We start from the raw sequence: 229,415 nt of genomic DNA on the forward strand, positions 1-229,415 counted from the left end.
GAGATGTGTATAAGAGACAGTCTTATAGAGATCACTGTAGGGGATAACCCTCAGCGGATGGCTAAACGGCTAAATGATTCATTGACGGGCTTTGTCCTTGGCATAGCAGAGAAGTAACAACGAGGAAGGGTTCAATGGAAAGCAACGAAATTGAAAAGACACCAGGAGGAAGCAAGAAACTGACGCGTAACACTTTGGCGAGTAATCCCGCGTCAGCTCTTGCAGGGGTGGAACATGCTTAACATCACGGAGAACTTAGCCCAGCAACGCGCGTTGGACATGTTACGGCGTGACTGGAAGCAATACAAATCCTTCATGGTCTACAGCCCCACAGGCAGCGGCAAAACCGGTCTAAGTGCGTTTATCACTGACGGGTTTGTATCACGGAATATGCGGGTGCTGATGACCTGCCCGTATACGGTGCTGGTAACCCAAACGGCGAGCCGATTTATTCAATACGGGCTCCCGGAAAGCGAGATCAGTTACGTGTGGCGCGACCATCCGAACTATGACCCGAACCGGCTGATACAGATTGCCTCCGCTGACACGCTGATCCGCCGTGACTTCCCCGACAACATCGATCTGTTGATTGTCGATGAGGCGCACCTGCGCCGTAAAAAAATGCTTGAGGTCATTCTGTACCTGATGAACGAAACAAACGTAAAAGTGGTGGGCCTCTCTGGCACCCCGTTTGCCCCGTTCCTCGGGAAATACTATCAGCGGCTGATCAAGCCGACGACGATCAAAGAGCTGATGGCTACAGGTGTGCTGTGCGGGTATGAGTTTTTCGCCCCCACGAAGCCGGATCTATCGGGCGTTAAAAGCAGCCGCTCCGAAGAGTTCGGCAGCGACTACAAAGAGGGCGAAATCGCCGAGATTATGTGCGGGGCGGATCTGGTTGGCGACATCGTTCACAACTGGCTCAACTACGGCGAGGATCGCCCGACCATCGCGTTTTGCGTGAACGTTCGTCACGCTAACTTTGTGACTATTCAGTTCATACAAGCTGGCGTGAATGCCGAGGTGATTACCGCTGATACCCCCCACGAAGATCGGCAAATGATAATCCATCGCTTCGAGCAGGGGGCAACAAAAATCATCGTGAGCGTTGGCACGTTGATCGCCGGTTTTGATAGTGATGTCCGGGCGATCATTTACGCCCGCCCTACAAAGTCGGAAATCAGGTGGTTACAGGCCATCGGTCGCGGGTTACGCACCGCCCCGGGTAAAGACAAGTGTCTGGTGTTTGACCATAGCGGATCCGTTCACCGCCTCGGCTTCCCTGACAGTATCGAGTACGACACTCTGCCCTCGAAAGATGACGGAATGAAAAACCGTTCCAGCGATCGCGAGAAAGAGAAGCGGGAGAAGTTGCCGGCCGAATGCACCCAGTGTCATTACATGAAACCAGCAGGCGTCTACGTATGCCCAAAATGCGGGTTTAAGCCGCTTTCCGGTGAAGACGTAGAGACAGACGCCACCCGAGGCCTAAAGCAGCTCGGCGGCAAAGCGAAGGTGGTGACACTCAAAGAAAAGCAGTCTTGGTGGTCGCAGATCAAATACTACCAGTTGCAGCGCGCGGCGCAGGGGAAAAGCGTTAGCGATGGCTGGTGTGCGCATACCTATAAAGCAAAATTCGGCTCCTGGCCTAACGGCCTGAAAGACCATCCACAGCAGACATCCCCCGAGGTGAGCAACTTCATCAAGTGGAAACAAATTGCTTTTGCAAAGAGCAGGGAGGTGAAAGGACAGCAGTCATTCAACGGCATGGAGCAGGCCAGCTTGCGCTTGAGTGAAGTTAGAGAATCCCTGAAAGCAGGAAGAAAGGCGGTTGAGCAATGAAAACGAAAGAGGCGGCGATCGGTCGCTGGCCTGAAATCTTCGAATATTACAAATTGCCTGGTGTAACCGGTAAGCGGCACTTCAAAGGGAATTGCCCTGTATGTAAATCGCGGGGCAGTTTCCGCTGTGACGATAAGGATCAGCGCGGTACATGGATTTGCAAGTGCGGCGCCGGGGATGGGTGGCTGTTGCTCACCCTCACCCAGGGGAAGGACATCAAAGATTTGATGGACGAGGTAGACAGCATTATCGGGAATGAGTTTGTTCCTGATCGGCAGTCCATCCCGAAAAAGCAGAACAGCATGGCAATAACGCGCCAAAAGGTTACGGCGCAATTCTCCCGGCTTGCTGATCTCCGTGGTACCGGTGCAGAGGGTTACCTGCACAAGCGCGGGATCTTTGGGCTACCACACGAAAACGTGCGTTTTTGTGCATCTCAAAAAGACTCAAGCGGCGGTACGTATCAGGCGATCTGGTCGCTCGCAACGGATGACAAGGCCAATCTTTGCTATCTACACCGGATCCTGCTGGAGGGCGACAAAAAAGCGGATGTAGTGGCGGCCAAGAAGTTAATGAAGCTCCAGGAGGATGTTTACTTGGAACACGCCAGCTCGGTAGCGATCCGCATGTACCCACCGGCCACAACGCTCGGCATCGCAGAAGGGGTAGAAACCGCACTGGCCAGCCGGGAGGTATACGGCTGCAACGTCTGGGCGGTTATGAACTCTGGATTCATGGCTAAATTCCGCGTTCCTCCTGGTGTAAAGCACCTGATTATTTTTGCTGACATGGATCCGCATTCAGCTACCGGACACTCGGCGGCGTTCACCTGCGCCCACGGCAACCTGACAGCAATAAACGATTTAGAAAAGGTCAGCGTTCGCTGGCCAGACAACGGCGATTTTAACGATCTGCTCATCAATACCGATCGGGCAAGAGAAGTCATTTTCACAAAGAGGATTGCAGCATGAACCGTACAGACAACCTGACTCACAAAGCACTGTTTACCATTCCTGCGCCGAGCTACGGTACTGAGCTAGCGACCACCAAGCCGCTTCCCCCTCAACGTGTCATCACCGGCCATAAGCAAACGGACGCGTACCTATGGGTATTGGAAGTGATCCAACTAAATGAACCGGCACACCTGCAGGCGGCGGAGGATGCGCTTAAAAAGTTGAAGATCACCCCTAAGCAGGCGCAGGAACGTTACAGCGATTACCTGATGAAATCGGGGGTGGCTCCATTCCAGATCGCCTTTGGCACAATGTCGATGGATAACCCGCAGGGGTACATCAATGGTGCAAGGAGTAACATTGATAAGGCCAGCCAGGTACGGGCAGCTTTCGGCAGTTATGATGCTGCACTGGATAACACACCACCTGAAAACCTCATGTTATCGGGTGAGTTGGCAGATGTTTACTCCTGTTACTGGGGATGGACGAAGGAGGAAATCGCAGAGGAACGTGTACAAGGGGCGCGCTGTGGTGAAATTGACGAGCAGCGGAAAGCGATATCTCAAGGTTTCGTAATGCAGATCCCACAGCCTACAACGCTTTCTGATGTTGTGCGTGAGTTTCAGTATTGGGACTGGCTCTACTCCATGCGAAATAGCGCAGAGAAAGAGTTGGGTTATGAATACGCCAATGGCGAGCGTTCCCACATTAATGATCGGGAAGAGTATCTTGAAACTCTACTTTCTAAAATCAAACCAGCAACAAGGCAGGAAGCTATTGAAGTATGCAAGTGGATGCTTGACGAAGATCGCTTTATGGATCTAGGAGAAGTAACGGAGGGAATTATTCTAAATCTGGTAGGGGAGTGCGGCTGATGAAGCTTGAGGCGTCGTTGAAGCATTTCAGCGCCCAGGGGCTGACCATCACCGACACCCCGAACGGCACCAGTGCAGATCGGGTGACGGGTACCGATGTGATGGCGGCCCTCGGCGTGGTTCAATCAAAGGCCCGTTTCGGTATGGCTGCGTTTCTGGGTAAAACCGGGATCAGCGACGGGGATCGGGAGCAAGCCATACAGGCGCTAACGCAATACGCCAAGCGGAAGGCACCTAAGCACGTAGGAAAGGTGGCAGGACGGAAGATGGCGCGCTGCATGGTGATACTTGCCACGATGGCCTATGAGGAATATTCGCACTCCGCCAGCGCCACCATGACCTGTCACAACTGCAAAGGTAAAGGGCTGGTGGAAGTATGGAAGGATGTAAAAGTTTACCCCGGGTACGTTGGCGCTGACGGTGAAGAGAAAATCCCGCCGACCATCAAGCGGCAACGGGTGCATGAGTATTGCCAGCCGTGCAAAGGGAAGGGGGAGATCCATAAACGCTGCCGCAACTGCAAGGGAACTGGTAAGGCGCTAGATCGTGAAGCAACCAAGACCACCGGCGCACCCGTTATCAAAGATTGTGAGCGGTGCCACGGTAACGGGTTTAGCCGGATGCCTTCCTCCGTTGCCTACGGGGCCATTACGGCCTTGCTGCCTGAACTGACACAATCATCCTGGTCACGTAATTGGAAGCCGTTCTATGAGGCGCTGGTGGCGAAATGTAGCATTGAGGAAGGCGTGGCCGCTGTCGAGTTCCAAAAAGTCACCAAGTAGAGCACGTTCGGCACGGATGCCGACATTTTTACTACACAGGGTTGCATTTTGCATAAACATGGCGTAAATTCTTTAAATAGTGGCATATCTCGCCTGAACACTACCAGTATTTATCAGAACCCGCATCCGTGCGGGTTTTTGCGTTTGTAAGGATTCACAATGGTAAGTCCATCGACGGGAGTGATCTCGTGTTGTGAAACGGTGGGCTTATCATTGTGGTTACCGAGCCTAAAAGTAATCGTTAGTAGCGGTCACAGCCGCGAATCGTATCGGGATGGCGGTCGGCACAACTGTGATAGGGCCACAACGCCACGTTAACCACAATCAAATTTAAGCGCTCGTTGAGGGTGGCCTCGGCAGGTTCCACCCCTACCGAGGCCTGACGTACCCATTCCTACGGTCACGAGTACACCAAGAGTCATTGGAGTACAAAGACCATGAAGAAGCAGCAAAAAGGCGCTGTGTCACGCGCCACAGGGAAGCCAATCCCGATTGTGCACGACGGCGAAACGGTCGGCTATGGTTGTATTGATTTGCACGTTGCGACGATCCCCGCCTGGTTAGCCCGCATGGTGATTATCAACTTCCACTACAGCAAGCGGATCGTTAACAACAGCTATTTGCACCTCGGCATTTTTGAAGGACGCGAGCTGGTGGGCGTGATGCAATGGGGTTACGCAATGAACCCCAGCAGCGGATCGAAAGTTGTAACCGGCACCAGCAACCGTGGATACATGGAGCTAAACCGGCTCTGGGTACATGACCGGATGCCCCGCAACACCGAATCTCGCGCAATCAGCTACGCGCTGAAAACCATCAAGCTGCTTTATCCCGCTGTTGAGTGGGTACAGACATTCGCTGATGAGCGGTGTGGCCGGTTCGGCGTTGTGTACCAGGCAAGCAATTTTGATTATATGGGCAGCCATAAAAGCACGTTCTACGAGCTGGATGGCGAGTGGTACCACAAGATCGCGCTGACGACGAAGGCGAGCAAAGCCGGTGCGCGTGGCTTACATCTGCAGGCGAATAAACACCGGGCAACAGCCCACACCTTCAATCAGTTTCGTTATATCAAGTTTTTGAACAAACGGGCGCGGAAGCGGCTCAACACCAAGCTGTTTACCCCGCAGCCGTACCCGAAACCAGAAAACACATCTTAAGCCTCGCTTTGCGGTGGCTGTTCCCGTTCAAGTTAATCAAGCGCCCCAATAAGGGGGTAAGTATGCACCGCATGGATAAAGTCAGAGAAGGCCTGAGCTATTGGGCGGGAGGAATTACAGCAATGGGTGGAGTCCTCTCACTTAACGACTGGGCAATGATAATTGGTATCGCGTGTACCGTTGGCACATTCGGCGTCAATTGGTACTACAAGCGCAAAGAGCGAGAGGATCGGCTAAATGGCAATGTCCGCAACGCTCAGAAATAAAATCATTGGCGCTATCGGCGGCGGTGCTTTCGCAATAGCGGCGGTGATGCTTGGCGGCAAAGACGGATTAGAGGGGCGCGAATATACCCCCTATCGTGATGTCGTCGGCGTTCTCACTGTATGCGACGGTCACACCGGCAAAGACATCATCCCCGGCAAGCGCTACACCGACAAAGAGTGTGATGCTCTGCTGAATTCAGACCTACGCATAGTGGCCGCTGGCGTCGATCCCTACATCCGCTCGGATATCAGCAACACACAGAGAGCTGCTATCTATTCGTTTGCGTACAACGTCGGCGTAACCGCATTCCACAATTCCACGATGCTGAAGAAAATCAACGCAGGTGACCAGAAGGGCGCTTGTGATGAGTTGCGTCGCTGGACGTATGCCGGTGGCAAGCAGTGGAAAGGGCTGATGAATCGCCGGGCGATAGAGCATGAAATCTGCACTTGGAGCATGAAATGAAGCCATCAACAGCATGTTTTATAGCGGCAGGGCTTATAGCGGCTACTGGTCATGATGGCTGGGGCTGGTTCCTATTTGTTGGGGCGCTAATCCTATGAGATACAGCCTAATCGGCGCGTTGCTGGTGGCTATCTGTCTGGGCTGGTATGCCTCTTCGCTATCAGACGATTTGGATACTGCGCAGGAGGCCAACGGAAAGTTGGTAAAAGCCCTGGAAAGTAGGGATGAAACGATCGGCGCCCTAAAAGGTGCTGCTGATGCCGATCGCCACGCCACCGAAGAACAGTTAAAGCTTGAACAGCAGAAGAGGGCAAAAGCCGATGCTGAAAACAGAACGTTACGCGAGGCGCTGGAGTCGAGCGACTGTAGCAATCAGCGCCTGCCTGATTCTGCTCTCGATATCCTGCACGGAAAGGCCTAAGCCCGCACCGGCCCCGCAGATTATCTACGTGTACCCGCCAGCGGTATATACGCAGCTATGCGAGAAAACCCCGTTCACCGGATCAACATTCGGCGATGCCGTCATTGCACTACAGGTGGCGCAGAACGAACTGGACGTGTGTGCCTCCCGGATAGACGGGCTGGTCAAATGGCAGCGAGATAACACCGCTAAGTAGCATACAGATTACCGATGCGTTGCCTGTCGCAGTCTCCCCGCTTTAACTATGACGCGCTCACCTTTGCGCTGAGTGAGTGGGGTTAATCAATAACAGGTAACACCGTGCTAGATGTCATTGCAGGCGGCCTACCGGTGCCGTGGTGGAAGAAACCGGGTTCAATACAGAACATTTTTAACTAAGAGTGCTCGATATTGTAGAATAAAGCTTATGTCCGCCCACTGGGCAAATACCCACTTTCTAGAGGATTGTTTCAAAAAGGAGTCGAAAATGACGCTAACGAAAGAACAGAAGGCGCTTTTCGATGCCCTGACAGCGCTACAGAAAAAGTTTGTCACGCACCTCATCAAAGGCAAGAACCAGACAGAGGCGTACAAAGCCGCTGGGGGGAAGGCAAAAACAGATGACACGGCAAGGGCGCAAGCTAGCCGGATGGTAACATTTGATAACGTTCAAGCCTTCCTCCAGTCCGTACAGTACGAAACGGTCAGCGAGTCCATCATGACACGCACGGAAGCCCTGGAACGATTATCTGTGATGGGCCGCGCTCGCGTCCGTGACTTGGTGGATTTCTCAGAGCACAAGATCGGTGTTGATGCTGACACTGGCGAAGAGATTATTCAGGCCGCCTGGCGCTTCAAGGATTCAGTGAAGCAACACCCGGAGCTGCTGGACGCAATTGCAGAGGTCACCGCTGGCAAAGAGGGCATCAAGTTAAAGCTGCATGACTCACGCGGCGCCATCAAGCAGATCGGCGAAATGCAAGGCTGGGAGGCTCCGAAGAAAACAGAGGTGACCGGCGCGAACGGTGGCCCGATCCAGACCGAGAACACCAACATGTCAGCGGAAGAAGCCGCCGAGGCATACAGCAAGATGATGGGGTAAACTGATAACGTGGTGAATGAACTAACGGGCCGCCCCACAGGCTAAACGCCCGAACCGTGGAATACGCGCAACTTAGTTAGTGAAGCCGGAGATCAGCACCGGCCACCACACCCACCAAACCAACAGGTAAGGGTATTCGGCTGGGCTATTAGCCAAGCGCCACCCGAAAGGGAAAAGAGAGACGATAAGCCGTCTCAGGCCGAATACTCTTACCGTTGTCGCCGCATTCGTAAAACTGGCAGAAATAGCCGGTTCATTCAATTTTAATGCTATGCAAAATCGCGTCGTTTTATGCATTGATTATGCAGTCCGTTCCCCGCCACTTTTCTGAGAAGTCTTTGGGAAATAAGGCGTTGAAGGTGCAATGTGGGCGAGCGATGTTACGGCGGTGCGGGTAACGGTGTTTATGTTAAAAAGTCCCTTTTTTCGTACATTTTGGTGCGTTGGTGGGGGCTGTAAAATATCTCCTGTTTAGGTAAACAAAAATGTTGACCCGGTAAGCATAAATGTTTACTATGGTTGCATGTTCAACAGACAGGAGGAGAAGTGAAGCAGAGCGAGTTCAGGCGGTGGCTTGAATCGCAAGGGGTAGAAGTTACGAATGGCACCAACCATTTAAAACTTCGATACCAAGGCAAACGAAGTGTTATGCCAAGGCACCCCGGCAGCGAGCTAAAAGAACCGCTAAGGAAGGCCATAATTAAGCAGCTTGGCCTGAACTAATAAACCAGCCCTCCGGGGCTGGTTACTCGCAAAGCTTCACTGCGACGATATGCGATACCCAGTAGACTTACAGCCCGATAGCGGCGGTTACGTGGTTTCGTTCCCGGATATCCCGGAGGCGCTGACCCAAGGTGATACGCGAGAGGAAGCGCTAGCGATGGCGCTGGATGCGTTAATAACTGCCTTCGATTTCTACTTCGAAGACAACCAGGCGATCCCATTACCCAGCGAGGTAACTGGTGATTACGTGGAGGTGCCGCTTAGTGTGGCGTCGAAGGTGCTTATGCTTAATGCGCTTATCGAGTCCGGCTTAACGCGTGTTGAGCTGGCCGACCGCATTGGTATCAAAAAGCAGGAAGTTAACCGACTGATCAACCTGCAGCACTCAACCAAGATTGACGCAATCCAGCGGGCAATGAATGCCCTGGGCAGGCAGCTAGATTTTTCAGTTCGATAACAATACAAATTAAATTACAACCTATCTCAAAGGCTCGCTTCGGCGGGCCTTTTTATTTGGTGCAATTATGCCGTTACCTTTCCAGTTCGACTTCAAAAAGCCCGATTATCAGATGGTGTTTGAGTGGCGTATGGAGCGGTTACAGCGCATTCGGGCCAATCCTGACTCATTGCCCGCTCTCAGGGCGTTTTACCGCGACAACCCCGCACAGTTCATTATTGACTGGGGCATAACCACCGACCCGCGAAACCTCGATTACGGGCTGCCGGTATCCATTCCGTTTCTGCTGTTCCCCAAACAGGAGGAGTGGATTCACTGGATAATGGATCGCCGTCGCAACATGGAGAACGGGCTGACGGACAAGAGCCGCGAAATGGGCCTGAGCTGGGTATCAGTCGGCCTGAGTTCCACGCTATGCCTGTTCAATAAAGAGATGGTGATAGGGTTCGGTTCGCGCAAAGAAGAATACGTGGACAGTACCGGCGACCCGAAGGCGCTGTTCTGGAAGGCCCGCAAGTTTATTGCCATGCTGCCTGTAGAGTTCCGCGGATCCTGGGACGAGAAGAAACACGCTCCATACATGCGCGTTGAGTTCCCCGATAGCGGCTCAATCATCAAGGGCGAGGCCGGTGACAACATCGGGCGCGGCGACCGCTCAACAATGTATTTCGTGGACGAGAGCGCATTCCTCCAGCGACCGCTGTTAATCGATGCGTCTTTATCGCAGACCACGCGCTGTCGTATCGATCTGTCATCGGTCAACGGCATGAACAACCCGTTCGCACAGAAACGCCACAGCGGCAACATTCCCGTATTCACGTTTCACTGGCGCAGCGATCCGCGCAAGGATGATGCCTGGTACGAGAAGGAATGTAAGAAAATCGACAATGCGATTATCGTCGCGCAGGAATTAGACCTTGATTACAACGCCTCGACCGAGGGCAGGCTGATCCCGGCAGAATGGATACAGTCAGCGATCGGGGCGCACACCAAACTTGGCATCACGCCATCCGGCCAGCGTATTGGCGCGTTGGATGTGGCAGACGAGGGGATCGACCTCAACGCCTACTCTATGCGTCATGGCATCGTGTTGAGTAATCTCAAAGCGTGGTCGGGCAAAGGCTCCGATATTTTCGCGACATCCGTTAAGGCTATTAACCTGGCCGATGGCGATGATTGTGACCATATGCTTTTTGACGAAGACGGTTTAGGTGCCGGGGTTCGCGGCGATTCACGCGTCATCAATGCTGAGCGCGCTAAGAATGGATTGCGAAAAATGGAGGTCGCTCCATTCCGTGGATCGGGTGCCGTCATCGACCCACACAAGCTGGTTGAGCCGGAAGGGGAGCGCAGGACAGACCGCAAGAACGGGGATTATTTTGCCAACCTTAAGGCGCAAAGCTGGTGGGCGCTGCGGAAGCGATTCCAGAAAACTCACCGAGCTGTGACCGGGGAAATAAAAGAGTATGACCCCGACGACCTGATCAGCATCGATCCTGAACTACCAGAGAAAGACAAGCTGATCGTGGAATTGGGACAGCCAACCTACTCAGTAAATGGCGCGGGTAAAATCCTGGTCGATAAAGCGCCCGACGGGCAGCGCTCACCGAACCACGCCGACACCGTGATGATTTGTTACGCGCCTATAAAAATGCGCCGGGGCTTCTTCGGATAAGGTGCCAAAAAGGACTTTTTAACATAATGACCCTTAAGCGAACTTGCACCGAAAATACCTCTTTTCACTTTCGTTGAGCTGGCATCATATCGGGCATCAACACACTGAAACATCAAGGCAGGGCAATCGGATCACACCGGTTTCACCCTGCCTTTTTGCTTTCTGAATTCATCAAAACAGTTGAACGAGTAACGGGATAATTAATCTCGCTTTTGCTGTTTCCTGTTTTTCACTCGCTATCACCAGGAATCGATATGGGATGGTTTAAACGCAAGAAAAAAGCCAACGACGCGCCAGCGCCGAAAGAGCGTGAGAGCTTCTTTAGCACCCATAACGTGCCGGTGGATGGTACTGCGGTGAGTTTGGCGCTCAGTAAGAAAGTGCAGCAGATTAAAGACTCGCTGCCGAAAGTTGTGGCTACCGGCACAAACGACAGCATGGACGATGGCGGCAATCTGGCATCACCGCACGTTTCCGCCGGTGGCACTATTAGCGATAGCCTGTTTATGTGGTACGCGAACAACGGGTTTATCGGCCACGCGATGAATGCCATCATCGCCCAGCACTGGCTTGTTCTTAAAGCCTGCTCCATGCCTGGGCGCGACGCCATCCGTAACGGGTATACAGTTCAATCCGAAAGCGACGAGGAACTACCGGCAGAGGCGATCAAGATGATCAGCCGGTATGATAAGAAATTCGGCGTTAATGACCAGATGAAAAAATTCATCACCTTTGGTCGCGTGTTTGGTATTCGGATCGCGCTGTTTAAAGTGACCAGTACCGACCCAGATTATTATGAAAATCCGTTCAATCCCGATGGTGTGACACCCGGTAGCTACAAGGGCATTGCCCAGATCGATCCGATGTGGTGCACACCGGAAGTGGACGGTGCCGCCGTAATCAATCCAGCCAGCCTGCATTTCTATGAGCCCACGTATTGGGTGATTAACGGTAAACGCTATCACCGATCGCACCTGGTGATTTATATCCCGTACCCGGTCGCCACTATCCTCAAAGCCATGTATCAATTCGGTGGGATGTCATTACCTCAGCTGATCATGGAACGCATATATGCCGCCGAGCGGACGGCTAACGAAGCGCCAAGCCTAGCACTGAGTAAGCGCACCACAATCTATAAAACTGACATGGCTAAGGCCATGGCGAATGAAGATGAGTTCACTGCCAACCTTTCCCGATGGGTTAGGTATCGCGATAACTATGGCGTGAAACTGGCAGACAAGGAAGAGGACGAAATCACCCAGATGGATACCGCCCTGGCTGATTTCGACAACCTCATCATGACGCAATATCAACTTGTGGCCGCAATCGCGGAGGTGCCATCTACGCGCCTTATGGGTACCCAGCCGAAAGGGTTCAACTCCAACGGTGACTACGAAGAAACGACCTACCACGAAACGCTGGAGAGCATCCAGACGCACGACTTAACGCCGCTGCTTGACCGGCACCACCTGCTTTTGATGCGTTCGCATATCGCGCCAAAGCTGGGAATAGACCCAGTTGAAACGTCGGTAAACTGGGAGTCGCTGGAAAGTATGACGGCAACCGAGCGGGCCACGGTTCGCGAAACCGACAGCCGAACCGATTTGAACCTGGTCAACACCGGGGCGATCGACCAGTACGATGTACGCGATCGCCTGATTGCCGATCCGGATAGCGGCTACAGCAATCTGGCCCCGGCGGTTCCGCCGGATGACGACGATAGCGGGGAGCTAAACAATGGCGAAGAAACCGCGGGTAATGGCGCGGAAGCCACCGCCGAAACTTAAGGACGATGTTCTACGCGGATCGGTGCTGTTTATGCCGGTGAGCGTAGGTAATGAATATCAGCACACAATCACCCGCACCTTTGACCTGCTCCGCACCGAAACCGAATCCGAAATAAAGCGCCTGTTTGAGCATTCCGACTCACCCGTTCTGGATGGGGCGACACTTGACGCCAGTATCGTTAACGCCGCTGTAAAGCTGCTCCGCAAGCTGCGTACACGGTTCAATAGCGTGTTTAACGAGATGACCGATAAGGCCACCGCACGGATGGTGGAGCGGGCTTCTGGCAATGCGGGAAAGGACGTTAAGCGGAGCCTGGAGCAGATCGGGGAGGGCGTATCCATTCGCGTGAATATGCTCTCACCCGTCGTAAAGGAAACGATCAAGGCCAAGAGCCATGAGGCGGCCAACCTGATCAAGCGGGTGCCTAGTAAGTACCTGGACGACATCGGCGCGGAGGTGATGCGCTCCATATCGTCTGGGCGTGGCTTGCAGGACTTGCAGCCAGCGCTGGAAAAGTACGGTGTTCAGGTGCGGAACTGGTCGAAAAACGTTGCGCTTGACCAGACACGCAAGGTCTATGACGGCGTTTCAACGGCAGCCATGAAATCTGCGGGTATCCGCAAATTCGAATGGGTGCATAGCGGCGGCAGTAACGACCCGCGCGAATTCCATATGTTGCCATGGCCGGCAGGCCTGAACGGCGGGATTTTCGATATTGACGATCCGCCGATTATTGATAAGCGAACCGGCGAGCGGGGATTCCCTGGGCAGTTGCCATACTGCCGATGCACAAAGCGGCCGGTGGTGGATTTTGAGGATTAACGATGGCGAGGAAAATTGACGGTAACGGCTGGTTTGAGTCCCGCGACAACCCCATTTTGACGGCTGGTATTTTTGAATACATCGGCAAGAAATTACCGGGCGCACCCGACCCGGACAAGGTTTATCGCGTGTGGCGACCGGAAGAGGAACTCGAAGACCCTGAGTGTGCTGAGTCTTTCAAGCTGCTGCCCTGGATTGATGACCACCCACCAGGGCTATTGGGGGATGAGGAAGAGGGTTTTACCCCAGCAGAAGATAAGGGGGTTCAAGGCACGATCGGCGAGAGCGTCTATTACGACCAGAAAGGAGTATTGCGCGGCAATATCAAACTATTTTCCTCGTCAATGTCAACGCTGGTTGATGAGGGGAAGAAAGAACTATCACCGGGATACAGGGCGCAATACGAGTGGTCGCCCGGTGTGGCACCTAGCGGGGTAGCCAAGGGGCAGCCCTATGATGTTATCCAACGCAAGCCAAGGGGCAATCACCTAGCCTCGGTGGATGAAGGGCGTCAGGGGCCATCTGTGGCCGTTCTTGACGCATTTACACTTGACTCGAAGGACTTTATCGAAATGAACGAAGACGAAAACAAAGAATACTCGCCAGAAGAAGCCATGAAGCTTTTTATCTCCATGCTTCCAGGCCTGCAAAAGCTATTGGCTGCTGGTGGTACCGCAGACAATGAAGATGATCCGGAAGGCACCAAGGATAACGACGACCCAGAAAATAAGGGGACGGCGGACAACGAGGACGATCCGGAAGGTACCAAGGATAACGAGGATAAACCGGAGGGCACTCAGGATAACGACGATCCGGAGAACAAAGGCACCGCGGATAACGAAGACGATAAGACAGCCGTCGCTCTGGATGCGATGGACAGGCAGATCAAGGCGCTGAAACGTGACGGGTTCAAAGACGTGATCCGTGAGGTGGCTCGTCGTGACCAACTGGTCAAACGCCTATCTCCAGTTGTTGGTACCTTCGATGCCGCCGATATGACCACCGCCGAGGTGGCAAAGTACGGCGTTAAGAAGCTGGGCATCACGGCACCGAAAGGGCAGGAGATGGCCTATCTCGATGGGTACCTGAACGGCGTAGCTAAAGCGCCTAAAGCAAAGGTGGTGCAGGGTACCGGCCTTGATAGTGCCGACGCGAACAGCCCGATCTCTAAATACCTCACCGGGAGCAATAAATAATGAAATTTCAGCAGAAAGTTAATTTTGATTATGGCTTCGGCGTTGTCGGCGAGGTGTCCTTTGATGGCCCGCTGCGCGCCAAGCCGGGCATCTTGAAAAGCGCTGACCAGGCAAATAACGTTTTCGGGCGAGTCTTCACGCTAAACGATGATGGCACGGTTGCAGCTGGTGGCGAGGGAGCCTTCTGGGGTGTCCTGGGCAATCCGAAGGAGCATACCTTTACCGGCCGCATTGGTGATGAAGGCAGTAATGCTTTTGTGCCGAACGGCGTTAGCGCCGCATTCTATGACATGGCGATCATAAACATGCTGACCAGTGAGGCGGCGAAAGTTGGCTTTAATCTCTGGTACAGCACGGCAACTGGGGAAACTGTTGCACTGGATGCGTCAGTGGGTTCGCTGGCCGGTCACCTGCAGGTACCTAACGCGAAAGTGGCACGACTGCCGCAGGCCTCCGCAGATGGCGGGATCATCGTTGTGCAGCTTACCAACTAAGGAAATTTTTAATGAAACAATCGATTATTCATAGCGCAATCGCCGCGAGCAACGTTCGTCCTCTTGTACTGACGAAAGAGCATATCGCGGCCAACGCGCACCAAGAGCTATATCGTCTTGGGATTAATATCCCGCCATCCACGATCGGCCAGATGATGTCTGGTATGGCCCTTGATGGTAATGACGTAGGGATCGCGCCGTCGCCAATGCCTGGATTGCTGCCTAGCGGTTCAGCAACGCCAATCCAGTTCCTGCAGGCGTGGCTGCCAGGGTTCGTGCGCATGATCACCGCCGCGCGAAAAATTGACCAGCTAATCGGTATTCAAACGGTCGGGGCATGGGAAGATGAAGAAGTTGTTCAGGGTGTTATTGAGCACAAAGGCCAGGCCGTGCCGTATTCTGATCATGGTAATGTGCCGCTCGCGTCTTGGGATGTGGGCTATGCGCGCCGCACTGTGGTTCGTTTTGAATCAGGCATGTCGGTTAGCGTTCTGGAAGAGGCCCGCTCATCTCGCGCGAACATTGCGTCAGCAGCGGAAAAACGCAATGGCTCGGGCCTGTTCCTAGAGGTGCAGCGTAACCGCGTTGGCTTCTATGGCTACAACAACGGCGACAACTTGACTTATGGTTTCCTGAATGAGCCGAGCCTGTTACCGGCGATGACAGCGGCAACCGGCGCGGGCGGTTCAACGAAATGGAAGGATAAAACCCTCTTGGAGATCACCGCCGATATTCGCCTGGTATTGACTGCGCTGCAGGTCAACAGCATGGACAATATCGACCCGGAAACCACGCCAATCCGGATCAGCTTGCCAACGGGAACAAACCAATTCCTCACTGTAACCTCTGCACTGGGTTACTCGGTGCGTAATTGGATGAAAGAGAACTACCCGAACGTGACCTTTGTCACCGCACCGGAGCAGGCTCAGGCAGTAGGCGGCGCAGATGTGCTCTATGCCTACCCTGAATCGCTGGAAGACGGCTCAAGCGATGGCGGTAACGTGTGGGGCCAGTTGGTGCCGAGCAAGTTCTACACCTTGGGCGTAGAGAAGCGCAGTAAAAACTACATCGAGGACTACAGCAACGCCACCGCAGGCGCACTGCTGAAACGTCCGTATGGTGTGGTACGCATGATCGGCATCTAACGGGCCGCGATAGACACCTACGGAGGCGAAAGCCTCTTTTTTTACGCCTATAGGGAGCATCTGCTCCCTTTTTTAATGCAGGTAACCCTATGTTTTATGTCTTCTCAACGCTTTCTACGGATGTCGATTACACCATTTACGGAGAAGCGGTTAACGACATGCCGACCATTGAGCGCCAGATCACCATCAAGGGCGGCGCGAACGTGGCAACCAAAAATCTCATTACGCCTAAAGGTGTGATGACGACCGTCGAAGATGCCGATCTTGAGCTTCTCAGGGCGCACCCTGTTTTCATCATGCACGAGAAAAACGGCTTCGTTACGGTCGAGCAGAAAGCCCACGACCCGGAAAAAGTCGCAACCAACATGGAGGCCCGCGACAACTCCGCGCCGCTGACTGATGGGGATTTTGCCGAGGGTGAAGCACCAGCGGGTTCGAAGGGTGCCAAGAAAAAATAACGGCGGTGACCTATGGAATACGTGATTGATATCGCAAGGTTCCGCGCGCAGTTCCCGGCGTTGGCCGATCCTGTCACCTTCCCTAATGAGCTGATCCAGGCACAGTGGATGCAGGCGCAATGCTTTATCTCACCCGGTAAAACGTTGCGCGGCCACTGCTATGAAAGCGCGCTCTATCTCATGACCGCCCACCTCACCTGGTCGAATCACATGATCGGCTTGGGGCAGACAACGGCAGGGGTAGTGACCGGTGCAACGATCAGCAAGGTATCGGTAAGCATTACGCCACCGCCCGCGCGATCAGCCTGGCAGTTCTGGCTGGCCACTACACCGTATGGGCTCCAGCTTTGGGCGCTGCTCAACATCAAGGCGGCTGGTGGCGCCTATGTCGGCGGGCTGCCGGAGCGCACCGCATTCCGCAAAGTGGGCGGGGTGTTCAACTGATGGCCGGGCGCTGGACAAGCTCGGGCGCCGGGAATGTTTCACGGATCCGCCGGGAACTCGAAGCCATCCGCAAATTGCAAACGCGAGTCGGCTGGATGGAATCAGCACGGTACCCAGACGGAACGCCTGTAGCCGGTGTGGCCGTGGTGCAGGAGTACGGTTCGGCTGATGGCAAGATCCCTCCTCGTTCAATGATGCGCAGCACCCAGGCGGAGAAAAAAAACGAGTGGGACAACACCATGAAAAAAGGATTTTCAGCCGTGCTGAGAGGAACACGCACCAGCGCGCAGGTGATGGAAGGGCTGGGACTGATGGCGGCCGGGGATGTGAGGAAGAAGATCACCCAGATTTTCGAGCCGCCACTGGCTACCAGCACACTAAAAGCCCGCGCGCGTAAGGCGGGGCCGGGCGCGACGGTGATATCAACCAAGCCGCTTAACGATTCCGGCCTGATGCTGGCCACAGTGACCCACGTAGTTATTGGAGGTGATGAGTGATACCGGGCATCAATTTATTAAATATGGCGCTGGGGGTAATTGGCTCCCAGTCCGTGATGTATTACCGCGACAACAAACAGCGGAGGGAACTGCCGAACGGTGTGCTTGTTCCTCATTTCGAGCCAGGTGTGACGATCCTCAGCGGCAGCGTTCAGGCGGTACCGCAAGCCAGCGTCGAACAAATGGGCCTCGATGTTTCCCGACGCTATGTCGAGTGGTTCGTGTCCCGCGATGTGATCGGCGTGGGCCGGGATGCCAGCGGCGACGAAATCCTATGGGACGGTCAGCGCTGGAAAGCCACTAACCCGGAAAAATGGGTAACCCAAGACGGCTGGTGCACCGTTATTTGTCAGGAGATGTAGCCGTGACGATACACGTTAAACGCTATGTGCTGATCAATAGCGGGCTGATAGGTGGTGTAAGTTCTGCCGCCCCCGACCCGCCCACAGCCCCCGACCCGCAGCCGCCGATCCCGGTGTTTGTTTTCGCCCTACTGACGGAGAGCGGAAGCCCTCTTTTTGCCGAGTCAGGAAACTATCTGCAGGTGGAACATGAAGGATAACGAACTGATAACCCTGATCCGCGCCGAGCTGCTGGTGGGGCTAGAACGGCAGGGCCACGCTGGCGTAAATGTTTGGCAAAGTCATCAACCGACGCAGCAGGGCATGAGCGCCGACCCGGTTATCTACCTGCACAAGATTTTTGATGTTCGGTGTGGCTCGCCTGGACACCGCGAAGAGTATGACGAGCCCGCACAGGTTATGCGACGTACCACAACCGAAGTGATGATCAACACGTACCAGGTTAGTGGTGCACAGGTATACGACTACACCGATCCGGATGCCGTTACACCAGCTGACATGGTGAAGGCCGCGGCCCGCGTGATGCAATCCCCTGAGTTCCAGCAGGCGCTTGTGAAGCGCGGTGCGAACGTGATGCGCGTTAGCAGTGTTAAAGGCGTGGACGTTGCCGGAGACACACCAGGCTATGAACAGCGGCCACTTTTCGAAATCGACGTTAATCACACCGATGTTTACATCACCGAAATCCCCACTATCGAATCATTCGTTTTTCGCGTCGGACGCGTATAAACCCGAGGGCAATAAATGTCTATTTCTATTGATAAATATACAAAAATCACATCAGGTGTAGGCGGCGGGAACAACGTCCGTGCGCGCGAACTGATCCTCCGCATTTTCACCGAAAACTCCCAGGTACCGACTGACGGCATTCTTGAGTTCACCAGCCCGGATGATGTGGCCAGCTATTTCGGCCGGGACTCGGAAGAATACCGCCGCGCCGTTAAATATTTCTCCTACATCTCCCCGGCAATCGTGCAGCCGTCCAAGCTGGCCTTTGCGCGTGACCAGTTTACTGTCGCGCCGTCGAAAGTCATCGGCACCCAGGTTCGCACGTTGCCTGCGGCCGCTTCGACAGTCGCGGGAACTGTAAACGGTGTGGCCTTCACGACCGCTTCGGTAACCATCCCTGCCTCAAGCACCATGTCAGCCGCTGCTACGCTGCTGCAAACGGCGTTACGTGCTGTTACGGGTGTTGCTGTCCTGACATTAAGCACGGTGGCCTATGACCCGTTGAATGCCCGTTTTGTGGTGACCGGAGGCACTAATGACGCAGTGGCTATCAAGTTCACCACTGGCCTTGTTGCGAATGCGATGGGGCTGACCAACGGCACCTCGATCCCCGGCGTTCCGTTATCGCTGGTGGCGGAAGATAGCGTTTCGGCGATGGATAATATCAGCACCAACTATGGCGCGCTGCTGTTCATCCGCAAACTTACCCTCGATAAAGTGATCCCCCTGGCAGAAGCAAACGCCGCAAAAAACGTGGCTTACATGCTGCTGGTTGGATGCAAAGCCAGTGAGGCGGAGTCCTATAGCGCGGCGCTCCTGTCGATCGCCAGCGTCGGTTTAACACTGGTGGCGGATATCAACGCTGATTTTGACGAGCAGATCCCCGGCGCGTTAATGGCGGCCACGAACTACAGCGCCAAGAATGGCGTTATCAACTACATGTATCGCCAGGTGCCGAACGTTGCGCCGAAAGTCACCACAACCCCGCTCTCTGATTTTTATGACAAGTTGCGCGTGAACTATTACGGGCGGACACAGACCGCAGGCCAGCAGATCGATTTTTACCAGCGTGGTGTGCTTATGGGCGGCGCTACGGCACCCACTGACATGAACGTTCACGCTAACGAGCAGTGGCTGAAAGATCTTTGTGCCGCGGCCCTGCTTTCTGCGCAGCTGACACTAAACCGGATTTCTGCCAACCGCAACGGCAGAGGGACAATCCTTTCAACGTTGCAAGAACCGATCGATGCCGCGCTGGACAACGGTGTGATCAGCGTAGACAAGCCACTCAAAACCGCACAGAAGCTCTATATCACCCAGATGACAGGGGACAGCAACGCCTGGCAACAGGTGCAGGGGATCGGCTACTGGCTTGATGCGTGGATGGAGAGCTTTGTTACACCAGACGGGCGTACTGAGTGGCAGTGTGTCTACACCCTGATTTACAGCAAAGACGATGCAATCCGCCGCGTTCTTGGCACCCATGCCCTAATCTAACGGAGCACCATAATGAATGATATTTCCGGCTTCGGCCTGATTGCGAATGTTCGCGCCTCTACCACCTTCCCTGCAGGGTTTAACGTCACACAGTTCGCTGATGACGCCGATCCGCTCGATAGTCCATCACAGCAACTAAACGATGTGGGCATGGGCCTTAACGGCGACATGGTGGTTTGGTCTGTCGCGCAGCCGCTGGTGATCACCCTGAACGTGATCCCGAATAGTGATGATGACAAGAATCTTTATGTGCTGGCGGAAGCCAACCGCGTTGGCAAAGGTAAGACGAGCGCGCGCGATAAGATCACCATCGTTTTCACGTACCCGGATGGCACCGTGCGCACCCTGTCGAATGGGGTGATCACCGATGCCATGCTGGGCAATGGGGTAGCCAGTGCGGGCCGCATGAAGTCTAAACCCTATGTCTTTAAATTTGAAAATCAGGTGGGCGCATAATGTTAGAACCTATCGAGAAAGAAATCGCCCTGCCCGACGGCGGCTCGAAAACTTACATCCTGAGTAAGTTCCCGGCGATCGCTGGCCGGGAGATCGTCACCCAGTACCCGACAAGCGGCGCACCAAAAGTGGGGGACTACAAGACCAACGAAGCGTTGATGTTAAAGCTGATGGCCTTTGTGGCGGTACCGACCGAAGCCGGCCAACTGCAACTGACCACGAAAGAGCTGGTGAACAACCACGTTCCCGACTTCGAAACGCTCCTAAAACTGGAGTGGGCGATGATGGAATACAACTGCTCTTTTTTCAGGAACGGCGCCGCCTTGGGTTTCTTAACCGGGTTAACGGGCAAGCTCAAACAGTCGATTACCCAAACGTTGACGGATTTATTGCAACGATCATCGGGGAAGGACGCGCCAGCCTCCGCGAACTCAGAGAAAACTACACCCTAGAAGAGGCGCTCGACCTTTTCGAAATCATCGCGGTACAGCGCTATAACGAGATGCTGGCCGTTGAACATGCCCAAAGGACATCTACATGAACCTGCTCGAGGCGTTTTACTACACGTTTGCAGCAGACGCCTCGGCACTGGATCGGGGGCTGTCTGATAGCGAGAGGGAGGCCAACAAGCTGAAAGACACGGTATCGGCAACCGATGCCGCAGCCGAAAAGCTTGGCACCTCTTTTATTTCGCTGGCTAAATCCGCAGTTGGCTTGCTGGGCGTCGGTCTGACGCTCGGCGGCCTCAAAGCACTGGCACTCACTACCGCCGAAAACACGAGCGAGCTGGGTAAGCAGGCGCGCCAGATGAACGTTAACGTTTCCACGCTGGATGCCTGGCGTAAAGCTGTAGAGGCAAGCGGCGGGGATGCCAACGCTTTCACGAACACCTTGGGCAACATGGCGCAGCGCTTCCGTGATCCGGAGGCGGCCCTGTTGCGCTATAGCAAAGCCCTTGGAGGCATGAGCAGTTTCCGCGCCCAGCGCCTAGGCAAAATGATAGGCCTGGATGAAGGTACTATCGAGCTGCTGCGCAAGGGAAAGGTCAGCGTTGAGGAACTGGTCAAGAAACAGAAAGAGCAGGGGGTGATCACCAAGCAACAGGTGGAAATGACGGACAAGTTCAACAAAGATTTACGCGTGTTGAGCATGAGCTTTAACAACATTAAGACCGAGATCGGTATGATGCTGATCCCGGTGATGCAGTACCTGCTTGATAAGTGGAATGGCCTATCAAAGTGGGCCAGTGAGAACAAGGGGCCGCTGGGTGATGTGTTTATGGTGGTTGCCGGGATCGTCACGGCGTATTACCTGCCCGCGATGATCAGCGCAGCCGTTGCCACCCTCGCTGCCACATGGCCGATTATCTTGATTGGTGCCGCAATTGCTGCGCTGGCGCTGGTGGTTGCCGACGTGATCGCCTACTTCCGCGGGTGGGATAGCGTAACTGGCGATCTGGTGAAGAAATTCCCCTGGTTGGCAAGTGTGCTTGAGGGGCTAAAAGCAGTTGTCATGGATACATGGGCGTGGCTGAACTACCTGTTTACCGATCCGCTCGGCGCCTTGAAAATGCTGGCCGACAGCATCATCCAGTTCCCCATGCAGGCAATTAAAGACCTGCTGAAGCTTATTTTCGGTGAGCAGACTGGCGAAACCATTTTTGAAAATATCGCAAAAGTGGCCTCTGTGATTTGGCAAAGTCTCAAAGCGCTAATCAGTGAAGTTGTTGGGCTGGCAATTGCCGGATTCAAAAGCATAGAAAACGCGTGGAAAAAGGTAAAGGGCTGGTTTGGCGCCGGGGAAGACGAGGTGAAGGCAGCCAAGGCCGAAGTAGCGAATAAGGCGAGTAAAGGCCAGCCACAACAGCCTAATCCGGCAGCATGGAATCCATATGGAGTACCACCACCGACCTATGGCGCGGGTGCGTATATGGGTGGACTGTCGTCCTCTCCCATTACGACAATGACCAGTAATAGCATAGCGAATAGTAAACAAAGTGCGGTAACGAAAACCAATAACTTCAAGGTTGATAACATCACAGTCGAAACCAAAGCAACGGATGCCGAGGGAATTGCTCAGGGTATCGGTGGTGGACTGCGCGATGCGACCAGTCATTTCGATGACGGTTTGGTGGGGTAAGCAATGAGAAAAACCACAGAAGTTTATGGGGTTTATGACGATAAATTTAACGTCGCATTCCCCGACGCTATCAGCATGAAAGCATCAGTCATGGAAGAAGCGAAACTGATGGAACACCCGCTGGAAGACGGCGCAACCACTGCCGATCACCGCGTGATTCAACCTGTTGAAATTGAGCTGGTAGTGTTCTTGCCCGAGGACATCTTCAAGGACACTTACAGCAATATCCGGCAAGCGTTCCATGGCGAGCAACTTTACACCGTCCATCTAGCCACTGGCATGTATTCGCGCATGGCCTTACAAGCCATGCCACACGAAGAGACGCCAGAGCAGGCCGGTTCAATCGCAGTCGCGATGCAACTGAAAGAAGCACAGATCATCACCACGCAGTACCAGGCACTGCCGCCACGGAAGGTTAAAGACCCGAAAGACACAAGCACAGTACACCGCGGTGAACAGCAGCCAAGTAAGCCTGTAAGCATTTTAAAGGGGAAGGTGGTAGACCCTTTAACCAAGGCCGCTAGCTCAGTATTAACCCCAAATTTCAAGGCGAAATAAGATGCCCCAATTGATTAAAATTGAGCCTACCCCAAATCAAGATTTAACTATTCGCTTAGGTGACCACCGGTATGAAATATCCATAAAGTCTATCAGTGATGATTTGATGTGTATTTCTATCATTCGCGATAACGTTATGTTAATCCGAGGGGTGCGGGCGATGCCGTCATTGCTTTTTCTACCGCAGCATTTGGAAATGGGAGCGGGTAATTTTGCTTTTATCACGGTAAACGATGAATACCCAAATTATCAAAAATTCGGCGGTGATCACCAACTTTATTATTACGCTCCAGGCGAGGTGTAAATGTGGAATTTGACCCGAGGATTGTCACGGTAGCCATTGAGGTAGACGGTAGGTTAAACGTATATACCGACCTTTTCATCAAGGCAACAGGCAGTAAAACAGCAAATACGCTACAGAACGAATTTACAATAACTATTTTTAATTTAAAAAAATCTGTTCGCGATTACTTGATACTGGAAACATCGCCACTCAATCGCCCTCGCCGCAGAAAGAAAATTATTCTTTACGCGGGCCGTAAGAGTTACGGGACGTTCAAGGTTTTTGAAGGGGACATTACGCAAAGCACCCCCAGCCAGCCGCCAGACATTGGCTTAACTATCAAGGCTCGTACCGGTGCATTTTTCATGACTGATATTTTCAGCACCGGATATGCATCTACGATCCCGCTAAGCAAGGTTGCTGGCGATGCTGCACAAGGCATGGGATTAACGCTCGACTTTCAAGCCTCTGATAAGAATATCAGCAATTATAACTACACCGGCTCAAAGCTAAAGCAGGTCGATACACTGGCCAGCGCAGGTAACTATAACGCTTACGTGGATGATGACCGGCTGGTAGTCAAAAATGCTGATACACCGCTATCGAATGTAGCCGCTACGCTGAACAAGCACACCGGCATGATCGGGGCGCCCGAAGTTACGGAGGAGGGGGTTAAGGTGAAATATCTCTTAGATCCGTCCAGCCGCCCCGGTGGCAGCCTAACCATTCAAAGCGACTTGAACCCCGCGGCGAATGGCACTTTCGTTATTTTTAAACTCAGTTATGACATCAGCAACCGTGACACACCATTTTATAACGTTGCCGAATGTCGGAGGCTTGGATTGTGGCAGAGACTAATTTAGGCAGTAGCGATCCGGCGTCGCGTGAGTCGCTTCCTGGTGTCATTGAGTTCGCATTTAAAAAGATGCTGCAAGGCATTGATGGCCAGCTCCCCGCGGTGGTGATCAGTTATGACAGGGAGGCAGGGCGCGCCACGGTGCGGCCGCTGATCAGCCGTTTAACAACCGATGGCCAGCCAGTCGAGCGAGCAACAATTGCCAGCGTACCAGTTCTTGCGCTGGGTGGCGGTGACTTCGTTATAACATTCCCGCTTAAGGCTGGGGATAAGGGCTGGATAGAGGCCAGTGATAGAGATATTTCGTTGTTCATGCAAAGCAATGAAAAATCTAGGCCAAATACTCTCCGGATGCATGAGTTTTCGGACGGGCGTTTTGTGCCGGACATGTTCGCCGATTACACACTCCCCGCTGAACATGAAAACGAAATGATTATTCAGCACAAGAATGGCGAAACGCTGCTGGGCGTGAAGGATGACCAGATCCGTCTCGTCGTGGGTACCACGTCGATCACCCTGGATAAAGTCGGCGTTTCATTTTCTGCAGGTGGACAGTCGTTAGTGTTCAACGCCGACGGCATGAAACACGACGGGAAAAACGTTGGGGCAGATCATGAACACTCAGGTGTTCAGCGTGGGAGCGACAACACAGGAGGCCCGGTATGACACTCAGCATTTCAGTGAATGACGATCACGACATCTTCCTGGATGCCGCGGGAAATCTGTCAATTTCTAGTGATCTAGACGCCTGCTTGCAAGGCTGCGAAACCGCTGTTCTCGCCCAGCGTAGCGAGATGATCTACGCAATGGATGAGGGGGTGCCCACACAGACTGCTATCTGGGATTTGTATCGGCCAGCTCAGTTCGAAGCTGCCGCCCGAAGTGCCATTATGGCCACACCAGGCGCGGTAAGGATCACGCAATTTTCCATGTCCCGCGACAGCGATATATTCAGCTATAGCGCCACGATAGAAACAGAATGGGGGAAAGGTACCATTAATGGCAGATTATAATTTTATCGCCGACAACGGCGTTATCGTTGCTGATACGGCGGATATCAAAGAAGGGGTAGAGCAGGAGTTTAGGGCAGCTCTGGGTGAGCGAATGTCTACAGCACCTGACACGCCGCAAGGGCGATTGATCAGCGCCGAGACTGACGCCAGAACGGCAGTGGTGAGAAATAACGCGCAGTTGGCAAACCAGATAAACCCGAATCTCGCCGTTGGTATTTTTCTCGAAGCCATTTCAGCTTTCCTCGACATCGGTCGCACTCCGGCCAGCCGCTCTGTTATCTCTGGGGTAGAGGTCACAGGCATACCATTAACCCAAGTTGCACAGGGCTCGCGGGCGCGTAGCCGTGCGGGTGATGTGTTCGCAACCGCCAGCGCGGTAATCCTGAATAGTGCGGGCCGCGCGGTTGTAGATTTTGTTGCGGTAGAGACAGGGCCGGTCACCTGTGTTCCGGGTGACCTGAGCACTGTAGTTGATGCCGTTCTGGGCTGGGAAACGGTTTATAACGGTAATGCAGCAGTACCGGGTGAGTCCGAGCAAAGTGATGTCTCATTGCGGCTTGAACGTCAGGTGCGCCTCGCAAATCAGGGTATATCTACGATGGAGGCCCAGATCAGCGGCTTGTACGGAGTGCCTGGCGTTAAGTCGCTGACGTTCCTGGAGAACATCAGCCACAACTTTGAAACTGTTGAAGGTATCTATATGAAGCCTCATAGCGTCTGGGCTTGTGTGCATGGGGGAACCGATGCAGATGTCGCTATGTCGTTGTTGAAGAACAAGACGGACGGCGCAGGATGGAATGGAGCCATAGCTGTGACAGTAGTGGAGCCAAATGCGCAAATCCCCTACACCGTTCTGTTTGACCGGCCTAAGGAAGTGCCGATTAAAATCAGCGTGACGGTAAAGCGCGGGACTGTTGAGCAGGTTAAAGCGGCTATCCTGCAGTATGCCAACGGCGAGATCGATGGCGAGCGGGGCTTCATTGTTGGCGGGGATGTCAGCCCGTTCGAGATTGCTGGAGCGATCAACCTCTACCGGACAGAAATTTTTGTTAGAAAGCTGCTGGTGGCACGAGGTAACGATCAGCTAACGGCAGCTGAAATCATCATTGCCAAAAATGAAAGACCATCAATCACGGCTGAAAATATACATGTTGTGATTGATGGCTAGAATTAAAATAATTATGCGATGCGAAATTAAAAGTCTGGTTTTGGAATACAGTTGGCAAACATAACGGTTTGTTTTGTTGCTTCGTTCATATATCCAAAAATAATTCCACCTTTTTTTCTATTTTGGGCTAATATTTCAAAGTTTCCGTTTTTGAAATGCCTATCCCCTATTTTATTGGCTGCAACAAATACATCTCCCGTTTTGTTGTTTGTTATAGAGATACCGTAAGCCCTTTCTTCTATCTCGAATTTTGCATCTGTAATAGGCGTTCTGATGTTTTCTTCTTTATTATATTTGAAACCATCACACGTATAAAAATCTTCCGCAATAACAGATGCAGAGAAAAGCATTATCGGAATGATTATTAATTTATTCATTTGCACAACCCTTTTTATCCATAAAATAATTAACGGTGTAGCCCATGTCAACGAGAATACCAGAGGTTGAAACCAGTGTTAATCTACTGCGCAGTATAATCTGGCAGTATGATAACGCTGAATCAGTTAAGTCTTTAATTTCGCAGAAAAATGAGTGGTACAAAAAGGAACAGACTGAATTCTGGGATAACTGGTTTCGCGACGTGTTCGACATCCGAACCGCTAACGATTTCGGCTTAGAAATCTGGTCAATCATCCTCGGAGTGTCGTTCCTGGTTCCCGACTGCCCCGGCAAAGTGCTGACCACGGAGCAGAAGCGCCTGATCTGCCGGTTGCGTTACTACCAGTTGATCGCTCGCTGCACCATTCCCGAAGTGAACGAAATAACGATGAAGCTGTTTGCGACCGAGGACGGGAAAGCCTACGCACTCGATCCGCTCGATATGTCGTACATCATGTACGTGTTCACAGAGCAACCCACCAGCGCTGTAGCGTTGATCCTGGCTAAGTATGACCTATTACCGCGCCCGGCCACTGTAGGCCTGAAATATCGCGTTATTCGCTACGTCCCGTTTGGGTTCGGACAGTATTACCAAAACTTTGATAACGCTCCGTTCTGGGACGGTGGCAGTCTGATTAACTATGCCTGGCGCATCAACTTATCGTTTGATAACAACTCCGGTTTACTGAGTGGTGTTATCTCATCATCTGATAGCACTATCGATCTCTCCGGCGTTGATGTAACCCTGTTCTACACGAACATTGCAACCGGGCAGACGCTTACACGCGATGTTGTTACCACCGTTGGCGGAAAATTCACGGATACAGTACCGGACTCTGTTCGTTATAGAGTCGTTGCCAAGGCCCAGATATTCACCCCGATTTGCACAACGGATGATGTTGAGTCCCGGCCATTTGAGTTTATTTACATCATCCCCGGCGCACGGTTTGTTATGCGCATTGATAGCCCTACACGACCAATATTTTACGCCAGAATGGACGAGGTTTTTACTGTTGATTATGGCGATGGGGTAGACAGCAAGGATTACCGCTTTGTCACTGATGAATATAGCCCCGGCATGGCTTACGGGTGGGTTATCGCTACTCGCCCACTTACTGTAGGTACTGATTACACCATCACGGTAAAGCGCAGTGACACTATCAGGTTCTGTAGTAACACTACGCTTACGAGTGGAATGGTATTTAATACACTACGCGAGCTAATCACGGTATCTGGTGGCAGGGCCGATATGACCTATTTCGCCAAGGATTGCACCGGCCTTTACTTGCTTCACGATGGCGTATTTGATTACTTGCCAAATGCGGCCGATTTCAGGTCTTCATTTAATGGTTGCGTGAGTCTGCTGACGCTTCCCGAGGGATTGTTTGATAACTGTATTAACGCTGATTCATTTTTCCAAACCTTCAGGCAATGCACAGCCCTTACTCTACTGCCTAGTGGTCTGTTTGATAAATGCGTGAACGCCACATCATTCCGAGAAACATTCAACGTTTGCAGCGGCCTTATTAGTCTTCCGCCGAGATTGTTTGCAAACCTGAAAAAAGTAGGTGATTTCCAGTTAACGTTCGGCCAGTGCTCATCACTAAAGGCTTTACCGGATGGGCTATTCATGGGGTGCTCGGCGAACCAATCTTTTTACAGCACGTTTAGTAGCTGTAGCAATATTGTCACGATCGCACCTAACGTATTCAAAGGGAACCTGGCAGCACTAACGCTTTACAATACGTTCGCAGGAGCTACGGCGCTTACGGCCATTCCTGATGGATTGTTTGATGATTGTGTGAGTGCATTAAACTTCGAAGGTACTTTCCTTCGTTGTTATGCCCTAAAAGGTATTCCATCTGGATTATTTAAAAATATCGCAGGCGGTTATTTCAGAAACACATTCTATCAGTGTAATGGACTGCTATCTGTACCTGATGGTTTGTTTGAGGGGTTGTCTAGTGCTAACAGTTTCTATCAAACTTTCTTCAACTGTGCATCACTAAAAACGGTAGGGAATCGAGTTTTCAAAGGGTGCTCAACAAATACAGATTTCAGTTATATATTCACGAACTGCGCGGCGCTTGTTTCTGTCGGATTGGATATATTTTCAGGGTGTACGAGCGCCACTACATTCTCTAATGCATTTTCGGGGTGTTCTTTACTGGCAAACATGCCATTATTTACTGACTGCAATAAAGTTACAACATTCGCCTCTTGTTTCCAGGCTTGCCGGTCATTAGCATCAATAACGCCATATGCATTTGATGGAAAGACGCTGTGTAGCACATTTCAGTATGTCTTTTATGGTTGCTCCTCATTAACAACGACGCCACAAGGTGTATTTAGAGGTTGTGCTGCGGCAACATCTTTCTCGTATGCGTTCCAGAATTGTACCGGGTTGACCTCTCTTTCTGGAGATATGTTTGAAGGTTGCATTAAGACAAATGATGTTCAGTATATGTTTGATGGCTGTACGTCCTTACCGTCATTGCCGGTTACACTATTAAACTGGTTTACCGCGCTTCAATCCAATACCGCCCGCATGTTTGGCGGTTGCACAGCATTGACTGGGATTCCCGCAGGATTTTTCGATAAGTGCATAAACTTGACCGTGTTGTCATCTTCTTTCTTGTCTTGTAGAAATTTGACCACCTTGCCAGCGGCAATGTTTAAATACAACGTGAAACTGACAACGGTCAGCGGTATGTTCGCTAGCTGTGATATTCGAAGCATTCCTGTGGATACATTTGCAACTTGTCCTTTAATGATATACTTCGATACATTCCTAAGCGAGAATGTAAACTTTTCAGGAATACCAGAAGATTTATTTGTTAATAACCCTAATGCAATCTCGTTCTCTAACACATTCTACCACACGAACATAACCAGCGTTCCCGCCGGACTGTTCAGGAATAATACGAAAGCAACTAATTTCAACAATACATTCTACTATTGCTTTAGCTTAGCAACGGTAGGTGCTGGTCTATTTAATAATACATCAGCCCAGATAATTACCGGCCTATTCGGTTCCTGTAGGCTTTTGGAGAGTGACTTGAATGTAATATTCAACTTACCAATCTACCCTAAAATTACCAGCGCGAGCACTGCATTCTATAACTGTAATTTAATGAAGGGTAAAGGTCTTGATTTTATTGCGGCGGTACCTGCCGTTACAGCGCCCGGTAATAAAACGAATGCATTCTATCAAACAACCAGTTTAACTGACTATAATCAAATCCCTGCTGCGTGGGGCGGAGGCGGAGCATAATGAAAACTTTTTATAAAATAAAGTCACTAATAGGCTATCAGCAGACTGATGGAGTGTTTCGTGATTACTTAATGCAACTCCGCGATGCTGAGGTCATTGAAATAAATGATGGTGATATCGTAGGTAATAACGTCAGCGATGATTTTTATCGAAGACTTGCCGCCGTTTTCGGTGTCCAACTTGATGAAGATTTAAATCCGATTATAAATATACCCGAGGATTCACAATAATGAATCAGCATTTTTTCCGTATTCCGTTCGCAGAAAGTGGTGACAAGCAGTCTATCCCAAACGAGGTAAACTCAGAGGGTTATGTAAGCTTTCCTGCTGGGTGGGGGGATGATTATCAGCGCGACCTTAAAACCGATCCTCACGCCAAGCCGGTCGGCAGAAAGGAAATGAATGGCATACTTAATGCGATTACCGTCGCGATCCGTCAATACCAGACCACAGGTTTTCCCGAGTTTATAGCAGCAGCCGACAATGGCGGCACCGCCTACCCTTACACAGTGGGAACGGTGGTGCAGTATGCGGGCAAGTTGTATGTCTCGTTGATTGCCAATAACACCTCCGTACCTGGTGCAGATAGTAACTGGCAGGCGTTTATTTATAAACGTGCTGCGCAGGCGGACGCAGATGAAGGCACAGACAACACGCTGATCATCACGCCGCCCGTACTGAAAGCCTCTATAACTAACGCGCTGAAAAATGTCGTAACCGACCTGTCGCCGTATCTGCTACCCGTTGGTGTTATCGTTAATTGGGGCTCTACTGTGCCGCCAGATGGCTGGATCGAGGCTAACGGCCAGGCGTTTGATCGCTCGAAAAACCCTAAGCTGTTTGCCGTTTACCCGTCAGGCCGCGTCCCAGACCTGCGCGGGCGTTTTGTGCGAGGGTGGGCGCATGGTTCCTCTGCCGATCCTGAGCCAGGGAGAGGTATTGGCAGTGAGCAGGCACCGGCAGATCTGGAGCATTATCACTACACTGGCCGCTTGTGGGATGTTGCAGGTCGCAATGATGATATCTGGTTGATCAATCGCCCGGATGACACAACCGGACAGCAATTTGGTTCGTTCGTTATTACCGGGGATTCTGGCTGGTCGCGTCTTGGCTCTTACCCTCAGAGCGGTACCGGCCAATTCAGCGGTACCGGGAATGCGGTCAAGCAAAGCGGGCAGGGTGGAATGCCTGACCCTTATCCTGCAAACACTGCGCTAATGTACATCGTGAAGACTGACGGCGCGGATAATATCGTGCCGGATCCGACCCCGACAAACATTGTCGTCACGCCGTCGGCGCTAACTGTTGGTGTGGGCGCCACGCAGCAGTTTACAGCGCAAGTGTTTCCCGCTGACCTGGCCGCTAAGTTCCCTGTCACATGGACGAGCTCGAATTCTGCAGTCGGTACGATCAGCGCTGCGGGCCTGTTCACCGCAAAAGCGGCAGGGACAACGGACATTATCGCCAGTGTCAGCAGTGGTTTGAGTGTTCGCGTGACTGTGCGCGTAGACGTGCTCTTAACGTCGATTGCCCTGGCTGCAATTCCGAATCAGATCACGGGCAATACTTACACCTTGCAGGTAACTAAAACGCCGTCTAACGCAACGGAGGTTATCAACTACGCTTCGACCGATAACGCAGTTGCTAGCGCGTCAGCAGCTGGTGTGCTGGCTGCCGGTTCTGCGGGTACCGCAACGATCAGCGTAACCGGTGCCGTGTCCGGCAAAACGGCAAGCAGGCCTGTAACAGTTACCGCCGCGCCGGTTGTCGCTGAATGGCTGGCCATCAAAAATAACTTGTCGGAAATTGCCACAGCAGGAACGGCAGCACAAACAGCAGCGCGCAATAACTTGGCGCTTAAGGCGCTGGCCACGAAAGACAGCCTCACGGCGGGGGATGTTGGGGCCGTTCCTCTTGCCGGTGCGGCTATGCCTGCTGGTACCAATCTCAACAACGTGACCACCGCGGGGCAGTATTTTCAGAACATCACCAGTAATGCCACGCTAGCGCTGAATTACCCAGAGGCTGTAGCCGGATCCTTGGAAGTGTTGAAAACCGGCGTTGACACTGTTGGTTGTCGGCAGGTGTACCGGCCATACAACTCAGGGGCGGAATATCAGCGCTACGGATTTGGCAGCCCGTTCGCATGGGGAGCTTGGGGGAAAACCGTCACAGGACTATCGTCAGCGCTGGATTCTAACCGGGAAGATATCGCGGCCACGCCTGCGGCAATTCTTGCGCTGGCCAGCATGATCGGTGGCCTCGGAGATAACTCTCAAATCGATGAAAACGGCTTTTGGCGTCATGCGGCTACCGGCTTCATGATCCAGTGGGGCTTTATTGATGCATCGGGAACAGGAAGCTCAGTAGTAACGCTGCCGCGCCCCTATACAACCAAGCACTTTGTGACGATCCCCTCAGTGATGCGCGGCTCTGCGAGTGATAACTCGATGTGGAACCCTGTTGTTTCAGAGCTGGGCCTGTCATCTGTCAGGATCAGCTACGGATCTGGTGAGTCGAAACTGTACTGGGTATCGATCGGTAAATAGTCACCACAGCCTCGCTATTGCGGGGCTTTTTTTTGGAGAATAACATGTCAGACGGAACCAAAATTTCAGAGTTGCCGATTGCGAAAAACCTCGACCTAGCGAGCGTCGTCCCTGTTGCCAACGGAGGTGTAACCGAAAAAGCCACGGTTAAAGATATCGTGGCCCTTGCTCCTGCGGCCGTAACCCTGCTGACGCCGACAACCAATTTAAACTCGGTCACAACGGCGGGGCTTTATATCGCGCCAGGCGGGGAAACCAGCCAGGGATCGTACAACATGAACTACCCGTTCGGCGTGGGTGCTGGATCTGAAATCCAGTTGAGCGTATCCGTAGACTCTGGCGGGCAGATCACGCAATCGCTGCTATGTTCTTGGACAGCATCTGATCCAGGGCCGTGGGTGCGCGTGCGCAGCGGGTCATCATGGAGCGCATGGACTAGACCTGTAGACACAGGAACCTTTAATTCTAAGGGGGTGCAGCAAGTAAACTACGGTCAATCTGGGTTACAGGTGCATAAGCCGGGCGGGTCAGTAAGCTCTGCATGGTACTACTCGGCACCGGATGGCACGACGAGCAAGCCTAATCCTAAAACTACTCCTACGGCAAACGAGGGGGTGGCATTGGGCCTAACAAACCCTTATTCAAAACCCACACAGGGTGTTTTCGGTGGCGTTGTGTTAGCGGTGGATTCAGACGGCAGGGCGTTTACCAACGTTGACCGGAAAAACCCAGGAACGACAGAAAACCCAGGTGATATAAACTGGCGAGAGCTTGTTTCTGTTCACATTAAAGACCTGGTGGAAATTCCCGATGCTACCGTAGGGACGCAGGTCGAAACCCTCAACAAGATACTGACCGTCATGCGCGCCGCTGGCATGATCAAAATCTAAGGGGCAGTTACAGCCAAGAGGCGAAATCACATCTTGGCTGTAACTCGTTGATAGTGATTAATTATAACGAATCGTTAGAATTAGCAAATCATTCTTTGTTCAGCTTGGATTTTTGCAAAGTGTCAAATTTTTCGTGTAGCGACTTCGGATACAGCGCGGTATAGACCTGCCACAGCGTGTTGAGATTTTTATGCCCGGTCACCTGGGCAACTTCTTCGATACTAAAACCCGCCTCAAACAGTCGGCTGGCTCCCTCCCGGCGCAGATCGTGATAACGGAGGTCTTCAATCCCTAAGCTCTTTCTAACTTTATAAAATGAAACGCTTATTGATTTTGAGTTATATGGAAAAATATATTCAGAGGTTTTAGGCTGTCGCGCCACGATCTCCCACGCCTCTCCCAGTAGCGGTACGGCCATGTGGTTACCAACCTTTTTGCGCGGATCTTTCCGGTCACGAACGAGTACCGACCTTTGTTCGTTATCCACGTCATCCCATCGGATTTTGCAAACCTCACCGACCCTCATGCACGACAGTATGGAGAAATTAAAAATATCGGTGAACGGTATCCGAGATTGCGCGTACCCCTCTCTTTTAGTAAGCGCCTCAGTGATGCGCTCTATTTCATCCGCCTCAGGCCTACGGGTGCGCCGTTGCGACTTTGAGATTAGCCCCATATTGTTGAGCATTGGCCGCGCGGTGCTGACTGGGTTATCTGTGTACTCGATCCCATAGATTGGTTTTGCAGACGAAAGAACGGTGCCGAGATAGCTTAAATCGTGAGATATCGTGGCCGGACTCAAACCCTTTGAGGCGCGGTATCTGCAATGTTCGATGATATCGCTAGATTGGAGGCTTGATAGGGGGATCGACGCAACGTCGCAACTGAGTAAGGTGTTGAGAACGAATAGCTTGTCTTTTCCTGACCGCTGGCCAGTGCCTGGATCAGCTAGATATTTTTGAATGAGTTCACCTACAGTCATTTCTGAGGAGGAGTTTTCTTTAGGCACTCCGTTTTTTTCTATCTCGGCGACTCGATTTGTCCCCCACGTTTTAGCTAGTGACTGCTTGCTAAAAGTGCGGTTCTCTCTATAAAGGTATTTTCCCTTTTCTTTAACGCCAACAGTACAGCGGTACCTAGCCGTGCCATCTGCCTTGAGTCTTTTTTCAATGCTAAAGTAAGCCATTACTCCCACCTTATAAGCTTTTAGGGGAATCCAGGGGTTCCGAGGGGTGCTGATTGGGGTGCTGATGGTCGTAAAATACATTGAAAGGTCTAGAAATGCATTAAAATAGCAATTTATTATTATACGCTTAGCTGGCATCTCGTCTGGGATGAGGCGGATTGCCTGGGTTTTCATACACCCATGCAATCCGATGGTACACCGGATAACCATTCGATAAAACCGCGTTGAGGGACGCGCCTAGGGTTGCCATGTCACAAATGTCGCGTAAGCTAGAACAAACTGAAACCGGTTACCCTTTCTCATTAAGGAGAGCAAATGAAGCAAATCGTTTATGTCGCCAGCCCGGAGAGCCAGCAGATCCACGTATGGCAGTTAGACGACAAGGGCGCACTGGCACTGCTACAAACGGTCGAGGTGGCGGGGCAGGTACAGCCGATGGCGATCCATCCGGATAACACCCATCTGTATGTTGGGGTACGCCCGGCGTTTGGCATTGTCAGCTACCGTATCGCGGAAGATGGCACGTTGCATGAGGCAGGGATGGCACCTTTGCCAGGCAGCCCAACCCATATTTCCACCGATTTGCAGGGGCGTTATCTGTTCTCGGCGTCTTACAGCGGCAACTGTGCCAGCATCAGCCCGATTGGCCATGATGGCGTAGTGCTGGCGCCTACCCAGCAGATCGATGGCCTGACCGCGCCGCATTCGGCCAATATTGACCCTACCAATCAATTGCTGCTGGTGCCGTGCTTGAAAGAGGACCGCATCCGCCTGTTTAATCTGAGCCAGCAGGGCCAACTGACGCCACACGGCCAAGAAGCCGTAGCGACGGCAAGCGGAGCAGGCCCGCGCCATATGGCATTCCATGGCAACGATAAATTTGCTTACTGCGTTAATGAATTGGATGGCACGGTGGACGTATTCGCCATCGAAGCCAACGGTGGCAAATATACGCTGGTGCAAAGCCTGGACATGATGCCTGCCGATTTCACCGGCACCCGTTGGGCGGCGGATATCCACCTCACGCCAAACGGCCGTTTCCTGTATACCAGCGATCGCACCGCCAGCATTCTGACCGTATTCAGCGTCTCGGAAGACGGCGGCAAGATTGCGGTGGTTGGCCACCATGCCACAGAAGAACAGCCGCGTGGTTTCAATATCGATCACAGCGGTCGCTTCGTGATTGCGGCAGGGCAGAAATCTGGCCATATCGGTGTGTATCAGATTGACCAAGACAGCGGTGAGCTGACGGACGTGGCGCGTTACCCGGTGGGTAAAGGCCCAATGTGGGTGAGCGTGCTGGCAAAATAGTGGGTTAAAAAATGGGGCGAAGCGCTTCGCCCCTCAAGGTTTCTCAGCTGTATTTTACCGTCAACGTCGCTTTGCCAAGGCTATGGAAGTGGATGTTAAAACCGACCATTGCGCCGCTCGCCTCTGCGTCCACTGGAATGCTTTCCACGTCCAACGCATGCACGGTGAACTGATAACGATGGCTTTCCCCCTGCGGCGGAGCCGCGCCACCGTAACCGGCCTTACCGAAATCGGTACGGGTCTGCACTGCGCCAGCAGGTAGCCCCGGTTTGCCGGAACCCGCACCTTGCGGCAGTTCATGCACGTTTGCCGGGATATTGGCGACCACCCAGTGCCACCAGCCGGAGCCGGTAGGGGCATCGGGATCGTAAACCGTGATGGCAAAGCTCTTGGTGCCCGCAGGTGCATCTTCCCAGGCCAGATGAGGGGAGAGGTTGTCCCCGTGGTAGCCCATGCCGTTAAATACCTGCCGTTCAGGCATTTTTGCGCCGTCTTGCAGATCGTTGCTGTACAAACGAAAAGCCATAATGACTCCCAGTTGTCTGAAATACCGAACCCCTAAGCTAGATCGGTTTGCCGGCACAGTACAACCTTAAAACCGTTACTCCACCGCCGCGGCGATCGCTGCCGTTAGCCGGGTGAGCTGTTCTGGCGTGATGACATAAGGCGGCATCAGGTAAATCAGTTTACCGAAGGGCCGGATCCACACGCCGCGTTCGACAAATCCGCGTTGCAGCAACGCCACATCCACCGGCTGATGCATTTCCACCACGCCAATTGCCCCAAGCACCCGCACGTCGGCCACTTTGGGTGAAACTACCAGCGGTAAGAGCTGCTGTTTAAGCTGTGCTTCAATGGCGGCGACCTGATGTTGCCAGCGATTTTCCTCCAGCAAGGACAGGCTGGCGCAGGCGACGGCACAGGCCAGCGGGTTACCCATAAAGGTTGGACCATGCATAAAGCAGCCTGCGGCCCCATTACTGATCGTTTCTGCAATGTGGCGCGTGGTCAGGGTGGCGGAAAGGGTCATATAGCCACCGGTTAGCGCTTTGCCCAGGCAGAGAATATCCGGCACCACGTCGGCATGTTCACAGGCAAACAGTTTGCCGGTGCGGCCAAAACCGGTGGCGATCTCGTCGGCGATCAGCAGGATCTGGTAGCGATCGCAAAGTTCCCGCACGCGTTGCAGATAGGTTGGATGATAGATGCGCATCCCACCGGCTCCTTGCACCACCGGCTCCAGGATCACGGCGGCAATTTCCCCGGCGTGCTGCTCCAGTAATTCGGCAAACGGAACAATGTCCTGTTCGTCCCAAGGCTGGTCAAAACGGCACTGCGGCGCGGTGGCAAACAGGTGGGTGGCCAAATAGCCCTGATACAGACTGTGCATGGAGTTGTCCGGATCGCAGACCGACATTGCGCCAAAGGTATCACCATGATAGCCGTGGCGTAAGGTCAGGATGCGCTGCCGCCGTTCGCCACGGGCCTGCCAATATTGCAGCGCCATTTTTAACGCCACTTCAACCGCCACCGAGCCAGAATCTGCCAGGAATACGCACTGCAAAGCTTCCGGCGTCATCGCTACCAGCTTGCGGCACAGTTCAATAGCGGCGGGATGAGTGATGCCGCCGAACATCACGTGCGACATTTTCTCCAACTGCTGCACGGCTGCCTGATTCAGGTGCGGATGATTGTAACCGTGGATCGCCGCCCACCAGGAAGACATGCCATCCACCAGCAGGCGGCCATCGTCCAGTTGCAGCTCGACGCCGCTGGCGGACACCACCGGATAGCAAGGCAAGGGTTGGGTCATGGAGGTGTAAGGATGCCAGATGTGGCGTCGATCGAATTCAATATCGCAGGGAGAAACAGACATTAATCGTAAACCAAATTTTAATAGAATGGTTGACAGTATAATCGCAAACTCTACACTGACGACACTTTTTTCCCTTTTGGAGACGCCGTAAATGGCCGATCGCATTCACTGGACAGTGGGGCAAGCCCAGGCCCTGTTTGATAAACCCTTACTCGAACTGCTGTTCGAAGCACAGACCATTCATCGCCAACATTTTGATCCGCAACAGGTGCAGGTCAGCACGCTGCTGTCGATCAAAACCGGTGCCTGCCCGGAAGACTGTAAGTACTGCCCGCAAAGCTCGCGCTATAAAACTGGCCTGGAATCCGAACGGCTGATGCAGGTGGAACAGGTGCTGGAATCGGCGCGCAAGGCTAAAGCGGCCGGTTCGAGCCGTTTCTGTATGGGGGCTGCCTGGAAAAACCCGCACGAGCGCGATATGCCTTATCTGCAACAGATGGTGCAGGGCGTCAAGGCTATGGGGATGGAAACCTGCATGACGTTGGGCACGCTGGATGGTGCGCAGGCGGAACGGCTGGCCGAAGCGGGGCTGGATTATTACAACCATAACCTGGACACCTCGCCGGAATTCTACGGCAACATCATCACTACCCGCAGCTATCAGGAACGCCTGGATACCTTGGATAAGGTGCGTAACGCCGGGATCAAAGTCTGCTCCGGTGGGATTGTCGGGCTGGGCGAAACGGTACGTGATCGCGCTGGGCTGTTGGTGCAATTGGCCAATCTGCCCAAGCCGCCGGAGAGCGTGCCGATCAATATGCTGGTGAAGGTGAAAGGTACGCCATTGGCCGATAATGACGACGTCGATCCGTTCGACTTTATCCGCACCATTGCCATTGCCCGCATCATGATGCCAACGTCCTACGTCCGCCTTTCGGCAGGCCGTGAACAGATGAGCGAGCAGACTCAGGCGATGTGCTTTATGGCCGGAGCCAACTCCATCTTCTATGGCTGCAAGCTGTTAACCACGCCCAACCCGGAAGAGGACAAGGATCTGCAACTGTTCCGCAAGCTGGGCCTGAATCCGCAGCAAACCGCCACCGAACAGGGCGACAATCAGCAACAGCAGGTGCTGACCGAGCAGTTGCTGCACGCCGATACCGCCGAATTCTACAACGCGGCGCTGTAATGAGCTGGCAGCAACGGATCGAACAGGCGCTGGAGGAGCGGCGAGGAGCCGCTGCTTATCGGCAACGTCAAGTGAATCAAGGCGGTAATGGCCGTTATCTGCAGCTTGACGGCCAGCGCTATGTGAATTTTTCCGGCAACGACTATCTGGGCCTGAGCCAACATCCTGAGGTGATCGCCGCCTGGCAGCAGGGGGCACAGCGCTATGGTGTTGGCAGCGGTGGTTCTGGCCACGTCACCGGTTTTTGCCATGCTCATCATGAGCTGGAGCAGCAACTGGCGGAGTGGCTCGGTTACCCGCGAGCGTTGCTGTTTATCTCCGGCTATGCGGCCAATCAGGCATTGTTGGCTGCCCTGATGCAGGCCGACGATCGCATTCTGGCGGATAAGCTCAGCCACGCCTCTATATTGGAAGCGGCCACTTACTCACCGGCGCAACTGCGGCGTTTTCGCCATAACCAGCCCCAGGCATTGGCCACCTTGCTGCAAAAAGAGTGTGCAGGCCAACAGTTGGCGATCACCGAAGGGGTGTTCAGCATGGACGGTGATAGCGCACCGCTGGCCGAACTACATCGGTTGACGCAGCAGGCAGGTGCCTGGCTGATGGTGGATGATGCGCACGGGATTGGTGTTCGTGGCGAGCAAGGGCGCGGCAGTTGCTGGCAGCAAGGTGTACGCCCGGAGGTGTTGGTCGTCACCTTTGGCAAAGCATTCGGCGTCAGCGGTGCGGCGATCCTCTGCGATGAACCGTTGGCTGAGTATCTGCTGCAATTCGCCCGTCATCTGATTTACAGCACCGCGATGCCGCCCGCTCAAGCCTGTGCCTTGCAAGCGGCCTTAAGCTGTATTCAGCAAGGGGATGAATTACGTAGTCGGCTGCAAAAACACATTCAGCATTTTCGTGCCGGAGTGGCGGGTCTGCCGTTAACGCTAACCGCGTCAGATACCGCTATCCAACCGTTGTTGGTGGGGGATAACCAACAGGCGCTGGATTTGGCGCAGCGCCTGCGAGAGCAGGGGTTGTGGGTCAGCGCCATCCGTCCACCGACGGTACCACCGGGGGGGGCACGGTTACGCATTACGCTCACTGCGGCACACCAGCCACAGGATATCGATCGCTTGCTGGAGGTATTGCATGACGTCTGCCATTGATACGGTGAACAAGCAGGCGGTGGCGGCGGCCTTCAGCCGGGCAGCGGCGAGCTACGATACCGCAGCGGTACTGCAACGGGAGGTTGGTGAACGCTTACTGGGGATGGGGCTGTCTCATCCAGGCCAACAGGTATTGGATGCCGGTTGCGGCACGGGCTATTTCAGCCGTCGTTGGCGCGAGCTGGGCAAGCAGGTCAGCGCGCTGGATCTGGCTCCGGGCATGCTGGCTTTTGCCCGCCAGCAGCAAGCGGCGGATCGCTATCTGCTGGGGGATATCGAGCACATCCCTTTGCCGACCGCCTCGGTGGATATCTGTTTTAGCAGCCTGGTGGTGCAGTGGTGCAGCGACCTGCCTCTTGCGTTGGCAGAGTTGTATCGGGTGACGCGGCCCGGTGGACTGATCCTGTTTTCTACTTTGGCTGAAGGGGCTTTACACGAGTTAGGCGACGCCTGGCAGCAAGTCGATGGTGAGCGTCATGTTAATGACTTCCTGCCGCCAGCTCACATCGCCGCCGCCTGTCATCCCTACCGGCACCAGCTTACGGCAGATTGGCAAACGCTTAATTATCCCGACGTGATGACGCTGATGCGATCGCTAAAGGGCATCGGTGCGACTCACCTGCATCAAGGGCGCGAGGCTGGCCTGCTTTCACGCCAAAGGCTTGCCGCGTTGCAGGCTGCTTATCCTTGCCGGGACGGGCAGTTTCCTCTCAGTTATCATCTGGCTTATGGAGTGATTTATCGTGATTAAGCGCTGGTTCGTCACCGGAACCGACACCGAAGTGGGCAAAACCGTGGCCAGCAGTGCCTTGCTCCAGGCCGCACGCGCGGCAGGATGGCGCTGTGCTGGCTATAAACCGGTAGCGTCAGGCAGTGAGATGACCGATGAAGGGTTACGTAACAGCGATGCGTTGGCACTGCAGAGAAACAGCAGCGTAGCGCTGGATTACGCCGTAGTGAACCCTTATACCTTTGCAGAACCGACCTCGCCGCATATCGTCAGCCAGGCCGAAGGGCGGCCCATCTCGCTAACACGGCTTTCCACCGGTTTACGTCATCTTGAGCAACGTGCAGACTGGCTTTTAGTCGAGGGCGCAGGCGGGTGGTTTACGCCGCTTTCTGAGCATGAAACCTTTGCCGACTGGGTGCAGCAGGAGCAACTGCCGGTGATCCTGGTGGTGGGCATCAAGCTGGGCTGCATCAATCATGCTCTATTGACTGCGCTGGCGATCCAACAGTCAGGTCTGACCCTGGCAGGCTGGATCGCCAATGACGTCACTCCGCCGGGAAAACGACATCAAGAGTACCTTGCCACTCTTTGCCGCCTATTGCCCGCGCCCCTGTTGGGCAAGATCCCACATTTACCGCAGGTAGAGCAGCAGGCATTGGGACAGTATCTCGATTTAACCAGGTTGAACTCTTAACCTGATGGCCCACGGAGGGGCCAGAATCAGTCCGTCAGATAGGCATCAATCAGCCCCTCATCCAACTGCCCCAGCGTGCCATTGGCCACGTTACGGCCTTTATCCATCAGACAGAAGCGGTCAGCCAGATGGCGGGCAAAGGGGAGTTGGTGCTCAACCAGCAAAATGGTCATGCCCAGCTCCTGATTTAGCTTACGGAGCACCAGGCCGATCTCCGTCGCCAGGGAAGGTGACATACCGGCGGTGGGTTCATCCAGGATCAGCAGTTCCGGTTCCAGCATCAGAGCGCGGCCTAAGGCCAACTGCTGTTGCTCACTTTGGCACAGGTCGCCCGCACGGCGCATACGCATCGCCTGCAGCCGGGGGAACAGATTGTAAATGATGGGGGGCATACGGCGGACCTTGCCACGCCCGGCCAGCAAGGCTACCTGCAGGTTCTCTTCTACGCTCAGTTGGGAAAAAATTTGGCGCCCTTGTGGCACGTAACCAATGCCCAGTAATGCCCGGTTTTCTACCGGCTGTGGCAACAGGTTTTGCGGTGGCTCATCCGCCAACTGCCAGGTCATACTGCCGCTGACGATCGGCAGGTGTCCCATGATGCAATTGATCAGCGTAGTTTTGCCCACCCCATTACGGCCAAGCAACAGGGTGCATTGCCCACGAGGCAACTCAAGGCTGACATCCCACAGCGTATGCTGTTGCCCATAATATTGGTTAACCGCCCGTAAGCTTAACATTTGGCATCTCCTCCAAGACCGATATTCACGTATGGATAACGTTGACCGCAGCAAGCGGTGTCTCTCCCGGGTGTGGCAAATGCTGTGCTGATTACCCTAATCGCGGCTCAGGCTAAAAAATTGGAAAATGGCGGCTACCGGTCGTTTGGCGGCTCTAGGGGGGCTTTTTGGTATGCAATGAACTTTTTCGCCGAAGATAACCGAGCTGGCTCCGGCCGGTTTTAGCCAGAATGTGCCGGTTCTTCTGCAAGTAACGCCCCGAAACAGGAAATGCAATTCCCAGGCCATCACGCGTTGCGCAACAAAAAAGGCGGTTTGTTATTGCTTTGTTAACTGATTTTGTCCAGTGCTCAGAGGGCTCTGCCAAGGCCAGAAGGTTAACCTGGGCGTTTTTTGCACCGTTACCGTGCGGCATGGCAAGCTGTTGGTGCAAGCCCTAAAGGTTGTTGCCGCAACTTGCAACCCCTGGCAAGCGAAATAGGTAAAAGAAGAATTTTGTTATCACGGCTTTTAGCATTAATCGGCATAACCAAAGCGATAATATTGTCAAAAAATAACTAAAAAACCGGCTCCGTTGACGTTTCATCGGGAAAAGCGTTCTTTCCGCAACTCCCGCCCCCCGTGGGGTAGTGAGAGTTATCCACTATTCCTGTGGATAACCTTGTGCATTATACTTAGAAAAGCGGTGTGAACAGAGAGCGGGCGCGGGTTGTGTGCAGGTTGTCCGCATTCTCGTCTTTTTATTAAATATATTTAATATCAATAAGTTAATTAAAATCAAGCCAGCGGATACCGTTAACGTACCAATGGGCGATTTTTTAGCGTATTGACGGCCAAAAGTTAATTCGTGACGCAATCTGGGGATAACAGGGTGATTGACAATAAAAATGTCATGGTATTGTCACCTTGCCGGTGCGTTCGCGCCCCGTTAACGGACGCAATAGCGTAAATCCGCTTGAAGCTGGTTTTATATCCAGTATCATGGGCACTGGCGGAAATCTTCCGGTCTTTCCATAATTAGGCCGCTACCGTCTGGCCGCAAACCTGAAAGATGATGGGGATATGAGCAAACATTTCAAACTGCATTCCGAATTCAAACCGGCCGGCGATCAGCCGCAAGCCATCCAAAAGCTGGAAGAGGGCCTGGAAGACGGCCTGGCGCACCAAACGCTGCTGGGCGTGACCGGCTCGGGTAAAACCTTTACCATCGCCAATGTGATCGCCGATCTCAACCGGCCCACCATGGTGCTGGCGCCCAACAAGACCCTGGCGGCGCAGCTGTATGGCGAGATGAAAGAGTTCTTTCCCGAGAATGCGGTGGAATATTTTGTCTCCTACTACGATTACTACCAGCCAGAAGCCTATGTGCCTAGCTCCGATACCTTTATCGAGAAAGACGCCTCGGTCAACGAACATATCGAGCAGATGCGCCTGTCGGCCACCAAAGCGCTGCTGGAGCGGCGTGACGTAGTGGTGGTGGCTTCGGTTTCCGCGATCTACGGCCTGGGCGATCCGGATTTGTACCTGAAAATGATGCTGCACCTGACCAAGGGCATGATCATCGATCAGCGTTCGATCCTGCGCCGTCTGGCCGAGCTGCAATATACCCGCAACGATCAGGCTTTCCAACGCGCCACCTTCCGCGTGCGTGGCGAAGTGATCGACATTTTCCCGGCAGAATCGGACGAGTTGGCGCTGCGCGTTGAGCTGTTCGACGAAGAGGTCGAACGCCTGTCGCTGTTCGATCCGCTAACCGGCCAGATTGAGCAGGTGGTGCCACGCTTTACCATCTACCCCAAATCTCACTACGTTACCCCGCGTGAACGTATCGTGCAGGCGATGGAAGAGATCAAGGTAGAACTGGCCCAGCGGCGTAAAGTGCTGCTGGAAAACAACAAGCTGTTGGAAGAACAGCGTTTGACGCAGCGTACCCAGTTCGATCTGGAAATGATGAACGAGCTGGGTTACTGCTCCGGTATCGAAAACTACTCGCGCTATCTTTCCGGGCGCGGTGAGGGCGAGCCACCGCCAACCCTGTTCGACTACCTGCCCGCAGACGGATTACTGGTAGTGGATGAATCCCACGTCACCATCCCGCAGATCGGCGGCATGTTCAAAGGCGATCGCTCGCGTAAAGAGACGCTGGTGGAGTACGGCTTCCGTCTGCCTTCGGCGCTGGATAACCGGCCGATGCGTTTTGAAGAGTTTGCCGCTGCGGCACCGCAGACCATCTACGTGTCCGCCACGCCGGGCAAATATGAGCTGGAGAAATCCGGCGGCGATATTATCGATCAGGTGGTGCGCCCGACCGGCCTGCTGGATCCGATCGTGGAAGTGCGCCCGGTGACCACTCAGGTGGACGATCTGCTTTCCGAGATCCGCAAGCGTGTGGCCATCAACGAGCGCGTACTGGTCACCACGTTGACCAAGCGTATGGCAGAAGACCTGACGGAATACCTGGAAGAGCACGGGGAGCGGGTGCGTTATCTGCACTCGGACATCGATACGGTAGAACGTGTCGAAATCATCCGTGATTTGCGCCTGGGGGAATTTGACGTGCTGGTGGGTATTAACCTGTTAAGGGAAGGCCTGGACATGCCAGAGGTATCGCTGGTGGCGATCCTGGACGCGGACAAGGAAGGGTTCCTGCGTTCTGAGCGCTCACTGATCCAGACCATTGGCCGAGCGGCGCGTAACCTCAACGGTAAAGCGATCCTGTATGGTGACAGGATCACCGATTCAATGGCCAAGGCAATCGGCGAAACCGAACGCCGCCGCGCCAAGCAGCAGGCGCATAACGAAGCCAACGGTATCGTACCTCAGGGTCTGAACAAGAAGGTTTCGGATATTCTGCAACTTGGGCAACCAAGCAGCCGTGGCAAGCACAAAGGGAAGGGCAAAGCGGCAGAGAGCGCGGCGCAATACAAACTGCTCACCCCCAAAGCGCTGGAGCAAAAAATCCAGGAATTGGAGGCACAGATGTATTCTCATGCGCAGAATCTGGAGTTCGAACAGGCCGCTGCGGTGCGTGATGAAATCCACCAACTGCGCGAGCAGTTTATCGCGCTATCATAGTGAACCCAAGGGGCGTGGTATGCGCGCCCCGGTAAATTTTCTTGCCGTACGCCCGTTTGCTGATTAAGGTGTGCGCCCCAAGTATTGAGACGAGTAGCCGCCATGACCGCAACCCCATCCCCATCCAAAGACCCGTTACACGGTATTACGCTGGAGCAACTGCTGAACAAGCTGGTAGCCCAATATGGCTGGAACGGGCTGGCAGAGCGTATTCGCATCAACTGCTTCAGCAGCGATCCGAGCATCAAATCCAGCCTCAAGTTCTTGCGCCGCACCCCGTGGGCACGCAAGCAGGTGGAAGATCTCTACATCGACAGCGTTAGCGATAATCCTTGGTTCCGTGGTCAAGATTAATCGCGGCTAGCTAGCTGCACCAACGCGGTATCCAGCGCCTGGCGTAATAGCAGGCGATCGTGGCGATACGGGATATCGCTGGCTTCCAGCGGTTGTTGCACCACAATGCGATCCTGCATGGCGCTGGTATCCACCGCCGGGCCAACGATCACTGCATCAATCATTTTACGGCCGATCTTCTCTTCCATCAGCGCCAGTTTGTCTTGCAGCGTCAGTGCGGCTGCCGCGACGCTCAGTTCGCGGCCCAGATTACCGATATACACCATATTGGCGCTGCTGCGTCGCAGGGCCTGAGTCAGATCCTCAAGCAGCAACAGTGGCATCAGGCTGGTAAGAAAACTGCCTGGCCCGATCAGGATCAGATCGGCCTGCGCGATCGCCTCAACCGCTTCACGGGTGGCGTGTACCGGCGGCGAGAGCATCAGCTCTTGTGGCATGATCCTTAGCTGATCGATATTCACTTCGCCGTAGACCTGGTGCCCCTCATGATCGTGGGCCATCAGATCGACCGGCTGTTCCGACATCGGGATCAGCGCCGCGTCGATCTTCAGCAGACTACGCACCAGATTGATCGCCTCCAGCGGGCGCACGCTCAGATGATCCAAGGCTTTCAGCATCAGATTCCCCAGGTTATGCCCCGCCAGCTCCCCATTGCCGCTAAAACGGTATTCAAACATCGCTGAGGCGACGCTAGGCTCGGTAATCAGCTGATTGAGGCAATTACGGGTGTCACCCCAGGCAATGCCGCCTTCAGAACGGCGGATGCGGCCGGTAGAACCGCCGTTATCGGTGGTGGTGACAATGCCGGTCAGGCGAGAACCCAACGACGACAGCGAAGACATCACACGGCCAAGGCCGTGACCACCACCTAATGCCACGACGCGATCAAGATCGGCCAGGGTACGGTTGCGCATAAAATTCCTTAACTCAGGGTAGGTAGACTGCCTGCATAAAGTAGCGGATTTGGCACAAAAACGCGATAAAGAGTGCGATTTGCGTGATTCTGGTCAATTCGCTGGCATAACGGTTGTTTATTATGGTTATCCAGACCTGAGAGGGTGAAAAATCGCTGTATACACAAGTATATAGCGTGAATCCACATTGGCTATCGCGGCTGTTTAGCGCTAGAATTCTCGGGAAAACCACGGTTTCGTTCCGGCTACTTGAGGTAGCGGGAATGGGATCAAAACTCCTAGCCTTGGTACCTACGTTGTTCTTTGGAGCGATAGGGTATCCTGGCCGTGGCGAAGTCAGCCACCAGGGTGCAGAGTGGAAACGCTCGCATCTCCCGTATTTGGAAGGTGTTACAGGTGCCGCAACTTATTGATGCTTTTGAGCGCAAATTCTACTATTTGCGCCTATCGATCACCGACGTGTGTAACTTTCGTTGCACCTACTGTCTGCCGGATGGCTATAAACCGAGCGGCAGCCCCAAGACCTTCCTCTCTCTGGATGAAATTCGGCGCGTCAGCCGTGCCTTTGCCGAACTGGGTACCGAAAAGGTACGCCTGACCGGCGGTGAGCCTTCTTTACGCCGCGATTTTACCGACATCATTGCCGCTGTGCGCGAAAACCCGGCGATCCGAACCCTGGCTGTGACCACCAACGGCTATCGCCTGGCACGTGATGTGGCCAGTTGGCGTGATGCGGGCCTAACGGCGATTAACGTCAGCGTAGATAGCCTTGACGCACGCCAGTTTCATGCCATCACCGGCCAGGACAAGTTCCGCCAGGTGATGGAGGGCATCGATGCCGCCTTTACCGCCGGTTACAGCAAGGTGAAGGTGAATGCAGTGCTGATGCGTGATGTCAATCACCAGCAATTGGGCAGCTTCCTTAACTGGATCAAGGATCGGCCAATCCAACTGCGGTTTATCGAACTGATGGAAACCGGTGATGGCAGCGATCTGTTCCGCAAGCACCATGTGTCTGGCGAAGTGATCCGCCTGCAGTTGGAGCAGCAGGGTTGGCAGCGCCAAGTCCGTGGCCGCAGTGATGGCCCGGCGCAGGTATTCAGCCACCCGGATTATCAGGGCGAGATAGGGCTGATCATGCCGTACGAAAAAGATTTCTGTGCCAGTTGCAACCGCCTGCGGGTTTCCGCCATTGGCAATCTGCATCTGTGCCTGTTTGGTGAGCAAGGGATTACCCTGCGCGATCTGCTGGCGGATGACGGCCAGTTGGAACAGCTGAAAATGCGCATTCAAAGCGGGCTGCAAACCAAAAAGCAAACCCACTTCCTGCATCAGGGCAATAGCGGTCTCACGCAGAACCTTTCGTTTATCGGCGGTTGATACGATTTCCTGTAGCAATGGGGAACGTCAGATGATGAATACGAGCTCGAACGGTCCCCCTCTCACTAAAGGAGAGGGTGAGGGGCCATCGACAATCAGGAGCACAACACACAATGAGCCAAACCAGCAGTGAATTTATTGCGGCCAAGATTGCCATTCTGACCGTTTCGGATCGCCGCACTGAAGCGGACGATACCTCCGGACAATATCTTCAAGAAGCCGTGCAGGAAACCGGCCATCAGGTGGTGGCGCGCGCCTTGGTCAAAGACAATATTTATCAGATCCGTGCGCAGGTTTCCGCATGGATTGCCAGCGATGACGTGCAGGCCGTGTTGATTAACGGCGGCACCGGCTTTACCTCCGGGGACAATACGCCAGAAGCGCTATTGCCGCTGTTTGACCGCGAAGTGGAAGGGTTCGGCGAACTGTTCCGCATGGTGTCATACGAAGAGATCGGTACCGCGACCATCCAGTCCCGCGCTTTGGCCGGTATTGCCAATCAGACGGTGATCTTCGCCATGCCGGGCTCCACCCGCGCCTGTCGTACCGCCTGGGAACGTATTATTGAAGAGCAGTTGGACGCGCGCCATCGCCCGTGCAACTTCTTACCCCATTTAAAGAAATAATCTATGACGCAGCTAACCCACATTAACGCCGCTGGCGAGGCCCATATGGTCGATGTCTCTGCCAAAGCGGAGACGGTACGTGAAGCCCGTGCCGAGGCTTTTGTAGAAATGCAGGCGGCAACGCTGGCGATGATTATCGACGGCAGCCACCATAAAGGCGACGTATTCGCCACGGCGCGTATTGCCGGAATTCAAGCGGCGAAGCGCACTTGGGAACTGATCCCTCTTTGCCATCCGTTGATGTTAAGCAAGGTGGAAGTACAGCTCGAAGCGCAACCGGAATTTAACCGCGTGCGTATCGAAACCTGCTGCCGTTTGACCGGTAAAACCGGGGTTGAAATGGAGGCGTTGACTGCCGCTTCGGTGGCAGCGCTCACCATCTACGACATGTGCAAAGCGGTGCAGAAAGATATGGTAATTGGCCCGGTGCGGCTGCTGGCAAAAAGCGGCGGCAAGTCCGGTGATTTTAAGGTGGAATCATGATCACTATTCTGTTTTTCGCGCAGGTGCGTGAACTGGTCGGTACCAATATGCTGAGCCTGCCGGCGCAGTACCTTACGGTTGAAGAGCTGCGTAAATCGCTGTGCGAGCGTGGCGATCGTTGGGCGCTGGCGCTGGAGCCTGGTAAATTGCTGACGGCGGTCAATCAATCCCTGGTGGCCGCAGAGCATCCGCTGCAAGCCGGTGATGAAGTGGCTTTCTTTCCACCGGTAACCGGAGGTTAACAGTGGAAAATACTCGTATCCGTGTTGGCCAGGCAACCTTTAGCGTAGGTGAAGAATACCAGTGGCTGGCACAGTGTGATGATGACGGCGCAGTGGTGACTTTTACCGGCAAGGTACGCAATCACAATCTGGGGGATGACGTCAGCGCGCTGTCGTTGGAGCATTACCCTGGCATGACTGAAAAAGCCCTTGAAGAGATCGTTGCACAAGCGCGGGCCCGTTGGCCATTGCAGCGGGCAACGGTGATCCATCGCATCGGTGATCTTTTCCCTGGTGATGAAATTGTGTTTGTCGGCGTGACCAGCGCTCATCGCAACATGGCCTTCGAGGCGGCACAATTTATTATGGATTACCTGAAAACCCGAGCGCCCTTCTGGAAACGTGAGGCGACCGGGCAGGGGGAGCGCTGGGTAGAGGCCCGCGATACGGATAAACAAGCCGCCAAGCGGTGGTAAATCGCGCCTCAACAGCGGAAATAAATCAATACCTTTGTCCGTTTCGCGCGGTGTTTTCTGTGGTACGCTTATTATTGGCAGGGGAAGTTCCCCGAAACTTGGCTCACATGTAAAAGGTAACCGTCATGGACCGATATCCACGTAATGGTTCGATCGTTGAACGTGCCAACAGCGGCATTCAGGCTTATATGGCGCAGGTGTATGGCTGGATGACCTGTGGCTTGCTGTTGACCGCATTTGTTTCCTGGTATGCAGCGCATACGCCTGCGATCATCAACTTTATTTTCTCTAGCCAGATCACCTTCTTTGGGCTGATTATCCTGCAGTTGGGCCTGGTGTTTGTGATTTCCGGCATGGTTAACCGCCTGAGCGGCACCATGGCCACTGGGCTATTTATGCTCTACTCGGCGCTGACCGGGTTAACGCTATCGAGCATCTTCATTGCCTACACCTATAGTTCGATCGCCAGCACCTTCGTGGTCACTGCGGGGATGTTCGGTGCGATGAGCCTGTACGGCTACACCACCAAACGCGATTTGAGCGGTTTCGGCAGCATGCTGTTTATGGGGCTGATTGGTATTGTGCTGGCGTCACTGGTGAACATCTGGCTGAAAAGCCCGGCGCTGATGTGGGCAATCACCTATATCGGCGTGCTGGTATTTGTGGGCCTGACGGCGTATGACACCCAGAAACTGAAAGCAATGGGTGAACAGCTGAATGCCGATGATAAAGACAGCTTCCGCAAATACGCCATCGTTGGCGCATTAACGCTGTATCTCGACTTTATCAACCTGTTCCTGATGCTGTTGCGTATCTTCGGCAACCGTCGCTAATACGCTAGCTCAGCAATAAATATCTGGCCCCGTTTTAACACGGGGCTTTTTTATAGGATTTTTCTGTCTTCTGGTTGAAAATTATCACCTTGACATCTATAAGGTTTTTTTTGTTTAATATCCGATGGATAGGGAGGGTAAAAGTCATATATGTCTTTTACTTAGGATGATAATAATATGGATTGTGAAAAACCATCATGGATAAGACCGAATTAAGTCAAAAATGGAAGGATCGTTTTGCTCTGTTTGATAGCGCCGGTGGGGATATTAACTCTCCGCAATATAAAAGCGCGATTAAAAACATGAAGTTCTTAGGCCGCATTAAATATGTATTTAATTTTTATGCTTTTTTCTTTGGCATTATTTATTTCTGCATACTTGGCTTATGGAAAAAAGGGTTAGTGATGTTCGGCGCGATTTTGGCGTTCAACGTGATCATTATAATTGTTGAATCCGCGACCGGAATGGATCTAGATGCGCTGGCCCGTGGTGTGAATATAGGTTATGCAGGTTCTTGTGCCACGATTGCCAACTATGCTTATTACCTCAAAGAAGTCAAAGGGTTGGATAGTTGGAACCCGTTAGAAGGTTTTACCAAGAAATCGTCGGCAAAGATCGCAGCAATGTAAGTGGAATATTTAAGGGCAATAAACTGTATTGCCCTTAACATGATAATGTAATCTTAGCTGCCGTTCATACTTACCGCTATTGCAATCAGATAGATGAAAAAGATCACCGCGCTAATGCACATAGTTAGGAATGCTGACCATTTCAATGTGGATTTAAATAATCCAACCAATGCAAAACATAAAACCAGCAGGTTTGCCATTAAATTGATGTAGCAGAATACGCTCGCCGTGGTATTGACCCATTCGGCAGTTTCTTCCGGCAAAGAAAACAGTATGATAAGCAGGATAACCATGCCTAACAGGTTGAACCAAGCCAGGTTAAGTCCAAAACGGACCATGCTGTTAAAAGAGTTTTCCTTTACTGCTGCTATTTCTGTCAAATCGCCCTCCATAAGCAATTAAATTACAGTACGCATATTCTACGCATTCTGTTTACGGTTTAACATCACTTCCATAGCGCTTCACTTCACCGAACATCGATAAATATTAAAGGCGGGGGCTGCATGCTGCGCCCCCACATGCCGAGTTGGTGGAAATTCTTTAGCAGTCTCAGCCGACCTCACCCGTCGGTTTTTTTGCGTCTGCTATTCAGGCAATCTTCCGTCTGAACATGGCATAGGCCGCGCTACCGGTGGTGGCGGTAATCACCAACAGTGGCCATAGGCTGTGCCAGATGATGCTGAAACCGGCATCCTTGAGGTAGATCTGCTTGGTGATATCGGTGAAGTGGCGGATAGGGTTGGCCCAGGTGAGATGCTGAAGCCAAACCGGCATATTCTCCACCGGCGAGACATAGCCGGAAAGCAGTATCGCCGGCATCATAAACACAAACACCCCGATAAACGCCTGCTGCTGCGTCGCGCACAGCGAAGAAATCAGCAGCCCGAAGCCCACCAAAGACAGCCCGTAAACCAGCATGGTGCCGTAGAACAGCAGCAACGAACCGGCAAACGGGATCTGGTAGGCAAAGATACCGATAAACAGCACGATCGAAGCCTGGAAGGTGGCAATGATCAGGGCCGGTACCGCCTTGCCGATAAAAATCTGCCAGGTGGTTAAAGGCGAAACCAACAACTGCTCCAACGTGCCTTGCTCACGTTCACGTGCGACGGAAAGCGAGGTAACGATCAACACGCCGATGGTGGTGATCATCGCGATCAGCGAAGGCACCACGAACCATTTGTAATCCAGATTCGGGTTATACCAGTTGCGTACCACCAGTTCGCTGTTGTTGGGCTTGGTACGCTGCCCAATCAGCTCATTCTGGTAGTCCTGCACGATCTGCTGCACATAGTTGGCGGCGATCTGCGCGCTGTTGGAGTTACGGCCATCGAGGATCAACTGCAACGGTGCGGTATTACCACTGGCGATATCCCGTGAGAAGTTGGCCGGGAAGCGGACCAGCAGCAGCGCCTTCTGATTATCAATAGTGGTTCTTATCTCCTGCGGGCTGCGCAACAACAGCACGTGAGAAAAGGCTTTGGCTTTGGCAAGGCGTTGAGTCAGTTCAATGGAGTGCTGGCCGCTGTCCTCACTGTACACCGCGATGGTGGCGTTGGTGACTTCCAGCGTAGCGGCGAACGGGAACAGCACCACTTGCAACAACACTGGCATAATCAGGATCGCGCGGGTCTGCGGATCGCGCAGTAGAGACTGCATTTCTTTAACGATCAACGTCCAGAGACGGTGAAACATGGCTTCCCCTTAATCCAGCCGCCGCTGGGTTTTCCAGGCCGTCAGGCCGATAAACACCACCGCCGAAGCGATCAAAAACAGCAGGTTAATCACCAGCACGGTGCCGATGTTGCCTGCCAGGAACAGCGTTTGCAGCGTACTGACAAAGTAGCGCGCCGGAATGATATAGGTCACCGCACGTACCACGGCGGGCATACTGTCGATCTGGAAGATAAATCCAGACAGCATAATTGAAGGTAAAAAGGCGGCGTTCAGGGCCACCATTGCCGCGTTAAACTGGTTGCGGGTAATGGTCGAGATTAACAGCCCCATGCCGAGCGTGCTGGCCAGGAACAGACTGCTGATCACGAACAGCAGCAGCAAGGAGCCACGGTAGGGCACGCCGAGTACAAATACCGAAACCACCATACACAGCAACATGGCGATCATGCCCAGGAAATAGTACGGCACCAGTTTGGACAGCAGCAGCTCGCTGCGCGTGACCTGGGTGGAAAGCAGCGCCTCCATGGTGCCACGCTCCCATTCGCGGGCGATCACCAACGAGGTCAGAATGGCACCGATCACCGTCATGATAATGGTGATGGCTCCTGGAATAATAAAGTGCTGGCTGATGGCCGCCGGGTTAAACCAGTAGCGCATCTGGACTTCAATCAGCGGCTTGTCGTCACGCCCCAGATCGGTGGCACGCTGTTGCTGCCAGATTTGCCAGATCCCTTGGGTATAGCCTTGCACAAAGTTGGCGGTATTGGGCTCGCTGCCGTCGGTAATCACCTGTAAAGGAGCGCGGTCGTTGGGCCTTGCCAAATGCTCGGCAAAATCGCTGGGGATCACCACCAGGCCGCGGATGCTGCCAGCCTGCATCATTTGGATCAACTGCTGGCGGTTATCGCTGACGGTCGGTTCAATATAGGGTGAACCGATAAAGGCATTGGCCAGATCGCGTGCCTCTTCGCTTTGCTGTTCCATCAGGATCCCCAGCCGCAGCTTGCTGGAATCCAGGTTGATGCCGTAACCAAAGATAAACAGCAGCATCAGCGGAATGACGAAGGCAATCAGTCCGCTGCTGGGATCTCGCAATATCTGCCGGGTTTCTTTCAGGCACAACGCCCGCAGTCGCCGCCAGGAAAAGCCGTTGTCGCTGCTCATGCTGTCTCCTCCCGATCGTAGCCCTGCACCAGCTCGATAAACGCCTCTTCCATCGAAGGGTTGGGGTTTTGCTCGCTGGCTATCTGCTGTTTGAGATCGTCTGGTGTGCCAGCGGCGATAATTTTGCCGCGATATACCAGGCCGATGCGATCGCAGTATTCCGCTTCATCCATAAAGTGGGTGGTGACCATCACCGTCACGCCTTTATCCACCATGCCGTTGATGTGCAGCCAGAACTCGCGCCGGGTCAGGGGATCGACGCCCGAGGTGGGCTCATCAAGAAACAGAATGTCTGGCTCATGCATCAGCGCGCAGGCCAGCGCCAATCGCTGTTTGAAACCGAGCGGTAGCGAATCCGGCGTTTGGTTGAGGATCGGGGCGAAGTTGAAGGCGCGAGACATCTCGTCAATTTTATCGCGCTGGCTCTTGCCACTCAGCCCATAAACGCCGGAGAAAAACTTCAGGTTCTGCGCCACCGTCAGGTTGCCATACAGCGAAAATTTCTGTGCCATATAGCCCAGGTGCTGGCGCGCCTTGCCCGAGCTGGTTTTTAGATCCATACCTAGCACCAGCGCTTTGCCATCGCTGGGCACCAGCAGGCCACACATCATCTTGAAAGTGGTGGATTTACCTGCGCCGTTGGGGCCAAGCAGGCCAAAGATCTCGCCGCGCTGCACTTTGAAATCCACATGGTCGGTGGCCGCAAAGTCGCCGAATTTTTTGGTCAACCCCTGAGCTTCGATCACCGTTTCCGAGCTGTCTCCCGTTACCGTGGGCATGATCTCGGCCAAGGCAGATTTACTGTTCGGGCCGCCGCCTAACAGATCGATAAACGCATCCTCAAAACGCGGTTCGGCCTCGGTTAATTCGGCCTGAGGCAGATCCAGATCCTGCAATACTTGCTGATGATCTTCACCTGGCTTGAGGATCAGCCGCAGATATTTCCCCTGGATCACACCGTCGCTAACCGCAGGCAGGCAGATCGCCCGTTGCAACAGCGCTCGGTGGCTACCGGCTGGGGTATCGATCAAAATGGTACGGCCAGCCATGCGCTGGGTAAGATCCTGTGGCGCGCCGCTGAACAGTAACTCGCCTTCGTTCATCAGCAGCACTTCGCGGCACTGCTCGGCTTCGTCGAGATAGGAGGTACTCCACAGGATCAGCATGCCGTCGTTGGCCAGCTCATGCACCATTCGCCAGAGTTCACGACGTGAAATGGGATCGACGCCGACGCCGGGCTCATCCAGCAGCAACACCTGAGGTTGGCCAAGCAGCGTACAGGCCAGCCCGAGCTTTTGCTTCATCCCGCCGGAAAGCTTGCCCGCCAGTCGTTTGGTAAAGCGGGTCAGATCGGTAAACGTCAGCAACCGCTCAAAGGTTTGCTTACGCAGATCGCCGGTGACTCCGCGCAGATCGGCATACAGCGTGAGATTTTCCATTACCGTCAGATCTTCATACAGCCCGAACTTTTGCGGCATGTAACCGAGAATGGCGTGCAACTGGCGATCCTGTGCTATCGGATCCAACCCGGCGACGGTCAGCTTGCCGCTGCTGGGGAGCAGCAAACCTGCCAACATGCGCAGCAGGGTAGTTTTGCCCGCGCCATCGGGGCCAACCAGCCCAGTCACCGCGCCACTGCGCAACGTGGTCGTTAAGCTGGCCACCGCCGGTTTATCGAGTGATGGAAAGCGTTTTTCCAACGCCACCAGTTCAATCGTATGTGCCTGTGCCATCACGGTTCCTTACGGTTGTGTGAAATGGACGGTTACCGGCATCCCCTGACGCAAGGCGTCATCGGCATCGTTGACGATGATCCGCAAGCGGTAGACCAGATCGGTACGCAGATCCGGCGTTTCTACGCTTTTGGGGGTGAACTCCGCGGTGGGGGAAACAAAGCCGATCTTGCCGTGATAAGGCTTGCCAGGGCGGCTGTCGGTCTCGATCAAAACTTCGGTACCTGGCGTAGCGCTACCCAAACTGGTTTCATTGATGTAGGCACGAACCCATACCGGCCGGGTCAACGATAGGGTAAACACTGTGCTGCCAGCGCTGAGCATGGTGCCTGGCTCCACGGCTCGCGTCATTACCGTACCAACGGACGGAGAGAGCAGGGTGGTGTCATGCAGATCCAACTGGGCTTGCGCCAGTGCCGCCTCGGCTAGCGCCAGATTGGCGTTGGCCTCTTCGATTTCCTGCGGGCGGTTGCCGGTCAGGTATTGCGACAGTTTGTCTTTCGACGCCTGCAAATTTGCCTGCGCCTGATTACGTGCAGTGCGGGCATCTTCCAGAGCGTCGGCTGAGGTGGCCTTTTTCGCCCATAACCCCTGCTGGCGTTGGAAGAAGCTGTCGGCATAGCTGAAGGCCGACTGGCGCTGCGCAACTTCGGATCGTACCTGGGCAATCTCCTCGTTGCGGTAGCCTGCCTGCAATAAATCGAGCTTGGCTTTGGCGCTGGCAACGTTGGCCTGTGCCTGTAGCAACGCGTTCTGGTAAGGCGCGTCGTCCAGTTTGCCCAGCAACTGCCCCTGTTGCACGCTGTCCCCTTCGTCTACCGCCAGCGAGGCCAACCGGCCATTAACGCGGAAGCCCAGGTTTACCGTGCGGATATCCACATTGCCATACAGCGTCAAAGGCTTGTCCTGCTGGCGTTGGTAAGACCAGAAACCATAGGTCGCAGCGGCGATCAGCACGATCGCTACACCCACAATGGCAACTCTTTTCTTGTTCATAATATTCCTTGACTGCAAGACGGAAAGTTAGACGGCATAACGCTGGCGTAGCCCGTTAACCAGAATGTCGATATGTTCGGCCAGCACCTCGCTAATCTGCTCGGCTTCATCTGCCGCGATCTGATGCCAGCCTGCCTGGCGTAGCAGGGTTTCCCGGCCAACGCGGAATGCCAGCACCTCACCGATCAGCGCATGGGTATGCAAGATGATTTTGGTGGAGTGCGCATCGATGCCGGTATAGCCCGCCAACAGGCGACACAGTAAGTGATGCAGCGGGGCTATCACCTGCTGGTGGATCAGCGGGTAGGCATCGGTTGGCGAAAGCTGTTCGCGAGACATGATCTTGCTCAGGTTGAGCGTATGGGGCTCGGTCATCAGTTGGCTGAAGGCCAGCAACCCGCTTTTGAGATGGTACAGGTAGTGTTCCGGCTGGCGTTGCTCTGCCGGCAGCTGATAGAAACGTTCGATTTCTTCGCTCAGTGGGCGGAAGCTTTGTTGGATAAAGTCGGCAATCCACTGGGCTACCGCCAGATATAACCCCTCTTTCGAGTTGAAATAATAGGTGATGGCAGCAATGTTTTGCCCCGCGCGCTGGGCGATTTGCCGCGTGGTGGCACCCGAAAGGCCATATTCGCCGAACACTTCGATCGCGGCGGTGAGCAGTTGTTGGCGCGCTTGCTCACCCCGTTTGAGAGGGCTTAGCGGCGGGTTTTCTGCAGAGGACATAGGTTGACCCAAAAAGTTAATCAATCATATGATTAACTTTAGGCCGAGCGGGCTAAAATGTAAACTACAGGCCAGAACATTTTGCTTTTCCGTGAGCTTGCTCGGCGAAAAGTGCTGTGAACACGTAAAATTGCCTTTTCTTGTTCGATTTCTGCTACACTCTCGCGCTTGGTGCACTGCAGTTTGTGCCAATCCCTCGAGGTCATGCCGAGGATGTGCCGCAAAAAAGTGCGAGTACCTCCTTATGCCCCGTCTGATAATCCTCCCGGAAACTGCACCGAACATTTGTTTAGGTTAGGGGGGATCTGGAGTTTTTCTCTACTATGTCATTTGAAACCCTCGGCTTAAGTGCTGAAATTCTGCGCGCTGTTGAAGAACAGGGCTATCGCGAACCTACGCCAATTCAACGCCAGGCAATCCCGGTGGTATTGGCAGGCCGCGACCTGATGGCCAGCGCCCAGACCGGCACCGGTAAAACAGCTGGTTTTACCTTGCCGCTATTACAGCTGCTGAGCAAACACGATCACCCAATCAAAGGCCGCCGCCCGGTGCGTGCGTTGATCCTGACGCCAACCCGTGAACTGGCTGCACAGATCGGTGAAAACGTTGAGGCTTACAGCAAACACCTGCGCCTGCGTTCGCTGGTGGTGTTTGGTGGTGTGAGCATCAACCCGCAGATGATGAAGCTGCGCGGCGGCGTCGATATCCTGGTGGCAACGCCGGGCCGCCTGCTGGATCTGGAACATCAGAACGCGGTTGATCTGTCCAAAATTGAAATTCTGGTGCTGGACGAAGCCGACCGCATGCTGGATATGGGCTTTATCCATGATATCCGCCGCGTGTTGTCCAAGCTGCCTGCCAAGCGTCAGAACCTGCTGTTCTCCGCGACCTTCTCCGATGAGATCAAAGGGCTGGCCAGTAAACTGCTGACCAACCCGGCCTCGGTAGAAGTGGCTCGCCGCAACACCGCTTCCGAGCAGATTGAACAGAGCGTTCACTTTGTCGATAAGAAGCGCAAGCGTGAACTGCTTTCCCAGATGATCGGCGAAGGTGACTGGAAGCAGGTGCTGGTATTTAACCGTACCAAGCACGGTGCCAACCATTTGGCCGAACAGCTGAATAAAGATGGCATCACCGCTGCGGCTATCCACGGCAACAAAAGCCAGGGCGCACGTACCCGCGCATTGGCAGACTTTAAAGACGGCAAAATCCGTGTGCTGGTAGCTACTGATATCGCTGCACGTGGCCTGGATATCGATCAGTTGCCACACGTAGTGAACTACGAACTGCCAAACGTTCCGGAAGATTACGTCCACCGCATTGGCCGTACTGGCCGTGCCGAACGTACCGGCGAGGCGATCTCGTTGGTCTGTGTGGATGAACACAAACTGCTGCGTGATATTGAGCGCCTGCTTAAGCGTGAGATTCCACGCATTGCCCTGCCAGGCTATGAGCCGGACCCAAGCATCAAAGCCGAACCGATCATCAATGGTCGTCAGGCTGGTGGTGGCCGTGGTGCTCCACGTGGCAACGGCGGCGGCGCTCCGCGTACCGGTAACGGTGGCGGCCAGCGTAGTGGCAATGGTGGCGGTCAGCGTGAAAATCGCGGCGGCGGTAGTGCTCGCCCACAGGGTGAAGGCAAACCACGTTCAGGTGCTCCATCGCGCCGTCCGCATAGCCGTAAACCGTCTGAGTGATCCTCGATTGATGATCTATACTGAACCGCCATTTATTGGCGGTTTTTTTTCGCCTGTTTCAGGAGATCCAGATGAAATTGAAGTGTGCAATTCTTGATGATTACCAAGGTGTAGCGCTGAAGATGGCGGATTGGTCCGTCCTTGGCGAGCAGGTTGAGGTGTTCTCCCTGCGTGATCATATTGACGATGAAGACCAACTGGTGAGCCGCATCAAAGACTGCGAGATCGTGGTGATTATGCGAGAGCGCACGCCGTTCACCGCCGCATTGCTTGCTCGTTTGCCGAAACTGCAACTGCTGATCACCTCAGGCATGCGTAACGCTTCAATCGACTTGCCAGCGGCAACCCGGCAAGGCGTCACCGTTTGCGGCACAGCCAGCGGTTCCGAAGCGCCAATGGAACTGACCTGGGCGCTCATCCTCGGTTTGGCCAAGCATCTGGTGGCTGAAAGCAGCGGATTACGTGCCAACGGGCCTTGGCAGCAACATGTTGGCATCACCTTGCATGGCAAAACGTTAGGCCTACTGGGGCTGGGCAAGATCGGCGGCCAGATGGCGAAGGTGGCTCAGGCATTTGGCATGAACGTCGTGGCCTGGAGCCAAAATCTGACGGCTGAAAGGGCACAGGAATTCGGTGTGCAACTTGCCGAGTCAAAACAGGCGCTGTTGGCAGCGAGTGACGTTGTTTCGGTGCATCTGGTGTTAAGCGATCGCAGCCGTGGGCTGATCGACCGCCAGGCGTTGGCACAGATGAAAAACAGCGCCTTCCTGATTAACACCTCGCGCGCAGCGATTGTCGATCAGCAAGCTTTGGTTGAAGCGCTGCAAACCGGGCAGATCGCCGGTGCTGGGCTGGACGTGTTTGAAGTAGAGCCACTGCCCGCCGATCACCCATTGCGCCGCTTGCCCAACGTGCTGGCTACGCCGCATGTGGGTTACGTCGCGGATGATAACTACCGCACCTATTTCCGGGAAGCGATTGCCGATATCCAGGCGTTTATTGCCGGTGAGCCGGTGCGTAAGCTAGGGTAATTTTATCGGCGGGAGGCTTGTTGGCACCGCCTTTCGCCCGTATCATTGCGCCCTCTTTGATTGCAGGGGTAGGCATGCGCGTATTATTGGCTCCAATGGAGGGGGTACTCGACTCTCTGGTGCGGGAATTGCTCACCGAGGTGAACGATTACGATCTCTGCATCACCGAATTCCTGCGGGTCGTCGATCAACGGCTGCCGGCCAAATCCTTCTACCGGCTGTGCCCGGAACTGCACCATGCCAGCAAAACGCCATCTGGCACCCAGGTGCGGGTGCAACTGCTTGGCCAGTATCCCGAATGGCTGGCGGAAAACGCCGCTCAGGCGGTCGAACTGGGTTCTTACGGCGTCGATCTGAACTGCGGCTGCCCGTCCAAACATGTCAACGGCAGCGGCGGCGGGGCTACCTTGCTCAAAGATCCCGAACTGATTTATCAGGGTGCCAAAGCGATGCGCGCCGCGGTGCCAGCGCATCTGCCAGTGACGGTAAAAGTGCGCTTGGGTTGGGATTCAGATTCCCGCAGCTTTGAAATTGCCGATGCGGTGCAGCAAGCGGGCGCGACCGAAATCACCATCCATGGCCGTACCAAAGAGGACGGTTATAAAGCCGATCGCATCAACTGGCAGGCGATCGGTGAGATCCGCCAACGTTTGAGCATCCCGGTGATCGCCAACGGGGAAATTTGGGACTATCAAAGTGCGCAGGCGTGTATGCAGGCCACCGGCTGCGACGCGGTAATGCTGGGGCGTGGCGCGTTGAACATTCCCAACCTGAGCCGGGTGGTGAAATATAACGAACCGCGTATGCCTTGGCCGCAGGTGGTGCAGCTATTGCAAAAGTACGTGCATCTGGAAAAGCAGGGCGATACCGGTTTATACCACGTCGCCCGCATCAAACAGTGGCTCAGTTACCTGCGCAAAGAGTATCAGGAAGCCACGGAACTGTTTACCGAGATCCGCACGTTAAACAATTCCAAGGATATTGCGCGGGTGATTTGCCGCTAACCCCTTAGTTCAATGGAAAAATAGTGCCGCAGCGCCTCCAATCGTTCTTCCTCCGAATGCAGCGTAGACTCCTTACGGTGATGGTCCTGGGTCACGATCAGCTTTAACTCGCTGAGGGTGATGCGCCCATCCTCTGTGGGGCGGGAGCACACCAGCTTTTGGGTAAAGTGCGACAGTGGCGAAGTGCTGTGATAGTGGCACATGTGGTTAAATTCTTCCGGCTGCCGGGGTTGTAGGGTAAAGCGATACAGCGTCTTGGCGTGGGAGGTCCGATCGCCGTTGCGGCGCTCCAGATGATACCACTCGCCATCTTGCTCAAGATGAAAGGTGCCGCTGGCCTGTGGTTGTTGCTCGGTGGTAGTGATTTTCAGCGGGGCGAGGAAAGAATCGCCAAACCCTACATCGACCAGATACGGCTGATCCAGGGTCACCATCAGCGCCATATGGTCAAACGGCGGGCCAAAAGAGCCGTCTCTGGCGTGGACTTCCCCGGATATAAACGCCACCTTAAAGCCGATCTGCTGCAACAGCAGGGCAAATATCCGGTTCAATTCATAACAAAACCCCCCGCGATTATGCTCGACGATTTTGCTGAACAGCCCGCCCTCGCTAAGATCGATGCTCTGATGATAGATAATGCTTAAATTCTCGAAGGGCACCGCCAGCATATGGCAGCGATGCAGCTGTTGCAGCGTTTGCAGATCGGCCTGTGGCGTGCCTGTGAAGCCGATGTGTTGCAGATAGCGTGGTATGTCCACCAGAATTCTCGCTATACGGGAAATTTTGCATAAATTAGCGGGAATTGTGGCCGTCGGGGAAGCAATATGTGCGGTGCTGAAAATCGTTGGCGTAAAGCCGCTTGTGCAAATGCATTACACTCGTCTTCCTGACGGGTCGTGGCCACCGAGCTTGCAAGCATGTGAAAGCCGTCTGTAATTAACCAGAAAGGCAAATGCGTATCGATTTCAGTCCGTTTAAAATTAGCGATTTAGCCAATAAACGTATGTTGTTAAAAACAGTATTGACATAGTTTGAAAAAGTCGTAAATTAGTATCCAGCAGCAGGAAATTGATAGTTAGCTGCTTAGCTAAATAACAGATTGAAAGGTTATCTTTAATAAGTTGTTTAGTGATATTGCGATAAAGGCCACGAAGTTCTGTTGTATGGGGAAGTCGTCGTTGAGGAGCCAGTTCGGACTCAAGGACAATGCTTTAAGGCCACGTAGTCAGTACCGACGATCGCAGGGTGTGTACCATACGCGATGATGTAAGGCTCTGTTTCTCAAGTGTTAATGTTGCAACTTGTTAATTTTATCCTGTAAGTTTGTTGCAATGAAAGTAAAGCCATGCGTCAATAGTTTATATCGCGAGGGGGAATGTACCAGTTTAGCTTGCTTTACCTTGGCTAATTATTATGAGGTAGGTGAGTCAGAATTTGTAAATCAGTCAGTATAGGGGAGGATGTAGTTAGCTTTTTAATACCCAATATTATCTGTGATAAACAAGTACATTTTAAGCAGTATCGAAAGTAGTACCCAGTTAGTAAGTTGATTAATGTTGAATTTTAAATATGCAGTAACCTAAAAGCCCTGGCAAATATTGTCAGGGCTTTTTCGTTTTATCCTTTTGCCATTGGGGTGATGCTTCAGCATTTTTGGAGGATAGCCACTGCCAGAAACTGTCATGCCCAAGCCTTAGCCTGAACGCCTAACTCAAAGCGATCGGGAGGCGTTATGCAAGATTTTACGGGTAAAGTGGCATTGGTGACCGGTGCTTCCACCGGTATTGGTGAAGCTATTGCTCAAGAGTTGGTCGAACGAGGGGCGAAGGTAGCGATCACCGCCAGAAATCGCGCAAGGTTGGCAGCAACGGCGCAACGTATCGATCCGACAGGCAAATCGGTATTTCCGTTGGTTATGGATGCTCGCGATCCTGAATCGGTGCGCAGTGCGGTAGCGCAGACGCTGGCTCTTGGCGGGCAATTGCATCTGCTGGTCAACAATGCCGGTATTACCGGGCCGCACAATGTGCCGCTGAATGAATATTCCATTGATGATTGGCACGCGGTGATTGAAACCGATCTCAGCGGCACTTTCTATGGGATGAAGTACGGGTTGCCCGCTATTGTGGCAGCAGGCGGGGGCGCGGTAGTGAACCTCTCTTCCGCCAATGGCATAGTCGGCATTGCCGGTATTGCGCCTTATACCGCGGCCAAGCACGGCATTATCGGTTTGACGAGGGCCGCAGCTCTGGAGTTTGCCAATAAAGGGATACGCATCAACGCTGTCGGGCCTGGCTATGTCGATACGCCTTCGATGGCCAGATTACCCTCCCAGATGCGGGAGAAAATGGCTACCTCCCATCCGATGGGGCGTATGGCTACGCGTGAAGAGGTAGCGAAAACGGTGGTTTTTTTGCTTTCTACAGACAGCAGTTTCACCACCGGGGCCTTTTACAGCATTGATGGGGGGTATACGGCACAGTAAACAGCTACTGGGCGCTGCATGCTGCGCCCTCTGGCCCGAGGCGGCTGGACCAGAAATCGTCAGCAGAGCTTATTCTGACTTGCTATGGGTGAACTATAATTTTCATCAAGTTAGGTTGGTAATTAATTGATGAGTGATCTTGCTGCCGATGACTAAATCTCTGTTCTCCCGTTTTATGGCACTGTGGCTGCTGGCCATAGCCACTCCGAGCGTTGCTGCACCGCTGCCTGCGGTGACCGTGGCGCTGATTGAACAAAGCCAACCCGAACGTGCATTGCACTATCTTGGCCGCATCGAGGCGATACAAACCGTGGAGGTGAAAACCCGTACCGAAGGGTTTATCGCCAAACGGCCGTTTACCGAAGGGCAGATGGTCAAGGCAGGGGATTTACTGTACGAGATTGAGCCGTCCTTGCACCATTCTGCCGTGGCACAGGCTCAGGCGCAGCTGGATAGCGCCACGGCAGCGGCAAATCTGGCGCAGGTAAACCTGACGCGTCTGCAACAGCTAGGTAATAACCGTGCGGTCAGCAGAGCGGATATTGACACCGCGGCAGCCGAACGGGATACCACCCGGGCAGCAGTGGCCCAAGCTCGGGCAGCGCTAAATACGCAGCAGCTACAGCTCAGCTATACCCGTATTTATGCACCGATTGCCGGGCGCATCGGCCACAGCCGCTTTCATGTGGGTAGCCTGGTCAACGCGGCAAGTGGTGCACTGGTCAACATTGTGCAGCTCGATCCGATCCGCGTGGCGATCTCTATCAATGAGCGGGACTATATTACCGCCGCCTATCAGCGTCAGCGTGGGGAGGGTAAGCTCGCCGAAGGGCAGTTTTCCGCCCGTCTTGAACTGGCCAACGGCAAGTCCTACCCAGAGCTGGGCAGTTTTGAATCGGTAGATAATCAGATTGATGCCCACACTGGCACCGTCACGTTGCGCACCCGTTTTGCCAATCCTAATCATCTGCTGCTGCCCGGGGGCGTGGTGAACGTGATCCTGACCGCCGAGCAACCGCAGACGGTCACGCTGGTGCCCATTGCTGCACTACAGCAAAACCAGCAGGGCCACTTTGTGCTGGTGGTCACGCCTGAGAATATTGTGGAAGTCCGAGCGGTGACGCTGGGTGAACAACATCAACAATATTATCAGGTGAACGCCGGGCTCAGCGCTGGCGAAAGGGTGATTATCGCCGGTGTACAGCACGTCAGGCCCGGTATGCAGGTGAACGCCATTCTCTCCAGCGCCAACGCGCAACCATAAGGGGACGTTGATGCTGCATTTCTTTATCCGGCGGCCAAAATTCGCCATCGTGATTGCTCTGGTGATCACTCTGGTGGGGATCGTTTCCCTCAAGGTGATCCCGGTGGAACAGTACCCCGATATAACACCACCGGTCGTTTCCGTCAGCGCGCTCTACCCTGGAGCCAGCGCCCGCGACGTGGCTCAGGCGGTGGCATCGCCCATCGAGGCTCAGGTCAACGGCGTCAGCAACATGCTGTACATGGAATCGACCAGCGCCAACAACGGCGGTTATCAACTGAGCATTACCTTTGCCAGCGGCACCGATCCGGATATGGCCGCCGTGGAGGTGCAAAACCGTATTTCACAGGTTAGCGCGCAGCTACCGGCGGAGGTGAATAACAACGGGGTTTCGGTGCGCAAGCGGGCCTCGAATCTGCTGTTGGGCGTAAGCGTGTTCTCTCCCAAGGGCAGCCGTGACACGCTGTTTCTGAGCAATTACACCAGTATCCAACTGCGTGATGCCTTGGCCCGCATCAGCGGTGTGGGGGATGTGCAGGTGTTTGGTGCCCGCGATTACAGCATGCGTGTCTGGCTCGATCCGCAGCGTATGGAGTCGCTCAATATCAGCGTGCAGGACATCGTGCAGGCGTTGCAGCAGCAGAACGTGCAGGCCGCAGCAGGCCAGATCGGTTCCGCGCCTTCGCCCTCCCGGCAGCAGCAAACCTTGACCATCAGCGGGCAGGGGCGTTTAACCGATCCGCAGGAGTTCGCCAGAGTGATTATCCGTAGCGGTGCCAATGGGGGCACGGTGCGGGTGGGCGACGTGGCGCGGGTCGAGTTGGGAGCGCAAAACTACCAGGTCAATGCTTCGATGAACCAACAGGAATCGGCATTTTTGGTGGTTTACCCCACGCCGGGAGCTAACGCGCTGAATGTTGCCAATGCGGTACGCCAGGAGATGGCACGCCTGTCGCAATCCTTCCCTAGCGATATGAGCTATGACATCAAATATGACTCCACCCGCCCGGTAACGGCAACGCTGCATGAAATTGCCCTCTCGCTGGCGTTAACCTTGGCGGTGGTGTTGCTGGTGGTTTATCTGTTCTTACAGAGCCTGCGGGCCACCTTTATCGTGGCGCTGACCATTCCAGTATCGCTGCTCGGTACCTTTGCCGTGCTGTACGCTTTCGGCTACTCCGCCAACACCTTGAGCCTGTTCGCCATTATCCTGGCGCTGACCATTGTGGTGGACGACGCCATCGTGGTGGTGGAAAACGTAGAGCGTCTGCTGGCTCAAGATCCCTCTCTTAGCCCGCCAGAAGCGATCCGCAAGGCGATTAGCCAGATTGCCGGGCCGATCGTCGCCACGACGTTAGTGCTGATGGCGGTGTTTGTGCCGATTGCGGTGCTGCCGGGCATTACCGGTGAGCTGTATCGTCAGTTTGCCGTGACCCTATCGGCGGCGGTGATCCTGTCGAGCATCAACGCGCTGACGCTGTCCCCGGCGCTTTGTGCCACGCTGATCCGGCGGCGTGAGCTGGCGCAAACCGGTTTTTTTGGTGGTTTCAACCGGGGTATGGACCGGATGCGCGATGGCTATGTTCGCTTGGCCGCATTGGCTAGCAAGCGGGCACTAACCACGGTGATTGCGCTATTCGTCGTTGGCTTGGCCACCTGGTATGGCTACAGCCGTCTGCCAACCTCTTTCCTGCCGGAGGAGGATCAGGGCTACTTCTTCGTCAACGTACAACTGCCGGATGGGGCTTCCCTTGAACGTACCCAGGCGGTGATGGATCAGATGCATCAGCAGGTGATACAAAACCCGGCGGTGGAAGATGTGATCAAAATTACCGGCTTCAGCCTGCTGAGCGGGGGGAATTCACCCAATGCGGGGTTCGCCATCGTGATGCTCAAACCCTGGGGCCAACGCGAGCATGTTGACCGGGTGTTAGCCGATCTTCAGGGCAGGCTGGCGGCGATCCCCTCGGCGATGATCATGGTGGTTAATCCACCGGCCATCGCCGGGCTAGGCAACGCCGCCGGTTTTGATTTACGCCTGCTGGCGCTGGAGGGGCAAACGCCGCAGCAGATGGCTCAGGTGGCCCAGGGGATTATTTTCGCGGCTAACCAGCGGCCAGAGCTGAGCCGGGTATTTACTACTTTCAGTGCCGTGGTGCCGGATATCGACCTGGCGGTCGATCGTGAACGGGCCGCGCTGTTGCAGGTGCCGGTCAGCCGGATCTTCAATACGCTGCAAGTTTCGCTTGGCGGTCTGAACGTGGGGGATTTTTCGGTTAATAACCGCATGTTCCGGGTGCAGTTACAAAACGATATGGATTTCCGGCAACGTACCGAACAAATTAATCGCCTTAACGTGCGCAGCGACACCGGTGCTCTGGTGAGCCTGGCCAATCTGGTGCGGCTCACGCCTTCTATCGGCGCGCCTTTTATCAGCCAGTTCAACCAATTTCCGGCAGTATCAGTGAACGGTTCTGCTGCCGAGGGGGTTAGCTCTGGGCAGGCGATGAAAACCATGGAGTCTTTATTGGCCGAGCAGTTGCCAAAGGGGTACGGCTACAGTTGGAGCGGCCTGTCCTGGCAGGAACAACAAACCGGTGACCAAGCCTTGCTGATCTATCTGGCGGCGCTGGTGTTCGCCTATCTGTTCCTGGTGGCTCAGTATGAAAGCTGGAGCGTCCCGCTGGTGGTGATGCTGTCGGTGATATTCGCGGTGGCGGGGGCGGTCGCGGGGTTGCGTATGATGGGGTTCGCCAACGACGTTTACGCCCAAATCGGACTGGTCCTGCTGATCGGCCTGGCGGCCAAGAATGCCATTCTGATCGTTGAATTCTCCAAGGCGCGGCGTGAAGAGGGAGCCAGCATTCGTGACGCCGCGCAAGAGGGTGCCCGGCAACGTTTCCGGGCGGTGATGATGACGGCTATTTCGTTTATTCTCGGGGTGATGCCGCTGGTGTTTGCCACCGGAGCCGGGGCGATGAGCCGCCAAATCATCGGTATTACCGTGTTTGGCGGGATGTTACTGGCAACGCTTGTCGGGATCTTCTTTATTCCTGCGCTGTACCTGCATATTCAACGGCTGCGCGAATGGATGAAATCACGCTTTGCCTAAATAACGACGCTACTGGTAGATCTGTTACGTGTCGTCGTCAGGTTTACCCAGCGAAAGTGCTGGGTAAACCCGATAAGTTAACCCTTATTGGCCGATCTGTTGCTCGTGAGCCTGTTGTTCCAGCTTCACCTGTGCGGCACGCTTGCGCAGGCCAAACCAGCCAAGTAGCAGTAGCACGGCCAGCACTGGGATGGTGGCAATAGTCCAGGTGCCGTTCGGGTAATCAAAGGCCATCATGATCACCACCGCTAACAGGAACAACAGCGTCAGCCACGAGGTGACCGGTGCTCCTGGCATTTTAAACGCCACCGGTTTGGCTTTCCCCGCCTTGATCGCCTTACGCAGTTGCATCTGACAAACGATAATAAATGCCCAAGAGCAGATGATGCCCAGTGAAGCGATGTTCAGCACGATCTCGAACACCTGCGATGGCACCAGATAATTCAGCACCACGCCAATCACATAGATACCGCAGGTCACCAGAATACCGGCATAAGGTACCTGCTGGCTGCTCATTTTAGCCATCAGCTTCGGTGCTGAACCCCCCATGGAAAGTGAGCGCAGGATACGGCCTGTTGAGTACAGACCAGAATTGAGGCTGGAAAGGGCGGCGGTCAGCACCACGATATTCATGATGGTACCGATGTAGGGGACGCCAAGCTTGGAAAAGAAGGTGACAAACGGGCTTTGCCCAGCCTGATAGGCGTTCCAGGGTAACAGCAGAACCAGCAGTACCACCGAGCCGACATAGAACAAACCGATACGCCAGATCACGCTGTTGATCGCTTTTGGCATCATTTTTTCCGGATCTTTACACTCGCCAGCGGCGGTGCCTATCAGCTCGATACCGGCAAAGGCGAAGATCACCCCTTGTACCAATACCAAAGCAGGCAACAGACCGTGTGGGAACATGCCGCCGTTATCGGTGATCAGGTGGATACCGGTTGTATTACCCGCTACCGGTGTGCCGACGCCAAGGAAGATGACCCCCACGACCAGGAACAGAGAGATGGCGGCGACCTTGATCAGCGCAAACCAGAACTCCATTTCGGCGAACCATTTCACGCCGATCATATTCATGGTAGCCACAATCCCAAGCGCACCCAGGGCAAACAGCCACTGGGGAACCTCGGCGAAGGTACCCCAATAATGCATATACAGCGCTACGGCGGTGATATCGACTATGCCGGTCATCGCCCAATTAAGAAAGTACATCCATCCTGCAACGTAGGAGGCCTTTTCACCGAGAAATTCGCGCGCATAGGAAACGAAACTGCCGCTGGATGGGCGGTGTAATACCAGCTCGCCCAAGGCGCGTAGGATGAAAAAAGAAAACACGCCACAGACCAGATACACCAGCGCCAGTGCCGGACCAGCCATCTGAAGACGTGCGCCGGTGCCAAGGAATAGGCCAGTGCCGATTGAGCCACCAATGGCGATCATCTGTATCTGCCGTTTACCCATGCTTTTGTGGTAACCGGACTCATGTGAGTCCAACCAACGTTTTCTCGCCGCCTGCTTGTCATGTGCAGTCGTTTTGTCTGAGTGCATTATTCGTCCTGTTCCTGTCTGTTTGCATCATGGGAATGAGGTCATGGCAACATTCCGCAGTTTATGGTTGATACCAACGTCGTTAAATAACGGCGAAGCATGCTACCCGTTCTGTGTAATCGAGGCAAAAAAACTGCGGTTCCATTGGCGATTTACCCAGTCTGCTTTTTGCTCAGATGAAACGACATCATTCAGTTGGATAGGCTTGACATAGTTGGATGGGGGAAGAAAGGGGATGATTAAATTTTGAATTATAAGGAGTTTCTATCTGATGAACGGCTTGGTAGTAATCAGAACAATATGATCTCCCCCTGCCCAACGAATATTTTATCCAGGTAGAAGGAGAGGGTTTCACTCAGGCCGATTCGGCGGCAGGCAGGGCGGAGGTCGGCAGCCCGAATATTTTGTCGAAGGCCCAGTTAAACACAAAGGTATAGCAGGGAATAATCACGATCAGCGCCATATCCAGCAGCAAGGCCTGTACCAGGGAAATCTCCATCCACCAGGCGATCAACGGGATCAGATAAACCACCAGCGTCAGTTGGAAGCCCACTGCGTGCAGAATGCGGCGTTTTAGCGTGCGGGTGCGTGAAGCCTGGCGGCTTTCCCAGAATTCGTACAAGTAGTTGTAAATCAGGTTCCAACTTACGGCAATGGTGGTGATGATCACCGCCAAAGGCCCGGTGCTGCTGGGGGCTGAGCCGGACAGTAGTGCCAAACCAAGGGCCGAAATGACCATACCGATAACTTCATAAGCGGTCACATAGACCAGTTTGCGTTTCACGCCTTGCATGCTTTTCTCCTGCTTTATTTTTCGTGCCTGATGACGTCCGGCAACCCGATGCGTAAGATAACGTCAATGCTATTGATAGAAAAAGTCAGGAGCTGTCAGTTTTACTGATAGATGAGGCGATGAATTTTTCCAGTGACAATATCGAACTGTTTTTGGCCGTGTTGGATCGCGGCTCATTCTCGGCGGCAGCCAGAGCATTGCGACGCGTGCCTTCGGCGGTCAGCATGGGGATCGCCAATATGGAAGCAGAGCTGGGCTTTCAGTTGTTTGACCGCTCGCATCGCGAACCGGTACCCACCGCGCTGGCATTGGCATTGGCTCCCCACGCGCGCTTGATCGCCGAACAGCTCAAGCAGCTGCAGAACCACGCCATTGAGCTTTCTCAGGGGCTGGAAAGCAGGCTGTCGATCGGTGTGGCATCTGATATCAACAGCAGCGGTCTATTGGCGGCGGTGAAAGCGCTGGCGGAACGCTACCCGTTGTTGGATATCGAGGTATTGACCGCCCCGCAGGATGATGTTTTGCATATGCTTCATCAACAGCGGGTCAGCCTGTGCCTGGCATTCGGCGGGCTGGACGTTAACAGCCAGGAACATTTTCACTATGTGGGTAGCGAGTCGTTGGTGGCAACCATTGCGGCGCAGCATTCAGCCCTGGGTGCTGGCGGTGCCGAGTTGTTTCTGGAGGAACTGGTCAATGTGCGGCAGATCATGGTGGCCAGCCGGGATTTGCCTATGGCCGATAAACGCCCACAGGTAGCGGAATCCTTCTGGCGTACTGACAGTTTGCCGATGGCGCTAAGCATGGTGGAAGCCGGGCTGGGGTGGGGCAACTTTCCGCTGTCGTTAACTGCGCCATTGCTGGAACAGGGCCGGTTGATCCGCCTGAAATTTAAAAATACCAAAAACGAACTGCGCCTGCCGGTGCACCTGATTTGGCTGAAGCACCAGCCGCAACAGAAGGCGGCCAGGGAGTTGGTGGCGTTGATGACTGGCCCCTCACCCTAACCCTCTCCCACAGGGAGAGGGGACCGATCGAGCCACAAATTAACAACGGTATTCATCCTCAACATAAGCCATACCACAAACCAGCTTCTATACCTGACGGCAACACCGAACTAGCTCCCTCTCCCTGTGGGAGAGGGTCGGGGTGAGGGGCCATTGTTGCGCACCCGCCGAAGTTTTACTCACGTATCCTTACGTTTCTATTGCTTTTATTTTGGCCAGCGCGTTAATTTGATTAACGCAACCAGGCAAGGGAAAAGAGCATGATCAACGAAACGCTATTATCGGTACTCAGCATTACCGGGGCTATTACGCTAGGCGCGATGAGCCCAGGGCAAAGCTTTATTCTGGTAGCGCGAACGGCGGTGGCTTCGTCACGGCGCGATGGGATGGCGGTAGCATTGGGGATGGGGATCGGCTGTTTTATCTTCGCGCTCATTGCCTTGTTGGGGCTGCAATCGCTGCTGCTTGCGCTGCCTTGGCTGTATACCACGCTGAAAATGCTGGGGGGTGCCTATCTGATCTATCTGGCGTTCAAAATGCTGCGCGGAGCTAATCAGCCGTTGATGATCGAAGCGGTTGGCGGCCAGCAGCTAGGCTTTCGCCGGGCGTTCACCACCGGCCTGCTAACCCAGTTGGGTAACCCGAACACCGCTATCGTATTCGGCAGCGTGTTTGCGGCGTTGCTTAGCCATAAGATCCCCATGGTGCTGTATATCGTGTTGCCGCTGATTGCTCTGGCCGTCGATCTGTTGTGGTATGCCTTTGTGGCGTTTGTGCTGTCATCACCGCGCCCGCGCCGCGTCTACCTGCGTTTCAAAGCCTGGTTCGATCGTCTGGGCGGCAGCGTGCTGGCCTTACTGGGCCTGAAGCTGATGCTCAACAAATAGTCTTATTGTGCGTGACGCCGCCGCCACCAGTAGCGAAGCAGCAGAATAGCGGCGATCACCACCACGCAGAACAGCAGGCTATACAGCTTTTTGTCACTACCGCTGACAAAACTGCTGATGGCCTGTCCACCAAAATAGCCGAGCAGCACAAATAGCGTGGCCCACAGGATAGCCCCTAGAATATTCAGCGGGATAAAGCGCGAGGGGGGCAGCTTACTGGCACCGATCAACACCGGGCCGATAAGCCGGAATCCGTACATAAAACGTACGCCAATCACAAATAAAATCGGGTGGCTGGCAATCAGCTTTTGGGCGCGTTCAATGCGGGCTTGTTGGCTCTCGATACGGGCAAGCACTCGCCCACCAAAATGCCGCCCGGCAAAATAGAGCACCTGATCGCCCAAGGCGCCGCCAATGGCGACCACCGCAATCACCAGCGGCAGGCGCAGCAATCCGTTGTGTGCCGCAATTCCTCCCAGCAGGGTGATGGTTTCCCCTTCGAGCAGGCAGCCAATCAGCAGCGCCCAGTAGCCATATTGGGTAATGTAGTGGGCCAAATCCGTCATTGTTGTTCCTTCATTGCGATGAAATAGGATTATAACACCCTGTTTCCGCAGCGGGAGGTGAATTGAAACGGCCCGCTGTTAATTATAGATTCTTGCATTCGCATAGTGTTTAATCCGCTATTAATAAACTCGTCTGCCAATGACATGGAGATATTATGCTCAAGGTGGCTCTCTGGTTGGTGCTATCTCTGTTTTCAGGGAGCGGGGTGATAATTTATGCTTTGCAACAGCAATATGAAGAGCAATCAGTTACCTATCGTATTTTATATCGTGAGGTGACGGTTAAATTATCCCAGCTTGAGACGGTGCTTTCCTTACTGTCGGTGTCCAGCGATCCCGCCATCGTCCAGCAAAAATTCCCGCAGATTGTGGCATGGAAACGTATGCCACAGGCACAGCCAATCCCGACTTTAACGCCAACGGGAGAGGGAACTTACTGGCTGGCACACCAACATTTTGCGCTGTTGATCGATCCTGCGCTGTTATTTGCGGACATTCCCCAGCGTCATGATTTCCGGCAGATCGGCCTGAGTTGGCAAAATAAGCCTTTATTTGAGCAGGGGGATCATGCTGAACCGGCGTATTGGCAATGGGACAAGGGGATCAACAACACCTTACAGCCCTTTGAATTATCCGCTCGAAACGACCCTGATTGGGCACGTATGCCTTGGTTGCTGTTATTGCTGCTGCCGGTTTTCTGGGCTGGTGTCGTCTATTTTATCGCCCAATACCGTATTCAAAAACGCCAACGCAATATTGCCGTTTTGCGTGAACACTTCTCGCAATTGACGCGGCTTAACGCCATGGGGGAAATCACGGCCAGCATGGTTCACGAACTCAACCAACCGCTGACTGCGGTGTTAAGTTATAACCAGGCCGCCCTGCGCCTGTTAGACCAACAGCAGCAGGATAAAGCTATGCCGCTGCTTGATGCGGCTGTGATACAAATCAAACGCATCAGTACGTTGCTGCTGCAATTTCGGCAAAAATTGGCGCATGAGCAGGTGATATTGCAAGAGGTCGATCTGCATAAGGTCTGGTTGCGCGTCACTATGCTGCTGGAAGATGAGATCAACAAGGGCAAGGTCAGGATCGTTAACCGGATGCCCGATGCGTTACCCCCTCTGCAAGCCGATCCTCTCTGGGTTGAACAAATCTTCCATAACATAGTGACCAACGCCATTCAGGCACAACAGCCCAATCAGCCGAAGCCAGGTTGGGTGGCAATCGATGCTGAATACTCGGATCAAGGGATCCAGCTGATGATTACCGATGGTGGGCCAGGGCTTTCTGAACCAGCATTACAACAGGTCTTTATTCCCTTCTTCACGACTCGCCAGGAGGGATTGGGGCTGGGCATGGCGCTGACAGAAACTCTGGTTCAGCGCCTGAACGGCACTATTACGGTGGAAAATATGGCCGGTCAGGGAGCGCGTTTTACCCTGTGGTTTCCGTTAAACACTCAGGAGGAGTGATGGAACAGTTTATTTATCTGATTGATGACGATCGGGCCATCCGTAGTTCGCTAACTTCACTATTGGCAACCATGGGCTGGCAAACGCTGGTTTATGAAAATGGTCTGGATTTTCAACAGCGGATGGGAGAACCGCAGGCGCTGTGCGGTTGTTTGCTGCTGGATATCCGCATGCCGGGCAAAAGCGGCATCACGCTACTGGAAGAGTGGCAACAACAGGGCCTGGAGATCCCCGTTATCATCATGACCGGCCACGGGAATATTGATTTATGCCGGCGGGCCTTCAAAAACGGGGCTTTTGAATTCTTGACCAAGCCCATTGATGCCGATCTGTTGATCGAAACTGTCGCTGGGGCATTGGAACATCAGCGAATGTTGCAACAACAGAGGCAAGCAACAGCCGAACTACAAGAGAGGCTCAATGCGCTGTCAGCACGGGAGCTGGAGGTCACTGGGTTGATTATGCAAGGAAAATCCAGCAAGGAAATTGCTCAGGAGTTGGAGCTTTCACCGCGCACGGTAGAGGCCCATCGTGCCAATTTATTTGCCAAATTGGCGATCAATTCGTCGGTGAAGTTAATGAAAGTCTATGGTGAGCTGTTTTCTCCAGCAAGAGTTAAGTAAAAATACCTAGAGCCTTAGGTATTCAACCGAATTGCGACACCGCTGCGCGCTGGTTATTTTAGCTGAACCTTCATTGTTCATCATAAATAACCTTTCAAGCGAGGATCGCATGAATATTAAACCTCTGGTACTGCTGGTTTCCCTCTCCGTTGTTTCCGGTAATGTTTTAGCCGATGATTATTTAGAGGGATACTACGGGGCAATAAAACTATTGCACGCCAGACAATCAGCAGAAGATATGGATACCAGCAGCCGTCCAGGCGTGGGTGATTTTGTCAGCGGTGACGAAAAACATAATTTCTATAACGGGGCTATCGCTGCAGGCTATCAATTTGGCAATGGCTGGCGCAGCGAGGCGGAGTATGTGTTCAAAAAGAAAAGCGAATACACCAGCGGCTCCACCACCTTTGCCAGTAGCTACAATCACCATAAAGTGGACGCTGAGCGCCTGATGCTCAATGCCTATCGTGACTACGCGCTAGGGTATGACTTCTCGCTTTATGGCACGGTCGGCCTGGGTATCGCCAAAGTGAAATCCGACGGCTGGCAGGGTAATACCTCGCGCCAATACGCGGCAAGCACGCAAAATAATCTGGCTTACTCCATCGGCGCAGGGATCAGCTATGCGGCGATGGAACGGCTCAATCTAGATTTGGGCTACCGTTACGTGGATATGGGCAAGATTGAAAGTGGCTACAATAACTTCACCAATGCCCGTGGGTTGAAAGATGAGCAAATGAAAGCACGCTTGGTTTCCAGTGAGTTTGCTTTAGGCGTGCGTTACCTGTTCTAGCCTTATCATTGATACCGGGCCGTGAGTTGCGTCATCGCGGCCTAACCCTGCTGAACAATCCGTTCGGAGGTTCCTCCCCCCCTGATCGATCGGAAAAACCATCACTCATGCTGCTGCCATGATAGTCACCTCGGTTTTTTGCTGTGAGATAAGTGATAATAGCCGCCATGCGATGCAGATTGATCATTCTGCCATGCCCTGGCGGCGTGGCGTAGTAGAGGAGTAACCGATGTATCAGGATTTTGACAGTGAGTTGAAGTGGGCCATGCGCCATATGCCACGTACCCGCGCGGCAGTAGCGGCGTTACCGGATCTGCACGGCGTGCGCCTGGCGTGCAACATGCACCTGGATCTGAAAATGGCCCCGTTGGTAGCTGGGCTGCTGGATAAGGGCGCGGCCATTTATCTCACCACCTGTAACCCGACGACGGTACAGGATGACGTAGTGGCCTGGCTGGAGCGTCACGGTGCCCAAGCGCACGCCTGGCGTGATATGAGCGATGCCGACTGGTCTGAATCGTTCGACCGCGCGCTGGCCTGGGGGCCGACTCATCTGTGTGAGATGGGAGCCGATCTGACCACTCGCCTGCATCAATCTGCCAATGGCCCGCAGATCAAGGCTGGGCTGGAAGCGACCGGTTCAGGCATCAGCCGCTTGGGGGGCATTGCGCCACGTTACCCGATCTTTAACTGGGATGACCTGCCGGTAAAAGAAGGGCTGCATAACCGCCACATGGTTGGGCTGACCGCCTGGCATACCTTCTTCCAGACCACGCATCTGACGCTGCATGAAAAATGTGTGGTGGTGATTGGCTATGGGCTGGTAGGCCAGGGCGTAGCCGCTTCTGCCAAGGCTTATGGCGGGCAAGTTATCGTGGCGGAAATCGATCCGGCTCGTGCTTTGCAAGCGCGCTACGATGGTTGGGCGGTAGTCGATTTAGCCACTGCCGTAGAGCAGGCGGACGTGATTGCCACGGCCACCGGAGCCAAGAACGTGCTGTCTGCACGGCACCTGGAGCGGGCCAAGGATGGGGTGTTTATCCTCAACGTTGGACACGTGGCGGAAGAGATCGACGTCGGTTTCCTGCAAGCCCTGCCGCACAGCGAGCCAATGCCGTTTGTGAATGCTTACCAACTGGCAGGCAAAACGCTGTATCTGCTGGCCAACGGGTCTATGTTCAACCTGACGGCAGGCTACGGCGACAGCCTGAATGCCTTTGATGTGACCCTGGCCGTGATGGCCGCCGGTATCGGGCATATCGTGGGGGCCGGTGAGCAGCATGCTGCCGGATTGTACCTATTGCCGCAATCTGCCTGGCAGCCAGCGCTGTAACTTTTACCTTGCGGGCGTACAACCCAGTACGCTCGCGGGTTGCATAAATTTTGCGCCGATAGATTTTGTCACAAATAGCTACTCACAATCACAGTGCAATTCTATATCCCTCACTTATAATTCAACGCAGTCGGTTCTCTCCTCCGTTACAGAGTAATACATGTGAAAATCCGTGTTTTGGTTCTAACCCTGCTCGCGTTGCAAGCCGGTTCTGGACTGGTGCCGAGTGCATTAGCCAGCAATAAAACCGCCGCAGCGCAGGCCACCCAGCCTGAGCTGGCTTCTGGCAGTGCCATGGTGCTGGATATGCAAACGCATCGGGTGATTTATTCACGTAACCCCGATGAAGTGGTCCCTATAGCCTCGATCACCAAGCTGATGACGGCGATGGTGACGCTGGATGCCCGCCTGCCGCTGGACGAAATGCTGTCGGTTGATATCAGCCAGACGCCAGAAATGAAAGGGGTCTACTCCCGGGTGCGCTTGAACAGCGAAATCAGCCGCAAGGATATGTTGCTGTTGGCGCTGATGTCGTCGGAAAACCGGGCCGCGGCCAGCTTGGCGCATCATTATCCAGGGGGCTATAACGCCTTTATCAAGGCGATGAATGCCAAGGCGAGAGCGCTAGGCATGACCAATACGCATTACGTTGAACCGACCGGACTATCGATTCATAACGTGTCTACCGCGCGTGACCTGACCAAGCTGATGTTGGCGACCAAGCAGTACCCGCTGATCGGCCAGTTGAGCACCACTACCGAACGGATGGCGACCTTCAAGGATCCCAACTATACGCTGCCGTTTCGCAATACCAACCATCTGGTCTACAACCAGAAATGGAATATCCAGCTGACCAAAACCGGTTTTACCAATCAGGCCGGACACTGCCTGGCGATGCGTACCGTGATCGGCAACCGATCCGTTTCGCTGGTGGTGTTGGATGCCTTTGGCAAATATACCCATTTTGCGGACGCCAGCCGTCTGCGCACCTGGATTGAAACCGGCAAAGTAACGCCGATCCCAGCGGCGGCGCGCGATTATCGCCGCCAGAAAGATGCCGCCCTGGCGAAGAACGACACGGAATAAAACGTGACTTATTAGCCTGCCGCCTGTCGCGGCAGGCTATCACTTTCCCATTCTGCAAAATTCACGACTTAAACCCGCAGCTACAGTAAAATCATTAAGATTTTCCCTCTTCATGTTTTCAACCCGCTATGCTAAACCGGTATGGCTATCCCACCCTTTGATAAGGAAAGTGCATTTTGGCAGGCAGTAGCTTATTAACCCTGATCGATGACATTGCTTCGTTACTGGATGATGTTTCACTGATGACGAAAATGGCGGCCAAAAAGACCGCCGGGGTACTGGGAGACGATCTGGCGCTTAACGCCCAACAGGTCAGTGGTGTTAAGGCCGATCGTGAAATCCCCGTGGTGTGGAAGGTGGCCAAGGGCTCGTTTATCAACAAGGCGATCCTGGTACCGCTGGCATTGCTGATCAGCGCTTTTGCCCCTTGGGCGATTACGCCGCTGCTGATGATCGGTGGGGCTTACCTCTGCTATGAAGGGTTTGAAAAGGTTTACCACAGCCTGATGCACCGCAAGGGCGCAGAGGCAGAAGAGAAAGCGGAACTGGATACCAGTGAGGACGTTGCAGTCTATGAACAGCGCAAAATCAAAGGCGCCATTCGTACCGACTTTGTACTCTCCGCCGAGATTATTGCCATCACGCTGGGGACCGTAGCCGGAGCCACCTTTAGCCAGCAGGTGATTGTGCTGTGTGGTATCGCCATTGTGATGACGGTAGGGGTGTACGGCATCGTGGCGGGCATCGTCAAGCTGGACGATCTAGGGTTCTACCTGGCCCGTAAGCGTAGCGCGCTGGCGCAATCGTTAGGGCGAGGTATTGTCAGTGCGGCACCTTATCTGATGAAAACGCTGTCGGTGGTGGGTACCCTGGCCATGTTTATGGTGGGCGGCGGGATTTTGACCCATGGGCTACCGCCTGTGCATCATCTGTTCACCGACTGGGCGAGTTATTCTATGGTGGTACCTGGCGTAGGTGCGATCCTGGGGGGGCTGACCCCTACGCTGCTGAATGCAGTGTTCGGCCTGATCGCCGGTGGCGTTGTGATGCTGGTGGTCTCTGGGATTAGTTCGGTGCGGGCTCGTTTTAAGGCTTGATGCAAAGAAGATACGGCAGACCCTTCTCAATCAACTCTCTATCCACCATAGGGCGCATTGAAGCGCCCAATGGTGGTGAGAACTAGAAGATCAGTTTGAACACACCGGTAATGGTCAGTAGGCCAACAATAAAGATAATCGCAATAATCCACAGAAAAATTTTCATCCGTCTCTCCCGACTGTTTATGTTTAGTGAATGCGTGAATGCACGCTGAGATCGCTAAGCCACGACAAGATTAACTATAGATGAAAATCAGCAGCTTGCCCGGAAAGGGCCTAAGGCAGCGTATGGCTGCCGCCATTCAGTGGCCGCTGCATAATGTGGGTATCCAGCCAACCGCCAAATTTAAACCCGACGCCGCTTAGGGTGCCGATGCTGGTGAAGCCCAGCTTGCGGTGCAGGGCAAGGGAGCCTGCATTGCCAGCAGCATCGCCAATCGTTGCCAGCATTTGCCGCCACGGGCCGTGCTCACAGCGAGCAATCAATGCGCCGAGTAATGTCTTGCCAATACCGTGCCCTTGCAGGCCTTCGGCGACATAGACAGAATTCTCGATGGTGTAGCGATAAGCAGGCCGCGGCCGATACGGCGTGGCATAGCAATAGCCCACGACGCGGTCTTCCATCTTCGCCACCAGCCATGGTAACCCCGCAGCCAAGACGTTATGGCGGCGCTGTTGCATCTCTTCCAGCGTTGGGGGCGTTTCTTCGAACGAGGCTGGCCCGTAAAGCACGTGATGAGCATAAATCTGTTGAATGGCCGCCATATCCTCAGTGCTGGCATCGGAGACGCTTAGCGTTGCCAGCGGTGGGGTTGCAAGTGACATAGTGCTCCCTTTTATGATGATAAATCAGAGTACCAAGGCATTATGCACCGCGCCTGGCGACAAGATAAATTGGCTTTTTGTCTGGCGGGGATAAGAAAAAATGATGGTATTTTTCATGCAGAGAAATGTGTTAAGTGAAGAAAAGTATGTTATTGCGTTAGGTGTTGCCCCTCACCCTAACCCTCTCCCACAGGGAGAGGGGACCGATCGAGTCCGTTGATACTCTCCATTACTTCCTGAAACGACGCAGATGCGTCGAAGGTAAAAACCAGTTCCGTTGTCCTATAGTTATTTGATATTACTATGTTTTATTAATATCGCGGGTTAACCAAGTACTCTGGCCAGCTCCCTCTCCCTGTGGGAGAGGGTTGGGGTGAGGGGACACGGGTTACCGCCGCATCAGTTGCGTGACGCACTGGCGTAGATAGTCCAACAGCGCCGGCGTGAGCCAGGTGCCCTCGGTCAATGTCGGTTCTTGCTCCATCGCCTGGCGGATCTTCATCTGGGTGGCCGGATTGTCACTGGCATAGGACTGGAATAGCTCCAGCCAAAGGGCCGCCAACTGTTTAGCCTGTGTCGATGCAGGCGCAACCTCCTTCTGCATCGCTTGCTGGAATTGAGCAATCAGCGCTGGCCATTCCTGAATGCGATCAAAATAGTGCGTGCGGACATAGGCATATTCGGTATCAGACAGGTATTTTTGATAGATCGCCAGCTTGGTTTCGGCAAAGGCACGGGTGATGTAATCGGTCATTGCCGGTGTGATCCCCGTTTGTTCGCGCATCGAAGGCTCATCGGCGTGCATGGCGTTGAGGCGGGTCAGAAATGCCGGATTGCCTGCGGTATCACGCTCCAGCGTGCACATCCAGCGGCGCGCAATAGCCTGAGCACGCGGATCTTCGGCGCTTGCCCCACCGTCCATCAGTTCTTGCACCGTGCTCACCATCTCCTGCCATTCACGATTACGCGCTTCGTCGGCCTGATAGAACGGCAGCTGTGCCAGTTCGTCGGCGGTAAAGTATTTATCGTACATGGTCATCATCTCCAACGTGATCAGCCAATCATTCAATTCGGGTTCACTGCCTTGGGTCAATTGGGTGTGCATATGCTGTAAGCGGCTGCGCAGCGTGGTTATCTGCGTCAGTTGCCGATCGAGCATGGCAATTTGCTGTTCAATAACCGCGGGTAACGCCAGCCCCGAGTGCGCCAGAATCGAGTCGATTTCTGCCAGTGCGACTCCCATTCGCCGCAAGGCTTGAATATGGTGCAGGCGAGTAATATCTTCCCGATTGTAAAGGCGATATCCGGCATCAGAACGTGCAGAGGGGATCAGCAGCCCAATGCTGTGATAATGATGCAAGGTTCTTACGGTTATTCCCGAACGGCGGGCAAGTTCGCCGACTTTTAGTAACATGCTGATTATCTCCCTGGTGTGAGCTGAGATACTACAGCCTGACGTTACGTGAGGGTCAAGCAGGGAGGGGGGAATTTTTGTGAAGCATTGCAGGCACCAACAACCGGCACCTGCAACCGATTGCGGGGGAAGTTACCAGCCTTTGACGGCACCGCCGTTGAAGATTTTCTCTGCCGCTTTGGCTACTTCATCGGACTCGTAGGCTTTCACGAAATTCTGCACGTTCTGCGCATCTTTATTATCTTCGCGTGCCACCACGATATTGGTGTACGGCGAATCTTTATCCTCGATAAAAATCCCGTCCTTGGTCGGCGTCAGGCCTATCTGGTTGATATAGGTGGTGCTGATCACCGCCACCGCGACTTTAGGATCGTCCAATACCTGGGGCAGTTGCGCACCCTCCAGCTCCATAATCTGGTAGTTGTGCGGGTTGGCACTGATATCCAGCGAGGTTGGCAGCAAGCCTTTGCCCTGCTTAAGCTCGATCAGCCCAACCTTTTTCAACAGCAACAGGGCGCGGCCCAGGTTGGTGGGATCGTTCGGGATGGCAATTACTGCGCCATCCTGCAACTCTGACAGCAATTTGATCTTTTTCGAATAGCCAGCCATTGGGAACACAAAGGTGTTGCCTACCACCACCAGTTTGTAGCCGTGATCTTTATTTTGCTGTTCCAGGAAGGGGCGGTGCTGGAATACGTTGGCATCCAGTTCGCCTTTGTCGGTGGCATCATTGGGTAGCAACGAACCGCTAAAACCAATCAGTTCAACGTCCAGGCCATATTTCTCTTTGGCCACCCGTTTGGCGACTTCCGCCACGTCCTGCTCGGCACCGTTAATGACGCCAACCTTGATATGGTTTTGATCGGCCTTCTGATCGCACCCTTGTAATAACAACGTTGCTGCTAATGCTGCGGCCAAGGCGGTGCAGCGCCAAACAATTGCCATGAGTGACTCCCTGTAAAAACAATAAGATCGGTCAGTGTTGTGCCAACAGCTAAACCTATGGACGTAGCCAAGTCAAATCCTGGTTAAGCACAATTTCTTATAGCTCATAACACGGCGATCAGCGTGGCCGTAACACCACGATACCCGGCGTATTCAGTACATAGTTGGCAAACGCCGAGTCCATCACTTTGTGGTTTTCCGGGCGTGAGGAAGCATGGCGCAGCACCGGCCCATTTTGGGTCATGATAAAGAAGCCGGTATGGGTAACGTCCAGCCCAGCCAGCTTGGTATAGATACCGATATAGTCGCCGGTCTGTAATTGGCTAATCACCTGCTCATCAATAAATTCGCTAGGGATATAGGTGATGTTGCGCTCGGTGACAGCGATGCCAGGCAGATAGAGCTCGCCATCCGCTTTGCGGTTGAGCTGTTTGACCACGGTGACGGCATGCGGGCTGAGCTGCGCGGTGACGTCATCGGCAAGGATCTTATGGGTGTGTGACCAGTCGGTGAAGAAATGCTTGCGCTGCGTGAAACTGACATCTCCATTGATATAGCGCGTCTGAATCACATTTTCGACGAAGTCGTTTTCGCTGGTGGCAGTTCTCATCGCCTGCACGTAATCCAGATAGGTAAAGCAATCTACCCCACGGAAATCGATCACCAATTGTTCCGCAGCGGTAGCGGAACCGATCAGCCGGTTGGCTAGGTAAGGGGTTTCCAGGAAAGTCTGCGAGAGCAGCTCGATGGCCCGCCCTTTATCGATTTCCGGTACCGCCGCATGCAGAGCCAGCGCTGCATGCAGTTTGTTTACTGTGTAATCGTCCATTACTGTCGCCATTGTCAGAGGTTTCACCTGTTGCGGTAGGGATTCTACCGGGATTTTGGCCGGTTGTTTACCGCTGCAACCCATCAGCGTCGTACTCAATATTATCAGGGCCAAGCCACGCATCCCTCTCTCCCAAGCGATCATTGGTTTGGCCAGTATGGCGTGCGCAAGGTAAACCCAGCATCACCCAAAAAGCGGTAAATCAATAGCCCACTTCATTATTGAACGGCAGATACCAGAACAGTGCGATCTCATGATCGGCAATGTCCGGTTGCCCACGATAGAGTAAATGATCGATGCCACCCAGCACAAAGCCATAGCGCTGATAGCAGCGGCAGGCAGTCAGATTATTGTTTTGGGTTTCCAGCATCAGCCCCGCGGTGTCCTGCTCTCGTGCCCAATGACGTGCGGCATCCAATAGCGCTGTGGCTACGCCTTGGCGGCGAGCGGGGCGGCTAACGGCAATCTCCTCGATCAGCGTATAGTCGTTCCAGTTTTTGCTGAGGGTGATATGCCCCACGGCTTCCCCTTGGTAACGAGCGAGGAAGGTCTCCCCATCGTCATTGAGGAACGGGGCCAGCGGATAGACTTTATTGAAAGGAACCACTGGCTGGGTTGGCCACTGCTCGACCGGCTTATCAAAACAGGGTTGAGCATAACAGGCGACGGCAAAGGAAAAATCACCGTATTCCAGGTAACCAAAGGGGAGTTCGCTGATAATTTCAATGCCGATCGCCTGATGCAATTATTCCAGCTCCCTTAGCAGCCTGGCGGGGTTGCCCGCATAAATGCCTTTGCGGGTAATGCTTTTGCTGACTACCGCACCGGCACCAATCACCACGTCATCGCAGATTTCCACGGCCAGTATGGTGGCACCAGAACCTACAGAAACCCGGTTGCCGAGCCGCGTGTGCCCCCAGCTTGCCGGATCGGCGTTAGGGGCGCCCCCTTTGAACAGATCGTTGGCAAACATCACGCCGTGGCCAATAAAGCAATCTTCGCCCAAGGTTACGTATTCACAGATAAAGCTATGCGACTGGATCTTGCTGCGCGCGCCCACGCAGACGTTCTTCTGGATCTCGACAAACGGGCCGACAAACACATCGTCCCCCAACTGGCAGCCATACAGGTTGCTGGGTTCGATCACCATCACGTTCTGTCCGGCCTGCACGTTATTAATCCCGCTTTGGCGGGTGCGGATCTTGGTTGTCATGGTCTCCCTCCATCAAGTAACGCAACATATTGATTATAGTGCAGAGTAACCCACAGGCTGTTGACAGCGTACGTTTTTTCAACCAAAGACTATAATTGATGCAGGGCCGAGAGCCTGATAGCCGCAACCCTTGCGCGGTGTCTGAACCGCCAGTGGTGTGTTTTCCGTTCGCCGATCGCGGTTGGCGGCGAAATGAGGAGGTGTCTCATGGTCAATCATGTCTGGGGTCTGCTGGCGCATCCCAACGCCGAATTCAAACAGATCAAAAGCGAGAATGAATCCGTCTCGCACTTGTATACCCACCACGTGCTGCTAATGGCATTGATACCGGTGGTCAGCGCGTTTATCGGTACCACGCGGCTAGGCTGGCTCTCTGGTGAAGGGCAGGCAATCCGCCTGGATATGTTCACCGCTTTCTACACCGCCGTCGCGTTTTATCTGTTGATGCTGGCTGGCGTGGCGATCATGGGCAAGGTGATCCACTGGATGGCGCGGCGTTATGAATCCCGGCCAAGCCTGCACCTGTGTATGGTCTTTGCGGGCTATGTTGCGACCCCGATGTTTCTCAGCGGATTAGTGGCGCTCTACCCGTTGGTCTGGCTGTGTCTGTTTGTCGGCATTATCGGCCTGGCGTATTCGGGCTATCTGCTGTATCTCGGCATTCCACACTTCCTGAATATCGATCGCAAAGAGGGATTTATCTTCTCCAGCTCAACCTTGGCGATCGGCATCTTGTTACTTGAATTGCTACTTGGACTGACTGTATTGCTATGGGGGTATGGTTTCTGGTTATTCTGACGTTAGCGTGATCGTTGCCCCTCATACCTTGTGGTATGGGGGGCTTTTGCTTAAATAAGCTGTACTCGACCCTCTGGATTTGTTACTCCCGCCTGCTTATTATCAACTCATTAAATGATACCGACTGGAATAATTGATGGCGACAATGAAAGAGGTGGCGCAGCGAGCCGGGGTTTCCGCTGCGACGGTCTCTCGGGTGATTAACAATACCGCCTATGTTGAGCCAGTGACCCGCGAGCGTGTCGAAAAAGCGATGCGCGAGTTCAATTACCACCGCAATGCGGCGGCGCTGGCGTTAGCCAAACGTAGTGGCAACATGCTGGGGCTGCTGACCGGCAATCTGGCCGATCCCTTTTTCTCGCGCTTGGCGCGTGGGGTGGAAGAGGTAACCCGCAAAGAAGGGGCGAAGCTGATGGTGTGCAGCGGTGGGCACCAGGCGGAGCGCGAAAAGGCCGGGTTGGATTTTCTGATCAATCAGGGCTGTGAGGCGATTGTCGCTCACATCACCCGTATGAGCGATGCCGATGTGCTGCGCTATGCCGCTCACTCCCCCGGTTTGGTGATCATCAATCGCTACTTTCCTGCCATTGCCAACCGCTGCGTGTGGTTGGATAACGTCAGTGCGGCTCAGGCCTCGACCGAACATTTGCTGCAACAGGGGCATCGGCGCATTGCCTGTGTGACCGCCGATTTGCCCATCGATGACCGCAAGCTGCGTTTGCAGGGCTATCGCAATGCGATGGCACAGGCGGGGATCGACGTTCCGGGTGAATGGGTGATCAGCGTGCCCTTTGATGAAGAGGGGGGAGAATTGGCCGCAGAGCAGATACTTTCCAGCCGTCATCACTTTACGGCCGCAGTGACGTTTAATGACGTGATGGCCGCCGGTATGATGCGAGCCTTGCACCAGCGCCAAATCCCCTTGCCGCAGCAACTGTCAATTATCGGCTTTGATGATGTGGTGCTGGCGCGCTATCTGTATCCCGCGTTAAGCACCATGCATTATCCCATCGAGCGTATGGCCAAACGAGCGGCCAAGCTGGCGCTGTTGAGCCTGCAACAGCAAGGGTTGCCGCCGCAAAATAACATGTTTAGCGCTGAACTGGTGCTGCGTGACTCGGTCACTCGCTGGCAGGGATAGCTTGTCCATAGGCTGTTCTGAGAGCTGCATCACAAAGTTATCCGTCATGAAAGCGGTTACATGGCTTGAGGCGCTAGCTCACACCCCGGTAAACCAGGATTCACTACGCTAGCGGCACATCAATAACAACTCGGGGTGACCTATGGATGGTAAGAAAACGCTCAACCTTTGGCTGGCTTTGCTGCCGATCGTTGCCATGCTGACGCTGTTGATCGTCGGCTATGGGGTGTGGGAATTACGTATTGAACCGCTGTTACTGCTTTCGGCTGCCGTTGCTGCCGGATTGGCACTGTGGCAGGGCTACAGCTGGGATAACATCATCAACTCGATCGTCAGCAAGCTGGCGAAGGCCATGCCGGTGATCATGATCCTGATCTGTGTCGGCGGGCTGATTGGTACCTGGATGATCAGCGGCACCATTCCTTACATGGTGTACTGGGGGCTGAAAGTGATCAGCCCGCAATATATTCTGATCGCGGCCTTCTTCCTCACCAGCGTGATTTCCGTCTGTACCGGCACCTCATGGGGGTCTGCGGGTACAGTTGGTGTTGCGCTGATGGGCGTTGCGGCAGGGCTGGATGTGCCGTTGGCAGCGGCGGCTGGCGCGGTGGTTTCCGGTGCCTATTTCGGCGATAAAATCTCTCCGCTGTCGGATTCGACCAACTTTGCCGCTATCGTGGCCGAAACCGATCTGTATGCGCATATCAAACACCTGATGTACACCACACTGCCCAGCTTTGTGCTGGCAGCCACCGTTTACCTGATCGCCGGTCATAGCAGCATGGTGGGAACGGTTGCCACGCCACAGCGGGTCACTGACATCATCGTTGGGTTGGAAAGCCTATACCACTTCAACCTGCTGCTGATCCTGCCGCCGGTGCTGGTGTTGTGGGGAGCAGTGACCAAACGGCCGGTGATCCCAGTCATGCTGGCTGCCTGTGTGCTAGCGATCGGCCTCGCCGTGGTGATGCAGGGCTTTAGCCTGAAACAGGGTCTGAACGCGCTGATGGACGGCTTCAACCTATCGATGTTTGCTGAACGCGGGCATGACATCAGCGGCGTGATCGCCGATGTTCCGCGCTTGCTTAACCGGGGTGGCATGTTCTCAATGATGAGCACCATCCTGCTGGTACTGTGTGCCTTCTCGTTTGCCGGTGCGCTGACCTTGACCGGTGCGCTGACGGTGATTATCAACCGGTTGCTGAAAGTGGTGCGCACCACCGGCCAACTGATTGCCGCCACGGTGGGTACCACCATTCTGGTCACCGGCGCGACCAGCGATGGCAAGCTGGCGCTGCTCATTCCGGCAGAGCTGTATAAGGACGCCTATCGCCGCATGGGATTGGACAACACCAACCTGTCACGCACCATCGAAGATGCCGGTACGGTGATTGAACCCCTCATTCCCTGGACGGCGGCCGGTGTTTATATGGCGACCACGTTGGGAGTGAACACGCTGGATCTGCTGCCTTGGGCGGTGCAGTGTTACGCGGCAGTCTTCTTCGCTTTGATTTACGGTTTTACCGGTTTTGGCATCGCCAGAGTGACGCCAGAGGCTCAACAACAGGAGATGCCAAATGAAACAGCCTGATTTCAACCAGGTGGTCGATCGCCACCATACCAGCTCGGTGAAATGGGATTTCATGGGGCATTACCTGCAATTGAACGAAACCGACCTGTTGCCGATGTGGGTATCAGACTTTGACTTTCCTTGCCCGCCAGCAGTGCAGCAGGCTTTGCATGCGCGTGTCGATCATGGCGTATTTGGCTATAGCGAACGTGATGAAGATTACTACCGGGCGGCTATTGAGTGGTTTGCCCAACGTCACCAACTGCCGCTGCAACGGCAATGGTTTACCTCGATCGAAGGGGTTGTGCCGGGGATTGCGCTGCTGATCCAGATGCTCAGCCAACCCGGTGATGGTGTCGTGGTGCAGGGGCCTTATTACGGCTCCTTTAAGAAGGTGATCACCCTCAATGGTCGGCGGGTACTCGAGAACCCACTGCAGGAGCGGGAAGGGGAGTATCACTTTGACTTTACCCAGTTGGCCGAGCTGTTGCAGCGGGAGAAGCCGCCGTTGCTGGTGTTGTGCAATCCGCATAACCCAACCGGCCGCTGCTGGAACCAGCAGGAACTGACGCAATTGCTGACGCTATGCCAGCAACACGGGGTGACGGTGATCTCTGATGAGATCTGGGCGGATTTGATCCTGCCGGAAGAGCGCTTTACCTCGGTTTTACACCTGGGGTCGCAGTGGCACGATAGGGTGATTGTGGCAACCTCTGCCAGTAAAACCTTTGGTCTGTCCTCGCTACGCATCTCCAATTTCCTGATCCCGAATGCGGCGCTGCGTGAGCAATTTGTCGAACGGCTCAATGCGCACGGGCTAGACGTTTTCAACGCGCTTGCCATGACGGCAGCGACGGCGGCTTACCAGCAGGGTGGCCCGTGGCTAGATGCTTTGTTGGCTTATTTGGCCGAGAACCGGCGCTGGTTTGCACAGGCGTTGGAGCAGGCGGCTCCCTGGTGCCGGATGATGTCAGCACAAGGCACTTATCTGGCCTGGCTGGATTGCAGTGCGCTGGGGTTGGATGATGAAGCTTTGCAGCTGGCCATGCGTCAACAGGCCAAGATTGCGCCTTCGATGGGCTATGGATTTGGCGAGCAGGGGGAGGGGTTTATCCGCATCAATCTCGGTTGTCCGCGCGCCTATCTTGAAATAGCCGTCGCAGGGTTGGCTAAACTAACCGATTGATTTTATAGTGGGCGCAGCATGCTGCGCCCACTTAGCGCCCCTCCAGTATAAAACCTCAGCTATGGCTAACCACCACCAGTTTCTGGTTCACAAACTCCTTAATCCCCAGATCTGACAGCTCGCGGCCAAAGCCGGAACGTTTAATACCGCCAAACGGCAGCTCAGGTGCGGTATCGGTCAAGGAGTTGATATACACCATGCCGGTTTCAATGCGTGAGGCCAGCTTTTTGGCTCGTTCAATATCGGTGCTGAAAATGGCCCCACCAAGCCCGTAGTGGGAGTCGTTGGCCAGCTTGACGATCTCCTCGTCATCGCTCACCACATAGACCTGCGCCACCGGGCCGAAGAACTCGGTGAAATAGGCCGGGTTATCGCGGCTGATATGCGTGAGGATGGTGGGTTCAAAGAAGTTACCTTCGTGCTGTAACGCCTTGCCGCCCAGGTGCAGTTTGGCCCCTTGCTTCACCGCCTCATTGACCTGCTCGGTCAGCCCTTCCAAGGCAGATTTGGAGGATAGCGGCCCTAAGGTGGTGGTTTCATCCAGCGGATCGCCCATTTTCACATTCTTGAAATGCTCGGTGAGCTGTTGCAGGAAGGCTTTCGCCACTTTCTCCTGCACGATAAAACGCTTGGCGGCGGTACAGACCTGCCCGGCATTGTTGAGCCGTGCCTCTGCACCCACCTTGACGGCCTTCTCGAGATCGCAATCGTCGAGCACGACAAAAACGTCGTTACCTCCCAGTTCCAGCGTGGCCTTTTTCAGCTTCTTGGCCGCCTGAGCCGCCACGATGCTGCCCGCTTTTTCCGAACCGGTCAACGCCACGCCTTGCACCCGATCATCGGCGATGATGCTGGCTACCTGATCCTGGGAAATATACAGGTTGGTATAGGCCCCTTTGGGCGCTCCGGCCTCATGCACCAGCTTCTCGAACGCTTCGGCGCAGTGCGGCACGATGCTGGCATGCTTGACCACTACCGGATTCCCGGCTGCCAGGTTAGGGGCGAGCACGCGCATCAGTTGGTAAAAGGGGAAGTTCCAAGGCTCGACCGCCATCAACACCCCGATGGGATGATGCTCGACCCAGGCCTCACCCAAGCTGGACTCATAGCTCACCGGTGCCAGGAATTTTTGCGCATTGTTGGCGTAGTAACGGGCAATCTGGGCACACAGCTTCACTTCACCACGGCTTTGCTCGATCAGCTTGCCCATCTCAACGCTGGCAATGTTCGCCAGTTCCTCCACCCTGCTCTCCATCAGCTCGGCCAGCTTATGCAACACGGGTAGGCGCTGGATGATTTCGCCCTTGGCCCAGTCGGAATGATACAGCGCATCGGCCTGGGCAAGCGCCAGTTCCACCTGATCGTCATTATGCGGGGTATATTCTTTAATTAGCTGATTGTTAAAGGGGTTTACTGTCTGGTATGGCATGAAGTGCTCCTTTCGTCGCTCATGTTGACGCCTGACAGACGCCTTATTCAGAACGTTAAGTCTAGACGATAGGGCTGCGAAGGAGGGGCATAAAGGGCGATCGTGCGCCAGTGCCCCGCATGCAGAGGCTTATTACGAGAGTGCTGAAATGTTCCTTTGCTCCCAAAAGGACAAGCTCTACCAGCCCCCTCTCCCTATGGGAGAGGGGGCTGGTGAGGGGGGTAAGATAAAATGTTACTGGATGTTGTTACCCCAGTGTTTTTGCTTACTGGTTTTGCCAATGCCGGGATTAAAACTGTTGGTAGGATCGGCATCCTGATAGAAGGCCTGTAAATCCGGTTTGGCATGATACAGATGGCCAACGTTGTGCTCGGCCGGATACTCCGCACCACGCTGATTGAGGATCTCCAACATCTGTTCTTTCAGCGCATGGCTGTCCGCGCCTTTTTTCACCACGTAATCCTGATGGAACACGTGGCACATAAAGTGGCCGTAATACAGCTTTTGCACCAACTGGTTGTCGATCTCCGGCGGCAGGGTTTCAAACCACTCGGTATCGTTGCGGCGCAGGGCGATATCCAGCGCCAGAATATCCTCGACCTGATCGGCATGCACCGCGTGATAGCGCACGGCGGCGCCCGCTGCGGCAAAGCGGTGCAGGAACGCTTTCTTGCCTTCTTCAGGCGTGCAGACGAAAAAGTCACCGTCGGCCTGGGCAAAATAGCTTTGCAGATACTGCTGGGCTTCCTCTACGCCTGGGCCGGCTATTTTCAGCAGCAGATGGTGTTCAAAGCGTTGGCGATACGCTTTCATGCGCGTTGGCAGATGGTTAGGTGCCAGCTTGCTCAGCTTCTGCATCAGGTTATCGGTGAGGTTATGCGGTAACAGCGGCAGTTTGTTCAGCGTGGCATCCACTCGGCCCTTCAGGGTGAAGAAGCGCGGCATTTGATCGGTGCCCAGCTTGTCGATCATCATAAAGGTGTCTTTGCCATACACCTCGGCGATATCGAAAATATCGCGGTGCATATATTCCCCGGCCACCGGCAGATTTTCAAACTGGCTCAGCATATGGCGGCGCAGCTCGGTCAATACCGCGGTATCGTTGGTGCCGATATAGAACACCTGCTCTTTATCTTCTTTGGCGAAGGTGTCCAGACGTACCGCAAATACCGCCAGCTTCCCGGCACAGCCGGAAGCCTCGAACAGGCGGCGTTTATCGGCATTAAAGCGGGAAGGGGTATCGGCATCCACATCGCGCACCCGGCTGGCGTATTCGTTATCCGAAGCGCGCAGTTCGCCATGTTCAACATCGGTTGGCCGGTAATCGCCCTTTTCCAACCGCGTGAGGATCTCTTCCGGCGTGTCGCCCAGGTTAATCCCCAGATGATTGACCAGCCGTAACTGGCCATCGGCGTCCAGCTTGGCGTACAACGCCATTTCAGTATAGGCCGGGCCGCGCTTGACCAGCGCCCCCCCGGAGTTGTTGCATATCCCCCCGATCACCGAAGCGCCGATACAGGAAGAGCCGATTACCGAGTGCGGTTCACGGCCATAAGGTTTCAACAGCCTTTCCAGCTTATTGAGCGTGCTGCCGGGGAAGCCTACCACCTGCTTGCCGTTATCCAATACCTGAATATGATCGAGCCGCAAGGTGCTGACAATGACAATCTCACGGTCATAATCCTGGCCGCTGGGGGTAGAGCCTTCGGTCAAGCCGGTGTTGGCCGCCTGCATAATGACAATCTTATCGGCGGCGACGCAGGCTTGCAGGATCTGCCACAGTTGCAGCAGACGGGTAGGGAACACGACGGCCAATGCCTTGCCACCGCCGGAGCGGAAACCTTTGCGATAACGTTCGGTGCTACGCTCGCCGGTCAGCACTTGTGCGTTGCCGACGATATTCTTCAACTGAGTGATAAATGCCTGCGTCATGCCCATCTCCATGTCCCCGCCTGGCTGCAGCGGGGTTTAATGTTTAATAGCGTTCCTGATATCCCGCCTCACGTTCTTCTGCACGCAACGTCAGGATCTCCACGCCGTCAGCGGTAACCGCTACGGTGTGCTCCCATTGGGCGGAAAGCTTTTTATCGCGGGTGACCACGGTCCAGCCATCTTTCTTCTGCTTGATGCGGTGGTCGCCCTGGTTAATCATCGGTTCGATGGTAAACACCATCCCTTCCTGCAACACCGTGCCGGTGCCGGGCAGGCCGAAGTGTAGCACCGCTGGGCCTTCGTGCATCTCACGGCCAATGCCATGCCCACAATATTCCCGTACTACGCTGTAACCTGCCTGTTCTGCATGTTGCTGTATGGCGTGGCCGATGTCACCCAGCGTAGCACCGGGTTTCACTGCCCGGATGCCTTGCCACATTGACTCGTAGACATTGTTGACCAGGCGCTTGGCGAGCGGGGTGGTTTGACCGATACAGTACATTTTGCTGGAGTCGGCAATAAAACCATTATTTTCCAAGGTGATATCGACATTGACGATCATCCCGGAACGCAGAATTTTGCTAGCCGACGGGATGCCGTGGCAGATCACTTCGTCGATCGAGGTATTGAGCACGTAGGGGAAATCATACTGGCCCTTGCTGGCAGGGCGTGATTTCAGCTCATTGACGATAAAGGCTTCGGTACGGTCATTGATCTCCATGGTGGTGATGCCTTCGCGGATCACCTCATCGAGCATGGCAAACACCTTGGCCAGCAGCGCGCCGGAGTGGCGCATGATGGCAACTTCCTGCTGCGTTTTAATCACAATATCTTTCACCCAACAATCTCCTTCAGCGTCAGCGCGTTATCTTTCATCATCTTCTTTACCAGTTGCGGATAGGTCAGCTCCGGGTTCAGCTCTGCCAGCATGCCGATCCTGATCCAGTGTTCCGCCTGTGCGTTGATAGAACGCGACATGGTCAGGCTGGCGAGCCTGAGATCGTCATGTAGCGTCTCCGAGATTTTTACAATCCCCATAGCCGACTCCGTCAGTGAACAATATACGGAGTGTATACGTTTTGGATGCTATGGGTTAGGCATTCTGTGGCGCAGGCATTTTAGGCTCAATGGTCATTGCCGGGGTCGCACAATGCGTTTATTGTGATCGTCGGCTTTGTTGCCATGACATTTTAAAGAAGGATTTAGGGCGTGACTAAACTACGTGTTGGGGTGATCTTTGGGGGCAAATCAGCGGAGCATGAGGTTTCGCTGCAGTCGGCAAAAAATATTCTGGATGCCATCGACAAAGAGAAGTTTGACGTCACGCTGCTGGGCATTGATAAGCAGGGGCAATGGCACCTTAACGATGCCTCCAACTTCCTGCTGAATGCGGAAAACCCGGCGTTGATCGCGCTGAACCACTCGAATAAAAACGTGGCGCTGGTCCCTGGGTATGAGAAACAGCAACTGATTGAAGCCGATGGTGCTGGTGCGTTGGGGCAGCTTGATGTGGTATTCCCCATTGTCCACGGCACCTTGGGGGAGGATGGTTCGCTGCAAGGGCTGCTGCGCATGGCGAATATGCCGTTCGTGGGGGCGGGCGTGTTGGGTTCGGCGGTTAGCATGGACAAAGACGTTACCAAACGTCTGCTGCGAGATGCCGGGCTATCAGTAGCTCCGTTCGTCACGCTGACGCGTTCCAACCGCAACAACTACAGCTTTGCTCAATTAAGTGAAAGCCTGGGGCTACCGCTGTTTGTTAAACCGGCGAATCAGGGTTCCTCTGTTGGTGTCAGCAAGGTGCATGACCAGGCTGAGTTCGAACAGGCTATCGCCCTGGCATTCAGTTTCGACCATAAAGTGCTGGTGGAATCGGCTATCGTTGGCCGTGAGATCGAATGCGCGGTATTGGGCAATGATCATCCGCAGGCCAGCGTCTGTGGTGAAATTGTCCTGACCGATGAGTTCTACTCTTACGACACCAAATACATTAATGAGCAAGGCGCGCAGGTGGTGGTACCGGCGGCGATCAATCAGGATGTCAGCGATAAAATCCGCGAGGTGGCATTGCAAGCCTTCAAGGCGCTGGATTGCTTGGGTATGGCACGTGTCGACGTGTTCCTGACGCCGGACAATAACGTGATTATCAACGAAATTAATACGTTGCCTGGTTTCACTAATATCAGCATGTATCCAAAACTGTGGGGAGCCAGCGGGGTGAGCTATAGTCAACTGATCACCATTTTGATTGAGCTGGCGCTGGAGCGGCATCAGCAGGATCGCGGGCTGAACAGTTCGGTGTTTGATCGGGATTAAGCGGGTGGGCAACAACGTAACCGGCGCTGTTGCCCTTATTGATTGGCCGCTGTGGTTATCTAATGACTCGTTGCTGTTCCTTTTTTGAGCATACAAAAACGGGTATGAAGGCCGTAGAGACTAAAATATCGTCATCCAACAGTTGCTCTACTCTTAGCGTCTGCTTTTTGCCAAAGGTAATCGCATCGTCCGCTGCGTTATCGGTACCACTTCTTATAACCACAGGATCGGTCAATAACAGGAATTTACCTTCGTGCTCATAATGGTAATCCAAGCTACGTGAGACTACCGAAGATTTCGCACCGTCATGTATCTCTCCATACATTGAAAAAGTGACTTTATTGCTATCTTTAAAGTAGATAGAAACATCCAATATGGACTCAATCTGAGCTTTATTCCTGGTTTCATGTGTATTGAGTTTTGTTGTACAATATAAGCCTTGGTAGGTATTATTGGGTGTTAGCCAAAAAATGGTTAATGCAATCAGCAAGGAAATAGAAAAGAAAATCAATAACATCCATGGCTTAAATATCATTTGAGTTATAAATGTAAGTGGTTTCGCATTGTTCATTTTTATTATTTCCACACAAAGAAAAAATAAAGTTACTGTGTTCGGATTTATTGGTCAATCTTTTGTTTAAATAGATGTATGTGATTGGGGTTTTATATTTACTGTTTGCTATCTTTTTTGTTATGGCGTTGTCTTCCTGAGACCCCGGCACTAAGTCCATTAATGAGCCTTGTAAAAAATAAACATCACTATTGTCGATCTTTTTGTAGAAGGTTAGGCCGTTTTTGGGTAACCCTCCAACGTTATTGATATGGAAATAGATCGAATAACCCACCGCGGCCAGCGAAATTGTGCACAGTAGAAGGGCGAACGCCGCTTTATAAATAAGAAAACGTGAGAATAAGAGATTGGTTTTAGATGGTTCCCCCTCCTTAGGTAAATGTTCATCATCGTTATTTAACAAATCTGCGGATAAAGGGATTATCTTATCAACATTGTCGATAGCCTCCACAGTATCAACTTTTAAACAAAAACCGGATTTGGGTATGGTGATGATGATATCAGGTAACCCGAGCAATGCCAGTTTACGCCGTACCATAGACATATAGTTGTTAAGGTTATTTAACGATGGCGTCAAGTCATGCTGTTCCCAAACGTCGATTAATAGGGTTTCCCGTGAAAGCACCAGGTTCGGATTGTCGACAAAAAGACGTATCAGACGGATCTCGGTGAGAGAGAGTGCTTTTGTCTCGCCAGGCTGACTGACATTCGCCAGCGTTCCCTGTTCCGCATCAAATAAAATGGTTTTGTTGATAACAAACTTCATCTTGTTCCCCCAATAAAGATAACAAACAGTGACTACTGCCGCTATTTCAATGCGTCACTCAAGTCTGTGACAGCGTATTTAAGCTTATAAATAAGTTAAGTATAGCCCATCTGTCGTGACCAAATGGCCCAGCTACCAGTATGTAAATATGATTAACCCTAAGTGCGTGGTGTTTTATGCTATATGAATGCATTTATTGATATAAAATACTTTCAATGAGAAATTTCCTATACCATGATTTGCATCAGGGAAGTCCTGGTGTCAGTCAGCGTCCAAGGCGTCAGTACTGACTCTTCATGGGAGTTAACATGGTTTCTGCAGGTAGACTGCGGAAACAACGGCTAGAGTAAGGTGATTTTGAGGCGAAGTACGCGATGCTATAACGGTAAAGAGCATCCAGGGATGGTTTTTATTAAGCTGGGATAATTCTAATTAAATGAATGTTCATGTATAATTAGAACTCGTGGTTTATCGTTTGAAATTCCGCGCAAAAATACTTCACTGCACTCATTAAATTATCAAATGGTTAATGTGTTAGCTATGCCATCATTTAATTATTTGTAATTGTTTTGGAGAAGTAACCGTGTTTAAGTGCCTAATTGTAACGCCAGATCTGTTTTTAAAACAAGGAGTGTCAACTTTGATCAGGGAATCGTTAATCGATTTTAATTTCAAAGGTGAGCCCGAGTTTAATCACAGTGTGTCAGCCTATGCCGATGCTATTTTCATTGATACCGATGCCGTACATTTCTATCAGAGTTTGGAAGAAGTAGTAAGATTTAATCGCGCGGTAGAAATATTTGTCATCTGTCATGAGAAAGAAAATCGCCTGATGCTTAGTTCTATCAGGAAAGATATTTCTAACATTATCTATCGAGAAGAGGGAGTCGAGTCGATCAAGCAGAAAATCGCCAGTGTGTTACAGCGGGGATTCCATCTGGACTCTCCACTGTCTCTAAGACGAAACGAAAAAATATCAAGTTACACTAGCAGTCATTATAACGAAACTCTGACAACCAACGAACATGAGGTGATGAAGCTTTTTGTGCGTGGCTTTTCAGGAAAAAGTATCGCCCAGATTTTACGTAAGAGTGAAAAGACTGTCAGCACGCAAAAGCGTTCGGTGATGAATAAATTGGGGGTCAAAAGTAATCAAGAGTTATTACGTAAAATGACATCAATTTAATCGACTAACAATAGACTTAAAAATAGAACCTACTAACACTTCTTTATGGATTATCCATAAAGACACCCTTCCTGCAATCAAAAAAACGTAATGCCATTGAGGGTAAAAGCAATGGCATTTTTTATGTCTATAATAGCGTGATTTTTTACTTAATGAAGAGGGGCAGCGAGCAATGTTGGTAATTAAACGGAGGCGTGGGGGAATAGTATTGGCAAGCAAAAAATGACGGCGCGGTGCGTTTTATTCGATGCTGCCCCTCATCTTTGAAGAAAGGGGCAGGTTAAATAGCTGTGTTTAATACTGGGCCACGATTTAGAACACGTGACTTAAGGATAGGCGACGGTGAAAATGGCATCGGCTTTTACCGAGCCCGCCTCAATCTTTTCAGCGGTTCGCACATAAGCTGCATTCAACTTTATCGACATCGGCGTGTTGTCCGCCGGTGAGGTTCCCACCAAAAACTGGCCGACATTATTTGCACTGACCGACGTATTCTGTGCTCCCAGTTGCAACGCACTGCCATCGCCTTTGGTCAACCTGATGCCTACCCCTTTGGCCGTGCTGCTCGGCGCCAGCGTCAGATCGCTGGTGCGGTTACCGAGATTGGCACTGTCCGTCAGCGTAATGTAAGGTTTGGCATTCTTACCGCAGGTACCTAACGGGATAGTAAATCCGGTGGTGGTCGCTGTCTTACCTGTGGCCGCCAGCTGTGAGGCGTCTACCGGATCTAATGGAACCAAAATCTCCCTGGCACCCAGGGTGCAGGTCGGTAGCGTTGGCTGTGGTATTACTGGCGGAGTGACTCCGCCTATTGTTACGGCGTCCCCAGATTGAAATATCATTGGAACTACGCAGCGTGTACCAGCCTGAGTCATATTCTTCTGAGTCCAGGTATCAACGTTACCAATGACAAAAGTGACTAAATTAGATCCCGCTAGTCTTGCAGGATCCTGTCCCCCGCTATAAAGGCTAATGTCAGTCACCACAAATTCAATTTTAAAAGATTCGAGTGTGGTAAAGGTCCCTGCCTGATTCACCGATCTGGTTCCCAGGAGATTGAAAGGGGTACTGGTGGCGTAGGCCCCTGTTGGCACATAGGAAATCCGGAACCCCAGCCCTGGAATAACTTGACCAGACGATGATAGCAATGCGACTGATGACTGTGGCAGATCTTGACGGGAGTTGATGTACCAGACTCCGATATTCAGCACCTCGGCGTTGGTGCCTGTTTTTCGGTAAGTAACGTCCATTGACACAGTCTGACTGGCCAGCACAAAACCGCTATACAGCGTTGCTGGCCAAGGGTTGGTGGTGTAACCCGTTGCTATTAAATTGCCAGAAGAACTACAGGTCCCTCCCACGATCGTTGCCGCGCTCTGGCTGCTGTAGCCCAGCGCACCCAACAACAGCAGGATAGCCTGGTTTAACCGCTGCCAGCGTTTTGCAGTGCGAAGGGCATTTGTTATTCTTTCCATCAACATGAAAAATTTCTCCGCATTATACCGTTTTGGCAAATTGGCAGCGATCGCCACTGCAGCTAAAGGTCAGTTCCGGGCGGCCACCGTAATCATTGATAAAGGTCAGCACCGGTGCGGCGAACGAACCGGATTTCAGTTCTGCGCTGGATTTAGGCGCGACCATGACCGGATCAAACTCATTGGAAACTTTGTCACCTGCTTTTGCGGTGATGCCAATCACCGTTACATAGTAGGGCGTCGGATTTTCCACTCGGTAGCCCTGCGCAGTTTTATGCAGGACGATTTTTTCCTGCCACACTTCCCCCACCTTCGGGGCAATGGCCTGCGGGCGATAGAACAGTTTGACCTTGGTCTGCAAGGCTATCTGCATCACGTTGGGCTTTTCGCTACGCGGGGGGATTTCACGTAGGTTGAAATAGAACAGGCTTTCGCGATCCTGCGGCAATTTGGCTATCTCGGGCGCGGTGGCGATACGCACCATGCTTCTGGCACCAGGCTCTACGCGCTGTACCGGCGGTGTCACCACCAGCGGGCTGGTGATTTTCTGCTGCTGCGCATCTTCAATCCAGGCTTGGGCGAGATAAGGCAACTGCTTATTTTCATTGCTGATATTCAGACTGATCGACTTATTCTGACCGTCGTAAATAACGCGGGTGCGATCGAGCGTAATGGCGGCCTGCACCGCGTTAGTCGCCAGGGTAATAGCGCAAAACAGCGCGATTTTATTTAATAACGTCATCATGTTTCTCTCATCGTGTTAGAGCTGTCGGCAGGGCAGTAAGAGCTGCGATTGCACCGTCAACTTTTCAGGGATAACGACCTGGCACTGTTTTCTTCCGTCCCAGACCGCTTCCAAACGTTCACCGGGCTGTACCCCGGTCAAATAGGCAAAACCGGCATCGCTGACAATCGCCAGCTCCTTTCCTGCCTGGTTAACAATGCTGCTGCCAAACGGCGGATGACTGCCGTCGATCAGGCCGAGCGTGGCCATGATTTTTTCGCCTTTCAGCATGCCAAAGCGGCGATAGCCGATGGCACCTTCCGTCAGCGCCGACTCCACCACCGGTTGGGTGGCTTCGACATTGTCATCCAACTTGCTGATATCAATGCGGGTATCAATCCGGTAATAACTTTGCATATCGTTCAAAACCGCTATACCAAAGGCGTTGGAACGCACTCGGCCACTTTCGATCGGCACGCCAGCGATGCCGTCGGTATCTACCATTAACCGGGTGCCGCCGCTGGCACCGCGTGGGTGCAGTGCGGCCCCTTTACCGGTGACGGTAGCACCACCTTGAACAGACAGGCCCGCCGAGGTGAAGTTGTTTTGTACATAGCTGGCGTTAACGTTGATATCTGCCAACGGTGTAGTCCGGCTGTAAAAACCACTAAACTGGCTGCGTACCCCATTATCATTGCCGGTATTGATACCGGTAGAGAGTCGATAGGTGGTGTCCGGCTGGTTACTATTCAGGTAATTGACCGTCTGGCTGGTATTACCCTGAGCGCTGCGTTGCGCGTTATAGCTAAGCGTCTGTCTGTTGCCTAACGGCATGGACAGGCTCAGATACAGTGCATTGTCGTTTCTGCCGTTGTTCTGTGTACGGCTAGCCGACAGGTTGACCGATAAATCCTTCATCGAAAAAGCATCGAAATAGCGGCTGGCCGCGATGCTGTAATAGTCTGCCGTCTGCTGGTCCCAATAGGTCTGGTGGCTGTAGTTGAGGTACAGGCCCACTCTGGCATCCTGAAAGTTCTTGTTCGCCGTAACGGTGTACATCGCCTTATCGTTGGCGAGGGTGTTGCCGCGATAACGGGTATCGATGTATTGCGACATCGTCATATAGTTGCGCTCAGAAAAGCGATAGCCGGCAAAAGTGATCTCACTGTCGATCTTTTCGAAACGTTTGGCATAGCTGACGCGGTAGGATTTACCGCTGTAGCTGCCCTGGCTGGGTAAATCCGTTGCCAGTGACTGGGTGACGTCGGCAGAAACGGCGCCCATGGCGAATAAATCCCTGCCCAAACCCAGCGAAAGGGCGTTGTAACCATTACTCGCTATCGCGCCGCCATACAGTGACCAACTGTTGCTCACCCCCCAAGAGGCTTCACCGCTGGCAAACACCGGCCCTTCGGTACGGTGATCAAAATCGGACGGTTGGCCAACGGTGGTTTTATAGCGTACCGTGCCTGGTCGGGTCAGGTAGGGGATAGTCGCGGTATCAACCTGGAAGGTCTGTTCGGTACCGTCCTGTTCTTCTACCCTGACGTCCAATCTGCCACTGATGCTGCTGTTCAGATCCTGAATACGAAACGGGCCTGAGGCCACGGTGGTCTGATAAATAACCCGGCCTTGCTGGGATACCGTTACCTTGGCGTTGGTACGAGCTATCCCGGAGACTTCCGGCGCATAGCCACGCAGGTTGGGTGGCAGCATTCTTTCGTCGGTGGCCAGGCTGATCCCGGTATAACGGAAGCTGTCAAAAATATCTGAGGCAAAGAAGTTCTCCCCCAGGGTCAACGTCGAGGCCAGTCGTGGGATCGCGCGGTACATATATACCCGGCTCCAATCGAACTGATTGTTGTTCTCAGATGCACTGCTACGGGTATTGTTACCCTGAAAATCTGCGCGAGCTCGCCACGGCCCAAGGTTAAATCCGGTCGTGCCAGTCACGCTGGTATTTTGCGTGCTGCCACTATTATGCGGCTTACTGGTGAGCATATTGAGGTTGTAATCGAGCAAGATCCCCGGAATACCGTTATCCCAGCGTGATGGGGGCAACCAGTTGGCGTCGCTGTATTCCAGCCAGGCCTGCGGAACCGACAGATACAGGGTGCCGGTAGCCAAATCGGGCTTGGCGACCATTCCTTCGATACTGCTCAATTCAGCACATTGCCCATTTTGCCAATAACGTACTTTGCCCAGAGCTTCTGGTTTCAAACCGATCTGCCCTATCAGGGCAGGGGAGAGGCAAGCCTCACTGCTCTCTGGCCGGCCCTCGCGTGCGTAGAAATACAGCGGCTGTTCAGGGATCACATAATCATTAATGTTGATCGCCATCAGGTATTCGCCAGGCATTACGTAATTTGCCTGAGTAAAACGGCTTAAATCGATATTTTGTTTGTCTTCCGCATTCAGGACATCGGTATTAAACTCAATAGCATGAGCAAACCCGCTAAGGTTGATGAGTGATATTGCTATGGCCAGCTTGGTTTTGTTAATTCCTTTTATTTTTCTATGCACGGTGACATCCTGAAATTTAAATACTCAACCGAAGACCTTGTCCAAAATCCTGTTGGATAAAAAGGCTATTTATAGTCAATGATAAAGCTGAGCGTGGCGTTAACCTCTCCTGCTTTAAAATAAGCAGAGGTTTTCACTAACGACGCACTATAATGTAAGTAATCGTCATTACTTTTTAGCGAGTAACCAGAGCGTGAGACTCCTGGCTGAATAATACGGCCATCAAGATCCTTTATTTGCATTCCTATACCCGCATTGTCGCCTCGCAGGTTAAACCAGGGATTGCTGCCTTCATGTTGGCCCATAAAGGTGACAGCGAGCGTATTGTCAGTAGCGCTGTCTTCATTGGGAAGGCAGTCTACTAGTCTGATGGAAAAGGGATAGCTGGGTTCGGCCCCCTTCGCCATGCGGGTTTCATCCACCACGCCAAGCTCGATGCTTTGGTCTTGTGCTTGCGCCGCGATTGCACAGGCAGGGACTATTATTACGCCATTCAGGTTAACGCGGGTGGTCTCCTGCTGAAGAGTCGCCGCATTGGCAGACAGTATTCCGCCGAATAAAATTAATAATAATCTCTTCATTTTTGGTCGGTTACGTCATCAATAATGATTGGGGTAAAAAGCATACGGGCCAGCCCGTATGCTTTTAGAAACGATTACTGATAGGCCAGGGTAAAGTCAGCTACGCTGCTGAATGAACCTGGTACGACGCTACCGGCTGTTGCGCTGTTGCCCTGCAGGTAGGCGGAGTACAACAGAGTGTTGTTACCTTCACCCAGGCTGCGTGCGGTTGAGGATACGCCCAGTTTGATTGGTGAACCGCTACCGTCGGTGATGACGATACCAGCGCCTTTGGCCGTTCCGGTGATCCCCAGCAGGTCGCTGTTAATCGCATCTGGTGAACCGTTGAAAGTGATAGCGACTTTGCTCTTGTTAGTCAGGTCGCAGTTTTCCAGGTCGACGGTGAAGTTACGTGGGGTAGAAGTCCCCAGGTTTGCCAGCGAAGCCTGAGAGATTTCACCCAGCGCCACGGTCTGGTCAACGCTGTTCGGATTGATTGAGCAAGGTGCATCAATGATAGAACCGGTGAAAGTCACGGTACCTGAACCCTGATCTGCCGCATTTGCCGCGAAAGCAGAAGAAACCAAAGCCAGAACCAGCATATTTTTTTTCAAGATAGACATAAATAACTCTTCCATGTTTATATCGTTTAGAGAATATTGCGTTGCAATAACAGTTTTAATTCCCCTTTATTAAGAGGTTCTCTCGAAGTAGAACATTCAACTGCTTGGTGATAATGAAAGAGGGAGCTAGCCGCGTGAATATTCGCATCCTGAATGGATGAGGTATTCTCAATGGGTTTCTGCCGTTCTTTTATTATCGAAGTAGTTCGGTTAATGCCGTGCTACCCGTTAAGCTGTTCTGCGTTCCTCTCAAGAGGTGGGTGTATAATACACGATATCTTAGGTTGGTAAATGCCATAAAACTAGTTTAATGATCTAGGTATTAAACTTACAATAGTTTTTTGTGCTGTATTTTTTAATTAAAATGGAGTTAAAACTTAGGATGATAGAATAATCCTAATTTTAATAACCTGGCTCCCTATGATCCTGAGGTTGTAAATAATTTACAAAAAGTAGGCATAATCTTAGAAAATAATTTGTGAGGACGGTTTTTTTTGGGGGGCACGGTTTTTCTGGCTGTCTCATTGTGAACCGAAAATTCATCAACGGGTTGATTTATATTGGGAAATGACGTTGTCCAGCAGGTGGGCATCACCGATAGGGTTGAGTATTCTCTTGACGGGTTTTGTAAAGATTAAGGCCTGGTGGGGCTTGCAGGCGATCTAGGGGCATAGCATCCAGCTAAATGAGCGCTGAATGCGGTGCCCCTCTGAGCGAACAGCACGCTTTTATTTCACCGTCACATCGATATCGCCAAAGTACTTCTTGGACAGTTCGCCAATGGTGCCTTGCTGCTTCACCTTAGCAATGGCGTCGTTGAGCTTTTTCAGCGTCGCGGTGTCGTCTTTGCGCAGGCCGAAGGCGATGCCTTCGCCGAGGATCTTGTCGTCCTGTACCGCCTCGCCCACAAACGCAAAGCCTTTACCATCCGGATGCGCCAGGAAACCGCTCTGCCCGGCAGGAGCCATGATCAGTGTGGCATCCAGGCGGCCAGCGGTCAGATCCAGATAAACCTGGTTTTGATCCTGATAGGACACCACATCAACCCCTTCCGGTGCCCAGTGTGCCTTGGCATAGTTTTCCTGAATGGAACCCTGCAACACGCCGACGTGCTTACCCGCCAGCGATTTGGCATCGGGCTTCAGGCCGCTGTCGGCCTTGGCAATCAGGCGGTTTGGCACCTGGTAGATCGAATCGGTAAACGCAATCGCCTGTCTGCGCTGCTCGGTGACGTTCATCGCCGAGTTAATTACGTCAAATTTGCGGGCCTGTAGCGCCGGGATTAGACTGTCGAATGAGGTTTCTACCCAGCTGCATTTGACCTGTGCGGCGGCGCACACGGCGTTACCCAGATCGATATCAAACCCTTCCAACTGGCCGCTGGCGGATTTGGACTCGAAAGGCGGATACAGGGCTTCAAGCCCAAAACGCAGGCTATTCTCAGCCGCTAGTGTGGAACCGGCTGCCAGTAAACATCCCGCCGCGATCAGCGTTTTCAGTGTTTTTTTCATTGTGGTTGCTTCCCCATGGTAAAAATCAATGGATCACACCTGGCACAGACGGCGAGCGCCTTCCAGCAGGGTGTCATTATCTTTCGAGAAACTAAGCCGGATAATGCCGGTATCGGTACCGTCGCTGTAGAACGCCGACAGCGGGATGGTGGCCACCTTGGCTTCGCGGATCAAGCGCACCGCAAAGTCGTTGTCGCTTTCATTACTGAAACCGCTAAAGCGGGCCAACATAAAGAAGCTGCCACGGCTAGGCAGTAACTCAAAGCGTGACTTTTGCAACGCGGCTGCCAGCAGATCGCGCTTTTGCTGATAGAACTCCGCCAACCCCAAGTAGCTTTGTGGATTATTCAGGGCGGCGGCAAAGGCATATTGCATCGGCGTATCGGCAGAGAACACCATAAATTGGTGCACCTTGCGGATTTCGTCCATCAGCGCTGCCGGTGCCATGCAGTAACCGACGCGCCAACCGGTGACGTGATAGGTCTTGCCAAAGGAAGAGACGATCACGCTGCGTTCTGCCAGAGCAGGATGGCAGGCCATGCTGTGGTGAATGCCGCCGTCGAAGACCACGTGTTCATACACTTCATCGGAAAGAATGACGATATCGGTATTGCGGGTCAGGGCGGTCAGGCGCTCGATATCGTGTTCGTCGAATACGCTGCCGGTAGGGTTATGCGGGCTGTTGACGATGATCATTCGCGTTTTGCTGTTGATTGCCGCCGCCACCTCATTCCAATCGATGGTTAAATCTTGCAGCGAAAGCTTGATGGCAACCGGAGTTGCCCCTTGCAGGCGCACAATCGGGGCGTAGCTGTCGAAGGCGGGTTCGAAATAGATCACCTCATCGCCGGGATGCACCAGTGCGCTGATGGCGGAGTACAACCCTTCGCTGGCGCTGGCGATCACCGTGATTTCGTCGTCGGCGTCATAGCGGGCGCCATACAGCCGCTCAACTTTTTCCGCCAGTGCATGACGTAATGCTGCTACACCGCTCATTGGGGCGTACTGGTTATGACCTGCACGCATGGCTTGGGCGACGCCCTCAACCAGTTGCACATCACAGGCAAAATTGGGTGCGCCCTGTGACAGATTCAGGGCTTGATGTTCGGCGCTCAGTTGGCCAATCACGGTGAAAATGGTAGTGCCAACGTCCGGCAGTTTCGAACGTTGCGAGCAGGCGCTGTGCATGGTGGGCTCCTGGCAAAAGAATCGAGTGTCGAATGATTAAGCATCAGTTAGGATGGGCTAACAAGAGAAAGTTCGTCATGCTTGCCATGCAGCCAGATCATGGCTGACAGTGAAAATAAATGCAGGTATCGGGATTTATTATGCAAATATCGCTGCCGTCGCTCGACGTGCTGAAGACCTTTGTGGTGGTCGCTGAGCGTCTCAATTTCACCCATGCGGCCCAGGCACTGCATCTAACGCAGGGCGCGGTCAGCCGCCAGATCCTGGGATTGGAACAGCAGCTGGGTTACCCGCTGTTTAGCCGCCGCGCGCGTGGGCTGACGCTAACGCCACAGGGCGCGCTGCTGTTGGCGCCGGTGCAGCTGGCGTTAGAGCAATTGGCGCAAGCGCTGGCCAAGGCCGGGGAACAGCCGGGTACGCTACGCGTCAAATGCCCAACCTGTGCGATGCGCTGGGTATTACCGCGTATTATTCGCCTGCAGAATGAACGGCCAGAGATGCATATCGAACTGACCGCGTCGGTGTCGCACGGGCTGGATTTTGGCAGCGAACATTTTGATGCGGCGGTGGTGTTTGGCAAACCTCAGGGCAAACGGCTGGTGGTGCACCACCTGTTTGATGAGATCCTGACGCCAGTCTGCACGCCAAACTATCTGCCTGACCTGGTTCGGCCACCAGAACCTGCCGATCTGGCGGAGACAACCTTGCTGCATCCTACGCGCGATCGCCGTGATTGGTTGCTATGGTTGAAAGCGGCGGGGCAGACGGCTTTGCCCTCAGCCAAGTCACAGCATTTTGATACGCTCGATCTGGCGATGAGCGCCGCTTTACAGGGCTGTGGTATCGCCATTGGCGATTTGTGCCTGCTGGAGGAGGATATTCAGGCCAATCGCATTATTACGCCGTTCCCGATCAGCGTGGTCAGCGGTGCCGCCTATTATCTGGTTTACCCCGAACATGCGGTGGTGCCTGTGGCCTTAACCCGGCTGGTGGAGTGGCTGGGGGCAGAGGCGCAAGCCAGCCGGAGCAGACTGCATCATCTGCTAACAACAACGCAGACGAATTGATTCTGCAAACAAAAAGAGTATGGCAAACTGCGTGCTCACATCTATTAATGCCTCCTGGCCGACATTGCCGGCGGGGACGTGCCTGAGAATAAAATTATGAAATGGCTTTGTGTGGTGAGTATGTTGTCCGGCCTGGCTATCAGCCCGGTTTTTGCGCAGGAAAGCAGTGCGACCCAAGGGATTTATGCTCAGGAGCGTGATGCCTTTGTCTCTAACCTGATGAAGCAGATGACGCTGGAAGAGAAAATCGGCCAGCTACGTTTGATCAGCGTTGGGCCAGATAACCCGAAAGAGGCCATTCGTGACGGCATCAGCAAAGGCCAGATCGGGGCGATCTTTAACACCGTGACCCGTCCGGATATCCGCGTGATGCAGGATCAGGCCATGCAGCTCAGCCGTCTAAAGATCCCCCTGTTTTTTGCTTATGACGTGGTCCATGGCCAGCGTACCGTATTCCCGATCAGCCTGGGGCTGGCGGCGAGCTTTGATCTGGAGGCTATCGCCCTGAGCGGACGTGTTTCAGCCCAGGAAGCCAGTGATGACGGCCTGAACATGACCTTCTCACCGATGGTCGATATTACCCGCGATCCGCGTTGGGGCCGGGTATCTGAAGGGTTCGGAGAGGATACCTGGCTGGTATCGAAGATTGCCAAGGTGATGGTGGATGCCTACCAGAATGGCGATCCGTCCAAGCCGGGTTCGGTGATGGCCAGCGTGAAGCATTTTGCCCTGTATGGCGCAGTTGAAGGGGGCCGTGACTACAACACCGTCGATATGAGCCCGTTGCGTATGCATCAGGATTACCTGCCGCCATATAAGGCGGCGGTAGATGCTGGTAGCGGTGGAGTGATGGTTTCGCTTAACTCGATCAACGGCGTACCGGCAACGGCCAATCCGTGGCTGCTGAAAGATCTGCTACGTGATCAGTGGGGTTTTAAAGGCATCACCATCAGCGATCACGGTGCGATTAAAGAGTTGATTAAGCATGGCGTGGCCGCGGATGCGCGTGACGCGGTGCGCTTGGCGATCACCTCAGGGGTCGACATGAGCATGAGCGACGAGTATTACGACCAATACTTGCCGGGTTTGGTGAAGGATGGCCTGGTTTCTGAAAGCGAGATCGACCGTGCCTGCCGCGACGTGCTGAACACCAAATATGATATGGGCCTGTTTAAAGATCCGTATAACCACCTTGGTCCGGTAGGGTCCGACCCGCAGGATACCAATGCCGAAAGCCGTCTGCACCGTGCGGAAGCCCGCGTGATTGCCCGTAAAACGATGGTGCTGCTGAAAAATGACAAGCAGACGCTGCCATTGCAAAAGCAGGGCACTATTGCGCTGATCGGGCCGATGGCCGACAGCCAGCGCGATATCATGGGAAGCTGGTCGGCGGCAGGCGTGGTGAAGCAGTCGATCACCGTGCGTGAAGGTCTGCAGAATGCGGTGGGCGATAAGGCCAGCATCTTGTACGCCAAAGGGGCCAATATCACTCAGGACAAGAGCATTGTTGATTATCTGAACGAGTATGAAACTGCGGTCGCCTTTGATACACGCCCGCCACAACAGATGATTGATGAAGCGGTAAAGATTGCCAAACAGGCTGACGTGGTAGTGGCGGTAGTAGGGGAAGCGCAAGGAATGGCTCATGAAGCCTCTAGCCGGGCGGACATCACCATTCCACAAAGCCAGCGTGACCTGATCGCGGCGTTGAAAGCCACTGGTAAACCGCTGGTTCTGGTGCTGATGAATGGCCGTCCGTTGGCATTGAGCTGGGAAAGTGAACAGGCTGATGCGATGCTGGAAACCTGGTACAGCGGCACCGAAGGCGGTAACGCCATCGCCGACGTGCTGTTTGGTGACTACAACCCTTCCGGTAAGCTGCCAATGACTTTCCCACGTTCGGTGGGGCAGATCCCGATTTACTACAACCATCTCAACACTGGCCGACCGTTCGGCAAGGAAAACCCGGGCAAGTACACTTCGCGCTACTTTGATTCGCCAAATGGCCCACTGTATCCGTTTGGTTATGGTCTGAGTTATAGCCAGTTTGCCCTGTCCGATTTCAAACTTTCCAGCCCCGAGATGGCGCGCGACGGCAAAATTACCGCCAGCGTGATGCTGAAAAACACCGGTAAATATAACGGTGCCACCGTGGTACAGCTGTATGTGCAGGATGTGACCGCCTCGGTCAGCCGCCCGATCAAGGAGCTGCGTAACTTCAAGAAGGTGACGTTGCGTGCCGGGCAGGAACAGCGGGTGGAACTACCTATCACCGAGGACGATCTGAAGTTTTATAACGCCAGCCTGAAATGGGGCGCGGAGCCGGGTAAATTCAACGTGTTTGTTGGCCTGGACTCGGACAATCTGCAACAGCAGAGCTTTATCCTGAAATAAGTTTGTGAGGGAACAAGGCATCCCGGCTCCAACGCCATGTTCCCTCATCAAATACCAAGTGGTTCATGATAAAAATCACCGGAGATTGCACCATGAAAAGATATCTGGACTGTAGCGCCAGCGATCTGGCCAACATCAGCAAAGACGATCTGATCTACGCCATCCGTGCCAGCGAAGGGCGCATTCTGGTCAGTGAGGCCATCGCGGTCACTCAGCCGCTGCTCAATAACGTCACCAATGCCGAACTGGCTGCCAGCCAGGGGGCCGACATCCTGTTGCTGAACCTGTTTGATGTCAATCAGCCGCACATTGCCGGGCTGCCTGCCGATGTGCCACCAGAAGAAGCCATACGTGAGCTACAACGGCTGACCGGGCGCGTCATTGGGGTCAATCTGGAAGCCGTCGATCCGGCGTTTGCCACCACGCATAATGAGTTCTGGCAGATGACGGCGGGGCGCGCAGCAACGGCGGAAAACGCCCGAAAATTGTATGAGCTTGGCGCTCGCATGGTGGTCTTGACCGGTAACCCGAATAACGGCGTCAGCAACCAGGCGATTGCCGAGGCGCTGAAGCACATTCGTGATGAAGTGGGCGATAAGCTGGTGCTGGTGACCGGCAAAATGCACGGTGCCGGGATTGTGCGTGAAAGCGGCAGCCAGTTGATCACCGAGCAAGATATTGCACTATTCATTGAAAACGGGGCTGACATTGTTCTATTACCTGCACCGGGCACTATCCCTGGAATGTCGCAGGAAAAGGTCGCCGCGCTGATCGCATTTACTCAGCAACAGGGCGCGCTGGCGATGACCGCCATCGGCACTTCACAGGAGGGGGCCGATGTGCAAACCCTTCGCCAGATTGCCCTGATGAGCAAAATGGCCGGAGCAGATCTGCACCATATTGGCGATACCGGCTATCTTGGCTTGGCGTTGCCGGAGAATATCTTTGCCTACAGCGTGGCGATCCGTGGTGTACGCCACACCTATACACGCATAGCTCGCTCCGTTAACCGCTAGCGTTTCAGGTTCCACACTCAATTTGTGGAACGTTAAGTTCCCTCATCCCAGCCCTCTGTTGGGATGAGAGGCATCACCGAACTCATTCTCTTTCTTTTCTCGCCTTGTTTGATCCGGTTGATTGTTTAGTTCTCGCTATCGCTATATCATTTTGTATATAACGATAATCCACCGGAAACTCCCATGTTCAAACGCCTATTACTGCTTGCCATTCTCTTCTCATCCGCCGCTTTGGCGGATCGCCAGGTCACCGATCAACTCAACCGTACCGTGACGCTGCCGGACCACATTACCCGAGCCGTGGTGCTACAACATCAGACATTAAACTTGCTGGTACAGCTAGACGCCATGCCGCAGGTGGTTGGCGTGCTCAACAGTTGGCAGAAACAGTTGGGGCCCAACTATTTACGGCTGGCTCCGAGCCTGGCCAAGATGCCCATGCCGGGCGATCTTACGGCGGTCAATATTGAAAGCCTGCTGGCTCTGCACCCACAGGTAGTGTTTGTGGCCAACTATGCCCCGGCAGATATGATAGCCCAAATCGAACGTGCCGGTATTCCGGTGGTGGCGATCTCGCTGCGCCGTGAACCGGTGGCTCAGGCTGGGAAAGTCAACCCTGTGTTAGAAAATGAAGATCGGGTTTATAACCTTGGCTTGCAGGATGGTATTCGCCTGATTGGCAAGGTGATGGGCCGCGAAGCGCAGGCGGATACGATGGTGAAAGATGTTTTCCAACAGCGCGCGTTGGTGGCCAAGCGTCTGCAGGATATCCCAGAGGATCAACGGGTGCGGGTCTATATGGCCAACCCGGATCTCACCACTTACGGTTCGGGTAAATACACCGGCCTGATGATGCAACATGCCGGTGCCGTCAACGTAGCGGCCAAAGACATTCAGGGCTTTAAGCAGGTTTCTATCGAAGACGTGCTGAAGTGGAACCCGGCGGTGATCTTTGTGCAAGAGCGTTATCCCGACGTGGTGCAGCAGATCCTGACTTCGCCACAGTGGCAGGCGATTGACGCGGTGAAACACCAACGGGTTTACCTGATGCCAGAATATGCCAAAGCCTGGGGCTACCCAATGCCGGAAGCATTGGCGCTTGGGGAACTGTGGATGGCAAAAACGCTCTACCCACAGCGTTTCACCGACGTTGATCTGCAACAGCATGTAGACGCTTACTATCAACGCTATTACCGTGCCACTTGCTGCCAGAGCGGCAAATGAAGCTGGGGTTGTTGCTACTGCTCACGGCCTGTTGCGCACTGCTCTCCCTGGGTATTGGCCGCTATCCGGTCACGGCTGGCCATAGCCTGATGATTTTGTTGGAGCCGGTTATCGGTCAGCATGCAGATATCACGGCGATCGAACGGCAGGTGATCCTTGGCGTGCGTGTGCCGCGCGTGCTGTTGGCGATGGGGGCGGGTGCGGCCTTGGCGCTGTGTGGGGCGGCCTTGCAAGGGGTCTTTCGTAACCCGTTGGTCGATCCACATATTATCGGCGTCTCTTCTGGCGCTGCTTTTGGCGGCACCTTGGCGATCCTGCTTGGCCTGCCGGTATTGATGCTGTTGCTGAGTGCCTTCGTCTTTGGCATGTTGGCGCTGTTGCTGATTTTTGCCATCACCAGCGCCATCGCCCGGCGTAATGTTCTTTCTTTGGTGTTGGCTGGGGTGATCCTTAGTGGCTTCTTTTCCGCCTGCGTCAGCCTGGTGCAATACCTGGCCGATAGCGAAGAGAAGCTGCCCAGCATCGTATTCTGGTTACTTGGCAGCTTTGCCACGGCGGATAGCCATAAATTGCTGATGTTGTTCCTGCCGCTACTGCTGGCCGGTGGCCTGTTATTGGCACTACGTTGGCGTATTAACCTGCTTTCTTTGGGGGATGAGGATGCGGCTGCGTTAGGGATTAACGTTGAACGCACCCGTTGGTTGATCCTGACGCTGTGTGCGGCGATCGTGGCTGCACAGGTGGCAGTCAGCGGCAGCATTGGCTGGGTAGGGTTGCTGATCCCGCATTTGGCACGCCTGCTGGTGGGGCCGGACCATCGGCGTTTATTACCTGCCGCGATGTGCCTTGGGGCGTTGTATATGGTGCTGATCGACGATTTGGCGCGCACCTTAAGCAGCAGTGAAATTCCTTTGGGTATTCTCACCGCTCTGATCGGCGCTCCTTTGTTTGCCTTGCTGCTACGTCGTGCGCAGGTAAGGGGCTGGAATGGCTGAAACGCTGCTACAGGTCAGCAACCTGAGCTTTGGCTGGCCAGGTCAACCCAAGTTATTCCAACAACTCGATTTGCATCTGCAACGCGGCGAAGTGCTGGCAGTGCTTGGCCCCAACGGGCGTGGCAAAAGCACCTTGATGCAACTCTTGTTGGGCGCTTTGCCGTTACAGCAAGGGAGCGTTGTCGCCCATTGCGGATTAGGGTTTGTGCCGCAGTATTTCACGCCGCCGTTTGCCTACAAAGTGCTGGATATTGTGTTGATGGGCCGGGCTCGGCATGTCGGGCTGTTCCGTTCGCCTTCGGCTGAGGATCATCAGTTAGCCAAACAGGCCCTTTATTCGCTGGATATGCTGGCATTTGCCGATCGCGAGTTTGGCAGCCTTTCCGGTGGCCAGCGCCAATTAGTGCTGATAGCCCGGGCGTTGGCGATGGCTTGTGAAGTGCTGATCCTCGATGAGCCGACCTCGGCACTGGATTTACACCATCAGGACCGGGTGCTGACCATGATCGACCAACTGGCACGAGAACGGCAGATGGCGGTGATATTCTCGACTCACCAACCTAATCATGCTTATGCCGTGGCCGACCGCGCACTCTTGCTGGGGGCTGAAGGGCGCCATCAGTTGGGCTGTTGCCAGCAGGTGCTGACGGCAAACAATCTTGCGCCGCTGTTCCATTTGCCGATTGAACGGGTATCCGTTCCCTTTGCAGGCAGCCAACTGGAAACGTTAGTGCCCATCTTCCACAGCCAACAGGAGCGCAACCGTGAATAGCATTACTCTTTTTGCCGCAGGAAGCCTGAGGCTGGCGTTCACTCCGCTGTTGGCGGCGTTTGAGCAGGAGAGCGGTTACCGGGTCGAGGCCACCTTTGGCCCGGCGGGGATGCTGCGGGAACGGATTGAACAAGGAGAAAGGCCGCAGGTGTTTGCCTCTGCCAATCTTGAACATCCACAGCGGCTGGTGGCCCTCGATTTTGCGCAGGCGGTACAGCCGTTTACCCGTAATCGCCTATGCGCCACGGTGCGTAATATCCCGGAGTTAACGCAACCGGATTTGCTGACGTTGCTGTGCGACCCACAATGGCGTGTTGGCACCTCGACACCGGTAGCCGATCCTTCCGGTGACTATGCGCAACAGTTGTTCGAGCGCCTGGAGCAGTGCTTGCCGGGGCAGGGGAGTGCATTGCGTAGCAGGGCAGTGGCGCTGGTGGGTGGGCCAGATTCTGAGCCCATACCGGCGGGCCGGTTGGCTGCAGAATACCTGCTTGCGGAAGGTCTGGCGGATATCTTTCTTGGCTACGCCAGCTATGCCAATGCCTTAGCCGCCTGCGTGCAGGTAAAAGTGCGTAGATTGCCTACCGTGCTCGACTTCAAAGTGACCTATGGACTGTGTCTACTGAACGAAGGTAGTGTGGCCGCGCAGGCGTTGGTGGCCTTTATTCTGGGCGTTCGAGGGCAGAGGATTTTACAGCGCATGGGCATGCTGGTGTTAGACTAATGCTTTACTATCAACAACATTAAGTTATTAGCTTAATAATTTATCGGCTTGGTAACTTGTTTATTAGGCTTGCCAGCTCACTTGTTTATTAACTTGTTAAGCTGGCATGTTGTTGAGTTACTCAGATCTTCTTTAACAGGGCCAGCAATTGCGCCTCGCTCTTGTCGGCCAAAGTGTCGATGGCCAACTTGATCACATCGGAACGGGTAATGCGCACGATGCCGTTACGCGCCGCATGACCGATCACTTCGTCGATCATCTCCACGTGGTTATCCGTCAGGCTGACGGACAGCGCTTTATAAATGCGCTTACGGCCCTGGGGCTTTTCGGCAGGTGCTGCGGGGGCAGGAACAATCAACGTATGCGACGTAGCGCTGTTGATAAATTCATCTTCCGACATGCGGTGGGTTGGCGTACGTTTTTTCACAGGATCACCTCGGTTACCAGGCTTTCGATTTCGTGCTGGGCTTTTTCATTGTGCGCTTCATGCACGGTTAGTGCTTCGCCCCAGGCATCGCGATAAATTTTGCGATCGCACAGGCGATTGTTCACCAACTTCAGTTCCGGGTATTCACTCAGCACTTCGGCCGCTTCGTTGGCTTCGTTAATGAAGATATTGGTTGGGCACAGGTTGAGCACAATGTGGCCTTTTACCTTTTCATTGTATTCCTGGGCGGTGGAGAACATCTCGGACAGGTAGCCGATGGTATCCAGGTCCATCTGCGAAGGGCGCAACGGCGAGATAAACAGGTCGGCGGCCAGCAGCCCGGAGCGTAATTCTGCGCTGTCGCGGCCAGCGGTATCGACAATCACATAATCGTAGTGACGATTCAGTTCCAGCAGGGTTTCTTTGATCTTGCCTGAGGCGGCCACCACTGGGATCTGTGGAAGCCCTTCAACATTCTGACGGTCGTTGAACCAGGTCATGATGGATTTCTGGTCGTCGGCATCGACGATAATGGCCGTTTTCTTCTGCTGCAGGATCAGATATCCGGCGATGTTTACCGCCATGGTCGATTTGCCGACACCGCCTTTCTGCGAACCAATCAAAACAATCATGTTGCCATCTCTCAAGTTGCCAAGCAGATAACTTACCAATCAACTAACTTAATAAGTTAATGCGCTTGCTAGGTTGGTAATTAAATGAGTTAACAAGTGCGTATGACGACAATATGCCCCATTGGCAGCGGCTTGCCAAGTAGTGAAAGTCTTAACTTGTGGGTTTACTTGTTTATCAACTTACTAACTTAGTAAGTAATTGGTTGAGAAAAAGGACTAAAATAGGCGTTGGATTTAACTAAGTTAATAGCTTAACAGGTTGGTATTTTGTGAAGTGATTAAGGTAGGAGTCTGGCGGAACCGCATGTCGGATGCGGTCCCGCTTGGGGGGATACGCTACTTTTTCATCATGTTTTTCAGATTGGCGAAGGGGTTATGTGTGGCTAACCCTACGTCTTTCTGTGCATCTTCACCAGCGACCACCGTGGAGCCATACTGATCGGCTTCAGTGTATTTTGAGTGTTCATGATCGTGGCAGTACAGGCACAGCATCTCCCAGTTGCTACCGTCTTCCGGGTTGTTGCTGTGGTCATGATCGATGTGATGCACCGTCAGTTCACGCAGGTTGGAGTAAACAAATTCGCGTGAACAGCGCCCGCAGACCCACGGGAAGATTTTCAGTGCTTTTTCGCGGTAACCGGTTTCCAGTCGCGCGTAGTTTTTTGGAATGTATGCCATGTGGGCACCTACAGGATCAGAATAATATTGCGCTCAATATTACCACAAACCTCATGCGGACAAGCTAGTGGAATCGTTCTACCGCCCAGTCGATAAGGACCCGCAGTTTGGCACTGAGATGGCGTTGGGTAAATGACGGGTCAAAATAAATCAGCTAGGGCATGGAGCACTGGCCTGGTTGCCTGTCAGACGCATCATGACCAAATCTGTCACAAGGCTTCCCATCGACAAGAACTAAAAATGAAAAGGTGTTTTACATAAATAAAACAATGTTTCATTTTTCGTGATTAAGATCTCGAATCACTCACATACCGGGAGTAAAACAAAATCCAGCATGGTATCACTGTGCCCATCGAAGGCACATTGCTCCCTTCACCTTTCAAGCTACAGCACCGTAGGCTAGGGGATCTTTTGCCCAAGCAAACTGCGGCTTGGGATCTATTGGGTAACAAGAAATCCGTCCTTCCTACATAAATAATGTAAATAATGAGGGATATCGTGGACATATTGCTGAGTTTGGTAAAAACACCATCGGTTATCATTGCGATCGTCGCCTTCCTGGGGCTGATTTTCCAACGAGCACCGATTTCAAGGATTATCACCGGGACCTTACTCTCCTTCATCGGTTTCACCATGATCAAGGTGGGTGGCAGCATTTTGATGAAGGTGTTAACTGCGTTCAGCTCACTGTTTTCTAACGCATTTAATATTGTCGGGGTGGTGCCGAGCAACGAAGCCATTATGGCAGCGACCATCGATAAACTGGGGGCGACAGCTGCGGTGATCCTGCTGTTCTCCATGTTGCTGAATATTTTGCTGGCGCGATTTACCCGCTTTAAAAATATCTATCTTTCCCTGCATCTGGTGCTGTTTATGGCTTTTGCGCTGACGGCAGTGCTGGCCGAACTGGGCTACAGCCATGTTGCTATCGTGACTATCGCTTCAATCTTCATTGGCTGTTACATGGCAATATCACCGTATATATTGAGCAAGTTCAGCCGGGATATTATTGGCTCAAATGATTATGCCATTTCTCATGCGGCTATTTCCTCGTATATTATTGGTTCTTATATGGGAAAATGGTTCGGTAATAAAAAGCACGACACCGAACACGTGGTGATCAGCAACAAGTTTGACTTTATCCGTGAGCCTAACGTCGCTACGCTGTTAACGATGTTAATCCTGCTGGTCATTTCCAGCATCTTCGCCACACAACCGCAGGTTAAGGACGCCATGACCATGGTTTATGGTGCCGGGGCAGCCGATAAAAACGTGCTGATCTTTGTGTTGGAACAGTCGGCGATTTTTGCCTGTGGACTGTATATGGCCAAGGCTGGGGTCAACATGTTTACTGCAGAGATCGTGCCAGCGTTCAAAGGGTTTGCCAAAGTGTTCGCCCCAGGCGCTGTGCCAGCAGTGGATGTGATGGTGCTGTTTACCAAGGCGCCTAATGCCACATTGATCGGTTTCTTGGTCAGTTTCCTGGTGGAACTAGTCTGTATCCTGATTTTCCCGTTTATCGGTTTGCCGATTATTGTGCCCGGCATTATGGCCAGCTTTATTACCGGCGGTGCGGCGGCGATATTTGGTAACGCGACCGGCGGGTTCCGTGGGGCTATCATTGCCAGTACCATCAACGGCCTGCTGCTGTGTGTGTTCCCGGCGCTGACGCTGCATCTGTTCGCTGGCCTGGGGGCCAATGGCGTAACCTTTGCCGACCCGGACTTCACCATTTCATCGCTGCTGATCAACACTGTGTTTGGGTGGTTTAAATAATATTTCACCGTCAGCGGCGGCCGCTTCTCATCAACTCTGCTCTCTTCAGTTTGCCGCCCCTTAAGGGGTGGCTTCTGTTGTCCTTCCTAACGTTATTCCGAAGGCGGAAACATTAAGCGCATCAGGGCAATTTCCTTCAATACACTCCCGCTGTAACCCGGCACGCTGGCACCTGTAACTCTCTTTTACAGGTGCTGACTATGACGCTTTATCTTTCTATGGCCGCTTTTGCGTTGGCCTCCTCTATTACTCCCGGTCCGGTAAACATCGTGGCACTTAGCTGTGGCGCGCAGTTTGGCTTCACGACCAGCCTGCGGCATGTGACCGGCGCAACCTTGGGCTTTACGTTATTACTGGTATCGGTTGGCTTGGGAATGCATGAAGTGCTTACCTTATGGCCGGGGCTGACCACCGTTATTCTCTGGGGCGGCGTGGCTTTTCTGCTCTATATGGCCTATCAGCTTGCTGCGGATGACGGGAAACTGAGCCAGGGTAATCGGCAACAAACCCCCTCTTATTGGTATGGTGCCTTGCTGCAATTGCTGAACCCCAAGGCCTGGTTAGCTTCAGTTGCCAGTATGGGGGCCTTTGTCGGTGATGGGGAGATGCGGTTGCTGTGGCAATTTGCCGGGCTCTATTTTGTGATTTGCTACCTGTCGATAGCCTGTTGGGCCTACGCTGGGGCGATGCTTAGCGGCCTGTTGCAGCGGGCGCACAATCTGCGGCGCTTTAACCGCTTGATGGCGCTGCTGCTGGCGTTCAGCGCCTGTTACTTGCTGGCAGAGGGGATCTGATACTGGCCGGGGGTGGCTGCCAGCAGCTGTTTGAAGGTGCGCTGAAAGTGCGCCTGATCGGCAAACCCGCTTTCGTTGGCGGCAGCTGCAATGGAGAAGCCCTGTTTCAGTAGCCGCTGGCCGTGCTGGACGCGCTGATTGACCAGATAGGCATGAGGCGTCATGCCGTAGCGTTTCTTGAATGCGCGGATCAGGTAAGAAGGGGAGAGTCCGGATGCTTGGCAGATCGACTCTAACGTCAGTGACTGGGTGCAATGAGTACGGATAAACGCCGCAGCCATTTCCAATTTAGGGGTCATATCCTGCTGCGGAACCGGGGACTCGCCGAGTAACTGCGGCAGGTTACTGAAGTAATCCACTAAGGCGATCTGTTTTTCCAGATGGCAACAGAGCGGATCGGTCAGTACCCCATACAGCTGATTCAGGCCGCTAAACAGCGCCTTATCCTGGCTGATAATCTGCTTGAACGGAATAAAGCCCGCATTAGGGTCCTGCTGAAGCGTTGCCAACCAGTGCTGGTCGATATAAAACATGGTATAGGCCCAACGCTGGTCGCCAATGGGGTTGCAGCCGTGAGCCTGTTGTGGATTGATGATCACCACATCACCGGTTTTCACCTGGAGGTGCTGATCGCCGTTAACATAGGTACTGGTACCGGCGGTGATGGTGCCAATACAGAAGAACTCGTGGCTGTGCAGCGCATAACAGAGCTTGCGGCCATCTTCGACGGCGCGGGCCTCAACGAACGGCAGGCGTTCATCGCGCCAGAATTGTGGGGCATATTGGCTCATCGTCTCTTCTCTGGCGTTGTTACGGGGAGAGTTTGTTATAGCGCAAATAGTATCGTGTGGTCGAGAGGGAACAGGAAAATGGTAGCGTGGTTGCAACGATTGGTTTTGCCGCCGGTGGTGATGGCAGTTTGTGCTGCTGGGATGGCGGCAACCTGCTGGCTAACCGAGGGGGGCTGGCAAGATAGCCTGCTTATTCTCTTGGCCGCTGGCGTATTGGCGGTGGCTTCCTTGGCGATCATGTTTAGTGCCAGTTATGCCTTTCACCGGGCGGGTACCACGCTACATCCACAAAAATTTCAGCGGGTCAGCGCGTTGTTGGTTAACGGAGTTTTCCGTTTCAGCCGTAATCCGGTGTATCTGGGGCAGATCCTGCTGTTGGCGGCTTGGGGGCTATTTCTGGGAGGGATCGGCGTCTGGTTATGGTGGGGGCTGTTTTTTGCCTACCTGGATCGCGTGCAGATCCCGCGTGAAGAGGCGTTCCTACGAGACAACTTTGGGCAAGACTATCGGGTGTTTTGCGATCAGGTAAGGCGTTGGCTTTGAGGCCCCTCACCCTGTGGGTGAGGGGTAATTTTGAGGCTGAATATCAATCTTCTTCTTCGTTACGCGCCATCATTTGCCGCTGGTGCTCATCACTGGCAGCCTGGATCTCCTCCAGCACCGAGTCAACGTCGGCCCGCTTGCTGGTTTCAACAAACTTACCGGTCAGCTCTGTCTCCGGCGTCAGGTTGCCTTCCTGGTACAGCGCCCAAATCTCTTTGGCATACTTGCTGCCCAGCAGCTGCGGCGCATACTGGCCGTAGTAGTGAGTCATATTGTTGATATCGCGTTCAAACATGCTTTTGGCGTGGTTGTTGGCGGCGGCATCTACCACCTGCGGCAGATCGATTATCACCGGCCCGTCTTTATCCATCAGCACGTTGAACTCTGACAAATCGCCGTGAACCAGCCCAACACAGAGCATGCGTACGGCATAGTTCATCATCAAGGCGTGATCGTTCAACGCCTGTTCCGGCGTTAACGTGACGTCACTCAGGCGTGGGGCTACCAGACCTTCTTCATCGGTGATCAGCTCCATCAGCAATACACCGTCCAGGCAGATATCCGGCTGTGGCACACGTACGCCAGCCTTGGCCAGCAGGTATAGCGCGTCCACTTCGGTATTCTGCCAGGCCTCTTCCTGCTGTTGGCGGCCAAATTTGGAGCCTTTGCTCATGGCGCGTGCATCGCGGCTATTGCGCACCTTGCGGCCTTCCTGGTAGTTCACGGCCTGCTTGAAGTTGCGTTTATCGGCTTCTTTGTACACTTTGGCGCAGCGGATCTCTTTACCGCAACGCACGATAAATACGTCGGCTTCTTTGCCACTTTTCAAACGGCGGATGACGTCGTCGATTAAACCATCATCTACCAATGGCTGGAGTCGTTTTGGAATTTTCATGCAGCCTTGTACCCTATTTAGGCTCCGCTGTGAATATTTGCTTATGGTCTTAATGAAAAATCAGACCAAAAAGGCAAAAATGGGTTTTGCCGCCGGGGTGGTACATTGCCTCCCCGGAGGACCTTACTCTGCTTCGGCCATGACCCAGACGCTAACGCTGCCGCCGTTGACCGGGAAGGCTGCGCTTCCGTGCTCATCCGTCATGATATCGTCCTCGCGGTTGCCGAGAAAGTCACGCCAGGATTTATGCGCAAAATTTTCGCCTAGTGCGACGGTTTTACTGCTTTCGGCCCCGTTGGTCATCACCACCACGCAACCCGGCTGCTCGGCAGTGCCACTGCGGCTGAAGGCGATGCAGTGCGGGTCGTCAAAATAGTCGTGTTGTTCGCCGTTGGCAAAGCGTTGACGCGCCTGGATCAGTTTCTCCAGTTCGGCAATCACCGGCATTTCAATCTGGTATTCCTGGCCATCATCGCCTTGATCGCTATAACTGGCACCGTACAGATCCGGGTAAAACAGGCAAGGAACGCCTTGTTCACGCAGCAGGATCAGGGCGTAGGCCAGCGGTTTGAACCAGGGTTCGACCGGCGCTTCGAGCGATTGCAACGGCTGAGTGTCATGGTTTGCCACCAGGGTTACCGCATGGGCAGGATCGACGGCGACCAGCGTATCGGTAAACAGCTGTGACATATCGTAACCATCGCCCTGTTTTGACGCCAGATGGAATTTCAGCTGTAGCGGTACGTCGAACAGCATCACCTTACCATCGACCAGTGCTAAATACTGTTGTAATGCTGCCAGATCGTGTGACCAGTATTCGGCCACGATAAACAGATCGCGCTGTGCCGCATCGCGCACGTGAACTGCCCAGTCTTTAAAGAACCAGGCTGGGATATGTTTGGTGGCATCCAGCCGGAACCCGTCACAAGGCAGGATTTCCATCAACCAGCGTGCCCAGTATTTTAGCTCCTCAACGACGGCTTGGTTACGGAACTCCACGTTGGCGCCCATCAAATAGTCAAAGTTGCCGTTTTCGTCGTCAACCTGATCGTTCCAACCCTCTTCGCCGTAGTCATTGGCAATTTTGAAGATGCCTTTGTCATCCGGTTGCTCGATATAATCGACGCCGCTAAAGCAGGTGTAGTCCCAGATAAATTTGGAATAGGTCCCTTGCCGCCCAGGGAAGGTAAAGCGAGTGTAGGCCAGTGCGTCAAGGCCAACCTCTGCGATATCGTTACGGTTATCTTCATCGACCTTATAGACGTGCACCTGCTCTTTTTCATCGGCGCCGATCTTGTGGTTGAACACCACGTCATAGATCACCCGGATCTGATGCTCGCGCAGGCTATTAACGGCCTGCGTCAACGCCTCTTTGTCGCCATATTTGGTGGCGCGGGTGCCTTTTTGATCAAACTCCCCCAGATCGAACAGATCGTAGCTGTCATACCCCACCGAATAGCCACCCGCAGCCCCTTTATAGGCTGGTGGCAGCCATAGATCGGTCACACCTAGCTCGGCCAGGGCGGGGGCACGTTCGGTGACCTCCTGCCATAGCCTGCCACCATCCGGGTAGTACCAATGGAAAAACTGTAACAGCGTGGTCTTTTTCGTCATCAGTCAGTACCCCGATTCGTCAGTAAACGTGTGCCAAATGCTAGACCCCTCTAAGCATGGGCCACTTTTGGCAAAAGGGAAAATAGCTAGCGTTAGCCTGCAAGCAGAGTAGCCTCTTGGCGCGGAGAGAGTATGGCCGATTTGCCCGCCGCCCGTGAACTGTGAGCCGTTTCACCGTTCGGGCGTTTCCGTTATGTGAATATATAACCAGTTGATAACAAAATACTAACTATAGCAGGGAGTAGGGATGATGGATTACCCGATGGGCGTTTCCGCGCTGGTGACTTTGGTGGTGATCGCCTTATGGGCAACGTCGCGTTTGCCGGAGTATCTGGTTGCGCTGCTGTTTTTTGCTGCGGTGATGGTGTTACAGCTAGCGCCGACGGCCGTGGTGTTTTCCGGGTTTGCCTCATCGGCATTCTGGCTGGTATTGAGCGGCTTTGTGCTGGGAACGGCCATTCGTTCTACGGGGCTGGCGGATCGGCTGGCCAACCGCATTCTGCCGCTACTGGCCGGTTCCTGGCCACGGCTGGTGGGCGGTGTGGTAGCCATCAGCTATGCGCTGGCCTTTGTCATGCCGTCGAATATGGGGCGTATTACCCTGCTGATGCCGATCATCATGGCATTGGCCGAACGTGCCGGGTTGGCGGAAGGATCGCGTGGCCGCTACGGCCTGGCGCTAGCGGTGGGGTTTGGCACCTTCCAACTTTCGGCCAGCATTCTGCCTGCCAACGTACCTAATCTGGTCATGAGCGGGGCGGCAGAAAGCGCCTATGGCATTCACTTTACCTATCTGGCTTACCTGCTGCTGCATGCACCGATCCTGGGCCTGGCGAAAGGCGCGTTGCTGACGTTATGCATCTGCTGGCTATTCCGTGCCAAACCGCAGCCGGTGGAAAAAACCACCGAGCAGAGTCCACTTAGCGTGGCGGAATGGCGGTTGATCGCGCTGTTGCTGATCACGGTGCTGTTGTGGATCACCGATAGCTGGCACGGCATCGCTCCCGCCTGGGTAGGGCTGACTGCTGCCTGCGTTTGCCTGTTGCCGCGCATTGGTTTCCTGACGGGGGAGCAGTTTGCTGCCGGTGCCAACATTCGCACCTGTCTCTATGTGGCCGGGATCCTTGGGTTGACGGCTTTGGTGAGCCATTCCGGGTTGGGGGACTGGTTAGGCAGCGCGTTGCTGAACGTCATACCGCAAACCCAGGGCCGGCCATTTACCGCTTTTGGCATGGTGATCGGTATTACGACGCTGTTGAATTTTGTCGTGACGGCCAATGGCGTACCCGCGCTGTTCACGCCGCTGGCACAGGTTCTGTCAGAGGGGAGTGGCTTGCCGCTAACCACGGTATTAATGACGCAGGTGATTGGCTATGCTACGCCGCTGCTGCCGTATCAGGCATCACCGATTGTGGTGGCAATGGGGATGGGGAAAGTTCCACCGCGTGAAGGACTGAAACTGTGTCTGCTGCTGGCCCTGTTAACCTTTGGGCTGTTGGTGCCGTTGGATTATCTGTGGTTCGGGTTATTGGGCTGGTTTGGCTGACAAGCAAAAGGCGGCACCAAGGCCGCCTCTTTGCAAAAACTGTTTAACGATTAGTTATAGATAATCGCGGTGCCGTGCAGTTTGTTGCTGCCGGTTGTTGCGATGATCTGGAAGGATTTGGCGCCGGCTGCATCCGCTTTAGCCGCCAGTTTATTTTCCAGCGATGTCAGGTCAGAAGCGCCACTCACGGTGATCACGCCTGATTGTTGCAGATCGGCCGGTTGGCTGCTGACCAAATCTGCGGCGAAGCTACCGAAAGATACAGAAGCTAGTGCGATGGCGGCGAGGGTCATTTTCAGGTTTTTCATAATGGTTTCCTAACTCTACATGAGCAATAAAAGTTTTTGTGTTATCCCGTTTAATTACTTAACGGTCGATAAGTTAATGTTAGGCCTCTGCCCCAACGATTGCAAATGTTTTTTTAGTGGTCGTTAATTAATTCGTGCTATTCCGCTCAAGCTACGGGATCTGGAGAGGGACTGTCAGGGTGGTTTTTTTAATTAACTTATTGTTATTTAATTTATTTACTCATATTTTCTCGAGTTTGTCGTCACCTTGTAGCATGACGCAACCCGGACTGAACGCCATTTTCTGCCCGGCAGGGGCGCCATTGGCCGCATTGCTTACCGATCGCTAATTAAAAGTTGCTCGCTTATCATCGGCGGCGTACTATTTTTTGTACCGATCGATAATTTAATGATTGTGCCCGCGTTGGGCCACCGGGAAAGTGAGGGGTCTATGAGTATCAATAATGAAGACGCATGCGCGAAGAAATCACGCGGCAGGCCGAAGCAGTTTGATCGCGATCAGGCCGTTGAGCAGTCGCTTGAACTGTTCTGGCGCCATGGCTATGAATCCACCTCGTTGGCCGATCTGGTGGAAGCGACCGGGGCTAAAGCACCTACGTTGTATGCGGAGTTTGGCAACAAAGAGGGGCTGTTTCGCGCCGCAGTTGAGCGCTATCTGAGCCGCTACGTGGAATGTTACAACCGCCTGCTGGCCCAGGAGTTACCGATAGCCGATATCGTCGAGGCTTATTTGCGCACCTCGGCAGAGGTATTTACCGATCCGGAAAACCCTAGTGGCTGTTTTATGGTTTGTGCCAACGCCGCCTTGTCCTCCTCCTCAAACGATCTGGCCGAGATGTTGCGCAACAAGCATTTTGCGCAGGAAACCAGCCTGAAAGACTGCTTTGACCGTAAGGTGCAGCAAGGGGAGTTGCTGGCGCGAACCGATACCGCGTTGTTGGCGAAATACATTATTTGCCTGATTGAAGGCATGTCCGCCCAGGCGCGTGAAGGGGCCAGCCGTGAAGATCTGCTGCGGCTGCTGGATACCACCATGATGGTGTGGCCGCGTTTGAGCCAGGTGGGCAACAAAGTTTGATCCGCCGCTAGACAACCCCTCTCTCATTGCGGGAAAGGGGCCAGTTTTACCGCGTTGTCAGTATCATATGCAGTAATGGGAAAGGCTTGCCTTGGCCATCCAGCTCGCTGCGGCCCGTCACCTCAAAACCGTAATGCTGATAAAACGCCAATGCCTGCGGATTCTGCTCGTTGACGTCCAGCAGCAGTTCTTGATGCATGGGCGCAACCTCGGCCAGCAGGGCTTTGCCAATGCCTTCGCCACGCCGATCGGCATCAATAAACAGCATTTCCACTTTGTTGCCATCCAGGCCGATAAAACCGCATAGCTGCCCCGCAGTATCTTCGGCAACCCAGACGCTGACCGCCGGGAGATAGTCGTTGAGGATCAGCGGATACAGGCGCGAAATATCCTCTTCGGCCAGGAAGTGATGGGTGGCGCGAACCGAGCGCTGCCAGATTGCGACTAGCTGCACGTTATCCGTAGCCACACGCGTTCTTATCGTTATCATCGAAATTCTCAATTTATTGTCATTTTAGCTATTCACATAGTGAGTTGAGCAGTCTCAGACTCAGCCCCTCACTATGATAAACTGCGCCATAGGTTGTGGACAGGGGGATGGAAGTGATACGCGCAGCGATAGAGAAACAGGTGCTCAGCCTGACCGGGCTGGCACTCGGCGGGATTGATTTTGAAAATCCGGCTGGCGATCCGGGGCTGTTTGGCCCACAGTCTGTCACTTGGCAAGTGCATGGTGACTTCACCTCCATGCTTTGCGGCGGCGTCAGTGCGCTGCTGTTGCAGATGCTGCACCCGTTGGCCTTGGCGGGCGTGTGGGATCATTCCAACTTCCGCGAGGATATGCTGGGCCGCCTGCGTCGTACCAGCCAGTTTATCTCCGTCACCACGTTTGGCCCCAGTGCAGAGGCGCAACGCCTGATCGCCAAAGTCAAAGCCATCCATTTACAGGTCAACGGCACCGACAATAACGGCCAGCCTTATGCCGCCAGCGATCCGCATCTGCTCACCTGGGTCCATGTCGCCGAAAGCAGCCGTTTCCTGGCCTCGCACCTGCGTTACCGTAATCCGCATCTGTCCCTTGCTCAACAAGATACCTATTATCGTGAAGCGGCTCGCGTAGCGGAAGCCTTGGGCGCGCGCGATGTTCCAAAATCCTGTGCGGCGGTTGACGATTATCTGCAACAGATGCGCCCGCAGTTGGTCTGCGATGAACGCACGCTGGAAGTGGCGCGCATTCTGCTGGCGGCCCCGGCTCCCAGCACGCTTGCGCGGCCGTTCGGCGTATTGGTGATGCAGGCAGGGATCGATCTGTTGCCGGACTGGGCGCAGCAACAGTTGGGATTCACCCCAGGAGCGACCCGGCGGCGGTGCGTGCGTATTGGCGTTGGCGGCGTTGGAAGAGTGCTACGCGCTTCGGTACGCAATGGCTCCTACCATCGGGCGATGCGGCGCATGAATAAGAGCGCATCAGCGCAATGTTAGCCAGCGCGGCCACTTTTGAGACTATTGCCCGTGATCCCGATTGATGATGCGTTCTACACTGGCCCAGAGAAATATTCTATTTTTAGCGTACAGCCTATTTGTGCGCCAGCAACCCCTTGAGGTGATATGAACGAGTCAAACGTACTTGCTGAAGTGAATAACGAGAATCAAACGCTGGTCGCGGTGGTTCAGCAAGATAGCCGGGCCGCCTATTTTTATATCTACCCAACGGAAGAGTACAGTGAACGTTTTCAGGTGCGAGCCTGTTGGCTGCGCAACCTGGCTACGGCTCCGCAGCAGGAAGATCGCGCCGCTATGGAAGCCGGTCTTCCCCCAATGTTGGCGGCCGAGTATTGCCGTAATCTGGAAGGCGAAGCGCCATTGGATCCCGCAGGGCTGATGGTGATCTGGACGGAAAGCGACGACGGTGCTGCCCTGTGGTATCACGGGCAACTGCTAGCGGTGATCCCCGGCTGGAGTTTATACATCGATCACTCGGTCTGCTATTCGGCAAGCTGCATCAAAGAGAACCCATTGGCCTATCCGCTGGGCTCTGCATCCACCAATACGCAATATGCGCTGGCGGAAAATACCCGGCAGTTCTGGCGTAGCTGGCAGCGGGAAGAGGGGAATCCTTGGCCAAAAATGCAGAGTGATTACCTGGCTCAATACGAACAACACTTTGGCCCTTCGGTGAAGTATTACGCTATCGATCAGGGTAAATGGCCGCCGATGGCCATCACCCAGCATGAGCGCGACGGGGTTTACTATTTTCTGACCATGGGGGTCAGCATTCGGCCGATGCCGTGGGTAGAGATTCTGTTCAACGACGATGCCGCCAGATTCCGCCGGATGGAGATGGCGATAGCCATCGATGGCCAGTATATGACCGAAGAGAATGCGGTGCAGATGGCCAGCGCGCTAGCTGGATTTGCCCATGTGCCCTGGGCGAACATCACCTGGTTTGGCGAAGGGCATACGCTGGCGTCGGCGGTGGCTCCGCAGGGCTATGAAGGCTATGTGCTCTCTTCGTCATTTTATCCCTACAGTGAGCACTTGGTATTGCCTAAACAATACGGTGATACGGTGAATATTTTCTGGGCCAGCCCGGTGTTTGCCACCGAGCGGGAATTGGCGCAGGCCACGCCCAACGGGGGCCACGATTTGGTGAAGAATATGCGTGAGCAGGGTGTGGACCATATCTTCCGCCCACGTCAGCCTCTTGTTTAACGAGTGCGAGCACTGTCTATTTTATGATCGCTTTTGGAGCCAGCTATGAAGTCAGCGTTGTTAGTTATCGATGTGCAGCAGGGTTTGTTTAATCCCCCGCCAGCAGAGGCCGAGCAAGTGCTCACGCGGATTAATCAACTGAGTGATCGTGCCCGGCAGGCTGGTGCGCCGGTAATTTTTATTCAGCACCAGACGGCTCATGAGGAACTACCGCACGGCAGCGAAGCGTGGCAAATTCATGCTGCGTTACAGGTGAAAAACGGCGATCATCGAATAGACAAAACCACGCCGGATTCCTTTTTACGGACCAATCTCGGCAAACTGCTGATTGCCGAAGGGGTGACACAGTTGGTGATCTGCGGCTATTCCACGGAATACTGCGTCGATACCACCACCCGTCGGGCTGCTGGTCTGGGTTATCCGGTGGTGCTGGCGGCAGATGCACATACCAGCCACGACAAGCCCCACGCCAGCGGGCTGCAAATCCGTACTCACCATAATGCGACCTTGTCGAGTATCGAGAGTTTTGGCGTGGCGATCCGCGCCGTGCCGACAGCCGAAGTGAGTTTCTGAGCCGGATGTCGCCCTTGACGCAGTTCTGAGCGGGGTGTAACGTAGCCGAATGAATATCTTCCCGCAGTTCACATCTTGTTTTAGCTGGTGGCGCCTTTTCTAAGGGCGGCACGGGTATTCATCCCTCTTTTTTAATGCCGCCGGTTTTGGCGGCATTTTTATAGCGTTGATCCGGCGGTCTGTTTACTTCCAGGAGCAAGGCTATGAGTTACACCATTCTGACTGGCGATCGCGCCACCGGTTCACTGCATTTGGGTCATTACGTCGGTTCACTGCGCCAGCGCGTTGAGCTACAGCATCATCATCAGCAAACGGTAATGGTGGCCGACCTGCAAGGGCTGACCGATAACGGCAGCAATCCGCAAAAAATCAGTGCCAACGTGCTAAACGTGGTGGCCGATTATCTGGCGGTGGGGATCGACCCTGCCAAGACCACGCTGTGTCTGCAATCGGCGCTTCCGGCGCTGGCAGAACTGACGATGTATTACCTCAATCTGGTCACCGTCGCCCGCCTCGAACGTAACCCCACGGTGAAAAGCGAAATCATCGAGAAAGACTTTTCACGTAGCCTCCCTGCCGGATTCCTGATTTACCCGGTCAGTCAGGCGGCGGATATCACTGCTTTTGGGGCGACTCACGTGCCGGTTGGGGAAGATCAGTTACCGATGCTGGAGCAAACCAACGAAATTGTCCGGCGCTTTAACCGCATCGTCGATCGCGAGGTGCTGGTGGAGTGCCAGCCGTTGCTGAGCCGCGTTGGTCGGCTGCCGGGGCTAGATGGGCAGGGCAAGATGTCCAAGTCACGCGGCAATACCATCATGCTGGGGGCCAGCGCCGACGAAGTGCATAAGGCGGTGATGAGCATGTTTACCGATCCCAACCACCTGAACGTCAGCGATCCCGGCCAGGTGGAAGGCAATATGGTATTCACCTATCTGGACGCGTTTTGCGAGGACGCGGCGCTGGTGGCACAGTTGAAGGATCACTATCGTCAGGGCGGTTTGGGTGACGTGAAGATTAAACGGTTGTTGGAGGATTGCCTGCAAACCCTGCTGGAGCCTATCCGCACCCGGCGGGCCGAGTACAGCGCCGATAAGGGCGAACTGATGCGTATCCTGAGAGAGGGCAGCCAGCGGGCCAATCAGGTGACTCAGGGCACCTTGGCACAGGTCAAGTCCGCGCTGGGTCTGGATTTTTTTGCCCCGGATTGAGGATCCCTCTCCGGTAGGAGAGGGAAAATCTGGCGATCAGGCCGCGCTGTCGGTGATCGGGTGTTTGACGATAAACACGTAGGACAGCGCCCCGATCAGGGTAACGCAGGAACAAATGGTCAGTGCCAGGCTGAATGAGTTGGTGGTATCCAGGATCCAGCCGGTGATCACCGGGGCAAACGAAGCGAACACAAAGCTGGCAAAGTTTTGAATGCTGCCCACCGAGGCGGTCATACGGGATGTGACCGCCACGTGGATCAGCCCCCAGCAGGAAGTACCGGCAAAGTGGATACAGAACAGCGCCATACTGATTAATGCCACCGCGCTGGTGGTGGTGGTAGCCTGTGCCACGACGGAGGTAAAACCAGCGGACAGCAGCATACCAGCGACGATACAGATTTTACGGCTCTTGAGCGGAGCCATGCCCCGACGCACCAGAAAGTCGGTGACAAAGCCGTTTGACAGCATGCCCGCCGCACCAAACAGGAACGGGATTGCCGCCAACATACCGGTACTTTTCAAATCCAGATGGTAGGTGGTCTGCAGGTAGCCCGGCAGCCAGGCCAGATACAGCCAGGCGGTGTAGTTGATGCCGCTAAAGCCGATCATCATCCCCCACATGGTGCGGTTTTTGAACAGCGATCGCCATTCCTTGAAGTTCATCGGTTCACGGCGTGCGCTCACGCTACCGGCGTTGAGATAGCTTTGCTCCTGCTCGGTGAGTTTGATGTCTTCACGGTTGCGATACAGCATGTACCAACCAATGGACAAGGCAATGCCCAGTAAACCAATGGTGATGAACATCCCGCGCCAGCCTAACAGCAGCATCATGGCGGTGAGGATTGGTGGGCTGATGGCTAACCCGATGGTGGAGGCCGAGTTAAAGATCCCCATCGGCATACCGCGATCTTTGATGTTGAACCAATCGTTGATGACTTTCACGCCGCAAGGGTTCATGGGGGCTTCGCCGATCCCCAGGCCGATACGCACCCAGATAAACTGGGTAAAGTTGTGGATCATGCCTGACATCGTCTGGAACGCAGACCAGACAAACATCCCCAGACCCAGCATAATACGCGGGCCTTTGCGATCCAGCAGCGGTCCACAGGGTAATTGAGCAATCCCATAGGCCAGCGAAAAGGCGGAAAGTAGCAGGCCGATCTCGGTGCCGCTCAACCCCATTTCTTCACGAATGGTGGAGTTGGCGACGGACAGCGAACTGCGATCGAGAAAATTAATCACGGCAGCAAAAAATAACAGGATCATTGCCGTAGTCTGGATTTTTTTAATTTTTGCAGAGCGCTCTGCTATGCCGCCTTTGGGTATAGGATTAATGCTATCTGAATAACTGTCCGCCGGTTCTTTTCCAGTGCTCACGGTGGTTATCTTTTCCATCACTCGCCTCTATATTCCGTATTAATAATAGTTATTCTTCCGGGGCATGGCCCTGGTTCGGTGTTAACAACGGTATGTCTTTCGGCAGTGAGCCTAGGCGGCGAAAATGTTTCATGGTGCTTTTTTTAACCGGTTCCGTGCGGCGGTTACGATTTTGCTGTTTTTAATCGGTTTTAAATCCCGTTTCACTCGGTTTTTTATCAATAAAAATCAGCAGGCATCCTGTTTGATGGAACGGATCATCGACTGTTTTGCAGTATCAAGATGGCGGTGAAGCTCACGGGCGGCCTCCTGATCGCTGCGGCAGATCAGGGCGCTTAAAATGGCCATATGCTCTTCAATCGCAATAATATTTCTTTGCTTCAGGTCGGTTTCATCCCATTGATAGTGGAAGTGAAAAATCACCGAAATGATTTCCAGCGACTGATTGAAAAACGGATTGTTGGCGGCCGACAGGATCAGGGTGTGGAAGTCACGATCCAGCTGAGAGAACAGCCGATAATTGTCGCTGATGGTGTCGCGCAACTCGCGATGGCGGTTCAACAGCTCTTTGGCCTGCAACCAGCGGCTGTCCTGTGCGGGCAGGTTGATAAAGCGTGATAGCGCGTGGGTTTCCAGCATTTGACGGAGTTCAAACAACTGCTCGGCATAGTTCTGATCAAATTTTTTCATGCTCCATTGGCCGCGGCGTACGTTGTCGATAAGGTCAAAGCGGCTGAAGCGCAGCAGGAATTCCCTCACCACTACCGGGCTGACGTTAACCGCGCGTGAAAGCTGCAATTCGGTGAATGAATCCCCCGCGCGCAGCTGCTTTTGGTTAATCATCTGATAGAACGCTTTCTCAAACAGCTTGCCTTGCTCGTCCAGCGAGTGGCTCATGCATTCAAAGCCGTCTTCTGCCAGCGGCATGCGCAGGATCACATAATCATCCTTGACCTTCTCCAGAACCCCACGTTGATGCAAATGCGTTAGCGTGTGGCGCACCGTGGTGCGACTGATGTTATACATTTCTGCCAGCCCAGCCTGGGAAGGCAGCGGTGAGCGGATATGGCCCTTGATGATGCCGTCGATCATCTGATTAACCACGTTCTGGCGGAGGTTTTGCGTTCTGCTCATGAGATCCCTCTGTGGGCTAAGGTGTTTTTTAAACATTTAAAACCCATTTAAACCGGTTTAATTTGTGCTGACTCACAAATTCTCCTCATCAGCACAATACGCCTGTTCTTTTTGCGGGATAACAGCGCCACATCACATGAGGAGGGATCATGACCACAATGAATACGCTAGTTTGTCTGGAGCCGACCCGGCTGGTTTACCAACAAAGGCCGGTACCGCAGCCTGCGCCTGACGAAGCGGTGCTAAAAATACTGACGGTAGGCATTTGCGGTACCGACATCCACGCCTGGTCTGGTCAGCAACCGTTCTTCAGCTACCCGCGGGTGCTGGGGCATGAAATATGCGGCGAGATTGTCAGCGTCGGTGGCCAGGTGAGTGAATTGCGCGTCGGGCAACGTGTGGCGGTGATCCCTTATGTCTCCTGTCATCACTGCGGAGCATGCACCAGCGGCAGGCCCAATTGCTGTGAAAATATCTCGGTGATTGGCGTGCATCAAGACGGCGGTTTTAGCGAGTTTTTAAGCGTGCCGGTGAGCAACCTGCTGGCCGTGGATGATGTGGAGCCCCAAGCGGCGGCGCTGATTGAACCATTCTCTATCAGTGCCCACGCCGTACGCCGAGCGGCCATCGAGCAGGGCGATCATCTATTGGTGGTAGGAGCAGGGCCGATTGGTCTGGGGGTTGCGGCTATCGCCAAGGCGGACGGGGCAACCGTGATCGTGGCCGATACCAGCGCAGAGCGCCGTGCCCATGTAGAAAAAATGCTTGGGCTGACCACGCTAGATCCGTCGGATACCGGTTTTGACGCGGCCTTAAGAGCCCAGTTTTCCGGCATGCTGGCGGCAAAAATCATTGATGCCACCGGCAATCAGCATGCGATGAACCATAGCGTCAACCTGATCCGCCATGGTGGCAGCATTACGTTTGTCGGCCTGTTCAAGGGCGATCTGCAGTTCTCCGATCCGGAATTCCATAAAAAGGAAACCACCATGATGGGGAGCCGCAATGCGACCAAAGAAGACTTTATCAAGGTTGGCCGATTAATGGCCGCCGGAAAAATAACTGCCGGGATGATGCTTTCTCATCAATTCGAATTTTCCACGCTGGCAGATATTTATGAAGCAGAAGTGATTAATAATAAACAGCTGATTAAAGGCGTGATTCATTTTAATTAACTTGATTACTCCCCAGGTCTTGCCGAGAGTAATTTACGGCCTGGGGGATCACCGGATGCAAGGATCAATAATGAAACAACTTAATCGTAGTGAATTTCCTGGCGCGCAATATCCCGAACGCATTATCCAATTCGGTGAAGGTAATTTCTTGCGCGCCTTTGTCGATTGGCAAATCGACCTGCTAAACCAGCATACCGGGCTGAATGCTGGCGTGGTGGTGGTGCGGCCAATTGACAGCCAGCAGCCGCCTTCGCTCAATACTCAGGATGGCTTGTATACCACAATTATCCGTGGGCTGAATGAGCAGGGGGAAGCGGTTTGCGAGCCACGCCTGATCCGTTCGGTCAACCGGGAAATCAACGTTTACCACCAGTACGACAGCTATCTGGCATTGGCTCGGGATCCGGCGATCCGCTTCGTGTTCTCCAACACCACCGAAGCGGGGATCAGTTATTTACCGGACGATAAGTTCACCGACGCTCCGGCGGCCAGCTTCCCGGCCAAGCTGACGCGGCTGCTGTTTGAGCGTTTCAGCCATTTTGACGGTGCTGCAGACAAGGGCTGGGTGCTGCTGCCGTGCGAGCTGATCGATTACAACGGCGAAGCGCTGAAAGAGTACGTGTTGCGCTATGCGCAGCAGTGGCAGTTACCGCAGGCGTTCACGGATTGGCTGAACGATTGCAACACCTTCTGCTCAACGCTGGTCGATCGTATCGTCACTGGCTACCCACGGGATGAAGTAGAGCAGTGGCAACAGCAGTTGGGGTATCAAGATAGCTTCCTCGACACGGCGGAACATTTCTATCTGTTTGTGATCCAGGGCCCGCAGTGGCTGGCGAAAGAGCTGCATCTGGATAAGTTGGATCTGAACGTCCACATCGTCGATGACATCAAACCTTATAAAGAACGCAAGGTAGCGATCCTCAACGGGGCGCATACGGCGCTGGTGCCGGTGGCGTTCCTGGCCGGTTTGAATACCGTGGGCGAGGCCATGAGCGACGAGCAGATCGGCGGCTATGTGGCACGCACCATTGCCGAAGAGATTATGCCGGTGCTCGATCTGCCGCAGGAAGAATTACGGCCATTTGCCGAAGCGGTACAGAATCGTTTCCGTAACCCGTTTATTCAGCACCAGCTGCTGTCGATTGCGCTGAACGGCATGACCAAATTCCGCACGCGTATTTTGCCGCAGTTACTGGCAGGCCAACAGAAAAATGCCGTGCTGCCGAAACGGCTGACCTTTGCTTTGGCGGCGTTGCTGGCCTTCTATCGTGGCGAACGGCAGGCGGGTAGCTATGCGTTACAGGATGATGCTCATTGGCTGACGAGGTTTGCAACGTTGTGGGCTGGAGTGGAACATCGTGACCTGACGCTCGCGGCGCTGGTAGAAAGCGTGCTGGCCGATGAGGCGCACTGGGGGCAAGATCTCAATGCCGTTCCTGGGCTTACCGCTGCCGTGACCACCGATCTGCAAGCTATTCTTGACCACGGAATGCGTGCGGCATTGAGTGAAATGGAACGCCGATAAAACCTCCATCCGCATATTTTAATCCTGCCAATCACGGGAAATGGCGTTGAACGTCATTTCCCGGCCATAAAACCATCATCTGCGTGTCATACAGTTATTTGTTAATAGGTGCCCATAAGATTAGCCACTGAAATCAGAGAAATCATATGGCGCAGGCACTGTTAAAACTGGCACCGACCGACTATCCAGGCCAGCAACCGATCCCGTTACGCAAGGTATTAGCGGTAAAAGGGCTAGGTAAGGCTTATCAATCTCAGCAACGCGTCCTCGACGACATCAATTTTGATCTGCACGCCGGGGAGTTTGTGGCGGTTATCGGCCGCTCCGGGGCCGGCAAGTCAACCCTGCTGCATACGCTGAACGGCACCATTCCTTCCAGCTGTGGAGAGATGCTGCATTTTGAGGACGATGGAGTTGCACAGGATATCGCGCAGCTCTCGGCCCGCCAGATGCGCCAGTGGCGCGCGCGCTGTGGCATGATCTTCCAGGATTTTTGCCTGGTCCCCCGGTTGGATGTGATCACCAACGTGCTGCTTGGCCGCCTCAGCCACACCTCGACGCTGAAATCCTTCTTCAAAGTGTTCGACGATGCTGACCGCGCACGGGCCATCGAGTTGTTGCAATGGCTGAATATGCTGCCGCATGCACTGCAACGTGCAGAGAACCTGTCCGGCGGCCAAATGCAGCGCGTCGCTATCTGCCGTGCCCTGATGCAAAACCCCAAAATTCTGCTGGCCGATGAGCCGGTTGCCTCGCTCGATCCGAAAAACACCCGCCGCATTATGGATGCGCTACAGAAAGTCAGCGAGAACGATATCGCGGTGATGGTGAACTTGCACTCGGTCGAACTGGTGAGGGAATACTGCACCCGGGTGATTGGCATCGCCCAGGGCAAAATCATTTTCGACGGCCACCCGTCGCAGCTTAACGAACGTGTTTTGCAGCAGCTGTATGGCGAAGAAGCCAATCAGATCCATTAATCACTTGAACGTCACCTTTATCTTTTCACACAGGGCATGCGCAATGAAAAAAGTATTCACACTGACCACCATGATGGCCGGCGTAATGATGGTATTTAATGCAGGTGCAGCGGAAGCGCCGAAAGAGTTGAACCTGGGGATCCTGGGTGGGCAGAACGCTACCCAACAGATTGGCGATAACCAGTGTGTGAAAGATTTTCTCGATAAAGAGCTGAACGTAGACACCAAGCTGCGTAACTCTTCCGACTACTCTGGCGTGATCCAGGGCCTGCTCGGGGGCAAGATCGATCTGGTGTTGAGCATGTCGCCTTCGTCATTTGCTTCGGTGTATATCAAGGATCCCAAGGCGGTCGATCTGGTGGGGATCGCAGTGGATGATACCGATCAGTCACGCGGTTATCACTCGGTAGTGGTGGTGAAAGCCGACAGCCCCTACAAAAAGCTGGAAGACCTGAAAGGCAAATCCTTCGGCTTTGCGGATCCGGATTCGACCTCCGGTTTCCTGGTGCCAAACCAAGTGTTCAAGAAGCAATTTGGCGGCACGCCGGATAACAAATACAACAACTTCTTCTCCAGCGTCACCTTCTCTGGTGGCCATGAGCAGGACGTACTCGGCGTGTTGAACGGCCAGTTTGAAGGTGCGGTCACCTGGGCCTCGATGATTGGCGATTACAACACCGGCTATACCAGCGGAGCCTTCAACCGCATGATCCGTATGGATCATCCGGATTTGATGAAGCAGATCCGCATTATCTGGCAGTCGCCGCTGATCCCGAATGGCCCGATCCTGGTGAGCAACTCCCTGCCTGCGGAGTTCAAAGCCAAGGTGGTTACCGCCATCAAGAAGCTGGATACCGACAACCATCAGTGCTTTATCAAGGCGATGGGCGGCAAGCAGCACATTGGCGACGTCAAGCTGGCGGAATACCAGACCATTATCGATATGAAGCGTGAGCTGACCAAGGGCGATCGCTAAGGCTGACTACGTTCTCGGCCCCTCACCCTAACCCTCTCCCACAGGGAGAGGGGACTGACCGAGTCACAAATTAATGACTGTATTCAACCTGTACCTTGGACGTGCTACAGATTGGCTTCATGTCCTTGCCCATAACACCGATCTAGCTCCCTCTCCCTGTGGGAGAGGGTAGGGGTGAGGGGACAATACTCTCCACTACAAGAAGATGGAAAGCGATTTTGAATACCGACTTTGCACACTACTACCAACGGATCCGCAGTAAGCAGAAGCGTGAAACCCTGCTCTGGTCGCTCGGGCTGGTAGCGCTTTATCTTGGCGCAGGCAATATTGCCGAGTTCAACCTGCATACCGTCTGGGTGTCGATCCCCCATTTCTTTGACTATCTGGCAGAAACCATCCCGGTACTGCACTGGCCGCTGCTGTTCGCCGACGGCCATACCGAAGGCTCCTTCGCCTATTGGGGCTACCGGCTGCATATCCAATTACCGCTGATTTGGGAAACCTTACAGCTGGCGCTGGCGGCGACCATCCTTTCCGTGCTGGTGGCAGGCGGGCTGGCCTTTTTGGCGGCCAATAACACCCACAGCCCGGCGACGCTGCGCTTTGCCATCCGCACGCTGGTGGCGTTCTTGCGCACCATGCCGGAGCTGGCCTGGGCGGTGATGTTTGTGATGGCGTTTGGCATCGGCGCCATTCCCGGTTTTATGGCGTTGGCGCTACACACCATCGGCAGTCTGACCAAGCTGTTCTATGAATCGATCGAAACCGCCTCCAACAAGCCGGTGCGCGGGCTGGCCGCCTGTGGGGCCACGCCGTTACAGCGCATGCGTTTCGGCCTGTGGCCGCAGGTCAAACCGATCTTCCTGTCCTACAGCTTTATGCGGCTGGAAATCAACTTCCGCCAGTCGACCATCCTCGGCCTGGTAGGTGCAGGCGGAATTGGTCAGGAACTGATGACCAATATCAAACTCGACCGTTACGATCAGGTCAGCATGACGTTGTTGCTGATTATCGTGGTGGTTTCGCTGCTGGATTACGCCTCCGGTGAATTACGTAAACGCGTTGTCGAGGGGAAAGCCTAATGTCCGTTCAGCCGATCTCTGCCACCAATCTGCAGCAACTCAAGCAGCAGAACCCGGAAATCTTCTCACGCCAAGGGCGCTATCTGCGTACCCTCGGCATGATTACCGTGGCGATTGTGTTGTATTACGTCTTCTTCTTCCTGGTGTTTGGCATTTCCTGGCCGCAGTTTGCCAACGGTTGCCAACAGATTAGCCGCTACTTTATGCGGATGTTTGTCTGGCATGACTTTGCCAACTGGCCGTTTGGCTATTATTTCCAACAGATCTTTATCACTCTGGCGATCGTGTTTGCCGGCACCATCACGGCAACGCTGCTCGCTTTACCGCTGTCGTTTCTTGCCGCGCGCAACGTGATGTCCTCGCCTGTGCTACGGCCAATTGCGACGCTGGTACGCCGCCTGCTGGATATTCTGCGGGGGATTGATATGGCTATCTGGGGCCTGATTTTCGTGCGTGCCGTGGGCATGGGGCCGCTGGCCGGGGTGTTGGCCATCGTGATGCAGGATATCGGCCTGCTTGGCAAACTGTATGCCGAAGGCCACGAAGCGGTGGATAAATCCCCCAGCCGTGGGCTGACGGCAGTGGGGGCCAATGGGCTGCAAAAACACCGCTATGGCATTTTCACCCAATCCTTCCCGACTTTCCTGGCGCTGAGCCTGTACCAGATTGAGTCCAACACCCGTTCGGCGGCGGTGCTCGGCTTTGTCGGGGCAGGAGGGATCGGCCTGGTCTATGCCGAGAACATGCGGCTGTGGAACTGGGACGTGGTGATGTTTATCACTCTGATCCTGGTGGTGGTCGTGATGCTGATGGACAAGATCTCCGCCATCCTGCGTAACAAATATATCGTTGGCGAAGAAATTCCGCTTTACCCGAAAAATCAGTAACCTCTGCGGGTAAACCCTGGTTTGCCCGTGGAAATTCCATTGAGAAACCCCCGCCGGATCCCTATACTGCCGCCATGCAAGGTGTGCAGCGCTGCACGCCTCTCCTGATTGACAAGCGAAAGGCTATTCCATGATTAACAATGATGTGCTGCGCAGCGTGCGCTACATGCTGGCTATTAATGACGCGAAGATGGTAGAGATCGTCAAGCTGGACGGTTTTGACGTCGATGTCGCAGCCATGGGGACCTACATGATCAAGGAAGGCGAGCCGGGTTTTGCCAACTGCCCCGACGAAGTGATGGCCCATTTCCTCAATGGTCTGGTGTTCTTCAAGCGTGGCAAAGACGATAAATTCCCGGCACCGGCGGTAGAGCTGCCGATCACCAACAACCTGGTGCTGAAAAAGCTGCGTGTGGCGTTTGAACTGAAAGATGTCGATCTGCACCAGATTTTTACCGCGGTGGAATTCCGTATCTCCAAGCCTGAGCTGAGCGCGCTGTTCCGCAAAGAGGGCACCAAAAACTATCGCCCATGTGGCGATCAGATGCTGCGCTACTTCCTGAAAGGGCTGACCCAGCGCATACGCGGCGCCTAATCCTGCGTATCACGACATCAGGCGTCCTCATCGAGGGCGCTTTTTTTTTGTGCACCCTGCATTTGTCGATCATACTCAGTACGATGCCGCCTGACGGTAGAACATGTCCGAACTTTCCGACTGAAATAAGGGAATTATGACGACAGCACCCACCACGTTGCCGCCGGTGTTAACCAGCACGGCAATAGAACAAAAAATCCTGCGCAGGTCGATCTTCTGCACGCTGTTTATTGCCAGTGCCGGGATCGTGTTTGGGATTGTCTGCGGTTCCATGTCGATCGTGTTTGACGGCATGTTCTCGGCGTTGGATGCAGGCATGTGTTCATTATCCCTGCTGGTATCCCGCCTGCTGGGGCAACCCCATAGCCGCCGTTTTCAGTATGGGTTCTGGCATGTCGAACCGCTGGTGCTGGCATTTAACGGCAGTTTACTGACGTTGCTGTGTCTGTATGCCTTTGTGAACGCCGTCAAAGGCATTGCCGACGGAGGGCGCGAGCTTGAGCTGGGCTGGGCGATTGTCTATGCCGTTACCGTCAGCCTTTTCTGCTTTACCCTCTATGTTAAGCAAACCCGGCTGAATAAGCAGGTTAAATCGGAACTGATCGCGCTGGATAACAAAAGCTGGCTGATGTCGGCCTGCATCAGTTCGGCGCTATTGGTGGCTTTTATTCTTTCCTGGCTAATGGAAGGAACCCGTTATGAGCAACTCAACGTCTATGCCGACCCTGTCGCGCTGGCACTGTTGACGCTGGTCTTGATCCCGGTGCCGATCAAAACGGTAAAATCTGCCATTCAGGAGGTGCTGCAGATGACGCCGGACAGCCTGGATGCCAAGGTGGAAGCCATTATGGCGCAGCTGACGCTGGAGTATGGCTTCCTGGATTATTCCAATTACGCCACCCGCGTTGGCCGTGGGCTGTTTATTGAGATCCACATCGTGATCCCGCCAGAGATGGAACACAGCGGCGTTCACAAGCTGGATAAAATCCGTGACCAGATAGCCGACGCCATTGGTGAAGATAGCCCGCACCGTTGGCTGACCATCTCCTTTACCCATAATGCCAAGTGGCTATAGGTTTTTCGCCATCACCCACATGGCCACGGATTGGCTGACGCTGGTATAGCTCTCCTCGCCCACGATCGCCATACCTTGGCGCTGATAAAAGCGTTGGCCAGCCACGTTACTTTTCAGCACGTCCAGCCACAGGATTGGTTGCTGTCTCTCGATGGCACGTCGCTGTACTTCGGCATATAGCCGTTCACCATAGCCGCGCCCGGCAAATTGTGGCAGAAAATAAATCTTCTGCAGCTCGGCCCCGAGGGTTGCGGTCGCTGCCTGCAGGCTGTCGAAATTAAGCTTGGCAAAGCCTACCGGCGTCTCCCCCTCATAGGCAAGCAGCCAGCAAGTATCGCGGTCTCGCAATGAAGGCTCCAACGCTTGTTCGGCAAAATCCTTGGTCAGAAACGCCTGCAACTCCTGCTGGTTTTGCCAAAGTTCAGCAAAGTGAGCGAGGTAGCTGGCAATCCCGATTTCCCGCACGGTCGCTAAATCAGCGGGCAACGCTTGACGGATCGTGAACACGATAGCCTCTTTGTTAGTGGTTAGTTGACTCATCTTGGGCGATCGGCTGCTTGCCGCTCAGGGCACCCCATTCGCTCCAGGCACCGTCATAGAGTTTCACCTGCTTGGCACCCAGTGATTGCAGGCCAAAGGCCAGCACGGCGGCGGTGACGCCAGAACCACAGCTGACGATGGTGGGCGCGTCGATATCGACCCCTTTTTCTTCGAAGGTTTTTTTCAGCGCCTCAAGTGATTTGAAACGTCCGTTCTCCAGCAGATCGCCATACGGAATATTGATGCTGCCAGGAATATGGCCACGGTGCAGGCCTGGGCGCGGTTCCGGGGCTTGGGCATAGAATCGTGGTGCGGCACGGGCGTCGAGGATCTGCCGCTGGTCGTTCATCGCCTGTTCAACCTGCTGCATATCCACCACCGCTTCGGCATTAAAGTGCGCGCGGAAGGTCGCGGGGGTAGGGTTTGCAGGGCCGATTTCCAAGGCGTTACCGCGCGATGTCCAACCCTGCAAACCTTCATCGAGCACGAATACGTGCTGTGCGCCAAAATTACGGAACGTCCACCAACCGCGTGGGGCAGAGAACTGATTGCCTCCATCATAGAAAACAATGGTCTGTTGGTCATTGATGCCCAGTTTACCTGCGGCGGCGGCAAAGGCTTCTGCCGTGGGTAGCATATGCGGCAGCGTCGTATTTTTATCCGCGACATCATCAATATCGAAATACACCGCACCGGGTATATGGCCCCGTTCAAATTCGGCCAACATGTCTTGCTTCGGCACCTGACCGACAGGCGCCATACGCACGTCAACCAGCGTCAGATTTTCATCGTTGATATGTTGCTCAAGCCATTGCGCGGTCACTAAAAAAGCAGAGTTCATGGTTATTGTTCGCCTGTCAGGACAAAGAAGGTTTTCACTATACCTCAACGATCTCGCATATTGGTATGCTGCGGTTTGAAAGGGAGCGGGACAGATGATTGACGAAGACTTTGGCGGGGCGAAAATCGCCTTGCTGTACGGCGGCCAGGTGCTGGTTTACCTGCGTGATGACAACCCGGCGATCCCCTGGCCCGGTTGCTGGGACTTGCCCGGCGGCGGACGTGAAGGGGACGAAACTCCGGTGCAATGTGTGCAACGGGAAACCGAGGAGGAGTTCGGTATTCTATTGCCTGCACGGCAAATTGTCTGGCAGCAGCGTTACGCCGGGATCACGCCTGGCTCGCCGCACACCTGGTTTATGGTGGGGGAAATCACCTTGGCACAGATTGCGGCGATCCGTTTCGGTAATGAAGGGCAGTGCTGGCAAATGATGCCTGCGGATGAATTTGTGCGGCACCCGCAGGGCATTGCCCATCTGCGTCAGCGGCTAGCGGATCGCCTGGCCCATCTCGGCTAGCCGGACACGCTCGATCAACGCCTCGAGCTGGTGCTCGGAAAATACTTCGATGCCATGTTGGCGTAGTAGTTCAGCGGTGACACCACTGCCGGGTTGGGTTTGACCGTTGAATGCGCCGTTGTAAATGGTCTGGCTCCCGCAGGAAGGGCTGCGATCGCTCAGCAGGGCAAAGCGGCAGCCATGCAGGCGAGCGGTATCCAGCGCCAGATGGGCACCCAACAGATACTGGTCGGTGACGTCGTTCCCTTGCACGTCGATCACTCTGGCCCGGTTGGCTATCACTTCAGCGCCATCGGAAGCGGCAGCAATCTCTGCCGGTGGGCGCGGCGTGGAGAAACCGGCGGCCAATTCGGGGCAGCACACCACCAATCGACCCTCTTTTTGCCACTGCTGTAAGGTGGAATCGATAATGGTTTTGCTGGAGGCGTTATAACGTACGTTGAAACCGGCCAGGCAGGCACTGAGCAAGATTTTCGGCGGCATGAGGTGTCTTCTGTTGAGGGGGCGAAAGTGTGGCATCAAGGCCCACACGCGCGGCTTTATAATAGCAGCGCGGTTTAGCTTAATACCAGCCGTACCTCCCCACTATTTTGCTAACCCTGTGTTCTTTATCCACCGCGTTTTATGAGGGCAGTCACGGATCCGTGGCAAAGTTGATTATCGGCTTGTTAACGAAATTTAAATTTCATATAAATAAATAATGATTTTTATTTTCCAAAAATAGGCAAGGGAGAAAACGATGAAACAGGTGCGCGTTGGATTAATCGGTACTGGCTATATTGGCCGCTGTCATGCTATCGCCTATGCACAGGTAGGCACGGTGTTCCCGCTGAAAGGGGAGCTGGTGTTGGAGATGCTGGCGGAAGTCACACCCGAGCTGGCAGCCCAGCGTGCGGCGGAGTTTGGCTTCGTACGTTCAACTGGTGACTGGCGCGAACTGGTGGCCGATCCCGCCATAGACGTGGTGGATATCTGTGCCCCGAACTTCCTGCATAAAGAGATGGCCCTGGCGGCTATTGCACAGGGCAAGCATGTTTATTCCGAGAAGCCGCTGGCGCTGAATGCGCAAGACGCCGCCGAGATGGTGCAGGCCGCGCGGGCCAAAGGGGTCAAAACCCTGGTGGGGTTCAACTATATGAAAAACCCGACCAGCCAGTTGGCGCGGGAAATCATTGCCAACGGTGAAATTGGCGAGGTGGTGCATTTTTACGGTACGCATAATGAGGATTATCTGGCCGACCCGCGTACGCCGATCGACTGGCACTGCCGTAAAGCCAGCGCCGGGCTTGGGGCGTTGGGCGATCTGGCGGCACACATCGTGAACATGGCGCATTATCTGGTGGGGGATATCGTCGCGGTGTCGGGCGATATGCAAATCCTGATCAAACAGCGGCCCGATCCGAACAACCCGGCCAAGATGTGCCAAGTCGAAAACGAAGATCAGGCCAGCGCGCTGGTGCGCTTTGCCAATGGCGCGATGGGCACCCTCGAAACCTCACGCATTGCCTGCGGGCGCAAAATGGGCCTGACTTATGTGGTGACCGGCACCAAGGGCACCTTGAGTTTCACTCAGGAACGCATGGCCGAACTGAAGCTGTATCGCCATGATGAACTGGCAGAGCGGCAGGGCTTCAAAACCATCATGGTAGGGCCAAAGCACCCGGATTACGCCGCGTTTTGCATCAGCGCCGGGCATGGCATTGGCTTTAACGATCAGAAAACGGTGGAGATCCGCGATCTGGTCAATGGCATTGCCGCGGGCGATCGGATGTGGCCGGATTTCGAGGAAGGCTGGAAGGTATCCTGTGTACTGGATGCGATTGCCGCCTCTGCCGAACAGCGCCGCTGGCTGGATATCAACCGCGATTGACTCTGGTGACTTGTGGAGGCGGCTAACGATGCTATCCCGTAGTGCCTTGCATGCAGCGCCCATTTGGCAGCATGCAAGGCACTTGGATGGTTAAAACGCAAAGCAAGAACAGCCGAATGCGCCCCAGAAGGCATTCTCGTTAGAGATGGGAATGCTGGAGCGGCGGGCAATATCATGCTGGTGAGCATGAACGCCACAAGGACCGCAACACTGGTGTGCCTGGCTTAATGTACCTACCTTGCTGGTGGTTGCGGGCGGTGCTGAGCGATAATGTCCCGGTACATTGACCACCGGTGACCATTCAGGCAGTACCGGTAACGGCGGCGGAGAGAACGGAGAGAAACTGCCCGCAGCATAGACAACTTTGCCATCCACCACGGTCATGACCGACTCAATTCCCTTGATCTGCTCTTCCGGTACGCTGAAGTAATCCTGTGACAGCACGGCCATATCCGCCAGTTGTCCCACCTTGATCTGGCCCTTTTTCCCTTGTTCGGTAGAGAACCAGGCACTGCCCTGTGTCCAAAGCATTAATGCCGTTTCACGATCCAAACGAGCCTGATCGTCATACATTGCCATACCGCCGACCGTACGGCCAGAAACCAGCCAGTACAGCGCTGTCCAAGGGTTGTAACTGGCGACGCGGGTGGCGTCGGTGCCTAGTCCAACCGGCAGTTCTGCCGCCAACATTTTGGCGACCGGTGGAGTCTGTTTGGTGGCTTCGATGCCATAGCGTTCGGCAAAGTATTCCCCTTGAAACGCCATGCGGTGCTGTACGGCGATACCGCCCCCGAGGGCTTTCACTCGCTCGATATTACGCTCAGAAATGGTTTCCGCATGGTCAAAAATCCAATGCAGACCAGCAAAGGGGATTTCGCGGTTGACCTTCTCAAACACGTTCAGCATTCGGCTGATAGATTCATCGTAAGTGGCATGCAAACGGAACGGCCAGCGGTGTTCCACCAGATGGCGTACCACGCGTTCCAGCTCATCCTCGGTGCCTTCAGGCAAATCCGGGCGAGGTTGCAGAAAGTCTTCGAAGTCGGCCGCCGAGAACACCAGCATTTCACCCGCGCCGTTATGGCGGTAAAAGTCCGTTCCCTGGCCGGGTTTGAGCATATCGGTCCACAGCTGGAAGTCTTCCAACTCCTGCTTTGGCCGTTGGGTAAACAGGTTGTAGGCGATACGCAGTGTCAGCTGTTGTTTTTCGTGCAGTTCCGCGATGACCTGATAGTCCTCGGGATAGTTCTGGAAACCGCCGCCTGCGTCAATCGCGCTGGTCAGGCCCAGGCGGTTGAGTTCGCGCATAAACTGGCGGGTGGAGTTCACCTGTTGTTCCAGCGGCAGCTTCGGCCCCTTGGCTAAGGTGGCGTAGAGGATCATGGCATTGGGCTTGGCGATCAACATTCCGGTTGGGTTGCCGTTGCCGTCGCGCTGGATTTCGCCCCCCGGCGGGTTTGGTGTGTCCTTGGTGTAGCCCACCACTTTCAGCGCAGCGCGGTTAAGCAGGGCGCGATCGTACAGATGCAAAATAAATACCGGCGTGTCTGGGGCGGCGGCGTTGATTTCATCCAACGTAGGCATACGGCGCTCGGCGAACTGGAACTCGGTCCAACCACCGACCACTCTGACCCACTGTGGGCTGGGAGTACGCAGTGCCTGTTCCTTGAGCATACGTAAAGCATCGGCCAGCGAAGGCACGCCTTCCCAGCGTAGTTCCAGGTTGTAATTCAAACCACCCCGGATCAGGTGCAGGTGTGAATCATTCAGGCCGGGCACCGCCGTATGGCCTTGCAGGTCGATGATCTGGGTTTCCGGCCCGGCGTGTTGCATGACGTCGCTCTCACTACCGACGGCCAGAAACTTACCGTCCTTGATCGCCACGGCCTGAGCGGTGGGATTTTCGCGATCGACGGTATGGAATTTACCGTTGCTGATGATCAATGAAGCGGTGTGACTCATAACGTTTTCCTTTAATGGCGGGTGAGCCATTGATGAAACAGACGGGTAACCAACGGCATCCACAGGAATACCACCAGGGCGACAACGCTGGCATCATTGAGTAAATGCCCAGCCAGCGTGCCGCTCAGTTCCGGCAGCAGCTTGCCCCAAAACCAAGGCACCAGATTGGTCGAAGGGAAAATCACCAGCAGTGTGATTAAAAACTGTTTCCACTTGGCCGGTGGCCGCACGTTGGCGCTGGCAGGTGTGAACCAGAACTCGGCTCCGGGGCGGATCTCAATATGATCGCTCCCCTGCAGCAGTGGTGTAACTTCTTCGATATATTTCAGTCGCTGTGGCGAGTGGATCCAGCGGTATAAATTGTCCAGATTATCGAAGCGTACCAGCACTGTATAAGCCTGCTGATTACCGGAGGGGCGGATGACGTTAACGCCTAGATGGCCGTCAAACTGGGCGGCATCGGGCATGATGCGTTTTAACCAGGCTTCATAGGCTGGTTCCTGGCCTGGAGCCAGATGGTGAGTGATCACCAGCGTAACGTGTTGCTGATGGGACATGGATCCAGCTCCTGAAAAACCCCGGCGCGCGGCCGGGAGGGTAATGCGGTCAGTCAAGGTGAGCCCTGCGCGGTTTTACTTGCCGCTGCGAGCCGGGGCGTGATGCACCAGAGTGTAAGCATAGTCAACGCCCATCCCGTAGGCACCGCTGTGTTCACGTACCAGATCCATCACCGCATCGTAGGTTTCTTTACGTGCCCAATCGCGTTGGTACTCGAGCAGCACCTGTTGCCAGGTGACCGGAATGGCCCCAGCCTGCACCATGCGATCGATAGCGCGCTCATGGGCATCCACCGAGGTGCCGCCAGAGGTGTCTGTGACCACATAAACCTCATACCCGGCTTCCAGTGCCATCAATGCCGGAAAGGTCAGGCAGACCTCGGTCCACAGGGCGGAGATCACCAGTTTTTTACGGCCAGTGGCCTCCACGGCTTTAACGAATGCCGCATCTTCCCAGGAATTCATCGAGGTACGTTCAATCGGGGTGAGTTCTGGATGCACCGCCAGCAGTTCCGGCCAGATATAGCCGCTGAAACTTTCGCTTTCGACCGAGGTAAAAATAGTGGGGACATTAAAGATGCTGCCGGCTTTTGCCAGCGCTACCACGTTGTTTTTCAGCTGTTGGCGATCGATATTGGCCACGCCAAAAGCCATTTGCGGTTGATGATCGATAAAGATGAGTGCGGAATTTTTTGGATCAAGCAGTTCAAACTTCGACATAATGTACCTTCCAATTGTATTACCGTGAATAAGACGGATGCGCTGTATCAATGGAATGAATGGTAGGTAGGTGCCGTTTTCAAAGATAGCGTAGAATTTTTACCTTCTTGTTAAGTTTTTTTATCTATGGGAGAAAGGGGTGAGACTAAACCTGGAAGCGCTATTGATCCTGGACGCGCTGGATCGTCATGGATCATTTGCCGCCGCGGCCGCCGCGCTGTTTAAAACGCCTTCAGCCCTGAGCTACATGGTGCAGAAACTGGAGAGCGATCTGGCGATCACGCTGCTCGATCGCTCCGGCCACCGGGCAAAATTCACCGCTACCGGCAAGCTGATGCTGGAAAAGGGGCGGATATTGCTGCGTGCTGCGCAAGATCTGGAGCAGCAGGCGCGCTATGTAGAAAGTGGCTGGGAGAGCGATCTCACCCTGGCGGTGGATGCATCGTTCCCTTTTGCCCGGCTGTTACCGCTGATTGATGAGTTTTACCGTAATCACCACCACACCCGGCTGCGTTTCAGTCATGAAGTGCTGGCTGGCTCCTGGGAGGCGCTGATACACGGCTGTGCCGATATTATTATCGGTGCGATTTGTGAGCCACCTTCGCGCGCTGGCTATGCTTTTAGCCCGCTAGGGCAGTTGGAGTATGTGTTTGCGGTAGCCCCGCACCATCCGTTGGCCGCCCAGCCGGAACCGTTGCAGAAAAGCACCATCCGCCAGCATCGGGCAGTGGTGGTTCATGACTCATCGCGGGTGAATTCACCGCAAAGTCTGCACGTGCTGGATGAGCAGGATCAACTGACGGTATTCAGTTTTGAGGCCAAATTGCAGGCGCAGTTGGCCGGGTTGGGCTGCGGCTATCTGCCTCATTATCTGGCAGAACCTCATCTGAAAACCGGCCAGTTGGTGGCGAAAAGCGTGGAAGCAGAGCGTGATAGCGACACTGCCTACTTCGGCTGGCGAGAAAGTGCTACCGGCTTGGCCAGCCTCTGGTGGCGTGAGCGATTGCAAGCTTATGCCGTGATGGGGGAATGATTCTGTCAGGTTAGCAGAGCAGGCTAACACGTGGTCTGTTCTTGTCTTCCAGGGGCGGCATCCATGAACGAAACGTCATGATGCTGATTTTTAACTTTGCTTTACCACTTTTGTTATTTTGAGCGCCGATCCGCTTCGCTGATACTGAGAAAAATAGCCTCAGCGAGCCGGAAAATGCCCTCAGCCAAACCCCATAGCCACTATCTGCACGACGAACAACGTGCCTGGATCCAACAGCTTAACCGGCAATGGGTCTGGCGGCTGGAGCTGCCGACCTGGGGCATTATGCTGCTGGTTTACGGCAGTTGGTTCGGTGTGGTGCATTACTGGCAGCAGCTTGGCCCCTGGCTGGGCGCACCGCTGCTGACGCTGGCGACTACCTGGTATCTCTCGTTGCAGCATGAGCTGATCCACGGCCATCCTACCCGGTGGCCACGGCTCAACCAACTGTTCGGCCTGCTTCCCCTGGCGGTGTGGTATCCCTACGGGCTGTACCGCGACAGCCATATTCAGCATCACCGTGACGATCATCTGACCCAACCTGCCGAAGATCCGGAAAGTTACTATTTCAGCCGGGCGCAGTGGCAACGGTTTCCTGTTTTGCTGCCTCTGTTGGCCAAGGTGCGTAACACCCTGATTGGGCGAGTCACGCTTGGCCCAGCATGGGATATTGCCGCCACGCTGGCGAATGCCCTGAAAGCCATATTGGCAGGGGGGCTGCGTACCTTGGCGATGTGGCTGGTACACGCTGCTCTGTTGGTGGCTCTGCTCGCCTGGCTGCAAACTCAGGGCATTTCTGCCGCCTTTTATCTGCTGGCGGTGAGCTACCCGGCGCTGGGGTTGACCAAAATTCGCTCGTTCTATGAGCATCGCGCGGTGGACGCTCCGCAGGCACGTTCTATTATTAATGAGGCCTCTTGGCCGTGGCGGCTGCTGTTTCTCAATTTGAACTATCATTTAGTGCATCATGATTTACCCGGTTTGCCTTGGTATGGCCTGCGAAAAATTTATCTGGCAGAGCAACAGGCCTACCGGCAACGCAGCCAGGGATTTGTGGTGCAGGGCTATGGCAACTGGTTTGTCGACCATGCCGTAACGCCAATTGCTGTTGAAGTACACCCGTTTGAACAGGAGAGTGTCGGGAAACAGCATGTGATACGCTGGACCCATACCGCGCAGGATTTTCCAATCGATCTGGCGAAATAGCCGGAAGGCATCATCAAAGAGGATAAAGCATGGCTATTACCCCATTACGCGCACGTTTTTTGGCATTGGCTTTGACCGTTCTGGCGGGAGCCAGCGGTGTTGCACAGGCGGCCGATACGGTACGCGTGGGTTCTAAAATTGATACCGAAGGTTCGTTGCTTGGCAACATCATTGTGCAGGTGCTGGAAGCCAACGGCATCAAAACCACCAACAAACTGCAGCTAGGCACCACCAAGGTACTGCGTGGTGCGATCACCTCCGGCGAGATTGATATCTACCCGGAATACACCGGTAACGGTGCCTTCTTCTTCTCCGATGAAAAAGATCCGGCGTGGAAAAACGCTCAGGCCGGGTTCGAGAAGGTGAAAAAGCTCGACTATGACCAGAACAAAATCGTCTGGCTGGATGCCGCCCCGGCAAACAACACCTGGACGATCGCCGTTCGCCAGGACGTGGCGCAGGCCAACCATCTGAAAACCCTGGCAGATCTCGCCAAGTGGATCAACGACGGCGGTAAGTTCAAACTGGCAGCATCGGCAGAGTTTATCGAACGCCCGGACGCGCTACCGGCCTTCCAGAACGCTTATGGCTTCAAGCTTAATCAGGATCAGTTGCTGTCACTGGCTGGCGGCGATACGGCGGTGACCATCAAGGCAGCGGCGGAACAAACCTCTGGGGTGAATGCGGCGATGGCGTATGGGACCGATGGCCCGGTGGCCGCGCTGGGCCTGCAAACCTTGGAAGACCCACAGGGCGTACAGCCAATTTATGCCCCGGCTCCGATTATTCGTGAAGCAACGCTGCAGCAACACGCCAATATCGCCGAATTGCTCAAACCGGTATTCGCTACGCTCGACGGCCCAACCTTGCAGCAGTTGAACGCGCAGATCGCCGTAGAAGGCCAGGATGCCAAACAGGTTGCGGTCAATTATCTGAAACAGAAAGGGTTGATTAAGTAACCTTGATTTGACGACTGAATCTGATATTGCCCCTCACCCCAACCCTCTCCCACAGGGAGAGGGAGCTGGTACGGAGCAGCCATTAAGGGCAGGATTCAATCTGTGGCATGAGTAATCCTCTCTTCCTTTGGGAACTGATACGGAGCAGGATTCAATCTTTAGAACGTTTAATCCCCTCCCCGCAGGAGATGGAACGGATGCGGCATTGGGGTTAGGTGCAGGAGCCTATTTGTGGCACGTTCAGTCCCCTCTCCCTGTGGGAGAGGGTTAGGGTGAGGGGACGTCAGCTTACGCGTAGCTATGCATTCTGCGCTTAACTGGCTGATTAGACCCTGGGAGTGATTTTGATTATTGTCTTGAAAAACCGCGTATTACTGACCTTGTTTATTTTGCTGCTGCTTGCGGCCTTTGGCCTGCCGTTCCTCAGTTATGCCCCTAATCGCCTGCTGTCTGGCAAGAGTATCTCTCTGATTTCACTGTTGCATGGCCCGGCGCTGTGGTTGCTGCTGCCATTACTGGCGTTAGCCGTACTCAGCCTGTTGACCCCCACGCGCAATCGGGCGCGGCTGACCGCCTGCGTTGCCGCTGTTCTATTGGCGATGATCTTTTGGTTGAGCGGCTATACCGCTCAGCAACTGGCATTGCAGGGCTCGCCGTTGGCACGCACTTCCTGGAGCAGCGGCTGTGCGCTAATGGCAGCATTGAGCGGCCTGATCGCTGCAGATGCCATGACGCGGATCACCCCCTCGCACCTGTGGCGCATTCTGGGTAACGCCCTGGTGCTGCTACCTGCTGCGCTGTTGCTGTTTACCCATCAGTTGGACCAGCTTTCCCTGCTGAAGGAGTATTACAACCGGCAAGAGGTATTTGATGCCGCGTTACTACAGCATTTGACCATTTTGCTGGCTACCTTGGTACCGGCTCTGCTGATTGGCGTGCCGTTGGGTGTGTTGTGTTTTCGTTCAACCCGCTGGCAGGGTCCCATCTTCTCTACGCTGAATATCATCCAGACCATCCCTTCCATTGCGCTGTTTGGCCTGTTAATCGCCCCGTTGGCCGGGCTGGCGGCGGCGCTACCTTGGCTGGCTAACTTGGGTATCAGCGGTATCGGCATGGCCCCGGCGATTGTGGCATTGGTGCTCTATGCCCTGTTGCCGCTGGTGCGCAGCGTGGTCGCTGGTTTGCAAAGCGTGTCCGCCAGCGTGATTGAGTCCGCCAGCGGCATGGGAATGACGCGTGGGCAGATTTTCTTTGGCGTACAGCTGCCACTGGCATTGCCACTGTTCCTGACCGGCGTGCGGATCCTGGCGGTTCAAACCGTGGGAATGGCGGTGGTGGCCGCGCTGATCGGTGCCGGGGGTTTTGGTGCGATCGTGTTTCAAGGATTACTCAGCAGCGCGCTGGATCTGGTGCTGCTCGGGGTGATCCCGGTGATTGCCATGGCGGTGATCGTCGATTCGCTGTTTAAATTCATAATTTCAATGTTGGAAGTGACTGCCAGATGATTAACTTTGACCGGGTAAGCAAGATTTTTCAGGGGAAACCGGCGGTGGACGATCTCTCGTTGAGCATGGCGGAAGGGGAGTTTACCGTGCTGATCGGCACTTCCGGCTCTGGCAAATCCACCACTTTGAAGATGATCAACCGCCTGATCGAGCATGATAAAGGCAAGATCAGGTTTGCCGGTGAGGAGATCCATAAGTTCAAGCCGCAGGATTTGCGCCGCCGAATGGGCTACGCCATCCAGTCGATCGGCCTGTTCCCCCATTGGACGGTAGAAGAGAATATCGCCACGGTGCCGCAGTTGCTGAAGTGGCCACGGACACGGATCCGCGATCGGGTGACTGAGCTGATGGAGCTGCTGCAACTGGAGCCGGAACAGTTCCGCCGCCGCTATCCACATCAGCTTTCCGGTGGACAGCAACAGCGGGTTGGGGTGGCACGGGCGCTGGCCGCCGATCCTGAGGTGTTGCTGATGGACGAACCCTTTGGTGCGCTCGATCCGGTGACCCGGGCCTCATTGCAGGCTGAGATTGCCCGCATTCATCAACTTTCTGGCCGCACCATCGTACTGGTGACGCACGATATCGATGAGGCGCTGGGGCTGGCCGATCGGATCGTGCTGCTCGATCAGGGGCGAGTGGTGCAGCAAGGCACTCCGTTGGAGCTGTTAACCAACCCGGTGAATGATTTTGTGCGTGACTTCTTTGGCCGCAGCGATCGGGGGATCAAGCTGTTGGCGTTGGGCACGGTAGCCGAAAGGGTGCGGCCGGGCGAGGCGGATGGGGACCCCATCCAGGCCATGATGAGCCTGCGTGAGGCGCTGTCGGTGTTTGTTGCCCGAGGCAGCGAACGTTTACCGGTGGTTGACGAACAGGGGCAAGCGCTTGGCGTTTTGCATTTCAGCGATTTGATTACACACAAGGCGCTATCATGAATATCACGCGCTGGTGGCGCGATCCGCTGCCGTGGACATTTACTCTGCTAGTGGCGTTGGTCTTTGGCATGAACCATCTGCACGGCCTGTTTGCCGCTTGGTTCCCACAGTTGGATAGGCCGGTGTATCAGCAGGACAGCTTCTTCTCGCTGGTTGTTGCGCATTTATCGCTAGTAGCCGTATCGAGCCTGATTGCGGTAATGATTGGCGTAACCGCTGGCATTGCGGTGACGCGCGGTGCCGGGCGGGAGTTTCGCTCATTGGTGGAAACCGTGGTTGCCGTTGGGCAGACTTTTCCACCGGTCGCGGTATTGGCGGTGGCGGTACCGGTAATGGGCTTTAGTGAGCAGCCAGCGATTATTGCGCTGGTGCTGTATGGGTTATTACCGATCCTGCAAGGCACCTTGACCGGGATAGAGTCGGTTCCGGCGGGGACGCGTGAAGTGGCTCAAGGGGTGGGGATGAACCGCTGGCAAGTTTTGTGGCGCGTTGAGTTGCCGCTGGCGGCCCCGGTGATCGTCGCGGGGATCCGTACTTCGGTGATTATCAATATCGGCACGGCGGCGATAGCCTCGACGGTGGGCACCAAAACGTTGGGAACGCCGATCATTATTGGCCTGAGTGGCTTCAATACGGCGTATGTGATCCAGGGAGCGGTGGTAGTGGCGTTGTTGGCGATCATTACCGACATGCTGTTCGAACGCTGGGTATGCTACCTCACCGCCTGGCGTCAGCAACGGCTGACTGTCTCATCTTCTGCGGGGTAACTTCCATGGCGATAGTCTCTTTACCGATGTACGGCGTTAGCCACCAACAGGTGGAACCGTTCTGGCAGGCGCTACGCGATAAGCTGCGGCAACTGGGTATGGCGGAGGTTCCCCAGACGCTGAGTTGGCCGCAGGATTTGCCGCAACACTGGCAGCGGCCGGATCTGCTACTTAGCCAGACCTGCGGTTATCCATTGGTGACGGTGCTACCACAGGTACAGCTGGTGGGCACTTACCATTACCGCGTGGAAGGTTGCAGCGGAGCGAACTACAGCAGTTGGCTGGTAGTGCGTGAGGATGAACCGGCTGAGCGTCTGGAAGATTTTCGCGATCGCGTGGTGGCGTATAACAGCCGGGATTCGCAGTCGGGGTATAACAGCCTGCGAGCCTTGATTGCCCCGTTGGCGCGAGAAGGGCGTTTTTTCCGCCAGGCGATCGCCTCTGGCAGCCACTATCAATCACTGGAGATGATCCTGGAGGGGCAGGCGGATATTGCGGCCATCGACTGTATCAGCTTTGCCCTATTGAAACGGGCACGGCCACAGGCCGTTGCTGGGCTGAAGATTATTGGCCGTACCGCTGCGGTACCGGGCTTGCCGTTGATCACGGCGGCCGGAACCCCAGACTCACAATTGGCAATCCTGCGCACTGCGGCCAGTGCAATGGTCAACCATACGGCCAGTGAAAGCCTGCTGATCGGCGATTTTAGTCTGGTGCCGCGTGCCGCTTATCAGCGGGTGGCCGAGCTTGAAAGGCTGGCGGCCAACGCTGGCGTAACGGCGTTATAAAGCAGGTTATTTCGCTTGGATAGTGGCCGTTGGGGCGCTATCGGCTGCGGCATCGTTGGTGGTTGTGGTCTCTTCTTGTGGCGTGGTGGAACGGGTGTACATATTCAGCCCGGCCAGAAAGACGCCGCTCAGAGAGCCGAAGGCGCATAAGGCGATGACGATGAGGAACGCTTTTTTCCGCATAATGATGATTTCGCAGGTTGTCCAGAACAGCGGGAATTATAGCCCCTTCACCGGGTGAAACAACACTCGTTTAATTGGGGGTATGCGGACTGCACCAATCCTCTCGTCTTTTTGGCCGGGATCGGGTTCGCAACTGATGTTCAAAGGTTTTGCGAGGCGGATTCAGAACCCATTCGTTCATAATGTGCGCCGATGACAGCCTATGGTAGGTTTTTTTATGTTAAGTCCAAGGATGACCGACATGAAAAAAGCCACCTCCACCCCGCATGATGCGGTATTTAAGCAGTTCCTCACCCATCCAGACACGGCCCGTGATTTCCTGGAATTACATGTGCCGCCTGCCTTACTGCAGTATTGCGATCTGAACACGCTAAAGCTGGAACCCGGTAGTTTTATCGAGAGCGACCTGCGTGCCCATTACTCTGACGTACTTTACTCGTTGCGAACCGAGAGAGGGGATGGTTATGTGTACGTTTTGATCGAACATCAAAGCTCGCCCGACAAACATATGGCATTTCGTTTAATACGCTATGCCATTGCGGCAATGCAACGCCACCTTGAGGCAGGACACGACCAGCTTCCTCTGGTTATTCCTGTGCTCTTTTATCACGGCCAGGTGGCGCCTTATCCCTACTCAATGAGTTGGTTAGAGGAATTCAGTGAGCCTGAACTAGCCAGGCAGCTCTATGCGGGGCATTTTCCGTTGGTTGACGTTACCGTCATTCCGGACGATGAAATCATGCAGCACCGCCGCATGGCCATTCTTGAGTTGTTGCAAAAGCATGTACGCCAGCGTGACCTGGTTGAGCTGTTAGAACAACTGGTCACATTGTTGTTGGCCGGATACACTACCAAAGAGCAACTCATATCATTGGTGAACTATATGCTGTTGGTGGGGAAGGCAACCGAACCGGAGACGTTGCTCCGTGAGTTGGCCAGACGCGCGCCGCGGCATGAGGAGGAATTGATGACTATTGCAGAATATCTTGAGCAAAAAGGTTTCGAGAAAGGGATAAAGCAAGGCATAAAGCAAGGCATGGAAAAAGGGCGGGAAACCGTGTTGGAAATAGCGAGTTCTATGCTGGCTGAAGGCTTTGAACGTGCCATGGTGATGAAGTTGACCGGTCTTTCGGAAAACGATTTGGCACAAATCCACCACTCACATTGACGGCCGGGCTGGTGACATAGTGACACCAGTTTTTTATTCCCCAGCAGACAGGCTAAGGGAAGAATGCCTGCTTCCCTTTCCTTGTGTGGTACAAATGCCTTACTTCACGGCCGGTTGCACCTTGGCCGGGCGGGCAAACAGATATTTACCCAGCGTCACCAACACCACCGCTGAGACGATAATCACCAACGCCAGCCACTCGCGCGGGCCCAGGGATTCGCCAGCAAAACCGACGCCGAGCAGTACCGCCACCACCGGATTGACGTAGGCATAGCTGGTCGCTACCGCCGGGCGTACGTTTTTCAGCAGGAACATATAGGCGCTGATCGCCAGCATCGAGCCGAAAACAATCAGATAACCGAGCGCCATAAAGCCGCTGAAGGTGGGCATTTTATCCAAATGCTCACCGCTCAGTTGGCTGGCGATGGTCAGCACCACGCCGGCCACCAGCATTTCTGCGGCACCGGCCATCGGCCCGGCAGGGAGCGAAATACGTGAGCCGAGTACCGAACCAAAAGCCCAACTAGCGGAAGCCAACAGGATCAACAGCGCGCCGGTCGGGTTACCCACCAGGTTATTGCCGGTATTGAGCAACACAATGCCCACCAGGCCAAGGGCGATGCCAGTCCACTCCAGTTTGGTATTGCGGATGCCCCAAAACATGCTGAAGCATAGGGTGAACAGCGGAACCGTAGCGACCATCACCGCGGCAATGCCGGAAGGCACATCCTGATGCTCGGCTACCGTGACCAGGCCGTTACCCACGGCCAGCAACAGAATGCCAATGGTGCCAGCGGCGACCCACTGTTTCAGGGTGGGCAGGGCATGGCCCCGCAGTAACAGGAAAACGAACAGGATGATACCGGCAATCAGAAAACGAATGCCCGCCATCATCAAGGGAGGCCAGCTTGCCACTCCCACTCGGATAGCGAAGTAGGTCGATCCCCAGACAATATATAACGTAAACAGCGCCCCGATTAACGGCAGGAGATGACGATTTTGTTGGCTCAGCATGGGTTATTATTCGGTAGGGTGAAAAATCGTTAGGACACTCAGTAAACCTTAAGGCATGGCCGATAAGCAATGCTTTTTTGCCCGTTGAGTGCTGTCGTGGTACCGGGGGAGGCCGCCAGTCCCTGGCCTAAATCAAGGGATTATGATTGGGAGATCTGGTAGGCGCAGCGGCGGGCACCGGTAAGAATATGTTCGCTGCGCTCAACCTTGGCTTGCAGCACCTCGGTAAATACGTTCAGCTCGGCGCGGCAAAATCCTTGGCAAACCGTCGCGGCGCTGCAGATGGGGCAGTGATTTTCCACTAGCAGAAACTCGCCGTCTTTCTCTTCACTCCACTCGGCCATATAACCTTCACGGCAACGGATGGCTGCCAGACGAGCAACACGTTCACGTAAATCGGCTGCACCGATCATCGCCTGTTTATAATTAATTCGGGTCTCCTGCTCTCGGCTGTCGATCAGCAGCTCCATCGCCTGTTCACCCAGTTTGTCACGCACCGTGCGCAACAGTTGGGCGGTCAATTCGGCATGGGCGTCGGGAAAGTGGGCGTTACCTGCGGCGGTCAACTGCCAGAGCTGTACCGGGCGGCCAACGCCACGGGTTTCGGCCTTGGCTTCCACCAGACCTTCTTTTGCCAGCTTGACGAATTGCTGACGAGCCGCTTCACCGGTGGTGCCGAGTACTTTTCCTGCTTCTGAGGCTTGCTGCGGACCGTGGGTTTTCAACAGCTTCAGCAAGCGATCACTGACCGAATGTGCGGTGCATTCGCCATTTTCCAAGTTAATTCTTGACATATTACAGCGCCTCGCCCTTAATTATTCCAAGATATTGCTTGTTAAATTTAGCCTAATAGCAAGATCAACTCAATGCCATTCCTCTGAAAACAGGACGATAACCGTGATAACCGATGAGAACAGCCGTTGGAGCGATCTCTTTTCCGGCAAAAATGCCGCCAGTGCCATCGCACTGTCACTCGGCGTCGCTTTGCATGCGATCAATATTCTGGTGGCAACCACCATTCTACCTTCGGTGGTACAGGACATCGGTGGGTTGGATCTCTATGCCTGGAACACCACTCTGTTTGTGGTGGCCTCGATATTAGGCTCGGCGCTGTCGGCACGTTTGCTGAGTGGTTACGGGGCGCGTAGCGCTTATCTGGTGGCGTCGCTGTTCTTTATTGTGGGCGCGATGCTGTGTGCGCTGGCCCCTTCCATGCCGGTGATGTTGATTGGCCGCACGGTACAGGGGTTTGGTGGTGGCCTGATCTTTGCACTGTCCTACGCGATGATTAACCTGGTGTTTGAACAGAAACTCTGGCCACGCGCCATGGCGTTGATCTCAGCAATGTGGGGGATTGCTACGTTGGTGGGGCCTGCCGTCGGCGGGATTTTTGCCGAGTTGAACGCCTGGCGCTGGGCGTTCGGTATTCTGTTGCCGATCATGGTGCTGTACGCCGCCTTTACGTTCCGTATCCTGCCCAAAGGTAAACCACAGCAGCGGCCAACGCCGTTACCGCTGATACAGTTGCTGCTGCTGGCTGGCGCGGTATTGGTGGTGTCGGCTGGCAGCCTGGCAGATAGCGGTTGGCTAAATGTGGGCGGCATCGTGCTGGCGTTGCTGTTGTTGATTGGGTTAATCCGGCGTGAGGGATATTCCCGTGCTCGCCTGCTGCCACTTCAGGCACTGCGTCGTGGTTCGGCGCTGGCTTCGCTGTACGCTACGGTAACTCTGTTGGTGATCGGCATGACCAGCGAGATCTTTGTGCCTTATTTCTTGCAAACCTTGCATGGTCAGTCACCGCTGATTTCCGGCTATATTGCGGCCACTATGGCGGCGGGTTGGACTCTGTCAGAAATCCTTAGCTCCGGTTGGCGCGGCGTGGGGATCCGTTTGGCGATCATCAGCGGGCCGATTTTGGTGCTGCTTGGTTTGCTGGGGCTGGCGGTACTGATGCCTATTCCCTCTAATGGCCACTGGCAGGCGCTGTGGCCGATCGTGCTGGCTTTGACGTTGGTCGGTTTCGGGATCGGTTTTGGTTGGCCGCACTTGCTGACACGCATTTTGCAGGTGGCTCCTCAGGCCGATAAAGATATCGCCGGGGCTTCCATTACCACGGTGCAGCTGTTCGCCACGGCGTTTGGCGCGGCGTTGGCGGGGATGGTCACCAACCTGGCCGGATTTACCACGCCGGGTGGCATCGAGGGCGCGGCCTCCGCTGCCCATTGGCTGTTCCTGCTGTTCGCCTTGGCCCCGCTGTTGGCGATCTACAGTGCCTGGCGCAGTGCGGCCATTGGCCAGCCAGCCGAGGAGTCTGGCCATTCTCCGAGCACATCGACTTCCTGATAACGAAACGGTGAGCGAACTAAATAAATCAGCCGCCATCCCTGGATGGCGGTTTTTTCAAGATGGCGCAAAGAAACTTATGTATAACGATGATCACGGCAATTGAAAAAAATACCGAGACGATAAGTTTGGATATTCCCGCGGGTGCAGAGTAGAGAGAGCCCGGCACCGGCCGTAAAAAATGAAGACAAAACCAAGCCGATGATGACGGAAAGGGCCCAATAGGTTTTTTCATGTTTTCCTTGGCAACGACCTCTGGCTTAAGTGGTACAGTATTCATCACCGTTATTTAGTTTAACCTCCATCCATACGGTTGCCGATGGATGGAGGGTTTTAGGATTTGGTTTTTTTAAAGATGGCACAAATAACTTTATGGAGTACCATGATAAAGTAAATTGAAAAAACCATTGAGACGACAAGTTTGGATATTCTCTCTGGGGCCGAGTAGAAATGATTAGCCTCAATTCCGGCACCGGACAAAAAAATTGAGGATAAAATCAGCCCGATGACGACAGAGACGATCCAATAGAGTTTATTCATGTTTTTTTCTTACCAGCTACAACCGCCGCTGCCATTTTTACCACTGCAGCTGCCTGAGCTTTTATTTCCGCCAGGGCCAGTGCCGACATTACCACCTCCTCGGCCACCATCTTTGAAACAGCCGCCGGTTGCAGCGCCATAAGCCAGGCCAGCAGCCATACCTCCCGGACCACCAACAGTGCCTTTAGCCATGTTTGCCAGCATACCTTCGATACAATCGGTATTGCCATACTTGCTATAGAAACCACCGGAGCTATTTCCGGCACTATTATTGCCACGGTTGTTGCGCTTTCCTCCGCCGTTATCCGAACGATCGCCACCATTATTACCTCGTCCGCCAGCTACATAGCCTAATAACGATAAGTCAATAACTTCCATAGGAAACTCCTTTTGATGAGGTGTTTTTTGAGTGTGTTTTTCTAAATGCAAGTTATTATTAACTCATCCGTAATGGTATATCAATGGTTTTTTGAAGAAGTGAACGTGATATTTTTATTTTTAATGGTTGTCGTAAGTTTAATATGTAATATGCTTTTAATTCCCGTGGGTAATCTAAGAGCTTATTAGGCTACCGATAAGGTTGTTAATATTAATCATAAGTTTAACTGAATGGCCTAAAATAAATATTTTAATTATATCATTTAGCCGTTTAATTCTCATTCAAGTGTGAAACAGGTGGGGAGTGGGCAGGTTAGAGGACCGTTGAGCGCAGGGATGCGCAATTCGAGTCTTTATGAACGGTTCCACGGCGTGTCGGTGTTCTACATGCTTCCTATCTGTCGCACCATTATGTAAAGCTATTTAGCTGAGGGGGATATGGGCAATTTTGTACAAACGCCCGATCTCACCGAGTGCTAGAATGAGTTTCGATCCGCGTGGAAGGTAGGTATGGCTGAGAGCGTGAGCAGGAAAGGGCGTCAGGAACAGGCTAATTTCATGCACGTCGACGATCTCGGCGGGCTGGAAGTGTTGCAGGCCACCTATCGCCGCCAGACCTTCTCCCGCCACAGTCACGAGGGGTTCTGCGTTGGCGTGATTGATGAGGGGGCCCAGCGTTTTTACCGTACTGGCGGCGAGCATGTCGCGCCGTTGGGCAGTGTGATCCTGGTCAATGCCGATGATATCCATACCGGCAGTTCCGCCAGCGAAGACGGCTGGTCCTATCAGGCCATGTACCCCAAACCGGAGCTGTTGGCGTTCTTATCGCGCGACCTGAAAACCGTCGCCGGGGCCACGCCCTATTTCCCAAATCCGGTGGTCCAGGATGCCGGGCTAGCCGGGCAATTGCGGTTAGCCTTCGGCATGATGCGCAGTAACGAAAACCGCCTGGTGAAAGAGACATTGGTGTTTTCGGCGCTGACCTGGTTAATGCTTCGCCACGGCCAAAGCCGCATAGAGCCTGCCACGCAAAGTAAGGCACAAAGCCAGATAGCGCGGATCAAAGCCTTCCTGGATGATTTCCCCGAGGCCAATATCTCCCTGCTGGAATTGGCAGAGAAAGCCGGGCTGAGTCCTTATTATTTGCTGCGTCAGTTTCAACAGGCGACCGGTTTGCCGCCCCATGCCTATCAGATCCAGGCGCGTTTACGTAAAGGGCGCCAGCTGTTAAAGGCGGGCAATAGCGTGCTGGAAACGGCACTGGCCTGCGGTTTTCACGATCAGAGCCATTTCCACCGTCATTTTCGCAAGTCCGTCGGCGTGACGCCCGGTGACTATGTCAAAACGCTGAGATAAATACGCAAGCGAATACAATACTCGCCCTCTTTCCTGCGCTATTCTACTCCTTCGTTCTAAGGAGAAAAGAATGACTTACCAATCAACACTCACGGAGCCGCCAACGTTGCGCCTACGCCCGGCCTTGCAGGGTGCGGTGGCGATCCTGCCGCTGTGCCTGGCGGTATTGCCCTGGGGGATCCTGGCTGGGTCAATGGCGATCCAGAGTGGCCTGACGGCGGCAGAGGGGCTGGGGATGTCGGCGATTGTGTTTGCCGGGGCCTCCCAACTGGTGGCGATGGGGATGATCAAGACCGGTGCCGGTATGCTGGCGACCCTGATCTCCACCTTTTTTGTCACCGCCCAGCACTTCCTCTACGGCCTGCGCCTGCGGGAATGTATTGCTCCGCTACCGCTGAGGTGGCGTGTCGCACTGGCGTTTTTGCTGACCGATGAGCTGTTTGCTCTGACCGGCGATCATGGCCCGGCGCGCTTTAACCGTTGGTATGCTCTGGGGGCTGGTCTGGCGTTTTATTTGAGCTGGTTCTTTGCCACTTTGCTCGGCGTAGTAGCAGCCAGCAGCATTGATCTGGATAGCTACGGGCTTGATTTCTCGATCGCCGCGACCTTTATCGCCATCATTGTGCCGTTGGTACGCAACCTGCCGGTGCTGGCATGCGTGTTGACATCATTAGTGCTGTCGATTGGTTTGCACCATTATCAGGTGCCGGGCGCTTTGATTATTACCACCGTGGTGGCGATGTTGGTTGGGCTGCTGTGCAGCAGGGGGAAAGAATGATCTGGCTGACCATTGTGTTGATGGGCGTGATCGTCTTCTTCAACCGCTACTGTTTCCTGGCACCTGGACTGCCGGTGCGCTTATCGCAACGGATGAGGACCCTGTTGAGCTTCTCGGTACCTGCGGTACTGACTGCCATCTGTGGGCCAATCATCGCTTTCAACGGGGATGAGTGGCGCGCACTGCCCGAAAACCCTTATCTATGGGGAGCCGTGTTCGCTATTGTTCTGGCCGTTTTCCTGCGCAATACGCTGGCGGTCGTGGTGTTGAGTATGCTGATGTTTATTCTGCTACGTACACTGCTGTAACCCACGCCCCACGATATTCCCCCTGAATCATTCAGGGGGAGAGCATCACATTGCCATTGTCATTTCAAACTGACGCAACGGATCTTCACGCCAGCCAAGGTGCTGGAAGAAGGGCGCGACGTCGTCCGGAACAAACACGTTGGCCGACAGCGCCAGTGGGGCAAACTGTGCTTGCAGCGCTTGCAACAGACGGCGCGCCTGGCCCTGGCCGCGAAGCGCTGGCGGCACATAAATCATGCGCAGATGGCACTGCTGTGCTCCCGGCATCACCAAAGCAAAAGCCTGCTGGTCCAGAGTGAAGGCGCACGGGGTGCCGGGCAGCTTGTACAGCGATTCTGGAGCGATCAACCACGGCAAGCCATATTGGCCGTCGGCGGTCATCTGCTGGGCAAGTGCCAATGGGTCGATCTGTTGCAAAGCTGCCGAAGATTCCGGGCTTGCCAACGGGGCGTGAAATCCCAATAGCGTGCGGGTGATGGCCAAGCCAGCCTGTTGATACAGCGCCAGTGCTGCTTGATTACCGGCGATCACCTCCAGCGAAAGCCGGCGATCGCCTCGCGTATGGGCATCCGCGATAATCCGTTGCATCAACGTCCTACCTAACCCTCTGCCACGCATTTCCGGGCGGATAGATAAGGCCGCTACACGGCTATGTTGGCCCCGGCGCGCGATCAGGGCCAGCGCCACCGGGTGCTGCTGGTGGGTGACGATGATACTGTGATTCAGGCTGAGGTCTTCGGCGGCAAAGCGGCTGCTAAAGGTTTCGCCGTCGATCACAAAGGGAACAATGTAGTTCTCAAAACAGTGGCTGAGTATTTGCGCCAACTGCATACTGCTGTAGGGCAAGGCGGTGTGAAACTCGAACTGGCTATCGATAGGCATGGCGGTTCCAAAGGCAGCGATGAGACCACTATATCTAGCTGCGATCGGCCAATCAGGCAAGTATTAAGCTGTTTGTGCCGGATTTGTGAGCAACAATCGTGATGAAAAAGCCGGGCGAATTCGCCCGGCAAAGTCACTTCAAAAATAGCCGTAGCTATAAATTGCAGTAGTGGTTATGTGTTAAGCGTAAATCAGAACTGGTAGGTCAGAGCCACGGCAATCACGTTGTCGGTTTTCAGACCCAGCTTATTGTTGTCATCAAGCTGGTTGATTTTATAATCCACATAGGTGGACATGTTTTTGTTGAAGTAATAGTAGGTGCCCACGTCAATATATTTCACCAGGTCGGTGTCACCGATATTTTCAATGTCTTTGGCCTTAGACTGGACATAAGCCAGTGACGGGCGTAGGCCAAAGTCGAACTGATATTGTGCAACCACTTCCACGTTCTGGGTTTTATTGGCAAATCCGCTTACGGAGGCTGGGGCATTATTAATGGTCGCGGTGCCGGAAATTGGCGTCAGGTTATGGGTTTCGGCATAGGTAGCGGCCAGATACACGCTGTTGGCGTCGTATTTCAGGCCGGTTGCCCACACGTCGGCTTTATCACCTTTGCCATAGCTGCTCTGTTTCTGGCCGGTAGTCCGGTTAGAAGAGGCATAGGCGGCCGTAACGCTGACGCCATCGATGATTTCGTAGCTGGAAGACAGACCGAAGCCGTCGCCGTTAGCTTTGCTGTTGGCGCGGGCATCGTTTTCGTTCTTGCCCTGGTACTGCAACGCAAACTTCAGGCCGTCGACCAGGCCGAAGAAGTCGTTGTTACGATAGGTGGCCACACCGTTGGCGCGGCCGGTCATAAAGTTGTCGGTTTTGATATAAGTGTCATCGCCGAATTCCGGCAGCATATCCGTCCAGGCTGCAACGTCGTAAATAATACCGTAGTTACGGCCATAGTCGAATGAACCAAAGTTTTTCACTTTCAGGCCAGCAAAACCAAGACGGGTTTTAGTGTCTTTAGTGCCATCCGATTCGCTATGGTTGGCGGCGATCTGATATTCCCACTGGCCATAGCCGGTGAGCATATCGTTAATCTGGGTTGCCCCTTTAAAGCCGATACGCACGTAGGTTTTATCACCATCATTGCTGGTGTCGTCAGAGAAATAGTGCAGTGCTTTTACCCGACCATAAAAATCAAGCTTATTGCCATCTTTATTGTAGATCTCTGCTGCCTGTGCGGTCTGGGCAATGAAAAGTGCCGCAATAACGGCAAGAAGATTAGGTTTCATGGTGTTCCCTTATTTAATATACCCTATAGATTTCAAACTGCGGCTAGGCGCCAAACTATCTCATCCTCAGGAGCTTACTTATAGTAAGTGACCGGGGTGAGATAGTGCCGGTAACAACGCGGCAGTTTGAAAGATGACGGGTATACGATTGAAAGACGCTTATCATCAGTTGTCTCGTTGTTTTACTTTGCTGCCAGAGTTAGCGCAGCGCAGATTTTTTACCGCAGTTGTGTGATGTATTTATGACAGATCAGGTGAATGGATATCGAATGGTGAAAAATAACCCAAGAGGTGCGTTTTTTGTTGCAGATAGGCGGGGGTCTGTTGTGCAAACATGCGAGGTTGTGCGCAAAAAATTCAATGTCCCACAGTGGGAGAAGGGACTTCCTTAAAGCGTGTTTCGCAATGTTGGCAAACCAACCGTAACTCGGGCTGACGCCGCGGGCGGTCTGTGGGACAATAGCGCCATCATTTCGTTTAGATAAGAGTTGAATGGCGCTTTCCCCCGCAGTTAAAGATCAGATCGGCCAGTGGTACAAAGCCCTGCAGCAGCAAATACCGGATTTTATTTCGCGTGCCCCTCAGCGGCAGATGATTGCCGAAGTGGCGAAGACCCTGGCCGGGGATTACCCGCGCCATCTGGCGATCGAAGCGCCCACCGGCGTGGGTAAAACGCTCTCGTACCTGATACCGGGTATTGCCGTTGGCCGTGCCGAAAGCAAACCGCTGGTGGTCAGTACCGCCAACGTGGCGCTGCAGGATCAGATCTACAGCAAAGATTTACCGCTGTTGAAAAAGATCATTCCCGATCTGAAATTCACCGGTGCGTTTGGCCGTGGGCGCTATGTTTGCCCGCGCAATCTGGCGGCGATGAGCACCGACGTGGTCGAGCAGGGCGATCTGATGCTGTATCTGGACGAAGACGAACTGGCGCCATCCAATGGTGAAGAGCAGGCGCTGTGCCAAAAGCTGGCGAAAGCCCTGGCGCGCCATGAATGGGATGGCCTGCGCGATCACTACCAGCTATCGATTGATGACCCCCTATGGGGCAAGCTGAGTACCGACAAGGCCAACTGCCTGGGGCGCAACTGCCACTATATTCGTGAATGTCCGTTCTATATCGCCCGCAAAGAAATTGAAACCGCCGATGTGGTGGTAGCCAACCATGCGTTGGTGATGGCGGCGCTGGAAACCGAGTCGGTATTGCCGAACCCGAAAGAGCTGCTGCTGGTGCTGGACGAAGGCCATCATCTACCGGAGGTGGCGCGGGATGCGCTGGAGATTGACGGTGAGATCACCGCGCTGTCAACAAACCTCCAGCTCGATATGATCGTGCGCCAGGTAGAACAGTGCATGATGCAGTACCGGCCAAAGAACCCACCGGGGTTGGCCAATAGCGAACGGCTAAAAAACCACTGCGAAGAATTGCGTGAGTTGATCCAGATTTTTGAGCACCAGGCCAACGCCTATCTGCCGCCAGACAGCGGCAACGCCGAATATCGCTTCGAAATGGGCGAACTGCCTGCGGAGATGGTCGAGATCTGCGCGCGTCTGTTCAAACTGACGGACGGCCTGCGCGGCCTGGCTGAGTTTATTCTTAACGACCTCACAGAGCAGACCGGCAAGCACGACATTGTGCGACTGCATCGTTCCATCATCCAGATGAGCCGCACGCTGGGCTATCTGGAGGCGATGAGCAAACTGTGGCGGTTGGCGGCAATGGATAAATCCTCCAATGCGCCGATCTCCAAATGGATTGCGCGTGAACTACGCGATAACGTTACCCATCTTTACCTGCATTGCGTGGGCATCCGCGTCAGCGAACAGTTGGAAAAACTGCTGTGGCGCAAGGTGCCGCATGTGGTGATCACCTCGGCAACGTTACGTTCATTGAATAGCTTTTCACGGCTGCAAGAGATGAGCGGGCTGAGCGAAAAGGCGGGCGATCGCTTCGAAACGCTGTCTTCGCCGTTTAATCACGTCGAACAGGGTAAAATCGTCATTCCCAAGATGCGTTTTGAACCGGCGATGGCCAACGAGGCCGAGCATCTGGAAGAGATGGCGCGCTTTTTCCGTGGCGAGCAGGCTAGCGGTCAGCATAAAGGGATGCTGATCCTGTTTAGCAGCCACCGTGCGATGCAGACCTTCCTCAGCTATGTCACCGATCTGCGTCTGATGTTGCTGGTGCAGGGCGATCAGCCACGCTACCGGCTGGTGGAAGAACACCGTAAGCGGGTAGAGAAGGGCACTGCCAGCGTGTTGGTCGGGCTACAGTCATTTGCCGAAGGCTTGGATCTGAAAGGTGAACTGCTGACCCAGGTGCATATCCACAAGATTGCCTTCCCGCCGATCGACAGCCCGGTGATCCTCACCGAGGGTGAATGGCTTAAATCTCTCAATCGTTACCCGTTTGAGGTGCAGAGTTTGCCAAGCGCGTCGTTTAACCTGATCCAACAGGTGGGTCGTCTGATCCGCAGCAACGAGTGCCATGGTGAGATCGTGATTTATGACCGCCGCCTGTTGACCAAGAGTTACGGTTCACGCCTGTTGGCAGCGTTGCCAGTGTTCCCGATCGAACAGCGCGAGGTTCCGGAAGCGGACAAAGCCCATAAGGCGGCGTTAAAATCTGCAGCAGAGGCCACCAAGAAAGAGAAAAAGCGCAAGAATCCGTTTGCTCGCCGCCGTACCCGCTGATTACAGCATTGCCTCAAAGGCAGCACTGGCTGGGCAATCAGGCTGTGCGCTGTACATGACCAACCGCAGGTGGTTGTCTTCATCGACAATAAACGAGGCGTGTTCAAACGTCACTTCGCCTACCCCTGCAACCAGGAAAGTGCGTTGTCCCTGGCAGCGGCCATGAATATCGTGCTGTTGCCACAGCTGGCGAAATTGGGGGGACACATCGCTCAGAGCCTGAACGCGTTGCAACATGGTGGCATCTTGCGGGGCGCGGGCGTAATCACGGCGAAAGCTGGCCAGAATTTGTGGGGCCTGCTCCAGCCATCCTATCAACCGCTGATTGAGTTCGGGATCGGCAAACAGCATCCACAGCATATTGCGCTGTTCTGGCTGACGTTCAGCGAGGGTAAACAGGCGGTCCGCCGCCGGGTTCCAGGCGATAATATCCCAACTCAGGTTCATTACATAGGCCGGGCGTAGGGTGAGATCGTCCAGCAAGCGGCGTACCAAGGGGGTAACCTGGCACCATTGATGGCCTGCTACCACCGGTGGCCGCTGATGCGCCAGTAAAAACAGATGATAGCGTTCGGTGGCATCCAGCTTCAGAACCCGTGCCAGATCCTCCAAAAACTCCACCGAAGCGTTGATTTCCCGCCCCTGTTCCAGCCAGGTGTACCAGGTCAGGCCCACGCCAGCTAATGCAGCAACCTCTTCGCGTCTTAGCCCAGGCGTACGCCGCCGCGTACCGCTCGGCAGGCCAACGGCCTGGGGAGAGAGTTTTTCACGCTTCATACGCAGAAAGTCTGCCAACTCTTGGCGGGTTCTATTTAGGGTACGTGGTGGCATCGGCGGGTCCTGTTACTTTCAGTAATAGTATAACTGGCTATATAGTAACAGTTTAAAGCATGTTCCATACTGCCGCCATCATGTTATCAGGAGGCGTTATGGAGCATACCTTGTCTGACAGAAAGGCCGGATTACCTGGGCTACCGGTGTTGCTACTCGGTGGGTTCGTCACCATGTTCGATTTGTTTGTGGTTAACGTGGCGGTGCCGGTGATCCAGCAGCAGTTCAACGCCAGCTTTGCCGGGGTTGGGTTGATTATCGCGGGTTATGAACTGGCTTTTGGTATTTTACTGATTGCTGGTGGGCGATTGGGGGATCGTTTCGGTCGGCGGCGTATGTTTAGCTACGGTATGTTGGCTTTTGCGTTGACCTCGATGCTTTGCGGTCTGGCGGGTTCGCTGTGGGTCCTGATTGTTGCCCGCTTTTTGCAAGGTGCAGCGGCAGCGCTACTGTTTCCGCAAATTTATGCGTTATTGCGTGTGCTATATGGATGGCGAAGAGCAGCGGCGGCGAGCCTTTGCTCGTTTGGGGATGACCCTAGGGTTGGCGGCGATTTGTGGCCAGGTGTTGGGCGGTTTTATTATCGAGGCCAATATTCTGGGCAGCAGTTGGCGCATGATTTTTCTGATCAACCTGCCGATTGGCGTGCTGGCGGCGTTGGCGGCGCGACGCATTCCTGAGTCCAGACTGGCGCAGGCCCAGCGGCTCGATGCTAAAGGTCTGCTGCTGGCCGCTGGCGGTTTGCTGCTGTTACTGTTCCCGTTACTGGAAGGCCCATCGCGTCACTGGCCTTGGTGGATTGCGCCGATGATGGTGTTGGCAGTGGGGCTGTTAGCTTGGTTTGTGCGTTGGGAACGGCAACTTGCCCGTCACTCCGGTGATGCGGTGCTCGATCTGGCGCTATTTCGCCAAGGTCACTTTGCCCGCGGCACGGTAATTGTGCTGGCGATTTACTCCACCGCATCCTCATTCTTCCTCTGTTTTGCCCTACTGTTACAGGCCGGAATAGGGCTGACGCCGTTCCAGGCGGGTTGCCTGTTCGCTCCGGCCAGCGCCGCCTTTATGCTGGCCTCCTTTTTGGCTCCGGGCTGGGTGCAACGCTGGGGGAATATTGTGTTGGCTGGCGGGGTGGTGGTCTACGCCAGTGGTATGGTATTGCTGGTGGTGCAGGTGCTATGGGGACGCGCGTTCAGCCATCCGTTACAACTGTTACCCGGCCTGATGATTTTGGGCTTTGGTCAGGCATTGAGCATGACGCCATTGCTTAATTGGGTGCTTGGCCTGGCGAAGGAGCAACAGGCGGGTATGGCAGCAGGCTTGGTGTCTACGGTGCAGCAGGTAGGCGGTGCTCTGGGGATAGCGGCCAGCGGCATGTTCTTTGTTCCGCTGCTGGCCGGGGGTGCAGAGCCACAGCACTATGCCAGAGCCTTTGCTGGTGCTATGGGCTACAACCTGCTGGCGATGCTGGTTGCTTTGATCCTGCTGCTCTTTACCCACCGGCAGTTAGGCAGGGGCGGTTAACGCATTATTGCGCCGGTTTGCCCGGCGCAATAATGCTAATTACCAACCCCCACCGCCGCCGGAACCCCCACCCGATGAGCCACCACCGGACGATCCAGAACCCCGAGAGCTGGAGCCTGATGAACTTGAACCGGAGCTTGAACTGCTGCTGGGTGTCGCCATAGACGATGCGGTACAGGAACGACTAAAGCGATTCACGCGCTGCCAGTCTGCGTCGACAAAGGCTTCCGACATAGCCCCGGATTTACTGAGATATTCGGCAAAGGTATTGGCCCAGGTCTTGCCCACGCCGAGCGCTAGCGCCGCCGGTAACAGGCTTTCAAAATGGGCAACCAATTGATCGGGTGGGTAAAGTGCCTGATAACGATTTCTCTCGGCCGTACCCAGATACAGTTTCAGCCCTTGCGCAGTGGCCAAATCATTCAGCCCCCGTTGGGTGTATCGCGGGATCATCCAGCCAAAAGCTATGCATAGCAGAATGGCGGCCAGCAGCGCGCCAATATACCCGGCTGGAAACTGCGTCAGGGGCAACATGCCAAATAAGAAAGCGCCACCGCCAAAGGTGGTCAACGGGCCAAATAGAAGAGCAATAACCAAGGGGATGAACCCAAAAGTATTCCAGGTTTTTCTCGGGCTAAATAAAAATCTCAACGGTAAAGAGAGCAGCAAGATCCCGAACAGCAGGAAAATCAGGGCAGGAATGGTGATTACTGCCGCGCCGAGATTAAACAACGCCCCGCAGATCACCGGGATCAGCAGCATGATATAGACCGCGCGGCGCACCGGTTTACCCCATTTGTTGAATAATTTCTCACGCTGGTCTTCACTGCGTTTTTCCAACCATTTACGGGCATTTTGCATTGGCCGCTGATAGGCCAGGCCGAGGTTGATATTTTTGCGACTGCCGCTAAACAGCAGGCCGAGTAACTGTTTATCGCTGGTGGTCAAGCGCTTGTTATTGTCATCTGGTTGGTACGATAACCATTGTTCATCCGCCGATTGAAACCTGGAAAACCACGGGCCTGTGGATTTGCTCGCTTTAAGCGTGATCGCTGCGCCACGTTTGGCGACCAGCTCCAGCAAATCGCTGCTGAAAGCCACGTCGTCGTACTTACGCTGGGTAATAAACCGCAGATAGCCTGGCGACAGGGTGGTAGGCATCGCATATAGCGGCACAACCGGCGGCATCTTCAAGCCAATTGCGGTCACGTTCTTACGCCACCACCACAAACAATAGACCGTGAGCAGCAGCACTGGTATCCAGATCGCACTGGTTGCCAGCGTAGGTAACAGCAGGTGCACCAACGGTGAAGATGCTTGCGGGGCAGCGGCACCGGCCAGAATATCGCGTGGCCAGGTGTAGACAACGGTTAGTCCTTCGCCTTGGTCCAGCGGTTGCGTGGTTTGCACTCCGCCGTCGGGAAGTATACTGGCGTTGTGCTCTTTTGCGCCCAGCGTTCCGGTATAGACATCGATGGAACGCAGCCGGGAGTCTCTACCTTCGTTATCCAGATAATTACTGGCGTCCGGCAGTTCCAGTTGGAAGCTGGCCTTGGTGATTGGATAGGCCCAATCGTTCCCCGTGACGTTCCAGTAGAGTTCGTCCCACTCGGGGAAACGGCTGAAGTGGTTACTGACCTGATAGCGGATCTGGTAGTTATAAATCGCCGGTTGCAGGATGTGCTCGGCACTACCAATACGCACTGTCAGCGTCTTTGATGTTTTATCCAGGCTATAGGGTTCGGCAACGCCGTCGCGCAACACTTCTTTAATCTGATAATCGACGCTGAAAATCTTGCCGTCCTGGCGGTTCCAGGTGAGCGGTAGGGTGCGGAAAATCCCACGGCGTATCTCTTGCCCTAAAGACAGCACCTTGATGTTTTCCCGCATTTCCATGCTGCCGTCCGGGTTAAAGTGCGCATAGGTATCAAATGAGAGAATATGCTCATAGGCACGTACCCAACGGGGAGCACTTGCTGGCGCAGCCTCTCTGTCGGAAGCCTCGGCAACGGGGGCTGCCCCAACGGCGATATCATCAGCCGTAGCCGGCGCGGCTCCTGTCATCAATAGCGATAACACCCATAAAACGCGCACGACCCAACCTGATATTGCGGCCATCGTGCTAGTCCATCCGTGGAACTTTAGCTTCCTCGGGATCTTCGAGTTCGAAGAACGCATCCGCTTTAAAATTAAACAGCCGGGCCAGGATTAAACTGGGGAACGACTCCACCAGAATATTGAAATCGCGCACCGTACCGTTGAAATAGCGGCGTGCCATTTGCAATTGTTCTTCGATCTCTGCCAGAGATTGTTGCAGGGAGAGGAAGTTTTGGTTGGCTTTCAGTTCCGGGTAGGCTTCTGCCAGCGCAAAAATGCGGCTCAAAGCACCAGAAAACTCTTTTTCACTCTCGGCAACCTGAGGGGTGTTGCCAACCAGGTCGCTGCGCTGGCGTGAGAGGGTTTCAAACAGTTCTTTCTCATGCAGAGCGTAGCGCTTCACCAGAGTCAACAGGTTGGGGGCCAGATCGTGGCGGCGTTTGAGCTGCACCGCTATACCGCTCCAGGCTTCGTCTTTGAAACGGCGCAGGGAGATAAAGCGGTTATAAGTCATCACGGCCCAGATCAGCACCACGGCGATCGCGGCCAGAGTGAGATAGATTTCCATTTTTCATTCCATGTTTGATGGGGAATACATCATTCCATTGTATGTTTATGGATACTATCTTATACCGCTAGGGTGGGTAAATCTCGCTATGTCCAGCAAGCCCCAATCCACAAGGAAAACCTAAGCCATGTATCAACTAGAGTCATTCCGTGAAGACGATTTAGACGCCCAGATAGCCTTGGTGCGCGCCAATCCTCTGGGGCTGATCGTTAGCCAGGGGCCACAGGGTTTGGTAGCAGATCCGATCCCCTTTCTTATTGATACCGATGAGCAAGGGCAGGTGACGCTTAGGGCGCATCTGTCGCGAGGCAACCCACATTGGTCGTTACTGCAAGCTGGGCAAGAATGCCTGGTGGTGTTTCAGGGGGCTGAGGGCTATATCTCGCCGGGATGGTATGAAACCAAGCGGCACACTGGCAAAGTGGTGCCGACCTGGAATTATGCCGCCGTACACATGTGGGGGACGCCAACGGTCACGCAAGATAGCGTCTGGCTGCGCCAACTGCTAACGGAACTGACGGCGGTGCATGAAGGCAATCAACCGCAACCTTGGCGTCTTGACGATGCGCCAGCGGAGTATATTGCCGCCAATATCAAAGGTATTGTCGGCATCGAAATCGCCGTCACCCGGCGTGAAGGGAAATGGAAAATGAGCCAGAACCGCAGCGCTGCCGATATAGCCGGGGTGATTGACGGCCTGCGAGCCGGTGACGATTGCCAACAGCAACTCGCCGATGAGGTTGAGCGCCGTCGCGGATAAGGTATGCTTAGTGCAAATGTTTTCTGCAGAGCGAACGATGGATTACAGCAAAATTATCAAAGAAATAGGTCGTGGCAAGAACCATGCGCGCGATCTGGATCGGCAAACGGCTTTTGATCTCTATCAGGCGATGCTGGCCGATGCCGTGCCACCTCTGGAGTTGGGAGCCATCCTGATCGCCATGCGTATCAAGGGGGAAGCCGAGGAGGAAATGCTTGGCTTCTATCAGGCGATGCAACAGCAGGTGATGCGGTTGCAACCCCCACAGGGTCGCCCGATGCCGGTGGTGCTCCCCAGTTATAACGGCGCTCGTAAACAAGCCAACCTGACGCCGTTACTGTCATTGTTGTTGGCCAAAGTCGGGCTGCCGGTCGTGGTTCACGGCGTAGTGAATGACAGCACGCGCGTCACCAGCGCAGAGATTTTCCGTGAGCTTGGGGTGCCATGGTCTGAAGATCCCCAGACTGCCCAACGGCGTTTGGACGGCGGAGATGCGGTGTTTATCCCGGTGTCGGCACTTGCGCCAGCGTTGGAAAACCAGCTTGGCTTGCGCTGGAAGATGGGCGTGCGTAACAGCGCCCACACGTTGGCAAAATTGGCGACGCCATTTGGTGAGCAGGACGTGTTGCGCATTGCCAGCGTTTCTCATCCGGAATACGTCGAGCGCGTTGCCTCATTTTTCTGCCAGATCGGTGCACGGGGATTACTGATGCATGGCACCGAAGGGGAGGCTTACGCCAATCCGCAACGCTGTCCAAAAATCCACTATATCGTCGGTGGTGAGCAGCAGATTTTGCTGGAACGGCCAGAACAGGATGCGTTAGCTGAGGTGCCTGCCGCCAAGGATGCCGCAACTACGGCGCGTTGGACTGAACGTTGTCTGGCTGGCGAGGTTGCCATTCCCGAGCCTATCGCTCGGCAGGTTGCCTGTTGCCTGGTCGCTACCGGCCAAGTGGAGACATTGGATCAGGGGCTGGTCAGGCTGCGATAATCTGCCTTATTACCTTCTATTACCAGGGGCGAATACCTTTGCCCCGAGTATTTATCACTGCTGTGCTGGTTATTTTTAGTAAAAAAATCTCAAATACCAGACTATATATTACTAACCACTTAATTTATGGCATAAGCTGGTGGGTTATGTGATAAGACGGGATAAAAACGTTTAAAACTCAGTGTATAACTTTAAAGAAGTAGATTACACTCAGCTCATCAGCTTTGGGGTCTTGCATGATTTTCCATCGATTGCGGAGGTTTGCTCCGTTTTGGTTGTAAAAAAGGACTTGTAAGCTACTCTATCTAAACCATAAGAAGAGAAGCGCTTAAAATACATAGACGGTTTTCCATTATGTATTTGGGTTATAGATCACGTTATTTTACATTCGTGATTTGTATGTATTCATACAGTGCCAAGTGTAATCTTATAGGTCTGGATTATGAGTAAATATGATGATGTCCAAGGATTTAAAGACAAGACAAATCTCAAAGAGATTGATTATAAAGAATTTCCTCACGACGATGTGGCATCGGCCCCGCACCGCTGGTCTATAGTAGATCAGGTGGCAGGTAATGGTGGCATCCCTGCCAACAGCTCGCAGCCAACGCCGATCAATAGTACGGATCTCTCTTCCAGTGCGCCTTTAGGGTTCGAGCCTCCTGCACAGCCCAAGGCGGTGATAACAGAAAATACCGCCTTGCCCGGCCATATTCCTCATAATTTTGATCGTTTTGCTCCGCCGGTGGAGCCTAAACTCACTAAAATCGCCCAGCCGGAAAGCCCGCGTGACGTTCTTGCTCAGGGTAACCCTTTTATTTCCCCTGCAAGCGTTCCGCCGTCCGCTCCGCAACCAGAGAACCAACGTTTTAAGCAGATGTTCAGCAAGAAAACGTCCTCTGCCGGTGAAGTGATGGACGCTGGTCGTAATACATTACTCAAACCACTTTTAGAGTCTATTGCCTCATGCCGTTAGTCTGTGTTTGTTCTCCGAAAGGAGGGGTAGGGAAAACCACGGTTACTGCTAATCTGGCTTATGCATTGGCCCGTAGCGGCAGTAAGGTGTTGGTTGTCGATTTCGACACGCAGAATGCGTTAAGGCTGCATTTTGGCGTGCCTATTTCCGATAACCGAGGTTTTGTTGCCCAGTCGGCAAGTTTATCCGATTGGAGCCAGTTTATTCTCAAAGTTGGGCCGAACCTGTTCGTTTTACCTTACGGTGATGTCACTGATGATCAGCGCCTTCAGTTCGATGACAATCTGCTCAATGAGCCAATGTTCATTCAACGTGGCCTGAGTGCGGTGCTGAAGATCCCCGGCATGGTAGTGATCGCCGATATGCCGCCGGGGCGCAACGCGGCAGTGCAGGCCATGCAGGCAGCGGCGGACATGCGCATTATGGTATTGCTGGCCGATACTGCATCGCTCAGTTTATTGCCCACTATTGAGCAGCATAAGTTTATGAGCGCGCCCGCCAGTAAGGAAGTCGGCGAGTATTATGTGGTAAACCAGAGTGACATGCGGCGTACGTTGAGCAGGGACGTGACGCAATTCTTCGAACATCGGTTGCAAGACAAATTGCTAGGAACCATTCACCGCGATGAGTGTGTCCCAGAGGCCAACGCATCGCAACGGGCGATCATGGATATTAGCCCAGTGTCGGCTGCCGCATTTGATATTGAGCAGATCAGTAAAAAGGTCGCAGTAATTTTAGGGCTTAGTGTTGGAGATGGTACGTATCATCATACTACGTCTATTTATGGCTCTTCGTAAGGATTGTCTGGTTAGTTATGAATAAAATACTCTTTTATTTCTTACTGCTGTTGGCCTTACCGTTTATCCTGCTGATTATCATTGCCCCCATGAGCAGTGATAATCAGTATATCTTTGGCCTGATCTGCATTGCGATAGTGTTTATTTTAGGGGTGAGTAAAAGCAAAAAAGTTACCCTGGTAATGATTGTGATGTCGACCCTGATGTCATTACGTTACATCTACTGGCGCGCGACAGAAACCCTGCATTTCAACAGTACCCTGGAGGCCGTGCTGGGTATTGCCCTGTTTATCACCGAACTGTATGCCTTGGTGATATTGCTGTTTGGTTATATTCAGACTACCTGGTCATTAAAACGTACTATTGAACCGCTGCCCGACGACACGTCGCTATGGCCAACGGTAGATGTCTATATTCCTACTTACAACGAAAGTATGGACGTGGTGCGCGACACTATCCTGGCGGCGCAGTGCATTGACTACCCGAAAGACAAGATGAAAATCTACGTGCTGGATGACGGCAAACGTAATGAGTTTGCCGTATTCTGTGCCGATGCGGGCGTAGGCTATATTACCCGCAACAATAACCACCATGCCAAAGCGGGCAATCTGAATAACGCGATGAAAGTGACTCAGGGTGAATTGATCACCGTGTTTGACTGCGATCACGTGGCAACCCGCGCCTTCTTGCAGGCGACGGTCGGCAGCTTCCTGGTGGATGAGCGCCTGGCATTGATCCAGACCCCGCACTACTTCTATTCCCCGGATCCGTTTGAACGCAACCTGTCAGAGGCGAGCAAAGTCCCTAACGAAGGCGCACTGTTCTACGGGCCTGTGCAGCAGGGTAATGATAACTGGAACGCCACGTTCTTCTGTGGCTCCTGTGCCGTGATCCGCCGTTCGGCGCTGGAGGAGGTGGGCGGTTTTGCGGTAGAAACCGTGACCGAAGATGCTCACACCGCCTTGAAGATGCAGCGCCGGGGCTGGAACACGGCATTCCTGGCATTGCCATTGGCTGCCGGGCTGGCCACCGAACGCTTGGGGCTGCACGTGATCCAACGTACCCGCTGGGCGCGTGGTATGACGCAGATCTTCCGGGTGGATAATCCCTTGTTGGGGCGCGGCCTGACCTGGCAGCAGCGTTTATGCTATCTGAACGCCATGCTGCATTTCCAGTACGGCTTACCCAGGGTGATATTCTGCGTGGCACCGCTGGTTTATCTGCTGTTCAACCTCAATATCATCGCCTCTTCCGCCGGGTTGATTTTCGCCTATGTGTTACCGCATCTGGTGATGTCGATCTATATCAACTCCAGAGCCAACGGACGCTATCGCTATTCGTTCTGGGGGGAAATCTATGAAACAGTGATGTGTTTCCACCTGGTGATACCGACCCTGTTGACGATGATCTCGCCAAAGCACGGCAAGTTTAACGTGACGGATAAAGGCGCGTTGCTGGACGTTAACTATTTCGACGCCCATATTGTCCGGCCGCATATTATCGCCGTGTCCTTGCTGTTAATCGGTAGCGCCTGGGGCGTGATCCGCCTGGTGATGCCGGATCACTATGGCGCTAACCCGCAGGTTATTTGGTTAAATATTGCCTGGGCCAGCTTCAGCATGATTATCCTGCTGGCCGCCATTGCCGTAGCGCGGGAGACTCGCCAGGTCCGAAAAACCATCCGTATCGATGCTACGTTGCCTGCTGTGCTGTATTTTGCCAGCGGCGCGGCGATGCGTACCGAAACCCTGGATCTTTCGATGGGTGGGGTCAAATTGAAAACGCCGGATGAGCGCTTCCTCAACGATCCGATCGAAGAGGTGGAAATATCGCTCAAGTCCGGCGCCGTCAGTTTCCCGGTTGAGCTGATCGATGCCGACAAGTCGGTGACCCGCTTAATGTTCAAAGAGATGCCGATTGAAAAACGGCGGGAATTGGTACGGGTGGTATTGGCGCGGGCAGATGCCTGGATCGAGACCAAACCTTTCCCACAGGATCGGCCACTGCGTTCGTTGTTGGGCGTCCTGCGCTGTATTTTCGAGTTTTTCTATTTTTCCTGGCGCGATCGTCGGGCCAAAAAGCAGCAGAAAAGGCCTGAGCTAAAGCGGGATAAGGAACAAGCCCTATGAGCCGGGTGAAAACCAAGTTGTCGACAGGCAGATCTACGCTCATTGCCCTGGTCAGCGGCCTGATGTTGGGAATGGGGCTTTCTGGTCTCGCCCTTGCGGCCGATCCGCAGCCTGCGCCGTCCCATGCCAGCGATGCTGTCGAGATGCCAGGTTTTCCTACCTTGCCGCGTCCAACAGATGCTCCACCAGCGGGGGCAGTGCCGAGCAGTGCTGAACAAACTGCTCCGCTTGATATCGCTACGCCACCGGTTACCGTCTTCAATCAGTCGCTCGCTTCCACGCTCAGCGTGGGCGAGATGGGGCAAACCACAGGATTGACGTTGAGCAACTGGCAACAGCAGTCCGGCTTCACCTTTACTTTACCCTCGGACTGGGTGGTAACGGACGGCAATCTGGTGCTGGATCTCGACATTTCCCCGGCCCTGATAGGAACCGATACCGAGCTGCAACTGATGCTCAATGGGCAACCCTTGAGCACCCAGAAGCTGAACCAATTGCATGAAGGCAAGGTCAGTTTGCAGGTACCGATCCCGGCCGCCATGATCGTAGCGCGCAACAACCTGAGTTTCAGCATTGGCAATGGCAGCAATGCGGCCATGTTGTGCGAAAAGGGGGCGGCCAATAAATATTGGCTCAAGGTGCTGCCAACCAGCCAGTTACATCTGGAAAACCAGGTGCTGAATATCAGCCCGAACCTCGGCCGTTTCCCCAATCCGTTCTTCGATCCTCAGGCCATGCAACCCACCCTGGTGGACGTGATCTTCAGCCAGGAAAAACGGCCGGAGGAGGTTGCCGCCGCCGCTATCGTCAGTTCTTATCTGGGGAAAGTCACGCGCCATAATAACCTGGACTTTCAGGTGTTGCAGGATAGCTTGCCCGAGCAGAATGGTATTATCTTTGCGCGCCCTGGAGAGCAAATTGGCCAACTGACGCTGCCACAGGCCGAGGGACCGACCCTGCAGGTGATTGATAACCCGCTGAACCCGGTTTACAAGCTGCTATTGGTGATGGGGCGTAACGCCACAGAGATGCGCCAGGCAGCCTATCGTCTGGTTAGCCAGCCTTTGCCGGAGAAAACCGCGTTGCTGGCGGTGAAGCCGGTGACTATTCCGCTGCGCCAGCCCTACGACGCCCCGCGCTGGATCGATACCAGCAAGCCGGTCAGCTTTGATAAGCTAGTGGCCAGTAATGAGGAACTGACCGTCACCGGCGTTTATCATGACGCGGTGCGCGTTGCTTTCCGTGCCGCCCCGGACCTGTTTATGTGGGATGGCAGAAACGTCCCGCTGCAAATCAACTACCGTTTCCCCACCGACAACTGGATCGATGAGAATAAATCCCAGCTCAGTGCCACGCTGAATGGCACTTTCCTGCGTAACCTTTCGGTGAACAAACGCGGACTGCTGGAGTTGCTGTGGCACCAGTTTGGCGGCGATATTCGCCAGGAACAATACACCTTGGCCCTGCCACCGTATCTGATTTACGGCGACAACATGCTGGAGCTTTATTTCTCTATCGTGCCGAAAAACGGCGCCTCCTGCGATCCGGCGGATAGCAATACCCTCAAGAGCCATATCGGGCCCAACTCGTATATTGATCTGAGCGATACCTACCATTTCACCGAGTTGCCCAATCTCTCTTATTACGTCGGGGCCTCCTTCCCGTTCTCCAAGCTTGCGGACTTCTCGCAAACCGTGCTGTTAATGGCGGAAAAACCCACGGCCAACGAAGTACGCGCGCTGTTGAACCTAACCGCTCGCTCAGGCGCGGCTACCGGCAGCTCGATTGGCAATGTGGATATCCGCTTTGGCCTGCGGGGCAACGAGAACGAGTTGGACGACTTCAAGGGCAAGGATGTGCTGGTGGTCGCCTCACTGGCTCAGCGCGCCTTCTATCAGCGGCTGTTGCAACAGGTGCCTTTTGCGCTAAACGATAGCGGCGGGCTGGTGGTGAAGGCGCAGTCTACGCTGGAAAAACTGCAGTCCTACCTGAAAGGTAACTGGCGGACCCAGGGCATCGACGCCGATCGTTATCTCTCCTCAGTGACGGACTGGCGTGGATTTTTCAGTTTCCGTTCCGGTTGGGATCCGCAACGGGTAGTGGTGGTCGCCAGCGCCTCTTCCGACGATGGCCTGAACAAGATCTATGGCGATCTGAAATTGGCCCGGCTCAACGCCGGGGTGCGTGGCGATCTGGCGGTGATCACCGATCAGAACGGCGTACGCAGTTTCCAGGTTGGCGAACAGTTCCCGAGCGGGGAGCTACCCTGGTATCTGATCTTTATCTGGTATGCCAGTAAACATGTGGTGCTTTTATCGCTGACCGTGTTGGGGATTTCCGTGGTGTTGGGGCTAGGGCTGTATATTTTGCTCCGCAAGCATGCCGCCAAACGCCTGGGGAGAGATGCAGAAGATGAAAGTTAAAACACGTCTCGACCAGAAGCTAGACAGGAGCCGCCAATGAACCTATTGCTGAAAAAGAAACTGTATTGGGTCTCTCTGGCCGGGCTGACGATTTTTTCGGTGTCGGCGTTGGCGGATGACAATAACCCGGCGCTGAAAGCCCTGTTTCAACAGGCGGCTTACTGGCATGACAAATCGCATGACGAGCTGGCCCAGGGGGCGTTGCAGAAAGTCCTGTTGATCGACGAGAACAACGCCGAGGCAATGTATCTGCTATCCCTGTATGCCATGCAGGGCGGGGATAAGGCCAAGGCCGAAATCTGGCGCAAAAAACTGAGCGCCGTCGCGCCTAACGATCCTCGTCTCCAGGCGTTGAGTAACACCGAAACCGCTCCGTCGGTCTCCAAGAATCTGTTAGCACAGGCTCGGCAGTTGGCGGCCAAGGGGGAGTTTGCCCAGGCGGCTGCGGCCTATCAGACGGTGTTCAACGGCAAGACACCGATCGATAACCTTGCCAATGAGTATTACCTCACCTTGGCGGGGTCACCGGCAGGCAGGCAGGAGGCGATTGACGGCCTCAAACAGCGGCTGGCTATTCAGCCCAATGACACACAAACCCGTGTGGTGCTGGGCAAGGTGCTGACCTATCAGGAATCGACCCGCCGTGAGGGGATCGATATGTTGGCGGCGATGGCCCCTGGCAATAATGAGGCGGATCAGGCGTTGAAACAGGCGCTGCTGTGGCTGGCACCGCAACCGGCTGACAAGCCGCTGTATGATGCCTATCAGCAACGGCACCCGGCAGACAAGGCCGTGGCGGCCTATTATCAGCAGACTATTGCCGGCTCGGCCAAAGGCGTTGGGTTCTCCGAACTGAATAAAGGGGATCTGGGCAGCGCCAAGGACCAGTTTGCCGCTATCCTGGCCAGCAACCCGAATGATGGGGATGCTCTGGCCGGGATGGGATTTACGGCGATGCGCAGCGGAGACTTCGCGCAGGCAGAAAATTATCTCACCCAGGCGGCAAAACAGGGCGGCCCACAGAGTGCACAGTGGGGAGCTTTGGCTCAGGAAGCGGCGTTTTACGCGACATTGGACAAAGCCAAGCAGGCTGCCAACGCAGGGCAATTGGATGAAGCCCTGGCGATCAGTGCGCCCCTGAGCCGTGCCACAGGGGATAAAGGCAACGCGGCGACGCTGTTCCGGGCCGATCTGGCTCGTAAGAAAGGGGATTTCATGGCGTCTGAGCAGATGTATCGCGGCTTGCTGACGCAAAATCCGCAGAATAATGATGCCAGGCTGGGGCTGTATTATTTGTTGCAGCAACAGCGTGACAAAGGCCCGGAAGCTGCCCAGATACTGCAAACGATTCCAGCCGAGCAACGACCTAAAGTCCCGCAGGCGGTGGTGGGGGTGAATGTCGATCCCCAGCGCAGGCAGGCCGAGGCCGCCATGCAGAATGGCGATCCGCAGCGAGCGATGATGATCCTGCAACAGGCGCTGGAAAAGCAGCCATCGAACGTTTGGGTGCGGCTGGATATGGCACGCATCCTGAACAAACAGGGGCAAGAGTTGCAGGCGCAAACCCTGATCTCCCCGCTAATGCAGGTTGGCGCTTCTCCAGACAGCCTGTACGCGGCAGCGCTGTTTGCCTCGGAACGTAACGACTGGCTGAACGTTTCCACCCTGATGGCGCGTATCCCGCAAGGCAGGCAGAACAGCAGCATGCGGGCTCTGGTGGCCACTGCGTCGGCCAACCAGCAGCGGGCCAGTGCAGAAAGTTATCTTCGCCAGGGCAACACGGCCAGCGCGGCGGTCATCTTGCGGCAGTTGGCGCAAAAGCCGCCGACTGAACCCGCGGCCCTTGGGGAGCTGGCAAAAGATTTGATGACGGTGGGGGATACCTCAACGGCGGTCCAACTGGTGCGTGACAACATGCGCCTGGGGGTTAAAGGCAATGCGGGTGATTACGCGGCCCAGATCGCGGTGCTCAATCAGGCCGGGTTAAGCCAGGAGGCCGATGCTTGGCTGAATAACCCGGCGTTGCGGGCGCGCAGTTCAACCCGCGAGATTGGCCAACTGCGCAACGGCAGCGTGATCAATGAGGCGGATAAACTGCGTTTACAGGGGCAGTACAGCGCCGCGTATGACAAGCTGATCGGCGCGCTGCAAAACGATCCGCAAAATACCGATATCATGCTGGCGATGGGGCGTCTCTATCAGTCTGGCAATATGAACAAAGAGGCCGGGCAGGTTTACAACTACCTGCTCAGCCGTGACAGCCTGAACCAGGGCGCGCGCGAAGGCGCCGTTGGGGTCGCATTGTCCGATGGCGATGTCGATCGGGCCAAACAGTTGCTGCGCGGCTTGCCTGCGCTTAAAACGCCGGATCAGTTGCTGCTGGCGGCGCGCGTGGCTCAAGCGGACGGTAACTATCCACAGGCGATGGTGTTCCTGCGCGAGGCGAAAAACCGAGTCAATGGCGTAAGCGGTGCGCCAGGCGGGGGGCCTGCAGTGATTGGCGGTTTGCGGCTGGCGGATAATCCGTTTGCCGCGCAGAGCACGGCATCGTCGAGCGTGAATACCTCTTCCTCGGCTTACGGTGAGGTGCTGCCTTGGCAGGTTGCAGCCCCGGGTTATGCCCGCGCTCCAACAGCGGTGGTGAAAAATCCTACCTTGCAGCAGATTGATAAGTTGATGGACGAGGTGCAGGGCAAGACTGCCACCTGGGTACAGGGGAATATTTCTCTGCGTGATAACAGCAGTGGTGAAAGCGGCCTGAGTAATATCACGGAAGTGAGAAGTCCGATCACCCTGTCAGGCATGCCGTTCGATAATGGCAGGCTCAGTGTTGATGTGACGCCGGTGATGCTGAAATCCGGTACGCCATCCGACAGCGCCAACAGCCGTTTTGGTACCGGGGCGCTGCAACAGGCCAGGGCTATCGAGGCCGCAACTCAGGCCTCAGTGATTGCCTCACAGACCTCAATTGCTGCCGCACAGGCCGCCGATCTGCGTTATCAGCAACTGCATGCTACCCGCGATAGCCTGTGTTCTATTGACGCCACCTCGCCAGAGTGTGCTGCCGCCACGGTGGCGCAGGATCAGGCCTTTAACGAAAGGCAGACGCTGGCTGGCCTGGTGACACAGCCGAAGACCTTTGGCCCTAACGATATCTATGCCGATTCACCGGGTCAGCAGCAAGATACCGGGGTAGAGCTGGCGTTAGCACTAAGCGGTGACAGCTATAAGCTGGACGTGGGCAGTACGCCTATGGGCAGCGGTATCAGTTCGGTGGTGGGAGGCGTGAAATGGTCACCCAAGCTGACCGAGCACTCAACGCTGGATATGACACTTGAACGCCGCGCGGTAAAAGATAGCCTGCTCTCCTATGTCGGGACCGAAGATACCATTACCGGCAAGAAATGGGGGGCGGTGACCAAGAACGGCGGTGGCGTAAATCTTGGATACGATGATGGCGTGCTCGGAGCTTACGGTGGCGCGGGTTATTACAGCTACGTGGGTGATAACGTGGCGGATAACCATAGTGTGACCGGCATCCTGGGAGCTTACATCCGCCCTTATAAGGATGATGATAGCGAGCTGAAGGTGGGCGTTAACGTCAACTACATGGATTTTGACAAAAACCTCAGCTACTTCAGCTATGGCCAAGGGGGTTATTTCAGCCCGCAGGACTATCTCAGCATCTCGCTGCCGGTGGAGTACACCAAAAAGCAGGATAACTTCACCTATATTCTGAGCGGCAACGTTGGTTATCAGACCTATAACAATCAGGAAAGCCTGTATTATCCGAACGATCCGGATCTTCAGTCTCAGTTGGAAAGCCTGGTCAGCCAGGGTTACGGCAAAGAGGCCAGATATGCCAGCGAGGACAAGAGTGGCATTGGCTACAGCCTGAAGGCGGGGGGGACCTATAAGGTCACGCCAAGCGTGTTGGTTGGGGGGCAGTTGGGTTATGACACTTTCGGCAGCTATTCCGAGAGCACGGCTTTGCTCTATTTTAAATATCTGTTAGATGGAAAATAACCATGCAAGATATTAACACTACCGGGTATGAGCTTGATTATTATCGCCAGCGTCAGTTTAAGGCGGGTTGGCAGGATCTGATCGAAGTGGTTTTTTCCGGCATTCTGGCTTCTGCTGATGATGCGGACAGCCGCGATTTTCTGCGTTTGATGGGGAGTAACCTGGCGAAGAAGCTGCCATTGCCGGAGGCGGAAACGGTGGGAGAGTTGGAAGATGCTCTCAATGCTTTACTACGCCAGTTTGACTGGGGCAGGGTGCAGATTGAGGCCAATGGCGAACAGATGATCCTGACCCATTATGCCTACCCGCACAGTGCCGATCCGGCCAACGAAGACGTCTGGGCACTCTCTTTTGCCACGGTGCTTGAGGGGGCCTATGACGCCTGGCTGCTGGCTCAGGGCGGTGAGGCGCATGTTTCCCTACGCTGGCGCAGCCCGGCCAAGGATAACACCCTGGTCTTTTGCTACAGAAACGAGCAACGCAGGTAAACATGATGGCGAAAAGCAGGTTTGGTAGGCTCCGCGTACTCCTGCTTTGGCTGGGGTTGGTGTTGTCCCTTGGTGCCCAGGCTGCCGACAGCGGTTGGGCGCAATACAAACAGCGTTTTCTATTAGCTGACGGACGGATTGTCGATAGCGGCAATAACAACGTCAGCCATACCGAAGGGCAAGGGTTTGCCATGCTGTTGGCGGTCTACAATGACGACCGTCCTGCGTTTGACAATCTCTGGCAATGGACCCGCAAGACTTTGTATCGCCAGGATATCGGCCTGTTTTCCTGGCGCTATGAACCGGGGAAGGCGGTGCCGATAGCCGATAAAAACAATGCCACCGATGGCGATATCCTAATTGCCTGGGCCTTGTTGAAGGCGGGGAAACGCTGGAATGTGCCTGCCTATCTCGCTTCCTCGGCGCAGATACAGCAAGCCCTGCTCAAACATACCGTCATCGACTATGCCGGATATCGGGTGATGTTACCCGGTGCTAACGGTTTCAGGCAAAACGGTTCAGTGATCGTTAATCCTTCCTATTTTGTCTTTCCCGCCTGGCACGCATTTTACCAAGAAAGCCATTTGACAGCGTGGAAAAAGCTCATCGACGATAGCATGACCATGGTCAGCCGAATGCGCTTTGGCAAACAGCATCTGCCCAGCGACTGGGTCACGCTACGGGCCAATGGGCAAATGGCTCCGGCTAGCGATTGGCCACCGCGCTTTGGTTTTGATGCGGTGCGGGTTCCGCTCTATCTCTATTGGGACAAGGCCGACAGCCTGTCACTGAGTCCGTTTGCCAGCTTTTGGCGCGGCTTTGATCGCCGGGCGACACCGGCCTGGCTGGATGTGCTTAGCGGCCAGCGCGCCGAGTATAATCAAAGCCCGGGAATGAGGGCGGTCAGGGATCTGACGGTGGGAGATCGGGGGCCGCTGAAAGATCGCCTGGCACCCGATGAGGATTACTACTCTGCCAGCCTGCACCTGCTGGCCTACTGGGCACAGCGCAGCCAGCTTGTCCCCTCACCCTAACCCTCTTCCGCAGGGAGAGGGAGCTGATAGCCCCTGCTCGTTTGGAAGTAAAGAAGTAGTCTCAGCAAACTCGATCTCCCCCCTCATCTAAGGTGAGTCACTCTAACTTCAAGCCAACTCGTGGGGAGAGGGTTAGGGTGAGGGGAGTTGCACCGCTCCCGTCATCCTACCATTTTGGCGCATTTCACCTCAGCGGCAAGCGCCTCGCCGGGCTTTATGCTATCTTACGCGCCAGAAAACCCTTTCAGAGAGCCCGTCACGGTGGAAAAAAAGAAAAGTTTCCCGCAGCAGAAAAGCGGCCTGCATCCGCGCAATCGCCATCGCTCACGCTATGATTTCCCTACCTTGATCGCCACCTGTCCGGGATTGGAACCCTTTGTGAAGCCCAACGCCTGGGGCGATATCTCGGTGGATTTCGCCGATCCTGCCGCGGTGAAAATGCTCAACCGTGCCTTGTTGATGCACTTTTACGGCATCGAACATTGGGATATCCCGGCTGATTATCTTTGCCCACCGATCCCAGGGCGTGCTGACTATCTGCATCACCTGGCCGATCTGCTGGCGACCAGCAACGGCGGCGAGATCCCGCGTGGTAAAGGCGTGGCGATCCTGGATATCGGCGTGGGGGCCAACTGTATTTACCCGATCATCGGCCAGCGCGAATATGGCTGGCGCTTTACCGGCTCGGAAACCGATCCGGTCTCGCTGGGGGCTGCCAAGATGATTGTGGCCATGAACCCGACGTTAAAAAATACCGTGCGCCTGCGCCAGCAGAAACAGCTGGAGTGTATCTTCAACGGCATTATCGGCGTTGCCGAGCGCTTTGATGCCACCTTGTGTAACCCGCCGTTCCACGGTTCCGAGCAGGAAGCGCGCGCCAGCACCCGCCTCAAGTTGCATAAGTTGGGCAAAGGGGCGGTGGCAGAAAAGCCGGTGCAGAACTTCGGTGGCAAGAACAACGAACTGTGGTGCGAAGGAGGCGAAGAGGCCTTTGTTCGCAAGATGGTTGAAGAGAGCGTCGGCAAAGCCAAGAACTGCCTGTGGTTCACCTCGCTGATCTCTAAAAACACCACGCTGCCTGCCATTTATTATGCGCTCAAGCAGGCTGGGGCCGCTGAGGTGCGCACCATCGAAATGGCACAGGGGCAGAAGATTAGCCGCTTTGTGGCCTGGACCTTCCTTGATGCCGAGCAGCAAGCCGCCTGGGCGGCAGAACGCTGGCAGTAATTGCCCGACCGTTGCCGGCGAGATCGTGCCGGCAACGATTATTTATTCTGTCGTTCCTTTCATTCTGTCTGGCTTGCGTTATCCTCAATATTGTTAATAAATTCCCACGCTGCTCATTAGTTAAAAAAACAATAATTACCTAGCTTAATAACCGTTTTTATCCAGTTAATCTGGAGCATTATCGTGCGCAATGTTCAGGGCGATAGCGCGCTTACTGGCGAGCAATAGATGCAGAAAAAATAGAGAGTGCTTGCCGTTAACTCCATCTGCCAGAAGGATTTACCCGATGTTTTTAAACCTCCGTCAGTCAAGCAGCCCGTGGCGTGCCGAATTGGACGCCATTGAAGATGCGGTAGCGATGATCGTATTTAAACCCGACGGCATCGTATTACGTGCCAACGATCTGTTCTTGCAAACTATGGGGTTTGAGCGCCAGGAAGTCATTGGTCAGCATCATCGTATTTTCTGCGATCAAAGCTATGTCGCCAGCCCGGCCTATCAGCGGCATTGGCAAAGGTTAAATAGCGGCGAGGCCATTACCGATAATATCAGGCGTATTCGCAAGGGCGGTGAAGTGGTCTGGCTGCAGGGAACTTATACCCCGGTGTTAAATAAGCACGGTGAGGTGGTGGAGATCATCAAGATCGCCAGCGAGGTGACCAGCCGTATCATTCAGGCCCAAGAGCATCAGAGCCTGTTAACGGCGCTGAATCGCTCAATGGCGATGATCACCTTCTCGCCAACCGGCATTATTCTGGATGCCAACGACAATATGCTCGATCTGATGGGCTATCGGCTGGAAGAGGCACGCGGCCAGGCGCACAGCATACTTTGTCCGCCGGAGTTCGCCGACTCTGACGAATATCATCAGCACTGGCAACGGCTGGCCCAGGGGGAGTTTTTGACCGGGCGTTTCGAACGCCTCAACCGGCGTGGGGAGCGGGTATGGCTGGAGGCCAGCTATAACCCAATCATCGACAATGAAGGGCGGGTATTAAAGGTGGTGAAAATTGCCCAGGACATCACCCGCCAGACTTTCCAACAGCAGCATGAAGAGGAAATGGTGCGAAATGTTCACCATCTCTCCATGGGGACCGATAAAACCGCGGCACAAGGGGCGATCATTGTTCAGCAGGCGGTGCAGGGCATGCAGCAGGTAGAGGTGGCCGCGCGGCAGACCTCGGACGTGGTCAGCGACTTGGGGCGCTGTTCGCAACAGATTGGCAATATGGTTGAGGCGATCCGCAAAATTGCCGCCCAGACCAATCTACTGGCGATTAACGCCTCGATCGAAGCGGCGCATGCGGGGGAGCATGGGCGCGGTTTCTCGGTAGTGGCTAATGAGGTGCGTACCTTGGCCGAACAGTCCCGTAAGGCGGCCAGCGAGATTGAGCAAGTCACCAAAACCATTCAGCAAGGGGTAACGGCTGCAATCAACAAGATGGTGACCTGCGTGGAACAGGCGGGCGGCGGCGTGGCGCTAGCCAAGGATGCCGGGGAGGTGATCAATCAGGTCAATGTGGGCATGCAGGACGTGGTCAAGCTGATGCAGGCGTTTACCTCGGTCAAACAGGGTGATGTGATCCACTGAGGTTCTGTATCTGAGGCGGTTAAACGGACGCAGCATCCAGCGCCTCTTAGGTCGAACACGTCATTGAGCAACATTGTCATCAATAAAAAGCCCCTTTCGGGGCTTTTTATTATCGCTTCAGGAAACGTGCTGTAAGAACTCGCGCAGGCGTGGGCTTGGCGGGTTGTTGATCAGGTCATGAGGGTTGCCATCTTCGGCGATCCGGCCTTTGTCGATAAAGATCAGGCGTGAGGCCACTTTTTCGGCAAAGCCGACTTCGTGAGTCACGATCACCATCGTCATGCCTTCTTCGGCCAAATCCTGCATGACCTTCAGCACCTCGTGACGCAATTCCGGATCGAGCGCCGAGGTTGGCTCATCGAACAGCATCATTTTAGGCTTCACCGCCAATGCCCGGGCGATAGCTACACGCTGTTGCTGCCCACCCGAAAGCTCGGAAGGGTAGTGGTGAGCACGTTCGGCCAGGCCCACCTTGGCTAACAGCACGCGCGCATACTTCTCGGCTTCTGCCTTCTTCATACCCCGAACGCGGATCGGGCCGAAGGCCACGTTTTCCAGCGCCGTTAGGTGTGGGAACAGGTAGAACTGTTGGAACACCATACCGGCTTCCTGACGGATCAGGCGGTCATCTACCTTCGGATCGTTCACCCTCAGGCCGTCGACCACCAGTTCACCGCTGGTGATCTCTTCCAGCTTATTGATGCAGCGCAGCAGGGTTGACTTACCGGAGCCAGAAGGCCCGATGATCACCACCACTTCACCCTGTTTGATGTTCAGGTCGATATTGTGCAGCACCTGGGTCTGGCCGAAGTGCTTGGAGACGTTTTTAAATTCAATCACAGGATTTTCATCCTTCTTTCCAGACGACGCAGCACGAAGCTAAGCATCAGGGTAATAATCAGGTACACCACCGCAACGGCGCTCCAGATTTCCAGCGCGCGGAAGTTACCGGCAATAATTTCCTGCCCTTGTCGGGTCAGTTCCGCTACCCCTATCACGATGAACAGCGAAGTATCCTTGATGCTGATGATCCATTGGTTACCCAACGGCGGCAGCATACGGCGCAGTGCCAACGGCATAATCACATAGCGGATGGTCTCGCGGCGTGATAGACCCAGCGCCAGCCCGGCCTCACGGAAACCGCTGTGGATCGACAACACTGCGCCACGGGTAATTTCCGCAATGTAGGCGCCCGAGTTGATCATGATGGTGACCACGGCGGCGGTGAAAGGATCGATGCGGAAATCGCTAAAGGCCATGGGCAGGGCGAAGTAGATAAACATCACCTGTACCACAATCGGCGTACCGCGGATCACTTCAATAAATACCAGTGCCACATGGTTGGCGATCCAGCCGCCATAGGTGCGGGCGAAACCGGCAACCAGGCCGATGATCAGGCCGCCAATCAGACCGAGGACCGAAATCCACAGGGTCATCTTGGCGCCTTCTAACAAAATTGGGATGGCGGGCCAAATGGCGCTCCAGTCGAATTGCATAGTGTTATCTCCCGGTGATCCAAGCAAGGGGATCAATAAACAACAAAGCACAGGGGGCGGGTACACCTCCCCTGTGCTTAACTAATAACTTATTGGCTTATTAACTTCATCAATTACTTAGGTTCGGTACCAAACCATTTTTTGTAGATTTCGTTGTAAGTCCCGTTGTCGCGCAGCGTTTTCAGTGCGGCGTTGACCTTTTCACGCAGCTCGTCGCTGCCTTTCGGGAAGGCGATGCCATACTGCTGGGCTTCAAGGGAATCGCCTACGGTTTTGAACTTGCCAGCGCCTGCAGTTTTGATGAAGTACAGGATGTTTGGCGTATCGTGCAGCACGGCGTCAGCACGCTTGGTGCCCAGTTCCATATAGGCGTTGTCGATGTTCGGGAACTGGCGCAGATCTTTGGTTTTGATGTGCTGCTTGGCGTAATCTACCGAGCCGGTGCCGCTCTTCACTGCCACAACTTTGCCGTCCAGATCCTGGATGCCTTTCACGCTGTCGTTGTTAGCGTTGACCATCACCAGCAGGCCGCTTTTGTAGTAGCCATCGGAGAAGTCGATCGCTTTTTTGCGTTCGTCGGTAATGGTGATACCGGCCAGCGCCAGATCGACGTTCTTGGTTTGCAGCGCAGGAATGATGCCGCTAAAGTCCATTGGCTTCAGGGTGTAATCCAGCTTCAGCTCTTTGGCAATCGCCGCCCACAAGTCGATATCGAAACCGACGTATTGGTCACCTTGTTTGAATTCAAACGGCACGAAAGCGGTGTCCGTGGCGACAACCAGCTTATCTGCTGCGTGAGAGCTAACGGCGAAGGCCAGGGAAAGTGCGGCCAGGGAAACTTTAAAAATAGACTTCATGAGAGGAATTCCTGTACAGGTTGCGGATTACCCATTTTTTATGTTGCATTTTGTGCTATGGAAGAATCGTGCCAAGTTTGCAATCATTATAAAAACAAGGGGTTGCGTTGTGATGTTGAGTTTGGATCGCCAATTATAATTTTTATGCACCACTGGTGGGCACCAAAATGGTGCAATAAGACCGTGGTGGTGCATCTGAGCTATCATCAACTAAACAATAGCCGGGAAACAACCGATAATTAACAATTATCGATCAATAATGATAACTAACTCTAACTTTATAGTCATAGTCCGATTTCATTTGGTGCAAACAGGCGTGTTTTGGAGGGAAGTTAGTGTTAACGCAGCTGGCTGTCTTTGCTGCCCCGGCGATTGAATAGGCTGCTGGCAGCCTGTTTTTTATCCATTTCAGCCTGGCAGTTAACACAATAACGCACCCCTTGCAGCGCCAGACGTCGGGCTTCGGGGATCTCTGTGCCACATTCCTGGCAATAGTGTTCGCTTTCGCCGTGGCCGAGCGCCTGACGAGCACGTTGCACGGCATCATCTACCGTTGAGTCGATTTGATCCTGCACCGCGCCGTCCGCAGTCCATCCGCCTGCCATGCCCACCTCACTATTGAACCTGTGAATGCTTGCAATCCTGATTGGATTATAATCAGTGTAATCCAGCCTATTTTTTATACAACTCGGCTTGCAGATAAAAAAACAGGTTGGGGCAAGGCCCACAACCTGTTGTTTCACGTAAAGACGCCTGCCTTATTCGATGTTGGATTCGATAAACCACAGGAACTTGTCCAGATCGCGCGATGCGGCGGTGAACATGTCTGCGGTGTCTTCATCCGGAACTTCTGTAATGGCTTGGCGGATGTCGTTGGCGACGGCTGCATAACGATCGGCCAGCGCTTTCAGGTGATCTTGCACGCTGTGAATATTGGTCGGATAGCTTTTCAGCGGGGTTTTGTCATTCACCACCTGTACCGTACCCAGCGCAATGCCACCGAGCTGTACGACACGTTCTGCAAAAGTATCTTGATGGTCGGTGATGGCGGTGCGGAAGCCGTCGAGCATTTCATGCACGGCAATAAAATTGGCACCACGCATGTTCCAATGCGCCTGCTTGGTGATCAACGACAGATCGATGAACTGCACAACCTGACGGTTCAGCGCCTTGATGGCGGCCTGCTTGGTTTGCTCATCCACGTCATTACGGGTGTACAACAGGTCAGAAGATTTCGTTTTCACCAGTTTAGCGGTACTCATATAGATATCCTCTTCTTGATGGGTGTAATCCTATTTTGTTACGGGAGAAATTATAGCAGCTTAAATTTATTTTGCAGGGCGAAAAGGGCGATTAAATAAATAGGTAATAACCGCTGGATATTTTTATCAGAAAGGCGTATGGCATATTTTATGATTCGTGAGGTGTTGATAAGAAACATTTTTTAAGCTTTTAGAGGATAAGGGTTGAGATCCCCCACTAATAATAGACACCGATTGAAGGGATATTTCAATGCGTAATTATTGCAGGGTGTTTCTGAGTGTTGAAATAGAGCTTGTTTTTTCCATTAATTCATATTGATAGCCAATTATCCCCAGGGTGCGCGCCGTAACTCTTTTTGTACAATCACAGCTTGATATGGATCGAGTCTCTGTTGAGTAAGGGCGCGAGTATTTTGACCGTATCGGTCTGCGTCTTGCCCTGGATAATATGCAGCGCAGCATGGCGACCTATTTCGTAATGCGGCAGTTGTACCGTCGAGAGCGGCGGTAAGAATAGTTCACCAATGCCAACCATATTGTCGTAACCCACGACCGCCACATCTTGCGGGATGCGCAGGCCCTGCGCCAGTAGCGTCTGATAGACCATAAAGGCGATACGATCGTTGCCGCAAATGACCGAGTCGAACATCGGATTACCCTGCTTGATATGCGCCAGCACAATGGCTGGGATATCACGGTAGTGCTCATCGCCATGCTCCATATAGACATGCATGAGGGCGTCAGGGTTGATACCTGCTTGCCGGCAGGCGCGCTCCAATCCCTGACGGCGGCGCAAGGTGGCAAGATGGTGTTTTGGCAGATGCAGGCAGAGTGGTTGACGATTACCTGCCGCGAGCAGAGCCTGCACCGCCTCGAACTGACCTTGTTCGTCGTCTGGAATGTAGCTGGCCACCGGATCGTGCAAACTTTCACAGTTGGCCAGCACGCACGGGAGGGTGAGCAGTTTGGGCGGCAGTGGCACCTGACGTAGCCCCATGGTGGTGTAGATGATGCCGTCTGGCCGGTGTGAAAGCAGAAGGTCGACAATGGTATCTGGGTTATCGTCAGAGAACATATTTACCACGAAACTGTTCCAGCCATACGCCCGGGCGGTCTCTTCGATCGACAGAGTGATTTCCACCGAGAATGGTGTGGTAACAGTATCGAGAGCCAGCACCCCGATAGTATTCGGCGTAGCATGAGCACCGCGCATTTTTTTCGCTGACAAATCGGGAACGTAATTGGTCTCATTGATGGCGATCTGCACGCGTGCCAGGGTCTCAGGCTTTAGCCTTTCCGGGCTATTGAGCGCGCGGGAGACCGTCATGAGCGACACATTGGCCAGTTTCGCCACATCCTTCAGAGATGCCATATCTATTACTCCCGTCATTACTTTCAGGTAACAGGCTATACGACGAAGTTACTGATGTAAAAGGTTCAGCGGCTATTCTGTCGTAGAAAGCGAAAGAACCGTAGTGAGTAATTTTTGATCTCGATCTCACTTTTTTAATGTTAACGTTAACTTTTGTGATTAACATCATGAATCTCAGCAAAACGACAAGCGCTTTTTTATTTGTTAACGTTACCATGCTGGCATTACTCCAATACGAGAATGCCATAATGAAAGCGCATCACTCTCATAGCTACCCACTACTCAGTGCATTACTGTTCTTCTTTTTCGTGTCCTGGTCCTCTACTGGCTCTTTACTCTCTATCTGGTTGCACCAGGAAGTGGGGCTTAAAGCCGGAGATACCGGTATTATCTACGCGGTGTTGTCCGTCTCCGCGCTACTGGCGCAAATCTTCTACGGCTTTATCCAGGATAAACTCGGCCTGCGTAAAAACCTGCTCTGGACCCTTACCGGGCTGTTAATCCTTTCCGGGCCTGCCTATTTGCTGTTTAGTTATCTGTTACAAATCAATATATTGCTCGGAAGCCTCTTCGGTGGGATCTATATCGGTATAACCTTCAACGGCGGTATCGGCGTACTGGAATCGTATACCGAACGCGTGGCGCGCCAGAGCCAGTTCGAATTCGGCAAGGCGCGGATGTGGGGATCGCTGGGTTGGGCAGTGGCGACGTTCTTCGCAGGGCTCCTGTTTAACATCAACCCGAAGCTCAACTTCGCGGTCTCCAGCTGTGCCGGGCTGGTGTTCTTTATCCTGCTGGCGCGGTTGCGGGTGTCTTCTGCACCGCACGCGATGCAGGAGGCGGTGTCCGGTGGCAAAGTGAAGCTGGATGACGTGCTGCGTCTGCTGACGTTACCGCGCTTCTGGGCGCTGGTGTTTTTCGTCATCGGTACCTGTATTTACGGCGTTTACGATCAGCAGTTCCCGGTTTACTTCTCTTCACAATTCGCCACGTTGCAGGAAGGCAACGCCATGTACGGTTATCTCAACTCATTCCAGGTGTTCCTCGAAGCCGCCGGGATGTTTTGCGCCCCGTGGTTAGTGAACCGCATCGGCGCAAAAAATGGCCTGATTTTCGCCGGGATGGTGATGGCGTTACGTATGGTGGCCTCCGGGCTGGTGGAAGGGCCGCTGCTGATTTCCATCACTAAACTGTTGCACGCGGTAGAGCTGCCGATCCTGCTGGTCGCTATCTTTAAATACAACAGCTTGAATTTCGACAAACGCCTGTCTGCCACCCTCTATCTGGTGGGGTTCGCCTGTACCAGCTCGGTTATCGCTTCGGTACTGTCGCCGCTGGCAGGCTATAGCTACGAAAAATACGGCTTTGCCCAGTCTTATCTGATTATGGGACTACTGGTGTTCTGCACCACCTTTATCTCCATCTTCCTGTTGCGCTCCAGTAAGTTATCTTCAGATCCTCTGATGTCGCAACCTTCTGCTATATGATTGAAAAGAGTAAAGAATATGACGTATTCAATATCCAAGGCTGAACAGGAACTGCAGGCTAAACGTGAAACGCTGAACTTGCGTTGGTATCCGCGCTACCATCTTGCCGCGCGCGCGGGCTGGATTAACGATCCTAACGGTCTGGTGTGGTTTAACGGTTGGTATCACGCTTTTTACCAGCATCATCCGTATTCCACGCAGTGGGGGCCGATGCACTGGGGCCATGCGCGCAGTAAAGATCTGGTTCATTGGGAGCACCTGCCGGTCGCGCTGGCCCCGGAAGGCCCGGAGGATAAAGACGGCTGTTTCTCAGGCTCGGCGGTTGTTGATGGCGACACCCTGGCGTTGATTTATACCGGGCATAAATTCCATGGCGACGCCAGCGATGAGGCTAACCTTTATCAGGTGCAGTGTCTTGCGACTAGCCGCGACGGAGTCTGCTTCGAGCGTCAGGGGATCGTGGTGGATACTCCGCCGGGCCTGCACCATTTCCGCGATCCGAAGGTGTGGCGTGAAGGGGATAGCTGGTACATGATCGTCGGCGCTCGCGATGGCGAGACCGGCCAGGTGCGCCTGTATCGTTCCGCCGACCTGCATCAGTGGCACGATGCCGGAGTCCTTGATGAGGCGGAAAAAGAGATGGGTTATATGTGGGAGTGCCCGGACTTCTTCACCCTCGAGGATAAACGCATACTGATGTTTTCTCCTCAGGGGATGGCGGCTGAAGGTTTCAACAACCGTAATCTGTTCCAGAGCGGCTATCTGATTGGTGAATGGCAGCCGGGGCAGCCGTTTGTTCGCAAAAGCGAGTTTATTGAAATCGACCACGGTCACGATTTTTATGCACCGCAAAGCTTCCTGACTCCCGATGGCCGCCGTATCGTTATCGGCTGGCTGGATATGTGGGAATCACCGTTGCCCGAACAGCAAGATGGCTGGGCGGGAATGCTTTCTCTTCCGCGAGAACTGAGCCTCGGCGTAGATAACCGTCTGCAAATGCGTCCGGCCAAAGAGGTAGAAGGTCTGCGTGGCGCGTGGTTCCCATGGCCAGTGAGTACGTTGAAAAATCAGCAGACCACGATGGTGGAAAACTGCGAGGCGATGGAGGTGATCCTAAACTGGGATTGTGCTAACAGCAGCGCAGAACAGTATGGCATCAGCTTCGGCGACGGTCTGCGCGTGTATGTTGACGCGCAGATGCAGCGTCTGGTTCTGGAGCGCCGTTATCCGCAGCATGGCCTGTGCGGGGTACGAAGCGTACCGTTGACAACCGGAGCATCGCTGAAACTGCGGTTGTTCTTTGATAGCTCTTCAGTGGAAGTTTTTGCCAATGATGGTGAAGCGTGTCTCAGCAGTCGTATTTACCCGGACGCTGCGCGCCGTGAGCTAATGCTATTTGCCTGGAGCGGTTCGGCCTCCATATCCGAGGCGGGGGCCTGGCAGCTCGAATAATCTATTTTCATATGTAAGGGATGTGGAAAACAAATTTTGTGCACACTTGTACCGCATCCCGAATTCTTCAAGTCATAGGATTTAAATATTTTAATAACCCGTTTGGTGTGACGGGGTAATTGTTGTCGTCATCATCGAGTTTCACCCATAAATATAAATTAAATAATAATGGATTAACGATGAAAAATAATGATGGTTTACATGTAAAAAAAATCCGGGTCGGATGTTTGCTCACGTTTTTAGCAAGCGCTTGCGCGAACGCCCAAGCACCTCAATCTATTGAGGAGCGTTTGGCGCACCTGGAACAGCGACTGAAAGAGACCGAGCAGCGGGCCGTCCGTGCGGAAATGGAGATTCGTGCGCTGAAACGGCAGGATACACCGGTAACGATGGCCAACGCGACGCCAACCAAGCCGGCATTACAGCTTAATGACTATGGTGAATTAAAATTCTATGGTGACGTTGAGTTTAATATGGATGGCGCTAGCCGTACCGGCAGTCTGACCTCGTTGAAAACCAGCGCTAATAAAAACTGGGCGCCGGGCGATAAAGAGCGCTGGGATATTAACGGGCGTATCCTGCTTGGCTTTGATGGATTACGTAAAGGGTCGAATGGGAAATATGCCGGTTTCAGCGTGCAGCCGCTTGCGGATATGAATGGTAAAATGAATCTTGATGACGCGGCATTTTTCTTCGGCCAGCAGGATGACTGGAAGATTAAAATGGGTCGTTTTGAGGCCTTTGATATGTTTCCGCTTAATCAGGATACCTTTATTGAATATTCTGGTAATACGGCCAACGACCTGTATTCCGACGGCTACGGTTACATTTACATGATGAAAGAGGGGCGTGGGCGCAGCAGCAGCGGAGGCAACTTCCTGCTCAGTAAAACACTTGATAACTGGTATTTTGAAGTGAATACGCTGGTGGAGGACGGTAGTTCGCTGTTTGTCGATCAGAACTATCACGGCAACGCGCTGGATAGCCGTAAAAACGTGGTTTACGTGCGCCCTGTAGCCGCGTGGCAATCCGGAGAGTGGTCGGTGGCTGCAGCGCTGGAGAGCAACCTTGTTAATAATGCTTACGGCTATCAGAATCAGCAGGGCCTTTGGGTCGACCAGTCCAGGCGTACCGGCTACGGTATGACCATGAGCTGGAACACGCTGAAAACCGATGCGCAGAACGGGGCGGTGGTGAACTTGAGCACCGCATATCTTGATGCGACGGATGAAAAGAACTTCAGCGCAGGTATCAATGCACTATGGCACCGCGTTGAGCTGGGCTATATCTACGCGCATAATAAAATCGACCGTTTCAATATGGACAGTGTGAATGCTGAATGCGACGGCGATTGCGCGATCCTGGCACCAGGAAACTACGATATCCACACCATTCATACTTCCTGGCAACTGCCGAATATAATGGATATGCCAAACTTTAATACCTACCTAGGGGCTTATGCTTCCTGGCTGGATGCTTCGACGATAAATCCAGGTGACACCGATATGCGCTATGGCATGAGGGTGCGCTTCAAATATTTATTCTAAAATTGGGGGGTTAAGGAAACACTATGAAACTGTGGACAGTTGGCGATGCGGTAATCGATTTATTACCTCAGCCAGATATGCAATATAAAGCTTGCGCTGGTGGTGCGCCGTTAAATGTTGCTGTGGGTGCAGCTCGTTTGGGATGTGATTGTGGTTTTATTGGCAGAGTCGGTGATGACCCATTTGGCCACTTTCTCCAGCAAACACTCTATTCAGAGGGAGTCGAAACGCAGCATATACAATTTGATGAGCAATATCATACCAGTACCGTGCTGGTAGCGCTGGGGAATGATGGCGATCGCAGTTTTACATTTCTGGTAAATCCTTCTGCCGACCAGTTTTTATCCTCTAAAAATCTACCCGATTTTGATGATGATATATTGCACTTTTGTTCGTTGGCTCTGGTTGCCAAGCAGAGCCGGGAGACCTTGGTCAAGGCGATAAGTTTAATAAAGCAACGCGGTGGCATCTTGAGCTTTGATGTCAATCTGCGGGAGAAAATGTGGGGGAATCCACAGGAGATGCTGGCAACGGTAACTGAATTTGCTCATCAGTCCGATATTTTAAAACTCTCAGAGGAAGAATTATACTGGATAACCGGTACGACTCATTATGAAAAAGCGTTGGAAAGAGTTAAGCGATTTCCTTCTAGCCTTAAAATTGTCACCCGTGGTATCCAAGGGGCTATCGCCTTATGGCAAGACCTGGTCATACACGTAGACTCGTACAAGGTGAACAGTTTAGATACGACGGGGGCAGGAGATGCCTTTATCGCTGGGCTGTTGGCAAATATCTCTCTTGGAAATGGTTTGCTTGATTTTGAACAATTGAAATTAGCCCTGACGCAAGCCAGCGCCTGTGGAGCGCTGGCGACGACACAAAAAGGAGCTTTATCAGCATTACCCGATGCGGAGGGTGTCAGAAGTTTTATTGAATCTGAGCATAGACTGACATTTAAGGTTAATTCTCTAAACCCTCATGAGTGAAATGCAGCAGACCTATTGTAATATAAGATGTCTATCAGTCAGTTAAAATGGATATCGACGGAAAGCATGAAAATAAATGTGGTGGGCACCAGCGGCAGCGGTAAAAGCACCGTTGCCCGCCAATTGGCGCAAAAGCTGACCGTACCCTATATCGAGATGGATAAGCTTTACTGGCGGCCAAACTGGCAAAATGCCTCAGATGACGAGTTCTTGCACCTGGTCAAACAGGCGCTGGTATCAGCCCCTGCGGGCTGGGTATTGGATGGCAACTATACCCGGACCAAAGCCGTGAAATGGCGGGATGTTGACTGGGTTGTCTGGGTTGACTACGGATTTTGTCGCACGCTGTGGCAGGCCGTTCGTCGCGCATCGGTGCGGGCTTGGTACAAGACTGAGCTCTGGTCCGATACCGGCAATTGTGAGAGCTTTCGCTGCTCTTTCTTTAGCCGTGAGTCGATCATCCTGTGGACCATCAAAACCTACCGCAAGAATCGTATAAAGTATCTGGCAGACCAGCAGGACCCAGCCAATCGCCATATTCGTTTTATCCAACTGCGATCTCCGGCGGAAACAGCGGCTTTTCTGGCTAGCCTCTGTTAGCGGGCTTTACTCGATTCAGCTTTTTATGTTCGCCATGCATGAGCCTCTGTTTCAGGCTGAATCTACTTCAGCTTGAAACACGATCTTCATCTGATTAATTTGTCAGCTAAGCTTCAATGCTCATTATTTTTCTCGCTGTTAGTCACGGAATTTTTGTTTTTCCCATCCTCATTGTAGAAAAAGTGACCCTCATCGCATTTTAAAATGGGCTAAGAACTTAGTTTGTGATGGTTTTGCTAAAACCATTCAGCTAATCAGGAAGGAATAATAAATGAACAAGCTTACTGTGCTTTCGCTCGCTATCTCTTTGATTTCTGGGTATGCCGGTGCTCAAACTATCGTATTGACCGACAGTGAGAACGGTATTGAACTTGGCAATTGGCGGATTGACAGCTCACAGCTGAAAATCCCCGCTCCGCGTTTCAGCCTGCAACAGCAAGTCTTGCATGGTGGCAAGCAAGAGGGATCGAAAGTCCTTACCCTGGCCAGTGAGGGGTTGACCATCACCCTTAGCCCAACGCGCGGTATGGATATTCTGCATGTCAACGGCTCCGGCGTAAGGTTGGGATGGGATTCGCCGGTGACTGAGGTGGTCAACCCGGCTTATATCAACCTTGAGAGTCGTAACGGGGTGGGTTGGCTTGACGGTTTTAACGAAATGATGGTGCGCTGCGGCTACGAATGGACCGGGCACCCGGGCGTAGAAAACGGCACGCTGTATACGTTACATGGCCGCGCAGGAAATACCCCGGCTTCCAAAGTGGTAGTAGATATTGCTGAAAAAGCGCCTTATGAAATCCGTATCCGCGGTCTGCTGAAAGAAAATACCTTTAAGAAAAGTAATCTGGAAACCTGGACTGAACTGCGTTACGTCCCCGGCACGCAGCAGTTTACGGTTCACGATCGTCTAACCAATCGTGCTGACTATCCTCGTGACTATCAGATCATTTATCACAGCAACTTCGGTAAGCCACTGCTGGAAGAGGGCGCCGTGTTCAGTGCGGCAATCAAGGAGATTTCGCCGTTTAATGATTATGCCAAGGGCGGTTTGAAAGATTGGCATACTTACCAGGGGCCTACCAAAGGCTTCGATGAAATGGTGTTCAACATCGTGCCTTACAGTGATTCGCAGGGTAAAACTCTGGCGATGATGAACAACAGGAAAGGGGATCGGGGAGTTGCAATTGGTTTTGATACCCACCAGTTGCCGGTTTTGACGTTGTGGAAAAACACGGATACTGAACGTCAGGGTTATGTTACCGGGATTGAGCCCGGGACCAACTACGCGTATCCGGTAAAAATCGAACGTGAGCAGGGGCGAATCAAACAGTTACAGCCAGGGAAGAGTACCGATTTCGAGCTGACTTACACTTTGCTGAACAATGCTGAACAAGTAAAAGAATACCAAAACAAGATAAAAACGCTGCAAGGTGACCGTGACGTTAAACTGGTCGATACTCCAATTGCGGTGGAATAGCGTCTGGTGAGGGGGGAGCCGGTCAAGCGACCGGCTCTTTGGCGTCAAAGCAGCAGTTCGTAGTGGACTTTCACCACCACTTTCTTGATGTTTTTCGGCTCAGTTATCTGGCAGCCGGGTTTGTGCGGCTCCAATGGGAAGAAGATTACATACATGCCCGGCATTAGGTTCAGGGTTTGCGGGCTGCGTTTGATATCCAGCCATTGCAGATCTTTGCTTTCATCGTAAAGATCGTTGCTTTCCCAACTGTCTGGCAGGCCAAAATCGATCCGCTCTTCGCCGCCGATCAGGATCTGGATATCCAGATATTCCTGGTGAAGCTCGGCGCGTTTGCTTTCTGCTGGCTCTGTCATCAGCTCCATCACGTTCATAAACACTCGATCGCCATCGATCTCGTGCCGGCCCAACGGCAGGCTAGGCAAATCATACTGACGTACGGTATTGAGGATATTGGCTAAAGCGGGTGAGAGACCACGTCCGAAGCGGGGGTTGTACAAACTGCCATAGATCATCCTGATTCTCCCTAATAAAAAAGACCTGCTGAGAGTATGTCTATTATTGTTCAGGAAAAAAGTTAACTGGCTTGCAATCATGCAACCTTTTGAGCGTGGCGCCGGGGACTTGCCGCCAGGCGCCAACGGGCTCATGAGAGGCTTTCAACCTGTGGCTTGGGTTTGATGGTTAACGTGGCTCCCATGGAGGCGGTAATGATGGCGGCCAATGCCAACCATTGTGTTTGGTTAAGATGTTCGTTGAGGAAGATCATGCCGGAAAGGGCTGCCATTGCCGGTTCCAGACTCATCAGGGTGCCAAAGGTACGGGCAGGGATCTTGGGTAACGCGATAATTTCCAACGAGTAAGGCAAGGCGGTAGACAGCACCGCGACGGCCAACGCCACCGGTAGAATATCCACGTTCAACAGTGCACTGCCGGTTTGCCAGGCACCGATCGGGCAGAACACGATGGCGGCGATCAGTGACCCCACGGCTACGGTGCCAGGCCCGTGATCTCCCCCGGCCTTCTGGCCGAAAATAATGTATATCGCCCAGCAGGCACCGGCACCCAACGCACAGGCTGCCCCCACGGGATCGATACTGCCCATATCGTGGCCAAGCGGCAGCAGAAACCACAAACCGGCAATCGCCAATGCCACCCAGATAAAATCGATGGGGCGGCGGGAAGAGAACATTGCCACCGCCAGCGGACCGGTAAACTCCAGCGCCACCGCAATGCCCAGTGGCACCGTGCGTAATGAAAGATAAAACAGGTAGTTCATCGCCCCCAGTGACAGACCATAGATCAGCAATGGCAACCGGCTACCGGCGGCGAAACGCATGCGCCACGGACGGAAAATGATAAACAGGATCAGCGTACCGATGCTCAGGCGCAGGGTGGTGATGCCTTCGGCACCCACCAGCGGGAACAGGCTTTTGGCTAATGAAGCCCCGCTCTGGATCGAGATCATTGCAATGATCAGTAAACACACGGGCACCAGCGTGGAAGACGCTTTAGTGGTTACAGACGAAGACATCCTTTCTGGCCTTATGGAACTCCCCAGCGTCTGGGAAGGTATTGAGTACAGGTGTTGCACAGTGTAAAGGAATTGACAGCAAGGTGTTGGCGAAAAACGGGGGGCCGAGTTGAATCTGTCAAAAATATGCGCCAACTTGGTTCAAGCAACCAATAAGTGCTCTTTTTTTAAGAGTATTCTGGATCTCGGATAGGTGATTAGCGTCACAAAAAGGAGTATAATTCGGGAAAAATACAGGAAAATTAGCATGCTATAGTGTTCTTGAAATCTTCTGTTACACGATACAAAGATTTAGACACTCATTTAAAGGCAGAGTTTCACGCTAATTTTTGCTATATTTTCAATGTATGAGAAATTGAAGCACTTTAATAATAAAACGCGTTTGAGGTGGTTATGAAAAAAATTGCATGTCTTTCCGCAGTAGCAGCTTGTGTATTGGCCGTAACAGCAGGTACCGCATTTGCTGGTGAGAGCACCGTATCCGCTGGCTATGCCCAGGGCGATCTCCAAGGCGTTGCCAACAAGGCCGACGGTTTCAACCTGAAGTACCGTTACGAGTACGACAACAGCCCACTGGGTGTGATCGGTTCTTTCACCCACCTGGAAAAGAACGGTTCTGAAGACGGCTTCTACAACAAAGCACAATACAACTCCATCACTGCTGGCCCGGCTTATCGTTTCAACGATTGGGCGAGCATCTACGGTGTGATCGGTGTGGGCTATGGTAAGTTCACTTCCAACGCTCAAAACGGTACTGACCACAACAACACCAGCGACTACGGCTTCACCTACGGTGCTGGTCTGCAGTTCAACCCAATGCAACAGGTTGCTCTGGACGTGGGTTACGAGCAGAGCCGTATCCGCAGCGTTGACGTTGGCACCTGGAACGTGGGCGTAGGTTACCGCTTCTAAGATTTCCCCATGCCTTCGGGCATGTGCGTGTGACCCTGTTGGTCATGCTCAATGAAAATCCGCCTTTTAGGGGCGGATTTTTTTTTGCCGGTAACAGATCGAAACCGCAGACAAACGTGTTAATCCATCGATTTATTTGGCTTGCCCAATTCCGTGGTCGGTTGCATTGAAAAACGCGCCGTACGGGGATCGCGCTCATATCCCTGTGGCTCGGTAAGCAACCCATAGAGCTCTGGCCGACGGCCATGGATCCAACGCCGCCCGCTGCTCATGGGGATTAGGCTCAGATCCAGATCGGCGGTGACCATGGCGTCCTGCGCAGCCCAGGTCTCTGACAGGATGCGGCCATAAGGATCCAGCAGCATCGCATTGCCGGTGCGCACCTCATCATCGTCTCGCCCCACGCCGTTGCTGAACAAAATAAACAGGCCATTATCATGGGCGCGAGAAGGCAACCAGCGCAGAAGCCAACCGCGGCCAGTGTCGCCGCGAAAAGCCTCTTCGATCGCCGCCGGATTTTCTTTACGTTGCTGCCATAGCGCCAGCGGTATCGGCTTCATGCCGTGCGGGCTGCGTGAATTTGTCCCCCCCGTCTGGTGAGGGGCGAATAGAATATCGGCACCCAGCAGCGTAGTGGCACGGGCGTTCTCCACCAGGTTGTTGTCCCAGCAGATCAGGATCCCCATGCGTACGCCCCAAGGGGTGTCAAACACGGTATAACTATCGCCTTTAGCGATGAGCGGATGTTCAAAAGGATGGAGCTTGCGGTGCACATGGGTTTGGCCATCTGGCAGGCAAACTGCATAAGCATTGTACAGCTGGCCGTCTTCACCCAGCTCAATCAGCCCAACGCCGATGGCCATCCGATACCGCTCTGCCAGTGGGCGGATGCGCGCCAGCGAGGGGCTGGTGGCGATAGGCTCAGCCAAAGCGGTGATTTCGCTGTCGGCCAGATGGCGTACGTGCCAATAACCGGTAATGCACATTTCCGGGAAGGCGAGGACCTGCACGTTGTCGGCGGCGGCCTGGACGATAAAGTCTTCCATAACGCCGAGATTGTAGTTCTTGTCGTTGGCGCGGTGTTGAAATTGTACCGACGCAGCGCGAAGGGTGGTGGTCATAGCAAGCTCCTGTGGGTTTTTTGTTCGCTAATTACAGCAGCCGCATCGATTACTGTATAATCAATTAAAATCCTCTTTTGATAACTTAATGGAATGGATAATCGTCAACTACGTGCCTTTGTCGCGTTGGCCGAACTGGGTCGCTATCACCTGGCCGCCGAGCGGCTGTGCATCACCCAGCCCGCGTTGAGCAAGCAAATTCAAGCCATCGAACTACAACTAGGCACCCGCCTGTTTGAACGGGGTCGCCAAGGTGCACAACTGACGGCCAACGGTGCTGCACTGCTCCCCAGAGCGCGGGAATTATTGGCCCAACACGAGCAGTTTCATCTTTATGCGTTGCAGCTAGTGAAGGGGGAAACCGGGCGTCTGGCCTTAGGCTTTGGGCTTTCCAGCTTTCATCTGGCCCCGCAACGGGTGGCAGCATTTCGCCAGCGCTTTCCTGCGGTGGTGGTGGGCCTGGAGGATCTTCCTTCGGAACGGCAATGTCAGTTGTTGCTAAGCGGCGATCTACAGGCTGGCTTTGTGCGCTTGCCCGTTGTTGCTCCTCTGCAGGTACTGCCTTTGCTGAACGATCGGCTGGTGCTGGCCGCGCCGCGAACGATGGCGTTGCAGGCGGAGAACCTGTTGGCGGATTTCCACCGTTTTCCTCTGTTGCAGTTGGAACCTTCGCGTGGCCGAGGGTTGAGTGAGCAGGCGCTGCGTTTTATTGCCGCTCAGGGGTTGCGGGCCAATGTGGTACAGCAGGCAGAGGACATCCAAACCTTGTTGGCGCTGGTGGCGGCGGGGATAGGCGTGGCGCTGTTGCCGCAAAGCATTGTGTTTATTGCTCCTGCTGGGGTCGATATTCTACCGTTAAGCGGCGAGCAGACGCAGTGGCAGGTTGGGCTGGCTTGGAACCCGCAGCGGCCTGATGCGCTACGGGATAATTTTATCCAGGGTATCTTGGAATCAGAGCGGTCGGTATAACACCACCGTTGGCAACTGGTGGTATTCGCTGCGATGGCTTGCCACAAAGCCGACCTTTTTTGCCAGGCCAAGCGAAGGGCGGTTATCTGGCGAGATGATACAAACGACTTTGTCCTGTGAGAAATTCTCTTTGGCCCAGACCAGCGCGGCATTCAAGGCTTCGGTGGCATAGCCTTTACCGTGCGCAGCCGTGATCAGCGTCCAGCCCATTTCGGGGACATCGAGTGCAGGTTGAATATTACGGTGAAAATCGGCGAAGCCAATCCCGCCAATATATCTGCCGCTGTTTTTCTCCCGCACCGCCCAGTAGCCATATCCCAGCAATTTCCAGTGGCCGATGTAGCGCAACAGGCGTCCCCAGCTGTCCTCCTTGTCGCGTGGCGTGCTGCCGATATAGCGCACCACCGCAGGATCGGCCCACATGGCGGCCAAATCGTCAAAATCTTCCAGCCGGTGGGCATCCAGGATCAGACGTTCGGTGATCAAGGTGGGGGCAACGGTGTGAGTGGTCATGGCTTCCTTCCTGAACAAGGGAAAAGGCGTTGCCGGAGCAACGCCTCAAGATACTCACCACTGTAGCCGAACTGCTTTGGCTCTAGCAATACCGGGAAGTTACACTACCAGCCACAGCAGCCAGGTAAAGGCGAAGCCACTTAAACCGAGCAGGGTGGTTAATACCGTCCAGGTTTTCAGGCCATCAGCTACCGACAGGCCAAGGTATTTGGTGACAATCCAGAAGCCGGAGTCGTTAACGTGCGATAAGCCCAGGCCGCCAAAGCAGGTCGCGAGCGTGACCAACACCAACTGCATCGGGTTAAGCCCGATAACCGCTTCGGACAGCAACCCGCCGGTCGTCAGAATGGCGACGGTAGCCGACCCCTGTGAGGCACGTAGTGCCAGCGAGATGATAAATGCAGCCGGGATCAGTGGCAGACCAATGGTGGTCAGCACATCTGCCAGCGCCTTACCCACGCCAGACTCAACCAGTACCTTGCCAAACACGCCGCCCGCACCGGTAACCATAATGACTACTGCCGCAGTCGGTAACGCCCCTCCCATCACATCGCTGGTGTGTTGCAGACTCCAGCCACGACGGATTGCCAGCAGATAGAACGCCAACACCAGGGCGATCATTAACGCTACGCCCGGTGAGCCGATTAATGACAAGGCATCACGCACCGGCGAACCTGCTGGCAGCAGGGTGGCAGAAACGGTGCCCAGCATAATGATGGCGATAGGAATAACGATCAGCGCGGTAATCAATCCGGCACTAGGAGGATTGATCCGATCGCTGAGTTGCGCTTTGCCTTCCGGTGCAGGTTCAGGGGCTGCCAGTTGCAGTTGTTCCAACACCTCAATGGAGAGTGGGTAGGCTTTACGGTTGAGATATTTTGCCGCGAAGTAACCGATAACGCCCACCGGGATACAGATGATCAGGCCGAGAATGGTCAGCCAACCGATATCGGCATTCAACAGCCCCGCCGCCGCGACCGGGCCTGGGTGCGGTGGCAGAGCTACGTGCACCGTCAGCATCACACCGGCCATCGGCAAGCCAAACTTCAACGGTGAGACTTTAGCCACTTTGGCAAAGCCATAGATGATCGGGGCCAGGATGATAAAGCCGACGTCGAAAAACACCGGAATGCCCAGGACGAACGCGGCACTGGTAAGCGCGGCAATGGTGCGCTTTGGCCCCAGCGCTTTGCTGAAACGCTGTGCCAGGGATTCTGCGCCGCCTGAATGTTCGATCATTCTACCCAGCATCGCACCCAGGCCGATGATAATGGTCACCGAGCCGAGTACACCGCCCATCCCGGCGGTCATCACTTTCATGACTTCACCGGTTGGGATCCCGCTGGCAAGCGCGACCAGTAGACTAACGACCAGCAGGGCGACAAACGGCTGAACCTTCGCCTTGATGACCATCAATAGCAGCAGTACGACACCCAGTACGGCAATGATCAGTAGCATAGTTGGAGACATAGCATAGCCTTTAATTCAGGTAAGAGTCCGGCACCGCGATCGCCCTAGGGCGATACGGGTGCGTTTATTTTTTATGTTAGTGAAACTGGTGTTGGCGCGACGAGTTCTTGATTACAGGTAAGGTTTCACCCAACCCAGACCCGCCGTCGTTTCTCCACGGGGTTTATATTCACAACCGATCCAGCCTTGGTAACCCACCTTATCCAGTTGGGCGAATAGCCAAGGATAATTCAGTTCACCGCCATCGGGTTCATTTCGGTCTGGCACCGAGGCGATCTGGATATGGGCATAGCGCCCGGCCAGTGAGGCGATCAGATTGCCGATATTGCCGTCCACCAGTTGCGCGTGGAAGAAGTCGAACTGAATAAACACGTTCGGGCGATCGATGGCGGCCACCAGCTCTGCCGCCTGATGCTGGCTGGAGAACAGGTAGTTGGGCTTGATCGGTGGGCTGAGCGCTTCGATCAACACCTTGATGCCGTGAGGGGCAAAGGCGTCGGCGGCGTAACGGATATTGCTGATAAAGGTTTCCCGATAGCGGGCAATATCTTCCCCTGGCGGCACTACGCCAGCCATCACGTGAACGCTAGGGCACTTGAGGGCGATGGCATATTCCAGAGCGCGATCGATATCCGCACGGGCATCCTGCTCGCGGCCGGGCAACGCCGCCAGCCCCCATTCGCCTGCACCCACATCGCCCGGCGCGGTATTGAACAACACCTGCTGGAGACCGTTTTGTTGCAGTTTCTCCGCCAGTAGATCGGCGGGGTAATCATAAGGGAACAGGAACTCTACCGCTTTAAATCCGGCCGCCGCAGCGGCATCAAAACGATCCAGAAACGAGTGCTCGGTAAACATCATCGATAAATTGGCAGCAAATTTTGGCATGCTTCAGCTCCGTAACTCGGCAATTTCATCATCGGTTAAATAGCGAATTGGGCGGTTGCCGAGGGTGAAAATCAGCTTGGCCGCATCTTCCATTTCTTCGGTATTGTTCGCGGCTTCCCGCAGGCTCTCGCCGGTGACCACGGGGCCGTGGTTCGCCAACAGGAAAGCCTTGTAGCTTGGGGCCAGCTTGCCCAGATCTTCCGCCAGCCGCAGATCGCCGGGGCGGTAGTAAGGCACCACCGGCACCTGGCCGACGCGCATCACCACATAAGGGGTGAACGGCTTGATGGCGTTTGCCGTATCCAACCCTTGCAGGCAGGAAAGCGCGGTCAAATAGGTGCAATGCAGATGCACTACCGCCTTGCACGCCGGGTTGTTCTGGTACAGCGCGCGGTGAAAGCTGATCTCTTTCGAGGGCTTGTCGCCGGAAATCCATTCACCACTCAGGCTGACTTTCGACAGTTTGTCTGCCTGCAACTCCCCCAGGCAAGAGCCAGTGGGGGTAGCCAGCAGGGTACCGTCTGGCAACAACAGCGAAAGGTTGCCTGCTGAACCGGTAGCGTAGCCGCGCTGGAAGAACGAAGCCCCCAGGCGCACCATCTCTTCCCTTGCCAGCCGTTCAGTGTCAGCGGTCATCGTCATACTGAAAACTCCGTTTGTGCTCTGGCGAAAAAGTTTTCATCGCCGAAATTGCCCGATTTCAGGGCCAGTGATACCGGTTGTTCAATTGCGCGTACCCAAGGCACACCTGGAGAAATACAAGGGCCGATATGGAAGCCGCGGATCCCCAACGCCTGGGTGACCACGCCAGAGGTTTCACCACCGGCGACGATAAAGCGGCTGAAACCCTGTTGTTGCAGGCGTTTAACCACTTCGGCAAACAGGGCTTCAACCGCCTGGCTGGCGGCTTCGGTGCCGTATTGCTGCTGGGTCTGTTGCAGTTGCTCCGGCTCGGCGGTGGCGTACAGCAATGGGGCCAGTGGCTGTGCGGCCTGTTGTTCAACCCAGGTGCTTAGCTCGGCGGCGTAGACGCTGCGATCTCCTGCTGTGATGCAGCGCGAGACATCAATACTCTGTGCCGGAGCCTGTTGGCGGTAGCGCGCTACCTGCTTGTTGGTCATGGTGGAGCAGGAGCCGGAAAGTACCACGGCTTTCTTTCCCTGTGGCGCTCCGGCAGATTGGGCTTTTTCCTCGCCCGGCTGTGCCCATTGGCGGGCAATGCCGATCGCCAGCCCTGAACCTCCGGTGACCAACTTCATGGTTTTCAGCGCTTCGCCCTGTGTCAGCAGATGCTGTTCGTTCAGGGTATCCAATACCACGTAGCGCACGCCAAGCTGTGCCAACTGTTGCAACTTTTCCTGCACCGCACCGGCTCCACGATCCATCTCTGCCGCGTTGACCAGCCCGCAACGCCCGCTGGCCTGGGCCTCCATCAGCCGCATCAGATTACTGTCGGTCATTGGCGTCACCGGATGGTTGCGCATACCGGATTCCGACAGCAACTGGTCCATCACGAACAGATAGCCTTGATATACCGTGCGGCCATTTACCGGTAGTGCAGGGGAAATCACCGTTTGCTGTTCGCCAAGCGCATTGAGCAAGGCATCGGTAACCGGCCCGATATTGCCCTGGGCTGTGCTGTCGAAGGTGGAACAGTATTTAAAGTAGAACTGGCGGCAACCCTGGCGCTGTAGCCAGGCTAAAGCCTGCAACGACTGCTCGACTGCCTGGTCGACCGGGCAGGAGCGCGATTTCAGGCTGATCACCACCGCCTGCGAGTCGACAGGGGTATCATCCTGCGGCACGCCATTGAGCTGGACCGTAGGCAAACCGTTTTCCACCAGGAAGCTGGCGATATCGGTGGCGCCGGTAAAGTCGTCTGCAATCACTCCGAGTAACATTATGAGTTCTCCTTATTCTTCGGCAGTTCGATCCCGGCGAAGATCTTGATCACTGCACTGTCATCTTCCTTACCGAAACCTGCGTTGCTGGCGGAGGTGAACATGTTGAACGCCGTGGAGGCCAATGGCAGCGGGAAGTGCAGCGCTTTGGCGGTATCGGCCACCAGCCCAAGATCCTTGACGAAGATATCTACGGCAGATTTTGGTGAGTAGTCGCCATCGACCACGTGGCGCATACGGTTCTCAAACATCCAGGAGTTGCCTGCGGCGTTGGTGACCACATCGTACATCACGTCCAGCGGGATACCGGCGCGAGCGGCCAGCGCCATCGCTTCGGCACCGGCGGCGATGTGTACGCCTGCCAACAATTGATGGATGATCTTGACCGTTGCCCCCAGGCCGATTTCGTCGCCAATGCGGTACACTTTCCCGGCGACGGCATCCAGCACCGGTTGCAATTGGGCAAAGGTGCTCTCACTGCCCGATGCCATCACGGTCATTTGACCCGCCGCTGCCTTGGCTGCACCACCGGAAACCGGGGCATCCAGCATTGGCAGGTTGTAGGCCAACAGTTTTTGTTCGATCTCTTTGGCATCCGCAGCCGCAATGGTGGAAGACACCATCACCGGCGTATTCGGTTTCAACTGTGCCGCCAGGCCGTTATCCCCGAACAGGATCTGTTTTACCTGGTTGGCGTTAACCACCAACAGCAGCACCGCATCCAGTTCGGTTGCAAAGTCTGCTGCGCTGGTGGCGGCCTGTTTGGCACCAGCTTGCTGTAGCGCCGCCAGTGCCTGTGGGTTGAGATCGACGCCATAGGTAGTCAGCCCGGCATTGATGCAGGACGTTGCCGCGCCCATGCCCATTGAACCTAAACCGACGATACAAACTGCGTAGTTTCCTGGTTGTGCCATGATGCACCTCTGTTAATTTTAGTGATTATTTGTTTTGATGTGTTAAATGTAAGCGTTATTGGCGTGGATATCGGTGATCGTCTTCACAATAATTAACAATGCAACGAACAGTCTAAAAAACGGTTACTCTTGCTAACATAATGCTTTTAAATGTTTTTTATGATTATGACCGGCTTCACAGCCTGAAAAGCTTTACTACCGTCGCATGAAAATTGACGTAAAATCACAATTATTATCATCGTAGTCACAGAGGGGGAACCGTGATACCTGTTGAACGCCACCAACAAATTTTGGCGCTGGTGTCCGAGCGCGGCGCAGTCAGCATAGCTGAACTGACCGAAAGGCTGGGGGTCTCACACATGACCATTCGGCGCGATCTGCAAAAACTGGAAGAGCAGGGCAGCGTACTGCCCGTTTCCGGCGGTGTGCAGTCGGCCGAACGAGTGGCGATTGAGCCTTCGCATCAGGATAAGGAAGGGATGTTTAGCCAGCAGAAAGCCGCCATTGGGCAACTGGCCGCGCGGCAGATCCCGGCTAACAGTTGTATCTATCTGGACGCAGGCACCACCACGTTGGCCCTCGCTCGCCAGCTCGGCGAGCGTGACGATATCACCGTGGTGACCAACGATTTTGTTATCGCCGCCTATCTGCTCGAACATAGCCAATGCAAGCTGATCCACACCGGCGGTACGGTATGCCGGGAAAACCGTTCCTGCGTGGGGGCGGCAGCGGCTCAGGCTTTACGTAATCTGTTTATCGATCTGGCATTTATCTCCGCTTCTTCATGGAGTATGCGTGGTTTGTCTACCCCGAACGAGGATAAAGTGGTGGTGAAAAACGCCATCGTTGAGGCCAGCCGCCGCCGCATTTTGCTGAGTGATACTTCCAAATATGGCAAGGTAGCCACCTATCTGGCGCTGCCGATTTCGGTCTTTGAGGTGATCATCACTGACGATCACCTGCCGGAAGCGGCGCGTGAGGCGATTATGCAGGCAAATATTACGTTGCTTACTGCTGCGCAGTGACTTTCAATCCCGCTAATCTGATAAACATCGGGGTGGTTATCGCTGCCCCAAGATCGTAGCCACAGACTCCACAACGGATAATACCTGGCATTGAGCTGCAATAATTCCATCACGTCCAGGTGCCTGCCGGTGGCACCGTCAGCCTGCTACCCCATAATATTTACCTATAAAAAGATAATAAGTTATTTTGAAGGATCCACCTTAATGTGGTGCTGGTATAGATCCTGATGATGTATGGGTAACACCAGGTTATATCGCAATGTAAAGTCAGAATCAGGCTAAGGCTAAGGCGGTTGTCTGGCGGTGTGACAGGTTAAAACCATTGATTTAAATGATAAAGGTTATCAATGCTGGCCGAAAACACCTACTTTCCCAGTTATGTAAGATCTTAGAGATGGTTAAATCTGCGATATTTTTACATTAAAACAGGCTTTACAAGGTGATTTTGTGAAGTTTTTCGCTGTAAATAAATTTAAATCAACATAAAAATCTAACCTTGTGAATTTTAATGAATCAATATATCAATAATCAGCGTGTTTCGATAATCTTTGTTTTGGTCATGAGAAAATTCTTATTCCAGGGAGAAGGAAAAATGCCACAGTTAATGACAATTACCCGCGGACTATTTACTAGCGATAGAAACGTTCACGAAGGCTTTTTTTAATTTCAATTAAATGATTTTATTAACGATTAATGCCTGGGCTGTCTGTTTTTATAGTGAAAGTCGTGAGTATAATGAAATATAAGATTAATGACCGTATTATCTTCGATGTCGATAGCGGAACGCTGAGTTTGAGCGATCTGTTTGACGATACTGTCACCATCTCCAACCCATCCAAGCGCTTGCTACAGTTACTGATTGTCCACCAGGGCGATGCCGTGAGCCGTGAAGTGATCTTCAAAAAGGTGTGGGATGATTATGGGATGATTTCCAGTAACAATAATCTTAACCAGTGTGTGAGCAAGTTACGTAGAGTGATCAAGGCGCTGGGAATTGATGAGGAGGTGATCGTCACGGTTCCCAAAGTGGGTTTTATGCTGCACAGCGAAATCCAGATTGTGTCTTGTGAGGATGAAAAGGATACGCCGATCCTTGCTGCCGAACCGCCGGTATCAGCCGCTAAAACCATACCCGTGGTGGTAGGCAGGGTGTTCTCCCGTGCTTCCTTGCGCTATGGTTGGGGGATAGTGGGCTTTGTGTGTGTGGTATTGGCCAGCATTGCGTTCTATATTTTCAATCCAAGCATCCGGCAAGAGAGCTATTTGGGCAAATCGGGTAACTGCGCGGTATTTATGTCGAACTCCACGGTTCAGGCAGATCCGGCATTCAGCGATGATGTGTTGGCGCAGGTGGTAAGGCAAAAAATCCAATGCCAGCCGGATGAATACCTGTTGCTGATGCGTGGCAATCAGGTGAAGTCGTATATTTCTGGCATCTCACGGCTATTTTTTCTCCGCTGCAAGATTTTGCGAGAGCATAAGATTGAACTTTGCTCTGGTCTGGAAAGCGAATCCTCACTTTAATTGAATGATGCTGATTGGCTGGCGGGAAAAACACCCGACAGCCAGAGCATCTTTGCCTTAGATTAAACCACTTCATTAACGTTATCCCCCTTATTCCGTCAGCGTACTACCCCGAAATAGTAATGCCCCTCACCCTAGCCCTCTCCCAAAAGGAGAGGGGATCGAACATGCCACAATTTTATTACGGCACTCCGCCTCTGTATCAACCCTATTGCAGCTCAATTCTTCACCTGAATACGGCAATGTTCCAGCTCCCTGGTCCAAAAGGAGAGAGGACCGAACGTGCCACAATTTTATTACGCCACTCCGCCTCTGCATCACCCCTGTCGCCGCTCACTTCTGCACCTGAACACGGCAAAGTACCAACTCCCTCGTCCAAAAGGAGAGAGGACCACACGTGCCACAATTTTATTACGGCATTACGCCTCTGCATCACCCCTGTCGCCGCTCACTTCTGTACTTGAATACGGCACCGTACCTGCTCCCTCGCCCTTTGGGAGAGGGTTGGGGTGAGGGGAAATGGGTTGCCTTAACGGATAAGCATTAAATGTATAGGCTAATTTTTCACCAGAAAGGGCGCCGAATAACGGTAGTTGTAATGTGGTTAATGTTTGATTGAATTAATCTAGGATAATTCTGCTACCCACCTTGCGTGGGTGGGATTTCTATCCTTAATTGAGTATTAAAAAGATTAAACACAGGATTTAAATCTAAACATTTCACATTTACTAGTTAATGATTATCTTAAGATTAATTTGGGTTAAGATTTTTCTCGCCAAGTAGGACGAGAGGCACACTCACGTTGCATATCAATACTTGGCGTTATCCCGCTAGCAACTGGCAATACCGGAGTGAGTGGAGATGACAAAGATCGGCACATTTAACGGACAATAGAAATCTATAACTTAGGGAGTTTTACCATGAAAAAGATCACACTTGCTCTGGCAATCGTTTCAGCATTCGCAGTAGTGGGCACCGCTCAGGCAGCAGACGTTACCGCACAAGCCTTGGCTACCTGGTCAGCCACTGCCAAGAAAGATACCACCAGCAAGTTGGTTGTGACGCCAATCGGCAGCCTGTCTTTCCAATATGCTGAAGGCATCAAAGGCTTCAACAGCCAGAAAGGTCTGTTCGACGTGACTATCGAGGGCGAAGGAACCGCCACCGATTTTAAACTGACCTCCAAGCTGGTGGCCAATACTCTGACTCAGCTCGATACCTCTGGTTCTACCCTGGAAGTGGGCGTTAACTACAATGGCGCAGCAGTAGAGAAAACCGCTGAAACCACCATGATCGACGTTAATGCCGGTATTATGGGTGGCAACCTGAGCGCACTGTCTGGCGCTTACGACAAAGCTGTTCGTACCAGCGCACAAGATCAGTTCACCTTCAGCATCATCGGCGCAACGGCTGATGGCGCAACTGCTGTGACTGATTTCAGCACCCTGCCTGAAGGTATCTGGAGTGGCGACGTGAGCGTAGAGTTCAACGCTACCTGGACTACCGCATAATCGTTTCCCCAGAGTAATGCGTCTTAACAGGGGGGAAACCCCCTGTTTTTGTCAGCTAAAGAGTTTGGAATACCGCTATGAATCGTTTCTATTTTTCTATTCCCCTGTTGCTTTCCCTATGCCATAGCGCCTTTGCGCTGGATGTTGGCGCGGTCAGTTCCTTTATGCCCAGTAATAGCGCGACGCTAAGTAAAGAAATTAAAAATACGACGGATAGCGGCCGCCTGGTGAATATAAAAATAGAAAGGATTTCCGACCCGACGGAATCCGGCGTGGTGATCCCGATGGCGAAGAAGGACGAAATGCTGTTGTCACCGGCCAGCCTGATGATGCCAGCTAACGCCAGGGACGTGATCCGTTTTTATTATAAGGGCCCAGAAGATAACCAAGAGCGCTATTACCGGATTGTCTGGTTCGATCAGGCATTAACGGATGCGGGGCAGAATACCGCCAAACGCAATGGCGTGGCCACCACCTCGGCGCGTATTGGCACCATTTTAGTGGTTACGCCACGCCAGGTTAATTTTAATCATCAGTTTGCCAATAACAAAGTCACCAATACCGGCAATGCCACTTTCAAAATGGTGGCCTACGGCCCCTGCAAGAATAAGAAAGAAGGTAGCAACTGCAAAGAAAACTATTTTGTTATGCCAGGTAAAGATCGTGGCCTGTCCAAAGTAGATATCAATGATAAGAAAAGCCACGTTGCGCTTTGGTATGGAGAGCAATTTATTCAAGTCAAATAACACCAAGTTGGACTGCCACGGGATGTTGCAGTAAAGGGATGCATAATAGTTCAAGGAGTTAGACGTGAAACTAGCACTGGATAGTGCATTACTCAAGATATCAGTAGCGGTAGGGATGAGCGTTATCCCGGCCGTGATGATCCCTGGGCAGTCGGCTCTTGCCGCCGGGTTAACCCAAATTGATGGCGTGTTGATCCCCCAGACTTTCAGCATGGCATTGCGTGAGGGGATGAGCATCCCGTTATTGCTGCATTTTGAACAAAACAGCACCCTGAAAGACGATCAACGCATTGGGCGCGCATTGTTGGTGCTTGATGATAACCATCTAAAAATTAGCGAAATTACCCTGGAAGATAACGAGGGTGGCGCACAACTGACCGCCGCGATCACCAAGCAGCTCAATGCACTCAATGACGCCAACTTTGACGATAAGCAACGCATTACGCTGTCGGATGATGCCTGGCTGGCGCTGGATTTCCGCCAGTTGAACCTGCAATTGGTGGTGAAGCAATCGGCCCTGGGGACGGTATTGCGTGAGCGCGCCAGCGATATTGGTGCGTCGAGTGTTGATCAGATAAGCAGCACGCTGGCCTATAACCTGGGCGTTTACGACAACCGCACCAAAGCCAGTGAAGGTTTTACCTCCAGTTATCTATCACTGAATAACGTCACCTCTCTGCGTGAGCATCATGTGGAAGTGAACGGTTCTGTCTATGGGATTGGCAGCAGCAACCAGGATTCGACGCTGTATAAGGTGATGTATGAGCGTGACTTCGCTGGCCGACGCTTTGCCGCAGGCATGCTCGACAGTTGGAACCTGCAATCGCTGGGCCCAGTGACCACCATCAATTCGAGCAAAATCTACGGCATGTCCTATGGTAGCCGGGCCAATTCGACGGTGTTTGATAATACCCAGTCGTTAACGCCGATTGTTGCCTTCTTCCCTTCGGCGGGTGAGGTTCACCTGTCGCGTGATGGCCGCCTGCTCAGCGTACAGAATTTCGCCATGGGTAACCATGAAGTGGATACCGGCACGCTGCCTTTTGGTATTTACGATGTGCAGGTTGAGGTGATCGTCAATGGTCAGGTGATTAACCGCCGTATGCAGCGGGTTAACAAACTCTATAGTCCGCTGCACGCCGCGGGTGCGCCGATGTTCTGGCAGTATTGGGGCGGCATGGTGCGTATGGATGAGTGGCGTGGCGACAACGATCGTTTCGCTGAGGCTAAAGATAGCTACCTGTTGGGGGCTTCAGCCTCTGGCAATCTGTCTCGCTTCAACTGGGCGCTGTCCGGTTATTCTCTGGACAGCACCTCAGTGGCGGAAGGCCGTTTAAGCATACCCATCATTGATTCAGTGCAGGTTAGCACGCAGAGCATGGTGGCCACCGACCGATCCTGGACGCTGATCAACACCGTGAGCGCCACGCTGCCCGGCGGTTTCAGTACGCTGTGGGCCAACGAAGAAAAAACGGTGATCGGCGATAAACTGCGCCAAAACGATGCCCATAACCGGGCGATCGGTGGCTCGCTGAACTTGGGGGCGATTGTGCCTCATCTCGGCACGCTCAGCGTCAGTTATAACGATGACAAGAAAAATAGCAGCCATTACTACAACGTGGATTACTACCAGAATCTGTTCACTGGCCGTTACGGCACGCTGGGCATACGTGCCGGGGTACAGCGATACAATAATGGCCACTCCGGCGGCAATACCGGTAAGTACATTGCGCTCGATTTCTCCTTGCCGCTGGGCAACTGGTTCAGTGCTGGGGTTTCTAACCAGAACGGCTACACCACGGCCAATATTGCGGCGCGTAAAGAGATTGCCGATGGGCCGATCCGTACCGTGGGGGCCAATATGTCGCGTGCCATCTCCGGGGACACCAACGGTGATAACAGCTTTAACGGCGGTGCCTACGCTCGTTTTGACACCAAGTATTCTACCGGCACCGTCAACGTTAGCAGCTCCGCAGACGGCTATGTGAATACCAGCCTGACCGCTAACGGCAGCGTCGGTTGGCAGGGGCGTCATATCGCGGCAAGTGGGCGCAATGAAGGTAACTCAGGGATCATTATCAATACCGGCCTGGAAAATGAAGGCATGTTGACCGCGCGCGTGGATGGCCGCGTCGTCAAGCTGACCGGAGACAAGAACTATCTGCCACTGTCCCCTTATGGCCAGTATGTCGTGGAGTTGATGAACAACAAAAACTCGGCGGAAAGCTTCGACATCGTCACCAACCGTAAGAACAGCCTGACGCTGTACCCGGGCAACGTGGCGGTCATCGAACCGCAAATCAAACAGATGGTCACGGTATTTGGCCGCATCAAGGCCGAGGACGGTACGCTGCTGGCCAACGCCAATATCAACAACCATATCGGGCGTACCCGTACGGATGAGAAAGGGGAGTTCGTGATGGATGTGGACAAGAAATTCCCGGTAATCGATTTTACCTACCGTCATAATCAAAGCTGTGAGGTGGCACTGGACCTGAGTAAGGCACAGGGTGCGGTCTGGGTCGGCGACGTGGTTTGCCGCGGCTTGAAGTCCTACGCCAAAGTGGGCCAACCAGGAGATATGAGCAATGAAGGCTAATAGCATACGTTTGGCGTTGTTGATCGGCGGCCTGCTGAGCATCGCCCCGGCGCAGGCGGTGAATCCGACCAATCTGGGAGATGCCGCCACGATGAAGTTTGTCTTTGTTGAGAACAATGCGGACGATAACTTCTTTGTGACCCCGGCAGGGGGGCTAGATCCGCGTATGACCGGTGCCAATAAATGGACCGGCCTGAAATATGGCGGATCCGGCACCATTTACCAGCAGAGCCTGGGCTACGTCGATAATGGTTTCAACTATGGTCTGATAGCCAACTGGCGTTACGATATGTGGCTGGAAAATGCGCCGATCAAAAATCCATTTCTTGGCCTGCGCTGTATCAACTGGTATAGCGGTTGCAATATGGAAACCAGTCTGATCCTGCCAGAGACCACCGATGAAAAAGGGTTCTATGGGGCGGTTGTTACTCCCGGGAATCAAAAATGGATGCACGGCATGATGTCACCGAGTTTTTATCAGTATCTCAAGCAGATGGGGGCTGGTGAGTCATTCAGCATGCAAATCAACGGCTGTCAGACTTCTGCGGTCTACAGTGCCAGCAGTGGCCAACGCTGCAAGGATCAAAGTTCAGGCACCTGGTATCGACGTAACGTCACCCATGCCAAAGCGGCACACCTGCGTTTTATCAATACCAATGCGGTATCGGAAGTGTTCGTCAACAGTGATGGGATACCGATCATCGGTGAGGGTAATGCGGACTGCCGCAACCAAACCGTCGGTGCCCGCAGCGGTATCATGTGCAAGATGGTCAGCTACGATCTGCAAACGGATGGCAGCGTCAGCAACACCTCGATCCATATTTTTCCGTCGATCAACCATGCTGCACTGTCATCGGCGGTTAATGCGGCCGATCTGCAATTCAGTTTGAATGGCAACAGTTGGAAAAATACCTCGGGTACCGGCAGCTACTATACGTTTAACGAGTTGAAGAGCAGCAATGCCGTTTACGTGTTTTTTGCCAGTAATTTCTTCAAACAGATGGTCAAGCTGGGGATCACCGACGGCGGTACGCACGATCTGATTAACTTCCGTTTCCAGAACACCACCTCGCCGGAATCGGGCTGGTATGAGTTCTCGACCTCTAACCAACTGATCATCAAGCCTCGTGATTTCAGCATCAGCATTATCTCCGAGGATTTCGATAACAACCCGCACCGGGAAGGCTATGTTGGCCCCTCAGAGCTACCATTGGAGTTTGGCTATATTGTGACCACCAGCGCCAAGACCAATGCCGATCAGGTCAGGGTAATGGCGAGCGGCCCAACGCAGTCACTGGGAGGGATCAACTACTGTATTTTCTCCTCGCCGGACAATACCACGAAGGTTCCATTCCCGGCCCAGCTTAGTATCACCACCAGCACGGGGACGGAGCAGGTGTTTGATGCAGGTTGTGACAGCCAGTGGCACGATATGACCAACGCTCTGTGGAGCAGTACCCCATGGAACGATATTTCCGGTGACGTGGGGGTGATGAACAAGACCAAGGTCAAGTTCAGGATCCCGATGAACGCGCCGATCTCGCTGAAAACGGTGGAAGGTAACGCCTGGTATGGCGATGTGCATGCCGCCGGTGAAATTCACGTTGAGGCAACCTGGCGCAATATCAATTAAAGGGGGTAATGTGAAAACTCTGCTGCTATGGCTAATATTCCTGCCCTTTACCGCCGGGGCGATCAACGTGGGTACCATGACGTTTGCGATGGATCAGGATCAGTCCTTTGTCGCCAAGCGGGTGTTGAACAATAACGCCAGCGCCCGGTTTTATCAGGTTTCCATTCGTGCCATCGATCGGCCAGGGGAGCAAGAGGTGCGAACCCGCCCGGCAGAGGGTGAATTGCTGTTTGCTCCCAAGCAACTGACGCTGCGGGCAGGGCAGGGGGAATATTACAAGTTCTATTACCATGGGCCGAAGGATAATAAAGAACGTTATTATCGTGTCTCATTTCGCGAGGTACCGACTAACCTGCTGACCACCGGGCAGAGCAACAAAGCCGGTGCCAACCTGGAGCCGATCGTGGTAATGGATACCATTCTGGTGGTCAGACCGCGTGTCACCCAGTTTGACTACCAGCTTGACAAGCAGCGCGGTACGCTCAAAAACACCGGTAATACCTTTTTTAAGTTTCTGTTGAAACCCGGCTGTGAAAGCACCGACGAAGAGGGGATCACCGAGTATTTACGCCCTGGGGATACGCTGTCGCATCCGGGTATCAAACTGCAAGGTCAGAAATTTATTATTTATAGCGATAAGTTTATCAACGTGGATAAAAGTTGTATTTAATCGGCTAGTTTTTATTTTATTGACCGTTCGGCAAGGAACGCTGGTTTCAGGTGGTTTTTATAAACTAAAAAATATAATATTTTCAATGGGATAATTAATTATGCATGCCTTATATAACGAGACTTTTATTCTCTTTGAACCCCATCCTTTGGTGAATATCGGCCTGCAGGCATTGATTGACCCGAATAATAAAAAAATCAGCAGTCTAAGTAGACTGAGGGATATTGTCTCGTCACTCAATGATAATGAACAGCAAACGGTTATTATGGAGCTCTACCATCATACCGAAGACATTTATCAGGTAGTGCGATTCGTGTTGACCTTCGGTACGCTTTGGCCAAAGGCATTCTTGGTGGTTTTCACCGATATCATCAACCCGGATATTTTGTCGCTGCTTGCAACGCAAAAACACCTCTCACTAGTGGCCAAGCGCGATAGTGTGAATTATTTGCTGGCAGCCATTTCGGCGGCCCATCCCACTGCCAGTTATCGTAGCCCAGCGATGCGGCAACTGTTGTTGCAGGAACAGCGCCCATTATCCGGCTGTGAATGGCGTATTCTGGGATTGATGGTTGCTGGAGCCAATGCGCAGCATGCCGCTCAGGTTATCGGGCGCAGTTATAAGACCGTCTGCACTCATAAGCTGAATATTATGCGCAAGCTGGGGCTGAATCAGGTTGGCTTTATGCAGCTGCTGTTGGCGTTCAGAACCCGTTACTGGGATGAAACTGCCATTTCGGGCATACATCCTGCTCCACCTCACTGAGAGAGAAGGGTTTTTTCTGAGGTTATGCCAGCTGTGCTAGTTCAAACAATTCCTCTGTCAATCGGCCTGGCTTAAATCAGTGCAGATCGCCTTTATTCTGGGTTTGTTCTTAATTTCAGGCTGTTTCTTAATGATATATATATGTCACTTGTAAGCAAGCCAGGTCGCTGTTTTACATTACAATTGGCTATAAAATGATCGGTCTTGGTGTTATTAATAGCATGATAATATTATCATTTCTAGTATTTATTTGAGAATTAACTGGCTATATTAAAGAATTTCTCATGAAAGATCTGAAAGTAAAACATTTCAGCTGAATTTTATTGTCTTAATAAATGCTATAAATTAAGGTCCTTCTGCCTTTAAGAACGGCGTATTCATGTTTTTAATTAATTATTCTAGAAGGATCTATATAGATGAATAAAAGCAAAATTGGGCTTTTGATGCTCGGGACTCTGGCGTTCTCTGCGAATGCTTTTGCTGGTATCAGCAGCCAAGAGCAAAATATGCGTAATGAAGTCACCAAGTGCGTCAGTGATATCCAGTCATATGGCAATGATCCTCGGGATAAATCACCTCTGTGGGTTATTTACGGCACCCGCGGTGGTGCGCATAAATATTGCGGTTCCGTTGCCGCTAAAACCAGAACTGCAATCACCCCAGGGTACAACCAGCAAGAGGCTTGGGAAGCAGAGTGGCAGGATCTCTTTGCAGAATATAGCGCCATTCCTAAGGCAGATGCCAACCAACCCAATACCCTGAAATTGGTTAAAAAGCTTCGTGATCTTGCCGCAGCAAACAAATTGGATGGGCGCCATGCTCAGTCCAAACTTTATGTTTATCGTGCTATGATGCGTGAGCTTGATAAATTGGATGCGATCCTGCCTTCTGTCGAAGGTAAGTAACCTGTTCTAATTAAATAATAATGCACCGGCATATTTAATTATGACTGCCGGTGCATTTTTATACATCCCATTATTTCCATCCGCGCAATATGAATAAAAATTTATTCGTTTTCCCTATTCTATTAATGGCAGCCTGTTTTGCCAATGCAGGGGAGTATTTTTATATATCCGAAGGAGAGCGGGATATAGGTCATATTGAATTGGACGTGGCGGACGACGGTTTTCCGTGTTTTGATAGACAAAAGCTTATAGAATGGCAAATCCTCTCACCCGCAAACAGCAGCGAGGTACCAGAAACCGGCTGTATCAAAGTTAAAGATCTTTATCCATTAAATATTACCGTTACCTTAATTGATAAGGTGAATTTTCTCATTTTTACCTTTTTGGAGTCGACGGAGGTCAAGGCCGATCCTCGCCTGGCTATCGAGTATAGAGATGAGGGTATTCCAGCTATCCTGATAAACTATGATGTTAACTATAAAAAATATCAGGGAGAACGTTATGTCAGGAGAAAAAGAAAAGATAACTTAGTCGTTGAGTTAGAGTCTGGCATCAACTATCAACACTGGCGGTTAAGATCATGGCAGTTTCATGATAATGAGGATATGCCTCAGCAACGGATAAGGTTTTCCGATCTCTATGCTGAAAGAGATATCCCCGTGATAAACTCTCGCCTGCATTTTGGTGAGGGCTACAATAATACTTTCTATCTGGATCCCTTTCCCTATCGCGGGATAAAATTGTCCTCGGACGATAATATGTTTCCTTCGTCACAGGGGCCGGTGTTGCCTTGGGTGTACGGTGTGGCCACCAGTGATGCTGAAGTTGAGATCCGGCAGAACGGCAAACCGGTTTACCGCACGATGGTTCAAGCCGGGGATTTCGTGCTGAGAAATATCAAACTGTTTGACAAATCGGGTTCTATTACCATGACGGTGAGAGAAAGCGATGGTAGCATCATTTATTATGACGTGCCCTGGAGTCGACTGGACAATATCCTGGATGAGAACATGTGGAAATATGATGTCTCATTCGGCAAGTTTATGAGTAGTGAGCGCATGGAAGAGACTAACCCCATTTTCTTTCAGGGTGGTGCGGGATATGGCCTCACTGCACAAAGCTCTTTATTTGGTGGCGCGTTGGTATCGCAAAATTACTATAGCCACTCACTAGGTATTGGTCAACGACTCAAACAATTCGGTGATGTTACCTTTAATCATCAGTACAGCAGTATAACATCGGCAGAGCAGGGCAAGGTAAACGGTGAGAAGTTGCGTTTACACTATGTGGCTAATTTCAACAAGGCGAATGCCAGCATCAGGTTAAATGGCGAGTATTATCTACAGCCTCATTTTAATGATTTCAATCGTTACTCCTATAATGCTAAAACAGATTATTATTGCTGTGATTACTATAAAAAAGAATATGGTTTTGATTTTTCGGTAAGTGCATTGTTCGGCTCATCACAGAGCTTATCGTTAAATATTAACCAGGAAAAATACAAAGAAGATCAAGGCAAGCGGACGTTCTACTCACTGAAGTTTATGCAAAACACCGTCAACGTATCCTATGATCTTGACCTGTCATACTATCAATATCCTACGCAAAAAAATGAAATGCTGTTTGGTATTACCTTCAGGATCCCCTTGAAGAGCATGGGGATTGATAACACCAGCCTGAATCTGGGATACAGCTATAATCCCTACGATCACTATCAAACTGAGCTTGGCGTGAGCGGTAGACATTTAAATAACAACCTTAACTATCGGGTGACTAGCCGCAAGGGCAAACAGAGCAAGGCAAGTTATCAGGCGAATGCCAATTACCGTTATGCTGCGGGTGAATCGGCTATCAGATACCAGTCTGGAACAAACTATGCGCTTTACTCGGCGAACAGCTCAGGTTCATGGATTGCCCATCAGGCGGGGATCACCTTAGGGCCAACGTTAGGTGACACTAACGCACTGGTTTATAGCAAAAAGCATCCTAATGCGACGATCCCTGAGCAGGTTGATGTGGTTACCGACAGCCGCGGTTATGCCATTATCCCCAATCTCATTCCCTATCAGGTCAACGTGGTCAATGATGAGATAGGTCAAGAGAGGGAGTTTGGTGAGCCAGCCAATGAAGTCGTTAAAGTGCCGACATTAGGCGCCTTATCCTATTATGAGTTGCTCAATTAAATCGCTGTGCCGAAGAGGGCAACAGGTGGCAATCATACAGGACGCTGATACGCCCTAAGCCCTTCCCTGGGGACTGGTTGTCGGTACTTTAGTTAAAGTACCGACACGGAGAAACGAAAGCAGGCTCCAGCATGCTGCTGATCCACCAGCGTAATGTCACTGTCGTGTAACTGCAGAATGCGTTTGACAATCATCAGCCCCAACCCCCCCGCATTGCGGCGGGCATGGTTGAGAATTGACGGGCGGATAAACAGATCTGGGCGCAGCTCCAAGGGAATGCCTGGCCCGCTGTCATTGACCTGTACCATCACCTTATTACCCTGTGGCCACAGGCGTATTTCGATCTCTCCTCCGCTTGGCGTATGGCGGATCGCGTTATCCAGCAGGTTGGTCAGCACCCGTTCCATCATGCTCAAATCGGCAAACACCTGGGGGATGCCCGGCTGAATATCGGCAAGCAGGCGCTGCTGGCGAGCCTCGGCGGCCAATTCGAACTTCTGGAATACGTCCTGCACCAACTCACTGAGGGAGAACGGTTCTTTCTGAGGTTTCACTACGCCGTACTCCAGCCTGGCCAGCTCAAATAGCTCTTGCGCCAGCCGCCCGACTTTGCGGCTCTGCGCCAGAGCGATCTCCAGATAGCGTTGACGGTCGGTGGGGGTCAGGCTGGCGGATTTCACCGACAGCGTTTCCAGATAACCATGCAGCGAGGTCAATGGAGTACGCAGATCGTGAGAGATATTGGCGATAAACTCGCGCCGTTGCTGGTCCTGTTGCGACAGGGTTTGCCACTGTTCGGTAATGCGCTGTGCCATACGGCGGAATGCCTGCTGCAACTGGCTGACCTCATCACGGCTGTGACTCTCCGCAGGGGTATTGGCATAGGTTTGCAGTGCTGCGATGCCGTCGTTATCCAGCGCACTAACCTGCTGGGTCAAACGGCGAATCGGGCGTGTCACCCAGTGGAAGGCAAAGCCACCAGCCAGCAGCCCGAACAGCGCCACCAGCCCCATCGACCACAGCGCGGTATAAATGGCAGAGTTGATCTGGGCGCTATTGGCCAGCGCATCATAATCCTCCCCCAGCAGCACTACGTAGAGATAGCCTTCAATCTCACCATTTACCCGCAGCGGCGCGGCGCTGAAGACTTTTTGGTTATTGAGATTACGCGGGTCGTCACCATAGAGGGGCATTTCGGCCCCGTTCAACAATGTCTGTATCGGCAACAGATCGACCTTTTGGCGTTTCATGTGCCCGGCAGGTGCCGCGTTGCCGACAATATTGCCTTCTTTATCCAGCAGATAAACCTCAACGCTCGGATTAACTGCCATCAGTTTATCGAACAGGGTATGCACCGACCGATCGTTCCAACCCTGTGAACTCAACAGTGGGTTACTGGTGGCGATATGCTGCGCCAGATTGGTGGAAAGCCGTTGGATCACCGCCTGGCTATATTGCGTGCTGCTGCGCACCTGTAACCAACCGGAGATCGAACAGCAGATGAGCAGCAGCAGGGCGAAAACCAGGGTCAGGCGTTGTGTCAGCGTGAGATTTTTCATCATTTACCCTTGCGGCGAAGCCGCGAATTTATAGCCCATGCCCCACACGGTAAGGATGTGCTCGGGTTCTGCCGGGTTGCGCTCAATCTTGATCCGTAGCCGGTTAATGTGGGTATTCACCGTGTGTTCATACCCTTCATGTTGATAGCCCCAGACCTGATTGAGCAGGCTGAGGCGAGAAAATACTTTGCCGGGGTGGCGGGCGAAAAAATACAGCAGGTCGAACTCGCGCGGTGTCAGTTCCACCGGTTGCTGGTTTAGAAGAACTTCGCGGGCGATGGGATCGATCACCAGCCCGTTCATGCTTAACGTTCCCGCCTCCATCCGAAGGTTACGGGTCATCGCCTCCTGGCGGCGGAACAGTGCTTTGACGCGGGCGACTAGCTCCAGCATGGAAAAGGGTTTGGCCAAATAGTCGTCTGCACCCAGTTCCAACCCGAGTACCCGGTGGACTTCACTAGAGCGGGCGCTGGTGATAATGATTGGCGTATAGCGCGTCATATTGCGGGCGCGGCGGCAGATTTCCAAGCCATCGATGCCTGGCAGCATCAGATCGAGGATCAGCGCGTCCCAACCTCCTTGTTCCAGCATTGCCATGCCCAGATTGCCATCGGCCGCGTGGCTGATGTCATAGCCCTCATCGCGCAGATGCAGTTGCAACAGTTCGGCGATATGGCCGTCGTCTTCGACGATCAAAATTCGTTTTGCCTTTTCCATTTTCTCTACCGCAGTTAACTGGTCTACCTGAAGTCTACACAACCCCCACCTTGGAAGTGATCACATTTTATTTAACTTTGCGTGAGGTCTTGGGGAACAAATCCGTTGAATACTGCTGACATCGAACAGAAACGGGGCAGGAGAGAAGCGATGATCACGGCGAAACAGACCCTTGTCCACCCGCTGTGGCTAAGGCTGACACATTGGCTGAACGCACTTGCCATGCTGATTATGGTCACCAGCGGTTGGCGCATTTATAACGCTTCCCCGTTGTTTAACTTTAGTTTTATCAACGAGCTGACGCTAGGCGGTTGGCTGGGGGGCGCGCTGCAATGGCATTTTGCCGGTATGTGGCTGTTTGGCATCAACGGCCTGTGCTATCTGCTGATCAACCTGCTCAGTGGGCGCTTTAAACGCCAATTCTGGCCGCTCAGCCCCAGGCAGTTTGCGGCCGATCTATGGGCCGCACTGCGCGGCAAGTTGTCACACGCCGATCTGCGCCATTACAACATGGTGCAGCGTGTGGCCTATCTGGTAGCCATCGTGGTCAGCGTCCTGATGGTGCTTTCTGGGCTGGTGTTGTGGAAGTCGGTGCAGTTTCCCCTGTTACGTACCCTGCTTGGGGGCTACGACGCGGCCCGCTATGTGCACTTTTTTGCCATGACGGCGCTGGTTGGCTTCGTGGTGATCCATCTGGTGATGGTGGCCCTGGTGCCACGTACGTTGCTGGCCATGTTGCGTGGACGCTAAGGAGACACCGATGAAAATGGAAAAAACCCCTCTCAGCCTGAGCGAAGGCCAGGATATCGTTAAAGAGGCGCAACGCCTGCTAGCACGCCAGTTGGCATCGTCGTCGCGCCGCCGTTTTCTGCGCAATGGTTTGACCCTGGGGGGCGTGGCGATGCTGACCGGCTGCGATCTTAGCGATAACGCTCAGGTAGATCAGGCCTTGAGCCGCATCTCACGCTTTAACGATCGGGTTCAGGGCTGGCTGTTCAATGCCAATCATCTGGCACCAGAGTATGCCGAATCGATGATCACTCGGCCATTCCCGTTCAATGCTTTCTATAGCGAGGATCAGGCGCCAGTGATCAATGGTGATGACTATCGGCTGGAAGTGGCGGGGTTGGTGCTGCACAAGCAGCCCTGGACGTTGGCACAACTGCATCAGATGACGCAAATCAGCCAGATCACAAGGCACATCTGTGTGGAAGGCTGGAGCGCCATAGGCAAATGGGGTGGGGTGCCGTTTGCCACCTTCCTGAAGGCGATTGGTGCGGATCTGAACGCCCGCTATATCGGCTTTAAATGTGCTGATGACTATTACACCA

Annotated in this window: 218 protein-coding genes, 1 pseudogene and 1 riboswitch (1 of these 220 running past the window's edge); of the genes and pseudogenes, 142 read left to right on the forward strand and 77 right to left on the reverse strand. The window is 53.7% G+C overall.

What is annotated here, in order from left to right:
• The first annotated feature begins 234 nt into the window (after window positions 1–234).
• From A6U95_RS26885 to A6U95_RS27045, 33 genes are all read left to right on the forward strand, one after another.
• Window positions 235–1,842: a DEAD/DEAH box helicase gene (locus tag A6U95_RS26885; protein ID WP_074423411.1), complete on the forward strand. Its 1,608-nt coding sequence runs from the start codon at window positions 235–237 to the stop codon at window positions 1,840–1,842.
• Window positions 1,839–2,813 (forward strand): toprim domain-containing protein, encoded by a 975-nt coding sequence (locus tag A6U95_RS26890; RefSeq protein ID WP_065686707.1) that lies wholly within the window; start codon window positions 1,839–1,841, stop codon window positions 2,811–2,813. Before A6U95_RS26885 ends, A6U95_RS26890 begins: the two co-directional genes overlap by 4 nt.
• Entirely contained in the window at window positions 2,810–3,670 is an 861-nt protein-coding gene (locus tag A6U95_RS26895) for a hypothetical protein (RefSeq protein WP_065686708.1), read from the forward strand. Before A6U95_RS26890 ends, A6U95_RS26895 begins: the two co-directional genes overlap by 4 nt.
• The gene (locus A6U95_RS26900) at window positions 3,670–4,452 is read left to right on the forward strand and encodes an antitermination protein (protein ID WP_065686709.1); all 783 of its coding nucleotides are present in this window, start codon (window positions 3,670–3,672) and stop codon (window positions 4,450–4,452) included. Before A6U95_RS26895 ends, A6U95_RS26900 begins: the two co-directional genes overlap by 1 nt.
• 437 nt (window positions 4,453–4,889) lie before the next feature.
• Window positions 4,890–5,612 (forward strand): protein mom, encoded by a 723-nt coding sequence (locus tag A6U95_RS26905; protein ID WP_065686710.1) that lies wholly within the window; start codon window positions 4,890–4,892, stop codon window positions 5,610–5,612.
• Between the two features lie 62 nt (window positions 5,613–5,674).
• Window positions 5,675–5,878, forward strand: coding sequence for a phage holin family protein (locus A6U95_RS26910; RefSeq protein WP_065686711.1), 204 nt, complete (start codon window positions 5,675–5,677; stop codon window positions 5,876–5,878).
• Window positions 5,850–6,344: a lysozyme gene (locus A6U95_RS26915; protein WP_065686712.1), complete on the forward strand. Its 495-nt coding sequence runs from the start codon at window positions 5,850–5,852 to the stop codon at window positions 6,342–6,344. Before A6U95_RS26910 ends, A6U95_RS26915 begins: the two co-directional genes overlap by 29 nt.
• A 94-nt stretch (window positions 6,345–6,438) precedes the next feature.
• Complete coding sequence (locus A6U95_RS26920) at window positions 6,439–6,765, forward strand: DUF2570 family protein (protein ID WP_065686713.1); 327 nt, start codon at window positions 6,439–6,441, stop codon at window positions 6,763–6,765.
• 466 nt (window positions 6,766–7,231) lie between these two features.
• The gene (locus tag A6U95_RS30240) at window positions 7,232–7,846 is read left to right on the forward strand and encodes a terminase small subunit (RefSeq protein WP_074423413.1); all 615 of its coding nucleotides are present in this window, start codon (window positions 7,232–7,234) and stop codon (window positions 7,844–7,846) included.
• Window positions 7,847–8,392: 546 nt separating this feature from the next.
• Window positions 8,393–8,569, forward strand: coding sequence for a type II toxin-antitoxin system HicA family toxin (locus tag A6U95_RS26930; RefSeq protein WP_025123839.1), 177 nt, complete (start codon window positions 8,393–8,395; stop codon window positions 8,567–8,569).
• Between the two features lie 49 nt (window positions 8,570–8,618).
• Window positions 8,619–9,026 (forward strand): type II toxin-antitoxin system HicB family antitoxin, encoded by a 408-nt coding sequence (locus tag A6U95_RS26935; protein ID WP_065686714.1) that lies wholly within the window; start codon window positions 8,619–8,621, stop codon window positions 9,024–9,026.
• Window positions 9,027–9,093: 67 nt separating this feature from the next.
• Window positions 9,094–10,701, forward strand: a complete 1,608-nt coding sequence (locus A6U95_RS26940) for a TerL protein (protein ID WP_065686715.1) — start codon at window positions 9,094–9,096, stop codon at window positions 10,699–10,701.
• A gap of 254 nt (window positions 10,702–10,955) precedes the next feature.
• A complete protein-coding gene (locus A6U95_RS26945; protein ID WP_065686716.1) occupies window positions 10,956–12,488 on the forward strand; it encodes a DUF1073 domain-containing protein in 1,533 nt (510 codons plus the stop codon).
• Complete coding sequence (locus A6U95_RS26950; RefSeq protein WP_065686717.1) at window positions 12,439–13,311, forward strand: phage minor head protein; 873 nt, start codon at window positions 12,439–12,441, stop codon at window positions 13,309–13,311. The genes A6U95_RS26945 and A6U95_RS26950 overlap by 50 nt, the downstream gene beginning before the upstream one ends.
• Window positions 13,312–13,313: 2 nt before the next feature.
• On the forward strand, window positions 13,314–14,507 hold the full coding sequence (locus A6U95_RS26955; RefSeq protein ID WP_065686718.1) for a DUF2213 domain-containing protein: 1,194 nt from the start codon (window positions 13,314–13,316) through the stop codon (window positions 14,505–14,507).
• Window positions 14,507–15,001, forward strand: coding sequence for a hypothetical protein (locus A6U95_RS26960; protein WP_065686719.1), 495 nt, complete (start codon window positions 14,507–14,509; stop codon window positions 14,999–15,001). Before A6U95_RS26955 ends, A6U95_RS26960 begins: the two co-directional genes overlap by 1 nt.
• Window positions 15,002–15,012: 11 nt before the next feature.
• Window positions 15,013–16,146 (forward strand): major capsid family protein, encoded by a 1,134-nt coding sequence (locus tag A6U95_RS26965; RefSeq protein ID WP_065686720.1) that lies wholly within the window; start codon window positions 15,013–15,015, stop codon window positions 16,144–16,146.
• Window positions 16,147–16,235: 89 nt separating this feature from the next.
• The gene (locus A6U95_RS26970; protein WP_065686721.1) at window positions 16,236–16,604 is read left to right on the forward strand and encodes a hypothetical protein; all 369 of its coding nucleotides are present in this window, start codon (window positions 16,236–16,238) and stop codon (window positions 16,602–16,604) included.
• 12 nt (window positions 16,605–16,616) lie between these two features.
• On the forward strand, window positions 16,617–17,048 hold the full coding sequence (locus A6U95_RS26975; RefSeq protein ID WP_065686722.1) for a DUF4054 domain-containing protein: 432 nt from the start codon (window positions 16,617–16,619) through the stop codon (window positions 17,046–17,048).
• A gap of 95 nt (window positions 17,049–17,143) precedes the next feature.
• Window positions 17,144–17,545 carry a hypothetical protein gene (locus tag A6U95_RS26980; protein WP_139102472.1) on the forward strand — a complete coding sequence of 134 codons (402 nt, stop codon included), beginning with the start codon at window positions 17,144–17,146 and terminating at the stop codon, window positions 17,543–17,545.
• A complete protein-coding gene (locus tag A6U95_RS26985) occupies window positions 17,542–17,907 on the forward strand; it encodes a hypothetical protein (protein WP_065686724.1) in 366 nt (121 codons plus the stop codon). Before A6U95_RS26980 ends, A6U95_RS26985 begins: the two co-directional genes overlap by 4 nt.
• Window positions 17,908–17,909: 2 nt before the next feature.
• Complete coding sequence (locus A6U95_RS26990; RefSeq protein WP_065686725.1) at window positions 17,910–18,107, forward strand: hypothetical protein; 198 nt, start codon at window positions 17,910–17,912, stop codon at window positions 18,105–18,107.
• Entirely contained in the window at window positions 18,097–18,636 is a 540-nt protein-coding gene (locus A6U95_RS26995) for a hypothetical protein (RefSeq protein WP_065686726.1), read from the forward strand. Before A6U95_RS26990 ends, A6U95_RS26995 begins: the two co-directional genes overlap by 11 nt.
• 15 nt (window positions 18,637–18,651) lie before the next feature.
• Window positions 18,652–20,133, forward strand: a complete 1,482-nt coding sequence (locus A6U95_RS27000; RefSeq protein ID WP_065686727.1) for a DUF3383 family protein — start codon at window positions 18,652–18,654, stop codon at window positions 20,131–20,133.
• Between the two features lie 12 nt (window positions 20,134–20,145).
• Window positions 20,146–20,589, forward strand: a complete 444-nt coding sequence (locus A6U95_RS27005; protein WP_065686728.1) for a hypothetical protein — start codon at window positions 20,146–20,148, stop codon at window positions 20,587–20,589.
• Window positions 20,589–21,041 (forward strand): hypothetical protein, encoded by a 453-nt coding sequence (locus A6U95_RS27010; protein WP_139102473.1) that lies wholly within the window; start codon window positions 20,589–20,591, stop codon window positions 21,039–21,041. Before A6U95_RS27005 ends, A6U95_RS27010 begins: the two co-directional genes overlap by 1 nt.
• An 85-nt stretch (window positions 21,042–21,126) precedes the next feature.
• Window positions 21,127–22,728: a hypothetical protein gene (locus A6U95_RS27015; RefSeq protein WP_065686730.1), complete on the forward strand. Its 1,602-nt coding sequence runs from the start codon at window positions 21,127–21,129 to the stop codon at window positions 22,726–22,728.
• Window positions 22,729–22,731: 3 nt separating this feature from the next.
• A complete protein-coding gene (locus A6U95_RS27020; RefSeq protein WP_065686731.1) occupies window positions 22,732–23,286 on the forward strand; it encodes a phage baseplate protein in 555 nt (184 codons plus the stop codon).
• Between the two features lies 1 nt (window position 23,287).
• Window positions 23,288–23,590, forward strand: coding sequence for a hypothetical protein (locus A6U95_RS27025; protein WP_065686732.1), 303 nt, complete (start codon window positions 23,288–23,290; stop codon window positions 23,588–23,590).
• Between the two features lie 2 nt (window positions 23,591–23,592).
• Window positions 23,593–24,432, forward strand: a complete 840-nt coding sequence (locus A6U95_RS27030; RefSeq protein ID WP_065686921.1) for a hypothetical protein — start codon at window positions 23,593–23,595, stop codon at window positions 24,430–24,432.
• On the forward strand, window positions 24,414–25,091 hold the full coding sequence (locus A6U95_RS27035) for a Gp138 family membrane-puncturing spike protein (RefSeq protein ID WP_065686922.1): 678 nt from the start codon (window positions 24,414–24,416) through the stop codon (window positions 25,089–25,091). Before A6U95_RS27030 ends, A6U95_RS27035 begins: the two co-directional genes overlap by 19 nt.
• Window positions 25,088–25,438: a hypothetical protein gene (locus A6U95_RS27040; protein WP_065686733.1), complete on the forward strand. Its 351-nt coding sequence runs from the start codon at window positions 25,088–25,090 to the stop codon at window positions 25,436–25,438. The genes A6U95_RS27035 and A6U95_RS27040 overlap by 4 nt, the downstream gene beginning before the upstream one ends.
• Window positions 25,425–26,606 (forward strand): baseplate J/gp47 family protein, encoded by a 1,182-nt coding sequence (locus tag A6U95_RS27045; RefSeq protein WP_065686734.1) that lies wholly within the window; start codon window positions 25,425–25,427, stop codon window positions 26,604–26,606. The genes A6U95_RS27040 and A6U95_RS27045 overlap by 14 nt, the downstream gene beginning before the upstream one ends.
• A gap of 26 nt (window positions 26,607–26,632) precedes the next feature.
• On the opposite strand, the gene A6U95_RS27050 is transcribed toward A6U95_RS27045, so the two are convergent.
• Window positions 26,633–26,983, reverse strand: coding sequence for a hypothetical protein (locus A6U95_RS27050; protein WP_065686735.1), 351 nt, complete (start codon window positions 26,981–26,983; stop codon window positions 26,633–26,635).
• Between the two features lie 44 nt (window positions 26,984–27,027).
• Between A6U95_RS27050 and A6U95_RS27055 the strand changes: the two genes are divergently transcribed.
• Genes A6U95_RS27055 through A6U95_RS27070 form a run of 4 tightly spaced genes read left to right on the forward strand, consistent with a single transcriptional unit; the run spans window position 27,028 to window position 33,696 of the window.
• A complete protein-coding gene (locus tag A6U95_RS27055; RefSeq protein WP_065686736.1) occupies window positions 27,028–30,258 on the forward strand; it encodes a DUF2612 domain-containing protein in 3,231 nt (1,076 codons plus the stop codon).
• A complete protein-coding gene (locus tag A6U95_RS27060; RefSeq protein WP_065686737.1) occupies window positions 30,258–30,488 on the forward strand; it encodes a hypothetical protein in 231 nt (76 codons plus the stop codon). Before A6U95_RS27055 ends, A6U95_RS27060 begins: the two co-directional genes overlap by 1 nt.
• The gene (locus tag A6U95_RS27065) at window positions 30,488–32,806 is read left to right on the forward strand and encodes an Ig-like domain-containing protein (RefSeq protein WP_065686738.1); all 2,319 of its coding nucleotides are present in this window, start codon (window positions 30,488–30,490) and stop codon (window positions 32,804–32,806) included. Before A6U95_RS27060 ends, A6U95_RS27065 begins: the two co-directional genes overlap by 1 nt.
• A gap of 44 nt (window positions 32,807–32,850) precedes the next feature.
• The gene (locus tag A6U95_RS27070; RefSeq protein WP_065686739.1) at window positions 32,851–33,696 is read left to right on the forward strand and encodes a pyocin knob domain-containing protein; all 846 of its coding nucleotides are present in this window, start codon (window positions 32,851–32,853) and stop codon (window positions 33,694–33,696) included.
• 88 nt (window positions 33,697–33,784) lie between these two features.
• Here the strand turns inward: A6U95_RS27070 and A6U95_RS27075 are convergent, their stop codons facing one another.
• Window positions 33,785–34,882 (reverse strand): site-specific integrase, encoded by a 1,098-nt coding sequence (locus A6U95_RS27075; protein WP_065686923.1) that lies wholly within the window; start codon window positions 34,880–34,882, stop codon window positions 33,785–33,787.
• Between the two features lie 315 nt (window positions 34,883–35,197).
• Here A6U95_RS27075 and pgl point away from each other — a divergent pair, with 315 nt between their 5' ends.
• Window positions 35,198–36,193 (forward strand): 6-phosphogluconolactonase, encoded by a 996-nt coding sequence (pgl, locus tag A6U95_RS27080; RefSeq protein WP_065686740.1) that lies wholly within the window; start codon window positions 35,198–35,200, stop codon window positions 36,191–36,193.
• A 43-nt stretch (window positions 36,194–36,236) separates the two neighbouring features.
• On the opposite strand, the gene A6U95_RS27085 is transcribed toward pgl, so the two are convergent.
• Together A6U95_RS27085 and bioA are read right to left on the reverse strand one after the other, a co-directional pair.
• On the reverse strand, window positions 36,237–36,719 hold the full coding sequence (locus A6U95_RS27085) for a kinase inhibitor (RefSeq protein ID WP_024530543.1): 483 nt from the start codon (window positions 36,717–36,719) through the stop codon (window positions 36,237–36,239).
• Window positions 36,720–36,794: 75 nt separating this feature from the next.
• On the reverse strand, window positions 36,795–38,069 hold the full coding sequence (gene bioA, locus A6U95_RS27090) for an adenosylmethionine--8-amino-7-oxononanoate transaminase (protein ID WP_065686741.1): 1,275 nt from the start codon (window positions 38,067–38,069) through the stop codon (window positions 36,795–36,797).
• Between the two features lie 91 nt (window positions 38,070–38,160).
• On the opposite strand from bioA, the gene bioB reads away from it, so the two are divergent.
• From bioB to bioD, 4 genes are read left to right on the forward strand one after another with little or no spacing between them, the layout of a single operon-like run.
• Window positions 38,161–39,198 carry a biotin synthase BioB gene (gene bioB, locus A6U95_RS27095; RefSeq protein WP_065686742.1) on the forward strand — a complete coding sequence of 346 codons (1,038 nt, stop codon included), beginning with the start codon at window positions 38,161–38,163 and terminating at the stop codon, window positions 39,196–39,198.
• Window positions 39,198–40,349, forward strand: coding sequence for an 8-amino-7-oxononanoate synthase (gene bioF / locus A6U95_RS27100; protein ID WP_065686743.1), 1,152 nt, complete (start codon window positions 39,198–39,200; stop codon window positions 40,347–40,349). The genes bioB and bioF overlap by 1 nt, the downstream gene beginning before the upstream one ends.
• Entirely contained in the window at window positions 40,333–41,100 is a 768-nt protein-coding gene (bioC, locus tag A6U95_RS27105) for a malonyl-ACP O-methyltransferase BioC (RefSeq protein WP_065686744.1), read from the forward strand. Before bioF ends, bioC begins: the two co-directional genes overlap by 17 nt.
• Window positions 41,093–41,773: a dethiobiotin synthase gene (gene bioD / locus A6U95_RS27110; RefSeq protein WP_065686745.1), complete on the forward strand. Its 681-nt coding sequence runs from the start codon at window positions 41,093–41,095 to the stop codon at window positions 41,771–41,773. Before bioC ends, bioD begins: the two co-directional genes overlap by 8 nt.
• Window positions 41,774–41,799: 26 nt before the next feature.
• Here the strand turns inward: bioD and A6U95_RS27115 are convergent, their stop codons facing one another.
• Window positions 41,800–42,510, reverse strand: coding sequence for an ABC transporter ATP-binding protein (locus tag A6U95_RS27115; RefSeq protein ID WP_024530549.1), 711 nt, complete (start codon window positions 42,508–42,510; stop codon window positions 41,800–41,802).
• Between the two features lie 1,062 nt (window positions 42,511–43,572).
• On the opposite strand from A6U95_RS27115, the gene uvrB reads away from it, so the two are divergent.
• Together uvrB and A6U95_RS27125 are read left to right on the forward strand one after the other, a co-directional pair.
• Window positions 43,573–45,585 (forward strand): excinuclease ABC subunit UvrB, encoded by a 2,013-nt coding sequence (gene uvrB / locus A6U95_RS27120; protein ID WP_024530550.1) that lies wholly within the window; start codon window positions 43,573–43,575, stop codon window positions 45,583–45,585.
• Between the two features lie 102 nt (window positions 45,586–45,687).
• Window positions 45,688–45,939: a VF530 family protein gene (locus A6U95_RS27125; RefSeq protein ID WP_065686746.1), complete on the forward strand. Its 252-nt coding sequence runs from the start codon at window positions 45,688–45,690 to the stop codon at window positions 45,937–45,939.
• Here the strand turns inward: A6U95_RS27125 and yvcK are convergent.
• On the reverse strand, window positions 45,936–46,853 hold the full coding sequence (gene yvcK / locus A6U95_RS27130) for a uridine diphosphate-N-acetylglucosamine-binding protein YvcK (protein WP_065686747.1): 918 nt from the start codon (window positions 46,851–46,853) through the stop codon (window positions 45,936–45,938). The two genes, A6U95_RS27125 and yvcK, sit on opposite strands and share 4 nt — an antisense overlap.
• Before the next feature lie 263 nt (window positions 46,854–47,116).
• Window positions 47,117–47,259, forward strand: a riboswitch (molybdenum cofactor riboswitch).
• Here yvcK and moaA point away from each other — a divergent pair.
• From moaA to A6U95_RS27165, 7 genes are all read left to right on the forward strand, one after another.
• Window positions 47,250–48,233: a GTP 3',8-cyclase MoaA gene (gene moaA, locus A6U95_RS27135; protein WP_021180395.1), complete on the forward strand. Its 984-nt coding sequence runs from the start codon at window positions 47,250–47,252 to the stop codon at window positions 48,231–48,233. It overlaps the preceding riboswitch by 10 nt.
• A 113-nt stretch (window positions 48,234–48,346) precedes the next feature.
• Window positions 48,347–48,859 (forward strand): molybdenum cofactor biosynthesis protein B, encoded by a 513-nt coding sequence (gene moaB, locus A6U95_RS27140; RefSeq protein ID WP_065686748.1) that lies wholly within the window; start codon window positions 48,347–48,349, stop codon window positions 48,857–48,859.
• Between the two features lie 3 nt (window positions 48,860–48,862).
• A complete protein-coding gene (moaC, locus tag A6U95_RS27145; RefSeq protein ID WP_024530554.1) occupies window positions 48,863–49,342 on the forward strand; it encodes a cyclic pyranopterin monophosphate synthase MoaC in 480 nt (159 codons plus the stop codon).
• The gene (moaD, locus tag A6U95_RS27150; protein WP_024530555.1) at window positions 49,339–49,584 is read left to right on the forward strand and encodes a molybdopterin synthase sulfur carrier subunit; all 246 of its coding nucleotides are present in this window, start codon (window positions 49,339–49,341) and stop codon (window positions 49,582–49,584) included. The genes moaC and moaD overlap by 4 nt, the downstream gene beginning before the upstream one ends.
• Window positions 49,585–49,586: 2 nt before the next feature.
• Window positions 49,587–50,039: a molybdopterin synthase catalytic subunit MoaE gene (gene moaE / locus A6U95_RS27155; protein WP_065686749.1), complete on the forward strand. Its 453-nt coding sequence runs from the start codon at window positions 49,587–49,589 to the stop codon at window positions 50,037–50,039.
• Window positions 50,040–50,164: 125 nt separating this feature from the next.
• Window positions 50,165–50,872, forward strand: coding sequence for a Bax inhibitor-1/YccA family protein (locus A6U95_RS27160; protein ID WP_021180400.1), 708 nt, complete (start codon window positions 50,165–50,167; stop codon window positions 50,870–50,872).
• Between the two features lie 197 nt (window positions 50,873–51,069).
• Window positions 51,070–51,501, forward strand: a complete 432-nt coding sequence (locus A6U95_RS27165) for a DUF2628 domain-containing protein (RefSeq protein WP_065686750.1) — start codon at window positions 51,070–51,072, stop codon at window positions 51,499–51,501.
• 53 nt (window positions 51,502–51,554) lie between these two features.
• Here A6U95_RS27165 and A6U95_RS27170 read toward each other — a convergent pair whose 3' ends face one another.
• The 6 genes from A6U95_RS27170 to cecR all read right to left on the reverse strand — a co-directional run bounded on the left by A6U95_RS27170 (window position 51,555) and on the right by cecR (window position 57,797).
• Window positions 51,555–51,881, reverse strand: a complete 327-nt coding sequence (locus A6U95_RS27170; RefSeq protein ID WP_065686751.1) for a hypothetical protein — start codon at window positions 51,879–51,881, stop codon at window positions 51,555–51,557.
• A gap of 208 nt (window positions 51,882–52,089) precedes the next feature.
• Window positions 52,090–53,196: an ABC transporter permease gene (locus tag A6U95_RS27175; protein WP_024530557.1), complete on the reverse strand. Its 1,107-nt coding sequence runs from the start codon at window positions 53,194–53,196 to the stop codon at window positions 52,090–52,092.
• A gap of 9 nt (window positions 53,197–53,205) precedes the next feature.
• Window positions 53,206–54,342 carry an ABC transporter permease gene (locus A6U95_RS27180; RefSeq protein ID WP_065686752.1) on the reverse strand — a complete coding sequence of 379 codons (1,137 nt, stop codon included), beginning with the start codon at window positions 54,340–54,342 and terminating at the stop codon, window positions 53,206–53,208.
• Window positions 54,339–56,075 carry an ATP-binding cassette domain-containing protein gene (locus A6U95_RS27185; RefSeq protein ID WP_065686753.1) on the reverse strand — a complete coding sequence of 579 codons (1,737 nt, stop codon included), beginning with the start codon at window positions 56,073–56,075 and terminating at the stop codon, window positions 54,339–54,341. Before A6U95_RS27185 ends, A6U95_RS27180 begins: the two co-directional genes overlap by 4 nt.
• 9 nt (window positions 56,076–56,084) lie before the next feature.
• Window positions 56,085–57,071: a secretion protein HlyD gene (hlyD, locus tag A6U95_RS27190; RefSeq protein WP_065686754.1), complete on the reverse strand. Its 987-nt coding sequence runs from the start codon at window positions 57,069–57,071 to the stop codon at window positions 56,085–56,087.
• A gap of 27 nt (window positions 57,072–57,098) precedes the next feature.
• Window positions 57,099–57,797 carry a transcriptional regulator CecR gene (gene cecR / locus A6U95_RS27195; RefSeq protein ID WP_065686755.1) on the reverse strand — a complete coding sequence of 233 codons (699 nt, stop codon included), beginning with the start codon at window positions 57,795–57,797 and terminating at the stop codon, window positions 57,099–57,101.
• A gap of 323 nt (window positions 57,798–58,120) precedes the next feature.
• On the opposite strand from cecR, the gene rhlE reads away from it, so the two are divergent.
• The 3 genes from rhlE (at window position 58,121) to dusC (ending at window position 61,529) form a co-directional block, all read left to right on the forward strand.
• Window positions 58,121–59,494: an ATP-dependent RNA helicase RhlE gene (gene rhlE / locus A6U95_RS27200; RefSeq protein ID WP_024530562.1), complete on the forward strand. Its 1,374-nt coding sequence runs from the start codon at window positions 58,121–58,123 to the stop codon at window positions 59,492–59,494.
• A 71-nt stretch (window positions 59,495–59,565) separates the two neighbouring features.
• Window positions 59,566–60,525 (forward strand): D-2-hydroxyacid dehydrogenase family protein, encoded by a 960-nt coding sequence (locus A6U95_RS27205; protein ID WP_065686756.1) that lies wholly within the window; start codon window positions 59,566–59,568, stop codon window positions 60,523–60,525.
• A gap of 74 nt (window positions 60,526–60,599) precedes the next feature.
• Window positions 60,600–61,529, forward strand: a complete 930-nt coding sequence (gene dusC / locus A6U95_RS27210; protein WP_024527396.1) for a tRNA dihydrouridine(16) synthase DusC — start codon at window positions 60,600–60,602, stop codon at window positions 61,527–61,529.
• Here the strand turns inward: dusC and A6U95_RS27215 are convergent.
• Window positions 61,526–62,287 (reverse strand): arylamine N-acetyltransferase, encoded by a 762-nt coding sequence (locus tag A6U95_RS27215; protein ID WP_065686757.1) that lies wholly within the window; start codon window positions 62,285–62,287, stop codon window positions 61,526–61,528. The two genes, dusC and A6U95_RS27215, sit on opposite strands and share 4 nt — an antisense overlap.
• A 974-nt stretch (window positions 62,288–63,261) precedes the next feature.
• Between A6U95_RS27215 and A6U95_RS27220 the strand changes: the two genes are divergently transcribed.
• The 3 genes from A6U95_RS27220 (at window position 63,262) to A6U95_RS27230 (ending at window position 68,390) form a co-directional block, all read left to right on the forward strand.
• Window positions 63,262–64,014 (forward strand): SDR family NAD(P)-dependent oxidoreductase, encoded by a 753-nt coding sequence (locus tag A6U95_RS27220; protein ID WP_065686758.1) that lies wholly within the window; start codon window positions 63,262–63,264, stop codon window positions 64,012–64,014.
• 175 nt (window positions 64,015–64,189) lie between these two features.
• On the forward strand, window positions 64,190–65,278 hold the full coding sequence (locus tag A6U95_RS27225) for an efflux RND transporter periplasmic adaptor subunit (RefSeq protein WP_241810732.1): 1,089 nt from the start codon (window positions 64,190–64,192) through the stop codon (window positions 65,276–65,278).
• Between the two features lie 10 nt (window positions 65,279–65,288).
• Window positions 65,289–68,390 (forward strand): multidrug efflux RND transporter permease subunit, encoded by a 3,102-nt coding sequence (locus tag A6U95_RS27230; protein WP_065686759.1) that lies wholly within the window; start codon window positions 65,289–65,291, stop codon window positions 68,388–68,390.
• Window positions 68,391–68,474: 84 nt separating this feature from the next.
• Here A6U95_RS27230 and ansP read toward each other — a convergent pair whose 3' ends face one another.
• The gene (ansP, locus tag A6U95_RS27235) at window positions 68,475–69,941 is read right to left on the reverse strand and encodes an L-asparagine permease (protein WP_024527403.1); all 1,467 of its coding nucleotides are present in this window, start codon (window positions 69,939–69,941) and stop codon (window positions 68,475–68,477) included.
• A 355-nt stretch (window positions 69,942–70,296) separates the two neighbouring features.
• The gene (locus tag A6U95_RS27240) at window positions 70,297–70,734 is read right to left on the reverse strand and encodes a PACE efflux transporter (protein WP_065686760.1); all 438 of its coding nucleotides are present in this window, start codon (window positions 70,732–70,734) and stop codon (window positions 70,297–70,299) included.
• Window positions 70,735–70,853: 119 nt separating this feature from the next.
• On the opposite strand from A6U95_RS27240, the gene A6U95_RS27245 reads away from it, so the two are divergent.
• Complete coding sequence (locus A6U95_RS27245) at window positions 70,854–71,741, forward strand: LysR family transcriptional regulator (protein WP_065686761.1); 888 nt, start codon at window positions 70,854–70,856, stop codon at window positions 71,739–71,741.
• Window positions 71,742–72,001: 260 nt separating this feature from the next.
• Window positions 72,002–72,628: a LysE family transporter gene (locus tag A6U95_RS27250; RefSeq protein WP_029710842.1), complete on the forward strand. Its 627-nt coding sequence runs from the start codon at window positions 72,002–72,004 to the stop codon at window positions 72,626–72,628.
• 2 nt (window positions 72,629–72,630) lie between these two features.
• Here the strand turns inward: A6U95_RS27250 and A6U95_RS27255 are convergent, their stop codons facing one another.
• Window positions 72,631–73,194 (reverse strand): DedA family protein, encoded by a 564-nt coding sequence (locus tag A6U95_RS27255; protein ID WP_021805212.1) that lies wholly within the window; start codon window positions 73,192–73,194, stop codon window positions 72,631–72,633.
• Window positions 73,195–73,349: 155 nt separating this feature from the next.
• On the opposite strand from A6U95_RS27255, the gene A6U95_RS27260 reads away from it, so the two are divergent.
• The 6 genes from A6U95_RS27260 to A6U95_RS27285 all read left to right on the forward strand — a co-directional run bounded on the left by A6U95_RS27260 (window position 73,350) and on the right by A6U95_RS27285 (window position 79,601).
• On the forward strand, window positions 73,350–74,669 hold the full coding sequence (locus A6U95_RS27260) for a HAMP domain-containing sensor histidine kinase (protein WP_065686762.1): 1,320 nt from the start codon (window positions 73,350–73,352) through the stop codon (window positions 74,667–74,669).
• Window positions 74,669–75,292 (forward strand): response regulator, encoded by a 624-nt coding sequence (locus A6U95_RS27265; protein ID WP_065686763.1) that lies wholly within the window; start codon window positions 74,669–74,671, stop codon window positions 75,290–75,292. The genes A6U95_RS27260 and A6U95_RS27265 overlap by 1 nt, the downstream gene beginning before the upstream one ends.
• A gap of 109 nt (window positions 75,293–75,401) precedes the next feature.
• Window positions 75,402–76,085 carry an outer membrane beta-barrel protein gene (locus A6U95_RS27270; protein ID WP_024527409.1) on the forward strand — a complete coding sequence of 228 codons (684 nt, stop codon included), beginning with the start codon at window positions 75,402–75,404 and terminating at the stop codon, window positions 76,083–76,085.
• 229 nt (window positions 76,086–76,314) lie between these two features.
• Window positions 76,315–77,418 carry an adenosylhomocysteinase gene (locus A6U95_RS27275; RefSeq protein WP_065686764.1) on the forward strand — a complete coding sequence of 368 codons (1,104 nt, stop codon included), beginning with the start codon at window positions 76,315–76,317 and terminating at the stop codon, window positions 77,416–77,418.
• Between the two features lie 156 nt (window positions 77,419–77,574).
• Entirely contained in the window at window positions 77,575–78,504 is a 930-nt protein-coding gene (pbpG, locus tag A6U95_RS27280; RefSeq protein ID WP_065686765.1) for a D-alanyl-D-alanine endopeptidase, read from the forward strand.
• Window positions 78,505–78,680: 176 nt separating this feature from the next.
• The gene (locus A6U95_RS27285; RefSeq protein WP_065686766.1) at window positions 78,681–79,601 is read left to right on the forward strand and encodes a DUF808 domain-containing protein; all 921 of its coding nucleotides are present in this window, start codon (window positions 78,681–78,683) and stop codon (window positions 79,599–79,601) included.
• Window positions 79,602–79,877: 276 nt separating this feature from the next.
• Here the strand turns inward: A6U95_RS27285 and A6U95_RS27290 are convergent, their stop codons facing one another.
• The 6 genes from A6U95_RS27290 to A6U95_RS27315 all read right to left on the reverse strand — a co-directional run bounded on the left by A6U95_RS27290 (window position 79,878) and on the right by A6U95_RS27315 (window position 84,827).
• Window positions 79,878–80,426: a GNAT family N-acetyltransferase gene (locus A6U95_RS27290; RefSeq protein WP_024527414.1), complete on the reverse strand. Its 549-nt coding sequence runs from the start codon at window positions 80,424–80,426 to the stop codon at window positions 79,878–79,880.
• 388 nt (window positions 80,427–80,814) lie between these two features.
• Window positions 80,815–81,840: a MerR family transcriptional regulator gene (locus tag A6U95_RS27295; RefSeq protein WP_065686767.1), complete on the reverse strand. Its 1,026-nt coding sequence runs from the start codon at window positions 81,838–81,840 to the stop codon at window positions 80,815–80,817.
• A gap of 132 nt (window positions 81,841–81,972) precedes the next feature.
• Complete coding sequence (locus A6U95_RS27300) at window positions 81,973–82,785, reverse strand: MetQ/NlpA family lipoprotein (RefSeq protein WP_065686768.1); 813 nt, start codon at window positions 82,783–82,785, stop codon at window positions 81,973–81,975.
• A 118-nt stretch (window positions 82,786–82,903) separates the two neighbouring features.
• Complete coding sequence (locus A6U95_RS27305; protein ID WP_065686769.1) at window positions 82,904–83,737, reverse strand: DUF1460 domain-containing protein; 834 nt, start codon at window positions 83,735–83,737, stop codon at window positions 82,904–82,906.
• Window positions 83,738–83,816: 79 nt separating this feature from the next.
• A complete protein-coding gene (locus tag A6U95_RS27310) occupies window positions 83,817–84,359 on the reverse strand; it encodes a GNAT family N-acetyltransferase (RefSeq protein WP_065686770.1) in 543 nt (180 codons plus the stop codon).
• A complete protein-coding gene (locus A6U95_RS27315; protein WP_024527419.1) occupies window positions 84,360–84,827 on the reverse strand; it encodes an acyltransferase in 468 nt (155 codons plus the stop codon).
• A gap of 207 nt (window positions 84,828–85,034) precedes the next feature.
• Between A6U95_RS27315 and A6U95_RS27320 the strand changes: the two genes are divergently transcribed.
• From A6U95_RS27320 to A6U95_RS27335, 4 genes are all read left to right on the forward strand, one after another.
• Window positions 85,035–85,625, forward strand: a complete 591-nt coding sequence (locus tag A6U95_RS27320; RefSeq protein WP_065686771.1) for a Yip1 family protein — start codon at window positions 85,035–85,037, stop codon at window positions 85,623–85,625.
• Window positions 85,626–85,761: 136 nt separating this feature from the next.
• On the forward strand, window positions 85,762–86,766 hold the full coding sequence (locus tag A6U95_RS27325; RefSeq protein WP_065686772.1) for a LacI family DNA-binding transcriptional regulator: 1,005 nt from the start codon (window positions 85,762–85,764) through the stop codon (window positions 86,764–86,766).
• A gap of 142 nt (window positions 86,767–86,908) precedes the next feature.
• A complete protein-coding gene (gene nhaC, locus A6U95_RS27330; RefSeq protein WP_065686773.1) occupies window positions 86,909–88,357 on the forward strand; it encodes a Na+/H+ antiporter NhaC in 1,449 nt (482 codons plus the stop codon).
• Window positions 88,344–89,522 carry a MalY/PatB family protein gene (locus tag A6U95_RS27335; protein ID WP_065686774.1) on the forward strand — a complete coding sequence of 393 codons (1,179 nt, stop codon included), beginning with the start codon at window positions 88,344–88,346 and terminating at the stop codon, window positions 89,520–89,522. Before nhaC ends, A6U95_RS27335 begins: the two co-directional genes overlap by 14 nt.
• Window positions 89,523–89,577: 55 nt before the next feature.
• On the opposite strand, the gene A6U95_RS27340 is transcribed toward A6U95_RS27335, so the two are convergent.
• The 4 genes from A6U95_RS27340 to A6U95_RS27355 all read right to left on the reverse strand — a co-directional run bounded on the left by A6U95_RS27340 (window position 89,578) and on the right by A6U95_RS27355 (window position 93,921).
• Window positions 89,578–90,951, reverse strand: coding sequence for an NAD-dependent succinate-semialdehyde dehydrogenase (locus tag A6U95_RS27340; protein WP_065686775.1), 1,374 nt, complete (start codon window positions 90,949–90,951; stop codon window positions 89,578–89,580).
• 234 nt (window positions 90,952–91,185) lie between these two features.
• Window positions 91,186–92,895, reverse strand: a complete 1,710-nt coding sequence (dld, locus tag A6U95_RS27345) for a D-lactate dehydrogenase (protein ID WP_065686776.1) — start codon at window positions 92,893–92,895, stop codon at window positions 91,186–91,188.
• Window positions 92,896–92,926: 31 nt separating this feature from the next.
• Entirely contained in the window at window positions 92,927–93,721 is a 795-nt protein-coding gene (map, locus tag A6U95_RS27350; RefSeq protein ID WP_065686777.1) for a type I methionyl aminopeptidase, read from the reverse strand.
• Entirely contained in the window at window positions 93,718–93,921 is a 204-nt protein-coding gene (locus A6U95_RS27355; RefSeq protein ID WP_024527427.1) for a ParD-like family protein, read from the reverse strand. The genes map and A6U95_RS27355 overlap by 4 nt, the downstream gene beginning before the upstream one ends.
• A 171-nt stretch (window positions 93,922–94,092) precedes the next feature.
• Here A6U95_RS27355 and ddlA point away from each other — a divergent pair, with 171 nt between their 5' ends.
• The gene (gene ddlA / locus A6U95_RS27360) at window positions 94,093–95,199 is read left to right on the forward strand and encodes a D-alanine--D-alanine ligase (RefSeq protein ID WP_065686778.1); all 1,107 of its coding nucleotides are present in this window, start codon (window positions 94,093–94,095) and stop codon (window positions 95,197–95,199) included.
• A 55-nt stretch (window positions 95,200–95,254) separates the two neighbouring features.
• Here ddlA and A6U95_RS27365 read toward each other — a convergent pair whose 3' ends face one another.
• Together A6U95_RS27365 and A6U95_RS27370 are read right to left on the reverse strand one after the other, a co-directional pair.
• A complete protein-coding gene (locus A6U95_RS27365) occupies window positions 95,255–95,770 on the reverse strand; it encodes a hypothetical protein (RefSeq protein ID WP_139102475.1) in 516 nt (171 codons plus the stop codon).
• Window positions 95,724–96,536 carry a helix-turn-helix domain-containing protein gene (locus tag A6U95_RS27370; protein WP_065686780.1) on the reverse strand — a complete coding sequence of 271 codons (813 nt, stop codon included), beginning with the start codon at window positions 96,534–96,536 and terminating at the stop codon, window positions 95,724–95,726. The genes A6U95_RS27365 and A6U95_RS27370 overlap by 47 nt, the downstream gene beginning before the upstream one ends.
• A gap of 583 nt (window positions 96,537–97,119) precedes the next feature.
• Here A6U95_RS27370 and A6U95_RS27375 point away from each other — a divergent pair.
• Window positions 97,120–97,722 (forward strand): LuxR C-terminal-related transcriptional regulator, encoded by a 603-nt coding sequence (locus A6U95_RS27375; protein ID WP_139102476.1) that lies wholly within the window; start codon window positions 97,120–97,122, stop codon window positions 97,720–97,722.
• Window positions 97,723–98,048: 326 nt separating this feature from the next.
• On the opposite strand, the gene A6U95_RS27380 is transcribed toward A6U95_RS27375, so the two are convergent.
• From A6U95_RS27380 to A6U95_RS27410, 7 genes are all read right to left on the reverse strand, one after another.
• The gene (locus A6U95_RS27380; RefSeq protein ID WP_065686925.1) at window positions 98,049–99,197 is read right to left on the reverse strand and encodes a fimbrial protein; all 1,149 of its coding nucleotides are present in this window, start codon (window positions 99,195–99,197) and stop codon (window positions 98,049–98,051) included.
• A gap of 22 nt (window positions 99,198–99,219) precedes the next feature.
• Complete coding sequence (locus A6U95_RS27385) at window positions 99,220–99,939, reverse strand: fimbria/pilus periplasmic chaperone (protein WP_065686926.1); 720 nt, start codon at window positions 99,937–99,939, stop codon at window positions 99,220–99,222.
• 18 nt (window positions 99,940–99,957) lie between these two features.
• Entirely contained in the window at window positions 99,958–102,432 is a 2,475-nt protein-coding gene (locus A6U95_RS27390) for a fimbria/pilus outer membrane usher protein (protein ID WP_065686927.1), read from the reverse strand.
• A gap of 77 nt (window positions 102,433–102,509) precedes the next feature.
• Window positions 102,510–103,025, reverse strand: a complete 516-nt coding sequence (locus A6U95_RS27395; protein ID WP_065686782.1) for a fimbrial protein — start codon at window positions 103,023–103,025, stop codon at window positions 102,510–102,512.
• A gap of 74 nt (window positions 103,026–103,099) precedes the next feature.
• On the reverse strand, window positions 103,100–103,627 hold the full coding sequence (locus A6U95_RS27400; RefSeq protein WP_065686783.1) for a fimbrial protein: 528 nt from the start codon (window positions 103,625–103,627) through the stop codon (window positions 103,100–103,102).
• Window positions 103,628–104,355: 728 nt separating this feature from the next.
• Window positions 104,356–105,138, reverse strand: coding sequence for an ABC transporter substrate-binding protein (locus A6U95_RS27405; protein WP_065686784.1), 783 nt, complete (start codon window positions 105,136–105,138; stop codon window positions 104,356–104,358).
• 33 nt (window positions 105,139–105,171) lie between these two features.
• Entirely contained in the window at window positions 105,172–106,326 is a 1,155-nt protein-coding gene (locus A6U95_RS27410) for a pyridoxal phosphate-dependent aminotransferase (RefSeq protein WP_065686785.1), read from the reverse strand.
• A 140-nt stretch (window positions 106,327–106,466) separates the two neighbouring features.
• On the opposite strand from A6U95_RS27410, the gene A6U95_RS27415 reads away from it, so the two are divergent.
• The 7 genes from A6U95_RS27415 (at window position 106,467) to A6U95_RS27445 (ending at window position 114,518) form a co-directional block, all read left to right on the forward strand.
• The gene (locus tag A6U95_RS27415; RefSeq protein WP_065686786.1) at window positions 106,467–107,393 is read left to right on the forward strand and encodes a LysR substrate-binding domain-containing protein; all 927 of its coding nucleotides are present in this window, start codon (window positions 106,467–106,469) and stop codon (window positions 107,391–107,393) included.
• Window positions 107,394–107,489: 96 nt separating this feature from the next.
• Window positions 107,490–109,787, forward strand: coding sequence for a beta-glucosidase BglX (gene bglX, locus A6U95_RS27420; RefSeq protein ID WP_065686787.1), 2,298 nt, complete (start codon window positions 107,490–107,492; stop codon window positions 109,785–109,787).
• 92 nt (window positions 109,788–109,879) lie between these two features.
• Window positions 109,880–110,803: a PEP phosphonomutase gene (locus A6U95_RS27425; protein ID WP_065686788.1), complete on the forward strand. Its 924-nt coding sequence runs from the start codon at window positions 109,880–109,882 to the stop codon at window positions 110,801–110,803.
• Between the two features lie 183 nt (window positions 110,804–110,986).
• Window positions 110,987–112,027 carry an ABC transporter substrate-binding protein gene (locus A6U95_RS27430; RefSeq protein WP_065686789.1) on the forward strand — a complete coding sequence of 347 codons (1,041 nt, stop codon included), beginning with the start codon at window positions 110,987–110,989 and terminating at the stop codon, window positions 112,025–112,027.
• Window positions 112,024–113,022, forward strand: coding sequence for an iron ABC transporter permease (locus tag A6U95_RS27435; protein WP_065686790.1), 999 nt, complete (start codon window positions 112,024–112,026; stop codon window positions 113,020–113,022). The genes A6U95_RS27430 and A6U95_RS27435 overlap by 4 nt, the downstream gene beginning before the upstream one ends.
• The gene (locus A6U95_RS27440; RefSeq protein ID WP_065686791.1) at window positions 113,015–113,794 is read left to right on the forward strand and encodes an ABC transporter ATP-binding protein; all 780 of its coding nucleotides are present in this window, start codon (window positions 113,015–113,017) and stop codon (window positions 113,792–113,794) included. Before A6U95_RS27435 ends, A6U95_RS27440 begins: the two co-directional genes overlap by 8 nt.
• Window positions 113,787–114,518: a substrate-binding domain-containing protein gene (locus tag A6U95_RS27445; RefSeq protein ID WP_065686792.1), complete on the forward strand. Its 732-nt coding sequence runs from the start codon at window positions 113,787–113,789 to the stop codon at window positions 114,516–114,518. Before A6U95_RS27440 ends, A6U95_RS27445 begins: the two co-directional genes overlap by 8 nt.
• 121 nt (window positions 114,519–114,639) lie before the next feature.
• On the opposite strand, the gene A6U95_RS27450 is transcribed toward A6U95_RS27445, so the two are convergent.
• The 3 genes from A6U95_RS27450 to yajD form a co-directional block, all read right to left on the reverse strand.
• Window positions 114,640–114,945, reverse strand: a complete 306-nt coding sequence (locus tag A6U95_RS27450) for a hypothetical protein (protein WP_065686793.1) — start codon at window positions 114,943–114,945, stop codon at window positions 114,640–114,642.
• Entirely contained in the window at window positions 114,942–115,577 is a 636-nt protein-coding gene (locus A6U95_RS27455) for a division plane positioning ATPase MipZ (RefSeq protein ID WP_024485357.1), read from the reverse strand. Before A6U95_RS27455 ends, A6U95_RS27450 begins: the two co-directional genes overlap by 4 nt.
• Before the next feature lie 336 nt (window positions 115,578–115,913).
• A complete protein-coding gene (gene yajD / locus A6U95_RS27460) occupies window positions 115,914–116,255 on the reverse strand; it encodes an HNH nuclease YajD (protein WP_021180444.1) in 342 nt (113 codons plus the stop codon).
• Between the two features lie 498 nt (window positions 116,256–116,753).
• On the opposite strand from yajD, the gene A6U95_RS27465 reads away from it, so the two are divergent.
• Window positions 116,754–118,031 (forward strand): PTS ascorbate transporter subunit IIC, encoded by a 1,278-nt coding sequence (locus A6U95_RS27465; protein WP_065686794.1) that lies wholly within the window; start codon window positions 116,754–116,756, stop codon window positions 118,029–118,031.
• 200 nt (window positions 118,032–118,231) lie between these two features.
• Window positions 118,232–118,825, forward strand: coding sequence for a LysE family translocator (locus A6U95_RS27470; protein ID WP_065686795.1), 594 nt, complete (start codon window positions 118,232–118,234; stop codon window positions 118,823–118,825).
• Here the strand turns inward: A6U95_RS27470 and A6U95_RS27475 are convergent.
• Window positions 118,801–119,616 (reverse strand): AraC family transcriptional regulator, encoded by an 816-nt coding sequence (locus A6U95_RS27475; RefSeq protein WP_065686796.1) that lies wholly within the window; start codon window positions 119,614–119,616, stop codon window positions 118,801–118,803. The genes A6U95_RS27470 and A6U95_RS27475 overlap by 25 nt on opposite strands.
• 78 nt (window positions 119,617–119,694) lie before the next feature.
• Between A6U95_RS27475 and A6U95_RS27480 the strand changes: the two genes are divergently transcribed.
• Window positions 119,695–120,159 carry an isoprenylcysteine carboxylmethyltransferase family protein gene (locus A6U95_RS27480; protein ID WP_083196473.1) on the forward strand — a complete coding sequence of 155 codons (465 nt, stop codon included), beginning with the start codon at window positions 119,695–119,697 and terminating at the stop codon, window positions 120,157–120,159.
• A 43-nt stretch (window positions 120,160–120,202) separates the two neighbouring features.
• On the opposite strand, the gene A6U95_RS27485 is transcribed toward A6U95_RS27480, so the two are convergent.
• Both A6U95_RS27485 and amyA read right to left on the reverse strand, forming a co-directional pair.
• A complete protein-coding gene (locus tag A6U95_RS27485; protein ID WP_065686797.1) occupies window positions 120,203–121,054 on the reverse strand; it encodes a PA4780 family RIO1-like protein kinase in 852 nt (283 codons plus the stop codon).
• A gap of 123 nt (window positions 121,055–121,177) precedes the next feature.
• Complete coding sequence (amyA, locus tag A6U95_RS27490; RefSeq protein WP_065686798.1) at window positions 121,178–122,668, reverse strand: alpha-amylase; 1,491 nt, start codon at window positions 122,666–122,668, stop codon at window positions 121,178–121,180.
• 247 nt (window positions 122,669–122,915) lie between these two features.
• On the opposite strand from amyA, the gene A6U95_RS27495 reads away from it, so the two are divergent.
• Window positions 122,916–124,214, forward strand: a complete 1,299-nt coding sequence (locus A6U95_RS27495) for an SLC13 family permease (RefSeq protein ID WP_065686799.1) — start codon at window positions 122,916–122,918, stop codon at window positions 124,212–124,214.
• Window positions 124,215–124,264: 50 nt separating this feature from the next.
• Here A6U95_RS27495 and A6U95_RS27500 read toward each other — a convergent pair whose 3' ends face one another.
• On the reverse strand, window positions 124,265–124,522 hold the full coding sequence (locus A6U95_RS27500) for a YdgH/BhsA/McbA-like domain containing protein (RefSeq protein WP_024527443.1): 258 nt from the start codon (window positions 124,520–124,522) through the stop codon (window positions 124,265–124,267).
• Window positions 124,523–124,952: 430 nt separating this feature from the next.
• On the opposite strand from A6U95_RS27500, the gene A6U95_RS27505 reads away from it, so the two are divergent.
• Window positions 124,953–125,600, forward strand: a complete 648-nt coding sequence (locus tag A6U95_RS27505) for a TetR/AcrR family transcriptional regulator (RefSeq protein WP_065686800.1) — start codon at window positions 124,953–124,955, stop codon at window positions 125,598–125,600.
• A 46-nt stretch (window positions 125,601–125,646) separates the two neighbouring features.
• Here A6U95_RS27505 and A6U95_RS27510 read toward each other — a convergent pair whose 3' ends face one another.
• The gene (locus A6U95_RS27510; protein WP_065686801.1) at window positions 125,647–126,090 is read right to left on the reverse strand and encodes an acetyltransferase; all 444 of its coding nucleotides are present in this window, start codon (window positions 126,088–126,090) and stop codon (window positions 125,647–125,649) included.
• A gap of 107 nt (window positions 126,091–126,197) precedes the next feature.
• Between A6U95_RS27510 and A6U95_RS27515 the strand changes: the two genes are divergently transcribed.
• The 4 genes from A6U95_RS27515 (at window position 126,198) to trpS (ending at window position 130,096) form a co-directional block, all read left to right on the forward strand.
• Window positions 126,198–127,082 carry an oxygenase MpaB family protein gene (locus tag A6U95_RS27515; RefSeq protein WP_065686802.1) on the forward strand — a complete coding sequence of 295 codons (885 nt, stop codon included), beginning with the start codon at window positions 126,198–126,200 and terminating at the stop codon, window positions 127,080–127,082.
• A 126-nt stretch (window positions 127,083–127,208) separates the two neighbouring features.
• On the forward strand, window positions 127,209–128,312 hold the full coding sequence (locus tag A6U95_RS27520) for a suppressor of fused domain protein (protein WP_065686803.1): 1,104 nt from the start codon (window positions 127,209–127,211) through the stop codon (window positions 128,310–128,312).
• A gap of 45 nt (window positions 128,313–128,357) precedes the next feature.
• Window positions 128,358–128,885 (forward strand): cysteine hydrolase family protein, encoded by a 528-nt coding sequence (locus tag A6U95_RS27525; protein ID WP_065686804.1) that lies wholly within the window; start codon window positions 128,358–128,360, stop codon window positions 128,883–128,885.
• A gap of 203 nt (window positions 128,886–129,088) precedes the next feature.
• On the forward strand, window positions 129,089–130,096 hold the full coding sequence (trpS, locus tag A6U95_RS27530; RefSeq protein WP_065686805.1) for a tryptophan--tRNA ligase: 1,008 nt from the start codon (window positions 129,089–129,091) through the stop codon (window positions 130,094–130,096).
• 36 nt (window positions 130,097–130,132) lie between these two features.
• Here the strand turns inward: trpS and A6U95_RS27535 are convergent, their stop codons facing one another.
• Together A6U95_RS27535 and A6U95_RS27540 are read right to left on the reverse strand one after the other, a co-directional pair.
• Complete coding sequence (locus A6U95_RS27535; RefSeq protein ID WP_024527456.1) at window positions 130,133–131,491, reverse strand: MFS transporter; 1,359 nt, start codon at window positions 131,489–131,491, stop codon at window positions 130,133–130,135.
• A 210-nt stretch (window positions 131,492–131,701) separates the two neighbouring features.
• A complete protein-coding gene (locus A6U95_RS27540) occupies window positions 131,702–132,607 on the reverse strand; it encodes a GntR family transcriptional regulator (RefSeq protein ID WP_021805171.1) in 906 nt (301 codons plus the stop codon).
• Between the two features lie 149 nt (window positions 132,608–132,756).
• Here A6U95_RS27540 and A6U95_RS27545 point away from each other — a divergent pair, with 149 nt between their 5' ends.
• The 8 genes from A6U95_RS27545 (at window position 132,757) to A6U95_RS27580 (ending at window position 140,905) form a co-directional block, all read left to right on the forward strand.
• Window positions 132,757–133,782 (forward strand): zinc-binding alcohol dehydrogenase family protein, encoded by a 1,026-nt coding sequence (locus A6U95_RS27545; protein WP_065686806.1) that lies wholly within the window; start codon window positions 132,757–132,759, stop codon window positions 133,780–133,782.
• Between the two features lie 70 nt (window positions 133,783–133,852).
• The gene (locus A6U95_RS27550; protein ID WP_065686807.1) at window positions 133,853–135,310 is read left to right on the forward strand and encodes a tagaturonate reductase; all 1,458 of its coding nucleotides are present in this window, start codon (window positions 133,853–133,855) and stop codon (window positions 135,308–135,310) included.
• 146 nt (window positions 135,311–135,456) lie between these two features.
• Entirely contained in the window at window positions 135,457–136,290 is an 834-nt protein-coding gene (gene phnC, locus A6U95_RS27555) for a phosphonate ABC transporter ATP-binding protein (protein WP_024487078.1), read from the forward strand.
• A gap of 43 nt (window positions 136,291–136,333) precedes the next feature.
• Window positions 136,334–137,266, forward strand: coding sequence for a phosphonate ABC transporter substrate-binding protein (gene phnD, locus A6U95_RS27560; protein WP_065686808.1), 933 nt, complete (start codon window positions 136,334–136,336; stop codon window positions 137,264–137,266).
• 218 nt (window positions 137,267–137,484) lie between these two features.
• Window positions 137,485–138,348: a phosphonate ABC transporter, permease protein PhnE gene (phnE, locus tag A6U95_RS27565; protein WP_024486430.1), complete on the forward strand. Its 864-nt coding sequence runs from the start codon at window positions 137,485–137,487 to the stop codon at window positions 138,346–138,348.
• Complete coding sequence (phnE, locus tag A6U95_RS27570) at window positions 138,348–139,235, forward strand: phosphonate ABC transporter, permease protein PhnE (protein ID WP_065686809.1); 888 nt, start codon at window positions 138,348–138,350, stop codon at window positions 139,233–139,235. The genes phnE (A6U95_RS27565) and phnE (A6U95_RS27570) overlap by 1 nt, the downstream gene beginning before the upstream one ends.
• Before the next feature lie 130 nt (window positions 139,236–139,365).
• Window positions 139,366–139,830, forward strand: a complete 465-nt coding sequence (locus A6U95_RS27575; RefSeq protein ID WP_021180467.1) for a DUF1456 family protein — start codon at window positions 139,366–139,368, stop codon at window positions 139,828–139,830.
• A gap of 136 nt (window positions 139,831–139,966) precedes the next feature.
• Window positions 139,967–140,905: a cation diffusion facilitator family transporter gene (locus A6U95_RS27580; protein ID WP_065686810.1), complete on the forward strand. Its 939-nt coding sequence runs from the start codon at window positions 139,967–139,969 to the stop codon at window positions 140,903–140,905.
• On the opposite strand, the gene A6U95_RS27585 is transcribed toward A6U95_RS27580, so the two are convergent.
• On the reverse strand, window positions 140,900–141,412 hold the full coding sequence (locus A6U95_RS27585; RefSeq protein ID WP_065686811.1) for a GNAT family N-acetyltransferase: 513 nt from the start codon (window positions 141,410–141,412) through the stop codon (window positions 140,900–140,902). The genes A6U95_RS27580 and A6U95_RS27585 overlap by 6 nt on opposite strands.
• A gap of 13 nt (window positions 141,413–141,425) precedes the next feature.
• Window positions 141,426–142,286, reverse strand: coding sequence for a 3-mercaptopyruvate sulfurtransferase (gene sseA, locus A6U95_RS27590; protein WP_065686812.1), 861 nt, complete (start codon window positions 142,284–142,286; stop codon window positions 141,426–141,428).
• A gap of 94 nt (window positions 142,287–142,380) precedes the next feature.
• On the opposite strand from sseA, the gene A6U95_RS27595 reads away from it, so the two are divergent.
• Window positions 142,381–142,803: an NUDIX hydrolase gene (locus tag A6U95_RS27595; RefSeq protein WP_065686813.1), complete on the forward strand. Its 423-nt coding sequence runs from the start codon at window positions 142,381–142,383 to the stop codon at window positions 142,801–142,803.
• Here the strand turns inward: A6U95_RS27595 and A6U95_RS27600 are convergent.
• The gene (locus A6U95_RS27600) at window positions 142,774–143,286 is read right to left on the reverse strand and encodes a DUF523 domain-containing protein (protein ID WP_065686814.1); all 513 of its coding nucleotides are present in this window, start codon (window positions 143,284–143,286) and stop codon (window positions 142,774–142,776) included. The two genes, A6U95_RS27595 and A6U95_RS27600, sit on opposite strands and share 30 nt — an antisense overlap.
• Window positions 143,287–143,542: 256 nt before the next feature.
• Between A6U95_RS27600 and A6U95_RS27605 the strand changes: the two genes are divergently transcribed.
• On the forward strand, window positions 143,543–144,673 hold the full coding sequence (locus A6U95_RS27605; protein ID WP_065686815.1) for a Gfo/Idh/MocA family oxidoreductase: 1,131 nt from the start codon (window positions 143,543–143,545) through the stop codon (window positions 144,671–144,673).
• Window positions 144,674–144,763: 90 nt separating this feature from the next.
• Here A6U95_RS27605 and A6U95_RS27610 read toward each other — a convergent pair whose 3' ends face one another.
• From A6U95_RS27610 to A6U95_RS27620, 3 genes are all read right to left on the reverse strand, one after another.
• Window positions 144,764–146,635 carry an amidohydrolase gene (locus A6U95_RS27610; protein WP_065686816.1) on the reverse strand — a complete coding sequence of 624 codons (1,872 nt, stop codon included), beginning with the start codon at window positions 146,633–146,635 and terminating at the stop codon, window positions 144,764–144,766.
• 11 nt (window positions 146,636–146,646) lie between these two features.
• A complete protein-coding gene (locus A6U95_RS27615) occupies window positions 146,647–147,192 on the reverse strand; it encodes an antibiotic biosynthesis monooxygenase (protein WP_065686817.1) in 546 nt (181 codons plus the stop codon).
• A 75-nt stretch (window positions 147,193–147,267) separates the two neighbouring features.
• Entirely contained in the window at window positions 147,268–147,912 is a 645-nt protein-coding gene (locus A6U95_RS27620) for a hydrolase (protein ID WP_065686818.1), read from the reverse strand.
• A gap of 139 nt (window positions 147,913–148,051) precedes the next feature.
• Here A6U95_RS27620 and A6U95_RS27625 point away from each other — a divergent pair, with 139 nt between their 5' ends.
• From A6U95_RS27625 to A6U95_RS27655, 7 genes are all read left to right on the forward strand, one after another.
• A complete protein-coding gene (locus A6U95_RS27625) occupies window positions 148,052–148,945 on the forward strand; it encodes a LysR substrate-binding domain-containing protein (protein ID WP_065686819.1) in 894 nt (297 codons plus the stop codon).
• Window positions 148,946–149,119: 174 nt separating this feature from the next.
• Complete coding sequence (locus A6U95_RS27630) at window positions 149,120–150,151, forward strand: fatty acid desaturase (protein ID WP_065686820.1); 1,032 nt, start codon at window positions 149,120–149,122, stop codon at window positions 150,149–150,151.
• A 29-nt stretch (window positions 150,152–150,180) separates the two neighbouring features.
• Window positions 150,181–151,110, forward strand: a complete 930-nt coding sequence (locus tag A6U95_RS27635) for an ABC transporter substrate-binding protein (protein WP_024486419.1) — start codon at window positions 150,181–150,183, stop codon at window positions 151,108–151,110.
• Between the two features lie 350 nt (window positions 151,111–151,460).
• Window positions 151,461–152,615: an ABC transporter permease gene (locus A6U95_RS27640; protein ID WP_186531807.1), complete on the forward strand. Its 1,155-nt coding sequence runs from the start codon at window positions 151,461–151,463 to the stop codon at window positions 152,613–152,615.
• Complete coding sequence (locus A6U95_RS27645) at window positions 152,612–153,547, forward strand: ABC transporter ATP-binding protein (protein WP_065686822.1); 936 nt, start codon at window positions 152,612–152,614, stop codon at window positions 153,545–153,547. Before A6U95_RS27640 ends, A6U95_RS27645 begins: the two co-directional genes overlap by 4 nt.
• Window positions 153,544–154,314, forward strand: a complete 771-nt coding sequence (locus A6U95_RS27650; protein WP_065686823.1) for an ABC transporter permease — start codon at window positions 153,544–153,546, stop codon at window positions 154,312–154,314. Before A6U95_RS27645 ends, A6U95_RS27650 begins: the two co-directional genes overlap by 4 nt.
• Window positions 154,315–154,319: 5 nt before the next feature.
• Complete coding sequence (locus tag A6U95_RS27655) at window positions 154,320–155,102, forward strand: PhnD/SsuA/transferrin family substrate-binding protein (RefSeq protein WP_074423415.1); 783 nt, start codon at window positions 154,320–154,322, stop codon at window positions 155,100–155,102.
• Between the two features lie 6 nt (window positions 155,103–155,108).
• Here the strand turns inward: A6U95_RS27655 and A6U95_RS31330 are convergent, their stop codons facing one another.
• Window positions 155,109–155,285, reverse strand: a complete 177-nt coding sequence (locus tag A6U95_RS31330) for a hypothetical protein (RefSeq protein ID WP_173409588.1) — start codon at window positions 155,283–155,285, stop codon at window positions 155,109–155,111.
• Window positions 155,286–155,526: 241 nt separating this feature from the next.
• On the opposite strand from A6U95_RS31330, the gene A6U95_RS27660 reads away from it, so the two are divergent.
• On the forward strand, window positions 155,527–156,453 hold the full coding sequence (locus tag A6U95_RS27660) for an Rpn family recombination-promoting nuclease/putative transposase (RefSeq protein ID WP_024527477.1): 927 nt from the start codon (window positions 155,527–155,529) through the stop codon (window positions 156,451–156,453).
• Window positions 156,454–156,552: 99 nt separating this feature from the next.
• Here the strand turns inward: A6U95_RS27660 and yedA are convergent, their stop codons facing one another.
• Window positions 156,553–157,467 carry a drug/metabolite exporter YedA gene (gene yedA / locus A6U95_RS27665; protein WP_024527478.1) on the reverse strand — a complete coding sequence of 305 codons (915 nt, stop codon included), beginning with the start codon at window positions 157,465–157,467 and terminating at the stop codon, window positions 156,553–156,555.
• Between the two features lie 140 nt (window positions 157,468–157,607).
• Window positions 157,608–158,261 (reverse strand): metalloregulator ArsR/SmtB family transcription factor, encoded by a 654-nt coding sequence (locus A6U95_RS27670; RefSeq protein ID WP_065686825.1) that lies wholly within the window; start codon window positions 158,259–158,261, stop codon window positions 157,608–157,610.
• Window positions 158,262–158,364: 103 nt separating this feature from the next.
• Between A6U95_RS27670 and A6U95_RS27675 the strand changes: the two genes are divergently transcribed.
• Entirely contained in the window at window positions 158,365–159,810 is a 1,446-nt protein-coding gene (locus A6U95_RS27675) for an MFS transporter (RefSeq protein WP_065686826.1), read from the forward strand.
• A gap of 549 nt (window positions 159,811–160,359) precedes the next feature.
• On the opposite strand, the gene A6U95_RS27685 is transcribed toward A6U95_RS27675, so the two are convergent.
• Complete coding sequence (locus tag A6U95_RS27685) at window positions 160,360–160,728, reverse strand: hypothetical protein (protein WP_065686828.1); 369 nt, start codon at window positions 160,726–160,728, stop codon at window positions 160,360–160,362.
• A 510-nt stretch (window positions 160,729–161,238) separates the two neighbouring features.
• On the opposite strand from A6U95_RS27685, the gene A6U95_RS27690 reads away from it, so the two are divergent.
• The 3 genes from A6U95_RS27690 to A6U95_RS27700 all read left to right on the forward strand — a co-directional run bounded on the left by A6U95_RS27690 (window position 161,239) and on the right by A6U95_RS27700 (window position 163,170).
• Complete coding sequence (locus A6U95_RS27690; protein WP_065686829.1) at window positions 161,239–162,084, forward strand: AraC family transcriptional regulator; 846 nt, start codon at window positions 161,239–161,241, stop codon at window positions 162,082–162,084.
• Window positions 162,085–162,154: 70 nt separating this feature from the next.
• Window positions 162,155–162,862 (forward strand): AzlC family ABC transporter permease, encoded by a 708-nt coding sequence (locus A6U95_RS27695; RefSeq protein WP_065686830.1) that lies wholly within the window; start codon window positions 162,155–162,157, stop codon window positions 162,860–162,862.
• Window positions 162,859–163,170 (forward strand): AzlD domain-containing protein, encoded by a 312-nt coding sequence (locus A6U95_RS27700; protein ID WP_021805142.1) that lies wholly within the window; start codon window positions 162,859–162,861, stop codon window positions 163,168–163,170. Before A6U95_RS27695 ends, A6U95_RS27700 begins: the two co-directional genes overlap by 4 nt.
• Window positions 163,171–163,215: 45 nt before the next feature.
• Here the strand turns inward: A6U95_RS27700 and A6U95_RS27705 are convergent, their stop codons facing one another.
• Together A6U95_RS27705 and ompC are read right to left on the reverse strand one after the other, a co-directional pair.
• Complete coding sequence (locus A6U95_RS27705) at window positions 163,216–164,052, reverse strand: GNAT family N-acetyltransferase (RefSeq protein ID WP_065686831.1); 837 nt, start codon at window positions 164,050–164,052, stop codon at window positions 163,216–163,218.
• Window positions 164,053–164,243: 191 nt separating this feature from the next.
• The gene (gene ompC, locus A6U95_RS27710) at window positions 164,244–165,338 is read right to left on the reverse strand and encodes a porin OmpC (protein ID WP_065686832.1); all 1,095 of its coding nucleotides are present in this window, start codon (window positions 165,336–165,338) and stop codon (window positions 164,244–164,246) included.
• Between the two features lie 492 nt (window positions 165,339–165,830).
• On the opposite strand from ompC, the gene dinG reads away from it, so the two are divergent.
• Complete coding sequence (gene dinG / locus A6U95_RS27715; protein WP_065686833.1) at window positions 165,831–168,032, forward strand: ATP-dependent DNA helicase DinG; 2,202 nt, start codon at window positions 165,831–165,833, stop codon at window positions 168,030–168,032.
• Here dinG and A6U95_RS27720 read toward each other — a convergent pair whose 3' ends face one another.
• On the reverse strand, window positions 168,033–168,863 hold the full coding sequence (locus A6U95_RS27720) for a helix-turn-helix transcriptional regulator (RefSeq protein ID WP_065686834.1): 831 nt from the start codon (window positions 168,861–168,863) through the stop codon (window positions 168,033–168,035).
• Window positions 168,864–168,961: 98 nt separating this feature from the next.
• On the opposite strand from A6U95_RS27720, the pseudogene A6U95_RS27725 reads away from it, so the two are divergent.
• A pseudogene (locus A6U95_RS27725) lies at window positions 168,962–170,384 on the forward strand (MFS transporter).
• 39 nt (window positions 170,385–170,423) lie between these two features.
• On the opposite strand, the gene A6U95_RS27730 reads toward A6U95_RS27725, so the two are convergent.
• Both A6U95_RS27730 and A6U95_RS27735 read right to left on the reverse strand, forming a co-directional pair.
• Complete coding sequence (locus A6U95_RS27730; RefSeq protein ID WP_065686835.1) at window positions 170,424–172,502, reverse strand: DUF2207 domain-containing protein; 2,079 nt, start codon at window positions 172,500–172,502, stop codon at window positions 170,424–170,426.
• Window positions 172,503–172,506: 4 nt separating this feature from the next.
• Window positions 172,507–173,049 (reverse strand): LemA family protein, encoded by a 543-nt coding sequence (locus tag A6U95_RS27735; protein WP_065686836.1) that lies wholly within the window; start codon window positions 173,047–173,049, stop codon window positions 172,507–172,509.
• Between the two features lie 127 nt (window positions 173,050–173,176).
• Between A6U95_RS27735 and A6U95_RS27740 the strand changes: the two genes are divergently transcribed.
• The 11 genes from A6U95_RS27740 (at window position 173,177) to A6U95_RS27790 (ending at window position 189,491) form a co-directional block, all read left to right on the forward strand.
• Window positions 173,177–173,809: an FMN-binding negative transcriptional regulator gene (locus A6U95_RS27740; RefSeq protein ID WP_065686837.1), complete on the forward strand. Its 633-nt coding sequence runs from the start codon at window positions 173,177–173,179 to the stop codon at window positions 173,807–173,809.
• A 37-nt stretch (window positions 173,810–173,846) separates the two neighbouring features.
• Entirely contained in the window at window positions 173,847–174,800 is a 954-nt protein-coding gene (ybiB, locus tag A6U95_RS27745; protein ID WP_065686838.1) for a DNA-binding protein YbiB, read from the forward strand.
• 442 nt (window positions 174,801–175,242) lie between these two features.
• Entirely contained in the window at window positions 175,243–175,776 is a 534-nt protein-coding gene (locus tag A6U95_RS27750; RefSeq protein WP_065686839.1) for a cellulose biosynthesis protein BcsO, read from the forward strand.
• Window positions 175,767–176,573, forward strand: a complete 807-nt coding sequence (gene bcsQ, locus A6U95_RS27755) for a cellulose biosynthesis protein BcsQ (RefSeq protein ID WP_065686840.1) — start codon at window positions 175,767–175,769, stop codon at window positions 176,571–176,573. Before A6U95_RS27750 ends, bcsQ begins: the two co-directional genes overlap by 10 nt.
• A 17-nt stretch (window positions 176,574–176,590) precedes the next feature.
• Window positions 176,591–178,702 (forward strand): UDP-forming cellulose synthase catalytic subunit, encoded by a 2,112-nt coding sequence (bcsA, locus tag A6U95_RS27760; RefSeq protein WP_065686841.1) that lies wholly within the window; start codon window positions 176,591–176,593, stop codon window positions 178,700–178,702.
• Entirely contained in the window at window positions 178,699–181,125 is a 2,427-nt protein-coding gene (bcsB, locus tag A6U95_RS27765; RefSeq protein ID WP_065686842.1) for a cellulose biosynthesis cyclic di-GMP-binding regulatory protein BcsB, read from the forward strand. The genes bcsA and bcsB overlap by 4 nt, the downstream gene beginning before the upstream one ends.
• Before the next feature lie 36 nt (window positions 181,126–181,161).
• Entirely contained in the window at window positions 181,162–185,151 is a 3,990-nt protein-coding gene (locus A6U95_RS27770; protein WP_065686843.1) for a cellulose biosynthesis protein BcsC, read from the forward strand.
• 2 nt (window positions 185,152–185,153) lie between these two features.
• Window positions 185,154–185,639: a cellulose biosynthesis protein BcsD gene (bcsD, locus tag A6U95_RS27775; protein WP_065686844.1), complete on the forward strand. Its 486-nt coding sequence runs from the start codon at window positions 185,154–185,156 to the stop codon at window positions 185,637–185,639.
• Window positions 185,640–185,641: 2 nt separating this feature from the next.
• A complete protein-coding gene (locus tag A6U95_RS27780) occupies window positions 185,642–186,673 on the forward strand; it encodes a glycosyl hydrolase family 8 (protein ID WP_139102477.1) in 1,032 nt (343 codons plus the stop codon).
• Window positions 186,674–186,934: 261 nt separating this feature from the next.
• Window positions 186,935–187,900, forward strand: a complete 966-nt coding sequence (gene rlmF / locus A6U95_RS27785; RefSeq protein ID WP_186530747.1) for a 23S rRNA (adenine(1618)-N(6))-methyltransferase RlmF — start codon at window positions 186,935–186,937, stop codon at window positions 187,898–187,900.
• 286 nt (window positions 187,901–188,186) lie between these two features.
• Window positions 188,187–189,491: a PAS domain-containing methyl-accepting chemotaxis protein gene (locus tag A6U95_RS27790; protein WP_065686845.1), complete on the forward strand. Its 1,305-nt coding sequence runs from the start codon at window positions 188,187–188,189 to the stop codon at window positions 189,489–189,491.
• 117 nt (window positions 189,492–189,608) lie between these two features.
• On the opposite strand, the gene glnQ is transcribed toward A6U95_RS27790, so the two are convergent.
• From glnQ to A6U95_RS27820, 6 genes are all read right to left on the reverse strand, one after another.
• Entirely contained in the window at window positions 189,609–190,331 is a 723-nt protein-coding gene (gene glnQ, locus A6U95_RS27795) for a glutamine ABC transporter ATP-binding protein GlnQ (RefSeq protein ID WP_065686846.1), read from the reverse strand.
• Window positions 190,328–190,987 (reverse strand): glutamine ABC transporter permease GlnP, encoded by a 660-nt coding sequence (gene glnP, locus A6U95_RS27800; RefSeq protein WP_021805129.1) that lies wholly within the window; start codon window positions 190,985–190,987, stop codon window positions 190,328–190,330. Before glnP ends, glnQ begins: the two co-directional genes overlap by 4 nt.
• A 113-nt stretch (window positions 190,988–191,100) precedes the next feature.
• Window positions 191,101–191,844 (reverse strand): glutamine ABC transporter substrate-binding protein GlnH, encoded by a 744-nt coding sequence (gene glnH, locus A6U95_RS27805; RefSeq protein ID WP_021805128.1) that lies wholly within the window; start codon window positions 191,842–191,844, stop codon window positions 191,101–191,103.
• A 338-nt stretch (window positions 191,845–192,182) separates the two neighbouring features.
• The gene (locus A6U95_RS27810; protein ID WP_021805127.1) at window positions 192,183–192,449 is read right to left on the reverse strand and encodes a DksA/TraR family C4-type zinc finger protein; all 267 of its coding nucleotides are present in this window, start codon (window positions 192,447–192,449) and stop codon (window positions 192,183–192,185) included.
• Window positions 192,450–192,602: 153 nt separating this feature from the next.
• Window positions 192,603–193,106: a DNA starvation/stationary phase protection protein Dps gene (dps, locus tag A6U95_RS27815; RefSeq protein ID WP_065686847.1), complete on the reverse strand. Its 504-nt coding sequence runs from the start codon at window positions 193,104–193,106 to the stop codon at window positions 192,603–192,605.
• Between the two features lie 364 nt (window positions 193,107–193,470).
• Window positions 193,471–194,478: a LacI family DNA-binding transcriptional regulator gene (locus A6U95_RS27820; RefSeq protein WP_065686848.1), complete on the reverse strand. Its 1,008-nt coding sequence runs from the start codon at window positions 194,476–194,478 to the stop codon at window positions 193,471–193,473.
• Window positions 194,479–194,723: 245 nt separating this feature from the next.
• On the opposite strand from A6U95_RS27820, the gene A6U95_RS27825 reads away from it, so the two are divergent.
• The 6 genes from A6U95_RS27825 to A6U95_RS27850 all read left to right on the forward strand — a co-directional run bounded on the left by A6U95_RS27825 (window position 194,724) and on the right by A6U95_RS27850 (window position 202,027).
• Window positions 194,724–195,965: an MFS transporter gene (locus A6U95_RS27825; RefSeq protein ID WP_065686931.1), complete on the forward strand. Its 1,242-nt coding sequence runs from the start codon at window positions 194,724–194,726 to the stop codon at window positions 195,963–195,965.
• Between the two features lie 18 nt (window positions 195,966–195,983).
• Window positions 195,984–197,417, forward strand: coding sequence for a glycoside hydrolase family 32 protein (locus A6U95_RS27830; RefSeq protein WP_065686849.1), 1,434 nt, complete (start codon window positions 195,984–195,986; stop codon window positions 197,415–197,417).
• A 179-nt stretch (window positions 197,418–197,596) separates the two neighbouring features.
• Window positions 197,597–198,964, forward strand: coding sequence for a carbohydrate porin (locus A6U95_RS27835; RefSeq protein WP_065686850.1), 1,368 nt, complete (start codon window positions 197,597–197,599; stop codon window positions 198,962–198,964).
• A 23-nt stretch (window positions 198,965–198,987) separates the two neighbouring features.
• Window positions 198,988–199,950 (forward strand): aminoimidazole riboside kinase, encoded by a 963-nt coding sequence (locus A6U95_RS27840; RefSeq protein WP_065686851.1) that lies wholly within the window; start codon window positions 198,988–198,990, stop codon window positions 199,948–199,950.
• 66 nt (window positions 199,951–200,016) lie between these two features.
• Window positions 200,017–200,550, forward strand: coding sequence for a (d)CMP kinase (locus A6U95_RS27845; RefSeq protein ID WP_065686852.1), 534 nt, complete (start codon window positions 200,017–200,019; stop codon window positions 200,548–200,550).
• Window positions 200,551–200,821: 271 nt separating this feature from the next.
• On the forward strand, window positions 200,822–202,027 hold the full coding sequence (locus tag A6U95_RS27850) for an aldose 1-epimerase family protein (RefSeq protein ID WP_065686853.1): 1,206 nt from the start codon (window positions 200,822–200,824) through the stop codon (window positions 202,025–202,027).
• Between the two features lie 44 nt (window positions 202,028–202,071).
• Here the strand turns inward: A6U95_RS27850 and nanQ are convergent, their stop codons facing one another.
• Both nanQ and rhtA read right to left on the reverse strand, forming a co-directional pair.
• On the reverse strand, window positions 202,072–202,539 hold the full coding sequence (gene nanQ / locus A6U95_RS27855) for an N-acetylneuraminate anomerase (protein ID WP_065686854.1): 468 nt from the start codon (window positions 202,537–202,539) through the stop codon (window positions 202,072–202,074).
• A gap of 131 nt (window positions 202,540–202,670) precedes the next feature.
• On the reverse strand, window positions 202,671–203,558 hold the full coding sequence (rhtA, locus tag A6U95_RS27860) for a threonine/homoserine exporter RhtA (RefSeq protein WP_065686855.1): 888 nt from the start codon (window positions 203,556–203,558) through the stop codon (window positions 202,671–202,673).
• A 393-nt stretch (window positions 203,559–203,951) separates the two neighbouring features.
• On the opposite strand from rhtA, the gene ompX reads away from it, so the two are divergent.
• Window positions 203,952–204,470, forward strand: coding sequence for an outer membrane protein OmpX (ompX, locus tag A6U95_RS27865; RefSeq protein ID WP_065686856.1), 519 nt, complete (start codon window positions 203,952–203,954; stop codon window positions 204,468–204,470).
• Window positions 204,471–204,589: 119 nt separating this feature from the next.
• Here ompX and A6U95_RS27870 read toward each other — a convergent pair whose 3' ends face one another.
• Window positions 204,590–205,591, reverse strand: a complete 1,002-nt coding sequence (locus A6U95_RS27870) for a nitrilase family protein (protein ID WP_065686857.1) — start codon at window positions 205,589–205,591, stop codon at window positions 204,590–204,592.
• 93 nt (window positions 205,592–205,684) lie between these two features.
• Between A6U95_RS27870 and A6U95_RS27875 the strand changes: the two genes are divergently transcribed.
• The gene (locus tag A6U95_RS27875) at window positions 205,685–206,560 is read left to right on the forward strand and encodes a LysR family transcriptional regulator (RefSeq protein WP_065686858.1); all 876 of its coding nucleotides are present in this window, start codon (window positions 205,685–205,687) and stop codon (window positions 206,558–206,560) included.
• Here the strand turns inward: A6U95_RS27875 and A6U95_RS27880 are convergent.
• The 6 genes from A6U95_RS27880 to ltnD form a co-directional block, all read right to left on the reverse strand.
• Window positions 206,543–207,073, reverse strand: a complete 531-nt coding sequence (locus tag A6U95_RS27880; RefSeq protein WP_065686859.1) for a GNAT family N-acetyltransferase — start codon at window positions 207,071–207,073, stop codon at window positions 206,543–206,545. The two genes, A6U95_RS27875 and A6U95_RS27880, sit on opposite strands and share 18 nt — an antisense overlap.
• Window positions 207,074–207,172: 99 nt before the next feature.
• Window positions 207,173–208,543 (reverse strand): GntP family transporter, encoded by a 1,371-nt coding sequence (locus A6U95_RS27885; RefSeq protein WP_065686860.1) that lies wholly within the window; start codon window positions 208,541–208,543, stop codon window positions 207,173–207,175.
• Between the two features lie 111 nt (window positions 208,544–208,654).
• Window positions 208,655–209,431, reverse strand: a complete 777-nt coding sequence (locus A6U95_RS27890) for an HPr family phosphocarrier protein (protein WP_065686861.1) — start codon at window positions 209,429–209,431, stop codon at window positions 208,655–208,657.
• A 3-nt stretch (window positions 209,432–209,434) separates the two neighbouring features.
• Window positions 209,435–210,067, reverse strand: a complete 633-nt coding sequence (otnC, locus tag A6U95_RS27895) for a 3-oxo-tetronate 4-phosphate decarboxylase (RefSeq protein WP_037375203.1) — start codon at window positions 210,065–210,067, stop codon at window positions 209,435–209,437.
• Window positions 210,068–210,069: 2 nt separating this feature from the next.
• Complete coding sequence (gene otnK / locus A6U95_RS27900) at window positions 210,070–211,332, reverse strand: 3-oxo-tetronate kinase (protein WP_083196474.1); 1,263 nt, start codon at window positions 211,330–211,332, stop codon at window positions 210,070–210,072.
• Window positions 211,332–212,246, reverse strand: a complete 915-nt coding sequence (ltnD, locus tag A6U95_RS27905; RefSeq protein WP_065686863.1) for an L-threonate dehydrogenase — start codon at window positions 212,244–212,246, stop codon at window positions 211,332–211,334. Before ltnD ends, otnK begins: the two co-directional genes overlap by 1 nt.
• A gap of 260 nt (window positions 212,247–212,506) precedes the next feature.
• Between ltnD and ygbI the strand changes: the two genes are divergently transcribed.
• The 10 genes from ygbI to A6U95_RS27955 all read left to right on the forward strand — a co-directional run bounded on the left by ygbI (window position 212,507) and on the right by A6U95_RS27955 (window position 225,808).
• A complete protein-coding gene (gene ygbI / locus A6U95_RS27910) occupies window positions 212,507–213,271 on the forward strand; it encodes a DNA-binding transcriptional repressor YgbI (RefSeq protein WP_065686864.1) in 765 nt (254 codons plus the stop codon).
• A gap of 735 nt (window positions 213,272–214,006) precedes the next feature.
• The gene (locus A6U95_RS27915; RefSeq protein WP_065686865.1) at window positions 214,007–214,795 is read left to right on the forward strand and encodes a winged helix-turn-helix domain-containing protein; all 789 of its coding nucleotides are present in this window, start codon (window positions 214,007–214,009) and stop codon (window positions 214,793–214,795) included.
• 920 nt (window positions 214,796–215,715) lie between these two features.
• Window positions 215,716–216,306 carry a common pilus major fimbrillin subunit EcpA gene (locus A6U95_RS27920; protein ID WP_065686866.1) on the forward strand — a complete coding sequence of 197 codons (591 nt, stop codon included), beginning with the start codon at window positions 215,716–215,718 and terminating at the stop codon, window positions 216,304–216,306.
• 77 nt (window positions 216,307–216,383) lie between these two features.
• Window positions 216,384–217,052: a hypothetical protein gene (locus A6U95_RS27925; RefSeq protein WP_065686867.1), complete on the forward strand. Its 669-nt coding sequence runs from the start codon at window positions 216,384–216,386 to the stop codon at window positions 217,050–217,052.
• Window positions 217,053–217,167: 115 nt separating this feature from the next.
• Window positions 217,168–219,651: a fimbrial biogenesis outer membrane usher protein gene (locus tag A6U95_RS27930; protein WP_065686868.1), complete on the forward strand. Its 2,484-nt coding sequence runs from the start codon at window positions 217,168–217,170 to the stop codon at window positions 219,649–219,651.
• Window positions 219,641–221,284 carry a hypothetical protein gene (locus A6U95_RS27935; RefSeq protein WP_065686869.1) on the forward strand — a complete coding sequence of 548 codons (1,644 nt, stop codon included), beginning with the start codon at window positions 219,641–219,643 and terminating at the stop codon, window positions 221,282–221,284. The genes A6U95_RS27930 and A6U95_RS27935 overlap by 11 nt, the downstream gene beginning before the upstream one ends.
• A 10-nt stretch (window positions 221,285–221,294) precedes the next feature.
• Window positions 221,295–221,954: a fimbria/pilus periplasmic chaperone gene (locus tag A6U95_RS27940; protein WP_065686870.1), complete on the forward strand. Its 660-nt coding sequence runs from the start codon at window positions 221,295–221,297 to the stop codon at window positions 221,952–221,954.
• Window positions 221,955–222,054: 100 nt separating this feature from the next.
• Window positions 222,055–222,720, forward strand: a complete 666-nt coding sequence (locus tag A6U95_RS27945) for a LuxR C-terminal-related transcriptional regulator (RefSeq protein ID WP_241810731.1) — start codon at window positions 222,055–222,057, stop codon at window positions 222,718–222,720.
• A gap of 416 nt (window positions 222,721–223,136) precedes the next feature.
• The gene (locus A6U95_RS27950; RefSeq protein WP_024527536.1) at window positions 223,137–223,625 is read left to right on the forward strand and encodes a hypothetical protein; all 489 of its coding nucleotides are present in this window, start codon (window positions 223,137–223,139) and stop codon (window positions 223,623–223,625) included.
• Between the two features lie 89 nt (window positions 223,626–223,714).
• Entirely contained in the window at window positions 223,715–225,808 is a 2,094-nt protein-coding gene (locus A6U95_RS27955) for a fimbria/pilus outer membrane usher protein (protein WP_083196475.1), read from the forward strand.
• Window positions 225,809–225,900: 92 nt separating this feature from the next.
• Here the strand turns inward: A6U95_RS27955 and A6U95_RS27960 are convergent, their stop codons facing one another.
• Window positions 225,901–227,367: a HAMP domain-containing sensor histidine kinase gene (locus A6U95_RS27960; protein WP_065686873.1), complete on the reverse strand. Its 1,467-nt coding sequence runs from the start codon at window positions 227,365–227,367 to the stop codon at window positions 225,901–225,903.
• Between the two features lie 3 nt (window positions 227,368–227,370).
• On the reverse strand, window positions 227,371–228,084 hold the full coding sequence (locus tag A6U95_RS27965; protein ID WP_065686874.1) for a response regulator transcription factor: 714 nt from the start codon (window positions 228,082–228,084) through the stop codon (window positions 227,371–227,373).
• Window positions 228,085–228,234: 150 nt separating this feature from the next.
• Here A6U95_RS27965 and A6U95_RS27970 point away from each other — a divergent pair, with 150 nt between their 5' ends.
• Entirely contained in the window at window positions 228,235–228,834 is a 600-nt protein-coding gene (locus tag A6U95_RS27970; RefSeq protein WP_065686875.1) for a cytochrome b/b6 domain-containing protein, read from the forward strand.
• 10 nt (window positions 228,835–228,844) lie between these two features.
• A protein-coding gene (locus tag A6U95_RS27975; RefSeq protein ID WP_065686876.1) for a molybdopterin-dependent oxidoreductase crosses the window boundary here: on the forward strand, window positions 228,845–229,415 show its 5' portion. Its footprint extends 218 nt past the window's final position; the window shows 571 of its 789 coding nt (coding positions 1–571); the start codon lies at window positions 228,845–228,847; its stop codon lies off the right edge, out of view.

It is taken from the genome of Serratia sp. 14-2641 (assembly GCF_001692375.1).
In the GTDB taxonomy this organism is placed as follows: domain Bacteria; phylum Pseudomonadota; class Gammaproteobacteria; order Enterobacterales; family Enterobacteriaceae; genus Chania; species Chania fonticola_C.

Excerpts from the sequence above, each read along its gene's own strand:
- A6U95_RS26885 (WP_074423411.1), top strand. The coding sequence starts at position 235 with ATGCTTAACATCACGGAGAACTTAGCCCAGCAACGCGCGTTGGACATG.
- A6U95_RS26890 (WP_065686707.1), top strand. The coding sequence starts at position 1,839 with ATGAAAACGAAAGAGGCGGCGATCGGTCGCTGGCCTGAAATCTTCGAA.
- A6U95_RS26895 (WP_065686708.1), top strand. The coding sequence starts at position 2,810 with ATGAACCGTACAGACAACCTGACTCACAAAGCACTGTTTACCATTCCT.
- A6U95_RS26900 (WP_065686709.1), top strand. The coding sequence starts at position 3,670 with ATGAAGCTTGAGGCGTCGTTGAAGCATTTCAGCGCCCAGGGGCTGACC.
- A6U95_RS26905 (WP_065686710.1), top strand. The coding sequence starts at position 4,890 with ATGAAGAAGCAGCAAAAAGGCGCTGTGTCACGCGCCACAGGGAAGCCA.
- A6U95_RS26910 (WP_065686711.1), top strand. The coding sequence starts at position 5,675 with ATGCACCGCATGGATAAAGTCAGAGAAGGCCTGAGCTATTGGGCGGGA.
- A6U95_RS26915 (WP_065686712.1), top strand. The coding sequence starts at position 5,850 with ATGGCAATGTCCGCAACGCTCAGAAATAAAATCATTGGCGCTATCGGC.
- A6U95_RS26920 (WP_065686713.1), top strand. The coding sequence starts at position 6,439 with ATGAGATACAGCCTAATCGGCGCGTTGCTGGTGGCTATCTGTCTGGGC.
- A6U95_RS30240 (WP_074423413.1), top strand. The coding sequence starts at position 7,232 with ATGACGCTAACGAAAGAACAGAAGGCGCTTTTCGATGCCCTGACAGCG.
- A6U95_RS26935 (WP_065686714.1), top strand. The coding sequence starts at position 8,619 with ATGCGATACCCAGTAGACTTACAGCCCGATAGCGGCGGTTACGTGGTT.
- A6U95_RS26940 (WP_065686715.1), top strand. The coding sequence starts at position 9,094 with ATGCCGTTACCTTTCCAGTTCGACTTCAAAAAGCCCGATTATCAGATG.
- A6U95_RS26945 (WP_065686716.1), top strand. The coding sequence starts at position 10,956 with ATGGGATGGTTTAAACGCAAGAAAAAAGCCAACGACGCGCCAGCGCCG.
- A6U95_RS26950 (WP_065686717.1), top strand. The coding sequence starts at position 12,439 with ATGGCGAAGAAACCGCGGGTAATGGCGCGGAAGCCACCGCCGAAACTT.
- A6U95_RS26955 (WP_065686718.1), top strand. The coding sequence starts at position 13,314 with ATGGCGAGGAAAATTGACGGTAACGGCTGGTTTGAGTCCCGCGACAAC.
- A6U95_RS26960 (WP_065686719.1), top strand. The coding sequence starts at position 14,507 with ATGAAATTTCAGCAGAAAGTTAATTTTGATTATGGCTTCGGCGTTGTC.
- A6U95_RS26965 (WP_065686720.1), top strand. The coding sequence starts at position 15,013 with ATGAAACAATCGATTATTCATAGCGCAATCGCCGCGAGCAACGTTCGT.
- A6U95_RS26970 (WP_065686721.1), top strand. The coding sequence starts at position 16,236 with ATGTTTTATGTCTTCTCAACGCTTTCTACGGATGTCGATTACACCATT.
- A6U95_RS26975 (WP_065686722.1), top strand. The coding sequence starts at position 16,617 with ATGGAATACGTGATTGATATCGCAAGGTTCCGCGCGCAGTTCCCGGCG.
- A6U95_RS26980 (WP_139102472.1), top strand. The coding sequence starts at position 17,144 with ATGGAATCAGCACGGTACCCAGACGGAACGCCTGTAGCCGGTGTGGCC.
- A6U95_RS26995 (WP_065686726.1), top strand. The coding sequence starts at position 18,097 with ATGAAGGATAACGAACTGATAACCCTGATCCGCGCCGAGCTGCTGGTG.
- A6U95_RS27000 (WP_065686727.1), top strand. The coding sequence starts at position 18,652 with ATGTCTATTTCTATTGATAAATATACAAAAATCACATCAGGTGTAGGC.
- A6U95_RS27005 (WP_065686728.1), top strand. The coding sequence starts at position 20,146 with ATGAATGATATTTCCGGCTTCGGCCTGATTGCGAATGTTCGCGCCTCT.
- A6U95_RS27010 (WP_139102473.1), top strand. The coding sequence starts at position 20,589 with ATGTTAGAACCTATCGAGAAAGAAATCGCCCTGCCCGACGGCGGCTCG.
- A6U95_RS27015 (WP_065686730.1), top strand. The coding sequence starts at position 21,127 with ATGAACCTGCTCGAGGCGTTTTACTACACGTTTGCAGCAGACGCCTCG.
- A6U95_RS27020 (WP_065686731.1), top strand. The coding sequence starts at position 22,732 with ATGAGAAAAACCACAGAAGTTTATGGGGTTTATGACGATAAATTTAAC.
- A6U95_RS27025 (WP_065686732.1), top strand. The coding sequence starts at position 23,288 with ATGCCCCAATTGATTAAAATTGAGCCTACCCCAAATCAAGATTTAACT.
- A6U95_RS27040 (WP_065686733.1), top strand. The coding sequence starts at position 25,088 with ATGACACTCAGCATTTCAGTGAATGACGATCACGACATCTTCCTGGAT.
- A6U95_RS27045 (WP_065686734.1), top strand. The coding sequence starts at position 25,425 with ATGGCAGATTATAATTTTATCGCCGACAACGGCGTTATCGTTGCTGAT.
- A6U95_RS27050 (WP_065686735.1), bottom strand. The coding sequence starts at position 26,983 with ATGAATAAATTAATAATCATTCCGATAATGCTTTTCTCTGCATCTGTT.
- A6U95_RS27055 (WP_065686736.1), top strand. The coding sequence starts at position 27,028 with ATGTCAACGAGAATACCAGAGGTTGAAACCAGTGTTAATCTACTGCGC.
- A6U95_RS27060 (WP_065686737.1), top strand. The coding sequence starts at position 30,258 with ATGAAAACTTTTTATAAAATAAAGTCACTAATAGGCTATCAGCAGACT.
- A6U95_RS27065 (WP_065686738.1), top strand. The coding sequence starts at position 30,488 with ATGAATCAGCATTTTTTCCGTATTCCGTTCGCAGAAAGTGGTGACAAG.
- A6U95_RS27070 (WP_065686739.1), top strand. The coding sequence starts at position 32,851 with ATGTCAGACGGAACCAAAATTTCAGAGTTGCCGATTGCGAAAAACCTC.
- A6U95_RS27075 (WP_065686923.1), bottom strand. The coding sequence starts at position 34,882 with ATGGCTTACTTTAGCATTGAAAAAAGACTCAAGGCAGATGGCACGGCT.
- pgl (WP_065686740.1), top strand. The coding sequence starts at position 35,198 with ATGAAGCAAATCGTTTATGTCGCCAGCCCGGAGAGCCAGCAGATCCAC.
- A6U95_RS27085 (WP_024530543.1), bottom strand. The coding sequence starts at position 36,719 with ATGGCTTTTCGTTTGTACAGCAACGATCTGCAAGACGGCGCAAAAATG.
- bioA (WP_065686741.1), bottom strand. The coding sequence starts at position 38,069 with ATGTCTGTTTCTCCCTGCGATATTGAATTCGATCGACGCCACATCTGG.
- bioB (WP_065686742.1), top strand. The coding sequence starts at position 38,161 with ATGGCCGATCGCATTCACTGGACAGTGGGGCAAGCCCAGGCCCTGTTT.
- bioF (WP_065686743.1), top strand. The coding sequence starts at position 39,198 with ATGAGCTGGCAGCAACGGATCGAACAGGCGCTGGAGGAGCGGCGAGGA.
- bioC (WP_065686744.1), top strand. The coding sequence starts at position 40,333 with ATGACGTCTGCCATTGATACGGTGAACAAGCAGGCGGTGGCGGCGGCC.
- A6U95_RS27115 (WP_024530549.1), bottom strand. The coding sequence starts at position 42,510 with ATGTTAAGCTTACGGGCGGTTAACCAATATTATGGGCAACAGCATACG.
- uvrB (WP_024530550.1), top strand. The coding sequence starts at position 43,573 with ATGAGCAAACATTTCAAACTGCATTCCGAATTCAAACCGGCCGGCGAT.
- A6U95_RS27125 (WP_065686746.1), top strand. The coding sequence starts at position 45,688 with ATGACCGCAACCCCATCCCCATCCAAAGACCCGTTACACGGTATTACG.
- yvcK (WP_065686747.1), bottom strand. The coding sequence starts at position 46,853 with ATGCGCAACCGTACCCTGGCCGATCTTGATCGCGTCGTGGCATTAGGT.
- moaB (WP_065686748.1), top strand. The coding sequence starts at position 48,347 with ATGAGCCAAACCAGCAGTGAATTTATTGCGGCCAAGATTGCCATTCTG.
- moaC (WP_024530554.1), top strand. The coding sequence starts at position 48,863 with ATGACGCAGCTAACCCACATTAACGCCGCTGGCGAGGCCCATATGGTC.
- moaD (WP_024530555.1), top strand. The coding sequence starts at position 49,339 with ATGATCACTATTCTGTTTTTCGCGCAGGTGCGTGAACTGGTCGGTACC.
- A6U95_RS27160 (WP_021180400.1), top strand. The coding sequence starts at position 50,165 with ATGGACCGATATCCACGTAATGGTTCGATCGTTGAACGTGCCAACAGC.
- A6U95_RS27165 (WP_065686750.1), top strand. The coding sequence starts at position 51,070 with ATGGATAAGACCGAATTAAGTCAAAAATGGAAGGATCGTTTTGCTCTG.
- A6U95_RS27175 (WP_024530557.1), bottom strand. The coding sequence starts at position 53,196 with ATGTTTCACCGTCTCTGGACGTTGATCGTTAAAGAAATGCAGTCTCTA.
- A6U95_RS27180 (WP_065686752.1), bottom strand. The coding sequence starts at position 54,342 with ATGAGCAGCGACAACGGCTTTTCCTGGCGGCGACTGCGGGCGTTGTGC.
- A6U95_RS27185 (WP_065686753.1), bottom strand. The coding sequence starts at position 56,075 with ATGGCACAGGCACATACGATTGAACTGGTGGCGTTGGAAAAACGCTTT.
- hlyD (WP_065686754.1), bottom strand. The coding sequence starts at position 57,071 with ATGAACAAGAAAAGAGTTGCCATTGTGGGTGTAGCGATCGTGCTGATC.
- cecR (WP_065686755.1), bottom strand. The coding sequence starts at position 57,797 with ATGTCCTCTGCAGAAAACCCGCCGCTAAGCCCTCTCAAACGGGGTGAG.
- rhlE (WP_024530562.1), top strand. The coding sequence starts at position 58,121 with ATGTCATTTGAAACCCTCGGCTTAAGTGCTGAAATTCTGCGCGCTGTT.
- A6U95_RS27205 (WP_065686756.1), top strand. The coding sequence starts at position 59,566 with ATGAAATTGAAGTGTGCAATTCTTGATGATTACCAAGGTGTAGCGCTG.
- dusC (WP_024527396.1), top strand. The coding sequence starts at position 60,600 with ATGCGCGTATTATTGGCTCCAATGGAGGGGGTACTCGACTCTCTGGTG.
- A6U95_RS27220 (WP_065686758.1), top strand. The coding sequence starts at position 63,262 with ATGCAAGATTTTACGGGTAAAGTGGCATTGGTGACCGGTGCTTCCACC.
- A6U95_RS27225 (WP_241810732.1), top strand. The coding sequence starts at position 64,190 with ATGGCACTGTGGCTGCTGGCCATAGCCACTCCGAGCGTTGCTGCACCG.
- A6U95_RS27230 (WP_065686759.1), top strand. The coding sequence starts at position 65,289 with ATGCTGCATTTCTTTATCCGGCGGCCAAAATTCGCCATCGTGATTGCT.
- ansP (WP_024527403.1), bottom strand. The coding sequence starts at position 69,941 with ATGCACTCAGACAAAACGACTGCACATGACAAGCAGGCGGCGAGAAAA.
- A6U95_RS27240 (WP_065686760.1), bottom strand. The coding sequence starts at position 70,734 with ATGCAAGGCGTGAAACGCAAACTGGTCTATGTGACCGCTTATGAAGTT.
- A6U95_RS27245 (WP_065686761.1), top strand. The coding sequence starts at position 70,854 with ATGAATTTTTCCAGTGACAATATCGAACTGTTTTTGGCCGTGTTGGAT.
- A6U95_RS27250 (WP_029710842.1), top strand. The coding sequence starts at position 72,002 with ATGATCAACGAAACGCTATTATCGGTACTCAGCATTACCGGGGCTATT.
- A6U95_RS27255 (WP_021805212.1), bottom strand. The coding sequence starts at position 73,194 with ATGACGGATTTGGCCCACTACATTACCCAATATGGCTACTGGGCGCTG.
- A6U95_RS27260 (WP_065686762.1), top strand. The coding sequence starts at position 73,350 with ATGCTCAAGGTGGCTCTCTGGTTGGTGCTATCTCTGTTTTCAGGGAGC.
- A6U95_RS27265 (WP_065686763.1), top strand. The coding sequence starts at position 74,669 with ATGGAACAGTTTATTTATCTGATTGATGACGATCGGGCCATCCGTAGT.
- A6U95_RS27270 (WP_024527409.1), top strand. The coding sequence starts at position 75,402 with ATGAATATTAAACCTCTGGTACTGCTGGTTTCCCTCTCCGTTGTTTCC.
- A6U95_RS27275 (WP_065686764.1), top strand. The coding sequence starts at position 76,315 with ATGTATCAGGATTTTGACAGTGAGTTGAAGTGGGCCATGCGCCATATG.
- A6U95_RS27290 (WP_024527414.1), bottom strand. The coding sequence starts at position 80,426 with ATGTCACTTGCAACCCCACCGCTGGCAACGCTAAGCGTCTCCGATGCC.
- A6U95_RS27295 (WP_065686767.1), bottom strand. The coding sequence starts at position 81,840 with ATGTTACTAAAAGTCGGCGAACTTGCCCGCCGTTCGGGAATAACCGTA.
- A6U95_RS27300 (WP_065686768.1), bottom strand. The coding sequence starts at position 82,785 with ATGGCAATTGTTTGGCGCTGCACCGCCTTGGCCGCAGCATTAGCAGCA.
- A6U95_RS27305 (WP_065686769.1), bottom strand. The coding sequence starts at position 83,737 with ATGCGTGGCTTGGCCCTGATAATATTGAGTACGACGCTGATGGGTTGC.
- A6U95_RS27315 (WP_024527419.1), bottom strand. The coding sequence starts at position 84,827 with ATGACAACCAAGATCCGCACCCGCCAAAGCGGGATTAATAACGTGCAG.
- A6U95_RS27320 (WP_065686771.1), top strand. The coding sequence starts at position 85,035 with ATGGTCAATCATGTCTGGGGTCTGCTGGCGCATCCCAACGCCGAATTC.
- A6U95_RS27325 (WP_065686772.1), top strand. The coding sequence starts at position 85,762 with ATGGCGACAATGAAAGAGGTGGCGCAGCGAGCCGGGGTTTCCGCTGCG.
- nhaC (WP_065686773.1), top strand. The coding sequence starts at position 86,909 with ATGGATGGTAAGAAAACGCTCAACCTTTGGCTGGCTTTGCTGCCGATC.
- A6U95_RS27335 (WP_065686774.1), top strand. The coding sequence starts at position 88,344 with ATGAAACAGCCTGATTTCAACCAGGTGGTCGATCGCCACCATACCAGC.
- A6U95_RS27340 (WP_065686775.1), bottom strand. The coding sequence starts at position 90,951 with ATGCCATACCAGACAGTAAACCCCTTTAACAATCAGCTAATTAAAGAA.
- dld (WP_065686776.1), bottom strand. The coding sequence starts at position 92,895 with ATGGAGATGGGCATGACGCAGGCATTTATCACTCAGTTGAAGAATATC.
- A6U95_RS27355 (WP_024527427.1), bottom strand. The coding sequence starts at position 93,921 with ATGGGGATTGTAAAAATCTCGGAGACGCTACATGACGATCTCAGGCTC.
- A6U95_RS27365 (WP_139102475.1), bottom strand. The coding sequence starts at position 95,770 with ATGAACAATGCGAAACCACTTACATTTATAACTCAAATGATATTTAAG.
- A6U95_RS27370 (WP_065686780.1), bottom strand. The coding sequence starts at position 96,536 with ATGAAGTTTGTTATCAACAAAACCATTTTATTTGATGCGGAACAGGGA.
- A6U95_RS27380 (WP_065686925.1), bottom strand. The coding sequence starts at position 99,197 with ATGGAAAGAATAACAAATGCCCTTCGCACTGCAAAACGCTGGCAGCGG.
- A6U95_RS27385 (WP_065686926.1), bottom strand. The coding sequence starts at position 99,939 with ATGACGTTATTAAATAAAATCGCGCTGTTTTGCGCTATTACCCTGGCG.
- A6U95_RS27395 (WP_065686782.1), bottom strand. The coding sequence starts at position 103,025 with ATGAAGAGATTATTATTAATTTTATTCGGCGGAATACTGTCTGCCAAT.
- A6U95_RS27400 (WP_065686783.1), bottom strand. The coding sequence starts at position 103,627 with ATGTCTATCTTGAAAAAAAATATGCTGGTTCTGGCTTTGGTTTCTTCT.
- A6U95_RS27405 (WP_065686784.1), bottom strand. The coding sequence starts at position 105,138 with ATGAAAAAAACACTGAAAACGCTGATCGCGGCGGGATGTTTACTGGCA.
- A6U95_RS27410 (WP_065686785.1), bottom strand. The coding sequence starts at position 106,326 with ATGCACAGCGCCTGCTCGCAACGTTCGAAACTGCCGGACGTTGGCACT.
- A6U95_RS27415 (WP_065686786.1), top strand. The coding sequence starts at position 106,467 with ATGCAAATATCGCTGCCGTCGCTCGACGTGCTGAAGACCTTTGTGGTG.
- bglX (WP_065686787.1), top strand. The coding sequence starts at position 107,490 with ATGAAATGGCTTTGTGTGGTGAGTATGTTGTCCGGCCTGGCTATCAGC.
- A6U95_RS27425 (WP_065686788.1), top strand. The coding sequence starts at position 109,880 with ATGAAAAGATATCTGGACTGTAGCGCCAGCGATCTGGCCAACATCAGC.
- A6U95_RS27430 (WP_065686789.1), top strand. The coding sequence starts at position 110,987 with ATGTTCAAACGCCTATTACTGCTTGCCATTCTCTTCTCATCCGCCGCT.
- A6U95_RS27435 (WP_065686790.1), top strand. The coding sequence starts at position 112,024 with ATGAAGCTGGGGTTGTTGCTACTGCTCACGGCCTGTTGCGCACTGCTC.
- A6U95_RS27440 (WP_065686791.1), top strand. The coding sequence starts at position 113,015 with ATGGCTGAAACGCTGCTACAGGTCAGCAACCTGAGCTTTGGCTGGCCA.
- A6U95_RS27455 (WP_024485357.1), bottom strand. The coding sequence starts at position 115,577 with ATGATTGTTTTGATTGGTTCGCAGAAAGGCGGTGTCGGCAAATCGACC.
- yajD (WP_021180444.1), bottom strand. The coding sequence starts at position 116,255 with ATGGCATACATTCCAAAAAACTACGCGCGACTGGAAACCGGTTACCGC.
- A6U95_RS27470 (WP_065686795.1), top strand. The coding sequence starts at position 118,232 with ATGACGCTTTATCTTTCTATGGCCGCTTTTGCGTTGGCCTCCTCTATT.
- A6U95_RS27475 (WP_065686796.1), bottom strand. The coding sequence starts at position 119,616 with ATGAGCCAATATGCCCCACAATTCTGGCGCGATGAACGCCTGCCGTTC.
- A6U95_RS27480 (WP_083196473.1), top strand. The coding sequence starts at position 119,695 with ATGGTAGCGTGGTTGCAACGATTGGTTTTGCCGCCGGTGGTGATGGCA.
- A6U95_RS27485 (WP_065686797.1), bottom strand. The coding sequence starts at position 121,054 with ATGAAAATTCCAAAACGACTCCAGCCATTGGTAGATGATGGTTTAATC.
- amyA (WP_065686798.1), bottom strand. The coding sequence starts at position 122,668 with ATGACGAAAAAGACCACGCTGTTACAGTTTTTCCATTGGTACTACCCG.
- A6U95_RS27495 (WP_065686799.1), top strand. The coding sequence starts at position 122,916 with ATGATGGATTACCCGATGGGCGTTTCCGCGCTGGTGACTTTGGTGGTG.
- A6U95_RS27500 (WP_024527443.1), bottom strand. The coding sequence starts at position 124,522 with ATGAAAAACCTGAAAATGACCCTCGCCGCCATCGCACTAGCTTCTGTA.
- A6U95_RS27505 (WP_065686800.1), top strand. The coding sequence starts at position 124,953 with ATGAGTATCAATAATGAAGACGCATGCGCGAAGAAATCACGCGGCAGG.
- A6U95_RS27510 (WP_065686801.1), bottom strand. The coding sequence starts at position 126,090 with ATGATAACGATAAGAACGCGTGTGGCTACGGATAACGTGCAGCTAGTC.
- A6U95_RS27515 (WP_065686802.1), top strand. The coding sequence starts at position 126,198 with ATGGAAGTGATACGCGCAGCGATAGAGAAACAGGTGCTCAGCCTGACC.
- A6U95_RS27520 (WP_065686803.1), top strand. The coding sequence starts at position 127,209 with ATGAACGAGTCAAACGTACTTGCTGAAGTGAATAACGAGAATCAAACG.
- A6U95_RS27525 (WP_065686804.1), top strand. The coding sequence starts at position 128,358 with ATGAAGTCAGCGTTGTTAGTTATCGATGTGCAGCAGGGTTTGTTTAAT.
- trpS (WP_065686805.1), top strand. The coding sequence starts at position 129,089 with ATGAGTTACACCATTCTGACTGGCGATCGCGCCACCGGTTCACTGCAT.
- A6U95_RS27535 (WP_024527456.1), bottom strand. The coding sequence starts at position 131,491 with ATGGAAAAGATAACCACCGTGAGCACTGGAAAAGAACCGGCGGACAGT.
- A6U95_RS27540 (WP_021805171.1), bottom strand. The coding sequence starts at position 132,607 with ATGAGCAGAACGCAAAACCTCCGCCAGAACGTGGTTAATCAGATGATC.
- A6U95_RS27545 (WP_065686806.1), top strand. The coding sequence starts at position 132,757 with ATGACCACAATGAATACGCTAGTTTGTCTGGAGCCGACCCGGCTGGTT.
- A6U95_RS27550 (WP_065686807.1), top strand. The coding sequence starts at position 133,853 with ATGAAACAACTTAATCGTAGTGAATTTCCTGGCGCGCAATATCCCGAA.
- phnC (WP_024487078.1), top strand. The coding sequence starts at position 135,457 with ATGGCGCAGGCACTGTTAAAACTGGCACCGACCGACTATCCAGGCCAG.
- phnD (WP_065686808.1), top strand. The coding sequence starts at position 136,334 with ATGAAAAAAGTATTCACACTGACCACCATGATGGCCGGCGTAATGATG.
- phnE (WP_065686809.1), top strand. The coding sequence starts at position 138,348 with ATGTCCGTTCAGCCGATCTCTGCCACCAATCTGCAGCAACTCAAGCAG.
- A6U95_RS27575 (WP_021180467.1), top strand. The coding sequence starts at position 139,366 with ATGATTAACAATGATGTGCTGCGCAGCGTGCGCTACATGCTGGCTATT.
- A6U95_RS27580 (WP_065686810.1), top strand. The coding sequence starts at position 139,967 with ATGACGACAGCACCCACCACGTTGCCGCCGGTGTTAACCAGCACGGCA.
- sseA (WP_065686812.1), bottom strand. The coding sequence starts at position 142,286 with ATGAACTCTGCTTTTTTAGTGACCGCGCAATGGCTTGAGCAACATATC.
- A6U95_RS27595 (WP_065686813.1), top strand. The coding sequence starts at position 142,381 with ATGATTGACGAAGACTTTGGCGGGGCGAAAATCGCCTTGCTGTACGGC.
- A6U95_RS27600 (WP_065686814.1), bottom strand. The coding sequence starts at position 143,286 with ATGCCGCCGAAAATCTTGCTCAGTGCCTGCCTGGCCGGTTTCAACGTA.
- A6U95_RS27605 (WP_065686815.1), top strand. The coding sequence starts at position 143,543 with ATGAAACAGGTGCGCGTTGGATTAATCGGTACTGGCTATATTGGCCGC.
- A6U95_RS27610 (WP_065686816.1), bottom strand. The coding sequence starts at position 146,635 with ATGAGTCACACCGCTTCATTGATCATCAGCAACGGTAAATTCCATACC.
- A6U95_RS27615 (WP_065686817.1), bottom strand. The coding sequence starts at position 147,192 with ATGTCCCATCAGCAACACGTTACGCTGGTGATCACTCACCATCTGGCT.
- A6U95_RS27620 (WP_065686818.1), bottom strand. The coding sequence starts at position 147,912 with ATGTCGAAGTTTGAACTGCTTGATCCAAAAAATTCCGCACTCATCTTT.
- A6U95_RS27630 (WP_065686820.1), top strand. The coding sequence starts at position 149,120 with ATGCCCTCAGCCAAACCCCATAGCCACTATCTGCACGACGAACAACGT.
- A6U95_RS27635 (WP_024486419.1), top strand. The coding sequence starts at position 150,181 with ATGGCTATTACCCCATTACGCGCACGTTTTTTGGCATTGGCTTTGACC.
- A6U95_RS27645 (WP_065686822.1), top strand. The coding sequence starts at position 152,612 with ATGATTAACTTTGACCGGGTAAGCAAGATTTTTCAGGGGAAACCGGCG.
- A6U95_RS27650 (WP_065686823.1), top strand. The coding sequence starts at position 153,544 with ATGAATATCACGCGCTGGTGGCGCGATCCGCTGCCGTGGACATTTACT.
- A6U95_RS27655 (WP_074423415.1), top strand. The coding sequence starts at position 154,320 with ATGGCGATAGTCTCTTTACCGATGTACGGCGTTAGCCACCAACAGGTG.
- A6U95_RS31330 (WP_173409588.1), bottom strand. The coding sequence starts at position 155,285 with ATGCGGAAAAAAGCGTTCCTCATCGTCATCGCCTTATGCGCCTTCGGC.
- A6U95_RS27660 (WP_024527477.1), top strand. The coding sequence starts at position 155,527 with ATGAAAAAAGCCACCTCCACCCCGCATGATGCGGTATTTAAGCAGTTC.
- yedA (WP_024527478.1), bottom strand. The coding sequence starts at position 157,467 with ATGCTGAGCCAACAAAATCGTCATCTCCTGCCGTTAATCGGGGCGCTG.
- A6U95_RS27670 (WP_065686825.1), bottom strand. The coding sequence starts at position 158,261 with ATGTCAAGAATTAACTTGGAAAATGGCGAATGCACCGCACATTCGGTC.
- A6U95_RS27685 (WP_065686828.1), bottom strand. The coding sequence starts at position 160,728 with ATGGAAGTTATTGACTTATCGTTATTAGGCTATGTAGCTGGCGGACGA.
- A6U95_RS27690 (WP_065686829.1), top strand. The coding sequence starts at position 161,239 with ATGGCTGAGAGCGTGAGCAGGAAAGGGCGTCAGGAACAGGCTAATTTC.
- A6U95_RS27695 (WP_065686830.1), top strand. The coding sequence starts at position 162,155 with ATGACTTACCAATCAACACTCACGGAGCCGCCAACGTTGCGCCTACGC.
- A6U95_RS27700 (WP_021805142.1), top strand. The coding sequence starts at position 162,859 with ATGATCTGGCTGACCATTGTGTTGATGGGCGTGATCGTCTTCTTCAAC.
- A6U95_RS27705 (WP_065686831.1), bottom strand. The coding sequence starts at position 164,052 with ATGCCTATCGATAGCCAGTTCGAGTTTCACACCGCCTTGCCCTACAGC.
- ompC (WP_065686832.1), bottom strand. The coding sequence starts at position 165,338 with ATGAAACCTAATCTTCTTGCCGTTATTGCGGCACTTTTCATTGCCCAG.
- dinG (WP_065686833.1), top strand. The coding sequence starts at position 165,831 with ATGGCGCTTTCCCCCGCAGTTAAAGATCAGATCGGCCAGTGGTACAAA.
- A6U95_RS27720 (WP_065686834.1), bottom strand. The coding sequence starts at position 168,863 with ATGCCACCACGTACCCTAAATAGAACCCGCCAAGAGTTGGCAGACTTT.
- A6U95_RS27730 (WP_065686835.1), bottom strand. The coding sequence starts at position 172,502 with ATGGCCGCAATATCAGGTTGGGTCGTGCGCGTTTTATGGGTGTTATCG.
- A6U95_RS27735 (WP_065686836.1), bottom strand. The coding sequence starts at position 173,049 with ATGGAAATCTATCTCACTCTGGCCGCGATCGCCGTGGTGCTGATCTGG.
- A6U95_RS27740 (WP_065686837.1), top strand. The coding sequence starts at position 173,177 with ATGTATCAACTAGAGTCATTCCGTGAAGACGATTTAGACGCCCAGATA.
- ybiB (WP_065686838.1), top strand. The coding sequence starts at position 173,847 with ATGGATTACAGCAAAATTATCAAAGAAATAGGTCGTGGCAAGAACCAT.
- A6U95_RS27750 (WP_065686839.1), top strand. The coding sequence starts at position 175,243 with ATGAGTAAATATGATGATGTCCAAGGATTTAAAGACAAGACAAATCTC.
- bcsQ (WP_065686840.1), top strand. The coding sequence starts at position 175,767 with ATGCCGTTAGTCTGTGTTTGTTCTCCGAAAGGAGGGGTAGGGAAAACC.
- bcsA (WP_065686841.1), top strand. The coding sequence starts at position 176,591 with ATGAATAAAATACTCTTTTATTTCTTACTGCTGTTGGCCTTACCGTTT.
- bcsB (WP_065686842.1), top strand. The coding sequence starts at position 178,699 with ATGAGCCGGGTGAAAACCAAGTTGTCGACAGGCAGATCTACGCTCATT.
- A6U95_RS27770 (WP_065686843.1), top strand. The coding sequence starts at position 181,162 with ATGAACCTATTGCTGAAAAAGAAACTGTATTGGGTCTCTCTGGCCGGG.
- bcsD (WP_065686844.1), top strand. The coding sequence starts at position 185,154 with ATGCAAGATATTAACACTACCGGGTATGAGCTTGATTATTATCGCCAG.
- A6U95_RS27780 (WP_139102477.1), top strand. The coding sequence starts at position 185,642 with ATGATGGCGAAAAGCAGGTTTGGTAGGCTCCGCGTACTCCTGCTTTGG.
- A6U95_RS27790 (WP_065686845.1), top strand. The coding sequence starts at position 188,187 with ATGTTTTTAAACCTCCGTCAGTCAAGCAGCCCGTGGCGTGCCGAATTG.
- glnP (WP_021805129.1), bottom strand. The coding sequence starts at position 190,987 with ATGCAATTCGACTGGAGCGCCATTTGGCCCGCCATCCCAATTTTGTTA.
- glnH (WP_021805128.1), bottom strand. The coding sequence starts at position 191,844 with ATGAAGTCTATTTTTAAAGTTTCCCTGGCCGCACTTTCCCTGGCCTTC.
- A6U95_RS27810 (WP_021805127.1), bottom strand. The coding sequence starts at position 192,449 with ATGGCAGGCGGATGGACTGCGGACGGCGCGGTGCAGGATCAAATCGAC.
- dps (WP_065686847.1), bottom strand. The coding sequence starts at position 193,106 with ATGAGTACCGCTAAACTGGTGAAAACGAAATCTTCTGACCTGTTGTAC.
- A6U95_RS27820 (WP_065686848.1), bottom strand. The coding sequence starts at position 194,478 with ATGGCATCTCTGAAGGATGTGGCGAAACTGGCCAATGTGTCGCTCATG.
- A6U95_RS27830 (WP_065686849.1), top strand. The coding sequence starts at position 195,984 with ATGACGTATTCAATATCCAAGGCTGAACAGGAACTGCAGGCTAAACGT.
- A6U95_RS27835 (WP_065686850.1), top strand. The coding sequence starts at position 197,597 with ATGAAAAATAATGATGGTTTACATGTAAAAAAAATCCGGGTCGGATGT.
- A6U95_RS27840 (WP_065686851.1), top strand. The coding sequence starts at position 198,988 with ATGAAACTGTGGACAGTTGGCGATGCGGTAATCGATTTATTACCTCAG.
- A6U95_RS27845 (WP_065686852.1), top strand. The coding sequence starts at position 200,017 with ATGAAAATAAATGTGGTGGGCACCAGCGGCAGCGGTAAAAGCACCGTT.
- A6U95_RS27850 (WP_065686853.1), top strand. The coding sequence starts at position 200,822 with ATGAACAAGCTTACTGTGCTTTCGCTCGCTATCTCTTTGATTTCTGGG.
- nanQ (WP_065686854.1), bottom strand. The coding sequence starts at position 202,539 with ATGATCTATGGCAGTTTGTACAACCCCCGCTTCGGACGTGGTCTCTCA.
- rhtA (WP_065686855.1), bottom strand. The coding sequence starts at position 203,558 with ATGTCTTCGTCTGTAACCACTAAAGCGTCTTCCACGCTGGTGCCCGTG.
- ompX (WP_065686856.1), top strand. The coding sequence starts at position 203,952 with ATGAAAAAAATTGCATGTCTTTCCGCAGTAGCAGCTTGTGTATTGGCC.
- A6U95_RS27870 (WP_065686857.1), bottom strand. The coding sequence starts at position 205,591 with ATGACCACCACCCTTCGCGCTGCGTCGGTACAATTTCAACACCGCGCC.
- A6U95_RS27875 (WP_065686858.1), top strand. The coding sequence starts at position 205,685 with ATGGATAATCGTCAACTACGTGCCTTTGTCGCGTTGGCCGAACTGGGT.
- A6U95_RS27880 (WP_065686859.1), bottom strand. The coding sequence starts at position 207,073 with ATGACCACTCACACCGTTGCCCCCACCTTGATCACCGAACGTCTGATC.
- A6U95_RS27885 (WP_065686860.1), bottom strand. The coding sequence starts at position 208,543 with ATGTCTCCAACTATGCTACTGATCATTGCCGTACTGGGTGTCGTACTG.
- A6U95_RS27890 (WP_065686861.1), bottom strand. The coding sequence starts at position 209,431 with ATGCCAAAATTTGCTGCCAATTTATCGATGATGTTTACCGAGCACTCG.
- otnC (WP_037375203.1), bottom strand. The coding sequence starts at position 210,067 with ATGACCGCTGACACTGAACGGCTGGCAAGGGAAGAGATGGTGCGCCTG.
- otnK (WP_083196474.1), bottom strand. The coding sequence starts at position 211,332 with ATGTTACTCGGAGTGATTGCAGACGACTTTACCGGCGCCACCGATATC.
- ltnD (WP_065686863.1), bottom strand. The coding sequence starts at position 212,246 with ATGGCACAACCAGGAAACTACGCAGTTTGTATCGTCGGTTTAGGTTCA.
- A6U95_RS27915 (WP_065686865.1), top strand. The coding sequence starts at position 214,007 with ATGAAATATAAGATTAATGACCGTATTATCTTCGATGTCGATAGCGGA.
- A6U95_RS27920 (WP_065686866.1), top strand. The coding sequence starts at position 215,716 with ATGAAAAAGATCACACTTGCTCTGGCAATCGTTTCAGCATTCGCAGTA.
- A6U95_RS27925 (WP_065686867.1), top strand. The coding sequence starts at position 216,384 with ATGAATCGTTTCTATTTTTCTATTCCCCTGTTGCTTTCCCTATGCCAT.
- A6U95_RS27930 (WP_065686868.1), top strand. The coding sequence starts at position 217,168 with ATGAGCGTTATCCCGGCCGTGATGATCCCTGGGCAGTCGGCTCTTGCC.
- A6U95_RS27935 (WP_065686869.1), top strand. The coding sequence starts at position 219,641 with ATGAAGGCTAATAGCATACGTTTGGCGTTGTTGATCGGCGGCCTGCTG.
- A6U95_RS27945 (WP_241810731.1), top strand. The coding sequence starts at position 222,055 with ATGCATGCCTTATATAACGAGACTTTTATTCTCTTTGAACCCCATCCT.
- A6U95_RS27950 (WP_024527536.1), top strand. The coding sequence starts at position 223,137 with ATGAATAAAAGCAAAATTGGGCTTTTGATGCTCGGGACTCTGGCGTTC.
- A6U95_RS27955 (WP_083196475.1), top strand. The coding sequence starts at position 223,715 with ATGAATAAAAATTTATTCGTTTTCCCTATTCTATTAATGGCAGCCTGT.
- A6U95_RS27960 (WP_065686873.1), bottom strand. The coding sequence starts at position 227,367 with ATGAAAAATCTCACGCTGACACAACGCCTGACCCTGGTTTTCGCCCTG.
- A6U95_RS27965 (WP_065686874.1), bottom strand. The coding sequence starts at position 228,084 with ATGGAAAAGGCAAAACGAATTTTGATCGTCGAAGACGACGGCCATATC.
- A6U95_RS27970 (WP_065686875.1), top strand. The coding sequence starts at position 228,235 with ATGATCACGGCGAAACAGACCCTTGTCCACCCGCTGTGGCTAAGGCTG.